This window comes from Paenibacillus agaridevorans (genome assembly GCF_018604145.1).
Lineage (GTDB): Bacteria > Bacillota > Bacilli > Paenibacillales > Paenibacillaceae > Pristimantibacillus > Pristimantibacillus agaridevorans.
In genome coordinates, this window is record NZ_CP075889.1 from 7965343 (window position 1) to 8196028 (window position 230686).

Below are 230686 nucleotides of genomic sequence, written 5' to 3' on the forward strand. Positions count from 1 at the left end.
ACGTCGTCGAAGCGCTTCGCCAGATCAAGGTGGGCGGCAGCATGATCCCGGGCGCGGAATCGCTCGACATCGATCCGCTTCGCGCGCAATTCGCCCAAGGCAAGATCGGCATGTACGTCAATCATTCCGGCGAGCCTGCGGTATACACCTCCCAATTCCCGACGGACATTAATTGGGCGGCCGCGGAAGTGCCGACTTCGGACGGCGTCGTAGACGGCGTGTCGTGGGTCAATGCGGGCGGTTACCTCGGCATCAGCTCCAAGTCTCCGAACAAGGAAGCCGCGGCCAAGTTCGTGGAATACGTGTACGGCAAAGAGCTGCGCGTCGAGTATCAGGAGAAGGGACTCGGACTATCCGTTCTGCCGTTCGTCAACGAAGCATCGGGACAACCCGAGCTGAAAGGCATCGACGGCTTCCTGCCTACCAAGTACGACGGCATCTATCCGGCTACGCCGAGCTCCATCACGGAGACGAAGCTGGAAGGCAAGAAGGCGGCGGACGTCTTCACGGAATATATTTTGACGGGCAACTCGTCGCTCGACAGCATTATCGCCGACTTGAACGAACGTTACAAGAAGGCGCTCGCAACGACGCGCGCCGACGGTCTGACCAATATTCAAGCGGATCCTTCGTTTAACGCAAGCAGCCTGCAAGGCTCTCTGGCGAAGTAAGGCAAGGACTGATGAACGATCGAATGCCGGAAGGCCGCCTGGGGCGGCCTTCTTGGTTATAGGAGGCCGTAGGCGTTAAAAACGCCGATGGATCTTCCAGCATTAACAAAGCATGGTTGCACGATGGAATGGGAAGGGAAGCCAATCGTACGCCTAATCCGGAAATAACGGGAAAAGCTCCCTCTAATCTTAACGAATCGAGTTGTTTGTTTGACTTAAAGGGAAAAGCGCCCTCTAATCATATAGGATTTGCATAAATGCAGCGATTCGACCGGAATTAAGGGGAGGAAATCCCTCTAAAGCTCAGGGGATGGTGAGGATGGGTTTAATAGAGGGAGGAAATCCCTCTAAATTCCAGGGGATCGCGAGCAGGGGTAAGGTTCGGCACGGAGAGGAGTGAGTAGCGGTGGAAAGTTATCTTTATTACGCCCCCAAACAAAGAAGTGAATGGGGCAACCGGTTCCGGGAATTATTTCCGGAGAAAACCGAAGAGGCGATGAGAGAAGCCGACGACAGGGTCAAGGATAACGTGATCTCATGGAAAGGCATGTCGATCGACATGGGCGATCCCATCGATTGGCTGCATAATCCTACCGGCGACAAGGAGTTCACCTGGGGCATTAACCGCTTCAAGCATCTACGCTCGCTTGGCATCGCGTACGCCTGCACGGGAGACGAGACCTACGCCTCGAAGGCGTGGGAGCACGTCTCCGGCTGGATCGCGACGCAGCCTTGCCCGTGGGGACTTCCGCCGGAGGAAGCGACGTACTTTCAGCGTCCAGGCCCGTGGAGGCTCTTGGAGACAGGGCTTCGCCTGCGGCAATGGATATACGCGTACCACTTCTTCCGCGGCTCGGACAGCTGGTCGGGAAATGCGGAGAAGTTGTTTCTGGTGTCGGTGAAAGAGCACGCGCGATTCCTGACAACATATCCGGCGAGCATCGAGATCAATCATTCCATTATGCACATGATCGGGCTGCTTAGCGTCGGCTTATCGTTCCCGTCCTGGGAGGAGAGCGAGGCCTGGACGGCCTTCGCTGTCGGACGGCTCGAGGAATGTCTCCGGGAGCAGGTGCTGCCGGACGGCGTTCATGCCGAGTTGACGCCGCATTACCACATGGTGTCGCTGGAGCTCTTCGTCGACTGCGCGGTCATGCTGCGCAAGCGTGGACTGACGTTCTCCGAAGAGTACGAGCGCGTGCTAGCCGGCATGGCGGACTTCTCGCGCCGGATGACGCGGCAGGACGGCAACATGGCACCGTTCGCGGATTCCTACGCGAATCAGCCGCCGGATCTGAATGCGGCGGCGCTGTATTACGACCGTCCAGAGTGGCTGCTGCGCGCTCAGCTACACGAGCAATTCTGGACGGTGGGGCCGGAGGCGATCGAGCGGCTGCTTGCAAGAGCGGAGGAAGCTGCGCCTGGTGGTGATAAGCGGGGAAGACCGGGAGGAGAAGCCGGGCCTGAAGGAGAGTTTCGGAGAAGAATGGGAGCGGTAGTCGGGCCCGGAGGAGAGTTGCAGGGAAGAGCGGGGGAAGGAGCCTCGTCAGCAGTAGGGCCGAGAGTCGGGCTGGGGGCGGAACCGGCGGAGAGAGGCCACGAGCAGGGGAACTCGGCGCCTGCCCTGCCCTTCGCGTTCCCGTCGGCCGGTTATTTCGGCCTGGGCAACGGCGAGCAGCAGCTGATCTTCGACGCTGCGGCGCTAGGCGGCCCGCATGGCCACGCCGACGCCTTATCCTTCGAATGGTGTGCATTCGGCGAGGCGCTGATGGTGGATCCCGGCACTTACACGTATGTAGAGAATCCATGGCGTCGCCACTTCAAAAGCACCGCGGCGCATAATACGGTGCTTGTGGATGGACAGGATCAAACGCCGTATTTGCGCACCCAGCGCTGGGGAACGCCGGAAGCTTCCGTTAGGTTGATCCATTGGGATGCGGAGAGGCAGTCGATCTGCGCCGAGCATGACGGATATGCAGGTCGCGGAGTTACGCATCGGCGCGCCGTCTGGTTCCTGGAGAGCGGGGAATGGATCATCATCGACCGTCTGTCCGGCACGGGCGAGCATGTGTACCAGCATCGCCTGCATAGCCGTCTGCAGCAATGGAGCATAGAGAAAACAGGAGGCGCCAGGGAGCGGGAAGCTGGCTCGGCAAGCTTCTCGCTTCGCGGCAGTTGCTTAGCTGGCCGGGCGGACTTCGACCTTGTCTGCGATCTGCTCCTGTTCGGCTCCGCCTCCATGGAGGTGGACGTCGAGGATGGCTGGGAGTCGATCCGCCCGCTGGAGCTGGAGCCGCTTAAGGTGGTCCAGGCGCTTCTGACGTCGGATCAAGGAGGCTGGTTCGCGACGGTAATGAAGCCGAGATTAGGAAATGCCGATGGCAAATCGCTTGAGATCGAAGCGAGATCGAATTCGGAGGGCGGCTGGAGCGCGGAGCTGGATGAGGAAGGCCGTCCCGTCGTTACGCTGATGCGGAACGGACGGTTGTCGAGCTTCAGGCTGCCGGAGTAAGATGAATAGGTGGAAAGATTAATCGGAGGAGGGAGCAAGTATGGTCAATACCAAAGTATGGGAGCCTGCCGAGCCGGGCGTGAAACGGCATATTTTCGAACCTGGGCAGGACATCATGATGATGGAGGTACACTTCGAGGAAGGCGCGGAGGGTTACTTGCACCGCCATGTGCACGAGCAGTTTTCTTACTGTCTCGAGGGACAGCTGGAATTTACGATCGACGGGGAAAAGACGGTGATCTCGGCCGGAGAGACGATCCGGATCCCGAGCAACGCCGAGCATGGGTGCCGGGCGCTCAAGCCGAGCAAGCTTTTGGACGCGTTTACGCCGCTTCGGCTGGATTTGCTGGGAAGGCAATCGTAACGGCTTTTTTCCGAAACATAGAAGAGTTGAAAGAGCGGCTCCAGACCAGCATGGGTCAGGGAGCCGCTCTATTTTCGTTGCGCTTCTAAATCGTTCAAGCAATGTGGGGTAATGAGGATTAACTTACATAAATTAGTCATTCATGATATTCTTTATTGAGAACGTTATTTTAACTAATTTATGTGAAGGAGAGGGTTTGACATGTTTCGTGCAACTGAATTAAGAGGGGGAAAGTCAATCATTATTTGGGCCATGATGGTCTCGATTATCGTCATGTCCTGGAATGTTGGAAGCGCGCAAGCAACAGATGATAATGTTGTAACGCGTTCGCTGCAAGGAACAATTGTAGATGAAGCAGGTGTGCCGATCGAAGGAGCGACATTGCAGATCGGAATCTATAACGCTTCGCAAGGCTTCCGATTCGTCGCATCGGGTAGCACGGACACGCAAGGCAAATACAGCATCGACTACGAAAAGACGCTCGGCGATGCCGTATCCGCGATACTAAAGGTTCGCGGCTTCGTCGTTGTATACGAAGTGCTCGCCGACACGCTCGATGTCGAATTGCCGGAGGAGACGTCGACGATTACGGGCACGATCACGTTCGGAGACGAATACGCGACGCCGGTCGGCAGCTACCCCGTCAATCTCGGCGTCTATCTGGGCCGGGGCGAGGGGCGAATCATCATCGGCGACGCGTTGACGGACGCGGATGGACGTTATGTTTTCTCGTTCATTCCGGGAGTCTTCAACTCTATGCGAGGAGAAAATTACTTCGTCATAACGTACAACGGGAATCAGGAAGAAACGCTGCAGTTGCATCAAGGAGGCCATGCCGTAAGGGATCGCACGGTGTACGATCAACCCCCAGGCTATTTCAATGGAAGACTTGAAGTGGACGTCACGGATGCGGCTACGAACGAACCTATAGAAGACGCCGTGGTCGAACTTGTGGGCACGAATATTCCGTTGGTTCAATCGGGCCATTATTTCTTCTCCAATGTGCTTCGAGGCGGTCCGTATACCGTTCGCGCCTCTGCCCCGGGGTACGAGACGACGGAGGAGCCGATCGAGATCAACGGGTTTGTGTATCGGCTATCGGTCAAGATGACCGCAAGCAGCGTAGGCAACCCGCCGGTCGTCACTGCCGTTGCCGAGAGGGAGCCGGATCGGAACGGCTGGTATAATCGGGACGTGCTTGTCTCGTTCCACGCGGCAGACGAGGAGGGGGAGGTAACGGTGGACCCGCCGGTACTCGTAACCGCCGAAGGAAGCAGCCAGACGATTACGGGCACGGCGACCAATGCAGCCGGATTGACGGGAACAGGCTCCATTATCATCAGCCTGGATAAATCGGCTCCTTCGACGGATGCTCTGACAAGCGGCGACACGAGCGGCGGACAATGGTTCAGAAGCGATGTGGAAGTGTCGTTGTCCGCTATCGATTCTTTGTCCGGGGTGGAAGGGACGGAGTACAGCCTGAATCATGGACGTACTTGGAAAGCTTATCAAGGGCCGATCACGTTTACGAATGAAGGCGAGCATCGTCTGCAATACCGCAGTACGGACTTGGCCGGCAACAAGGAAGCCATCAAGCAGCTTGTCGTAAAGATCGACCGGACGCCGCCCGTCCTGCTGGTTGTGTCCAATCCGCCTTTGTTAACGAACGCGAACGGCAGAATGGTGCCCGTCCGAACAGTTGTCATGGGCGCGGATTTCTACTCGGGCGTGGAGTCCATCGAACTTACGTCCATTAAGATTCATGAGAATGGCGGCAATGGAACGCTTCCTACGCCGGACGATATCCAGAAGGCGGAATACGGTACGTTCGATACCTCCTTCGAGCTTCGTGCCGAGGCTCCCGCGCCAGGTTTGACCCGCCATTATACGATTACTTATACCGCCACCGACAAAGCGGGCAATGAGACAACCGCGAAGACGGTCGTGAGCGTGGCGAAGCTGTGGTCGTTGCCGTGGCAGTAAGAAGCAGCCGGAACAGAGCAACGAGAGTGTAGAAAAGGCGCCCTCCTCCCTGCCAAGGCAGAGATAAGGGCGCCTTTTACGTTCTAACGTGCCGGAGCTTAGTTCACAGCTTCCTTGGTCAGACGAACGCCTTTCGCGCCAGGCTCGGGAGCCGGAGTAGTCCGCTTGATGAAGAAGGACAGCAGCAGCCCGGCGACTCCAATGCCGATAATGACGAGGTAAGCATCGTTGATGCCCTCGATGGCGGCAGCCGTAGCCAGATTTTCCGGCGACATGCCCGATGCGGCGAGCTCGCCGGCATGCGTCTTCGCGCGATCCGACATGATCGTCACAAGCAAAGCCGTGCCGACCGCGCCGGCGACCTGTCTCACCGTATTGGAGATGGCCGTGCCGTGCGCGTTCAAGCTTCTCGGCAGCTGGTTGAGGCCGGCGGTTTGGATCGGCATCAGCAGAAGCGCCATGCCGATGCGTCGGCCCGTGGACATCAGGACAAGATAAGAGTAGCTGGTGTGATCCGTCAAATTGATGAAGCCGATCGTGGTCGCGATCGTAATGACAAGGCCGATGACGGATAGCCACTTGGCTCCGAACCGGTCGAACAGCTTGCCGGTAATCGGCATCAGGAAACCCATCACCAGCGCGCCGGGAAGGAGCAGCAAGCCCGATTCCAGCGCGGTATAGCCGCGCGCGCTCTGCAGGTACAAGGGCAGCAGCATCATGTCGGCGTACATAACCATCGTAACGGCGATACCGATAATGGTGGTCAAAGAGAACATTTTGTACTTGAAGGCACGCAGATCCAGCAACGGATTGCCGGAGACCAATTGTCGCCATATAAACAACGCAAGCGCGATCAGGCCGGCAACAATCGTAAGGATGACTTCCGCGCTCGACCAGCCCTTGCTTCCCGCGCTGCTGAAACCGTACAGGATACCGCCGAAGCCGACGGTGGAGAGGAGGACGCTGACCATATCGAAGCGCGTTGCCATTCTCTCCGAGACGTTGGTGAGATAGAAGTAACCGCACGCGATTACGATAAGGGCTAGAGGAATCATGCCATAGAACATCGTCTCCCAAGCGAAATGCTCCATAATATAGCCGGCTGTCGTCGGTCCGACGGCTGGCGCGAAGATGATGGCGAATCCGACCATGCCCATGGCCGCGCCGCGTCTCTCCGGCGGGAAGAGCGTCAGAATAACGTTCATCAGGAGCGGCATAATGATACCGGCGCCTGCCGCCTGAATCATGCGTCCCGCCAGCAGCACTTCAAAGCCGGGGGCCAGAGCGGATACGACCGTGCCGATCAGGAAGATGATCATGGATGTCTGGAATAATTGCCTTGTCGTAAATCGCTGCATGAAGTAGGCCGTGATGGGAATCAATACGCCGTTGACCAGCAAGTAACCTGTGGTCAGCCATTGAGCGGTTGCCGCGGTTATGTCGAAGTCGATCATGAGCTCTGGCGTCGCCACGCTCATAATGGTTTGATTAAGAGTAGCCAGAAAGGCGCCTAATATCATGACGAACAGTATGGGACCCTTCTTGACGGCGGTGCCGCCGCTTTCCATAGTTTTGCTCACCTTTCTCCATCCTCTCATCTCTTTGTCTCTTTATAGACTAAATTTACAATGTGTTGTATAGTTTACATTGCATAAAATAGATTATAGTCCCCGGTCAATCCAAAGAGCAACCGACAGCTTGAGACGCTAGTGTAGCTTAATTGACACATGACTTCAATCTGTCGCCGACCGCCGAAATATTAGACGAAGACAAGCGTAATTGTAGTTTTAAAGATGGCAATGCGAAAGGAGGGGCAAAAATGGAACGAAAGCAGACCAAAGCGGATCCCCGAATTGTTCGGACACGGCAATTGATTCGGAACGCGTTCGTGGAGCTTCTGCAGGAGATGGAGATCGAAAAGCTGTCGGTTAATAAGATTGCCGAACGCGCTACCATTAATCGTGTAACCTTCTACCTGCACTATCGCGACATTCCGGATATGATGGAGAAGATCGCGGATGAGATGGTCCAGGAGATCGAGGGAATTCTGGACAAGCCGACAGTGTGCGACCCGGAGGCCCAGCCGGACTCGGACAGCACGGTCCTGCTCAGTTTGCTGGAGCATATCGCCAGCAATGCCGACTTCTACAAAATCGTACTCGCCTCCAAGCGGACGACGATTTTCTCCGATCGGCTGCTTAAGCTGCTGAAGGAATTAATTACCGTTATCGCGGAGAGAAGGGGCAACGAGCATTACCGAACAAAGGTGGGCATACAGAAGGACATCGCCATCTGGTACAACTCCTCCGCCTTAATCGGCACGATCGTGTCCTGGCTTCGCAACGATATGCCTTACACGCCGCATTATCTCGCGGAACAATTCGCGCTGCTGAGAAGGCATGCCTACCCGAGCGGCAATTAGACATAATCATGCCCATGCTCAATCAGACCCCAACGGGTTCCCGCCGCAGCGGAAATCTGTTGGGGTCTCTCGTTCTATTCCGAGCGAGTCGGACGAGCCTCGTTGAAAGCGGTCACATCCGTCATGCGAAGGATAAGAAAGATCATCGACACGAATTCAGGTCCATTTTATACTGATCATTATAAGGAAGGAGTGATCCCTGTGTACAAGATTCTAGTCGTTGACGACGAGCCGAATGTGAGCATCGGAATCCGGGATTTCCTGTTGGCATCGGATCTTCGCGTCTTGAGCGTGGAGACGGCCCTGAACGGGTTCGAGGCAGTCGATTATTTGCGAATGGACCAATTCGACTTGGTCTTGACCGATATTCAGATGAGCAGGATGAGCGGAATCGAGCTCATGGAGACGATTTATCTGGAGCAGCCCAATCTGCCCGTCATCGTGATCTCCGCGCACGAAGAGTTCGACTTCGCGAAGAAATCGCTTCGACTGGGAGCAAGGGATTATCTGGTGAAGCCTGTAGAGGAGGAGGAACTTCTTCGCGTCGTGCAAAGCGTGCTGAGCGAGAAGGAGGAGATCGGCAGGCAATCGCTGGAGCGATCCATCCAGGAACATGGGCAACACTCATCCGAGCTGGCGAGGCGTCGCGAAATATTAATGGAGCTGTTAACAGAGAGAGGTTTGTCGAAGCAAGAGCATGATGAGCTTGTAACCGAGCTGGGGAAAGAGCTAAAGGGACCTTACTTTGGCGTGATCTCCGTGCGCCTCGACTTTAGCCAGGGAGGCTTCAGCAAACGGGAGGTCACTTATCAGGAGCGGAAGCTTCTCAAGTTCGCGGCATTAAATCTTTTCGAAGAGAGCTTGATGGAATGGAATGGATTGACGTTAAACGGTTTCGGCAATGAGTTGATCGGCATTATTCAATTAAGCGAACAGCCTTTGAATGGACAATACCACGCCTTGCAATCCCAGCTTCATCTTATCGGGCAATTGGTTTCGGTGAATTTCAAACAATACTTAAACGTCGATGCGACGATCGGCATGAGCAGCTTGCGTGCCGACAAGATCCTTCTGTCCCGGTTAATGGAAGAAGCGCAGATGACGGCGGAGTGGAGGAAGCTTCATCCCGAGCAGCAAGTTTTCTATTACGAGGATGTTGCCGCCCAGGACAGCCTGAATATGGTGGGATGGATGGAGAAGGTGGAGGATTGCGTGCAACTGCTGAAGGGCGGCGATGAGGCACAGCTGGAGGGACATGTTCGGGAACTGGTTTCCGTGCTTAAGGAGCTTGGACATACGGATGAACTAAAGGCCAGCTACTTCGGCATGCTGGTCTATCGGATCTATGGCCTGCTGCTGGAATATGGACGCGGCAACGGCGCGTCGCAGCGCCGGTTCGATCCGGATGTCTATTTCAGGGAAATGCCGGCTGAAGCCAAGGTCGATGAGCTTGCCGCTTATATCGAAGCGGCATGCCGTTCGCTCCGCGATCTGGCGCGTGAGAGGGATCGGACCATTCTCGATCAAATCATGTCCTATATTCAAAAGCAATTTCGCAATCCCGCGCTCAAGATTCAGGATATCGCCGGCGAAATCCACTTCAGCGCGGCTTATCTTCGTTATTTGTTCAAGAGGGAAACCAAAAGGAGCGTGTGGGATTATGTAACGGAGCTTCGCATCGAGGAAGCCAAATTTTTGCTTGCAACGACGGATAAGAAGCGGTACGAGATTGCAAGCGAAGTCGGCTATGAGTCGCCGGAGCACTTCAGCCGAATATTCAAGCGTTACACGGGCGTCAGTCCGGCGGAATATCGCAAAGGATAGGGAGTGATCGGACTGAAGCTGAAATTTAAAGTAACGTTGGCGTTTGCCCTGTTTATCATCGGCCCTTTTCTAATCGTCGGGTGGATCTCCGCTTATAAGGCGGAGGAATCGATGCAGGATGAGCTGGGACGAACCATGCTGCAATTGGCGAAGCAAAATCATACGACGATAACCAAATCGATGTCCGCAGTAAATGACAAGACGATTACGTTCCTCGGCAACCATCTGTTCAATCGCACCGTACTTAACCCGTTCTGGCTAAATATCGAGACGTTTAGCCAGATCAATCAGGCGGACGAAATTTTGGAGCGCTGGTCCTCGGACGGGACGAGCTATACCCTGTACATGATGAATAGGGAAGAAAAGCGTACCCATGTCGACCTGTCGGACAAAAACAGCGGTTTTAAATATTTCGATTTCGATCATTCCGACCGGCCCGAATGGGTCCAGCATGCCGACAATAAGCGCGGAGCAGGCGTATTTCGGTTGATTCCATCCTCGGAAGGAGCCGCGACGGTGAGTTTTATCCGAAGCATTTTAAATGCCCAGAATTATAATGATGTCATCGGATATCTGGTCGTCTCCCATTTGGAGGTGCATTTCACCAGGGATCTTTTATCTGTCCAACTTCCGGAGAACTCCGGTATTTTTTTATTTAACGACGCAAACGAACTGCTCATGCAAGCCGGATCGGCGGCGTTTTCCGAGGCGGGCATAACGGAACTGGCAAGCAGGGAGACTTCGGGATATCGCTTCGTTAATCAAGGGGGAGAGCGTTGGCTGTCCGCGTACGCTTATGAACCGGATTTCCATACCCGGCTTGTTTATCACGTACCGCTAAATTCGTTATCCAGCAGCTGGAAGGGATTTCAGTGGTTTATTATGATCGTATCCGCGATCTATTTGGTTCTTGTGCTGTTATTCGTTTTGTATTTGCTTCGGATGATCGTCAGGCCTCTGCATCGCCTGGTTGCAATTACGAAGATTTATGAGCCCGGCGTCCCGTTAGCCTCGGATAATAGCCGGGATCTGCTGCGTTCGGACGAGTTCGGCATATTGTACGGCTCGTTCTTGAGGATGACCAGGAGATTGGATCATTCCTTCGAGGAGAACTATGCCATGAAGATCAAGCAGAAGGAAACCGAGCTGGCGACGCTTCATTCGCAGATTACGCCGCACTTGTTATACAACACCCTCGACTCCATCTATTGGTATGCGCTTCGCAAGGGGAACAAGGATGTAGGCGGCATGATCAAGGACTTGTCCAAGTTATTGCGGATCGGCCTTAGCAAAGGAAGAACGATGATTCCGATCGGTGAGGAGATCGAGCATGTGCAGGCGTATTGCCGTCTTCAGATGAAGCGGTATCCGGACAACTTCGAGGTGCATTGGGATATAGACGAAGATGCCAAGAAGTATACGACGCCCAAGGTCATCCTCCAGCCGCTTGTCGAAAATGCGATCTTCCACGCCGTCAGCAGCATGGATGGCGAAGGCGAGATCCGGATTGCGATACGATGCGCGGATTCCGAGATCGAGATGACGGTGGAGGATAACGGCTTCCTTCCCGTAGACATGGAGAGATTGGAGCAGATTACGAGAGGCGAGATCACGGATAAAGGTTATGGCATCCGGAATGTTCATCAACGCATTCAGCTCCATTTTGGCGAGGCGTTCGGTTTGAGGTACATCCGCGGCGAGGGAGGCGGCGTCAAGGCGCTGATCACTCTGCCGCGGCAAGAGTATATAAAGGTCATTCCCGACTCTTGACCAATCGATCCGCCACGCTAAAGAATCCATTGTCGGAGCCCGTGTATAGCTTACCGTCCAGAGCGGTCAGTTGCGCTCTTGTCCTCCAATGCTCCATTGCGTCATAGCCGCCGTGGCGTGTTCCTGCGATCCGGTACAGCGCCTCTCCATTGTGCGGATCGAACACCAGGACGCCCGCGTCGCTCGCAGCGAGCAGCTGTCCATCGAACCATTGCAGCCAGACTCTAGACGTCAGCTTGCTTGACCAGTATTGGTGCCCGTCGCCGAGGCGCAGGCGCCGAAGCGTGCCTTCACTCCAGGCATAGACCGCGTCGCCGACGACAATTGCCCGTTCGAGCGTGCCGTCCATCGTCCATAACGTTTTGCTGGATCCCAGCTCGATCCATTCCGAGGTGACATCGCTGTTATATCCAAGCGGGGCACCATCTTTGGTTGATAGACGAATGGCATATCGATCGTTTACGATCTCGTAGCCGATATCGTCTCTTCTTGGCAGTGTGCTTAGCGGATCCCCTGTATTCGAATCCACCAAAGTCCAGGCTAAGGGGCTCTTTACCCATAGTTGATTCATGCGGTCGTCTAGCGCTCTCGCCTCGTAGTAGAAATGATCCGCCCATTCCGATAACGGTGCTGCCATGCCTTCCATCCGCCAAACCTCTTTGCCATTCTTCGGCTCGTAGGCTGCAATCTCGTTGCCAACCGGCACTCCGCTATCCATGCCGTACTCAATGATCAGCTTGCCGCCGGCGATCAGTGACGGTACGAATCGGCCTGGGTGGTCGAGCTCCCGGCTCCACAGCTTGCGGCCGTCCCGCAGCGCGTACGCTTCAATGATCGATCGGTACGTGTTCGGACTATAGAAATCTCCGGTTGTATAAATCATTGCCACGACTTCGCCGGCCAGGCCATAACTGACATCAAACGTATCGTCGGGGAGGTTGTGCTTCAGTGTCCACTTATTGCTTCCGTTGGAAGTGTCCAGTACATCGAGACGTCCCAGCCGCTCCTGTTCGGCGTTATTCTCTGGCGGCATATGAACAGCCATATAGCGGCGATCCGAGGAGAGGATAAAGCGGTCCGTATGGAAACCAAGATCCCGTTGCCAAAGCTTGCGTCCGGTATCAGGATCAAGCGCAAATAAATTGGAGTCGTAATGCATGCCGCTGAATCCGCCGTCCTCCCCCGAAATCAGCAATGCCCGATCCGTTCGCCCGATAAAAAAATTATAGGCAAGATCGCTCGTTGTCCGCCATCGCAGCGACTGTTCCTTCGTAAACGGCTGGCCTTCCTCGCGGGGCGAGAATGTATAATCGACGACCTTGCCCTGCGGCGACCAGTCGATGAGCAGTTCGGCGGTTTCGGATTCGTAGCGCCAGCGCTCCAGCGTCTCCATTGGTTCGCCCGTCGATTTTACGTTCCCGGAACGCTCTACCGCTTGAGGCAAGCCAAGAAGCTTCTCCAGTTCGGCTTGCGGAGCGCCTTCCCGAACAAAATAGTAGGCAACGGTTCGGGCAGACAGATAGGACGCTTGAGTCGAATCGAACAAGTCGTTTACCTGGCCTTCATGAATATATGTTTCTTCATCCTTTATCCAAAGAACGCGCGGCTCCGCCTTAAGATCCTTTTCTTCGACAATGACGGCACGCCAATTGCCGCTGCTGCCGACAACAAGCAGTCGTTCTCCGGCATCCATCCGCCGAGCCACGGCATCGTCTGCGGGCTGCCAATAAATCGGCATGCCATCGGCAGCTACGCTCCATTGCTCAGGCGCCTGTTGACTTAGTGACGACGCCTCCGCCGTAAGCATCCATACCGGTACCCAGGCATCATACCAGCCCTCTCCCTCCCGGATATCTACAAGCTGGGCAAAATGCTCCGTCAGCGCGGCCAACTGATAGTTATGCCCCGGAACTGCCCGATAGACGACGGTATTGTCAGCCCCTTGGGGCAGACGGGTCGCATCGATTTCCGCATGCACTTGTACCGTATCGCCAATCCGAAATCCTTGCTCGCGGGCCATTCGGTTATCGGTTGAGCTGGATGGATGCTCCAGTTGCGCAGCGGTCAACAAAGTTTGCAAGTTGCCGTCGCTGTCATGATAATGATAGGTTGCATCCAAAAGCTTGCCTTGCTCGTCCCAATACAATAGCAGTTGCCCGTTTACTTTGCCGCCGAGCAACCCGCGCAGGTCGAGATAGCCCTGGCTGTCATCCCAACTGTAGGTATAGCCTTGGGGCGCTTGATCGTACCGCCACACCTCCACATCCACCAAATCATTGCCAATCCAGTAGACTCCCTTGCCGATATAGGAGGGCTGGCCGTAAGCTGAGCGCGCCTGGCTTTTTGTTGTCGTTCCGTCCAGATGTTCGCGGATTGAAGCATCCGTAATCTCGAGTGTAGATGCGGAAGCAAGTGAAATGGCTTTTTGATTTGTCGCGGCAGGCGTTACTGATGGGCTAGGGGCTTGCGTTGCCGAATTTTCGCAACCGGCCAGCAGCCATATGAGGGCGATCACGCTTAACAGCGTGGCTTTTTTCTTTGGGAAAGTCATCTTCCTGACATCCTTTCTCCGATTCCTTTACATACTAATATTACCAAATAGAACGTGCAGGAGCTTAGAAAGGTTGCGTATTGACAGAATATTTCGATTATCTTACCATATAGGAATTTAACTCCTTCCCTCCGGGGATGGAGTTGCTCCGCGTTTTTCATGAATCATTATTATGGAGGTTGAAAAAATGTCCAATAACAGGCAACTTACAAATGCACAAAACTTATCCATAAAATATATCGGAGAGCACGCATTTTCCAGGAAAGAAGAAGCTATAACCCTAATTAAAGAAATTCTGCAGATGTCAAACATTCAATGGGACATGTATGAAAATGCTCTTGCCAAACTGCGGACTAACGCGAGGATCGCATTGCATTTTCATCCTGATCGACCGCTTGCAGATATGAAATGCGTGGCGCAAGCATTGCTTGAACAAGGCGCCTACAGGAGTCAGTTCGAAACACAAATTTCAAATGGAGGCCTTTCGGCTTACCTGGGAGGAGCGCGTGATCTCTGGGAGAAGAACCTGTTCAACGGCGCTTATCATATAGACGGTGCGAGCATAAGCGAACGCCCAAAGTATGGGGCGCTTGACGTCATGTTACACGCCGATGGTCCTTCTCCACGATTTGGATCCTGTTTTTTTCTCCTCTCGCCAAGTGTATCCAGTCGCTCAACATACACTTATGGAGATTCCAACAATGATCGGACTGAAAAAGGTACGCTCGAGGAATTCGATATCGTAATAGCAGCTCTATTAAATGATGTTTTTTTCCGCGAGTCTGCTTTAGGAGAACGGGATGTAACCCCCGGAAAATTGATCGACCATCTTTTATACAATCTTGATCAACCCTACCGATATTCTTTAAATGACATACCTAGACGCAACCTTAACCACTATATCGAGGCGCAAATTCACGGTGATATATCCCTTACAGATGACGTAGAAATGCTGGTTGCCGATTCTTCGTTTAAAGGAACGCAAGTAGGCAGCCTTTTAGAGCAACTATGTTTAAAATATTCGATCAAGCTAATATGGAACATAGGGCCTTATTTGATGGTTGAAGAAGTGCCCACGGACTTCAGGGGGCCGACCATGCCCTCATTAGCCAAACGGATAGCGAAGAATGGGTATATTGATGCCAGTATAATCGGGGAAGCTGTAAATGATTTGAAAAGCAATCCCACAAAATGGTACGACAGAGGAAGCTACGCAGATGTGCTCCAAGAGTTAAAATTACTATGGCATGTATTAGTTCGATTTGGAAAATCCTCCGCAGTATAACGCCGATTAAAGGGTAAGAGGGGGGGACTTTAATTTGGCTGGACAACTAATCAGCCAGATGCTCGAACGTCCCCTCCATACCCTTTGCGGCCCCCCACCAGTTGCCGAGGTGATCAGGCTCGGTCCACACTCATTGGCTCCCTCCCGATTATGGCTATTACAGAGTGTCGGAGGCTTGTTTTAGAAGTCCCGACAACAGAGGAAGATCCGGAGAATCGCCTTCCCGTAATTTGATCCACTTTCGTTCGGCAGGGCCGTCGAATGTTTTAGGAAACTCTATGCCGTTTGCATTCATAATCATAAAAGCAATTGCGTCTTTAGAGGGTGAAATAACGGCAGCATAATGCCCGTTTTTCAGAAAATGCGGCTTCTTATATTGAATCCGTTCTTCTGCTTCCGGAATTGTTTCGTGTACTAAATTGCGCAGTATCGAGCTGATGTCCGATTGCCATTTTGGCAAATTTTCAATATAAGCTATTACATCTTGGTTCATTCGTTCGTCACCCTCCAGTTGGTATAAATTTCTTGCTCCTGCAATTAACATACCTCTAAGAAAATATCCCTGTCAATGCACGTCAGGTATTTAGAAGCATTACGAGAATAGATGGCAAAGCTCCTTGCTTTATTTTTTACTGGCATTCGAACAACTCCGACCTCGGCTCACTTCCGTCACAAGGCAGCTTCTATTGATCATCGTATTGGAGGATGGGCTGCCCTATACTGAAATCAATCGAGAGGAGTGAAGGCTGGTGAAGGAGAGAACGGGGATTGCGTATTTCATCCATTCTCTATGGAAGTTCAGGTTTTTGACGATCATGCTGGTGCCCACGTTTATCGTGCTGATCGTCAACAACTACTTGCCGATGTTCGGGGTGTTTATCGCATTTAAAAATATCAATTATATCGACGGCATTCTCGGAAGTCCCTGGGTCGGATTCCGTAATTTCGAGTTTCTGTTCACGTCAGGCTCCCTTTGGAGAATTACACGCAATACGGTGTTGTACAGCCTGACCTTTATGGCGGTCAACACCGTACTGTCCATAGCGATAGCCGTCGCGATCAACGAGCTGCGCGGCCGATTGGCCAAAACGTATCAGACCTTTCTCATCATGCCTTATTTCTTGTCCATGATCGTCGTCAGCTATCTGGTGTACGCCTTTCTCAATCCGGATAAAGGTTTTATGAACGCGTCGATTCTCGAATGGTTTGGATTAGACAGAGTTTTCTGGTATTCGGAAAAGGGCTATTGGCCCTATATCCTCATCCTGGTTAATGCGTGGAAAAACGTCGGCATCGGAGCGGTCATCTATATCGCGGCAATTGCCGGAATCGATCAAGAATATTACGAAGCCGCGGTGCTCGACGGAGCGTCGAAGTGGAAGCAAACGCTCTATATTACGCTGCCGAGCATTCAGCCCATTATTATCATCCTGACGATTCTATCGATGGGAAGCGTGTTTAATTCCGACTTCGGGCTTTTCTACCAAGTGCCGATGGATTCCGGAGCGCTCTATCCCGTGACCGACACGGTCGACACCTACGTCTACCGCGTGCTGATGGAGCTTAACGATATCGGCATGTCGTCCGCCGCGGCCTTGGCGCAATCCGTATTAGGCTTCGTGCTCGTCCTGCTGACGAATTCGGCGGTGCGAAAAATAAACCCCGATCAGGCTTTGTTCTAGATCATGACAGGAGATGAACTACATGGGCAGTCCGGCTAACAGGCGGGAGAATACGATCTCTCCCGTCGCCAATATGCTGCTAAACGGCATGTTCCTTATTCTATCGTTCCTATGCGTCATACCCGTCGTTCTGGTTATCATCGTATCCTTGACCCATATCGATACCTTGGTGACCGAGGGGTATCAGTTTATTCCGGATAAGCTGTCATGGATCGCTTACGAGAGCTTGTTCAAGGATTACGGGACGATCTTCCGAGCGTATGCCATCAGCATCGGCATTACGGTCGTCGGCACCATTGCAAGCGTTCTCCTGATGGCGCTGTATGCCTACCCCATCTCTCGTCAGGATTATCCGTTCCGTACATTCTTCACCTTCGTCTTGTTCTTTACGATGCTGTTCAACGGAGGAGTGGTGAGCAAATATATCATTTTCACCCAGTCGCTGGGGCTGCTAGATACGTATATGGCGCTGGTATTGCCGCTGCTCATTGTTCCGTTCAACGTCATTATAATGCGTACCTTCTTCCAGACGACCATTCATCCCGCGCTGATCGAGTCCGCGAGAATCGACGGGGCGAGCGAATTCCGCATCTTCTTTCGGATCGTCCTGCCATTATCGCTTCCCGTTATGGCGACGATGGCGCTTCTTGGCACCATCTTGTTCTGGAACGATTGGTTCAACTCGCTTCTGTTCATTCGCACCGAAGACAAGTATCCATTGCAATATTTAATGCTGCGAGTATTAAACGATGTACAGTATCTTCGCAATAACGTGCAATTGGCCGCGCAGAATCCGGAGCTGATGAGCAACCTGCCCGACGAATCCCTGCAGATGGCCCTTGCGGTCGTATGCATGGGCCCCATCCTGCTTATTTATCCATTCTTCCAGAAATATTTCGTCAAAGGCCTCACCGTCGGCGCCGTTAAAGGCTGATCCCGCTGCGGTAGTTCCGGTATGCGGATTGACATTCGCCATGCCGTACTATATGAATCTAATTAATGGAGGGTTATGAGACATGAGACAAAAAAAGTCATTTCTGATTGCGCTCGCAATCATGCTTGCGGCCATGCTGGTGCTGCAGGCCTGTGCTTCCGACGGCAAGGAGGGCGGCACGAACAAGAGCAATCAGGCGACAACCGCGCCGAGCACGGAGCCTAACGCCGGTACAGAGACTAGTAAGCCAGATAATGCCGAGCTTAAGCCTTATCAAGTATCCATCGTCTACTTCGGCACCCCGGAGGCCGACGGCGCGCTCGTCGAAGAGAAGCTTAACGAATTTTTTAAAGAAAAGATTAACGCGACCGTCAAACTGGTCCCCATCGCCGCAAGCGAGTATCAGAACCGTACCGAGCTGATGATGAATACCGGCGAGAAGATGGACCTAGTATTCTCGGCATCATGGCTGAATTACTTCGGCAACGTGACGAAAGGCGCGTTCCTGGAGCTGGATGAGCTGCTGGACAAGCATGGACAAGGCATCAAGGAAACGTTGCATCCGCTTTATCTGGAAGCGCCGCGCATGAAAGGGAAGCTGTACGCCGTTCCTACGAACAAGGAGATTACGCAGGGGCAATCGTTTACGTACCGCAAGGATATCGTCGACAAATACGACATTCCGATCGAGACGATTAACACATGGGGAGATCTGGAGCCCTGGTACGAAAAGATCAGCAAGGAAGAGAAAGGTATGACGAACCTGTTCCTCGCAGGCGGCTCGGGCAATTCGGGTGGCGGCATCCATATGATGTACGAGACGAATTCCAATTACCGTCCGGTTGGCCCGACGCCAGGCAAGACCCAAATGTTCCTGGTTGACTACACGGCGCCCAAGATGGAAGTGAAATCGATATTGGATCCCGAGCTTGTCGCTATCGACAAAAAAGAATTCGAGCTGTTCCGCAAGTATTACGAAAAAGGTTATATCAATTCGGACGCGGGAACGAGCAAGACGAGCGCGGCCGACCTCAGACGGCAGGGCAAGCTGTGGATGTCATCGGGCGTATGGAAACCGGGCTCGGACATCGAAGTGAAAATCGCCGACAACAATCTGTACGATTACGTGTCGCATGTCGTGACGGAGCCGATCGTGACGACGGACCTCGCTGCCGGCTCGATGTTCTCTATTTCGAGAACGTCCGAGGACCCGGAGCGGGCGATGATGGTGCTCAACTACTTGCATACGGATCCGTATGTCATTAATTTGATCGTGCACGGCATTGAGGACAAACATTACAAGAAGGTTGGCGACAACCGGATCGAACCGATCGCCGACTCCGGTTATGGCACAAGTGCTTTGTTCTGGGTAATCGGCAGCCAGATGCTGAACTACTTGAAGCCGGGTCAGCCGGACGATCTGTACATCAACTGGAAGAAGTTTAACGATGAGGCGGTACGTTTCCCGCTCATGGGCTTCGTATTCGACGATTCTAAGGTAAAAAATGAAATTGCCGAGCTGACCGCGGTTATATCGGAATACAAAATTTTGGCTACCGGTGCGGTTGCGAACCCTTCCAAGGTTGTTGACGAACGCAACGAGAAGCTGAAAACGGCTGGTATCGAGAAGGTGCAGGCAGAGCTGCAGGCGCAGATCGACGCCTGGTGGGCGGATAATAAGCAGTAGAAGGAGCTGCGTTTAACATGAAACCGGGACAGTTGATCTATACATTCGTCAGCTACGCGACCCATGTCGACCAGAGCTGGGGGCATGGGATCGCGATCGAAGGGATCGATCGGACGGCGGAGCTCGCTCACAAGCACGGCATTCCGGTTACATGGATCGTCAATGCCGCATCCGCTCCGGTGCTCGCCGAACGTATTCTGGGATGGCATGAGCAATACGGAGACGATGTCATTCTTCAGACGCCGTTCTACGCGGATGAATCGGAGCATTCCAGGGCAAGGCTGAAGCAGGCGCTCCAGGAAGGATGGGCCGTGCTGCAAGATACGTTCCCCTGGGTGAAGACCAAGATTGTCGCCAGAGGCAGTATCTATAAGGAGTTTGTCGAGGTGGCCGAGGAGCTTGGCTTCCATGGCATATGGGGATACTGCTGGGAACAGGTATGGTGGGATAACATTACCCACAAGGGGATTCCATGGGGCTCCTGGTACATCGACAGCGGGCGGTTCAAGGCGCCGCATCCAGGCAAGGGCAAGCTCGTCGCCAGCGAATGGACGGCACGAGATCTGCACGCGACGTATCATTCCGGCAGCCCCTGCATCTACTCGACCGATCCTAATGACGTGCTGCGGGCGGGACTTTGCTCAGGCGACAATATTGAATATTGGAAGAAGCTGTTCCATAACTATCTGGATAACACGGCGAATAACGAGCAAGTCTATTTTCTGCAGCAGCAGGAGAGCCACGAGATGGAATATACCGACCGGTTCGCCGTCTATCCGGCCTCCCATGTCGAGGCATGCGCCGGCATGCTGGACTTATTCTTCGGCTATATAACACAATATCCTATTACGCTGACGACGCTGCCGCAGGCCATTGAGAACTATCATGCACGCAATGAGGCTACCGCTCCCGTATACATGTTTACCCGCGATACGCTTGTTCGTCCCGAGGTGAACGATTATACGATGACGTTGGGCGGCACGGCTGCAGGGCCATGGCCCGATACTTTCCAATACTATGATCGTCAATGCCAGATGGCGTTCGTCCAAGGATCCTGTATGCCGGAACGGCTGCGGAGCTACGTCGGCAAGGGAGACATGGGCGATGAATTCGAGGAGGCCGTTCCTCAAGTATTCGTGAGCGGTTACGAGAAGGATGGGGACGGGATCCGCATGTCGTTCGAGATCGGCCATTGGTCCCCGATTCCGTTCGGGCTTGCCTATTGGGACGACTTGAAGGGGTACGCGGTCCGGTCGGTCTCGGCAGGGGTGAAGGCGAAGCTGATTCAAGACCGGCTTGTGTTTCTGCGATTTGATCTAACGGGATCGCCGACGGTCATCGAGCTGGTGCTGGAGAGAATCCTGGAGCGCCCTGCAGGATAGGGTAGTAATTGAGAGGAAATAACGAAAAGCCTGAGCCCTTGACGCGAGAATGACTCGCCAGGGCTCAGGCTTTTTGATGAATAGACGGTATGCGTTAAACGCCAAGCACCAGCTTCATGCCTTCCACTTTCAGCTTGTTCATGCTTTCAACCCAGCTCTTGAACGAAGCAAATGATTCATCATCGCAGCTGAATAAACGCTGCATCTCGTCCGATATCGCTTTTTCCTGATCGTCGTAGTTGCCGTCGGCATAGCTGAGCAGCAGCATCTCCGCGAGAAATATTCGCTTAAGGCGCTCATCCTTCAGGCTGCCGAGCAGGTCAGCGGTCGTCGTCTCGACGTCGGCGGAAGGCCGCCAGTCCGGAAGGCCAAGCTCCACCATCCAACCCTGCAAATAAGTTAACTCGTTACGGTTTACGAAGCCGTCCGACTTCGCGATCCGGTGCGCAAGCTCCAGAAAAGCTTCTTTATGCTCGCGTTCTGTAATGAAATGCAAGAACAAGTACGCTCACCCCTCTATTAACATCCCGTACATCTTTACAACTTCAAGGGATGATAAGTCAAGTGTAGTGGAGTCGTGTACCAAATTCAAGTAAAGATCGCGTTCGCCGCGTTTGAATTATCGGTCGGGTCATAATAGAATGGAGGGGACAACTTTTTGGGAGGGATCATCGACAAATGTATCGTACATCGGGTGACTTTATGGAAGATTGGGCAGCTTCGGCTGCAGGAACATTGTCCGTTATGCAGGCGATCTCGGATGACAAAATGAATGCGGCGATCGTAGAAGGCCATAACTCATTGAGCTGGCTTGCTTGGCACTTGGTGAGCACTGCCGGCGCGTTCGGCCGCTTTGCAGGCTTGAATGTTCCATCGATCGAGCGCGGCGCTCAAGTGCCGGCGACGATGGCCGAGATCGTCTCGCAATACGAAGCCATAATCGCGGCATATGCCAGCGAAGGCTCGAAGCTGACGGATGAGTCGATGACGGAAGAGATCGATACTTTCGTGGGCAAGACGCCTCGCGGCAAATTTCTGCGCAAACTGGTCGATCACCAGACGCATCATCGCGGCCAGATGACCGTGCTGCTTCGCCAAGCAGGTCTCAAGGTGCCCGGCGTACTGGGCCCGACGAGAGAGATGCAGACGCAGAACTAAGAAGAAGCATCGCCAGCCGAAACGCTGGCTTCTATTACAAGATGGGGGCTATGTGACGCTTGACGCTTGCTCAGATGTGATAGATTGCCCCCAACTATAAAAACAGCGGCAGCCAGGAACGAATAAAATCCTTGACTGTCGCTATTTTATCAAAATCACCGAGAATACCCCTGCCTCTAAGCCACCTTACTCACGAAGTGAGAGCGAAGGCGGGGGATGAATCGGGAATTTTGTAGGTGGATTTATACGAACGTATGTACTATAATTGAGGGGGTGTTAACAAATGTCTTTCTTGTAGATAGGTGGTGAGCAAGCGATGCTTCATCATAAGGCATTCAAATTTCGTATCTATCCGACGCAAGAGCAGGGCGTGCTCATGCGCAAAACATTGGGTTGCAGCCGCTTCGTGTTTAACCATTTCCTAGAGAAGTGGAATCAAACCTATCATTCTACAGGTAAAGGATTGTCTTACAACACCTGCGCCGTAGGGCTTCCTGCTATGAAGCGTGAATGGCCTTGGCTGAAAGAAGTGGATAGCATTGCCTTGCAATCAGCCGTTCGCCACTTAGCTGACGGGTTTCAGCGTTTTTTCAAGAAGCAGAATGATCTTCCGCGTTTCAAGAGCCGCAAGCATCCGGTGCAAAGCTATACGACGCGGTATACGGCCGGTAACCTTGCAGTAGAAGGCGATCATGTGAAGCTTCCCAAATTGGGATGGGTGCGCTATGCCAAGTCGAGAGAGATCGAAGGTCGGATACAGTCCGCTACCATACGACTTGCCGCAAGCGGCAAATGGTTTGTCTCCCTCGTGTGCGAGGCGGATATCCAGCACCTGCCTGTAACAGGCCATACGCTGGGCATTGATGTCGGTATTAAACTACTTGCCGTGCCCTCAGAAGGTATGGCCATGGATAATCCGAGATATACGCTGCAGTATGAACGCTTATTAGCGAAATGGCAACGGATCATGGCGAGAAGAACGTATGGCGGGAGCAACTGGCATAGAGCGAAACAAAAAGTGGCCCAAATTCACGAAAAAATTCGAAATAGTCGAATCGATGTGATGCACAAACAGACCACGAAATGGATACGTGAAAACCAAACGATCTGTATCGAAGACTTGCGCATCACCAATATGATGAAGAATAGACACCTCGCGAAACATATTGCAGATGCCTCATGGGGTGAAATGAGTCGTCAACTGTATTACAAGGCGAAGTGGTATGGCCGAACAATCAAGGAGGTTCCCACATTTGCCCCATCGAGCCAAACTTGTCATGTATGCGGAAACAAGCATGCAGAGGTGAAAAATTTGAGCATTCGCATGTGGACTTGCCCGGTCTGTTTCACGGTACATGACCGAGACAGGAATGCGGCGCAGAATATAAAGGCAATGGCGTTGTAACGAAAGAAACAGGAACTGCGGGAACCGCAGGGATCGCTTGGCGTACGAATTTTTCGCAAGAAAATATCGATGCGATTTTGCTCCATAAGGAGCAATAACCCAAGAATCCCCCACCTCTTCAAGGTGGCGGGAGTGTTCAACCGATTTGTGTTCCATTGGGTATATTAACATCTGGTTTTAACAGTACAACGTCCCCTTGTTCTGGCACTCCGCCCAGAACCAAAACTTCGGAATTGAATCCCGCGATCCGGCGAGGTGGAAAGTTGACGACTCCCACAATCTGTTTTCCGACAATACCTTCAGCCGTATATCTTTTCGTGATTTGTGCGCTGGAGGACTTAATACCAATTTCTTCACCAAAGTCAATTTCCAGTTTGATGGCCGGGACTTTGGCTTTTGCAAAAAATTCAGCATTAATAATTGTTCCCACACGAAGATCGAGTTTTAGAAAGTCATCAAAAGTTGCCATTCATAATTCCTCCTAATGTATAATTTCCCTGTTGTATTTGCAGATATTTCTGGTTCCCCAATGATACCAGAACCAAGGAAGAACACCTAAAGGTTTTAGGGAATTCAGAAGCGAACTATTCCTGCGGCAGCTTCAAGGTGTGTCTTGTTATATTCATTGTTTCTTCTTGAACTTTTCAGGATATTTGACTCTTAAAGAGTTCACCAATCCACAATTCGTGCAAATATTCAATATAAGCGGGGAACCGTTAGATAATATTTTGTGTGATGGGATAACGGCGCCGTAGCCTTTTATTTCTCCTGTACCAAATGATGTTCCACCACATTCGTTGCACGGTTTGTTTTCCGACATCAACCTGGCCCCTCCTTTCAAGTAGCTTCCTTAAAAACCGCTTCACAATAACCTCATGATTCTTTACGTCAAGGAAAGTCGGCTTGTTGCGTAATTCTGCCCATTCAACGGACAACGGCAACCGATCGCGTGGCCGGCTGCCGTCATGTCGTGGTGCAGCGTCTCCCGTTTAGTTGAATCCTTCGCTCAATGTATCTAAAAACTCAGTTACGTCGGTGTAAAACAACTTTTTCTCGGGCCCTTTCAGGTTATGTCCAGACTGAAAGTACTCCTTTACTGTTATATTGCTGCACATTTTCTTATAACGATCAAGGTCGGTATCCGTAATTAACGATTCTTGAAGCTTACCTCTCCCCACTAAAACGGGCATCGACAAAGACATATAATCTAAGTTAATTAGAGCAGATTCTCTTTGGATACCCCATACCGCTTCAGGTCGGATATTCGTTGTTCGATTGTAAGGGATTAAATAGTTGTTTATGTAATCTTCGGGCCAATCATGTGGCATTGCTCGATGCTCTGGAGGATAATCGCCAATAATTAACGATTGTATCTTTTCCTTGTGTCTTTCAACATAGCCTAAAGCATAAGAAACACCACGTGAATAACTAAATAAATGGAACGATGAGATTCCAGTCTGCTTTACGACTGCCTCAATATCTGATACATGTTCGGTCAGGTTGTATCCACTATCGGGGGTATCACTTTTCCCCCTGCCTCGAAATGATAGAATTATACTTCTTCTTGGTAGAACCGCCTCAAGCAAATCTAGATATTCTTCTGCTGTCTCGGACAGACCTGGACAAATAATCAACGGAACTAGTTTCTTATCGGATTCTTCTAATGAATCAAAATACTCGATCAAAACCTTATCGTTAGCTGCTTTTTTTGAAAAATGTATGTAAACCACATCCCAAAGTTTAATTTACTTTATGCACACATATATTTTAGCACATATTGGAAGTGCCCTCCCCGTTAACGTAATGAAGCAGCTGATCGTACAAAGCCCATTTACAGTGTATATAACACGTGTTATTCTATTGGCGAGGTGCAATCATTATGGCGAAAAGAACGACGAGCTTCGACGTCGCGAAGGCGGCCGGCGTTTCTCGCAGCGTGGTGTCGGCGGTTATCAACGGAACGGCGGGCATCGGTGTTGGGCCGGAGACGCGCGAGAAGGTACTTAAGGCGATTAAGGAGCTTGACTACCACGTTGACGCTGGGGCCCGAGCGATGAAGACGGGTGTCAGCCGCTGCGTTGCGGCGTTTGGCGATATGAAAAATCCGCTGTTCCTTCAAGTGCTTGAAGGCATGCAGAGAGCTTGCGCGGAACGGGGTTATCATGTGCTGATCAGCGGTAAGGGTGGGGACGAGCGGGATCGGTTCGAGCTCCTCGATTTGTACAGGCAGCGTAGACTCGACGGTATCATCAGTCTGGATGCGATCTCGTTCGAGAGTCGAGAATGGCTGGATGCAGTGCGTAAGGCGAAGGTGCCGTACATCTCCATCGAGGGTTATGCAGGCACGGCTGAAGCTTCCTCTATCCTCGTGGACTACCGGGAGAGCATTCTCGATGTCTTGGATTATATTGGCGCCATAAGCAGCCTTGCCCCCGTATATCTGGATGCCTATCTGGAGGAGCCGGGATCGAACTGGGCTGAACGGGCTAGACGTTCCGCCTACGAGCGGTGGTGCCTTGAGAGAGGGCTGGCTCCGATCATCCACGAGTTGCAAGCCTACGACGAGGCTTGGATGTTCCGGTTTCTGGAGGAGCTTCGCGGGAGGGAGAATGGAAAGTTGCCGCCCATCCTTATCAATTGGTCGGTCAGCGCGTCGATTCTGTATCGGGCGGCCTGGAAGCTCGGAATCGCGGTGGGCAAGGATCTGTCCGTCATGGCAGGCGACAATACGAACCGAAGCAACGCGTTTATGGCTCCGCCGCTCGGCGGCGTCGAAATTCCTTATGCCGAAATGGGCGAGGAGGCGATGCGCCGTCTGATCTTAACCTTGGAGGAACCTAGTCAAGCGATGGGGCCGGAAAAGCTATGGCTAAAGGCAACTGTCGTGCCGGGAGAAAGTATGGCGCGCGATCGGTAGAACCGGCCAAACTGCAGCCGAGGTTGTCCGTTAAGTTGGCCGAGCAGACCTTATTCCCTGCCCAGAATCAGTATTTCCTGGTTGCTGACGAGTATAGGTTCAACTGGGAGATCGTCGATTCATTGTGTGCAAAATTGGTAATGAAGCTGCAATCAATCATCGCCAACGTGTTAACGGAAATGAGGGCCCTTATATGGATCGTTTGGCGTGATTTTAAAATCTAACGGAACTCGGCGACGTTATTCGTGAGAAATTCAGGCAAGCCGCGGACTTTTGCCCTTCATAAGGGCTGTCAGTTCCATTAGATTTGCGAAGTGCCGCTTTTTGCTGAAATAACGCCTTTCAGTTCCGTTACAGTTGCTCCCGTTTATTTCTCAGTTCATTTCTTACCGGACACTTGCCTGCGATTTCATCTTTGCACAATGAATAGACAGCCTTGCTGGGTGCGTTAGAGAAAAATTGCCTGTTTTCATCGATATAACGTCATTTTTGTCCGTAAGCCGGTAGAACGTAACGTGCACTGCCGCCGGTGCAGCGTTGAATTCCGAAATAGCGGCGGCTTTTTTTAAGCATTGATAACACGTGTTATTAAATTAAACAATCGCAGGAGGGGATTACGATGTTTTGGATTATCGACAAGCTGCAGGAAAGAATCAAGGAGCTCGGGAAGCTCCGTTATCGGCATGTCATCGAGCTGGGGGAGTGGGCGATGGAGGTCGACGAGGAGCGAGCGAACGGCGTGCAGCGTGCGCCTTCAATCTCCCGTGAGAGAACGATGCGCAAGGGGGAGCGCTGGAAGGGGCGCGATCTGTATGTCTGGCTCCAACGCCATGTCGAAGTGCCCGCCGAGTGGCAAGGGCAGAAGGTTGTAGGCGTATTCGATTTCGGTTTGACGGGCGCCGGCAACAACTCGGCCTTTGAATCGTTAATTTATGTCGACGGAGTTCCCTATCAAGGCGTTGACAGCAATCATCAAGAGGTGCTGCTCCCCGAGGATGCCGTCGGCCGCGAGCTGGAGCTTACCTTCCGCTTGTGGTCGGGCCTTGAGGGCGGAGGCGTGCCTACGGAGCAGGAGCATGAATTCAAGCGAGCCGATCTCTGCGTGCTGGATGAGGCTGCGGATGATTTGTTTTTCACGGCGATTGCTGCTCTGGAGACGGCGAAGGTGCTGGAGGAATCGTCGCCCGCTAGACAGGATCTACTGACGGTGCTCGACCGCGCCTTCTTGCTGCTGGACTGGTCCCGACCAGGCTCCGAGGCGTTCTACGGGACGGTAAAGGAAGCGATCGCGCTGCTGAAGGAGGAGCTTGGAAAGCTGGAGTCCCGGCATCCCGTAACGGTACATGCGGTCGGCCATACGCATATCGACGTCGCTTGGCTGTGGCGGCTGACGCATACGCGCGAGAAGGCGGCCCGTTCGTTCTCGACCGTGCTTCGGCTGATGGAACAGTATCCGGAATACGTTTTCCTGCAGTCGCAGCCCCAATTATACGCTTATATAAAAAAGGATTATCCCGAAATCTACGAGGCGATCCGCGAACGGGTAAAGGAGAAACGATGGGAAGCCGGCGGCGCTATGTGGCTGGAGGCGGACTGCAATTTGACGAGCGGAGAGTCGCTGGTCCGGCAGATATTGTACGGCACGAAGTTTTTCCGCGATGAGTTCGGCGTGGAATGCGATTACTTGTGGCTGCCGGACGTATTCGGATATAGCTGGGCGCTGCCGCAAATTTTAAGGAAATCCGGCATTAAGACGTTTATGACGACGAAGATCAGCTGGAATCAATATAATCGAATGCCGCATGATACGTTCAAGTGGCGGGGCATTGACGGCAGCGAAATTTTGACCCATTTCATCACGACGCCGGAAGTGGCGGACGCGGGAGTCTGGTGGTATACGTATAACGGTCTCATCGAACCGTTTAGCGTCAAGGGGATTTGGGATACTTACCGCAACAAGGACGTCAATAAGGAGCTGCTTCTCTCCTACGGCTACGGCGACGGAGGCGGCGGGGTCAATCGGCATATGCTGGAGATGCGCCGCAGGCTGGAGAATATGCCGGGCTTGCCTAAGGTCGTGCCGAGCAGGGCGGATGATTACTTTGAGAAGCTGCATGAGGCGGTCGACGGTACGGATCGTTACGTGCATACATGGGATGGAGAGTTGTACCTGGAGTACCACCGCGGCACCTATACGAGCCAGGCCTATAACAAGCGGATGAACCGCAAGCTGGAGCTGCTGTACCGCGAAGCGGAATGGCTTCAGGCGATGACTGCCGTAGAGAGCGGCGAGTGGGATGAGCAGTCGGCGGAGCGTCTCTACGAGGGCTGGTTGGCCATACTGCGCAATCAATTCCATGATATTATTCCGGGATCGTCCATTACGGAAGTCTACGAGGATGCCAAGGCGGAGTACGAGGAAGCCGAGCAATGGGGGCTGGAGGCGCGGGAGCAAGCAGCAGGGAAGCTGGCACGGAGCGCCGACTCCGGAGCGGTCGCTTTCACGGTCTATAACAATGGCTCGTTCGATCGTGGAGAGCTGGTAACCATTCCGAAGCGGGATGATGTCGGCCCAGCGGGCAAATGGACGATGTCTCCTGGCGGAGAGAAGCTGCAAGCGGAATATGTGGAAGGAGAGTGGCATGTACTGGTGCCTGGCATTCCTGCTCTTGGTGCGGTGGCATTAAACTTCGAGCCGGAGTCGGCCGAGCCGCAAACGACGGCTGCGTCTGCGGTTGCGTCAACCTTCCAATGGGATGGCAAAGTGCTGACGACGCCGTTTTATGCCATTGCCTTCAACGAGCAGGGGCAAATTGCAAGCCTGTTCGATAAGGAAGCGGGACGAGAGGTGCTGGCGGCCGGATCGAGAGGCAACGTGCTGCAGGTGTTCGAAGACAAACCGAAGATGTTCGAAGCATGGGACATCGACTTGTACTATGGGGAGAAAATGCGCGAGATCGACGCGCTGGTCTCTTTGGAGCTGGTAGAGGCGGGCCGGATGAAGGCGGTACTTCGATTGGAATGGACGTACGGGGATTCCTCTATCGTGCAGAAGCTTACCGTCTATGCGAATAACCGCCGGATCGACTTCGCGACCAACGTGAATTGGCACGAGCAGCAACAGCTGCTGAAGGTGGCGTTCCCGGTACGGATTCGGACGACGGAAGCCACATACGACATTCAGTTCGGCAACGTTAAGCGGCCTACGCACTGGAATACGAGCTGGGATCATGCCCGGTTCGAAACAGTCGGCCATCAATGGGTCGACCTGTCGGAGCGCGGATATGGCGTCAGCCTGCTTAATGACTGCAAGTACGGTCACGACATTAAGGACAACGTCATCCGTTTGTCTTTGATCAAGTCGGCCGTGTACCCTGACCCGCATGCGGATCAAGGCGAGCATGCCTTCACCTATTCGCTCTATCCGCATCGCGGAGATTGGGTTGAAGCAGGCACGGCCGAAGCTGCGTGGCAGCTTAACAACCCGTCTTACGTTGTGGAGGGGGTTTCTGCGGCGGCAGGCAAGTCGTTCCTGCGGCCAAGCGGAGCCCATGTCGCGATCGATGCGGTGAAACGGGCGGAAGATGGCAATGGGCTGATCGTGCGCTTGCACGAATATGCCGGCGCTCGCAGCATGGCAGAGCTTGGCAGCGACTATGACATTGTTGCGTGGCAGGAATGCGATCTGCTGGAGCGGCCGATCGGCGAGCTGCATCAAGATGGCGAGCCGATTCGTTACGAGCTGACGCCTTACGAGATCAAGACGTTCCGGCTTACGCTCGGCAAGCAGAAGCAAGCGTAATCGCCCTTCTGCACCGCGCGCAGCTCCCAGCGCGCGGTGGGGCGGTGCGGGTGTCACCACAGCCCCATGCCGATGAACGCGCCGCGCCGCCAACGGACGGCGTGGCTGCTTCATCTTGTGTTGCGGTATTCCGTAGGCGACATCCCCATCGTCTTGCGGAACATCTTGGAGAACAGGAGCGGATCGTCGTAGCCTACGGAGCGCGCGGTATCGCCGACGGAGAGGGAGGTGGAGGCGAGCAGTTCCCCGGCCCGCCGCATCCGGTATGCGATGAGATGCTGCTGAATGCTGCAGCCCATCTCCTCCTGGAACAGGGCGTTCAGATAGCTGCGCTGCAAGCCGACGAACCGGGCGATGGCGGCGACAGTCAGACGATTGGCGTAATTCCTCTCGATCATATGGATGACTTGCGCGATATAACGATCACGCGACCGCGTCTCCGGCGGGACGGGTTGCGGCGTCTGGGCTTCCACGACGGCAGACAGCCATTCGTAGAGCAGCCCTGTCAGCCGGATGTCCCGGCCGGCCCTCATGGAGGCCGTTTCCTCCATTCTCCCGATTATGCTTTCGTAATATTGTGCGTCCTCGGCCCGGAAGATCGGCCGTTCAACGGAGAGACCGGCTTGGCCGAGCAAGGTCGCGGCTTTGATTCCGTCGAAGCCGATCCAGCAGTAGCGCCAAGGATTATCCGTATCCGAGGCATAACGGGCGACAGTTCCTGGAGCGATCAGGAAGCCTTGTCCCGGGCCTAAACGGTATCCGTTGCCCCCGATCTCGAAGTTTCCTTCGCCCCCCAGGATGCAGTGGATTTTGTAATAATCCCTCACGCCCGGACCGACGATATGATTGGGCGAGCATTGCTCCATACCGAACTGAATCAGATGCAAGTCGAGCTGATGCAGGTTGGGAGGCAGAAATTCGATCATGGCGGGCAACTCCTTTCTATAATTATTTTACCGTATTACGTGCTTCATGCCATACGATATTGTACGAATAACTGATTTTTGAACACGTACTTTAAGTGTCGCCGTTATAACGACAAGACCGCCGAAGAAGCTCCACGGCGGTCTTGTTGCTTTGTAAAGGACATGATGCTACTCCAAGACTGGCGGGCAACAACCAGCGACGCCGACTAACGGGCCTATGCCGGCTAAAAGGAAAATCTCCCTCTAATCTCACGCTAGGCGCCCGTCATTCGGAAGTAAAGGGAAAATCACCCTCTAAATATGGCGGAATACGGCTGGAGTATCGATTTCACCCGAATTAGAGGTCAGATTTCCCTTTATTTTGCGTATTGCGTGAGGAATCGATGAGATAGAGGGAGGATTTCCTACTATATACCACGACAAAAGGGTATTTTTCGAAATGCCGTGTTTCAAAACTTAATTTGGCGAAAAAACTTGCCTCCAAACGTGTGCGCGCCGGAATGAAACGCAAGGAACGCTAGCAGACGGCCGGCCGAATAGCGTTGGCAAACGTCTCGGGTTGGCCAGACGACGAATAGTCGTCCGGGATTCTCCGTTCGACGAATCGTCCGTCCGGAGTTTCCGTCCGGCGTTCTCCGTTCAACGTTACGCGGCCGCCTTACGCTTGCGCGCCGTCGCCCTTCGAAATCCGGTCGATCAGCTCGAGCTCTTCGACCGAGAACGTCAGGTTGTCCAGCGCGCGGACGTTCTCTTCGATCTGGCTGACCTTGCTCGCGCCGATAAGCGCGGATGTGACGCCGCCGTCGCGCAGAACCCAGGCGAGCGCCATCTGCGCCAGACTTTGACCGCGCTGCGCGGCCAGTTCGTTCAACTGACGGACAATAGCCAGCTTCCAATCCGGGATGCTGTCCTTGTTCAGGAAGCGGCTATGCCCGGCTGCACGGGAATCGGCAGGAATCCCGTTTAAATATTTGTTCGTGAGGACGCCTTGCGCAAGCGGCACGAAGCCGATGATGCCGACGCCCTCCTCGTTCATCGCGTTATGCAGGCCGCCTTCGATCCAGCGGTCCAAAATGGAGTAGCTGGCTTGATGGATCAGGCAAGGCGTGCCAAGCCGCTTCAAAATAGCCGCGGCTTCGCGCGCCTCGGCTTCCTTGTAATTGGAGATGCCGACATACAGCGCCTTTCCTTGACGGACGATGAGGTCCAGCGCGGACATGGTTTCTTCGAGCGGCGTGTCGGGATCCGGACGATGATGGTAATAGATATCGACGTAATCCAGACCCATGCGGCGGAGGCTTTGATCCAGACTGGCCACGAGATACTTCTTGGAGCCCCAGTTCCCGTACGGACCCGGCCACATGTCGTAACCTGCCTTGGTCGAGATGATCAGCTCGTCCCGGTAAGGGGCGAGATCCTTTTGCAAGATTTGGCCGAAGGACTCCTCCGCTGAGCCGTAGGGCGGTCCATAATTGTTCGCGAGATCGAAGTGGGTAATGCCGGCGTCGAACGCCGTGCGCGCGATCGCTCTTCCGTTCTCGAACACATCCTGTCCGCCGTAGTTATGCCATAATCCGAGCGATATGGCGGGAAGCTTGATGCCGCTGTTGCCGCAGCGGTTATATACCATTTCGTTGTATCGATTGCCATTGGCCGTGTAAGGCATGTTTGTAATCCCTCCGCAACGTTTATAATCATATTACTAAGCTTTATTATGATGCCGCAATCGAAGGATTCATATAGTGCGAAACCTGATCTGTATGGCATAATGCTTGCTATGTTCGCGGCAAATAGAGGGTTGCATCCCATGTCTGCGCGTTAAGGCGTTATCTGTTATACTATTATCTTAGTAATTAGTATGAACAAGGTAAATTGTAAGCCAAACAAGGAGATTATCGTTATGCCAACAGTAAAACCGAACAAGATGACTTTGACGGAAATCCTGGGTAAGCTCAAAAAAGACGAATTGACCGAATTGCGCCAGGCGCTGGACGTTCGAGGCGTCAGCCAGCTTAATAAAGCCGACCTCGCCAAACGATTGACTGCCGAGATCGTCGACAAGATAGAATACAGCCTGGAGCGAATGGACATCGAACGCTTTACGGTGCTTCAGAGCGTCATGAAAGCGCCGAACGGCATCGTTTCTATAGAGAAAATCGACGACAATTATGATTCCATGTATTTTCGGCAATATGGTTTGCTCTTCGCGATGGACGATTACGTCTTTATGCCGCAGGAAGTCGTCGCGAAGCTGAAGACGCTGGATATGGACGAGCAGATGGACATGCTGAAACGCAACGAACGTTGGGCTAATCTGACGAGAGGCCTCCTGTTCTACTATGGATACATGGACAAGGAGACGTTAACCGGGCATGTAGAGAGGCTTACGGGCGAGCCGGTCGACGGAACGGCTTTCTGGAGAGTTGTCTGCGATCTGGCCTTTTATGATTATAGTCTTAATTACGAAGAAGATAGCGTATGGAACTTCATGTTAAAAGATCCGTCCGAGTTGATTGCCGAGCAGCAAAATCGCCCCAATCTTCCTTATTATCCATTTGCGGAGCCGGAGGTGATCCGTGCAGCCGCGCACGATTATGTGGATCGTCATGAAGGCTACAAGAAGTTCGCGTCCGTCTTGCGCAAGCATTGGCGAGTAGACGCCAAAAGTCTGGACATCATGGCCGACGAAGCCGCGTCCGCCATTCAGAACGGCGCTTCGATGAATGATCTGCTTATTCAATTAATGGAGCATCTGGAGCTGGGATCGGACAAGGAAATGAACGAGTTGATGGATGCGCTGGCGTCCTTCCATAATCATACGCGGATGTGGGTGCTCAAAGGCCATTCGCCGGAAGAGATGTCCGCCTATAGGCAAGGCACCGGCCCGGTGCTGCAACCCCAAGGGGCGAACGCTGCCGCGGTTGCTCCTCTCGCCGACCGTCCGGCACCGCTAGACATGCCGAAGGCCGACGTCTACAGCTTCCAGACGAAGCAGAAGATCGGCCGCAACGAACCGTGTCCTTGCGGCAGCGGCAAAAAATACAAAAAATGCTGCGGTGCCGGAGCGTAAGAAGCATATGCGTCAATAAACAGCCGTCAATAAACAACCGGCATAAAGAAGAAGATCGCAAGGACCGCCTGGTAAAGGGGCCTTGCGGTCTTCTTTCTTTTTCGCCTCCGATTGGGGAACAATTGGGCGACGCGGAGCGTCTATACCATTACACAACAGGCCGGAGTAGAGAGGGGACGCTGGACGATGAACAGATTATCAGGACTCGCCTTGTTATGGCTGGCGGCGATTGTGTTGTTAATAGCTTGCGGCGGGGAAGAGCGGCCGGAGGGGCCTTCTTCCACCACTAATCCGACTGTGGCGGAGCGGATGGACAATCCGAAGCTCGTGCATAAGGGAGAGCCGTTCGAGATGCGGCTCAACGTGGAGAAGACGACTTATAAGGCAGGAGAGCCCATTGTGCTATCGGCTTCGCTGACATACACAGGGGACGAGAAAGAGTTTACGGTATGGGGATCCAGCAGCGCCAAGGTCGGCTTTACTCTGACAGACGGGAAGGACTTCGATATGGACGGTGCCAGCACCTCGGATTTGACGCCCATGAAATTCGCTCGGGGAGAGACGATGGAGTTCCCGTTCGTGAAGAGCGGTGGCTACAGCTCCGATGATCCCGATGCGGAGTTCTGGAGAGCCTTCTACGCGGAAAAAGAGCTGAAGCTGCCTGCCGGACAATATTGGATAGCCGCGCACTGCAACTTCTCCTTGACGCAGGACGTCGTGGACAGTCATTATGACGGCGATGTGTATACAACGATCACAGTAGTGGAGTAGGTAAGACGGGAAGAAGGATAACGAAGGTTAGTCCTTCTTCGCCGCTGGACCGGGTATGGCCCGATGTTTTCGTCAGTCATCAGTTTCATGAGGTAGCCGCCTCGCGATAGGCGCTGGGGCTGCGGCCCTCCTTGTTTTTGAAAGCGCGGCTGAAGGCGTGAATGCTTGGGTAGCCGAGCATATCGGATATGTCTTGCACGCTGAGAAGCGAGTGCTTAAGCAGGCTGCGCGCCCGTTCGACCCGCATCTGCTGATGGAATTGGATCGGAGTAATGCCGTACGTTTCTTTAAAGCGCCGAATGAGGTGATGCTTATTCAGATGGAACTGCTCCGCCAGCTCCTCCAAAGCCAGCTCGCGGCCGGCGTTCTCGCTCAGATAGAGCTGGATATCTTCGAGCCTGACGGAACCTTTCCCGCTTGTTCGCTTCAGTTGCGGAGCTTGCGCATCCCTGAGGAGACAGACGAGCAGCTCCAGGAGCAAGCTTTTTACCCGAACTTGATAATAGGGAAGTCTCATCTCTTGCTCGCGAATAATTCTGAACAGCAGTTCCTCGAAGGGATGGACGGTTTGGAGCCGGATCAGGTTGCCCAGCCTGAGCTCGGGACCCGATAGCAGATCGTCGCGGAACCATCGTTTCTCCTCCGGGGTCATATCCTTCTCGTGCTTGAAGGAGACGGGCACCTCGGAGCTGTCAAACGTTTCGTGCAGGTCGAAGTGAATATGGGGCTGATGCACGGGGCCGTGCTCCGGCACGCGGAGGACGTGCGGCTGGCGGGGCTTGAACAACAGGACGTCGCCGTTCCCCGCCACGATCGTCTCATGTCCGAATTCGACCTCGAGCGTCCCTTGCTTCACGTATAGCAGCTCATAATCCCATAACATTCGCTCGTCCAGCACCGAACCGGGATGGAGCCAATGATCCATGGCCACCCGCACATAAGGCGACAGCGTTTGTACCGACGACAGCTCCATCATTAACCTCCAGGACTTCCCTATTGTCAAAGTCTGCGACCTCTTGACTCTCCTTCCATTATAATCGCCAAAAGAAACTATACAATTGCTAAATCCGTTCTCCGGCATCCCCGTTATAATGGCATTATTGCGAATGCAGGCGCTTTCGATCCGCAAGCCGCCGGCATATAACAGATGACATGGAGGTTGATTGGCGATGAACTACGAATTTAACGGTACGGGAATGGGGCTAGGCAATCTGGCGAGACTTTCGAACGCGGTAACGCGGTCGGTATCGCCGGAAAATTTCACGGGAGAAAAGGGCAAAGGCGGAATGGCCACCGAAGGGGAAGGACTCGGTCCATCGGGTACGCTGGGACAAGGGTGGAAAATTTCGCCTTGCGTTCAAGTGGAGCCGGGCACGGCGTTTACGATGGCGGACATTGCCGGACCGGGCGTCATTCAGCATATTTGGCTGACTTGCCCCGTGGAATCCTGGCGGCATTTGATCCTCAATATCTACTGGGATGACGAAGCGGAACCTTCGGTTCGCGTGCCGGCAGGAGACTTCTTTTGCAACGGATGGTGCGAGCGCAGTCTTGTCAACTCCTTGCCGATCTCCGTTAATCCTGCCAACGGGTTCAACAGCTACTGGGAAATGCCTTTCCGCAAGCGGGCGAGGTTCACGATGGAGAACGTGGGGACGGAGCGGAAGGTGCTTTATTATCAGATTAATTATACGCTTACCTCCGTGCCGGATGACATGGCGTATTTCCACGCGCAGTGGCGGCGCAGCAACCCGCTGGCTTACATGGACGTGCATACGATCGTGGACGGCATCCGCGGCAAGGGGCATTACGTCGGCACCTATCTGGCCTGGCAGGTCAACAGCAACAACTGGTGGGGCGAGGGCGAGGTCAAATGTTATCTGGACGGGGACACGGAATTCCCGACGATCTGCGGTACGGGACTGGAGGATTACTTCGGCGGCGCCTGGAACTGGGATATGGACGGTCAATACGTCACGTATTCCACGCCGTTCCTCGGCATGCATCAGCATATTAAGGCGGACGGGCTGTACCGCGCCAACCAACGCTTCGGCATGTACCGCTGGCATGTGATGGATCCCATCCGGTTCGAGACGGACTTCAGGGTGACGGTCCAGGCGCTGGGCTGGCGCTCGGGCGGCAAATATTTGCCGCTGCAGGACGATATCTCTTCCGTCGCGTACTGGTACCAGACGGAGCCGCATGTCCCGCATCCGGCGCTGCCGCATCGGGAGCAGCTGGAAGTGATTTGACGCTGCTGCAGACAATCCCGGGAACACCAATCACCCCCGCCGCTGTTCGAGCGTGACGGGGGTGATTCGTGTTTCGGCAGGCATGAGAGCTCCTGCTCAGAGATGTTTCGGCCAAACCTGAGGATGTCTTAAGCTTCGTTAAGTTAACTGGCAGTTTAGCGTGGGTGGTGACGGCGAGCATAAATGCGAGAGTGAAGTGAAATTCGTTCATACGGTAGAATGCAAAGGGGGCTGTCTCAAAAGTAAGATCGTTCGCTTGATGTAATAGCTCACTTGATGAATGAAACGTCTAAAATGAAAAAATGGTGGTGCTAGGAAGGCTATCCCTGCACCAGCAAATTGCGGGCGAGCGAAAGCCACCCGACCTCAAGGCTTACCTTCGGCAGGCCTCAAAGCAGGAAACGTCGGAATCCCCGGTTATTCTTTATTCGCCCAAACACGCTCTCCGGTTCAATCATCCTTCGAACCGATAACGCATATCCTTCCCCGCTCCTGAGTTTTTCACAGGCTTGTTGCTTGACATATATCCACTTTCTGATTTCTCCACTGACGATGACTTTTGGGACGGACCCTTGGAGTCGCGCGAAGCGACTTGGGATGCGATAGCCCGGGAAAAGAGACGATCGATTCATTGTTGCAAAGCTGGAAATGAAGCTATAATCGATCATCGACAACCTGTAAAGGAACTGAGAAGCCTTATTTTGATCATTTGGCGTGTTAGTAGAATCTAACGGAACTGGGCGACGTTATTCGTGAGAAATCCAGGCAAACCGCGAACTTGTGCCCCTCTTAAGAGCTGTCAGTTCCGTTAGCATTGCGAAATGGCGTTTTTTTGATGAAATAAAGCCTTTCAGTTCCGTTACAGTTGAGTCGCATGTATCGGTTGAATTTGGATACCTTGGGAGTGAGTAATCCCAGGACCCAGGTGCCCTGGTCGTGACGGCTGGTGATGGCGCTCTCAGATGCAGATTAGTTTGTGCTGTTTACGCAACAATTGAGCAAAAATACACAATGATGGTGAGGTAAGGTTTGCATATTCATTTTCATGTATAGAGGGGTTGATAATACACCATGCAGGAATACTCCATACGTATGCGACAAGTCCGCTATGTTCATGCTATTTGGCGACACTCGAACGCAAGGGGACTGTCCCAAAAGTGTTCAAATGATAGGGAAGCGTTCCAATTTACACGCAAAAGGACCTCGAATTCCACCGTAAAGTGGGGATGAGGTCCTTTTCTTGAAAAAATCCGACTTGACGCGGGGCTCGAAAAATCACAAATTGGCATTTGGGACAGCCCCTTTTATTTCGAATCGTACGTCACATTTACTTTATCGCTGGGCGAAGCTTCTGCAACGTAATTCGCCAACCCATGTCAGCCATTATCCATACCGCGTATCCGATTGCTCCACCGAGTACGTTCAAAATGAGATCGTCTACGTCGAAGGAGCCGAGTCGCGTACCTAGCTGGGTCAGTTCGATGGCAAGGCTGGCCAGCATCGTCCAGACGATGGTCGTCGAGAAACGCCGCGCCTTAGCGAAAAGGATCGGCAGCAGGAATCCAAGCGGAACGAAAAGCAGCACGTTGCCGAAGAGATTAAAAAACCAAGTATCAAAATTGTAATTCTGATAACCGTTGGCGTATAGCAAAATGCTTTGGAACGGAATTAAGTTGGGATGAGGTTGTTCCATGCTGCGTAGAATAAGTCGCGTTTGGGTCAAGAATAGTTGGTAAACAACGATCAGCGCATAAGACGTGAAGACGAACCACGACAAGGCTTGCAACCATTTTCGATACGGTGATACCACCTTGTTAATCAAACCTCCCACAAGCTCCGATCCGCCGAAATCGGCAATAGACAACTTAATCGCATCCGCATCTTGCACACCATCGGCGACATAGCTCCTCCGCAATTGCTCCAGATGATCGAGAAACTCTTCGTACAACTCCCTCTTGGTTTCAGCCGAGGCGTCGATGTTTTGCAGTATTTGGTTTAAATACTCTTCAAAGGAATTCATGCGAAACCAGCCTTTCTGCACGATTGAATCAGTGCGTGTACTTGGTCCTAAGCGGCTAGCTTGTCAGTCAACTTCTCACGCCCGGTCTCTGTGAGCGCGTAGAATTTTCTCCGACCGCTTGCTTCGGTTTCAATCCAGTAAGAACGAAGTAGCTCCTTGTTTTCGAGCCGTCTCAGCGCGGGATAGAGCGTCCCTTGGCTCATTTGGTACGAATCCCGACTCAACTCCTTCAACTGTTGAACAATCTCGTAGCCATAAGTATCCTTGCGCGCGATTATAGAGAGCAGAAGAATATCGATACTGCCTTTCAAAATTTCTTTGTCCATACCGTTCACCTCTAAGTTATATTGTATAGCGACATATGTCGCTATACAAGTCTTTTGTTAGATTTAGTTTGCGCAATAAGGTCGTTACTGTTTGAAGAAAATAAAGTATTAGACTGACAATACTTCATTGCTAACTGGCAGGATAAAATGGGGATCTATCGATCTGATAGGCCGAATCAAATCAACAAAGAAAAGACCACAATTAACGCTGGGAAAGTGAAGGTTGTAACCCACGTGGGAGTTGCGTCATCAGCTAGTGTTCATGCGGATCGAATATATGAATCATTCGAAACAGTAAAACACTATTTGACTGAAACAGATTATTTAAACTTGAGTGCAAAGTTTGCTAGTGGGGAAAAGGTACTAGAGATGAAACTTGAGGTGTTAATGAAGCATATGAACTCATTTGTCGCGGAGCACGGTGACAATGGAATTGTTGATCCTGCACAATTGATTACGGATATGCAGCCTTATTTCGATCAACTTATAAGGATCTAAGTTAACAGGTACCAAGGACTCTACAAACGAAGAAGGAGCTGCCGCGGCAGCTCCTTTTCACAAAATTCAGTTAGGTTTAAATAAGAAGGGGAGCACTGGGACAAAATGACCACACAATCGGTTGCCGTTGCTCGTTAACCTATTTGGAGTTTAGCGTGGCGGTCGACCAACGGAGTGGTTGCTTACTCTCAATTGTAGGAAGGAAAGTTCTATTCTTTCACGAACTCATTAGGCATGCCGAGGTAGCGAATTTCGTAAAAAATCGCGGTAGAGGCATTGGAAGGGTGATTACGCATGAACCAAAGACCGTCGGAAGAAGAATTCGCCGGGGACGTTGGCGAGTATATCCGGTTGGTGCCGGAAGGCAATATCATCGACATTCTGCTCGCCCAGGAAAAGCAAATGACCGAGCTGCTGGCATCGTTGACCGATAGCCAGAGCACCTATCGGTATGCGGAAGGGAAATGGATGTTGAAAGAAGTCGTGGGCCACATCGCAGACAGTGAACGCGTCATGACCTACCGCCTGCTCCGATTTGCAAGAGGGGATCAGACGCCTCTTCCCGGGTTTGACCAGGAATTGTTCATTCCTCCTTTTGGAAGCTGGACAACCGCACAATTGGCAGAAGACTACCGGGCCGTACGGCAATCGACGACCACACTGCTCACCGGGTTACCGACGGAGGCGTGGTCCCGCAAGGGCACAGCCAACAACGTAAGCATTTCGGCGCGCGCACTCGCTTACGGCATCGCAGGACACGAGCTTCATCACATGGGGGTTATCCGAAATCGTTACTTGAGTTAGTCGTCCTTACTTGATGGCCCCCTTCCCGCCCGTAAGGAGCAGTTTGCCACAACGGTAGCTACCTCCTTTTGAGAAAGAGATTTTTCTGTCGCATTTGATCCATATTGCGACAGAGGGGAAAAAAAACGCCTTAACAGAGAGGCGGTCAATTGAACTATAGTTCCCAACCAGCTTAATCAGTCTCTTGGAAAATAACCTACAATGGCATCATCTTCTGGATTAATCACTACAACTATTGGTCCTAATAAACCATCCTGATCAGTTGAAAAACTGACACTTACCAACTCCTGCTTCTTGAGATGGCTCCTATCCTTCTGGGGTACGATCCATTGATCTTTGTAGACGAACGTAGAAACATCTGCTTCTGTCCAGTTCTTTACAATATGCTTTCTTTGCTCGGTTTCAATAGTGTTCCAAGCAATTTCACTATATTTCGATTTATTGTCATCTGTTAATACAAATTGTTCGTCCTGACAAGCAGACAGTACAAATATACACACTGTAAACAACAGCATTAACGATTTCTTAAGCACTGTATCCCTCCAAATGATCTTGTTTCTTATTAGACGTGAGAATTTTTTAAATGTTTCCACAAAAAAGAAGGGTTCTAAACTAAATTGCCCGTTAGTTTAATCTCTTTCTCCAGTAACGAGTAATGTGTCGCAGTTCGCCGAATCGATGACTTGGGGTGATGAAATGAACGAATGCAAGCATGATGAAGTGCGAGTGACAGGAGATTTAGTTGTTCTATCTGATGGCACAGAAATTGGTATCAGCATTTGCAATCGTGCGGAGCGGAAGTTCCCGAATCTGATGAACAGTTCGAACCATAATGTGTAATAAAAGATTAGTTGATTTTTCGACTAACGGAGAACTATAGTTAAACAAAAGCGAAGACGGTCCATACCTTTGAGCTCAGAGGCTGGCTAGAAACCGGCGGTGATTTTGTGATAGTCGAAATTGATGGTTTTTTCGAAAATACACTTATTATCGGTAAGACATGTTCCATTGCGACATTAAGAGATAAGTACAAAATAGCCAAAGAGCAATGTACGAACATGCGGGAATTTACAGATGTTTTTTGCAGGCTTTTTCAATATGAGCGGGTGCCTTCATCGCATCAGGAGAGTGTCCGGCCTGACTTCGTAATTGATACCGATACTGATTACATTTATAAGCCAAGTTATTGAACTATCGGGAGACGTTAGTTAAGAAAAAGTGGCAGCTGATCCAGATGATCAGTTGCCATTTTCGTTGAAGTAAAGGGCAGATTGCTTACAATATGTGGTACGATTGTGCCATGACTAGAATGAAGAAATTTGTGTAAAGTGACAGCTTCGTTGAGCCAATTCGGCATAGAGGATATGCAGTTATGTGCGTCCTTTCTAATCTCCGCTGGAGTAATCTATGCTATCGAACTTGTGGGCTCTTTGATAGACGTTAGCTCAATAAAATAGCGACAGTCCAGGACTTTATTTTCTCGTCCTTGGCTGTCGCTGTTTCATTTTCTATGCTCACTGACAACGGATAGTGGAGGCCGGGCTCAGGAGTTCAGTTCGTAAGAAGCGCCGGGAGAGAGCGCAATCCCTTTCACGCCTTGCTCATCCAGAGCTTTCGCAAACTTGTCGGGATCCTGCACGATGCCAGGGAACGTATTGTAATGGATAGGGATAACGGCCTTCGCCTGCAGCCATTCCGCGGCGGTGAGCGCATCTTCCGGTCCCATGGTCAGCAGATCGCCGATGGGCAGGAAAGCAAGATCGATGTCGTGCCGTTCTCCGATCATCTTCATATCGCCGAACAAGCCGGTGTCTCCGGTATGGAGAAGCGTCGTGTCATTCCAATCGATGACGAACCCGCCGGGCATGCCCATGTACAGAATTTGGCCCTTCTCGACGATCATGCCGGAGCTATGGAACGCATGGACGAGCTTAACCTTGGCAAAACCGATGTCCAGGCTGCCGCCGATGTTCATGCCGATCGTCTTAAGTCCCTTCCAGGAGTAGTAAGTTGCAAGCTCGTACGTTGCGATAATGGTGGCGTCGTTCGCGCGGGCTATGGCTTCCGCGTCGGCGGTATGGTCGCCGTGTGCGTGCGTGAGCAAAATGTATTGCACCTTCACCTCTTCAGGTCCTGCGATGGCCGTAGGGTTACCTGTCAAGAAGGGGTCAATGATGACTGAGTGTTCACCTTCCGTAATTTGAATACATGAGTGTCCATGGTACTTGACGATCATTGCGATTCCTCCGATCCATGATTGGGTTGCCATTCGCGAAAGCCAAGCCGGTATAGCTTGGCCTTCTCCATTATATGTCATCCCGGCGGGGGCGCGCCAACTCGGGCCCAGCTCTGCTGCTCCTCTTTGTGCGGAATACGAGCAATTTCGGTCTCGGTCATGTACGATAGAAGAAGCTGTTCATTCGGGAGAAAAGGGGCATTTGAGATGAATGGGGAGGAAGAGCTTGCAGCGCTGCTAGACATTGAATTCGGTATCCGATTTATCCGCGCAACTCCTATCGACAAGGGCTGGCTTAACGTGAAGTGGAAGATCGATACGGATCAAGGCCCGCTATTTGCAAAATATTATCATCCCGACCGCTACAAGCTTCATGCCCGCCCGGATCGCAAGGCGGCCATCGAGCGAACGCTGGAGCTGCAAAACGGACTTCACGCTGCCAGTGTTGCTTGCCCCCGTGTGCGAACGCCCGACGACCGGCATCTAATGGTGACGCCGTCGGGGATGCATGTCGCGTTTATGGACTGGGTGGAAGGCGAGACCGTGCAGGCTGGCAGCATGAATGACAACCAGCTTAACAGCCTGGGGCAATCGACGGGACGCATGCACGCCTGGCTGTCGCATGTGCCGCCTTTGAGCAAGCCCGCCTGGGAACCGGACCGCGCGGCTTACTTGAAGGATTGGGAAGGAAACCGGAATACGGCGGCCGCGGCAGGCGACGAGATCGTGCTGGATTGGCTGGACCGCTCGCGCGCTATCGTAGAAGCCGCGGACTTCGGCGAGTTCGCGGCAAGTCGGCAGGGCTGGCTGCACTGGGATTTGTGGGTAGACAACATCCTGCTGAGCGACAGAAAAGTCGCAGGCATCGTCGACTTCGATCGGATGACGATGGCTTATCCGGAGATCGACGTTGCGAGGGCCATCCTGTCCGGAGCGTTGCAAGAAGACGGGGGACTGCGCATAGACGGAGTTCGCGCGTTTATGGACGGTTATCGCGAGCACGCAGCGGCATCAGGCGAATTGTTGGTTCGAGCGATTCGCATGCTCTATCTTATCGAATCCATCTGGTGGCTGCGCACGGAGGTTCGCGTCGAGAGCGAGCTGCGCGAGTTACTGGCGCGGTTTCTTAGGGAGCTTCGCTGGATTGAAGGGCATTGGCGGGAGCTGCCGGGGCTTCTGGAGCGCGTATAGGTAGATTGAACTGGGGCATGTGGAGAGCAAAGGAGAGGCATGTAGCTTCTCGCAGCTCGTCTCCAGATTAGCTTTCCACAGGTGCCGCAGCCTCGATACGCCGGATAGGGTACCGCGCCTCATGCGGCATATCAGCCCTGCTTCAAATATTCCTTGCGGTAAATCTCGTCCACCTGCCGCAGAATGGCAGGGCCATGCTGCCGGAACTTCAAGGCCCGCGGAGCTCCTTTGGATACGAATGTACCGGCTGCATGCCGAGCTGCGCCTGCCGCACCGTCGCGAAGCCGTGCCGCGCCGTGCGTCGGAGGCGGGAAAAACAGCCTCATCAACAATTGGACGGGCAAAGGCAGGCCGCCGCTATTGCTGCTCCTAATCGTATTGTTGCCGCCGGGATCGACGCTGAGAAGCCGAATGCCTTCGGCCTCTGCGGCCGCCGCGTGTTCCTGCGTCCATAACGACAGGGCCAGCTTGGAGTCGGCATAGGGGCCAAGCAGCTTCTTGAAGGATTCCGGGGAGGCCAGCTTCCCGGGATCCAGACGTTTGACCATCCCGGCCGCATTCGACGAAGTGCCCACGACGGTAGGCCTATCGCCTTGCAACAGCAGCTCCTTAAGCTCGTTGTAGATAATGTACGGCACGACGGTATGCAGCTCGTAATGAAGCTCGCGTCCTTGCCTGGAGTAGAGCAGCTCGGAGAAGCTGCCTCCCGCGTTGTTGTAGAGGACATCGATTCGGGTTTCATGCGAGCGGATTTCCTCCAGCACCTTCCTTAGGCTCCCATAATCGGAGAGATCCCCGCGGTATGTTCTGAGCTTGGAAGTCCGTATCATCCCGTTCAGCAGCTCATCGTCCTTGGGGAGCTCCGAACGGTTGATGGCAATGACCTGCCAGCCTTCCTTCAGCAGCAAGCGAGCGAGCTCCAGGCCAATGCCGTGGCTAGCGCCGGTAATAAGCGCTACCCGTTCGTATTGATTGTTTTTTGTCATCGTGGTCATAGAGAATCATGCCTCCTTCATGGCGGTTGGTCGCAGATGCGATGTAATTAGATGCATTGTAGAACTTGGAGCTGGCTTCAAGTCAAGGGATTTTTTTGAAAGGGATTGGAAGCTTGACTTGGAGCTGACTCCAACTTATATAATCGGAAGAATACGATGAATCGGAGCAAGGAGAGAGCTGAGATGAACGCAGAACGAACCTATACGATTGCACAGGCCTCGTCGCATACAGGCTTATCAGGGGATACGATTCGTTACTATGAGAAAATACAGCTCCTGCCGCCGCCGGTAAGGAAGGAGAACGGTCACCGCCGTTATACGGATGATGACATTGCCATGATGAAGCTGCTGCTCTGCCTGAAGAAGACAGGATTGTCGCTGGAGGAGATGAAGCCATTCCTGGGCATCTCGCTCGACGGCGATCTGACGGAACATCAGGACTTGATCGACATGATGGAAAACCATAGGGAGAAGGTTCGCGCGCAGATGGAGGAACTGGCCAAGGTCGTGGCCTTCATCGACGAGAAGCTTGGCAATCGTTCTCTTGCGAATACGGGCCGCGAAGGGAATTGACAATTCCGAACAATGGGAATAGAATGAATGACAAATCCAAAGGCTATGATCAAGGACATGAACGATTGCGCATACCGCCCAGAGAGAGGGGACCCGGCTGAAAGCCCCTTAGGTCATGACATTCGTTTACCGCCTTGCAGCCGCAAGTTTGAAATTCCGCCAGCGAGGCCTCGCCGCCGGAAGTGTAAGGCTTGCCGGGTATTCCCGTTACAGAAAACACAAGGATTCGTCTGGCGGTACGCCGCCGCGAGAGACGAATTGAATTTGGGTGGAACCACGAGCGCGCTCGTCCCTTTGCGGATGAGGCGCTTTTTTTGATTTCTACGAACGGAGCGCCTCATCCATCGATAAGACCAACAACATACCAATCGGCTATAACCAAGGACATGTGCGGCTTACGCATGCCGACAGAGAGAGGGGCCCCGTGCTGAAAGCCCCTTCGGACATGGAAGACGCGTACCCCCTTGCAGCCGCGATTCGGAAATCCGTGCGCCCCGCGCAGGCGACGGAGACTATGAACCGCCGGGAGTTCCCGTTACAGAACGTCGAAGGATTCGCATGCATGGCCCAATTCCCGGTTACTCCGGGAGGCTCCTCGCGCGAATCGAACTTTGGGTGGAACCACGAGCACGCTCGTCCCTATGCGGACGGGCTTTTTTTGATTTTTCCGAACCAATAAAAATAAGGAGATGAAGACGATGAGCAAACATGAACAACGATCGGAGCAAGCGGGAAGGGCAGCGGCCCTGCTGCTCGCGGAGGCGGTAAGGCGAATATATCCGGAGGCCAGGCTAGGCACGGGCGGCCTGGTGAATCAGGGTTTCTATTATGACTTTGACTTTTCGGGGGAGTCTTCCGTTCCAACATCCGCCGAGCTGGCGGCCATACAGGAGGAGATGAGGAGCGTTGCGGCGGAATCGTCGCGGCGAAGCGTCATGCGGCTATCGCGCGCGGAGGCGCAACGTCTGTTCGATGAGAAGGGCGAGCTCTGGAAGGTGGAACTGCTTCGCGAGGCGGACAAGGACGAGGACGAAGACGAGGTGCTGCTGCTGAAACGGGATGCCTACCTGGATCTGGTACTTGAAGAGGGAATGCCGCCGAATGATGCGGAGAGCGCGGGATTGTCGTTCAGGCTGCTAAGCGTGGCTGGCGCGTATTGGCAAGGCGACAGCGGCAATGCGGTCCTGCAGCGGATCTACGGCGTTGCATTCGAAAGCGCGGAGGAGCTGGAATCGTATCTGATCTGGCAGGAGGAGGCGCAGCAGCGCGACCATCGCAAGCTCGGCAAGCAGCTGGAGCTGTTCATGTTCGTGGACGAGGCCCCGGGCATGCCGTTTTATCTGCCCAAAGGGACGATCCTTCGGAATGAGCTGGAGCGTCTGGCAAGGGAATTTCTGCAGAAGTTCGGATACGAAGAGGTGCGGACGCCTTTCATCATGGACCGGGCCATGTGGGAGCAGTCCGGCCACTTCGAGCATTACCGCGAGAATATGTATTTCTCGGAGCTGGACAACACGCAGGTAGCGGTCAAGCCGATGAATTGCCCGGGACATATGCTGATGTTCAAGAGCAAACGCCACTCGTACAAGGAACTGCCCATCCGGTATGCGGAGTTCGGCCAGGTGCATCGTTACGAATACAGCGGAGCGCTGAACGGGCTGTTCCGCGTGCGGACGTTCTGCCAGGACGATGCGCATCTGTTCGTGCGGCCGGATCAGGTCGAGGAGGAGATCCTGCGGACAATCGAGCTGATCCAGTCCGTCTACGAGCTGTTCGGCTTCGCGTACAGCCTGGAGCTGTCGACAAGGCCGCAGCATTCCATGGGCAGCGACGAGCAGTGGGAGCTGGCGGAAGCGGGGCTGCGCGGAGCGCTTGAGGCGGCCCAAGCGCCTTATGCGGTAAATGCCGGCGACGGGGCGTTCTACGGACCGAAGATCGACTTCCACATCAAGGATGCGTTAGGCCGCAGCCATCAATGCGGCACGGTGCAGCTCGACTTCCAGATGCCGGGGAAATTCGGTTTGTCGTATATCGACGAGCGGAACGAGAAGCGTACGCCGATTGTGATCCATCGCGCCGTGTACGGCTCCATCGACCGGTTCCTCGGCATTCTGATCGAGCATTACGCGGGGGCGTTTCCCCTATGGCTGGCGCCGGTACAAGTGAGGCTGCTGCCTGTGGCGGGCGCGCACGAGGTCTATGCGTTGGAGCTGCGTGAGAAGCTGGCCGCCGCCGGCATCAGGACGGAGGTGGACGGCCGCAAGGAGAAACTCGGGTTTCGGATGCGCGAAGCGCGGCTGGGCAAAATCCCGTATGTCGCCGTCGTCGGCGACAAGGAGCTGGAGAGCGGCAGCCTGCAGGCGCGCGCTTATGGGGACGATGCGCAGCATTCTTACGCCGCCGGCGCGTTCATGGAGATGCTGACGAAGCGGATCGCGGATCGTTCGTTGTAAGAGAGAAGTCCCCCGGCCATCGACTTCGACGGTCGTGGGACTTTTGGGATCCTGCAATTTTCACTTCACTTAAAGAGTGGATAAAATTCCTTGTGACCGCTTAAAATTCCCTTCTCATGTCCAAACGTTCCAAGTACGATGATGTTGGGACATGCAGAGCATGTAGCAGACCCATCCAAGAATCCTCATTTTGAAAGCGCTGTCCAAATGTGCCGAGCATGTTCAAATATTTAGCGAAGGAGATGGGACTGACTATGATTGGGGAGACAAGAGGCGGAAAGTTAAGGAAGAGGTTTGAATGGAGCCGAAGGGAGAAAATAGGGGTTGCTTTGGTCCTGGCTTTGTTGATGTTTGCAAGCTTGTGTGCATTGCCGGGAACGGCAGGAGTCGCAAAAGCGCTTGCTTCGTCGGTTACATGGATTGAGGGCAATGCAGAATGGAAGTACATGGATAACGGCAGCAATCAAGGGACGGCTTGGCGGGGAGCTTCTTTTAACGATTCGGGATGGAGCACGGGTGCAGGGCCTTTTGGATATTCCGGCAACTACACGCAAACGTCGACAACGGCATTTGGGCAAATCAACAAAATAATCTCGTATGGGCCAAGCAGCTCCAACAAGTATGCGACCTCCTACTTCCGCAATTCGTTTACAGTTGACGACGTTAATAATATTGACAAGGTTGAAGCGATGATCGGCATCGATGACGGCCTGGTGCTGTATGTAAACGGTCAAGAAGCGTACCGCCGCAATATGCCAAGCGGCAGCGTGACGTATACGACCTTGGCGAGCAGCGCGCTTGGCCCTCCCGATTTGGCAACGGTTGATTTAACATCTTCGCTGCAAGGTGTGCTGCACAACGGAGCCAACGTAATCGCCGTCGAGGTGCATCAGGCGACAGCAGGCAGCTCGGATCTATATTTTGACATGAGTCTTACCCTCACGCCCCTAACGCAAAGCGGGATTACGGTGAGTGAAACCGGCATGGCGCAAGTGCTGGGGACGGATATTCCGAACAATCAGCTGGCGTTCCGAATGAGGGCGCTTGAGGGCTCTTTTACGATCAACAATGAGGATGGGAGCGCCGAAACCTTTACCGTAACGATTCGAAACGCAGATCCGGACTATATCACCGTCAGTGAAGGAAGGATTTTGTCGAAAGGCGCCAACTCCTTCGTGTTCGAAGTGGATGTGCCGGCGGACGATTCGGTTACGGTTCAGGTGGGGCCTTGGTATTACCCCGATCCGGACAACTTTTACTTTATCGCATGGAGCGACAATCAGGAAGGCTCTACTCCTTTTAAGAACAAATTGCTGGCGAAGGCCGAGCGCATCAATCCCGTATTCTCGGTTAATGCCGGCGATGTGACGGCGGGCACGCCGGGCACGGTCGGCGGGGCGGGCCATGCCACCGAATACGGTTATCCCAATGATTACGTGAAGGACGAAGATTATACGCATTATTTGTCCCTGCTTGAGAATTATACAACGCCGATCTTCGAGGTGCCGGGCAACCACGATCTCGTAAGAGGCGGCTGGGTTGACAGAAGCGACGCCAGATACGGGATGGGCGAAGCGATGTGGAACAAATATTTGGGACCGACCACGTACAGCTTTGACGTCGGCAACACCCATTTCATGATGACCAATTTCCATTACGATATGCCGGACTGGACGAAGAGATGGGGCGGCAATCTCAATAACGGTTATTTGAAGATGGGTACGGTGGGCTATCAGACGACCCTGCCTAATGACGATGTCGGCGAGGCGCTGTACAACTGGATGAATTCGACATTCGCGGCGGCAGCGGGGAAAACGAACAAGATCGCGGTGTCGCATCACAACTTCAATATGTTCGTGTCGGACGGCAATACGGTGGGAACGGCCAGGGATCTATATTCGGAACACGATGTAAGCTATATGATCAGCGGACACCAGCACAATTATCAAAGCAATGTGGACCCGGTCACCGGAATTCCGTATCTGGTCATCGGCACGGCGTCGCACAGCAATCCGGCGTTTGCGCTTGTCCATGTCAACGGCTCGCAAATTACGCATCAACATATGCTGGCGGACAATATCAATCTGTCGATCAATTATAACGGCTCCAATAACGGAACGTTGGCAACGAACACCGCGACGATTCAGAACAGCGGCTACAACATGCCGTTTGTGCGGCTGAAATTTAAAATGTCGAATGATCATGCGGTTTATGAGGCAAAAGATGTGTCAACGGGAGCATCGATTCCGACGACTTTCTCGAAGCAGTTTGACGATTACACCGTTGTTTATGTTGAAACCTCGATCGGCAACGGAGCTACGAGAAACGTGGAGGTTACACCCGTTGCCGGAGCGAATGAAATCAACGTGGCGCTAAACAAATCGGTCAGCACTTCGGATACCGGAACTCCTTCGCCGGGCTACGGACCGGCGGAAGCGGTCGATGGAATAGGCGGACAATGGGACAACGGCTGGTCGCCGGTCACTTTCGAAGGCCTCAGCCCGTGGCTGCAAGTCGATCTGGGAGACGAGTATGTCATCCAGCGCGTCCAGGTGGATGATCGGCCGTACGACGGACAGGACGGGAGACCCGCATGGAGCGCGCCCCGCAGCAATTTTGAAATTCGCGCCTCCAACGATCCGAACTTTGGCACATACGCTGTTCTTGGATCGGTAGGCAGCACGCCGTATTCGGGTTATGTCTGGAACCATTCGGTGACGAATACGAACGCCTACCGCTATATCCGATATGCCAGAACCGATACGGGCTACTCGTTCCTGTCCGAATTGCGCGTATTTGCTGAAGAGGGGCCGTCGGTTTGATGCGCCCGACCTTGATGAATGCCGGGATGAGCCGACGGATTGCCGCCGTGTTGTCGTTGGCTTTGGCGCTCACGATATTCGCCATACCGGGAACTGCTACCGCAGGCGGCGCTCAACAGAATTTAGAGGAAATAAACGTGGCGCTGAACAGGTCGGTCGTCACGTCCGATTCGACTCCCGCTTCCTCCGGATATGCTCCGGAGGAGGCGGTAGACGGAATCGGCGGCGAATGGACGAACGGCTGGTCGCCTGTCCAGTTCGATGTCGTAATGCCGTGGCTGCAAATCGACCTCGGTCAGCCTTACGAAATCAGCCGGGTACAAGTGGATGACCGGCCGTATGACGGCCTGGACGGCAGACCCGCATGGGACGGTCCGCGCAGCCACTTTGAAATCCGCGCCTCCAACGATCCCGAGTTCGGCACGTACTCCGTACTTGGCAGCGTTGGCGGCACTCCGTATCCGGGTTATACATGGAGTCAGGAAGTGACGGATACGGAAGCTTATCGCTACATCAGATATGCGCGGACGATTGCGGGCTATACCTTTTTGTCCGAGTTAAAAGTGTTGGCCTTGCTGGAACCAGGCGAGCCTGGCGGCTCTCCTGTCTTGTTGTATGTGTCGCCGGACGGGAATGATAACGGAGACGGATCTCTGGCGCAGCCGTTTCGCACGCTGCAACGGGTGCGCGACGAGGTGCGAACGATAAATGCCGATATGGATCGGGATATCGTCGTTTACTTGCGTGATGGACAATACGAGCTGACCGACCCATTGACGCTTGGCGTAGCCGACTCGGGAACAAACGGCTATTATGTCACCTACCGCAACTATCCGGGCGAAACCCCGGTCATAAGCGGAGCGCAAAAGATTGGCGGTTGGACGGAACAAGGCGAGTGGCTGAAAACCAATGTCGGCAGTCTGAACTTCCGCGATCTGTGGGTGAACGGTCGAAGGGCGCTGCGCGCGCGAACCGAGTCGTTCAAATTGGAGGGGTGGGATACGGCGGGCAAGCAGATTCTCGTAGAAAGCGCAGCTGCAGCCGCGTTGAACGTGAACCAACCGCAGGATGTGGAACTCGTCTTGAATCAGCACTGGACGGAATCGATGGCGCGGATTAACGCGGTATCGACCGTGGCAGGCACAACGGCGGTTTCCCTGGCCTCTCTGGGTGATGTACTCTTTACCAGGCCGTTTCCGGACAAGGCCGTCGATCAGAGCGTACACTTCGAGAATGCTTACGAGTTTGCCGATCAACCCGGGGAGTGGTTTCTTGATCGGGACAGCGGCGACTTGTTTTACCGGCCAAGAGACGGAGAGACGGCTGGAACGCTTGACGCCCGTATGGGTCTGGCGGATCGGTTCATCGCCATTCAGGGTCATGATAAAAACAATCCTGCGCGCAATATCCGGCTGCAAGGGCTGACGTTTGAATATACGAAGTACCAGCGCGCGATTGTTCAGAACGGGATGATTTCCGACCAGGGCGGTCTATCCGGCGGTGTGCGCCAGCCGTCAGCCGTTTATTTGAAAGCGGCGCATCAAATTCGTATCGAGGGCAATGTGTTCCGGCATTTCGGCGCGGCCGCTCTCGACCTCGACATGATGACGCAGAACAATGTTGTGGAGGGCAACGCCTTCCTCGATATCGGCGGCAGCGGCATCGTAGAAGGCGTCTTTGACGATTTGACCGGATACGACCATTTTGACGAATTGCTGCACGCCAAAGATAATCGATTCGCCAACAATTATATGAACGGCATTGGAGTCAACCATTACGGCAGCGTTGCCTTATTAAGCGGCTATGCGCAAGGCAGCGTTATCGAGCACAATGAAATATCGAATACGGGCTATTCGGCGATTTCGGCGGGATGGGGCTGGACGGCTAATCCAACAACGTTAAAAAATACGAAAATCCGCTACAATAACGTCTATCATGTCATCAACCGGCTTGCGGACGGAGGGGCTATTTATACGCTCAGCCATACGCCCGGCGCCGAAATGGCAGAAAACTTTATTCACGACATCGACAAACATGAATTCGCCTCCAGGTATTTTGGGGGAGCGATTTATCTGGATCAGGAAACGAAAGGATATGTCGTGCGGGACAACGCAATGACCCGAATCGGCGGCGAAACGAATCAAATCAAGTTTAATGCCGAACATCTCAATGACAACGTGATAGACCATAATGGCATTCAGGATACGGCAATCATCAACAATGCGGGATTGAAGCCGGAATATTGGGACATGGTGCCCCGCGTACAGACCCATGAATCCGGCAATCCATGGACGGCCACAGAATACGGCAGCGTCAAAATAGCGGGTACGGTTCAATCCGATCTTCCGGAATTCGCTTATTCGATTCGCAAAAACAGCGTTGTGGCGTGGAGCGGCGAAGCCGATGGCGGACAAGGCGATTATGTTGTCCATATCGATTTGATTCCGGGCGATGTGATATCTTTTGAAGCGCAAGGAAACGCAAGCTGGTCGTCGAGGATAAAGCCCGAAACGTACCCTCCGCGCCTGGCCATCGAACAGGTATCGTATGCGGGGCAATCGGAGCCCGCAACGATCAGCGATCAATTCGGCGAGGTGTATGTGAAGCTTGCGGCCCATGCAGATCCTTCAACGCTTGCGCTTGATATTGACACGCCATTTGGCACCGAATTGGAACTTCTCGCAGGAGGAGGCGTCTATCGCGATTACAGAGTGTATATGGCCGAAGATTTGCCCTATACCGGGTTCGCGGGCGAACGGAAGCATCGGGACTGGAGAGTGTATCTAATTCCGGCAAGCAACGAACCTTCAAGGCCGGAGGAGGTGAATGTGGCGCTTCATAAGCAGACGTCGATTCCTTTCTGGGACAACATCCATTCTCCGTATTCTCCTGCTCGCGCGGTAGACGGGATCGGAGGCGAATGGACGAACGGCTGGCATCCCTCGGTATATGAAGGTGTAAGTCCATGGCTGCAAATCGACTTGGGAGACGAATATGTCATCCATCGTATCCAGGTGGACGATCGTCCGTACGACGGGACGAACGGTCCGGGCAGCGACTGGGACGGTCCGCGTCGCAATTTTGAAATTCGCGCCTCCAACGATCCGAATTTCGGCACTTATACAGTTCTGGGCGCGGTAGGCAACGAAGCGTATTCGGGTTATGTATGGAGCCGCAAAGCGACTGGAACGGACGCTTATCGATATATCAGATATGTCCGAACGACCGCGGGTTACATGTTCCTGTCCGAATTGAGCGTATATGCGCTTCCGGAGGCTGTCAACGTAGCATGGAATAAATCGGTCGCCACATCGGATACCGGCACTCCCTCTCTCGACTATGGCCCGGAGAAAGCGGTCGATGGCATTGGCGGCGAGTGGGACAACGGCTGGTCGCCGGTCACTTTCGAAGGCATTAGCCCTTGGCTGCAAGTCGATCTTGGCGACGAATACGTCATCCAGCGCGTTCAGGTAGATGACAGACCTTACGACGGCCAGGACGGAAGGCCGGACTGGAACGGTCCGCGCCGCAATTTTGAAATCCGCGCCTCCAATGATCCGAACTTTGGCACGTACGCTGTTCTCGGATCGGTAGGAAACACGCCGTATTCGGGTCATGTCTGGAGTCATGCGGTGACGAATACGAACGCTTTCCGCTATATTCGATATGCGAGAACCGATACGGGCTATACCTTCCTGTCCGAATTGCGCGTATTCGCGATGGTGCGGCACGGGTACAACATAGGAGGAACTTAAAATGGGTGTAAGAAAGAAAATGAAGGCGATACTTGCGGCAAGTTTTGCGATCTTCATAGCATCGCTGCTATCGGCATCGATAACTTTCGCCGAAGACGGCGGGGAAGGGACGGAAGTGAATGTAGCTCTGAACAAGCCGGTTACCACGTCGGATACGGAGCCTGCCATTCCCGAATACAGGGCGGAAAGTGCGGTTGACGGTATTGGCGGAGTATGGGCGAACGGATGGTCGTCTTCCTCCCCTGCCGGCATCATGCCATGGCTGCAAGTCGATTTGGGAGCCGAATACGTTGTTCATAAAGTACAAGTGCACGACAGGCCGTATGATGGCGAAGAAGGCAGGGATTCTTGGGACGGTCCGCGAACCAACTTCGAAATCCGCGCTTCCAACGATCCGGACTTCGACACGTTTATCGTCCTGGGCTCGGTAGGCGGCACTCCGTATCCGGGTTATATATGGAGTCAGGAAGTGGAAGAAGAGGGCGCTTACCGTTATATCAGGTATGCCAGAACAAATCCCGGATATACATTCCTCTCCGAATTAAGCGTAATGATCTTGTCGCTGCCGCCCGAATGGCCGGATGGCAGCGAGGCAACGGTGTCCGGTCTCGGCACAACATCGCTAGTATTGAATTGGCCGGCCATCGAAGACGACACGGCAACGGGTTACGTCATCTACCGGGACGATGTTCTACTGGGCAGGGTGGACATTGACGCGAACAGCTATGACGTAACCGGATTGACGCCGCATACGGAATACGACTTTCGGATTGAAGCCGAGAATGAATATGGACTGATCAGTACGAACGGTCCGACCGTAACGGAAACAACCGTCTACGATATCACGGTCAGCACAACGGGTATGGCGCAAGTCATCGGAACGGATATTCCCAACAAGCAGTTGGCTCTCAGAATGAGAGCGCTTGAAGGTTCGCTCACGGTCCACAATGAACTTGGGGACGCCGATGTACTCACGGTAACGGTTCGCAACGCAGATCCGGATTACGTCGCAATCAGCGAAGGGACGATGATCTCGAAAGGTGTCAACTCGTTCACTTTCGAGCTTGATGTGCCGGCCGCCGGTTCGGTAACGGTCCATATTGAGCCGTGGTATTACCCCGATCCGGATAACTTCTACTTTATTGCGTGGAGCGATAATCAGGAAGGACCCGCTCCGTTCAAAAATAAATTGCTGCCTAAGGCCGAGCTTATTAATCCCGTTTTATCGGTGAACGGAGGCGATGTGACGTCGGGCACTCCGGGAGCGATTGGCGGCGCCGGCAATGCCAATGAGTTCGGCTACCCCAATGACTACGTGAAGGACGGCAAATATACGCAATATTTATCTCTGCTGGAAAACTATACGACGCCGGTCTTTGAAGTGCCTGGCAACCACGATCTCGTAAGGGGCGGCTGGGTTGACCGGAGCAACGCGAGATACGGAATGGGCGAAGCGATATGGAACAAATATTTGGGACCGACCGCGTACAGCTTTGACGTTGGCAATACGCATTTCATGATGACCAACTTTCATTACGATATGCCGGATTGGACGAAACGGTGGGGCGGCAATGTCAAGGACGGTTATTTGAAGATGGGAACGGTCGGCTACCAGACGACCCTGCCTAATGACGATGTCGGCGAGGCGCTGTACAACTGGATGGATTCGACATTCGCGGCGGCAGCGGGGAAGACGAACAAGATCGCGGTGTCGCATCACAACTTCAATATGTTCGTGTCGGACGGAAATACGGTGGAAACGGCGAGAAACTTGTATTCCAAACACGATGTAAGCTATATGATCAGCGGGCATCAGCACAATTATCAAAGCAATGTGGACCCGGTCACCGGAATTCCGTATCTGGTCATCGGCACGGCGTCGCACAGCAACCCGGCGTTTGCGCTTGTCCACGTCAACGGTTCGGAAATTACGCATCAGCATATGCTCGCGGACAATCTCAATCTCTCGATCAACTATAACGGCGCCAATGACGGAACGTTAACGACGGGCTCGGCAACGATCGAGAACAGTGGCTACGATATTCCGTTCGTACGGCTGAAGTTCAGAATGTCCAACGATTTTGCAGTCTACGAAGCCAAAGATGCCGTTACGGGAGAAACGATTCCATCCTTCTCGAAACGGTTCGAAGACTACACGGTAGTATATGTCGAAACCTCGATCGGCGACGGGGCTGAACGAAACGTTGAAGTCCATGCCGTTGAATCGGAAAATCCGACGCCGCCTTCATTTACTGTTGCTTCTACGTTCACTGACGAACGGGGGAAAGAGGTGCGAAGGCTTGTTCCTTCCGCTTCTTTGAAAGCAAACGTCACGATCAGCAATAACGGCGAGGAAGCGGCGAAGGCAACCTTTGTTGTGGCGCTGTACAACCCGAAGGGGGAGTTGGAACGAATCGCTTCTATAGAGCGGTGGATAAACGGCGCGGAGACTTTCTCGTTCAGTACCGGGTTCCAATTGCCTGACCATGTGGACGGATACCGGATTAAAGCTTTTGCGTGGGACGACCTTCAGTCGAGGGAGCTTTGGTCAAACGAGGCAACGTTGGAGCAAGAAGTATAAATTCCCGTTAAACGAACATGGAATACGGTCGGTTAAGATTCAGCAGGCATGGATAAAGTTGTTAGGATACAGGGGTGTCTCCGGTCAATTTCGTTGGCCGAGGAGCACCCCGATTTTTTATGGCTTGCATGCGTGTATGAATTTATTGCTTGTCAAAATTAGGATCGGTAGTCCATTCTGATTTCATATCCTTTAAACTTCAGAAGAAGGTGTGACCATGCGGACATGGCTGCAAAACGTCTACAACAGCCTGACCCTCAGAGACAAGATTTTGATCTTGTTTGTTTTGATTATTGTATCGGTGTTGATGGTTCTGGGTTATTTTGCAACAAATATTTCTAGCGGGATCATTATCGACAAGACGGAGAAGAGCACAGTGCGGGAGCTGGAATTGATAGATTCCAATCTCTTCACCCTGCTTAGCGGTATTGAAGACTACTCCAAGGTTGTAGCAACCAATGACAGAGTGCAAGAATTGCTGGGACAATTGATGAACAAGCTCGAGGCGGAAGGAGGACAAAGCGAAGGGCAGATTGATGTGATTGGCATGAGGCCGGAAATGTACAGTGCGGTTTCGCCTATTATTTCGCCCAACACCCCGATTTTCGCCATTTCCGTCTTTCTGAACAACCAAGCGGTATACAGCGATAGCATGATCGACAGCACCGGCATTCTCAGTATCATTGGCGAAGAGTTTCTTGAAAGCGCGCACAAGCTGCAAAAGCCCGTCTGGTCGGACTTAATGTCTTTAACTTTGAACGATGGCAGGCGGGAAAACGTATTTGCCGTTGCCAAGCTAGTCATTGATCTGAATAAAGGAAATACGATCGGCGTGGTCATCTTGTTCATTGACGAGAAAAAAATAGCCAGAATGTTCTCGGATAACAAAAGCGACCAAAACAGCAGACAGTATATATTGAATTCAAGCGGCCGAATTATATCTTCGGAAAATAAGGCGGACCTGAACCAGCCAATACTGGAAATTCTTAATATTGATGAAGAGCAATATCACAAGCTGCAGAGGGATAACAAAATCGTTCTGGAACGAAACGAAGGCGCTTATTTGTTGTCCTTGCAGGAAGCGAACAAAAACGACTGGAATATTATCAGCGTTGTATCTATGGAAGAGATCAGAACGGATAATTCGAGAATTCAACGGTTTATTTTGACCGTCGGGGCGATTTGTCTTGTTTTTGCAATCATATTTTCCTTCTATATATCTAATACGGTGACCCAACCGATTCAGAAGCTGGCTAAGATCATGATCCAGGTGAAAAAAGGCGATATGAATATCCGGGCCGACCACGCCAATAACCAGGAAATCGGCTTGCTGACTCACGGTTTCAACAGCCTGATGAATAAGGTGGAAAATCTGTTGGACGATGTTGTGAACGAGCAGAAGCTGAAGCAAGAATACGAGCTTAAGCTTATTCAATCCCAGATGAACCCTCATTTTCTGTACAATTCGTTGGAAACGATTATTTCGTTGAATAAGCTTGAACGGTATGAGGAAGCGATTCAAGTCACCCGAACGCTCGCCGACTTCTATCGAAGGTCGCTCAGCAAAGGAAGAGATACGATAACGGTTAACGAGGAAATCACAATTATTCATAATTATCTTAAAATCCAGAAGCAGCGATATTCCAACTATATGGAATTTTCCATCGATGTCTCGGAGGACATTTTGGATTACGCCGTACCGAAGCTTACCTTGCAGCCGCTAGTGGAAAATTCAATCTATCACGGACTGAAATTCAAAGGAAATAGAGGGAGGCTCGATATTCAAGGGTATCGGGTTCAGGATAACATTGTTCTGATCGTCAGCGACGACGGAGTCGGCATGCCGGAGGAGAAGATTGCCGCTTTGCTGCGAGACCGGGTCGACAGCGGGAATAGGGACAGCTTCGGCTTCCGGAGCGTGGATCGTAGGATCAAGCTGCTGTTTGGCAGTGAATACGGATTGAGTCTGGAGAGCGAGCTGGGACAATTTACTCGGGTAACGGTTACGATACCGGCCTTGAAGATGGAAGGATGATCGATGATGCTGAGACTAATGATTGCAGATGACGAGAACTTGTTCAGAGAAGCGCTGCGGAAGTCGATTTCGTGGGAAGAACTTGGATATGAAATTTGTTGCGAAGCGGAGAATGGCGACGATGCGTTGAGGAAAATACACGAATTCAGGCCGCATGTGGCGCTGGTAGATATTAATATGCCGTTTCTGGACGGAATTGGGCTGGCTGCGGAGATTAAAGAAAACAACCTGAACGTCTGCGTCATTATTATTACCGGCTACGAAGAATTTACATATGCGCGGCAGGCCATCGAGGTGGGCGTGGACAATTATTTGCTGAAGCCGATCGATGAGGAACAGCTTATCAAGTCCTTGCTTACGGCAAAGAAGAAGATTACCCGACAGATGGAAGAGTTGAAGATGAAGATCCAGGTTCATAAGCCGCTCTTGAAGGAACTGCTGCTTCATCATTTGCTGCAGGGTACCATGCTGTTCTCCGTGGAAGATTCTATAAAGCTGAAAAATTCCTTGGCGATTGATCCCGACACGCAGCCGTATCGGACCATCGTTATGGAAATAGCCGATAGCAACGGCTGGAGTGAAGAGGAGAAGCGGCTTTGGGCATTCGCCGTATCCAATGTTGCCCGTGAAATGCTGCAAAAGAAATGCAGGTTCGAAATTTGCATGGATATGCAATATATTTGCGTCGTTGTGCAAATTAGAGCGTTGCAATCGAGCTTCCCGATCGATGTTGCCCACCTGTGCGATACGATCCGCTCGGCGATATCCAAGTATCTCAAGCTGGCGCTGACGATCGGTATCAGCAATATACATGAAGGATTCGGCTCGTTGCCCCGTGCGTATGAGGAGGCCGTATTTGCGCTAAACAACAGTCATTTGACGGAGGAGCTCAGAGTGATTCAATACGGCGATATTTTTGTCCTGGACGAGCAGGCTATCGGAATTTACTCTGTCGAACAAAGACAGCAGTTGCTGATGGCGGCGCGGATGAACAATTACCAGGAGGTTGCCGAGATTGTCCGGTTTATTTTCTCCGAGCTTAAGAGGATGAACGCATCCAGCGAATTGATGATGAACAAAAGCGTGGAGCTTGTCTCGACCTGCTTCGAGTTTATCCAGGGGACGGGCCATGATATTCGAAGCATATATGGAGAGGATAACCGATTTCCCGCGCAGCTCTACGAGAGAAAGCCGCTGGACCAGCGGGAACGATGGGTGCTGGAGCTGTTTCGCAAGGCGATGCATTCGGGTATGGAAAGCGGGGACCCCGGCTTCTCCAAAACAGTGGAGCAGGCTTTGCAATATATCGACAGCCACTTGGGGGATTTCGATCTGAATATCATGGATATCGCACGGCATGTCTATATTGGCTACGGACGATTATGCGAGTTGTTTAAGAGAGAAACAGGGTCAACGATCAACAGCTACATTACGGAAGCCAGAATCTGTAAAGCGAAGAAGCTTATCGACGAAGGCTGTCACAGCGTTGCCGTTGTGGCAAGCCGGGTAGGCTACTCGGACGCCAACTATTTCGGCAAGCGGTTCAAAAAGAAATACGGGATAGCGCCCGGCAAATATATCGACAATAAATTATCCCGATAAAAGTCGGGATAATTTTCCTTGAGCATGGAGAATAATCTCTTCACTTGTCCCTCTCCGAAAAGTACCATGAAGAAGTAACTTATAAGTCCTATCGCGAAGGACGGCTACAGGGGAGGAAATAAATACAATGACAAGAAACTGGAAAGCAAGCACGGCCTTATTGGCGATTTCGACAATGCTTCTCGCAAGCGCTTGCGGAAACTCGGGTACAAACAATCATGCGGGTAATTCGAGTCCTGCTCCTACGAACACGACATCGTCGAACGCAGAAGGCGACAGCGCGAGCGAAGAACCCGTCAAGTTGAAATTGCTGACGATCAGCTCGGACCAAGCTAGACAAACCATTATGAACGAGTATATTAAAGCCAATCTTGCGAATGAACTGCCTGGCGTTGAAGTGGAGTATGAAGAAACTTCCGATGTAGGCGCCAAGATGAAGGTGTATAACGCTTCCGGAGAATTGCCCGATGTATTCTGGAGCGGCGCCGATTATGCCACGGCCATTATTAATGCCGGCAATCAATTGAATTTAGAGCCGAATATTACGGAGAACGGGTTTATTGAAAAATTCGCGGTGAAGGAAGCGCTTACTTATAAAGACGGAATTTATACGCTTAACAGCGGCGCCGATACGTACTTCACCCCGAAAATTTTCTATCACAAAGATATCTTTGAGAAACATCAAATCGAAATTCCGACAACGTTCGATGAATTGGTAGCGGCTTCGGAGAAGCTGCTGGCAGCCGGTATCCAGCCGATTTCGGCTCCGGGTAAAGGCGGGTGGGCACCCGCGTATTTCATGATTCAAAATATGATTCAGATTGAAGACCCTTCGGTTGCGCAAGATCTCGTAGAGAATAAAATCGACTTTACTCACCCCGTTGTCAAGAATGCCCTTAACCGTATCGTTACACTGGCCGAAATGGGCGCCTTCGGACAAGGCGCGGCCAACGTGGATTACGGTCCGGCGAAGGAAGCGTTTACCCAGAACAAAGCGGCAATGTATATGATCTTCTCCTGGGAGCTTGCCGACTTGGAAGCCAATGTCCCGGATGTCGGCTTCTTCTCCTGGCCTTCTGCCAGCGATAATTACAAGCCGGGAAGCGCAGTCCAATTCTGGGGTTCGCCATTAGCGGGATATGCGGTCAGCGCCAAGAGCGAGAATATTGAAAAAGCGGTGGAGCTTGCGCAATTTTTGGCGGAGCAGGACGCCAAGTATTTCTCGGACACCGGCTCTCAGGTCACGCTGGATATCGGGGCAACTTCTACACCCGCTCCGTTAATGCAAGCCAACATCGATGAGTATAACCAAGCCGGAATTAAAATCCCGTCGTTAAGCGTGATGATGGATCCGAAGACGGCAGCCGAATATTCCAACTTCAGCTCTCTTCTTATGACGGGCGATTATACCGCTGATGATTTTATTCAGGACTTCAACGATCTTTGGCTGAAGAATACTTACTTTGAATAATTTGATGTTTATTATTTGAATAGTGTCTGTGTCCCCCTGTTGAACCAGTCTCCGGCAGGGGGACTTCACTTCCAGAAACATAATTTAACGAGCAAGGTGGATTCGCATGACTCGATTTTTCAGCACGAAAACATCGATTTTTATTTTTGCCTTCCCGGCTTTGTTTGTGTTCACGGTATTTGTCGTCTATCCCTTGTTTCCGGAGCTGGTCATCAGCTTCCAGGACCATAACGGTTTCAGCAGTCAAGGCTTTGTTGGATTAGACAATTACAAGGAGATTTTTTCGTCCGATTCCTTCTGGAAAGCAATGGGGAACACCTTCATTATTGTGCTGTTGTCAACGGCGGCAGGGTTGCCCCTTTCTTTATTGCTCGCGTTTCTGATGGATTTTCAGACGAACGGGACGCGCAGATATTTTAAAGCGGCGGGTATGCTGCCGGCGATTCTGTCCGTGACGGTTATCGCGCAGATGTGGATGGCGATTTACGAACCGCAGTGGGGGCTGTTGAACAGCGCTCTGAGATCGATAGGACTCGAGCATCTCGCGAAAGAATGGCTAACGGACAGAGGACTCGTTATCTTCAGCATTGCCGTCGCCTTTCTGTGGCAGTACATCGGATTGAATACGCTATTGTTTTATACGGGATTGAAATCGATACCGAAAACGTATTTTGAAGCGGCGCTGATTGATGGAGCCGGACCGGTCAAAAGCGCTGTGCAGATTACGCTTCCTTTGCTGCAGGAAGTCATCAAATTTGTCCTGGTCATTTCCATCCTCGGCTCCATGGGGATGTTCGCCCATGTCGAGGTTATGACCGGCGGAGGCCCGGGCTACGATTCGAGAACAATCGTATACGAATTGTACTACAAAGCGTTTATGTCCTCCGAATTTGGCGTAGGCAGCGCGGTAGCGGTGATTTATGTGTTGCAGTGCCTGTTGATTACGCTTATGCTCAACAGATTTGTAGCCAGACAAAAGATTGAATTTTAAGCAGGGAGATAGTAATGGATTGAGGGTGTGCAGATGAGCAATCAAACTTACCGGGTGGCCATTCGAATTGTGTTGATTATAACGGGCTTGTTCTTTATCTTTCCGTTATATTGGATGGTCGTTATGTCTTTCAAGAGCAAGGAAGAGTTTTATGCAAGGCCTTTTGCTTTGCCGAAGGAGTGGCTGTTCAGCAACTATTCGAATGCGCTGCAATCGTACAATTTTTTTGTCTATTTCAAAAACAGCTTGATTTATACGGCGGGCACGTTAGTACTGGTTCTATTGCTGGGAAGCATGCTGGCCTACTGTCTAAGTCGTATGGACTGGAGGTTCAGCAAATACGCGTTGAGCTACGTCGCGCTTGGGCTTGTCATACCGGTCAACGTGGTCATGATTCCTTTGTTTATGATGGTGATCGATTTGAACATACAGAACACGTATATGGGGCTTATCATTCCTTTGGTGGCGTTTGGATTATCCGCATGCGTACTGATGCTGTATGCTTTTTTTCGAAGCTTGCCCAAGGAATTGGAGGAAGCCGCATGCATAGACGGCTGCAATGTTTATCAAGCCTACTTTAGAATTATATTGCCGATTATAAAGCCTGCGATTGCGACGCAATGCGTGTTGATTTTTATGAATGTGTGGAATGAGTTTCCGCTTAGCTACATTTTGGTGACGAAGGAAGCGTACAGACCATTGACCGTCGGGTTGGCCAATTTCTTTATGAAAATCGGAGTGACGGACTGGGGACTTATTGGAGCCGCCATGATTTTGTCCAGCCTTCCCACCATGATCGTATATTCCGTTGGCAGCGAGCAAATTGAAAAGGCTTTGACGGCCGGGGCTATTTTGAAATAACAATATCTGAATATTCTGTTTAAAGGTTTGTAAATCGCAAAGGAGGAGAAAGAAGGCATGTCAAGATCAAGCAAGAAGATGGTTGTCGGATTCACTTGTATGGCTTTATCGCTCGGCATTCTAGTAGGGCCGGTGTCAATTGCGGCCAGTGCGGAAAGTTCCGCCCCGGGGCAGCCTGCATGGAATAGCCCGTTAGCTTCGTTGGAAGCGGCTGCCTCGGTTACCGTTCAAGCCGACGTTGACGCCTCAACCGGAGACATTAGGCTGTCAGGGGAAATTTCATCGGGACAAGGGAAGAAAGTGACGATTAAAGTTATGAATCCTTCCGGAGATATAGACTATGTGGATCAAAGCGTCAGCGGACCAGAAGGTTCGTATTCGTTTCATTATATGTTGAACAAAGAAGAAGCTGGGAGCTACACGGTATGGGCGGGAGGAGACGGAGTGGAAGAGCCGGCCAGCACAAGCTTTACCTATACGCCCAAGTCGCCTCCGGTTGTGATTTCGCCGGGACAAGGGTCGAATCGGGAAGGCAGCGTATCAATAGGCAATGACGGCATTATCGCCGGAAAGCCGAAGTATTACGTCGATAGCAAGCAAGCCGTTCTTACGATTACCGAAGACGACCTGGCTCAAGCATCGAAGAATGCGTTGCTTAACGGACCGGGAGCGAAGGTGGTCACGATTCAGGTGGAAGAGAGGGCAGGAGTAGTGCAATACGTGCACGAGATTCCCAGCGCTGCCATTTCCGCCGGTCATGACGAGCTCCAGTATAAGTTTATTACCGGCATCGGAACCGTTATAGTGCCAAGCCATATGGTAAAGCCCGATGATCTCGGGGATTTGGCGACCGTTCGGCTTGTCATTCGCGAATCGGATGCAGCAGCATTGGCTCCTTCGTTGAAGGAGTCTGTAGGCGATCGGCCGGTTGTCGTCATTTATCTGGAATCGAACGGAGAACGACTGAATTGGAATAACCCCGACGCTCCGGTTACGGTATCTATCCCGTATGAGCCAACAGAGGAGGAATTAAGCCGTCCCGATCATATCGTTATCTGGTATATCGACAATTCGGGCCGGGTCACTCCGATTACGAATGGCCGATACAAGAGCGAGGCGGGTGAAGTAACTTTCACGACCACTCACTTCAGTCAATTTGCAGTCGCGTACGTCGTGAAAACATTCCATGATCTCGAGCGTGTGCAATGGGCAAAACCACAAATCGAGGCGTTGGCATCCAAAGGAATTATTAACGGGACGTCGTCCGTCGCCTTCTCGCCGGATCAACCGATTACCCGAGCGGATTATCTGGTTCTTCTCGTCAAGACGTTAGGGCTGACGGCAGACGGCGGCGAGGCTTTCGACGATGTCGAGGAGGGAACCTACTATTACGAAGCGGTGACCATTGCCAAGCAGTTGGGCATTGCATCCGGCGTTGGCGGCAACCGCTTTCAACCGCATGACGCGATATCGAGACAAGATTTGATGACATTAACGGCGAGGGCTATGGCACAACTCGACAAGCTGGAAGTATCAACAGTCTCCACAAGCCTGAACAGCTTCGTTGACCGGGATGACGTCGCCGATTACGCTGTTCGCGGGATAGCCGCATTGGTGCGCGAAGGTCTGATCAAAGGAATGGGAGACGGAAGAATCCACCCTCAAGGCATGACTTCCCGGGCGGAAGCGGCCGTACTGCTGTACGGCATCTATTCGAAATCATAAGAGGAGGCCTATTCAATTGAAAGTGATAGATAAACGCCAATGGTTCAAAATGATAATTTGGTTATGTCTCATCGCTGTAGCCGTTCCCTGGATGGGGGCGGCCCCTTCCGGACATACGGCGCACGCTGCGGAAGAGGAGGCGATTCGATATTATGTATCCCCAGACGGCAGCGACGACAATGACGGTTCGCTGGAACAACCGTTCCTGACGCTCGGGAAGGCGCGCGATGTCATTCGCGGTATGAATCAGGATATGAGCGGCGATATCGTAGTTTATGTGCGCGATGGAGAATATCAAGTGACGGACACTCTCGTATTGGACGAACGTGATTCCGGTACGAACGGATACGAGATTCGATATACGAATTACCCGGACGAAACGCCCGTCTTCAGCGGCGGCAGAAAGGTCGATGGATGGACCGAGGGAGAGAACGGCATTCTGACGGCGGATGCGCAAGGATTGAAATTCCGGGATTTGTGGGTGAATGGCAATCGCGCCACAAGAGCGAGATCCGAGTCCTTCAAAATTGTAAACTGGGATGAGAACAATCGTTTGATCAATTTGAACGAATCCGATCTTGCAGCATGGAATGGAGTTCTTGATCCTCAGCTTGAGATCGTTGTCGTTCAGCACTGGGTGCGCTTCTATTCGCGCCTGGATAGCTATCAAACGAAGGATAATCTGGCTTCGCTGGTCATGATGGAGGATGCGAAGAAGACGCTGTTCGATTCCATTTATCCCGATCGCGCTGCCAACCAGAGCATATACTTTGAAAATTCCATGGCTTACCTCGATGAACAGGGTGAATGGCTGCTGGATGAGAGGGAGGACAAGCTGTATTATATCCCGTTGCCAGGAGAAGGGCCGGACGATATCGATGTTCGGATCGGTTCTATCGAAACCTTCATCGACTTTAAGGGATCGTCCAAAGATCGAAGGGTCGAGCATGTGACGCTTAGCGGGCTTACTTTCGAGTATACGAATTATCAGTACCCAATCGATGTCAACTACTTTGTTCCCGGACAGGCGGGGCTTGCGGACGGCATATATGATGGGGCCAAGAGACCTCCGGCCGCTATTCAGCTTGAAGCGGCGGAATCGATCAAGCTGGAGAGAAATGTCATTCGACATGCCGGCTCGACAGCTATTGATATAAGAAGAAGCACCTCCAATAACGAAGTTGCGGGCAATACCATTCTGGATATCGGGGGCAGCGGAATATTCGAAGGACTGTTCTCCGAGCCCGGCGCGGCCGGCACGACGGACCCGCTGATCGTTACGAGAGGGAATGTCATACGCAACAATTATTTGAACGGCATATCGCTTACCTCGTGCGGAGTGGGAATTGCAGCAGGCTTCACGCAGGACTTGTTGATTGAGCACAATGAGATTGCCAATACCGATTACAGCGGCATATCGGCAGGCTGGGGCTGGACGGCCAACCGCACATCATTGAAGAATATTACGATCAGAAACAACAATATTTACGGCGCTATGAAGAAACTTGCCGACGGCGCCAGCATCTATACGCTTAGCAATACGCCGAACAGCGTAATCAGCGGCAACTACATTCACGATACCGACAGCAGCGAATTTGCTTCAAACTACCCGGTTGCGGCTATTTATCTGGACCAGGAAACAGAAGGTTATCATATCGCGGACAACGTTCTGAAGCGCGTGGGGCAACGACTGAACTTTAACAATATTCCGGAAGAGGACAATACATTAAGCAACAACGATTCAGAGGATCCGGCCATTATTAACCGCGCCGGTCTTCAACCGGAATACTGGGACATCGTGCCGGACGCGATTATGGACAATGCGGATCGTTCGTTGTCGGCGACCCGCCACGGCAGTTTCAGAATTAACGGATCAGCCCGGTTGCAGGACGAATCGGCGGGAGGCGCTGCGGCATCGATTCTAATAAATGGTTCGCCGGTATGGTCCGGCTCAATCGAAGGACTTGCGCCGGCAACGTTTACCATCAATGTTGATGTGGTTCCCGGCGATGTCATAAGTTTCGGCCAGGAAGAGAATGTCGTATGGGAGTCGCGGGTTAAGCCGGAGGTTTATACGCCTAATTTGGTAATAGAGGGAGTCGCTTTCGACGGGATCGTTGAAGGAGAAACGAAGATTGATTATTTGAATAAGGCTGTTACGGTGGTCGCGGCGGAAGACGTTGATGTTCATAACTTGAATGTGGCGATTGCTACGTCTCCCGGCACATCCTTGGAACGGGTGGGCGGAGACTCTGCCGATTATTCCAAGGAGGTCAGATACAAAGTACTGGTTAATGACGGATCTGTGGATAGGGACTTCAAGGATGGCGTGAAGTTCAAGTATTGGCGATTGAAAGTGCTTAAAGATACGGAACGGGTATCCATCCCGGGCTACAACATCGCAAGTCAATTGAAGGATGCAGATAACTGGACGGCATATGGCGGTACCAAAAAAGTTGGACGGCATTCCATCTCTTTCGAAGGCGGCTACGCCCTCTATGAGGGCAGGTCGTTCGAAAATGAATGGTTGACGTTCCAATTGGGCACTGAGGCGAGCGGCTGGCCAAGCATCGTATTTCGGGCGCAGCATGAAAGCAAGGACCCGCTAGGTCCGGGCAGCGCGGCCTATATCGCGGTCATCAAGCCGGAAGGTATCGAACTCCAGCGATTTAACGATGGAGGGCGAACGGTCTTCTACGGAAATGTAGGCGGCGACCAGAGCAAGTACGGAGAAATTATTCCCAATGTCTTTATGAATTACGATAACGAATATAATCTTGTTCAGGTTGGCGCGAAGAACACCGATGAAGGCGTGAGACTTCTCATGTACATCAATGGCAAGCTGGTGTTCGATTGTCTGGATACGTTCGAGGGAAGGATTGACCAAGCGGGCTATTTCGGCACCTATCAGGCAAGCAACGAAATCAGGTTAAGCCCGGCGCCGGCCGCCATTCAACTGAATGATGCGATTAAGGATACCGAGAATTGGTACGCATCGGCTAACGCTCCCGAAGCGGCCAAGCATAGTCTGACGATGCATGACGGCTACGCGATTTACCGGGGCCAAACCTTTGAGAACGAATTGCTGTCGTTCAACATGACCACGAAAGCAAGCGGCTGGCCCAGCATCCTATTCCGGGCGCAGCATGAAAGCGATGAGCCGATCGGTCCGGACAGCTCGGCCTATATTGCCGTGATCAAACCGGAAGGGATTGAATTGCAGCGATTTAACGATGGCATACGAACGGTCTTCTACGGCAATATCGGGGGAGATCAAAGCAAATATGGCGATATTATTCCCAATACGTTTTTTGATTACGAGAGGGAAAGCAATCTCGTTCAAATAGGAGCCGTAAATACCGATGAAGGCGTGAGACTTCTCATGCACATCAACGGCGAGCTGGTATTCGACTGCGTGGATACGTTCGAAGGAAGAATTGAGCAAGCGGGCTATTTCGGCACCTATCAGGCCGGCAACGAAATCAGATTAAGCCCGGTCCCTACCGCCGTCCAGTTGAACGATGCGATCCGGGATGCCGGGAATTGGTACGTATCGGCTAAGGCTGCTGAAGCGACCGAGCATAGCCTTACGCTGCAAGACGGCTACGCGATTTACCAAGGCCAAACCTTTGAGAACGAATTGCTGTCTTTCAACATGGGCACGGAAGCGAGCGGCTGGCCCAGCATCGTGTTCAGGGCGCAGCATGAAAGCGACGATCCGATCGGTCCGGACAGCTCTGCCTATATTGTCGTGATCAAACCGGAAGGGATTGAACTGCAGCGATTTAACGATGGCGTACGAACGGTCTTCTACGGCAATATCGGGGGAGATCAAAGCAAGTATGGCGATATTATTCCCAATACGTTTTTTGACTACGAGAGGGAAAGCAATCTCGTTCAAATAGGCGCCGTGAATACCGACAAAGGCGTCAGACTTCTTATGTACTTGAATGGCAAGCTGGTATTCGACTGTCTGGATACGTTCGAGGGAAGAATTGAGCAAGCGGGTTATGTCGGCACCTACCAGGCCGGCAACAAGATTAAGCTGGGAACAACGTTCATGACGAGCGCCGGCGAAGGGTCAAATGCCAAAGATTTGCTTCAGCTGGAGATTCAAAGGGCGAAACAGCTGCTGCAAGAGGCGGAGTATGGAACGGAACTGGGGCAATATTCTTTATGGGCAAAAGACTATCTTGAAGCTTCAATTAACATTGCCCAGGAAGTTTACGACAATCCGGCTTCGACGGAATCCGAACTGGCAGCTATGCTGAATCGGATGAAATCCGCGAAGCAGACATTCATGAAGTCCCAGAATGTCCGCTTGAATGTCGCTTTGGGCAAGTCTGCTGTTAGCTCGGAAGGAGATAATCCGTCCGTCAACTTTGGACCGGATCGCGTAACAGACGGCGTTGTCAGCTTCGATAACGGCTGGAGCGCGGAATCCGGCGCTGGAGGGTGGCCGGAAGATGAACGCGTAGCGCCGTGGGTGACAATCGATCTGGAAGATGCTTATAAGATTACGGGAGTCGAGGTCGTTGCCAGACCGGATGGGGAATACGACGGCGAAAGAAGAGGGTTCCAGATTCAAGCGTCGAACGATCCGAATTTTGCAGAAGGCAGCTATACCGTATTGGGCGAAGTTGGAAGCACTGCGTTCAAGGGACCTTCCCGGTTGTTCGACGTGACGGACGACAATAAGTATCGGTATATTCGATATGCGAAGATGAGTATTGACTATGCTTTTGTGTCGGAAATTAAAGTGTACGGCCAAGGGATTCAGGAATGGTACTCTGTAAGCGGGGTTATCAGAGATAGGAACGGTCAGCCTGTATCCGGGGCGGCTGTGAGCATCTATTCGTTCGATAACCGGGAAGCTGCGTTGGGGTCGGCAATGACGGATAATACCGGCAGCTATACGATTGACGCTTCTCTGGTTTCGGGCAAGTATTGGTTAAAGGCGACTGGCAAAGGCGGAATGGAAACGTCGGATACCATTTTTATCCCGTACGCTCACGTTGCCGATGCAGATCTGGTTCTGGATGCGGATACTCCGAATCCTGCTGAGCCATTTAGCATCGAGGGGCCGACGTTTACCGACTTAAATGGAGCGACTATCGATTCGCTGGCAGCATCTTCTACAGTTCTAGGCCATGTGACGATGACCAACCAGTTGTCCGTGGAGCACGAAGCCGCTCTGATCATTGCGTTGTATTCTCCGAAAGGAACGATGGAGAGCATGTCGTACGTGGGGGCGCAAATTCAGCCGTTCGAAACGGTTACGCTCTCGACTGGACTCTCGACGCCTGCAGCTGTGAACGGCAACTATGTCAAAGTATTTGTGTGGGATAGCTTGCAAGGTATGCAGCCGCTTGCGGAGGCAACTACGTTCAAGTGACGAGATAAGGGATATAATGTGAAACGGCCTCGTCCTGAATGACTATGGACGAAGGCCGTTTTATATTTTGCTGCGAGAGACAAAGCAATCAAACGCCGACGTCGTTCTGGTTCTGCGAGCCGAGCAGCAGCTGCCGCTTGCTCCGGTATTGCGACGGCGTGCTGTCCACCCACTTGCGGAACTGGCTGGAGAAGTGGGACGGGATGGGCCAGCCCACCCGCGCTCCGACCGCCTCGATGGACAGATCGGTGGAAGCGAGCAGCAGGCAGGCCTCCTGTACGCGGCGGGCCAGCACATAGTCGGTCACCGTATGGCCCGTCTCCTCCCGGAACAGATGGGAGACATGATACTTGGACAGGTGCAGGTCGCTTGCGAGCTTCTCCAGCTGGAACGGCTCGTGATAGTGCTGCTCGATCCACTCCAGGATTGCTTCGGTATGCGAGGCGGAGCGGGAGGCGGACGGCAACCTGTCCTGCGGATAAGCGCCTTCGCTCTCCAGAAAGACGAGCAACTGCATAAGCAAGGCGGTATGCAGCGAATGGCGGCCCTCCGGAGGCGCCTTCTGCAGCAGGGAACTATAATAGAGGAGGAGCGGCTCCACGGGATGGCGGCTGGAGAAGCCGCGGAACACATGCGTCGTCAATCGATCCTTCCAAATGCGCCTTAGTCCGGCGGCCAAACTGCCAAAGGTTTGGAGCGTGCCCGCTACCGCATTAGGCTCGAAGTGCACGATGGAGCGGGTGTAGGCCGAGTGATCCGTCAGCGCTTTCACATAATGAAGCTGATAGGGCTGGAAGAGGAACAAGATGCCAGGCTCGATGGTGTAGACCGTCTGATCGAGTACGACGCTGCCCTCTCCTTCGTGGACGTATAGCAGCTCGATGCCTTGATGGTAATGAAAGTAGCCCCGGTAGCCGGGCTCTGCCTCCCGATGCAGCACGGCGTGGATAGGCGCCTCCTGAAAATCGACGAACGAGATGCGGCTCATATCGTTCTCCTTCCTTGTTAAGACTTGTCCAGCCGATTATTAATCGCAATTTAACTATAGTCTATCACAAGACAACTGAACTGTCGCAACGCAACATCTGGTATCCTCATAGGTAGAAACCAATGGGAAGAGGGATGCGCATGTGGCAGCAAATTATGGACGACGTGGTACAGAAAACGAAACAAAACATCGAGCGTTACGGCGATTTATTCCCGCATGTCAGTTTAAACGATCAATACCTGCTTAATGATAATACGGATTGGACGGACGGCTTCTGGTCGGGCCTGCTGTGGCTCTGTTACGAATATTCGGGAGACGAGAGCTTCAAGGAAGCGGCTCGCCGTACGGTGGCCAGCTTCAGGAAGCGCCTAGACAACAATATCGCGCTGGATCATCACGATATCGGCTTCCTGTACTCTCTATCGTCGAAGGCGCAGTGGATGATTGAAGGCGACGAAGAAGCGAAGCAGCTGACGATCGAAGCGGCGGATGTGCTAATGGGTCGCTGGCGTCCGGAGATCGGCATCATCCAGGCCTGGGGGCCGAAGGGAGATCCGGATAACGGCGGTCGGATCATTATCGACTGTCTGATGAACCTGCCGCTGCTCTACTGGGCGCACAAGGTAACAGGAGAACAGAAATATTACGACGTTGCGGTAGCGCATGCGGAACAAAGCCGCCGTTTCCTCGTTCGCGGAGACGACTCCTCGTACCATACGTTCTACTTCGATCAGGAGACGGGCGACGCGCTGCGCGGAGGCACGCATCAGGGCTATAAGGACGGCTCGACGTGGACGCGCGGACAGGCATGGGGCATCTATGGTTTTGCGTTATCCTACCACTATACCAAAAACGAGCAGTATCTCGAGACTTCCATTCGGTTGGCGAAATATTTCCTGGAACGTCTGCCGGAAGATCTTGTCGTATACTGGGACTTCGACGCCCCCGTTAACGCGGAGACGAAACGCGACAGCTCGGCTTCGGCCATCACGGCATGCGGCATTCTGGAGCTGCTCAAGGTATTGCCGGCGGATCATGAGGATCGCGCAACCCTCGAGAAGGGTCTGGAGCAGACGATGAAGGGACTTGCAGAAGGATACTCCACGGTGGGCAAGCCGGATGCGCAAGGGCTGCTTGAGCGCGGCTCTTACAGCGTGCGCGGAGGCCACTCCCCGGACGACTATATGATCTGGGGCGACTATTACTATATGGAAGCGTTGATGCGTATCGAGAAGGGCCATAAGGGCTACTGGTACGAATAATATATTCAGTTTATGCCGGAGCCGGGTTGGCTCCCATTTACCGCATAAAAGAAGGAACCGCCGCGCGAGCTTGGACTCGGGCGGCGTTTTTTTTGCGCACTTGACCGCACAAGCGCACGGAGCAGAAATGAGCAAGAAGCGGGGTTGTGCAATGCCAAATATGGAAATGATGCACCTTTTCCCTCCTCAGCGACGTCAAAGAGATTAGAGATATCCTAAAAGGGGGTTGTATTGTGCGAAGAATCAAATACATGATGTTCCTGACCGTCAGCATAATGTTCGTCTCGATCGTGTCGGCGGGATGCAGCGGGAAATCTTCCGGGACACCGCCGGGCGAGCCAGGGGGCGCTCAAGCCGATCGGGTTGTCGTCTCCCGATCCATCGAATTCGCCCGCGTAAACGACAGACCATACGGCATATTCGACGGGAAGAAGGAAATAGAGGCCTTCGCCAAGGCGATTCAGACGGGGGATAAAATGAGAGGGCAGCTGGATATCGACTTCCCGGATTACGACGTCGTCATCGACCGGAACGGCAAGCGGAAGCAAATTCACTTGTGGCTGGACCAGCGGAGCAACCGCGGCATGTTTACGTATGTGAGCGACACGGGAACAGGGTACACGCTGACGGAGAAGTCGACGAAGGAGCTTGTGAAGCTGATCTGGGGAATCGGCTATGATGCCGACAAGGCTACCGAGAACGGAGATATCGTAGCCGAGCTGTCCGGGGGCGTTCGCAATGCGGAGCATTGGCTTTCTTTTGTAGACCATGTAGAGAGGGGAGAGTTGGCCGACATTCAGGTGGTCTATTATACGAAAGAGGGCGATCCAATCTTTCGTAATCTGATCCATAACGGGGATTCGCTCAGACTCAGGTACGACAATACTCATGATGCATATGGAACGCCGGTGGACCGAACGGATTTCTGCGATGGAATCGAGGCGCAGGAAACGGAGCAAGGGACGGTCTATACTCTCGCGGGCTGCAGCGACAGCGAGACGGGGTTCGAGCTTGTGCTCCCGGGCTCCGGAGATGGGGACTGATTCCGCTGTGCCTGAGTCGTTGCCTCCTTCGCCCTGTATGCTATACTGTATATCAAATACACAAATAGCGGACGACGGCGGTGAAAAAGGTCACGATGATACGAAATGAAGAGAACGAGCGGGATGAGAAGCTGAAAGTGCTGCCGGACAGCGTGAAGCTTAGCTGGGGCATTACGAAGAAGGGACGCAGAGGGCCAAAGGGGGAGCTAAGCGTTCCCCAGATCGTGCAAGCGGCGATTGCCATTGCCGACGAAGAAGGGCTGACGGCGGTGTCGATGAGCCGGGTGGCCCAGTCGCTCGGGTACACGACGATGTCGCTGTATCGATACATCGCAAGCAAAAACGATCTCCTCCTGCTGATGCAGGACGCGGTCTGCGACTTCTCCATCCCGGAGGAGCGGAGCGGGGAGACGTGGCGGGACCGGATGAAGGAATACGTGGCACTGTCCGTTGCGGTATTCCGCGAGCATCCATGGTATGCGGATATTCCTTTCGAGAGTTTGCCGCTTATGCCTCATAACCTCCGTATCCTCGACTGGATGATGCGCATTATGAGGGATTTTCCCGTTAACGATTTTGAGAAAATGTCGTTCCTGCTGCTCGTCAGCAGCTATTCCAGAGCTTGCGGCATGATCGAGCGCGACGTCGCGCTTGTGATGAAGGAAAAGGGCTCCATGGACAGCTTCCATGGCCAAAATTATACGGCCGCGCTGCAAGAGTTGATCAAGCCTGACCAGTACCCTTACTTGCATCCCCTCGTCATGTCGGGAGCGTATACGGACGAGGCGGACAACCCTATCAAGGACGATCTGGATTTCGGACTGGAGCGCATCCTGGACGGCATCGAGCAATATATCGAGACGAAGCGAAAGCTGAGATAAGGGAGCCCGCATATGGCTTCAAAACAAAAAATCACTCATCGCCCCTTCCTATCCTGGAAGGATGCGTGAGTGATTTTTTAATTTAGGTAAGCAATCCATTCGCCATGCGTTTTCTCTATATCTCGGAAGGCAACGCTCCGCGCTTCGCCGCGCCGCCAAAGGACGGCGTAGCCGTTTCGCCCTGACGTATAGGAAAGCATATGAGTTTACTCATACTTTCGCTATACGTTTCACCACGTTCCGCTGAAAATTATATTTCATATCGTCCGACTACTTATGGGCGCGGCCTGCGAGAATTGTACCTATATACACAAATTTTCACCCATTTATACTGGAAAACAGAGAAATTGATCGTATATACACAAATCCGCCCCGACAATGAATAAAAATCTCCTTTTTCGGATGAGATTTGTGTATATTTGTACAATTTGCTGTTCTGCGGCGAGCTTGGCTCGCAAAATTGAGCATTATTGCTCAATTGCTGTCCGGAGCGATACTTCTTGTGTTCGTTAGTCCCGGGATTTTCGGGCGAACGCAATGGCGCCCCAGATCATGGCGCCGGCCAATATTCCGCCGCACCAGAGGAGAGCTTGCCAGCCGTGATCGGAAGCCGGGCTGCCGGACAGCAGGCTTCGGATGGTCTCGATGACGGGCGTGATGGGCTGGTGGTTCGCGAACCCCTGCAGCCACGAAGGCATCGTCTCCGTCGGCACGAACGCGCTGGACAGGTAAGGGAGGAACAGCAGCGCGAAGCCGTAGCCGCTCGCGGCCGCCGGACTGCCGGTTACGAGACCGATTGCCGCGAACAGCCAAGTGAACGTCAGAATGAATAAAGCGACGAGTCCTACTGCGAGCAGCCACTCCACGAAGCTTGCGCTGGGTTCGAAGCCGACGAGCAACGCGACGCCGATCACGATGCAGGTAGCGACGAGATTGCGCGCGAGGCTGGCCGCGACGTGACCCGTTATGACGGCCGTCGCCTGGATCGGCATCGTCCGAAACCGGTCGATGATACCGTTTGTCATGTCGGTCGCTACGTCGACGGCCGTACTGGAGGCGCCGAAGCCGGCGCATAACAAAATGATGCCGGGAACCACATAATTGACATAATCGCCGCCGGAGGAGATAGCCCCGCCGAATACATAAGTAAAGAGCAGCATAAGGAATATAGGCAGCATAATGGCCATGAGCAGAGCCTCGACATTGCGAATGCTGTGGCGCAGGCTTCGCCCGATAAATACGATGTTAGTCGTCCATAGCGTTTTCATCCTGCGGATACCTCCTTGTTCGCCGTTTCCACCTGCCCTTGTGTAAGTGCGAGGAACACATCGTCCATGCTAGGCTTGCGGATCCCGATCCGGGTGTCGGGCGGATAGAGGCCGACGAGCTCGTTTATGGTTTGACGGATGTCGGAGAGTCCTCCGGTCGTTGGAATGGAGGTCAAGAGCTCGTCGTTGCCGTCGCGTAGCTCGATGACTTCCCCGCCGACTCTGGCCTTCAGCTCTTCCGAGGTGCCCTCGGCCACGATGTGTCCGCCGTGAATAACGGCGATTCGATCGGCTAACTCGTCGGCTTCTTCCAGATACTGCGTCGTGAGCAGAATCGTAATGCCTTGCTGCTTGAGCGCCAGAATCATCTCCCACAGGGCGCGGCGGCTGATCGTATCCAGACCCGTCGTCGGCTCGTCAAGGAACAGGACGGAGCGATTGGCGACAAGACTGAGCGCGAGATCCAGGCGGCGGCGCATGCCTCCGGAGTAGGTTTTGGCGCGTTTGCCGGCTGCATCTTGCAGCTGGAATTGCTTTAGCAGCTCGTTCGTTCTTTTGCGGGCTTCCGCACCGGATAATCCGGATAATCGGCACATCATCATCAGGTTCTCTTCGCCGGTCAGCACTTCGTCGACAGCCGCGAACTGGCCGGTCAAGCTGATGGAGCGCTTTACCTCCTTGCGGTCGCGGATCACGTCGTGGCCCGCTACGCTTGCGGACCCGGCATCGTGGGATGCCAGCGTGGAGAGGATGCGGATTAACGTGGTTTTGCCTGCGCCGTTCGGCCCCAGCAGCGCGAAGATGGCCCCCGAGGGTACGGAGAGATCGAGTCCGTTCAGAACGCTTTTGTTTTTGTACGATTTGCAAAGCCCTCGTACATGGATAGCATAAGTTGTCATGCGGCTTCACTCCTTTTCTCATTAACTGTATGTGTTATAAACAGTATATGTCGCACTCTGTTTTGACTCCTCGGTCTTGAGACTGAATTTGAGAGGCCGGCAGATGTAGATTCGGAAATGGAAAAAGGGGCTGTCCAATAAGTCTCCAAAATAAAAAGTTGGGCGGAAAATGTCTTCCGTCCAACTTATTGGTGAACCTGCTTTTTCGGGAAAGTGGCGAGGGGGATGCCTGCCACTTAACATTTAACCAAAACGGGGCATCCAGCATTCCGTTTTCACTGAGTTATGGGGTAACCATTTTTCCAGGAGCCGGCCTATTTGGTGGATTGTGTATGAATTTTCATATACGTTTGGCCAGGAGGTGGCCTATTTGGTGGATTGTGTATGAATTTTCATATACGTTTGGCTAGGTGCCAGCCTAACCCTACCCGGCTACCTTAAAAGTTCACTTCTCGGACAGCCCCTTTTAAATTACTTCTATACTTGGTCTCTATTTCTCGGAACAAAACCTACTGCGCCGCCAAAGGACGGCGACAGCCGTTCACCTTGATTAAAGTGCATTCTCTTCATGCATGTCTTTTACTGGACGAAGTTGGCCTCCACCTCTGCGCTGGCCGGAGGCAGCTCCATGCCTTTCTTCCAGACGAGCACGGAATCCTTTTTGCTTCCGAAGTAGAGGGCTTCGATCTCGCGGCCGTTGCCGTGATTTAATTGGTAGGCGTTGTTTTCGCTTTCGTCGAAGGTGTAGTACATGTTGAAGAGACCCACATCTACGATCTTTTTCTTTTTGACAACGGGGCGCAGAGGGACGATGTACTTGTTGCCATTCTCGTCGGTTTCGGCGCTTGTCCGGTTCAGATCGTATTCATCGTTTATGGACACATGATAGACGATTCGACCGTCCGATAAGCGGGACACGTCGGCAATCTCAATCAACTCCGATGGCACGGGGCGGATATTCCATTGGAACAGCCCGATATACCCGGAGACCAATACAGCGCAGATCGATACGGTAATGACGGCCCCCTTTGTAAAGGCCATCAGCTTCGAGCGGCTCCACACCTTCGAGAGAGAACGAAGCCCGGAGCCCTCCCGGGAATTCGATTCGAGAACGGATGGCGAAAGCGGCAGCGCCGCTTCCAACTCGGCGAGTGCCATCCGGCAATCGTCGCACTTTGTTATATGCTCCTCGACGAAGCGGCGGCTTGCAGGGCTGCACACCTCATCGGCGTACAGCGGCAACAGGTCTTTGACGATGTCGCAAGTGGTATCCTTCATGGGGAATCCTCCTTCAATTCGGCTAGCAGTCTTTTTTTGGCGCGATAGAAGGTGACCCTGGCCCAGCTTTCCGTCTTGCCGAACAGCCCGCTAATCTGGGCGAACGACAGCTCGCCGAATATACGCAGGGTGAACACTTCCTTATAAGGCTCGTCCATTCGGTGTAGCGCCTGATGAACGCGATAGGCTTGCTCCCTGTTCGCCAAGGCGTCTTCCAGATTCGGACTCCGTAAGTTCGCGCGTTCGAGCATGGTTTCCTGGGAGATCCGCTTCTGTTTGTCCACATAGGTGAAATAGCTGTTTTTGGCGATTTGGCAGAGCCAGACGCTCATCTTGCATTCGCCTTTAAACGCATCGATGTTCTTTATTGCTTTGAGGAACGTTTCTTGCGTAATATCCTCCGCGATGGCGGCATCACGGCTTAGCGAAAGTACGAATGCATAGACGGGCTTAAAGTAATCGGCATAGATTTGCTCAAAATCGGTCACATTCTCACGTCCTTACGACAATAAGACTGGCTGGGAAGGAATTCGTTACAAGTTCTTATAGAAAAATCGGATCGTTCATGACAAAATGGGAATGTTTGATAATCGTTAATCATCTTAACAAGTTTGGAGGCAGCTTTCCATGCGCGTTTCGTTCAAATCGTTTATTGCGGGCTTCGCTTGCTGCGCGCTGCTTAGCGCTACTACTGCGTACGCTGCGGTCGGCTCGACCCGTATTGAGGTTTTCTTTAAGGATATTAAGTATATGATTGACGGGGAGCAGAAGCAGCCGGCACCGGACAAGCAGGGGTTTGTGTACAAAGGGACCACCTATGTACCGATTCGGTTCGTGGGGGAGTCGCAGGGCAAGGAAGTACTCTGGGACCCCGACCAGGAGACTGTCTGGGTAAGCGACGATCCCGGGGAGCTTACTTTGGATGACCTTGGCATAACGGATGCCGTAACCGGCGCGGCAATACAGCTAGGCATGACCAGGGAAGACGTGGAGAAACAGCTGGGTGAACCGATCGATGAGTTCGTGGGAAGGTATAATTACGACGGACTAGAAATTTTTTATAGAGATAACAAGGCCGTCGGCTTCATTATCAATGCATCCAATAATGAGACGAACAGGTACAGGACGGCGAGGGGAATTGGGCTGGGTACCTCTTATCGGGACGTATTAAGTCAATATGGAAGTCCGCGTGGACAAGAATCAATTTATGGTGACTTTTATGATAGCAGCATTACTTATATGTTCAAGGAGGAGGAAGGTATTCTAGAGAAGATAACGTCGCGCCTAGAGCCTTGGGACACCTCGAAGGTATACTACTTATCCATGAATGTGTTCAATAATGGCAACCGAGCCATTGGCTTTTTATTGATCGGCGACAAACCATTTGCCATGAACTCGAATTAAATTCGGGTGTTTGTCTGCCATATATAAGGACCCTCTGCAACGAATGATTTCGACGAATCTGCCCCCGGCGATCACGAATTCTGAAAAAAAGTTAATCCTGCAAACGTTTTCGAGTGTGCTATAATTTGGCGAAGCCTGAGGGGACTAGAGCCAAGCAGCACAGCACAAGCGATTGCTAGGAGGTAATCAAGATCGGAAAGGCCAGACGATTTCATAAACAATGGATACATATTATAGTGACGGCAATGCTGCTCCTCGCCATGCCGCTGACAGCCGCGGCCGCGCCGCAAGGAGCAAAGGCGGATAAGAACGCCGTCATCAAGCTCGACGGAGAGCAAGTGAAGCTGTCCGAAGCGCCGATGATGCTGGACGGGAGGATGTTCCTTCCGGTAGCTCTCATTGCGCAATTGTTCGACGCCAAGAAGGTAAGCTGGGACAAAGTGAATCAGGAGACAACGATCGAAACCGCCTTAGGCGATACAATCGTTTTGGGAGATGGCGTGCCAGTCGTCTATTTCAACGAAGGACGATATGTGATGGATGCCGCGCCGTTCATCGAGAACGGCAGAATGTACGCGCCGCTGCGACATGTAGCCGAGCTTCTGCATGCTACCGTCAAGTGGAACAAAGAGGAAGAAGCCGCCGAGTTAACGACGGTGGAGCCTGCGGTCATAAATGAGGAGAATGCGCTGACGGACGTGGTCAAGGCATTCGGCACGAGCGAAGCAGAGTTGCTGCAGCGCAACGAGCTTAAGAGCAAGGATACCATCAAGGCCGGCGTTAAACTGCGCGTGGTCATGCCCTCCGTTCTGGATAAACCAGCCAAGCCGTTCACAGAGCAGGACTACACGCTGTTAGCGAAAATTACGATGGTGGAATCAGGTTACGAATCGTACGAAGGCCAGCTTGCCGTCGCCAACGTTATTCTGAACCGCGTCAAGGATTCCCGATTCCCGAGCAGCGTTAAAGATGTTATCTACTCCGGCAAGCAATTTCCGCCGGCGCATAACGGGCTGCTCGACAAGGCGAAGCCGAATGCTAGCGTAATGCGCGCCGCAAAGGATGCCCTTAATGGCAAGAACAACGTGCAGGGAGCCGTCTACTTCTTTAACCCGAAGGTGTCCAAGGGGGCGTTCTGGTCTAGTCTGGACGTTGTCGCTAAGATCGGACATCATCATTTTGCCGAATAGAATATTAGAGAGACGCATAGCCGAGTTGTCGGTTATGCGTCTTTTTTGTTCGATTACTGATGCTTCCGGCGTCGGAGTCGGATGAGCCATATAGCGACGATTGAGACGGCGAGCAAACCTGCGACGGCGGCTAGCACGGGAATAAACGCGTTCGAGTTCGAGGGGGGCGATGAACTTTGATCAATCCTGCTTGCCTCACTTGATATCGAGATGGGCTGGATAGCGATGTCCTTCATGGCGAGCTCTCTTGACGCGTTCCAGAGCCCGCTTCGACCGCATAGATGAGTGCGCAGCTTTCCTTCCCGTTCGCCTCCGAATACGAGATACGTCTGACCGGGCACATACGGATCCCATCCGTTGTCAAAGATTTCGATGCGTGATTCGGCTACGCCTTTCCACGCTGTCTGCACCTGGAAGATCGTAAGCCCTTCCTTGTTCGCGGCAAGAGCCTGCCCCATGAACGCGACGGAGCTGCGAGCCAGTTCTTCTGTCGCGGCGTCGGGCTCGGCGCAACTCAATGCTTGGACAGAAGGCAACGAGACAAACGCGAGGCAACTGCCAATCATGAGGATAAGGGCAATGATTTTCTTTATGAGGCAACCTCCTCTCCTGCCAGAAAGTTATTTATCCTACTGACGTTTACAATGAAAAAGAGGTTGCTCCGGCGCGTAATTTTTTTTGCAACTGGATAATGGCAAAAGCCGAATACGCTTATTTCAATAAATTCTCCGCCATTCTGTCCGCTGCGGCTGCTGTCGATAATCCCGAGACGGTTGCAGATTGGAACACCTTCATAAGCGTGCCGTAGATGTTCTCCACGTTACGCTTCGCCTCCACCGCATCTCCTCCGCCTAACTCAGATCCTGTTACAATGATGCCGCCCGCGTTAATAACGTAATCCGGCGCGTACAGAATGCCAAGCTTGCGCAGCTCGTCTCCGTGTCGCGGCTCCGCGAGCTGGTTGTTCGCAGCGCCTGCCACGATTCTGCAGTCCAGCCGGCTTAGGATGTCGTCGTTCAGTATCCCTCCAAGCGCGCAAGGCGCGAAGACATCGCATGGTACGGAGAAGATAGCTTGTGGCGTAATGGTTGCAGCGCCGAACTCCAGAGCGGCCAGCTTGACGCGCGCCTCGTCGATGTCCGTCACGACGAGGTAGGCACCAGCCTCGCGAAGGTAGCGGCATAGCCGGAAGCCGACCTTGCCCAGCCCCTGTACGGCGACGGTCCTGCCCAGCACGGATTCCATGCCGAACACTCTTTTCAGCGCAGCCCGAATTCCGAGGTATACCCCGTATGCCGTCATTGTGGCGGTAAGATCATTGACGGCGCCGAGGGACCCCGACACGTCGGTCACATAGGAGGTCGTCTCGCGAATGCGGTCCATGTCAGCGACTGTCGTGCCGAGATCCATTCCGGTAATGTAATGCCCTTGCAACCGATCGATGTATCGTCCCAGCATTCGGAGCAGTCCGTCGCGCGGACCCTGCTTTGGGTGGGATAGAATGACGGCTTTGCCGCCGCCATAGCGGAGTCCGGAGATTGCGTTTTTGTAGGTCATGCCTTTGGCTAGCCTCAAGGCGTCGTTAATGGCCGCTTCGTCGTTGTCGTATTGCCACATTCTGCAACCGCCGAGCGCAGGCCCCAATTTGGTATTGTCGATGGCGATAATCGCCTTAAACCCGCTTGCACGGTCCTGGAGGAAGAACACCCCTTCATAATCCGGTTGCCACATCTCCATGGGAGGCCCTCCTTCGCCTGTAAGTGCTGTATGGTGTAGGATATTCAGCTCAGTGTGGGGAGGACTAGGCTTTTGAAGGAGAATAGCAGTGCGAAGCGCCGACTGAGCAGTAACTTTGGATGCTGTAGCCCGAGAAAATCGGGTTACAGGGTGTAGCGGAGTATCTGTGTATGCTGTAGCCCGAGAAAATCGGGTTAGAGGGCGTAGCGGAGCAACTTTGGATGCTGTAACCCGAGAAAATCGGGTTACAGGGCTCAGCAGAGTAACTTTGGATGCAATAGCCCGAGAAAATCGGGTTACAGGAGCGCCGGAAGCGCCGCAAAGCGCAATAGCCCGAGAAAATCGGGTTACAGGGATCATCGGAGCGACTTTTGGATCTGTAACCCGAGAAAATCGGGTTACAGGGATCATCGGAGCGACTTTTGGATCTGTAACCCGGGAAAATCGGGTTACAGGTCGCATCGGAGCGACTTTGGATGCTGTAACCCGGGAAAATCGGGTTACAGGGCTCAGCAGAGCAACTTTGGATGCAATAGCCCGAGAAAATCGGGTTACAGAAGCGCCGGACGCGCCGCAGAGCGCAATAGCCCGAAAAAGTCGGGCTATGGCTTCGAACGCAGCTGTCAGTTCCCCCCGTTACTGAACGCAAGCTCATCCATCGGGGGTAGCTTCGTCCGAAGCGGCGGAAAGCCCATATCGTCTGCGTTCGAGCCGCCCATACAGGCGGAAATGTACGGACAGCAGGGGATTGGCCCTCTCGAAATGGGGGCAAATGTACGGGAAAAGACCCAAGTGTACCTTCCGGAACGCGGCATAAGTCCACTATGATCAGGTCATGGAAGCGTATCCAAATATCGCGACTCCCGCTTTCGGGGGAGAGGGCGACGTGCGCAACAGACATAGGGGAGGGATCGTTCTGCAGCAATCTACATCAAGACAAAACCACTCGATGAAGGGCTTTTATTCGGCTAAGAACGGGTATGGGAGACAATTTGCCAAAAGCTTGCGCAGGCATTGGCAGCTCTACGTGCTCGTCTTACCGCCGCTATTGTTTTTTGTTATTTTCAAATATGTGCCCATGGCCAACGCGGTGCTGGCGTTTAAGGATTACAACGTCATCAAGGGCATCTGGGGGAGCCCATGGGTCGGCCTGAAATATTTTAATATGTTTTTCGAGAACCCGATCTTCTGGACGCTGGTGCGGAACACGATGCTGCTGAGCTTTTATCAATTGCTGGCCGGGTTCCCGATTCCGATCCTGCTGGCGCTTATGTTGAACGAAATCCGCAATGGCCGTTTCAAACGGTTTATTCAGCTGGTTACTTTCGCGCCGTATTTTATTTCCACGGTCGTCATGGTGTCCATGATCATGTTGTTTCTGGCGCCGCGGCTTGGTTTCGTAAACATCGCGCTCCAGTATTTCGGCTTCGAGCCGATCAATTTCCTGGGCGAGCCGAACATGTTCCGCTCCATCTATGTATGGTCGGACATTTGGCAGACGGCCGGATATGCGGCAGTGATCTATCTCGCGGCTTTGGCGGGCATTGATCCGACGTTGTACGAGGCGGCGAAGGTGGATGGCGCGTCGCGGTTCCAGAAAATCTGGCATGTCGACCTGCCCGGCATTCTTCCGACCATTACGATTATTCTCATCCTTAACGTAGGCAACATCATGTCGATCGGCTTCGAAAAAATTTATTTGCTGCAAAATTCGCTCAACCTGCCCAAGTCGGAGGTCATCGCGACCTACGTATACAGCATGGGTCTGCTGAATGCCAACTACAGCTTTGCAACGGCGGTCGGATTAATTAATTCCGTTATTAATCTCATCCTTTTGGTTGCGGTCAACAGCTTCGCCAAACGAATCTCGAACAACAGTATCTGGTAGGCAAGGGGGAACTATCAATGGCTATTTCATCAACAGTGCCGAAACGCAAAATACGGGAGTCGGCCGGAGATCGCCTATTTGTTTTTGCGATCTACGTCATTCTGAGCCTGGTGCTCGTTGCCGTATTGTATCCGCTAATCTATATCGTCAGCAGCTCGATCAGCAGTCCTTCGGCCGTCGTATCCGGCAAGGTGTGGCTCTGGCCGGTGGACATTTCGTTCAGGGGGTTCCAGACGATATTCAAGACGCCGCTTATTATGACGGGTTACGGCAATTCCCTGTTTTATATGGCCGTGGGGACGCTCATTAGCGTAACGCTTACCGTCATGCTGGCTTATCCGCTTTCGAGAAAAACGTTTTTTGGCCGCAAAGGCATCCTGATGCTGGTGATGTTCACGATGCTGTTCGGAGGAGGATTGATCCCGACTTATCTCGTCGTAAAGGAGCTCGGCATGATCGATTCCCGGCTGGCCCTGCTTATTCCGAACGCGATCTGGGTGTGGCAAGTAATCATTGCGCGATCGTTCTTCCAATCCACGATTCCCGATGAGCTGGCCGAAGCGAGCGAGATCGACGGATGCAGCGATTGGCGCTTCCTTGGCAGCGTTGTTCTTCCTCTATCGAAGCCGATTATCGCCGTGCTGGTCCTCATGTACGCCGTTGGGCAATGGAATGCGTATTTCGACGCGCTCATTTATTTGAAGTCCGATAAATTGTTTCCGCTCCAGCTTGTGCTAAGGAGCATCATCATTCAGAACAACAGCGCGGGAGCGATGGATATCAGCATTCAGGTGCAAAGGGCTCAACTGGCAGAGCTGCTCAAATATTCGCTGATCGTGGTGGCGACGCTGCCGGTACTCATTATTTACCCGTTCGTGCAGCGCTATTTTGTCCAAGGGATGCTTGTTGGCTCCATCAAAGGCTAATGTGGATCCCACACTATAAGGAGGTGAGAACGATGTAAACGTCCGGGGCATGGAGGAGAAACGCTCTACGACAACAATTGGGGAAACAAAGTTCCATCATACTTGCGAACGCAAAGGGGAGTAGAATGCAAATGAAAAAATTAAGCTGGAGCTTGATGTCGCTCTTACTCGTTTTGGCGCTGGTCCTGTCCGCCTGCTCGGGCAAAAACGAAAACGCCGGAACGAACGGCACGCCGACGGACGGTGGTTCATCCGGCGCGGCAACGGATACGCCGTCGAAGCCGGTGGAGATTAGCGTGTTTGCCGTGCAGGAACAAGGCATCGATCTCAATACCAACAAGTTTACGCAGCACGTCTCGGATATGTTTAACATTAAATTCAACTTCGAAGTCATCCCATCCGACGGCGCGAAGGAAAAGCGTCAAATCTCGCTTGCGAGCGGAGATTATCCCGATGCCTACATGCTGACGCATTACGTCGATCAATTTTCGCAAGCCGATCTGCTGAAATTCGGCAAGCAGGGCGTCATCATTCCTTTAAACGATCTGATTGACAAGCATGCTCCGAACATTAAAGCCGCCATGGAATCCAATGCGGATCTAAGAACGCTGAATACGGCTCCCGACGGCAACATCTACGGACTGGTCGCTTACACGCAATGTTTCCACTGCTCGTACCCGAGCAAAATGTGGATCAACACGGAATGGCTGGAGAAGCTGAATCTCGAAATGCCGACTACGCCGGAAGAATTTAAAAATGTTCTGAAAGCGTTTAAAACGGAAGATCCGAACGGAAACGGCAAGCCGGACGAAGTAGGACTAAGCGGCTCGACAGAAGAGTTCGGCGTGCGCGTCCTTCCGTTCCTGATGAATCCGTTCGTCTATAATGACGACAGAAACTATTTGAACATGACAAGCGGCAAAGTGGAATCCGCCGCGATCAAACCCGAATGGAAAGAAGGACTCGCTTACGCGAAATCGCTGTACGATGAAGGGTTAATCGATCCGGGAGCATTTACGCAAAACGCCGAGGCGCTCAAAAAAATCGGCGAAAACGCGGATGCCGAAATTTTGGGCGTCGGCGCAGGCATGCATCCGGCCATCTTTATCGACATGGCGGGCCCTCGCTTCCCGAAATACCATCCGGTACCGCCGCTTCAAGGACCAAGCGTGTCGTTTGCGACGCATGACAACGGCGGCGTATCGCCGGGAGGCAAGTTCGCCATTACGAACAAAGCCAGCGAAGAAGCGCAGATCGCCTTGATCAAGCTTGCCGATTACATGTTTACGCCGGAAGGACAAACGAACGGCGGTTCCGGCATGAAGGGAATCGATTGGGAAGACCCGGCGCCTGGAGATACGGCGCTCGGCGAAGGCGTAGCGCCTATGGTCAAAACGATTCCGGGCGTGGAGGGCGAGGCGCCGAGAAACGCAGGCTGGTCCGGCATGGCGCATTTCTATATGCCGAAGGAATACCGCGACAGCTGGGTGCAAGGCACGGACATTAACGACCCGTCCAACTACGAGCGCAAGCTGTATGAAGCAACGAAGTTGTACGAAGGCCATGAGCCGAAGGAGCTGTTCCCGTTCTGGTCGCTTTGGGTTGATCCAGCCGACAGCGACGAGATAGGCATGCTGCAAACGAACATCCGCAACTACATCGAGCAAAATGCGCTGCAATTCGTTACGGGCAACAAGGATCTAAATAAAGACTGGGATGCCTATGTGCAAGGGCTGAAAGACTTGAAGCTCGATCGTTATCTCGAGATTTTGCAAAAGACTTATGATGCGTCCGTAAAAGGGTAACAGGGAACGATTCATGTCGGGCACTTCCGGGCGGAGTGTCCGACGTTCTTGAAATGTGAGGTGCACAACATGAGGGTAACGCAGACGGTCATTCGTCTGAACGACTACGGGATCAAGCCGGATTCGGGAGAGGACGCGACAACGGCGATGCGAAAGGCGATCGAAGATGTCGCAAAGATCGCGGGGCCCGTCGTGCTGACATGCGACCCGGGAAGATACGATTTGTATCCTAAGCATGCCGCCAAGAAGCCTTATTATATTTCCAATACGGCCAGCGAAGCCGAAAATTCCGACGCGACCAAGACAATCGGCATTCATCTGCAGGGCATGAAGAACGTAACCCTCGACGGCAATGGTTCCTTATTCGTATTCCATGGCAAGCAAACGATGCTCGTAGTCGACGGCTGCGAGGAGGCAAGTATCCGGAATCTGCGTCTGGATTACGAGCGGCCGACCGTGACGGAAATGACCATTGAGCGAATCGGCGACAATTTCCTCGATACCGTTGTCCATAGGGACAGCCGTTACGAGCTGAAGAACGGCAGTCTGATCTGGCAGGGCGAAGGCTGGCGCTTCCGTGACGGTCCCATGCAAGAATACGATCCGCTTACGAATACAACCTGGCGCATCGATAATTTTGTCATTGCCGCGAAGCGGGTCGAGGAGAGAGGGCACGGTCGGCTAAGACTGTACTTCGCCGAGGGTCATCTACCTTCGACGGCAGTCGGTCGCGTCTTCCAATCCAGAGACGGCATCCGCGACCAGGTTGGCGCGCTTGTGATTCGGAGCCGCAAGGTCGAATGGAGCGACGTAGGCGTTCATTTCATGCACGGGCTGGGACTGGTCTGCCAATTCAGCGAGGATGTGAGCTTCGAGCGCCTGGAGATCGCCCCGCGGCAAGAGACGGGGCGCACCGTCGCCGCCTTTGCCGATTGCATTCACGTGTCGGGCTGCCGCGGGCTGATCCGGGTGGCGAACAGCCGATTTGTCGGCGCGCACGACGACGTAATCAACGTACACGGGACGTATCTGCGCGTTGTGGGACAACCTTCCCCGGACGAGGTGCTGCTCAGGTTCATGCATCCGCAAACGTACGGATTTCCCGCTTTCAGCGCAGGGGACGGGATTGAATTCGTTCGGTCCGAGTCGCTAATGTCCTACGCGGATGCCGTCGTGGCCGAAGCGGAGCTCGTGGATCCGCGCATCATGCGGATTAAACTCGACAGAAGCGTGCCGGAGCAATTACGTATCGACGATGTCATAGAAAATGTAACCTGGATGCCGGAAGTGGAAATCGTGGGCAACCGAATGGCCCGCATTCCGACTCGCGGAGTTCTGCTGACGACACGCAGGAGGTCGCTCATCGAGGGAAATCTCTTTGAGAGAATAACCATGTGCGCCGTGCATGTCGCATGCGACGCCGGAAGCTGGTACGAGTCCGGCATCGTAAAGGATCTGGCCATCCGGGGCAATACGTTTGTCGAATGCGGGCATGCGGATGCAGCCGTCATCTCCGTGTCTCCCGAGAATACGGCGACGGAGGAAGGCCGGTATGTGCATTCCCGTATCGTGATCGAAGACAACCGTTTCGACATGCGGGATGCCCCACTGCTGGATGCAAGCAGCACGGAGCATTTGATTTTCGCGAACAATCTGATCGCAGGTGGGGAGGAACGCCGCAAATTCGGAACGGCGATCCGGCTGGCCGCTTGCGACAAGGTATCGATCATGAACAATCGTTATTCCTGACAATCGGCATCTTGAGAGAAGTTGGACAGAGGAGGGGAGTAACCCCATTGCTTTGACAATATATCGACGAAAGGCGGAAAACGATGTTTGGAACGAAAGGCAAGCAGATGAGCGTTCGATTGGCGGGCGGGATGAGGAAGGCGCGAATCGCCGTATTGGCGTTTATCGTGTTGGCGGCTCAGCCCGGACTTTTCATACCGGGCGAGACGGCGACCGTGGAGGCGGCGTCGAAGGAAATAGCGGCCAAACCGTATATGGGCTGGAGCAGCTACAGCATGCAGGTGTACGACCACGGCCAGTGGATTACCGCGGAGCAGATCAAAGCGCAATCCGATGCGATGAAGGAGAAGCTGCAGCCTTACGGCTACGAATACATCAACGTGGATGCGGGCTGGAATGGGGCAATGGACGGCTACGGCCGGCCGATTCCGAGCACGACCCTGTTCCCGGACGGACTGCAGGATTTGATCGATTACGTTCATGCCAACGGGCAGAAGTTCGGGCTGTACGGCATTCCCGGGTTGTCTCCGGAAGCATACGAGCAGGATTTGCCGATCTATAATGCGCCGGGATGTTCGATGAGGGATATCGGCGATCCGACGCGGGGTTCCGATTATTGGGGCTTCGGCTACAAAATCGATTTTTCGAACGACTGCGCCCAGAAGTACATCAACTCCATTGCGGACCTGTACGCCGAATGGGGCGTCGACTTCCTGAAGTTCGACAGCGTGACGCCGGGCTCGGGCATCTCCGATCTTTCGCTGGATTCCCGCGACGACGTCAAAGCTTGGTATCAGGCGCTGGAGCCGCACGACATCTGGCTGGAGCTGTCCTGGGCGGTCGACATCAAATATATCGATCATTGGAAAAAATATTCCAACGGCTGGCGCGTCGACTGGGATATCGAATGTTATTGCGGCGACGGGGGGCTCACCGCATGGCCGAGCATCGCGCGGCTGTTCCCGATCGCGGAGAAATTTTGGCGCCATGCCGGTCCGGGTGGCTGGAACGACTTCGATTCGCTTAACGTCGGCAACGGGGCGATGGACGGCATTACGCCGGACGAGCGCAAGACGGCCATGACGTTCTGGAGTCTGTCGTCGGCGCAACTGTATATCGGCAACGACATGACCCGTCTGGACGATTACGGCCTGGAGCTGCTCACCAACGAAGAGGTGATCGCGGTTAATCAGGCTGGACGTCCGGGACGCCCTGTGTCGACCGAAACGAAGCAGCAGGTATGGTATGCGAACAATGGGGACGGCACCTACAGCGTCGGCTTGTTTAACCTGGCTGACGAAGCGGCGACGGTAACGGTAAATTGGAGCGATATCGGCCTAAATGGATCGGCTTCCGTTCGCGATTTGTGGAGCCGAGAGGAGCTTGGCGATTTCGCAACGGGCTTCAGCTCTGTCGACCTGGCCCCGCATGCATCGCGTTTGCTGAAGGTAACGGCGAAAAACGGGACGATCCGCGTCAATGACGACGACACCGGCATGAAATATACCGGAGAATGGACGCGTAACGGCGGCAAGGAAATGACGGCCGACGAACAAAATCTGGTCATCGATGTAAGCGACTCCGAAGCGGCGGACAGTACGATCAGCCCGACTACGGCCAGCTTCGACAAAAACGAGTCGGAGCGCGAGGATGTCGGGACAACGCTGACGCTGAACGGCAATACGCTGAGTTCCATAACGAACGGCGGCTATACGCTGCAAGAAGGTACCGACTATACGGTTGACGGCAGCGTGGTTACGATCAAAAAGGAGTATCTTGCGTCCAGAACGGTCGGCGCGACGAGCTTGACGTTCACCTTCAGCGGAGGTTCGGCGCAAAGCTTGGTCGTTACGATAGGCGACACGACGGTAAGAGACAGCAGAGTCACTCCCGGCGCGGTCAGCTTCGATCTTGCCGGGCAGTCCGACGTGGCGTTGACGCTTTCGCCGAACGGCAATACATTGACAGGCGTTTCGCGGGATGGCTCCGCGCTGACGGACGGCACGGACTACACGGTATCGGATACGGGGCTTGTGCTCGGCAAGACCGCGCTGGCGGCGTTGCCGACCGGAACCTATCAGCTGGCCTTTGATTTCGACGGCGGCTCGCAGCAGAAGGTAACGTTAGTCGTGAGAGACACATCGGCAGGCGGTTCGATCTCTCTCAACAACGACGATCCGGCTATTCAATACACAGGTTTTTGGAATCGAAATGCCAATCGTGGACTAGGCGATTATATGGACGATGTCCATTTTGCGGAGAAAAACGACCAGGACTATCTGGAATATACGTTTATCGGAACGGGAATCGAATACATTACGGAGCTGGATCCTTCGCAGGGCGACATCGATTTCTATGTCGACGGCGAATTCAAGCAGACGGTCAGCACGTATAACCTGGGGCGGCAGGCTCAAAAGCCCGTATACGCAATCACGGGACTCGAGGACGGTCCGCATACGCTTAAGGCGGTTAAGAAATCCGGCATTTTCATGCTGCTCGACAAGCTGAGGGTCATCACCCCGGATTTGATCAGCGAGACGGAAGCCGAGTTCGACAAGGCGGCAGGCCAGCAAGCGGACGTCGAGGTAACCGAAGCGACGGAAAGAAGATTGAGCGGCATTAAGCTGGGCACGACGGAACTGGCGGCGGGTACGGATTATACGGTCGCGGATGACCGGATTACGATTAAGAAGGAATATTTGGGCGCAAGGCCGCTCGGCACGACGAATCTGCTGATAACCTTCGAGGGAGGCGGGGCGCAGTCGTTGTCCATTGCCGTTCGCGATTCTTCGGCGGCGAACAGCACAATCAGCCCAACGTCTGGCAGCTTTGACAAGAAGGCGGATGCGCAAGCGGATATCGCAACAACGATGGAGCTTGCGGGCAATACGCTTGTCGGCATCACGAACGGCGAGACTGCGCTCCAATCCGGCACCGATTACACCGTGGCAGATGAGCTGGTGACGATCAAGAAGGAATATTTGGCGGGCCGGCCGTTAGGCGCGACGAATCTGAGCTTCTCCTTCGATCATGGCGAATCGCAGACTCTGTCCATTACGGTCAGCGATTCTACGCCTAAGAACAGCGCGATTACGCCGTCCGCAAGAAGCTTCGATAAAAAGGCTTCGGCGCAGGCGAATGTGACAACGACGATCGCGTTTAACGGCAACAGCCTGGAGGGCGTGGCGAACGGCGCGGCGGCATTGCAAGAAGGAACGGATTTCACGCTGTCGGGCAACCAATTGACGATTTCGAAGGAATATTTGGCCCGGCAGCCGACGGGAATGGCCAATCTGACGTTAACCTTTACCGAAGGTGCCGCTCAAACTCTGGCGGTGGCGGTAAGCGACACGCTGCGAGGCCGCTCCGTCGACATTAACGACGACGACACGGGCATTTCGTACAAAGGCGCTTGGCAGCATAACCGGAACAGGGGAAATGGCGATTACAAGGATGATGTACACTTTACCGAGAAGGACAACGATTATTTGGAATTTACGTTCGAAGGAACCGGCATCGAGCTGATTACGGAGAAGGATCCGTCGCAGGGCGACATGGATATCTATATCGACGGCGAGTTCAAGCAAACGATCAGCACGTACAACGACACCAAGCAAGCGCTTCAGACGGTGTACGGCATTAACGGTTTGACGGGCGGCACGCATACGATTAAGGCCGTCAAGAAGTCGGGCTTTTACATGCTGCTGGATCAATTTAAGGTGAAAATGGCGGATCTGCTTGGTCCGGATACGGCAAATGTCGATAAGTCGGCGACTTCCGACGTTACGACGACGCTTGCCGTCGACGGAAGCAATCTGATCGGCATTACCGCCGGCGGAACTGCCCTGGCGAAAGGAACCGATTATACGCTAGGCGGCGATGAGGTGACGATCCAGAAGGAATACCTGGCGACGCTGCCGAACGGCCAGACCGCGCTGGCGTTTTCCTTCAAGGGCGATCATTTCGATGACATCCACTACACGGAGACGAATGGCGATTCCGTCGAATATACGTTTACAGGCACTGGCTTATCCTTCATTACGCCTAAGGGGCCGGAGCAGGGCGAGATCGATATTTTCGTAGATGGCGTATTCCGGGAAACGGTGGACGCGCATCACGCAAGCCGGTTGACCGGTCAGACGGTGTACAGCATTTCCGGGCTGCCTGGCGGAGAACATACCTTCAAGGCCGTGAAGAAATCGGGCGACGCGATGCTGGTTGACGGTTTGACGTTTAACGTTCATGCCGGAACGACTACGCCGAATCCGGGTACGGGTACGCAACCGACGCCGAATGTTCCGAAGACGGAGCAAATAACGGGCAGCGTGGAAGCGACGGACGGCGGCGAAGACGTTCTGGCGAACGTGGTCATTACGAGAACAACGCATGCGGACGGCACGAAGTCGGACGAGGTTGTGTTGACGGCGGAGCAGGCTCGCGAGGCGATAGGCAATATGGGGGCAGGCGCACAATCGCTGACGATCGTTATACCGGACGTGAAGGACGAAGTGTCCAAGACCAAGGTCACGGTACCGAAGGAAGCGGGCAAGCTGCTTGCGGACGCCAAGCTCGGTCTCGGCATGACGACGGGGAATGCGAAAGTGTTTGTACCGAGCGAATCCTTGCAAGATTTTGACGAAGATCTTTATTTCGAACTGGTTCCTGTGAAAGAAGCCGGGAAGAAACAAGAGATCGAGAATCGCGCGAACAAAGAAGCAGTCGCAACGATCGTATCTGGCGGTCAAGCGGTTAAAGTACTGGGCAGGCCGATAACGATCGAAACGAACTTGCAGGGACGCGATGTCACGGTTGTGCTGCCGCTGAAGGACCTGGATGTAACGGAAGCGGAGCTGCGCGACTTAGGCGTCTACATCGAACACGGCGACGGCACGAAGCAGCTGTTGAAAGGCATTATAGTTCCTTATAACAACCAAGGCGACAAAGGTTTGCAATTTGTTGTCGACCGCTTCAGCTTATTCGCCCTTGTTCAAGTGCCGGGCCTTGCGGGAACCTACGAACATGAGGCGTATATGAAAGGGTACGAGGACGGAACGTTCAGGCCGGACCGAACGATCACCCGCGCGGAGATGGCGACGATTTTATCCAGAGTGATCGATTTGAAAGCCGTAGCCGAGGATAAAACCTACAGCGATGCGATTAAGGCAAGCTGGGCGAGGGAAGCCATATCGGCCGTGACCCGGATGGGCTTGATGCAGGGTTACCCGGACGGTTCCTTCGGGCCGAACCAATCGATTACCCGCGCGGAAATGGCGAAGCTGGTGGCTCAACTGATCGATGATTCGGCGGCTGCAGGAGCGGGTTTTGCCGATGTATCCGGCGGCTGGGCCAAGGATTCCATTTTGGCGGTGCAAGGCGCGGGCATTATGCGGGGTTACGAGGACGGAACCTTTAGGCCGAACCATGCGCTGACGCGCGCCGAGGCGGCGACCATCGTCAACCGCGTGCTGGGCAGAGGTCCATTGGAAGGAGTGGCGCCGTCCCCGTGGAAGGATGTTAAAGCCGCGCACTGGGCCTATCGCGACATTGTAGAAGCTTCGGTCCATCATTTTTACGATCAGACGGATGAAGGCGAGCAATGGGCCGGGTAGGCGCGGGGAGAGATGCGGGAGGAATCGAGAGGCTTCCCGGATAATCGGAGATCTTCCGAACTTTATAGCAAAAGCGAAAGGGGCGGTCATCTTGACCCGCCCCCTTTTTAGGCTACGCCTCCGCCTCTTGATCCCGAATCTCCAGTATGCGCGGCAACTGGGCGATAAGCGAGTCGACGACCCGCGGGTCGAAGTGGCGACCGCGTTCCGCCTCGAACAACGCCAGAATGCGATCCAGCTCCCAAGCCTGCTTGTAAGCTCTGGCGCTGCCCAGAGCATCGAAGACATCGGCTACGGCGGTAATGCGTCCGTAGATATGAATCTCCTCGCCCTTAAGCCTCTGCGGATAACCGCTCCCGTCCCACTTCTCGTGATGCTCCAGCGCCACAATCGACGCGGCGCGCAGCAGCTCGCGCTTGGAATGCCGAAGCAACTGGTGGCCGATCAGCGTATGCCCTTTGATCTGATCAAATTCCTCGTCCGTAAGAGCTCCCGGCTTATGCAGGATGGCATCGGGAATGGCGACCTTGCCGATGTCATGCATAGGCGAAGCGTCGCGCAAGAGCGCCGCTTCCCTCTCGCTCATGCCGAGGCCGAGCGCCAGCCAATACGAATATTGGGCCACGCGCCTGACATGGCTGCCCGTTTCTTTCGAACGGCTCTCCCCGATCTCTCCCATGGAGAAAATAATTTCCCGCTGCGTCTCCACGATTTCCTCGCGCAGCATAAACGCTTCCAGCGACTTGCCGGAATACGAGGCGGCAAGCGACAGATATTCCATATCCTTCTCCGAGAAGACGGCCGATTCGGTCAGCTTGTTCACGGCCTGATAAGCGCCGATGACATGACCCTCATTATTGCGGAACGGAATCGTCATAATCGCCTTGGTGCGATAGCCGGTCCGCTTGTCGTTGTCCGAGTTGTGGCGCGGATCCTCGTAGGCATCGTCGATAATGATCGGTTGATCTTCGCTGATGGCGGTTCCGACCAGTCCGCTTCCATAAGGGATGCGGATCTCTCCTGCTCCATGGGCGACGACGGTAAACAACTCCCGGCGTTCTTCGTCCAGCAGCCAGACGGCGCAGCGGTCTGCCACGATCATTTCGCGCCCCATGTCGGCCATAAGAATCAACACGGATTCGAGCCGGTCGGCGGCTGCGATTTTTGCCGTAAATTCGAAAATCACCTTCAATAATTGCTCAGGGGTCAGCTCTTCCTTAAAGGCTCTGGCGGGCCGTCTATCCACGTTCACGAGGGCTCACCTCATTTCTTCCATTTTTTGTTTCATAGACATTCGCCCTCGAAGCGGTTAATTCCTGTTTATCCGCAGCGAAGTTTCTGTTTATTTCGAGGATTTTCGACAAGGATGTCCTATTTGGTTGGTTCGTGTAAAAGCTTGCAACAAGTTAACTTTGGGGAATGTCGGAAAATGTAAAACTAGTTTACAATGATAGATAGACTATTAACAATGGCAGGGAGAGTGCGTTTCTATGAAAAAAACGGCGCGCAAGCTGGCGCTGATCGGCAATGCGGGGGTGCTGCTCGTCATGTGCCTGCTGATGCTTATGGAGCTTCTGCTGCCCCTCGACCGGGCATTATTCGGCTACAATATGTCGCAGTCGAAGTCGCAGATGCCCGACGAGCGTATTATCGTCGTCGCCATAGACGAATATACGCTGCAGGAGCTGGGCGCCTTTAATACGTGGACGAGAGATAAATATGCAACGCTGCTCGATCATATGTATACGCCCGAGACGGAACCTGCCGCTGTGGGCTTCGATATTTTGTTTACATCGGAGAGCGTGCCGGAGGCGGATGCGGCGTTCGCCGAGGCTCTGGAGCGGCATGACGGCATTATTTTGCCATCCTACGCCAATACGGAGAGCGAATTCTCGCGTTCGCTGGAGGGGGCGTCCGACAAGTCGCTGCTGCAGCCCGAGGAATGGGTGCATCCCATTCCGATGTTCGCCGAGCATACGGATCGGGCGCATATTAACGCGCGGCTGGACAAGGATGGCGTTATACGCCGCACGCTGCTGCAGCTCGGACAGCCGGACGGCGGGCCAATGCCGTCGCTGGCGCTGCAGATGGCCCGTATGGCGGGAACGGATGTCGAGCCTTTCCTTGCTATGAATGCGAGAGATGAAATTTTGATCGATTACAACATGGTGTCCGGGGATTTCTGGACGGTGCCGTTTGTCGATGTGTATAATGGCAACTTCCCTGCGGAAAATTTCGACGACATGCTGGTGCTTGTCGGCTTTACGGCGGTCGGCTACGATACGGGCGCGACAACGGTGGAGAGCGAGATGAAGCTGGTGTACGTGCACGGCAATATTTTGCACCAGCTGCTTCAAGGCGAGACGATCCGGGAATTGCACGGCCTTTGGATTACGCTGATCTCGCTCCTGATGTTTGCGCTCATGCCTCTGGTGGCTTGGCGTTTCCGCACGATGACGGGAAGCCTGTTGGCCGCTGGAACTGCGCTAGCTCTGCTGGCCGCGCAATACGCCTCCTTCCAATGGCTGGATTGGCACTTTAACGCCGTGGAGCCGTTGGTCGTGCTGCTGCTAAGTTATCTGGTCAATATTACTCTGAAGTCGTTTCTCGAGAACAAGCAAAAAAACTTTATTACGAAGCAATTCGGACGTTACCTGTCGCCGGATCTGGTCCGCGAAATCGCCCGCAGCGACCAGGAGATCAAGCTGGGCGGCATTAACAAGGAGCTTTCGATTCTGTTCCTCGACATTCGCGGATTTACGACATTGTCGGAGAAGCTGCCGCCGGAGCAGGTGCTCGACTTTCTGAACACGATGTTCGATATGATTACGCGCAAGGCGCTCGACAACAAGGGGACGATCGACAAGTTTATCGGCGACGCCGCGATGGTTATTTTTAATGCTCCGCTTGATGTGCCGGATCATGAGTATCGCGCCGTGCGGACGGCATGGGACATCCAGGAGTCGATGAAGGAAGTGCGGCGCACGATCGAGGAGAAGCACGGCATCACGGTGAGCGTCGGCATCGGCGTCAATACCGGGATGGTCGTAGTCGGCAATATCGGCTCCTTCCTGCGGGTTGATTATACGGCGATTGGCGACAACGTCAACATCGCCGCGCGAATCGAGTCCAATACGCAGCCCAATCAGATTCTGGTATCGGAGGAGACGTATGAGCGAACGAAGAGGAGCTTCGTGTACAACTGCATCGGCGAGCGGATGATGAAAGGCAAAAGCGTGCCCGTCAAGCTTTATGAGGTGGTAGATTTGAAGTCTGCCCAATAATTTTTTGAACTTCTAAATAACGTTTTATTGCGAGTTGGATTTGGCTTCAATATTGTAATCGGGGTTACAGTCAGGGTTAGCGCGTTGGTGGTATAATTCGGGAATGCTTAAAGATATTTTTCGAAAATAACGTCGAAATTTGTTGTACAATTAGATAGATGTCATCCTGTTTATTTCGCGATAGATTTCAATAAGGATAGTAGATAAGAGTCTGGAGGTTGTGAGAAATGCATATGAGAGATAGGGCAGAGAACATTAGCCGTATGTCGCGAAAGTGGGGAACGGCGTTGCTTGGGGTCGCGCTGGCCTGGGGGCTGTCGATGGCTCCTGCTGCTGCGTCTGCGGCGGGACAGCAGCCGTTCGGCATTAAGGACGGAGTGCGAGGCGAGGAAGGGCAGCTGTTGCTTCAGGTCGGCACGTTGGCAGGCTCGGGAGAACCGGGCGACGGGGACGCCGCTGCGGATATCGCTTCTTTGCGTGCCCCGCAAGGCGTGGCCGTGCTGCCGGACGGGACGGTATACATAGCCGACACGGACAACCATCAGATAAGAAAGCTGGCGGGCGGCAAGATCAGCACCGCAGCCGGACTGAAATTTCTGACGAACGAGCTGTATCGGCCAATCGGGGGATATAACGATGGGCTCCCCGGAGAATCGGCTCTTAACGAGCCGGTCGGGCTGGCGGCGGATGCCGCGGGCAATCTGTATATTGCCGACGCCGGCAATCATGCGATCCGCAAGCTTTCGCCCGGAGGACGGCTCACTACGCTGGCGGGCAACGGCGTGATCGGCGATGCGGACGGCCGCGGCAAGGACGCGGGGTTCCACTACCCGCAGGCGGTGGCCGTTGACGATCGCGGCAACGTATACGTCGCGGATTCGCTTAATCATCTCATTCGCCGCATCGCGCCGGACGGAAATGTAACGACGTTAAACGAGTCGCCGACAACGGGACGCGAGATTATTCCGGGGCTCCTGGTTGAGAGCGGCGGCTATCGCGACGGCAAGCTGGCGCAGGCACTGTTTAACGAGCCTTCCGGCTTGGCGCTGGATGCCAAAGGCAATCTGTATGTCAGCGATACCGGCAATCAATTGATCCGTTATATCGATTTCTCGAGCAACACAGTGTCCACGGTGGCCGGAGGCAAACCGGACGGCACGCCGGATTTCGAGGCGGGAAGTATCTATGCGACCGCAGGGTATGCGGACGGAGCGGCGGCCAATGCGCGCTTTAGCTTTCCGCGAGGTCTTGCGGTTACGCCGGAGGGCGGGCTGCTCATCGCCGATTCGTTGAATCACGCAATACGTTATTTATATGAAGGCAAAGTATCCACGATCGCGGGAGCGGGCGACTCGGAGCGAGGCTGGCTGGACGGCATCGAGAGCAGCCATGCTTTGCAGGCGCCTTCCGCGGTGGCGATTGCCTCGAGCGGCGAGCTGCTGGCGGCGGACAGCTACAATAACCGCATTCGTTCCATATCGCTTCTCCGTCTGCCGGAGCGGCGGGAGGGCGATACGTCGGTACGGATCGTGACCGGCGCGGCAGCGGAGGAGCTCAAGACGCCTTCCAAACTGTTGGCCGGCAGAACATTCGCCCCGGTACGGGCGGTCACCGAATCGCTTGGCTACGAGGTCGACTATAAGCCGGATACCCGCGAGGTGCTGCTGCGGAAGGCGCAACTGGAGATCACGCTCAAGCTGGACAGCAAGGAAGCCGCGGTTCGCAGGAATGGCGGAGAAGCGGAGACGGTCAAGCTGGATGCCGCTCCGTTCGTCCAGAACGGCGTCTCTTATATTCCGGTCCGCTATATTAGCGAATTGATAGAATTGGACGTGCAATGGCATGCCGCGTCGCGTACGGTCATCATTCGCAGTCCGATAACAGATGGAGAGGAGCTGTAGGTTATGCGTTTAAGCGAACGATCAGTCCATGCCGGCGTAAGGAATTCCTTTGGAAGGGGCGTCTCCTTTGTTGCAGTCGTCCTGTTTCTTACCTTGCTGGCGAGCGTGGCGCTGGCCCCGATAGGCGAGCGCGCCGCGGCGGCTTCTGTTCGCATTGCGAGCATCGTGTCCGTTTCGGGCACCGTCGAGGTCAAGAAAGCAGGGGGCAAAAAATATTTTAAGGCGTACAAGGATATGCCGCTTAATGCCGGAGATCATCTGAAAACGGGCGATAAATCTAGCGTGACGATCAGGGTGCAGGATCGCTCGGACGAAGCGACGTTAGGCGGCGGCTCTTCGCTGTACATATCCGAGCTGCGCGATGCGAGCGGCAAGAAAAAATCCAATTTTACGCTGTGGACGGGCAGTATGTGGGTGAAGGCAAGCACGCTTGTCTCTACCGAGGATGAATTCGAGGTCGAGACGCCGACGGCGGTCATGGGCGTGCGCGGCACCAACCTGTTTGTGACGGTCGATCCGCTAACCGGAGAATCGATGTTCATGATCGCCTCGGGGGTCGGACAGGTATTCTCGAAAAACAACGGCAAGAAGGACGATATGCCGTCTACCATCTATCCGAGCCAGATGTTGAATACGTATTTCGACGAGAAGAAGCAGTCCGAGAAGGATGAGGTTGTATTCGTCAATCTGGAGCAGTTTGTGCAGGGTGCCGGACCCGGCGTCATTGAGGCGATTATCAAAAACAAGGCGGCGATCGACAAGGAGAATGAAGAGCTTCTGGAGCGATTGCGCCAAGGACTTGGCCCCAACAACAGTCTTGATCCGGGCGGCTTAAATATCAAGTCGATTGAAGATCTGGAACGCTTCCGCCAAAATCTCGAACATTTTGTGGCGAACGCGGTTAAAGAAGCGATCAAGCAGAATAAGGTCGATGCGGACGCCATTCGGAAGCTGGTGGAGGAAGCCAATCGCAGCCTCGACAAAAAAATCGATCTCGACAATGCAAAGGAGCCCGTGCTGACGGACAAGGAGAAAGAACAGCAGCGTCTGGCCGAGCAATTGAAGCAGCAGCGGGATCGGTTAAAGCAGCAGCAGGAACAGGCTTTGGCGGAGCAGCAGAAGAAGCAGCAGGAGCTGCTGGCCAAGCTGGCGGAGCAGGCGCGCCAAAAGCAGGAGGCCAATCAAAAGATACTGGAGGAGCAGAAGAGGAAAGCGGAGGAAGAGTATCTCAAGAAGCTGGAGGAAGAAAAGCTCAAGGCTTTCTTGGAGGCGAAGAAAAAGCTGGAGGAAGCGGCTGGCGTACCTACGCCAACGCCGGCGCCGACCAATGCCGGAACTCCGAGCACGCCAGCGCCGACCCCTACGCCTCCGGCGCTTAATCAGCCGGGAGAGATACCGGGTCCGCTGGAGCAAGCGGTTAGCGGGAGTGCGGACGCCGTTTACGGACCTGTTGAAGGTTTAGTAACGGTTGAAGGCAATCTGACGATTGTCGGCGACGACACGGCGACCGGCGTCTATACGCTTCGCAATATGAGGATTGAGGGCAACTTGTCCGTCACGGTTCCGAACGGCAGCGTCGTGCTGCTGGATTCGGTCTCGGTAGTGGGCACAACGACGATTGTGGATGTGGCGTCGAACACATTCGACAGTTCCGCGTCTCATGGTGGCGCCATCGAGGTGCAGGACAGTAATAATGGCGCTCGCGTCATTCTGCAGGGGAATGCCAGCAGCGGCATGGTTCGCATTACGGGCTCCGGAACGATCGTGCTCGAAGGCAGCTACAACGGAGAAGTAATTATTGAGGGGAACGCCACATCGATTGTCCTGAAAGGACAGTTTACAGGCACGGTGCACATCAATGTGCCGAATGTGACGATGACGGTAGATTCCACCGCCCTCTTTACCGGAACGTTGGCCATTAACGCAAACGAATTTTCGCTTAACGATATATCAAACAAAGTCGGCCATATCGTGCCGGGTTCCGGGGTTGAGTTAGCTCCGGGCATTCTGGACAATGCAAAGCTCAGCCGTCTGAACCATGCAGCGGATGCCGAGGCTGTCCTTGCATTCCTGCAAGAAGGTGAATATACGGGCGCGTATTTATGGCATGCAAAGCAACTGCTCGTAAGGCGCAATAATCAGGGCGGCGCCGGTTTCGCTACCTGGGAGCTGGCGTCGGCAGCGATTGCCGAGGTGCTGGAGCTGAAAGAACCGGGCCTGGCACTGGAGACGGAAGGCGAGCTTTCTGCCGGTATGCCGATCCTTGCCTTCACTTTTGACGGAGAAAACCTGGACTATCAGGAATGGGCTGAGCGAGTTTACGAGGTTCGTATTTACCATGAATCATCGACAGAAGGCGATCCGCTGCGCACGGTTGCCGTAAATGCGGTAGAAGGACAAGACTTTGGTCTGGCGACGCTCAACGCAGGTCGTCTTGAGCTGGACGGCTCCCTCTTTGAGGAAGCAGGCGCAGGTAGCTACACCTTGAGGCTGACAGCAAACGGACGATTCGACGATGTCATCCATTCGTTTGTGCTGTCGCCTGCGGATTGGCTGAACGGCGAGACAGATCTGACCGACATGGAATTGGTTACGCAAGCGGTAATGGGCACGGAGGATCGGGAGTTCGGTCCTTCGTCCGAATCCGAATTGCTGCTAAAGGTGCCGGGAAATCTGAGGTTTGCCGGAGACGGCAGCGGGACCTATACGTTGCGTAATCTGTCCGTTGCGGGTGACCTGATTATTGATTTGCCAGCTGGCAGCGTCGTGCTGGAGGATTCGGTCACGGTAACGGGAAATACGTACATTGACGGCATTTCGGGGAATTTTGCGACAGGCGGCGGGGTTAGGCCATTGGTTGTAGTGACGGAGCCGGGCGAAGATTCGCCGGGAGCGGCGGGCACTGGCTTTGCCAGCTCCGCGCAACATGACGGCATGATTGAATTGCGAGATTCCGATGGGGCTGCTATTCGTCTGGAAGAGGCGGCGAGCGCCGGCAGCTTGCAGATATCCGGCGGCGGCGAAGTGCTGTTGAGCGGCGTGTACCAAGAAGATGTAATTGTTACGGCGAACGCTGAGGCTGCTTCGCTGCGTATTGCCCCTGATGCCAAAGTGATGGCACGGCTTTATATTAACGCCCCGGGGGTCGAACTGGACCTGCAGGGCATATTGCTAGACATCGGATTTGGCCAGCAGGTGGGAGCAACCGATTCGGTCCTGGCTGCACAGGAGCAAATTGAACAGATTAAGCTAGATATTATTAACTCAGGCAATAACTTCAGACCTGATGAAGGCGACGATTTGTCCGAATTCAAGCAGGCGCTTGAAGCGGCGGGATTCGAGCTGGACCACCGTCTGTCGTATTTGTACTTGCTGTTCCTGGAGGGACAATTCTATAGTGAAAGCAGCTACATTAGCTCTCTGCTCGATATCAGAGACTGGCTGAGGGACTGGAACGAGCTGCAAAATATTTCGCCCGACTTCGAGGAGGAGGCGCATCTCGCGATTGAGGATACGCCTTATGGGCAGCCATTGCGTTTTGTATACAGCGGCTTTATTCCTGCTCCAGTACAAGGCGGTGAAGGAGAAGGAGAGTGGTCGGAAGGTTACGAACCGTTCGATTGGCCGGATTGGTTCTATCAGGCTAGCGGCGTTACGATCCGTCAGACGATCGGAGATGAAGTCATCGAGCGTTATTATCCGATCAATCAGCGACTTGATTGCATCATCGAAATGCCTTACGAGTGTGGAGAAATGCTCGATTGGGACATGACCGCCTTCCATCCGGGAGAGGCTAGCGCAACCGTCCATGGGGGCTTTCAGTATGGGGAAGATTGGGAGAGCGGGGCCGTTGGATTATACGAAGACGTAGCGGATCTGTCCTTTACGATCGAAGAGCCTGTCCAGGCGGAGTGGAACGATAATTGGTATGTAACGCAATTCGTGTACGGCAATGAGAACAAAATGTTAGGTCCAACCGATCCTGAACAGACGGCAACAGTAGAATACTTGACGATTCGGGGAAGCGGCAGCGGAACATACACTTTACAAAATGTCGTCATTACCAGAGAACTGATTGTCGATATCCCCAATGGCTCGTTAGTGTTGGGCGACGGCATGGGCTTTGAAGGTGGGCAACAAGAAGGGACTCCATGGATCATCGTTCGAGATGTGAGCTCCGTCGCTAGCGGAGGACTGATCATCAACGATCTGACTGTTAGGGTTGAAATCCATGTTCGCGACTCGAATGCAGCAAGACTGAGGCTGCAGACTTTGCCGGCGGGAGAGAACACCAGGGTATACGTGAATGGACCGGGTGTGTTGGAATTGGTTGGAGAATCCAGAGCCGTTGATTTGTACAATGAGACTGAATGGAACCACAACGAGGAGATGCCGCCTTCTTATCGGGATATTCACCTTTCCGAGGGGGCTGTCATTGAAAATATGAGCTTATACAGCAATGCAGGCCGTATTCGTTTGTTTGACAACGGCGGAAAAGTATTAAATCTATTAACATTCGGTGAGGCGTATGGCGGATTCGACTCCTCGATCACGGCTTACAAGGACATGCTGGCTGAGATGTTAGAAAGTCTCAATCAAGCTCTGGACCCAGCTTTAGAAGCTCACCAGTATAAACAGGTTCAACAAAAATTCGAGCATGTACTGGCATTTATAGGCATCCCGCCGGCAGCAATACTTCAATCCGGCGAGGGAATGTGGGGGTATCTACGCACAAACTCCTACAGCACCCTGCCGGAAGCGCTGTACACCCTGCAGTATTATCAAATTGACACAACCGTGTAATTCGTAGCGTATAAACGCGCTTCGCTGTCATAGTACGCGAACGCCACAGCAAATAAAACCGCCAGGACGATTCGTCCGGCGGTTTTATTTACCACAATAGAATTTATAAGTTTCCGAGCTTGTCGGAAATCTGAAATTCTTTTGGTGATAAAAACTTCATCTACACGCGGTTCGCTCATCCTCGAAGGTGGAGCGCGAGTTCAGTCGTTGTCGCTACGGCGTGCGTACGTGTGCGATAGCGAGGGACGGAACTCAGAGCCCTTATTTCATCGTATGGAGGGGGAAAGGCAGGGCTTACGGAACTCAGAGACTTTATTGGTTGATGATAAGGGGGATGGAGCGCGATTCGGTTGGAATAAGCACGCTCAGTTCCGTAAGGGTACCCGAAACCGTTGATTTGGCGCAAATAACGTCGCTCAGTTCCGCACACCTGTTTAGTTTGGTCAATAAGCCCGCTTTGTTCACGTTTGCCGCCATAGGGCTTTGCCTTGCAAAGCTTAATCTCGCTCATCTCCAATCTCCAAGAGGCCGACCGTATATCGCAAGGAAAAGAGAGGGAAAATCTCCCTGTATTCTGGGGAAATCGGAATATCGGCTCCGCTTAGAAGGAAAACCTCCCTTTAATCGGGGTGGTTCGAGCCGAAAACAGTGTTTCAGCCAGAATTAGAGGTAGGATTTCCCTCTAAAGAGCAAGCAAGGGCAGAGATGAGGGGATCAGAGGGAGTTTTTCCTCTTATTCGAGAGACCGAACAGACAGGGGTGGCGCCGTTGCTTCTTTCTGGCGCTAGCGCACAAAAAGGACCGTCAGGATGATCTATCCTGACGGTTTTTCTTAATTGCGGTGCATGGGCCCTGAAGCACGCGAACGACTAAGCCCGCGAAGAAGAAAGCAGCGCCTCGATCTTGCCAAGCAGCCGCATCCACTCCACCGGCTTGGTATCAAAGTCGTCGCAGCCTGCCTCGAAAGCTCGGGTACGGTCGCTCGTCATGGCATGGGCCGTGAGCGCGATGACGGGGATGTTCCTTGTGCCGGGATCTGCCTTGAGCGCGCGAGTGGCATCCCAGCCGTCCATGACCGGCAGGCTGAGGTCCATCAGGATGAGGTCCGGCTGGATCGCCGAAGCAAGCTCGACACCTTGCCGGCCGTCCACAGCCATGTCCACGGTAAAACCTTTGCGGATGAGCCGGCGCGACAGCATATCCCGGTTCATCTCGTTGTCCTCCACAAGGAGAATTCTAGCCATCCTCCTCAACCCCCTTTACAGACCTGCCGGATAGCTCAATGAGTCTTCGAATTTCGGTCAACAGCGCTTCGCGCTCCAATTGACTCTTGCTGAGTATGTTTTTGGCATAGCCGCTAAGCCGCTCGCGATCCTCATCTGTAATCGACTTGGCCGTAACGACCACGACCGGGATGTCCCGCCATGCGTCGTGCTGCCGCAGCACCGTCAAAAATTCGAACCCGTCCATTTCGGGCATCATGAGATCAAGCAGAATGAGATGCGGCGCATCCTGCTCCAGCAGGCTAAGCGCATGATGGCCGTTATCGGCCTGGATCACGTTATAGCCTTCCTTGCTTAACATCTTTGTCATCATGTCGGAGGTGATCGCATCGTCTTCTATGACCAGCACGGAATGGGACTGCCGTTCCTGCACATACTTTTCGATAATACCGATGAGCCGATCCCTCTGTACGGGCTTCGTTACGTATTCCGCGGCACCCATGGCGTATGCAAGTCGCTGCTCGTCCATCATTGAAATCATGACGACAGGAATATGCGCCAGTTCAGGATCGTTTTTGAGCATGGTGAGCACGTTCCAGCCATCGACGCCAGGCATAAGCACATCCAGCGAAATGACATCAGGCTTCAGTTGCTTAGCCAGACGCAAGCCTTCCCGGCCGGATTGAGCAAGCGTAACGGTCCATTCTTCCTGACCGAGATAACGCTGCATTAATCCGAGCATTGCGGGATCGTCGTCGATGACGAGGACGGTGCCGACTCCATTGGCAGCGATGAGATTCGTTAAGCCGGAGCCCTCATCGCTAGTCTCGCTGGCATATCCAGCCGGAACCTCCGGTTGGGGTATAGTCAGCATGGAAATATCCGACGCCAAAGACACACCTGGCATTGACTCGCCATTACTTTGCAGAGGCAGCCAGACCTTAAACGTCGAACCCTCTCCGAGCTCGCTTTCGACGGAGATTTTGCCCCCCAGCATGGTGCACAAATTTTGGCTGATGGCAAGTCCCAGCCCCGTTCCGCCGAATTTGCGGGTCGTGGAGGCATCGGCCTGCTTAAACGCAAGGAATACGCTTTCCGCTTGCTCCGGAGTCATGCCAATTCCGTTGTCTTGGACGCGGAAGGCTATACCAGGCACGTCAAGCTCCTGCTCGCTGGCGAGGGATAAGGTAACCGTGCCGTCCGATGTGAATTTGGCAGCGTTGCTGAGCAGGTTGAGCAAAATTTGCTTAAGCTTGGTCGCGTCCGAGCGGATCGAATCCGGACAATCGTCCAGCCCCTCCAGCAGCAAATGGTTGCGGTTGGCCGCCATCAGAGGATCCACGGTCGCAACCAGTTCGGCGATGAGAGAATGAAGGTCGACGGTTTCGAGATAAAGCTCTACTTTGCCGGCCTCAATCTTGGATAGGTCCAATATGCTATTAATCAGCGTGAGCAAATGCTGCCCCGCTTTATGTATTTTGTGCAGATCGTCCGAGAAGGCGGCTTCTCCCATTTCTTCGGCTTCTTCCCCCAGCATCTCGCTGTAGCCGATGATGGCGTTAAGCGGCGTGCGAAGCTCGTGGCTCATATTGGCGAGGAACTGGCTTTTGATCTTGTTCGCTTCAACGGCTGCATCGCGCGCTTGGGACAGCTCCATCGTCCGTTCTTGAACGAGCACTTCCAGCTGTTCGTTTAATTGATGAAGCTCCTGGTTGAGATCATGGATCGCGTGCGACTTCTCCTCCGAGATCCGCTCGGCTTCCAGCCGGGCTTGCCGCTCGAGCTCCAGCTCTCTGCGGAGTACATCTATCTCATTCCTATTATCGCTAACCCCGTTCCGTTCTTTCATCCACCTAATCCCTCCTGGCAATATTAAACGGCGCTTCGCTTCCGATGATGTCAAGGAATACTTCAACCACGCGCGGATCAAAATGCTGCCCGGACTGCGCTATAATTTCCGAGATGGCTTCCTCTTTTGTCCATGCCCGTTTGTACGGTCGCTCATGCGTGAGGGCGTCGTAGAAGTCGGCGATTGCCACGATTCGCCCGTAGAGCGGAATGTCCTCGCCGCTTAATCCGTTTGGATAGCCGCTTCCGTTCCACTTTTCATGGTGCGTTAATGCGATCGTGCCGGCTGCCTGAAGAACGGGGAAGACGCTCCCTTGCAGGATGCTGGATCCAATATCGGCATGCTCCTTCATCCTGGCGAACTCCTCGGAAGTGAAGCGGCCGGGTTTTAGCAGAATACCATCCGGAATGCCGATCTTGCCAATGTCATGGAGCGGCGCGGCCCTGCCGATCAGTGCAGCTTCATCGGGAGAAAGTCCCAGCCCCAGAGCGATACGAGCGGACAAGTCTCCGACCCGTTTCGTATGCTGGCCCGTCTCATCGTCGCGGTACTCCGCCGTGCGGCCAAGCACGTCGAGAATTTCCGCCTGAGCGAGCTCGAGCTCTCGTGTTCGCTCACGTACGCGTTGCTCCAAATCCTGGTTTCGCTCTTGCAGCTTCAGATGATAGAATCGTGTGGCCAGGAAGTTCTGAATGCGCAGCACGACTTCCGTCCGATCGAACGGCTTGGCGATGAAGTCGTTCGCGCCCTCATGCAACGCCCGTTTCTTCGCCTCGGGCGTCACGTCGGCTGTCAATACCAGAATAGGCAAATATTCGCCTTCGTTCCAGTTACGCAGACATCGAATAGCGGTAAAACCGTCCATCTCCGGCATATGGAGATCGAGCAGCACGATGTCAGGGCGGTGCTCCCGATACAAGGCCTCCAGTTGCAGCGGATTGGTAGTTGTCACGAGATTTGTATATCCCGCACGAGTCAGAATGCGGTGCAGCAGGCTGATATTGAATTCCTGATCGTCTACGATCAGGAATTTGGCATTTTGCTTCCACTCGTCCATGGTAGGCCTCATTTGCTTATGTAATAGGGGAATGGAGAGGATTCCCGTCCGTCCATCCTAATCTTGCCATTCTCTCACTATTATAAATGTAAATTCGATATTTTACGACCAGATTCTTGTGCTTTCGACATAGGTTAAAAGTCTTGACACGCAATATAGAGGATGACCTGTGGAACTTTAGGAGGAAATAATTCGCTCTGTGTCGAATGAGAGTAAGGATTTATCTGCCAGGGATACTAGGAACGGGAAGAGGGAACTCGATGCAACACCATAACCACGGCACTTACGACATGCTGCTTGTGTTGTTCTCCTATATAGTAGCGATCGCGGCTTCCTATACCGTGCTGGATTTGGTCAATAGGATCAGTACAACGTTCGGACCGCGAAGATGGCTGTGGCTGTCGTTCGGCGCGTGTGCGATGGGTAGCGGGATCTGGTCCATGCACTTTGTCGGCATGCTGGCGTTCTCGCTGCCGGTTCCGATCGCCTACCATATGCCTACCGTAGCGTTGTCGGTCATCGTCGCAATCGCGGCATCGTTTGTTGCTCTGCATATCGTGGGACGGACACAGCCCGGGATCAAGCGTATCGTGTCGGGCGGCGTGCTGCTGGCGGCGGGCATCGTCGCCATGCATTATATCGGCATGGAAGCCATGCTGATTGATATTGTGTACGAGCCGTTGTACGTCGGATTGTCGGTGTTGATCGCGCTGATCGCGGCGATTACGGCGCTGTGGCTTTCGTTTTATTTTCGGAGGGAAGGGACGCAGAGTCGCGAGTATTGGTTCAAAAAAGTCGGCAGCGGCATGATCATGGGAGCGGCGGTCGCCGGCATGCATTATGTGGGCATGATCGCTGCGTCGTTCCCGCTGGACGGGATGAGCGGGCGCGAGAGCTCCGGCCTAGTTCTCGATCAGAAGTGGCTGGCTTATTTCATTGCGGGCGGCACGTTGTTTACGCTGGGGCTTTCATTAATCGGGATCTTCATCTCCAACAAGTTCACCTATAAGGATTCGGAGATCGAGGACAAGTCCGCGGAGATCCTCAAGATGAATGAGGAGCTGCGCGAGCTTAACGACCATCTGGAGAGCTTGGTCAAGGAGCGGACGATGGAGCTGTCGCATGCACGGGACGAAGCGATCCAAGCCAATCAGATCAAAAGCCAATTTCTGGCCAATATGAGCCATGAGCTGCGGACGCCGTTAAACGCTATTATTGGTTATAGCGAGATGCTGATGGAAGAAGCAGACGAGATGGGAGCGGAAACGTTCGTTGACGATCTCGACAAGATTCGGAAAGCAGGCACCCATCTGCTGATGCTGATTAATGATATTTTGGATATTTCCAAGATTGAAGCGGGCAAGGTCGAGATGTATTACGAGAAGGTAGAGATCGGGGATCTGATGCAGGAAGTGGCGGCGACGATCCGGCCGCTTATCGAGAACAACGGCAATGTGCTTGAGACGGTCGCCGCGAGTGGCGAATTCGAGACGGACATTACGAAGCTGCGTCAAATTTTGCTTAATCTGCTCAGCAACGCAGGCAAGTTCACGCGTAAGGGCAACGTAAGATTCGAGGGTTGTTCGGAGACGTCAGGCGGACAGGCGGGATTTGCCTTTATCATCGCCGATTCCGGGATCGGCATGAGCGAGGAGCAGCAGAAGAAGCTGTTCCAGCCATTTACGCAAGCCGACGCCTCGACGACCCGCAAGTACGGCGGCACGGGGCTCGGCCTCGCCATCAGCCATCGCTACCTTGCCATGATGGGCGGACACGTTACGGTAACCAGCGAACCGGGCAAGGGCAGCACGTTTAAGTGTTGGGTGCCGGCAAGCATACAGAAATCATAGGGGGTGCGATACCATGTATAAGAGCAACTATCCGCCTCCAATCAGCGTCTAACCTCTTGGTGGCTTCTCTATGAAGCCGCCGGGGAGGAGATACTGGAAATGAAATTGAGATTAACGCTGTTGTTAACGATGATAGCGATGATGTTATTCGCTAGCCCCGCAATGGCCTACGATGTCCAACTGAAGCCGTTTAAAGACGAAGAGAACGACTACGCCTTGGATCCGATCTATACGTTGGCTGCTATGGGCGTCATTAACGGTTACGAGGATTTGACATACAGGCCAAGAATGGATTTGTCGAGGGAGGCATTTGTGAAGCTGCTCGTTGTAGCTGAGCAAGTCGAAAGCGGACAGCCAATCGGGAGTATACCCGCGGATGTGGCCAAGGACCGTTGGTCCGCGTCTTATATTGCCGCCGCATTCGATAGAGCCTGGCTTGAGAGCGTGCTAGATTCCGAGGGACGATTTCTTCCGTCCCAAACCATTACGAGACAAGAGGTCGCGATGCTGATCGGCGTGTCGCAGTTGGAGAAGCTTTCTGTTGAGCAAAGAGAGGCATGGCTGTCGTCGGAATGGATGAAGGAACGGGATAGCCGTGCATTCAAGGACTTTGCGTCCATTGATGCCGATATGCAGCCCTATGTCTATTACGCGTCGCGTCTGGGAATTATGGAAGGGGACTCTACCGGTTTTAAGCCGAAGGAGCCGCTCATTCGCAAGCAGGCCGCGGCGGTCATTTATCGATTGCTGGACAGCCGGATCGCAGGGCGGAAAATCGATTTTACAGGCTATTATGCGATAGAATCTTATCCGGCCATCGGACATATGGACAAGCTGTCGAACGTCATTTTGGGCTGGTCCAGCTTGCAGTATGACGGGGCTGGCGTGGCCAAGCTGAACACCGGTTCGGGGGATTATAAAGTGCCGAACGGCTTCGGAGAAGTAGTGGAGGCGGCTGATAAAGCGGGAGCGTCGAAGGAATTAATGGTGTTCTACGCAGGCTCGGATCTCAAGGACTTCCTTAGGGACAAACCGGCGAGAGAAGCGTTTATCGATTCCTTGTTAGCGACCTTAAGTAATCCGGCCTACACCTTCACCGGCGTTCAAATTGACTTCGAAGGGTTGAGGGAAGCGGGAAGCGCCACGGATTTTACGTCATTCTTGAAGGAATTGAAGGAGCAATTAGGCACGTTAACCTTGTCGGTCGCAGTTCCGCCGATTCATTATTATAGCGGTTACGATCTGGGGGCGATCGGCAAGCTGGCGGATACGGTGGTGCTGATGGCGTACGATTTCACACATGCCGAGAGCAAGCTGCCATCGGCGCCGCTTCCGCTGGTCAATGATACGGTCGTGACGGCGCTGAAGGCAATACCGAAGGAAAAGCTGGTGCTGGGCGTGTCCAAACAGGCCAATCAGTGGATTACGGCGCCAAATGGGATTACCGGCCCCGTGTACAAGCCGAGGATCGCGGATGTCGAAAAACGGCTAGCCATGCCTGGCGTGAAGACGACTTGGTCTACGCCGCACTTGCTAAAGCAAGCGGAATTTACGGACGAGCGGGGCAGTCATTTGGTCTATTACGAGGATGCGCAAAGCATCGCCAAAAAGATATGGCTCGCCAAGTATTACGGGCTGAAGGGCGTATCGTTGTGGCATATGGGCAATTACACGGCGGCTGACTGGGCGCTGGTCGGCCAACATGCTAGCTAGATGATCACCGAAACAAAGGCAGTAACGGCTTGCTCGTATAACGGGCAGGCTGTTTTTGCGTCCGCAGCCTTGCTCTAAAGAAGGTTTGTATAAATATTAAGAGAACGTTTGACAACGATAATGATAATTGTTATCATTAAAGAGCTCGGATAGGAGACGAATACATACCGAGACATGTTTAACGAAGGGGAAATTGCAACATGAACGTTAGAAAAACAAAACGATCAACAAGTGCACTAGCCGGGATTCTATTGCTCTCCTTGCTGCTGGCGGCATGCGGCTCGGCGAATAACGATAACGGGGCGGATACCGGCGCAGAGCCGACCGCAACAAATACAGCAACAAATGCGCCAACGGCTTCGGATCAACCGACAGAGTTCAAGCTGACGGACGGATTAGGTCATGAGGTAACTATTCCTGCCGAGCCTAAACGCGTCATCGCCTCTTACCTGGAAGACTACCTTGTCGCGTTGGACGTGAAGCCCGTAGCGCAGTGGTCAGTGACAAGAGGAACGCAAGCTTACTTGCAAGAGTATCTGGCCGACATTCCTGCTATACCGTTCGATCTCCCTTACGAAGCCGTGTTGTCGTTCGATCCGGATCTGATCATTACGGGGATGGCAAGCACGGTGGAAGGCGGCAAATACGAACAATACTCGCAGATTGCCCCAACCTTCACGCTGGGCGACGAAGTAAATGGCGACTGGCGCCAAGCACTGCTGAAAGTCGGCGAAGTGTTGGGCAAGACGGAGCAGGCGAAGCAAGTGCTTGCCGATTATGAGACGAAGGCGGCGGAGGCCAAAGCATCAATTCAGAGCAAGGCGGCAGGCCAATCCGCGGCAGCGTTGTGGCTGACAGGGAACAACTTCTTCGTGGTGAGCGACACGCAGTCCAGCGGAGCCGTTCTGTATGGGGAGCTTGGCTTGGAAGTGCCGGCCACGGTAAAAGAGATTGCCGACGCATCGGAGTTCAGTTGGAACTCGATTTCGCTAGAGAAGCTGGCGCAGCTCGACGCGGACCATATCTTCCTTATTAATAGCGACGGCGACGGCGCCGAGGCGCTGAAGGATCCGGTATGGCAGGGTATTCCGGCCGTGAAAAACGGCAACATTCACGAATTCGGAGCCGACACGAGCTGGTTGTACACGGGGCCGATCGCGAACAAGCAGATGATCGACCATATTCTGGCAAGCATTGTGAAGTAGGGGGATCTCCCGCTATAGCACCAAAACGACAGGATGTCGCCCTTTACGGAAGGGGCGGCATCCTGTCGTTTTTTAACATTCACTCTAAATTGGATCGATATTTACAGTAGGGCTGGCATCTACGGAGCTTCCTTGTTACCATGTGCATGATGAGGAGGGATTAATCATGGACAATAGATAAGCGAATAGAAATTTCCGCCAGGGCTACATTGTGGGATGTGAAGGCTGGATGCCGCGCCCCGCAAGGGATTTCAGGCGGACAGGTGGAGAATCGTACCATTGGAACCGGAATTGTACCTTTACGCGAAGGAGTCATTCTCGGTACCATTTCCCTTGTGGAAAGCGCTAACATAGAGTGTAGACAGGACGGTGCGATATGGGAGACATGAAGCTGCAATATACGAGTCCTGCCGCCGGTTGGCAGCAGGGATTGCCGATAGGGAACGGAAGATTGGGAGCCGTCATTCAAGGCGGTGCGGGTAAGGAAATCTGGAGCCTGACGGAGGCCACATACTGGTCGGGCCGTGCCGAGGAGCCGCAGAGCGCGACAGGGGGAAAGGCGGCTCTGGCCGAAATGCGCGAACGGTTTTTCGCGGGAGACTACGAGGCCGGCGAACGTCTGGCAAGAGCGACGCTGGAGCCGCCGAAAGGAAACTTCGGGACGCATTTGACGCTGGCGGATTTGGAAATTCTGTTCGATGAGGGGGGAGTGGCGGATGGTTTCTCCAGGGAGCTGGACTTGGAGAAGGCCATTGTCTCCCATGCCTACAGCCGGAACGGATCGCCCTGTAGACGTGAGGCTTTCGCCACGCATGCCGCCGATGTTCTTGTCACGCGCCTCACGACGGGGGAGACGGGCGGGTTGTCGTTCCGGCTTGCCTTGAGCGGGCGGACGCCTTTGTTCTCGACCGGCGCCGATGCCGCCGGATATATCCGCTTCCGTAGCCAGGCGACGGAGGATATTCATAGCGACGGAACCTGCGGCGTCTTCGCCAGCGGCATCGTGCATGTGGCGGCGAAGGGAGGCGCGATTGCCTGCGAGGGTAACGGGCTTCGCATCGAGGGCGCCGACGAGGCCATTATTTATGTGGCTGTTTCGACCGACTACGGAAAGACGGATTCCGATTGGGAAGCCGAAAGCGTGCAAGCGATAGAGCTTGCAGCAGGTCAAAGCTATGAGACGCTGAGAGCGGAGCATATTGCGGATCACGGCGAGTTGTTCGCGCGGGTAAGCCTGGACCTCGGAGAAGGCGATAGCGGCCGATCCGAGCTGCCGACTGACGAGCGGCTTCGCTTGCTTCGGAGCGGGGAGGGAGACGACCCAGCTTTGTATGCTCTGTTTTATCAGTATGGACGGTACTTGACCATCGCGGGGTCACGCGAAAATTCGCCGCTGCCGCTGAACCTGCAGGGGTTATGGAATGACGGCGAGGCGAATCGGATGGCGTGGAGCTGCGACTATCATCTCGACGTAAATACGGAGATGAATTATTATCCGACGGAAGCGGCGAATCTGGCGGAATGCCAAGTGCCGTTGACGAGGTTCGTGGCGAAGCTGGCCGAGGCGGGACGTTCGTCGGCGCGAACCTTCTATGGCAGCGAGGGCTGGGTCGCGCATGTGTTCACGAATGCATGGGGTTTCTCTTCGCCGGGCTGGGGATTGAACTGGGGCATGAATGTCACGGGCGGCCTGTGGATTGCGATGCAGCTAAAGGAGCATTACGAGTTCGGACTCGACCGGGTATTTCTAAAAGAGACGGCGTACCCGGTTTTAAAGGAGGCGGCGCTGTTTTTCCTGGACTATATGGTCGTGCACCCGGAGCATGGCTGGCTTGTCACAGGGCCGTCCAATTCGCCGGAGAACAGCTTCTATCCAAATGGGCGGACGGAAGGTCCGGAATACGCGCTGTCCATGGGGGCAACAATGGATATGATGCTGGTTCGGGATTTGTTCGACTTTTGCGCGGATGCATCCGCGACGCTTGCGGTTGACGAGGTACTGCGAGCGAGAATGAAGTCGGCTATGGAGCAGCTCCCTCCGTTGCAGGTTGGCAGCAATGGGCAGTTGCGGGAGTGGCTGGAGGACTTCGGCGAAGCGCAGCCGGATCATCGCCATCTGTCGCATTTGTACGGATTGTACCCGGGGGCGCAAATTACGCCGCAAGGGACGCCGGGGCTGAGCGAAGCGGCAAGGACGACGCTGCAACGCCGAATGGGACGCGAAGGGCTCGAGGACGTGGAGTTTACGCTCGCCCAGTTCGCGGCCAGCTTCGCAAGGCTCGGCGATGGCGATAACGCGCATAAGCAGCTGACGTACCTGATCGGCCAGCTGTGCTTCGATAATCTGCTTACGTATTCCAAGCCCGGAATCGCGGGGGCGGAGACCCCTATATTTGTGGCCGACGGCAATTTCGGCGGCACGTCGGCGATCGGCGAGATGCTGCTTCAAAGCCATGCCGGCGCCATCGAGCTGCTGCCGGCGCTGCCAGCCAATTGGCCATCGGGCAAGGCGGAAGGACTTCGCGCCAGAGGGAATACGATCGTTAACATGCGCTGGGAGGAAGGACGTTTGGCGGAGGCAACAATCCGGCCGGGCGCAAGCGGCACGCTGGTTGTCTGCTCGGGCGGACGGACGTCGACGCTGGAAGTAGAGGCGGATCGCGCGTATAAGCTGGACGGCGAGCTTCAAGCAACAATGTTGCGGCGGATGTAGGGTAAGACGGTCTTCGTTAGAAGAAACGTCAGCGTGGGAAAGCAACTGTTGCCGACACGACAGTTGCTTTTCTTTTGCCTGCTGGAGCGGGATAAGAAATAATGGGAGAAGCCGGCCGGAGGCTTGCGGGAAATCCGCCAATCGGTTATGATAGCGCTCTCAAGTAACATGGTCATCGGGAGGGGGAGTCGTCTTGCCAAGGTATTCCAGAGTATTCAGGAGGTTCCTTGTATCCTATCTCATCATCCTGATCATACCCAGCATCGCGGGATATATGTCGTATCAGACGGCCATTAACGTCACGGAATCCGTCTCCATCGAGAACGGCGTGACGCAGCTGCAAAAAAGCAAGGAGTTGCTGGAGCGCCGAATGGCCGAAGTTGAGGGATTCACGCGGCAGCTTGCCATCAACCAGGATCTCGGAATTCTGATGAACGAGAACGGAACGGGCAGCCAAGCCAACGTATACGGCATCTGGAAGATGATGAAGGATGTCCTGACGTTCGGACAGACGAACGACTTTTTGAAGCAATTCTACGTGTACTTAAGCAATTACGACGTCGTGCTGACGCCGGGCTCGGCTTACTTCCGTCCGGAGCATTATTATGAGAGCTACCATTACCCCGGCATGCCGTACGAGGAGTGGAAAAGCGGCGTGCTGGAGACCACCCACCGCAGCGAAATTATGGCGCTCAGGCCTTTTATGGAGAACAAGACCGAAACTTCGGTTGTAACGTATATGCAGTCGCTTCCTCTGGACAGCTTCAACGGGGCTTCGCCGGCGGTTGCCGTCGTCCTGATCGATCAGAAGATGATCACCGACCCGCTGTCCGGCCTCACGGATCGTTACGGGGGCTGGATCCATATCGCTGACGGAAACGGGCACACGGTGGGACTGCGCGGGGCGGACGAGGAGGAGGTAACTGCGCTCGCCATGGACAGGGACTTCGATGGCGGGAAGCTGAGCCAATTTTATGAAGAAGACCTCGTCATTACGATCAAGTCGGATACGACGGGCTGGGTATACCGCGCGGGTATTCCGAAGGCTGCGCTGATGGAAAGCGCCAACCAAATTAAATTCATCTCCTGGACGGTGACGGGCATCGCCTTGTTCGTCGGTCTCATCGTCGGTCTGCTGCTGTCGTACCGGAACAGCGCGCCCATCATTCGCATTATCGGCGTGATGAAGGAGCAGTTCGGACCGGGGCAGGAGGAGGGGGCCCATCGCAACGAGTTCGACTTTCTGCACGGCAATATCGCCCAAATGCTGACGCAGCACAAGCGGCTGGAGTCGGAGGTCGTCCGCCAGGCGCCGCTCGTGCGCGATGCGTTCTTCAAGCGGCTGCTTGCGGGCGAATTCCAGACGCGCGACGAGATTATCGCCGCGGCCGTCCAGTCGAACGCGGGGTTAAACGGCGACGTCGGATATGTCGGCATTCTGCAGGTTAATGGCTACCCGCTGCTCGACAACGTCGAGGTGCTGAACGAGCTTAACGCCGCCAGGTTGATCCTGAAGCAGGCGCTTATCGACTCCGGCAGCTCCGTCCGCATGACGGACACGGGCTCCGATAAAATCGTCTTCCTGTTCGCGTTTCCGGATCTGGAGGGAGCGTCGGGCCTCGGCAAGGAGGAGGTGGCGAAGACGCTGGAGAGCGTGTCCCGTCGCGCGTTCGAGGAGTTCCGCATCTCCGTTACGGTCGTGCTGGGCGGGCTGTTCCAGACGATTACGGAGGTGAGCCAATCCTACGAGCAAGCCAAGGGAACGCTGGATGTGGCCGTTCACCAGAACCGCAAGGAGTTGACCTGGTTTGAAGATACGCGGCATGAGAGCGCGACCTACCATTACCCGCTGGAGCTGGAGCTTCGCCTGATCGGCACGGTGCGCGCCGGAGAGTTGGATGAGGCCAGGCGCATCCTGGCTTCTATCGTGTCCCAGAATACGGAGCAGCGGGAGCTTTCTTACGAGATGAAGGGGCAGCTGGCAGGAGAGATGAAAGGCACGTTCCTGAAGCTGCTCGACCAGAAGGTATTTATGGAGGCCGAATCGTTCGAGGAGACGAAAAACCGGATTATTGCCATTCAGCCTTCCGAGCCGCTGGAGGTTATACAAAAAGAACTGGACGGCGTCATGGAGACGCTGTGCGAAGTGGTGCGCAGCCGGAAAAACGACAGCCATATGCGTACGATCGAAGCGATTAAGGCGTATGTCCAATCGGTCTACGGCGATTCCGCGCTGACGTTATACCGGGTTGCAGAGCAAGTGGAACGGCCGGAGAAATATATTTCGCAGCTATTCAAGGAAGTGACCGGCGTCAATTTGTCGGATTATCTGGAGAACGTTAGAATGGAGCATGCATCGATATTACTGAAGCACGAGGCATTGACCGTCGACGAGATCGCCGCGAAGGTAGGCTACAACAGCTCGCATTCGTTCCGCAGGGCGTTCAAGCGCGTGACGGGCGTGTCGCCGAGCGTGTTCAGACAATCCGCATTGGACGGTTAGGGGGAGAGTGGCGTGAGAGCAGCCCGCAGCAGTATTCGAATAAAGCTTGCTTCCGCGATGGCGCTTCTGGCGCTCGCGCTGGTTCTTGGCGCGTGCACGTCGGAGCCGGAAGCCGTCGTCGACGGAGCGGAAGACGCGGCTCCCGTTCCGATTCGCGTATTCGCCCAGCAGGAGCCGTCGGGCGATCTGGAGACGAACGACTTCACGAGAGAGCTGGAGTCCAGGTTCAACGTCAAGTTCGAATGGAATGCCGTCGCATCGGCGGGCGCCAAGGAGAAACGTCAAATCTCGCTTGCCGGCGGCGATTATCCCGACGCCTACATTTTGACAACGTATGTGGATCAGTTCTCTCAGGCGGATGTGCTCCGTTATGGGCAACAGGGCGTATTCCTTCCGCTTAACGATCTTATTGACGAATACGCGCCGAATATAAAGGCCGCCATGGAGGAGAACGAGACGCTGCGCGCTTTCAATACGGCTCCTGACGGCAACATCTACGGTTTGGTCGCATACAGCGAATGTTACCATTGCTCCTTTCCGAACAAAATGTGGATCAACACGTCCTGGCTGGATGCCCTCGATCTGGATATGCCGTGGACGACGGAGCAATTCAGAGACGTGCTGCGGGCATTTAAAACGATGGATCCCAACGGGAACGGAAAGGCGGATGAAATTCCGCTAAGCGGCTCCACTGAAGACTTCGGGGTGCGAATCATGCCGTTTTTGATGAACGGATTTATCTACGACGACGACAGCACCTATCTTCAGCTTCGGAACGGCCGGGTGAGCATGGCGGCGGATAAACCGGAATGGCGGGAGGGTTTGGCCTACATCAAGTCGCTTTACGACGAAGGGCTGATCGATCCCGGAGCTTTTACGCAAAACGCCGTCGCCTACAAGCAAATCGGAGAAAACGCGGGCGCGACGATTCTGGGCGCGGGTACGGCGATGCATCCCGATATCTTCGTCAATACGGGTCCGGGCAATACGCGCGGGAAGGACTATAATCCGCTGCCTCCGCTGGCGGGGCCGCATGCGTCGTTTGCCACCCATGTCAATATCGGCGTCTCGCCGGGCGCCAAGTTCGTCATTACGAACAAGGCAAGCGAGGAAGCGCGGATCGCCCTCATTCGTATGGTGGATTATATGTATACGCCGGAAGGGCAGGCCTTCGCCGAGACGGGCAAAGAAGGCGTCGACTGGAGACGGCCGGAGCCGGGAGAGCAGGCGCTAAATCCGGAGCTGAAGCCGCAATTCGCGCGGATACCGGTGGATAGCGGAAAGAAAAGCAACAATTCCGGCTGGAGCGGAATGGGCCACTTCTACATGCCCAGGGAATATCGCGACAGCTGGGTGCAGGGCGCGGATATCTACGCGCCGGACGGCTACGAGCGCAGGCTCATGGAGGCGACGAAGCTGTACGACGGACACGCGCCGGAGCAGGTGCTGGCGGCGGAGTCGCTGTGGATTCAGCCGGAGGTCGCCGAAGAAATTAATTTCCTGCAGATGAACATTCGCAACTATGTGGAAGAAAACTCGCTGCAGTTCATTACCGGCAACAAACAATTGGACGAGGATTGGGACGGTTATGTAAACGGACTGCGGGAGCTGAATGCGGAACGGTACGTGGAAATTATGCAGAAGGCGTATGACGGGGCGACGAGGTAGGCGAGGTAGGCAAGGTAGGCAAGGTAAGCGGGGTAGGCGATGGGAGGAAGGAGCGTTGCTTTTGGATTTTTGATTGGTCCCCCCAACGTGCTTCAATAGGAACAGGAAATGGGAGCGGATGCCGAGGCGATCTGCTCCCTGCTGTATGGTATGGCGTTAACGGTCTTGCCAGCTAACCTGCTAATCCTTGAGCCCCTTTCCATCCAGTATTTGCGGCAAGTACTTTTCGATTCTGGACTCGCGGGTTTTGGATTGTTTGGGTTCGGAGAAGTAGAAGATGTACGCTCTTTGCCTTCCGGGCGTCAATGCTTCGAAAGCCGTTTTCAAGTCGGGGATTTCCACGAATTTATTTTCCAATTCCCCGGGAATGACGTATTCGGCATGCTGTTTCATCTCGACTTGCCTGCCGGACTTTTCCACCTCGATGGCTTCATCGATATACGCCTTCAAGATCAGCTGCATTTCCTCGATTTGCTGCAGGCTGGTGAAACGGATCTGGCGAGCGGCTTGCACGTTCTCCGTCTGCTGGATCAGAATGCCGTGATCGTCCTTAAGCAAGGCGCCTTTGTGGAACAGAAGGGCGCAGTATTCTTTGAACCCGTGTATCAACACGATGTTTTTGCCATCCAGGGTGTAACAAGGATGCATCCACTTAAAATCCTCGGTCAGCCCGCAATCGAGAACGATTTTTCTCAACTCCTCAAATTCGGCTTTCCATTTTTTTGCCTTTCTTAGAAATCCGTCCACCTTGGGATTGGTTTGATTAGTTGTCAAAGGAAGCACTCCTTATCGTTTAGTTGTCATTTTATATCCTCGTTTAATAGTCGGTTTTAATGCTGCTTGGTGCCGTTTTGATTGTAGGACACCTTTTGGTGGCGTGTCAACAACATGCCTGCTAGCCTGCCGCCTGCGCGGGGAGGTAGGTTGACCGGAAGCCCGGTTCCGTGTTAGGGTACTTGTTACATGAGTGCCGCAGGGCAGAAGGAGGATGAAGTGATGCCGGAAGTTGTAGATGATTACGTGAACCTGCCATTCGTCGGGCAAGACGACAAGTCAGCGGGCATGGTTCACATTTTACGGCCGCCGGAGCTTTATCCTACCATGACGGAATCCGCCTATCGGTGACGAATGCGCCGGGAGGCGTAGTTTCACGTTCATTTTGGTTGATAAAGAGTGCTAGAAGCCCCGGCTTGCCGGTGCTTCTTTTTGGTGTTGCTTTCCTCCGGGGCCAGAGGGAGAAAGCGATGAAAAAGAGGAACAGATACGAGCGAATAAGCGATATTATCAAGAAAACGGGACAACCCCATTATCGGTATAAACAAATTACGGACGCGATATTCAGGCAGGGAGTACGCGAATACAATAACATGGGCCTATTGCCGAAGGGTTTGCGGGACGAACTGATGATGGAACTGGGGAATGAGGTATGCGAACTTAAGCCGGCGGCGGAGATAACGTCGAAGCAGGCGAATCGGCTGCTGTTCGGGCTGGAGGACGGCGAACGGGTAGAAGCAGTAAGGCTCAGCTACGAACGGGGCTGGGACTCGTATTGCATCTCCTCTCAATGCGGCTGCGGGTTCGGCTGCTCGTTTTGCGCGACCGGAACGATGGGACTGAAACGAAATTTGACGGCGGACGAGATTACCGACCAGCTGTTGTATTTTCTTATGCAGGGGCATGTGCTGGACAGCGTTTCCTTCATGGGCATGGGGGAAGCGTTAGCCAATCCGTATCTGTTCGAGGCATTGTCGATTTTGACGGATCCGCAATTGTTCGGTCTTGGCCAGCGGAGGATCACGGTGTCCACAATCGGCATCGTGCCGGCTATGCGTCGATTAAGGGAGGAGTTCCCTCAAGTGAATCTGACCTTCTCCCTGCATTCTCCGTTCCCGGATCAGAGAAGCGCGTTAATGCCGATCAATAACCGTTTCCCGCTGCACGAAGTGCTGGAAGAGCTGGAGCTTCATGTCCGGCAAACGGGACGGAAGGTTTATGTGGCGTACATTTTGCTTAAAGGGGTCAATGATTCCCGGGAGCATGCGGAGGCGATTGCCGGGCTGCTTATGGGACGAGGCTTGCGGGAGCATCTGTATCACGTAAATTTAATTCCTTACAATGCCACGGACGGGACCGGCGAGCGGTATAGTCAGTCCGAGCGGGCAAGCATCGAAGAATTCGTACGAATTCTGAAGAGCAGAGGGGCGCGGGTGACCGTGAGAACCCAGTTCGGCTCAGACATTAATGCGGGTTGCGGCCAGTTGTACGGTTCGGAACAATAAATTTGCGCGGGAGAGTTGCGACGGGCGGGCGACGTTATTTGTAGCCCGCTTTTTGTCTTAACGCATGCAGTCGTCGAGTCAGCCAAGCACTGAACAGGCCGAGCCGCGCATAGGCAAGCAACGTACGCTTTTCCCGGCCGTACTGCGCGGAATCCCGGCTTTGGTATTGCTGAACGTACGCGCGGCGTGTATATTGGTCCCTGAAATTCGGGACGATCGTACGCGAAAAGGAGGAAGTGTACCTACCCGGAACCTCTCTTTTCGAGCTATGATGTGCAATATAGTAAGCGTTGTCATTTACATCGTGGCAAAGTCAGGAGGAAACGGAATCATGGTCAACAGAGAAAGGGCACGGAAGCATGCCATCGTATTTAAAGGACCGGCTGCCAATTTTTTTGAGGGGGCGCTGCTTGGCAACGGCGGCCTTGGAGCGGTTGTGACAACTCGGCCGGACGCGGTTGTCATACACTTTGGCCATAACAACGTGTGGGATATCCGCATAGCGGAGGAGCACAAGGAAGAGATCGGCACGTTCGGCGAGCTGTTTGCCCGGATTAAGGACATTCCGGAGCACTATGCGTCGCTTAGCGACGAGCCATGGTACCGGGATTACGTAACGATGGCGGGAGCGAATTACGCGAAGCCGTACCCGCGTCCCATGCCATGCGGCTCGCTGCTGCTTGGTTTCGACAGGAGAGAGATCGAGGTATTGGGCCATCGTCTGTCGGTCGATAATGGCTTGTGCGAGATCGACTTTCTGACGCATAACGGCATTGCTACGCTGCAGCTATTTGTCGACCAGCGGGGGGACGAACTGCTGGCGACGCTTCGGAATGAGGACGGAAGCGCTCCTCATGCCAATCTGTTTAACCGGGTAAAGCTTATACCCGATCCCGAGACGCCGGCGGAGCTGCCGAGCCCGGAAGAGACGGTCGACGCCGCTGTTCGAGGGCTGTCGTTCCGGCAGAAGCTGCCGAGGTCATTGGAAGAGGGCGAGAACACGGAAGACAAGTCCCGGGCGTTTCGGTTGTCGGCGCGAGTCTCATCAGACGTAGAGGCCCGGACTGACGGCAAGCAGTTGGGGCTTGCGCTGGGGGCGGGAGAAAGCTTCGATATTCGGGTCCGGTTGGAAGAGGGAACTCTGCGGGAGGTCGGCGATGACGCGGGGGATACTTTCTTGCGGCTGAGCGATCCCGATTTCGGCGCTTTTCGCGAGGCCTTGGCGGCATCGGATGCCACGTGGGATTCCTATTGGTCGCGCTCGGGAGTGGAGCTGGAGGACAAGCTGCTGGAAGAGACTTGGTACCGTAACCTGTACTTCTTCCAGTGCTCCGTGAAGCCCGAGGCGGACTGCCCCGGACTGTTTGCGAACTGGAGCTACGGCAAAATCGGCGCGGAGTGGCACGGGGACTACCATATGAACTACAATACGCAGCAGCCGTTCTGGGTTGCCTTCTCGAGCAATCACGCCGACAAGCATTTGGCGTACGCGAACATGGTTGACCACGTGCTGCCCGTCAGCAGAAAGTGGGCGCGAGAGTATTACGGCTTGCGGGGCGCTTATTTTCCCCACTCCGCCTATCCCGTCGAGATGGACATCATGCCGTATCCCGTCCCGCATTGGGGCTGGGAGGTATGCGAGACGCCTTGGACGGTGCAAAGCTTATGGTGGCATTATCTGTATACGATGGACCGCGTCTTTCTGGAGGAGCGGGCATTTACGCCGATAAAGGAAGCGGCGTTGTTCATGGCGGACTATATGCTCAGGCCGGAAGCGAGCGGCGAGGATTGGGGCGATGACCGCTTTCACATTTTTCCCACGGTCGTACCGGAGTTGTACGAACTGACGCCGGGATTTCGCCGGAATTACGACTGCATAGTGGATTTGACGCTAACGAGGTTTCTATTTCGCGCGTTCGGGGAGGCTTGTTCCGCGCTCGGACGCGAAGCGGAAGAGGGAGAACTGCTTGGTCTGATTGGCGAGATTCTGGAGAGGTTCCCGGACAATCCGACGGCGGAGTCGAAGCGCGGTACCGTGTTCGTCTCCGTGCCGGGCGAAAATCCCGAAGTCGTCTACAACGTGCCGAACGGAGTGGCGACCGTCTTTCCTGGGGAGGAGCATGGCCTGCATTCGCCGCCGGAATTTTACGAGATCGCGGTGAATTCCTTTTTGAACCACCGTAATGAAGGCGGCAACGAGCTCGTCTTTCTGAATCTTGCGGGAGCGCGGCTCGGAAAACTCGACCTGGAGCGGTTCAAGCGGCAAATCCGATATTGTCTGCTGCCGAACGGTACGTGTACAGACAAGCTTTTGGAGTCGGGAGGCCGTTATTCGGATACGACCCCGTTTGACTATATGCAGCCGATGGGCATCTGGTTCGAGAACTTCGCGCTGCCTGCCGTCATCAATGAATGTCTGCTGCAGAGTTACAACGGCATTATACGTTTGTTTCCCAATTGGCCAGCAGAGAAGGGGGCTGCGTTCCGGACGCTCCGCGCGGTGGGCGGCTTCCTGGTGAGCGCCTCCTTCGAAGCCGGGGCGGTGCGGGAAGTCGAGATTGTCAGCGAAGCCGGCTCCATGCTGCGAGTGTACAAGCCGTGGCCAGAGGTACTTCTTGTTCGCGAGGGTCGGAGGGAAGAGCTTCTGGCATGTCCGAAAGGAGCGGTGTTAGAAATCGCAACGTCGCCGGGCGAGCGGCTGCGGTTATCCCCTGCGGGCAGCTAGCCACACTGCGCGCAACGGACATATGGAGCGTAGGCTAATCCATTATAGGTTTAAAATTGCAACGGACATAGCGGTCGTTATTTAGCCATTGTACACAGTATCTTGTGTGAAAATGTGCAATTAACGCTGCTGGTGTCTGTTGTATTTTTTTGGGGGGCGAATGCTGCGAAAATAGCGGCTGGTGAGTTCGTTCTGTCAGGTGACGGCGAAATTTTTTAGATGAAACAAGTATATAATTGAGTGATTAAGTGCCCGATCTTAGCACATAAGGAGCTTATTAACTCTTATAGGCTAGGATTATTGATTTAAAAATTATAGCGCAAGTGCAACCAGCTCTTCGAACTTTCTACTATATAGTTAAGAGTATATAATACAACAGCTAAAATGAGTTGGGGATAAGATTTACAAAAGGAGAATAACCGATGGAAGACCAAGAAATAGTTCACTTATACTTACAGCGTTCACAGCAAGCCCCTTTAGAGACTAAGAATAAATATGGGGCATACTGTAGAGCGATTGCAAGAAACATACTCTCCAATATTTCGGATGTTGAAGAATGTGAGAACGATACATACTTAGCTGCATGGAATGCAATTCCGCCTACTATGCCTAAAAAGTTCTCTGTATTTTTGGGGAGGATCACACGTAATATTGCGCTTGATAAACATGGTTATAATACAGCGAAAAAGCGTAATCGCGAGTTTGAAGTCATTCTAACTGAATTAGAAGGATGTTTAGCTTCCCTAGATACTGTAGAAACAGAGTATGAAGCAGGCGAGATAGCCAACTTAATAAATCAATTCTTATATGCTATAGATAAGCAAGCAAGAAATTTATTTATTAGGAGGTACTGGTACTCAGATTCAATAGCGGATCTTGGTATGAGATTTAATATGAGTAGCAGTAAAGTGAAGTCCATATTATTTCGAACAAGAAATAAACTTAGAGCTCATCTAGATAAAGAGGGAGTTAACCTATGAAAAGAGAAGAGTTGTATAGGGAGATTGGATTAATTGATGAAAACTTAATTGATGCGGCGGGGCAAATTGGAATAAAGAAAAGGAAAAAAATTATTTTTAAAAAGTGGGCTGTTTTGGTTGCATGTCTTGTTCTATACAGTTCAATCGCTACTGTTTTATTAGCAAAAGACTATATTAATAATCAAAATTCAGAACCTTATATACGCTATTTAACAGCTGAAAGCATGGATTTACAGCCTATCACACATTATGATGCGGAAAAATTTCTGAAAGCTTTAAAAAGTGATAATAATGAATATGTATATATTGCAATCAATCGGCTAGTAGAAAGTTTTAATGATCAAAAGATGAGAGAAAACGTGTTAAAAGAAATTCAGCCATTTGTGGTAAGCGAAAATAAAAAAATCGCTGATGCGGCTGCTTTCGCCGTAGATATTCTTTCAAAAACTTATGAGAGTCCTTATATTGTTAAGTCAGCGGACGGAAGTATCATATTTACGTTGTTTAACAATTATTCGGATTATGGGAGTCAGAACGTCCTTTGGCGGATAAAGGACAATGTGCTTGAAGAGTTTTTGAATTTTGATACACCATCTATGTATATCAAGAAAATTATTCCTTCACCAGATCATAAGTTAATTGCGATTGTAACATGCTCTAATAAAAGTGAATTCGTTCAAATTTATGATGTTGAAGAGAGAAGGATAAGTCCCGAGTTGGTAGAATCAGCAAGAGTCAAATATGGTGCACAACAAGAATTAGACACATGGATTCGCACAGATCATGAGAATTATAGCTATGCAAATAACATAGTGTGGAGTGACAACGATACTTTAGAGTTCGAGGGTTCTCTGCAATACGAGAATCTTGCGATAATAAAAAATGTTACTGTAGCGTATCAGTTTGATAAAGAGGTTATAGAAGTAAAAGAACTTAATGAGGCTAAATGAAAAGCATCAAAATACGACTATAATGAAAATGAAAATCCAAAAGATATGAGACAGCGACAGTCTAGGACTTTATTATCTCGTCCTTGGCTGTCGCTCTTTCAATTTCTGAGGTCAGTATAAAACTTATTTTATGAAGTCTGACGGTATTAGCGAGACAATCTCCGAGGCGCCGCAAACGCGAACGTGTGAAAGCGGCCGAATGCCACACATGTCCGTACACAATGGAGCGAAGCTATAGCCCGACTTTCTCGGGCTATAGAGCCCAAAGTTACCTCGAGCGGAGCTGTAGCCCGATTTTTTCGGGCTACAGAGTCAAAAGTTACCTCGAGTGATGCTGTAGCCCGATTTTTTCGGGTTACAGAGTCCAAAGTTACCTTGAGCGAAGCTGTAGCCTGACTTTCTCGGGCCGCAAAGGGATGCTGAGTCCAAAGTTACCTACGACTTAATCTGTAACCCGATTTTTTTTCGGGTTGCAGGCTCCAAAGTTACTCCGACGTACTCTGTAACCCGACTTTCTTGGGCTCCAGAGCCTAAGCGACTCCGGGCGTTGTCATGCACGTTTACCCGCGAGTCAATCGCCAACCCGTGTACGCCGGCGGCTCCATTTTTTCTCGTGCAGCGGCTCCGGCTCCGGTTTATAATAAAGAAACCTTGAACAATTTGGAGGGGGGCCGCCGTGATATCCTTTATTCGCAACAGACTTGGCCGCAGCTTGTCCACGAAGCTCATCCTCCTGCTGCTCATGCTGCTTACCTTCGCGATTGCGATGATCAGCTCGCTTTATTTCTGGTTCTCTTCCGAAGTTATTTTACGAAATGTAAGTGCTTCCACCAAACAATCCGCCAAGCAGTCCGCCGACTACCTGTCGCTTATTCTGACCGTCGGCAGCGACATGGGGCAACAGATTTTTCGCGACGCGCGGATTCAGGGCGTTATTCAGGAGGAAGCGAAGGGCGGGCTGTCGGTCGACCAGAAGTTCGATCACAAAAACGCCGTTAACGATATTCTCAACAACATCATGTACACAAGTTCGTTCGTGCACAGCATCTACCTGCTCCGGGAGCAGGGCGTCAGCTGGGGCAGCGGACTGTTCAACGCGTCGAAGGTCATGCGGTATACGCTGACGGAGCGGGATTGGTACAACGATATTCTTGGGGGCAGGCAAGACGAACTGTGGCTGCCGCTCCAATTCGACCCTTTCAGCGGAGGAGGGGAGAATACGAGACTGGTGTTGACATTCGTTAAGCCGCTGCACAACCTCGCCACGCGCGAGCCGGCGGGAGCGATTTTGGTCAACGTCGACGGCCAGCTCATCCTGCAAGCAATCGATCGGATCCGGCTTGGAAAGACGGGCGACTTCTTTGTCGTTGACGGAGCCGGAAAGGTTGTCATCGCTTCGGAGCCGGAGCGCTGGAGCGACACGCTTGAGACAACGGGGGTAGGCGAACGGCTGCCGCGTATCGGGGCAGAGGAGTCGGAGTTCGAGCTGGAGCTGGACGGTGTTCGCCAATATGCGGTGACACGCAAACTAAAGAACGACTGGACGATCGTCGGCATCGTTCCCGTGGGCGAGATGATCGGGGATATCGCGCGCATTCAGCAGCAGATCTGGCTGTTCGCCACCCTTTTGCTGGCGCTGGCCTCCGTAACGGGTTATTTGTTTTCGAAGCGAATTACTTCACCCCTTAAATCATTAATGAGGCAAATGAAAGAGATCGAGCGAAGCAACTTCAAAGCTCTCTCTGCGGTCTCGTCCCAGGACGAAATCGGGCAATTAAGCCGCCGCTTCAACCAGATGGTAGGCCAGATCGAGGCGTTGATCGAGCAGGTAAATGAGGTGGAAGGGAAGAAGCGGGAAGCCGAGATGCGAGCGCTGCGGCATCAGATTAATCCGCATTTTTTATATAACACGCTGGCCACCATACGCTGGATGATCAAGTTCGGGCGGAAGGAAGGCGCGTATGACGGCATCTCATCGCTGGTCCGGCTAATGGAAGCAAGCATGGAGAAGCAAGGAGTGTTCTATACGATTCGGGATGAGCTGGAACTGCTGGACAAATATATGGTCATCCAACGGTTTCGATACGACTTCCGTATCCATCTGGATGTCAGATGCGAGGAAGCGCTGAAGGACGTGTCCATTCCGCGGATGCTTTTGCAGCCAATCGTGGAGAATGCGATCTTCCACGGGCTCGCGCCCAAGGAGGACGGCGGGACGGTGACGGTTACCATCGAGCAGACGGCCGATACGCTGGAGCCAGGATTAATTCTACGAATCGAAGACGATGGAGCAGGCATTCCGCCGGACCGTCTGCCGGGCTTGTTGCTGGGCAGGACGGGGGAGGCCAAATCCGGCATGTTCGGGATCGGCCTCAATCACGTGCATGAGACGGTGCAGCTGTATTATGGCGAACGAAGCGGCGTGGAGATCGTCAGTCCGCCGGGCGGCGGGACCATCGTAACGGTCAAGCTGTTTGTCAACAACTCATGACTGAATTCACGAGCTTGTAACTGCCCGGAAGTGTGAACGGCTATACAGCCTCCTTCCTTAGGGTGGCGTTACTTTAGGCAGGCTGACAACTGCCCAATTGCATAGGTTATACCTAAGCAACCACTTCAGCGATGTACTTCATTCCAATGCGCTGAAGATTCATTGCGGCGATTCGATCATCATTCGAGCGATAGCCGCATTCTTTGCAACAAAAGCTGTGCTTCTTCTTATCACGATTTGCCTTCTCCTTGTGACCACATTTCGAGCATCTCTGCGAGGTGTACCTGGGATCAACGGCAATCGTTTTTGAACCTTGAAGCAGTGCCTTGTACTCAATCATCAGCCTTAGCTGGTAGAATGACCACGATACCGTCTCATATCGATCTTTCAATCGGACGATTTCCGTGGCACCCCGAATCCCTGATAAGTCTTCAAGAACAAACAATGTGCCCGGATCATAGCGGTGAACGAGTGCCTTCGATATCTGATGATTGGTATTCATCATCCAGCGGTTTTCTCGATCCCCGATCCGCTTCAGCTTCCTGAGTGCGGAAGGCGTGCCTGCTTGTTGCAACGCTCTACGCAATTGTTTGAATCTCGATCGCTTATCCTTGATCGGTCTACCGTTGTAGAAGGTGCTTTGTCCATCGGTGTCATAGGTTGTAGCGGTAAAGTTCATCCCCAGGTCTACTCCAACGACTTGGCGAATGGATGCGGTAGGAATTTCTCCAATCTCTTTCGACATCGGGATATGTAAGTAGAACTTCCCGCGCTTTGTCACAAACTTTGCGGTCCCGAACGTCCAGGAACCATCGAAGTAGGCTTCCATCCCTTTCGTTTCAAATGGTACCTTTATTCGTCCAACTAAAGTATTCATGGAGAACAACCGACCTGCCATGGAGTAGTCCCGGTGCCAGACGAGATCGTATTCTGGCTTCTTGAACTGAATCCTTGTCCAAGAATGCTTGTTTCCCTTCAGTGATCGATAACGAGCGGCAACCGTCTTCAGAACCGATTGTGTCATCTGGGAACGAAGAGCATAGGATTCACGCAAATGACGATAGGCCTGCTTATGCAAGAAGGTTACCGACATCTTGCGTGACTCAAATACAAGCTCGGATACGCAGTTGCAAGCTTCCCCGTAAGCGCGGGTGGTTTGAAGGAGCATTTCAGCCTGTTCAGACGTAGGAAATATCTTGATTCTAGCGGTTAGCGTGATGGTACACTTCTCATTATTCGCATTTCGAATGGATAATCACCTCACATTACTAAAAGAAACTACAACCACATATTCATTATACCAAACATGTGTTCCTATCGGGAGAATAATCCAACAAATTTGTAGAAATCCTTCGAAGGGAGGGAGTAAGGACTCGTTTATGTTTCATAGAAAGGGAAGACCGCGTAAATTCCTCTCACGACTGAAGTCACGAGTGTCCTTTACACTTTTATGAAGGAGGAGATGGCAATTGGTATATAACGCGCTGATCGTGGACGACGAGCCGATGATCCGCTTCGGCCTGGCGTCCTGCGTCGAATGGGAGCAGGAGGGCGTCAGGCTGGCCGGCGAAGCGGCGAACGGAGAGGCGGCGCTGGCGCTCATTCGGTCGGAGGAGATCCATATTCTGATAACGGATATTAAAATGCCGCTCATGGACGGACTGGAACTCATCCGCCTTGCCAAGGAGCTTCGTCCGGAGCTGAAGGTCGTGCTGGTGAGCAGCTACAGCGATTTCGCTTATGCGGTGGAGGCGGTAAAGCTCGGCGTCGTGGTGGATTATTTGCTAAAGCCGACGATGGAACCGGAGGATCTGCTGCGCGTCGTCCGGACATGCAAGGATCGATTGGCGCGGGACCTTGCCGGCAGCGAGAAGGAGCTGAGACTGCGGGAAGAGGAGGAGAAAAGCAGAAAGCATCGGTTCGAGGAGGAGCTGAAAGCTTTTTTGGGAGGCATCGGCAAGGATTTCGAATGGAAGCCGGAATGGGCAATCGGCCATATCGTGCTGGCCGTCTGGCGACTGGAGCCCGCGGGCGGTGAAACTTTGCGGCATATCGTCTCGCTTGAGTCTGCGAAGAACAAGCTCAACGAATGGTGCCCCCATGGCCACTCGTTCCTGTCAGGAGAGGGCGAGCTGGTGACGCTGCTTGCGGATCATAACGGGAGCGCTCTCTCGGATATTACGCGATATCATCGACTGCTCGCGGAGGAGGACGGCATGGGAGAATTTACGGTCGGCGTCAGTCCCGTCGTACACCGATTGCAGTCGGCCCAAGACGCATACGGATGGGCGCGAAAGGCGCTCGGGAATGCCTTTTTTGAGGGGAGGGGGCGGTGTTATCTCGGCCAAATTCCTTCCGGAGGGGAGGAGCGGCGGCAAACTCCCGGGTCCGATGCGGGCTTCGAACGGCTGCGGGAGAAGTTCTCGAAGGCTTACGCGTTTTCGGATCAACCCGGCAGCGAGGCGGCGTTGGCGGAGATGGTCGCGTTATGGAAAGCGCGGCGTTATGGCCGCGATGAGATCGTCGCGCACGCCAGAAGCCTGCTTATGATTATGTGGTCGCATCGATTCCGCGTGAAGACGGAGGAGGATATGGGCATGATGATGAGGAGGCTGGGGAGTCTGGAGCAATCGTCCGGGCTGGATTCCCTGATTCGCGCCGTGCGGGAGGAGCTGTCCCGGTTCTGGAAGCCGGACAATCGTCCAACTGTCGCGGTCGACGCCGGCGGCGCGCATGTCATCCAACTCGCGTTATCCTATATTCAGGAGCATTATCGCAGAGATATACCTCTGCAGGATGTGGCCGATTATGTGCACATGAGCAAAAATTATTTCAGCGAGCAGTTCAAGCAGCGAACAGGCATGAATTTCATCGACTTCGTGATTTCCCTGCGGCTTCACTACGCAAAACATCTACTGGAGCAAACGAGCATGAAGGTCATCGATGTCGGCGCGGAATCGGGCTTTAACAGTCCCAAGCACTTCCTGAAGCTGTTCAAGCGGGAGCTGAACTGCACGCCGCTGGAATTCCGCGAACAGTGCGAGCAGGGGAGAACCAAGGAGGCGACATGGCCCGGGGAGGATGGTCTAAATGAATGACGACGCATGGACTGCGAGGAAGCCTGCCCGAAGCTTGACCGTTTATGTGCGCGTGATGCTGCTCATACTGGCAACTGTAACGCTGGCCGGATGCATGAGACCTTCGCTAGCGCCGGGGGAGCTCGCGGAGCAGGAGCCTGAGGGCGATACCTCGAGATATGCAGTCGAGCTGGAATACTGGCACACCTATAGCGATCTGGAGCAGGAAGTGTTCCTGGAGAAGGTTCTGCCGTTGTTCGAGAAACAATATCCCCATATTCGTATTAACGCCGTGCGCAAAGACCAAACGGATCAATTCAAGGATACGCTGCTGTTTGCGGTAGCGGACAACAAGCAGCCGGACGTCATGCGCATGGACATCGTATGGGTGCCCGAATTCGCTAAAAAGGAAGCGCTCGAGGAGCTGTCCGGCATGCCGGGCTTCGACGCGATCAAAGATACGTTTATCGGCGTTCTTATTCAGACGAATGTGTACAAAGGGGGCTATTACGGACTGCCCGTCAACGCCAATACGCGCGCGGCTCTCTACAATAAGAAGCTTCTGGAGGCGGCGGGCCTTAGCGAGCCTCCCTCCACATTCGAGGAGCTGGAGGCGGCAGCAGAGCGGCTTCGGGCCGTTTTGCCGGACGCGTACGGCATCGGCGTCTGCTGTTCGGGAGGCTGGGGCATGCTGCCTTACTTTTGGTCCCTTGGCGGAGAAATGACGAATCCGGAATACACCAAGGCAAGCGGCTATCTTAACGGCGAAGCAAGCCGCGCCGCGCTTAACCGAATGAAGGACTGGATGGACCGCGGCATTATGAGCCGCTCCATTTTGGGCGAGGTGCCCGGCACGTGGGACGGCATTCTGAAGGGACAATTGCTCATGATCGACGACGCGCACTGGTTCCATACCGTCAATGCAACGGGGCCGAACAAGGAGCTCCTGGACGATGTCGTTATTGGTTTGTTTCCGGGATTGGAATCGGGATCGGGAGGCATTTCCGTTATCGGCGGGGAGAATCTCGTCATGTTCGAGCAGTCCTCGCATAAGCAGGAGGCATGGGAGTTCATCCGGTGGATGACTTCGGAGGAACCGCAGCGGATTATGGCGGAGACGGGTCTAATCCCGACCATACAGGGAATTGAGAATAACGTGACGAATCCGCTGCTGGCGCCTTATCTGGAGCAATTGGGGCAAGCAAGACCGCGGCCTCCCGTCCCGAATTGGACCGCTATCGACGAGGAATTCGCACGGATGGTGGAGCGTATTTTGGCTGGAGAGATGTCTGTAGAGGAAGCGACGGATCGGGCTGCCGCGAGAATCGACGAACTACTATTAGAATAGCACGATCCCATAGAGATGGTAGCGCGATCTCGCAGATAGAGCAGCACGATCTCGCAGACGGTTGCCGCGTCCCCGAGATCGTGCATATATCATCGCGCAACGGATATCCATTCGTCCCGCCTGACAAGGGCCAAGCGGCCTGCATCGAGCAGCGCCATGACGGCCAGCGTCTGTTCCCGCGGGACCGGAGGTACTCCGCTCTCGAAGAAGAGGAGCATCTGCTTCATCAGTTCGGGGAAGAAGCCGGTGCATTCCGGCACGATATAACCTTCGGCCTCTCCTTTGGGCTGTAGCAGGAGCTGGAACGGAGCGTTATTGATTTGGAGGAACGACGCCTGGCGCCCCCCTTCGAACTCGATAAGCAGGTGGCGGCCACCGTTCGGCGCGGACAAACTTTTGACGCGAGTGACGGCAGCGCCGAGAAGGGCGACGATCATCTCCATCTGGTGCACGGCGTAGTTCTCGAAAGCTCCCGGACCGGTCACGGACAGATGGCTGATCGAGTCGGCATGGATCCCTGCGGGCAACGCAATGACTTGCTCGGAGTAGCGCAGCGCCGAGGTGGAGAATATCGGCGTGCCCCCGGCCGCGGCCATCTCGAACAGCTTTGCGGCCGTAGCCAGGTCGGGCGCAAACGTCTTGTCGATATAGACGGGTTTGCCGGATTGCAGCGCCAGCTCGGACAGGCGGAGATGATGCTCCGGATGGTCGGGCGACAGCACGATCAGCGCGTCCGAGCGTTCCACAAGCTCCGCGAGGCTGCCTGCCCGCTGTACATGGTGAGCGACGCACCAGTCGTCCGTATGGAGTCCGCCGGGCTTGTCTCTTTCTGCCCAAGCGTACGCGACATCCCAGTCCAGTCCTTGCTCGGCGGCGCTCCCGCGCAGCCAGGCGGGATAGTTGTTGGCGTGCCACTCGTCAAGGAAATAGTCGATTAATCCGATTTTTTTGGTCATAGCACGATTTCCTTGCCCTGCTCAGACGAGGCGTACAGCGCGTCAATGACCTGAGAGGTCGTCAGCGTATTGTCGATGTTGGCCCTGTTTTTGACGCCGCCAGAGGCAGACAACAGGAAGGCCTCAATCTCCTCGTCGAACGCATCGACCTTGTTAAAGGTCGCAGCCGTCTCCAGCAGCATGCCGCCGCGCGACGTATACAAGGTGAAATCTCCACCGTACTCCAGCTTGATTCCGCCTTTATCCCCGAGAAATTCCACGTACATCGCCGATTCGGCAATGTTTTGCGCCCAAGCCCCGTTGAAAGTCAAGCTGGGACCGCTTGTGCGGATCATGCCGGCCGCAAAGTCCTCGACATCGTAGGTTCCTTCGTAATTTGGCGGTCCGGCCCACATTGAAGTGAAGGCGTAATTCTCCATCTGCTTGCCGAGTTCGCCGTGTACCGCGCCCGAGACGCTTAGCGCTTTGGTGTTTTCGCCGAGACAATAGAAGATGAGATCGAGAAAATGGATGCCCCAGTCGATCAGCACGCCTCCGCCGGACATGCTTTTGGTCGTAAACGGTCCGCCGAGTCCGGGGATGGAGCGATGCGCCCTGAAGGAGCAATACACATGGTACAGCTTGCCGAGCTCTCCTGCGTCAATGAGCTGTTTGACGTGATTGACGGCGCTGTTGAAACGGTTGACGACTCCGATGTTCAGGATATTGCCGGTTCGGTCCGCCGCCTCCTTCATGCGCAAAGCTTCGTCGTACGTCAGGGCGGCCGGCTTCTCGCAGAGGACGTGCTTGCCAGCCTCCAGGGCGGCGATGGAGACGGGGGCATGAGTATGGTTTGGCGTACAAACGGAGACGGCCGTCACCTCCGGATCGCTTAGCACATCGTCCAGACTGGCCGTCGCCACCGGGATGCCGAATTGCTCTGCGGCAGCTTGTGCCCGCTCGATAATCGGGTCGACGATGTATTTGATTTCAGCCTGCTTGCTTCGCGTATAAGCGGGAATATGTCTTGAGGTTGCGATTTGACCGCTGCCGATTACGGCGACTTTCATAGGTTTCATTGGCGCATCAGCTCCTATATGTTTATTCGTCCCTATCATAGCAAGGACGCGAGGAGCTGGATTTGCTTTCATTTGTCGGAATGATTGGTCATTTTTTTAGGTGGGAAGCAATTGCCTGATATTCCGTGGGGGACATGCCAAAGTGGCGGCGGAACGCTTTGCTGAATGAATGGATGGACTGGTAGTGCAGATTGGCTGCAATCTCGGTTATCGAATAACGGCTCTGCCTGAGCCAGACAGTCGCTTGCTCGAAGCGCTTTTGATCGTAATATTGTTTGACGCTAAGTCCCGTCTCTTTGGAGAAAATATGGGAAATATGCGCATAGCTGTAACTAAGCTCGTTCGCGAGCGAGGACAGCTCCGTCAGCTCCAGCAGATGCAGATCGATGTAATGGATGACTCTGTAGACGAGGTCCCGCACGGCGTCCGAACTGGCGGTCGGCGCGTAATGGGAAGCCAGGTCCTCGTAGAAGCCCCGGTAAGCCAGCACGATCAGCTGCTTCAGGTACGTTTCGATCATGAGGGGCGAGAAGTCCGACAAATTCAGAACTTCCTGGAGCAGCCCGGTGAACACGGGGGCCGCAGCCCGGCTTCCGGCGACAACAGGATGTTTGACCTGCTGAAACAGACGCGAGATATGAAGAAACTCGCCGTCGGTCTGCTCCTGACGAAACTCGAAGCCCGCGTAATAATAGCGGAATGGATCCTCCCGATCCGCTATAACGTTATGCCGCTGGCCGGGCACATGTACGATCAAGTCGCCCTCCTGAACGGGATAGCTGGCGTCGTCGGTCGTAAATACGCCTTTGCCGGAGACGATATAGCTGATCTCATAGCAATATTGACGATGCTCGCCGACTTCATAGCCCGACGCGCAGCTCAGATCGCCGATTTGATACAGTGTAATGGGTCCGTAATGCTTGGGGTCATGAATGTATTGGTTGTCAAAATGAAATTTGATCTGCTTGTCCGGAGCTGAATTCGGCAGCTTCCGCTTGTCGTTCGTCATGGCGTCCTCCGAAATAACTTCAGTGGCGTTGCAAATATTCTCTATGTTGGTCATCGTACCATAGTTTCGGCAAATCTGTCGAAACAGCGTTTCCATAACAAAAGATACCGAATCGGAATAATATGGAATTTTAATAGGATAGCGCTTCCATTATGCTAGAGCTAGATTCGTGCGGCAGCCGAACATGGGCATGGGTCTAAATCCATTGTGGAAGGTGGCATGTCATGTGTTAAGGGTAGAGTCTCGCGCAATTGTTTATGTCGTTTTGCTCTCGATGGTCTTTTCGCTGATCGGTATCGCTCGTCCGGGCACGACGCTTGCTTACGTAGGGGCGCTGGGAAATGTAACGGGAGCCTCCGTATCGGGAGACTCGGTTACGCTGACGATCGACAACGGCGCGGAGCCGAACGACGACAAGCTCATTATCGACGTGCTCAAGAGCGACATCGTAAAGGTGTCGTACCGGCCGAACGATGTATCGCCCAGCCCCGATACGCCTATGATTGATCCGGGCAAAACCTGGAGCGCCGTCGGGGCGACGATTAATACGTCGAGCAACCCCATTACCATCGTGACCTCCGAGATTCGGGTCGAAATCGCGAAGACGCCGGCGCGCGTTACGATCAAAAAGGCTGACGGCACGACGCTGCTGTGGGAGCCATCGGGCGGAGGCGTCTTCTACGACGGCGTCCGGTTTATGCGGAACTCCGGCGACAACATCTATGGCATTCGCAGCTACAATGCCAACGAATCGGCTCCCGATCTGCTTCGCAACTCCAGCACCCATCCGGCGCACGCCGGCAACCAAGGGGATTCCGGCGGACCGCTCATGTGGTCGACGGCCGGTTACGGCCTGCTTGTCGACAGCGACGGGGGTTATCCATACTCCGACACGACGGGCAAGCTGGAATTTTATTACGGCGGCACGCCTGATGAAGGACGCCGCTACTTCAAGACCGACGTCGAATATTACGCCATGGTCGGCTCCCCGGAGGAGATTATGGCCAGCGTCGGCGAGATTACGGGCAAGTCTCCCATGCTGCCCAAGTGGTCGCTTGGCTTTATGAACTTCGAATGGGATACCAACCAGACGGAGATGACCTCGATGATCGATACGTATCGCGCGAAGGACATTCCGCTCGACGCGTACGGACTCGACTATGATTGGAAGAAATATGGAGATACGAATTACGGCGAGTTCGCCTGGAATACGGCCAATTTCCCTAGCGCCGGCACGACGGCGCTGAAGACGGCGATGGATGCCAAGGGGATCAAGCTGATCGGCATTACGAAGCCGAGAATCGTGACGGAAGACAGCAGCGGCAACCGGACGACGCAATACAACGACGCCAACGCGGCGGGGTATTGGTATCCGGGACATGGCGAATACAACGATTATTTTATTCCCGTAAAGGTACGAAGCATCGATCCTTACAACGCGGGCATGCGCGCCTGGTACTGGGATCACTCCGAGGACGCTTACGACAAAGGTATCGTGGGCTGGTGGAACGACGAAACGGACAAGATCGCTTCGGGCTCGGCCCAATGGTGGTTCGGCAACTTCTCGACGACGCATCTGTCCCAAGCGATGTACGAGGGGCAGCGCGCTTACACCAACGACCAGGCCCGCGTCTGGCAGACGGCGCGGACGTTCTATCCCGGCGCCCAGCGGTACGCGACGACGCTGTGGTCCGGCGACATCGGAGGACAGTTCGAGATGGGCGAGAAGGTCGGCTGGGCATCCGGCATGAAGGAGCAGCGCACGGTCATGCTCTCGTCGGTAAACATGGGACAGCCGAAGTGGGGCATGGATACGGGGGGCTTTAACCCGAACGACAGCAATCCGAGCCCCGAGCTGTATGCGAGATGGATGCAGTTCGCGGCGCTTACGCCGGTGTTCCGCGTCCACGGCAATTTGTACCATCAGCGGCAGCCGTGGTTTTATGGCCCTACGGCGGAGGAAGCGTCGAAGGCGGCGATCAAGCTGCGTTATTCGTTGATCCCGTACATGTACGCCTACGAGCGGGAAGCATACGAGACGGGCAACGGTCTGGTTCGCCCGCTGCTGTTCGATTATCCAAACGATCCGGCGGTCAGCAACTACGTCGACGGCTGGATGTTCGGCCACTGGCTGCTGGCTGCTCCGGTGGTGGACAAGGGCCAGACGGTCAAGCCGATCTATCTGCCGGCGGGTACGTGGACGGATTATTTTACGGGCAAAACGTATGCGGGCGGTCAAACGATTCAGTACGCGCTAAACGCGGACGACTGGTCGGATATCCCGCTCTTCATCAAAAAAGGCGCCATTATTCCGACGCAGGAGCCTCAGGATTATATCGGCCAAAGCGCGGTTACGACCGTCGATGTCGATGTTTTCCCGGATACGGCTGCAACCAGCTTCACGTATTATGATGACGACGGCGGCAGCTACGATTACGAGAGCGGCGAAATCTTTAAGCAGACGTTGACGGCGCAGGATAACGGCGGCAGCGGGGTCAGCTTCTCGGTAGGAGCCAAGACGGGCACGTTTGCGCCGGCTCTGCAAAACTACATCGTGAAGATCCACGGCAAGGCCGGCACGGGCGTAACGCTTGGCGGCTCAGGGATGACCTCTTACGGCGATCTTGCGGCGCTGCGCGCGGCATCCGGCGAAGGCTGGACGACGGGACGCGATATCTATGGAGAAGTGACATACGTCAAGGTCGCGGCCGGAAGCGGCTCCGCCAAAAACATCGTCGTCTCGGGCACAGGCGCGCCGGCCGCTACGGCCATGAAGCTGGAAGCGGAGCAAGCTTCGTTGTCGGGCGCCACGCCGGCTACGCAGGCTGCCGTCAACAACAATCACGCCGGCTACTCCGGCACGGGCTTCGTGGACAAAATCGAGAACGACGGCGCGTCCGTTACGTTTTACGCCGACGTCAAAGCGGCAGGCGACTACGCGGTCGATCTCCGTTACGCCAACGGCAACGGTTCGGCGAAGTCGCTGAGCATTTTCGTCAACGGCAAGCGCGTGAAGGGGACAAGCCTCGCGAACCTGGCGAACTGGAGCACTTGGGGGACGGCGACGGAAACCGTTCCGCTGGCGGCAGGACGAAACGCCATTACGTACCGCTATTATGCGGATGCAGGAGACACCGGATACGTCAATCTGGACTATATCTCGGTGCCGTTCTACCCGTCCGTCGGCAAGTACGAAGCGGAGGGAGCCGCCCTGTCCGGCGGAGCGGCGACAAACAAAAACCATGGGTTCCACAGCGGCACGGCTTTCGTGGATACCATGACGGCAGTGGGGGCGGCGGCAACGTTTAAAGTGAATGTTCCGTCCGCCGGCAGCTACCAAGTGGCGCTTCGTTACGCGAACGGCACGGGCAGCACGAAGACGCTTAGCACTTATGTCAACGGCGTCGACGTGGCGCAGGCCAGTCTGCCAAGCCCTGGCGCGAGTTGGAGCGCATGGCAGGATGTTTCGCAGTCGCTGACCTTGAACGCGGGAGAGAATACGATCGCCTTCAAGTATGACGCGGCGGACAGCGGCAACGTCAATCTCGATCGGATTCTGGTATCCCCGAGCTCGCCGGGAACGCCGCAGTCGGAGCTGAATTTGCTCGATAACGGCAGCTTCGAACGGGTCGGGTATAGCTCGGCCTGGACAGAATGGCATCCGAGCGGACAGGCGCTGGCCTTCGGCGTCGACAGCGGATCGGGCACGCATCCTCCGACATCGGCTTGGCACAGGGACGCGAGGGCGTACTTCTACTCCGCAAGCGCGTATCAGCAGAGTATTCACCAAGTGGTGAACGTGCCGGTAAACAACGCGAACTACAAGCTGGAGGCTTGGGTTCGCATGCAATACGCGACCCCTACGACGGCGAGAGCGGAGATTACAAGCCATGGCGGATCGGCGATCTACGCGAACATTCCGAATACGGGCGAGTGGGAATATATCAGCATCGATAATATTAATGTAACGAGCGGCTCGGTCGACGTCGGCTTCTATATCAACTCGCCGGGAGGCACGGTGCTCCATGTTGACGACGTGCGGTTGACGAAGCAATAAAGGAGAGACGGGTCATTTCTCCGAAATCGAGGCAATTCCGTTAAAGCCAGCGCCTGCCGGGCGCTGGCTTTTTGGCGCGCGAGGAGCGGTTGCGGGGAGGGTTGACCAGGGGCATTTGATTCGATCGGGACAGTTGGGGCGCCTGGACGATTGGTTCGTGGGAGTTTGAGTTTGGGGCGTCAGTGCGGCTAGCGCTGCGGAAATCGTCTTCTGTTGCCGCTGAGAAGAGCTGCTTGGTTCGGCCAACCCGTCGCTCTGCAAAACTAGCTTTTCCATCCCGGAGCCAACAATGGTAGAATGGAAAGCAGTACCAATCCCATAGCGATGAGAGAGGAGCAACAACATATGAGCACGAAACCGGTCAAATGGGGCATTCTGGGCTGCGGCGGCATCTCGTCGAAGTTTGCGAACGACTTGAAGCTGGCGGAGGGAGCCGAGCTGACGGCGGTAGCCGCGAGGTCGCTCGACAAGGCGCAGGCGTTTGCCGAGAAACATGGCTTCGAGCGCGCCTACGGCAGCTATGAGGAGTTTTTTAACGACGCGGACGTCGAGATTGTTTACGTCGGCACGATTCACCCGCTGCACAAGGAGCAGGTACTGGCTTGCCTGGAAGCAGGCAAAGCGGTGCTGTGCGAAAAGCCGTTCACGATGAATGCCGCGGAAGCGGAAGAAATCGTACGCGCGGGACGCGACAAAGGTCTGTTCGTCATGGAAGCGATGTGGACGCGCTTCCTGCCTCCGATCGTGCAAGTGCGCGAGTGGCTGGAGCAAGGATTGATCGGCGAGGTCCAGCTGCTGAAAGCAGACTTCGGCTTCGACGCGGGGTGGAATCCGGGGGGCAGGCTGCTGAACAAGGAGATCGGCGGCGGCGCGCTGCTGGATGCAGGCATCTATCCCGTTTCCTTTGCCTCTTTTGTATTCGGCGAGCAGCCGAGCGCGATCCATAGCAGCGCGGTGATCGGCGAGACGGGCGTAGACGAGAAGTTTTCGGCGTTGTTCGAATATGAAGGAGGCCGTACGGCCGTGCTGAACGGCGCGGTACGTCTGCAACTGACGAACGAAGCGTGCCTCTACGGAACGAAGGGTTACATCCACATCCCAAGCTTTCTCTTCGGCAAGTCGGCAAGCCTTCACGTCCGCGGAGAGGAACCCGTGCATTTCCAGGATGATCGCACGTACAGCGGCTACAAGCATGAAGCCGAAGCCGCCATGGAAGCTTTGCGCTCCGGCAGGACGGAGAGCGAAGTCATGCCGCTTGACGAGACGATCTCCATCATGGGCACGATGGACCGGATGCGCAAGCAATGGGGACTCACGTACCCTGCGGACAACCAGTAACTTATAACAGAAAAACAAACCATGCTTGCGCCTCTGTATGTCCGGGGCCTCAAGCCGCGTTTTCAAGCGGGGACAACTTGCCGCCTGAGACGCGGCTTTTTTAGTTGTTGCCAGGGGAAGAGCGGTCGGCAAAGATTATAGCGGAGAAATCCGCAATAATGTGCCGAAGCTGGTGGTCGGCGGGAAATATGGTGGAGAAATCTACTATAATGCTGTGAAGTGGGAGAGCTTCAGCGATGATTGTGTATTTTTTTTATACACATCAGCACTAGCACTAGTTGCACCCGTCCGCGTCCTATTGTACTCGCTTTTTCATACACATTAGCTCGCCCGCGCCCGTTCGTGCCCCATTGTACTCGCTTTTTCATACACATCTGCCCGCCCCCACCCGTCCGCGTCCTGTTGTACTCGCTTTTTCATACACATTAGCTCGCCCCCGCCCATCCACGCCCCATTGTACTCGCTTTTTCATACACATTTGCTCGCCCCCACCCGTTCACGCCCCATTGTACTCGCTTTTTCATACACATCTGCTCGCCCCCGCCCATCCACGCCCTATTGTACTCGCTTTTTCATACACATCTGCTCGCCCGCGCCCGTTCACGCCTCATTGTACTCGCTTTTTCATACACATCTGCATCTGCTGGCGGGAATTATAGCGGAGAAATCGGCTTTAATGTACCGAAGTCAGTGGTTGGCCGGAATTATAGCGGAAAAGTCCGCTATCATGCTTCGAAGCCGGCGCATGGCGCTGCATATGGCGAAGTCACATCAGGCGGCGGACTATCGCAGCGGCGAGCAGTATCTTATGTTCCGATAATCGGAGAAAAACGCACCTTTTTACTGGAAAATCCTGCATGAGCGTAAAAAAGATGAATAAAAAGCACCAAAAGAAGTAGTTAGTCAATCGGAGGACCCCAGCCCGCAGCCCTATAATGAAAGCGTACTCACACATCGATGGAGGGGATCAAGAGATGAAACTGAACATCAAGTCGGCTGCCAAGCCGATGGCGGCAGGGCTCGCGGCAATGATGGTGCTGACCGCATGCAGCGGCGGCAATAACGGTAACAACGGAGGGAACGGGGCGGCAACAAGTCAGCCGAGCAAACCGGCGGCGGAGGAAACGGCGAAACCAACGGAAAAGCCGGCGGATCCCGTCACAATCGAATTCTGGCACGCATTCGGCGAGGGCGAAGAGAAAGTGCTGCTCGATGAAGTGATGCCGAAGTTTAACGAGAAGTTCCCGCATATTACCGTAAAGTCGACGCGCATGCCTACTGAGAACCTGGATCAGCAGGTCATTACGGCTGCCGCGGGCGGAGCGGTGCCGGACGTTATGCGGATGGACAATACGTGGATTCCGAGAATGGCGAAGGAAGGCGTGCTGCAGAAGGTAGACGGCTTCCCGGGCTTCGATCAGGTCGTGGCGGATTCCTTTAAGGGGCCGATGTCCACGAACTATTATGACGGCAGCTACTACGGCGTGCCGCTCGATACGAATACGAAGATCGCGATCTATAACAAGGAGCTGCTCACGGAAGCGGGAGCTTCGGCCCCGCCGGCTACAATCGACGAGCTGGTGGAACTGGCGCGCAACTTAAAGGCAAAGGGCAAATTCGGCATTACGATCGGCGGTCCGGACGCCTGGAACATGCCGCCGTGGTTCTGGTCGCTGGGCGGCCGCATTACGGACGACAACTACACGACGGCGACGGGACATCTTAACAGCGACGCCAGCGTGAAGGCTCTCGAGACGATCATCGGCTGGAACGACGAAGGGCTGCTGGCTCCTCCGATCCTTGGCGGTCAACCGGGCACTTGGGAAGGGCTGCGCGGCGAGGAAGGCAAGCCGGCCAGTTATATGATGATTAACGAAGGCCCATGGTTCTTCAGCATTCTGGGCGATGCGGTCAAGGACAACATGATCCCGGCCAAAATGCCGAACGGTCCGGACGGCGCAAGCCATTCCGTCATCGGCGGTCAGAACATGGTTATCTTCGAAGGCGCCAAGCAGCCTGATGCAGCCTGGACGTTTACGCAGTTCATGCTGACGGAGGAGATTCAAACGCTCATGGCCGTGAAGACGGGGGCTATCCCGACGAACGTGGCCGCGGCGAATGCCGAAGAGTTAAAGAGCGTGTACTATCTCGGGGCTTACGTTGCCGAGATGGATACGGCACTGGCACGCACGCCAAGCGCGAACTGGAATCAGATCAGCGACGTGTTCGGCAAGGCTTTCGAAACCGCGATTCGCAAGGAAGCGTCCGCGAAGGACGCATTGGATAAGGCGGCGGCAGAAATCGACGCGCTCCTCAAAAAATAAGGCCCTCCGGGCCCGGAAGGATGGCGGCGGCCGGCCTGTGCTGGCCGCCCCTTTTGATATCGGGAGGATTCGATCGGGTTTTCCACGCAATAATCGCTGCCATTAGATCGCGAACATTCGTCTCGCCTTGGAAGTAGGCCTGCCGTTAGGAGGTAACTAAACATGAACAAAGTGAGCAGAGGGCTCAAACAATATATGCAGGTCGCGCCGTTTCTGGCGCTAGGTTTCATCATGACATGCGTGTTCGTCTTGTATCCGCTCGTAAAGGGCATACACATCAGCTTCTTCGAATACAAGGTCATCAAGCCGGAGCAAAGCGTATTTCTTGGCTTCGACAACTATAAAAAGTTATTTAACGACCCTAATGTCTGGGTCGCGTTCCGCAATACGGTGCTGTTCGCCATCGTGACGGTGCCCGGCCAATGGGTGCTCGGCATTTTGGCGGCGATGATCATCAACTTGCAATTCATTCGTTTCAAGGTATTTTTCCGGCTCGTGTATTATTTGCCCGTTATCAGCTCGTGGATCGTCGTCAGCTACTTGTTCCAATTTCTATTTAGCGACGGCAGCAGCGGCATCGTCAACTATTTGCTTACGGACGTGCTACGAGTCACGAAAGACCCGGTCGCCTGGCTGCAGAATACATGGAGCGCAAATATCGTCATCTGGCTGCTCAGCATATGGAAGGGCGTTGGCTGGGTCATGATTATGTATCTTGCCGCGCTGCAATCCATTCCGAAATCGCTCTACGAGGCGGCGCAGATTGATGGGGCGAGAGGGCCGACGGCTTTCATTCATATTACGCTTCCGCTCATGCGCACGATGACCGCTTACGTCGTCATTAACCTCATCATCGGCGCGTTTCAGGCGTTTATCCAGGTGTTTCTCATTACCAAGGGCGGTCCGCTGGATTCCACGCATTTGGTCAACACGTATATGTTCAAGCACGCTTTCGAATATTTCGACTTCGGTTACGGCGCCGCGATCAGCGTCATGCTGGGACTGCTCATCTTCGTCATTACGTACGGCAACCAGCGGACGTTCGGCAAGGAGCGGATCGAATATTAGGGCGGACAGCCGTCGTTTGCGCATAGCAAGAAAGGAGACCTCGTATGAATACTGCCGTACCCGCAAAACCTGGCACAGGAACGAATTCGAAGCGGCATCGATCAAGCCGCGCCAAGCGAATGGCGTCCTGGCTAGCCCATATCGTGCTGATCCTTGGCATCGGTTTCGTGATCGGGCCGTTCGTCTATATGATTTTAACGTCGATCACGACGGACAACTTTAGCCTGCCGAGCCCGCAAAAGCTGCTTAACAGCGAAAAAACGCTGGTTAACTACGTGGAGGCATGGAATAAAAACAACTTCTCCAGCTATTTCGTCAACAGCCTGTTCGTTTCTTCGGCTACGATGATCTTGTCGCTTTCACTGGCATGCACGACTGCCTATGCCTTCGCGAGATTTCCGTTTCCCGGTAAAGAGTTCCTGTTCAAGCTGTTCCTGTTCTCCATGTTCGTCCCGGCCATCCTGAACATCATTCCGCAGTTCACCATTATTAAGTCGCTGGGGCTCGTGGATACCTACTCCGGTCTGATTCTGGTCTACATTAGCACCGGCGTGGTGGGCAGCACGTTTTTCCTGAGGGGATTTTTTGAGCGGATCCCGACGGAGCTGGAGGAATCCATCGTCATCGACGGCGGCAATCGTTGGACGATCTTCCGCGCGATCTATATTCCGCTGTCGCTTCCGGCTATCGGGACACTGGGAATCTTTGCTTTCTCCGGTACCTGGGACGAGTTTATTCTGGCCTTAACGCTGATCAAAACGGAGGCCCAACGCACATTGCCCATCGCGCTGCAGCTATTCCGGGGCCAATACGCGACCTACTACGGCTTGTTTTTCGCGGCTTCCATGATGGCTTTGATGCCGATTATCGCGATCTTCGTTATCTTTCAGAAACAATTCGTCAACCCGAACCTGTCGGAGGGCAGCGTAAAGGGATAAGCTGGATTGTGCTAATTGCTGTGACATGAGATAATCAGCATGACAAAATAAATTAAATTGACAGTATCGTTTGGAGGTGCCATCTTGAAGCAATTCCCTGTCAAGTTTGGAGAGGGAGGACGAGTCGTCATCCCTTCCGAACTTGTGTTGCTCACCCGCAAGCAAGCTATTCAATACGTGCAGGAGCAAATGGCGAAGTACGAGATCGGTGACCGGGTTCTGTCGCAGGAACTAATCGAAGATCGCAGGAGAGAAACTCAAAAATAAAAAGCAGGGTATGGACCGGCTGCGCGAGCCGAGAATCCATACCCTGCTTTCTTATTGGCGATAAATCCCTCCTTTAAACGCGGTCGTTCATCTTCGAAAGGCCGAGGGTAGAGGATTTCTCAAATTATAGGAAAGTTAAGTTTTTTCCATACTTGGCCTATAATTCTCGGAACGAAACGCGCCGCGCCGCCTAAGGACGGCGTAGCCGTTTCGCCTTGCATCCGCGTGCCTGCCAACTGCACGCTAGCTCACATTGATCCCGAAGTCCGTCCCTTCCCATCTGTCCGTGCTTGGTTCCAGGACGCCGTTGTTGTTGTCGTCCCACAGGAACGTAACGTCGACCGCGGTGCCCGTGGCGAACGGTCCGATGGACGTCTCATGATCCAGATTGCCGTCCAAGGAGCCGTTGCTCCGGAGCGGCGTATCGGTCACGCCCGTCCAGCCGTTCACGCCCCAGTGCACCCAGCCCGGCAATCCCGTTCGGAAGGTAATGCGGTATCCGGCAGGTACGCTGACAATTTGACGGTCGAACTGCCAAATGTACGTCTTGTCGAGATCCAGATGATCGAGGTTGATTGCCCCGGCGTTGCCGCTCGTCTGCCATAGAACAATGGTGTGGTGGCCGGGCTCCAGACGCGCGGTGATCTCGCCGTAGCCCCATGTGCTCCAGGAGCCCGTGCTCTTAAACGAAACGGTGGCTGCGAGCTTGCCGTCGACGTACACGTCCCGGGTTGCGTCGGAGCCGCCGTTGGCATAGCGGAAGCGCAGCGCGTAATCGTCGGAGGCCGTCGACTTCACGACGAAGGAGACGCCGTCATTTGTAGAAGAGAATCCGTCGACGAAGCCGCTGCCCGTATAGCCGGCATGATTCGTGTTCGTCGAGACGTTCGATTTGATCGCCGTCTCCGCCTCGTAGATATCGTTAGCCGGCACGCTGAAAGAACGTTTCATGTAGATCATGTTCCAATACTTCAGCTCCGGCACCGTAAAGGAAACGTATTTGCCGCCGGCATCCGTGCCCGAAGTGAAGGTCAATTCCTGCGTCTCCCCGTCGCTCAGGTCAGGCGAGGCGAGATAGACGTCCGTAATCATTTCGTCCGCGCCGATGTAGATTTTAGCCGGAAGATTGGTCTGGAAGCTTGGCTGCGACGCCGTATTGCGCCATTGGTTATCATTGCCGAGCAGATTAATGAGGTGAACGATGTTGTAATCCGACGTCCTTTTATTGATATACCAGACCGTGTTGGCCGATCCGTCGCCGCTTGCGCTGACGCCCGTCAGATTCACGAATTGCGAGCCGGTGTCGTTAGGGACGACGTCCGGGTCGAACAGCAGGTTCTCGTAAGCCGTGATGAAGTTGTAATGATCCTTCATCGCGTTTTTGAGCGAGCTTCGCATCGTCTTGCTTCGATTCGGATAATATTCGTGCGGCAGCATCTGGTTGTCGTCGCCAAGCTCGATATGCGTCGCGCCGCTTGCCGACATCATGGCATCCGCCAGGCGTACGGAATGTTCGTCGAACGTGCCAAGCGTCAAGCTGTCGAGGTTGACCGCGCCGACGTTGCCGGATTCGTACCGCAGCTCCACGGTGTGGGCTCCTTGCGTCAGCGGCACCTGGTACCAGGCGTCGTGCTTCCATGTCCCCCAACTGCTCTGGTTGAAGAAATACAGCTTCTGCACGAAGTTTCCGTCCACGTACAGATTAAGCGTCGAATTGGCTCCGGTGTTGTTGCCGTAACGGAATACGAGCGAATAATCTCCTGCCTCGGGAGCGTTGATCGCAAAGGAAACCTTATCGCCGTTGCTTGCGAACTGGTCGACAAACCCGCTCCCCGTGTACCCGGCATGATTCGTATTCGTCGCGACGTTCGTAAGCGACGCGCTCTCCGCTTCGTAACGCGTGCCGGCATTGTCGGCATAGTTCATGTAGGCTGCCAGCACGACCGCTTTGTTGCCGCCGTTCGCGCGCAGCTGCTCGATATAGTTTTTAAGCTGATTGTAGCTGTCCGAGAGGTACCAGATTTCGCTGTACAGGAAGTCGAGGTCGGCGTTTTGGCTTACATCGTTTACCGCCCATCCGTTTACCGTGCCGTCGACGATATTGTATGTCAACGTGTCGCGGGCAGGGTTGTTGGCGGTAAGTACGCTTTTGGCCTGGTCCAGGAACGGCGAGAAGCGTGTGGAGAGATCGATGGAGTTGCCGTTGTAATCGTACACGTTGCTGCGCTGGCCCATCTGGTCCACGTGGATGCCGTCGAAGCCGGCGGTGTTGATGGCATCGATATATTCGGCATGGATATAATTTTGCCAATTGGGATTTTGCGGGTCGAACATATAGAGGTACGTGCTGCCGTCTCCGAAGTCTACGTCGAACTGGTTCGAATGGGAGGAGTCCTCGTAGATGCCCCAGGTCGGACTGATGCCGAGAGGCGAATAGTTTTCACGGGAGGCGTAGATCATGGCGTAAGCCATCGCCTGGCCGTTTACGTCATGCACCGCGTCGATCTGATTCTGAAGGGTAGACCAGGAAATTTCGCGGTTGAACAGGTCCAGCCAGGTGGAATCGATGCTGCCGCCGGTGCGCTTGATCATTTTGTCGTGCCGCCACATCCAGTCGTAGAACTGCCAGGCGTTAATGTGGTAATCCTGCGCAAGCTGATCCACCTTGGCCTTGCTCTCCAATGCCGTCTCGCCGGACTCGAATTCGCTAATATACCCGTATCGCGGATATTTCGTGAAGTCGCTGGAGACGTCGATCGCCGTTGCTCCTTGGCCCAGAGTTCCGGCATCGATCCGGACGAAGTAGCCCCTAAAGTCCGTGGATGGGGCCGTCCAAGTGAAGGTCAGCGTCGTCGATTGCCCGTTTGTTAACGATAAGGATTGGGAAGAGGTGTACACCGAGTTCTCCAAATGAAAAATTTCCAGTCGGGCGGCGCCGCTCCAGCTTGAGCCGGTGCCGTTTTTTGCCTGCACGCTGATCGAGACTGTGTCGCCCGGATTATAGCGGGCTTTGTCGGTGTACACCCGCTCGATGCCGCCAGAGCCTGATGCTAGCGCTTGCGGGGGAGGGGATACGACGGATGCGACGCACATAAATAACAGGGACATCGCAAGCAGAAGGGAAAGCCGTCTTTTCCTTAAAGCGTACATAAATCTCACCATCCTCTTCCATAAAGGTTGGCAGGGAATAGGGGCATCCAAACCGCGTCTATCGCAGAAGAGCAGGTCGGTATCATCATGGGGAGCGGAAGCGGCCCTTAAGCTTGTCCGAGTTCCCGGCACTTTTATTGTATCGGTCGGTAGGCTCTATCTGCGAGGTTCTATTTTTACGATTTGGTATTTTATATTCGCTATTTTCCAGAGAGAGGAAGTTCTATACTAGGTCGAAAGCGAATGATAATGTAGCACGAGCCTCCTGTTGTCAACGCTTTCAGCTTCCACTACAATAGAATTAGCATCTAATAATGAAAGTCGGGGATCGTATATGGGGCGTGCCTTCGTAGAACAAATAGAACATTTTGCACCTCATGTATTCCAGGCCCTGGAGGGTGAAGGGCTGTATCGTTCGCATTCCCACGAATCAGACGAGCTAACTCTCATCTTGGACGGAGAAGGCAGTTACATGACGCAAGGTCATAACATCCTTGTTGCAAGAGGCGACTTGATTCTCATCCCGGCTAATCTGTTTCATGGATTCGTGTGCTTGAAAGCGTGGAAGGGGATATCCGTCCACTTTTTCAAACAGGAAGTCCCTTCGTATTGCCAATATCTGGTTGGAAATGCTTTTCAACAAAACCCGGATCATATTCTTGTTTCCCGGTTGAACGGATGGCAGTTGGATAAAGCGGAATTGGCTTTGAAACAATTAGAAGAGGAATGGTCCAGACGAGAGCAAAGCGAATTATGTTACGATCTAATGCGAAACGCGTTTGAATCGCTGCTTCTCAGTTATCATTCAAATGCGTCGGAAGCGATGAAGGCTTCCCGAATCGAGCAAGGCAGCGATAATCAGATCCTACAAGATGCTTTAAAAGTGATTCATTCTTCCTACCAAACGGGACTGAAAATATCGGACTTGGCTGCGCATTATTTTTTGTCCGAAAGCATTTTCCGCAAGAAATTCACAGAAATGGTCGGTATATCGCCGAAACAATATATTATCAGTCTACGGTTAAATGAAGCCAAGAGACTGCTCCAGCATACGCACAAGCCCATTGAATGGATCTCCTCCGAAGTTGGTTTCACTTCATCCAGCCGCTTTCATGAACTATTCGTCAAACATTTCGGGAAAACTCCGTTGGAGTGGAGAAAGAGTGGAGAGGCTGGCTCGAATTGAACGAACAAATACGAAAACGACCGTCGGAAACGGCGGTTTTTTGTTTTTTTTGGATCGCAATCGGAAGCGTTTCCATGAACCGTTCATAATCGGAAGTTGATAAACTAAAGATGCAAAACAATAATCGAATGGACAAAGAGGGGGAGAGCAAATGAAAGCAAAAAAAGCAATATGTACGACGGTATCCCTTATCGTGTTGGCAACTGCCGCAGTCGGCTGCGCAGGCACGAAAGAGCCCAACGCCAGCAAAAATGTCAATCAGGGTACAGACAACAATAACGCTGCGGTCGACAACGACGGAGCAGCGAATACAGGCGATAAGGTGAAAGTTAAATTTGCCGGCTGGGGAGATCCGTCCGAGAAGCAGGTATTCGATCAGCTGATCAAGGACTTTGAAACCAAAAACCCTACGATCGATGTGGAATATATGCACATGCCAGCCGATTACGTTGGCAAAATGAACACCATGCTGGCTGGCGGAACCGCTCCTGACGTATTGTATGTACCGGATGGCGACTTCGGCAGATGGGTAAGCGCGGGCTTGTTGATGCCGATCGATAATTACGTCGAATCCAGCAATATCGATATCGGGGATATGTGGGAATCGGGCCTCAAGCGTTACAAGTATGACGGCAAAAAGACAGGGGAAGGCGAGTTGTATGCTTTGCCTAAAGATATCGGCCCCATTGTCTTGTATTACAATAAGGAATTGTTTGACGCCGCTGGCGTTCCTTATCCCAGTGCGGAAAATCCAATGACGTTCGATGAGCTGCTCGAGACGGCCAAATTGCTTACCAAAGACGAGACCGGCGACGGCAAGCCGGAGCAATACGGCATGGGACCGGCTTGGTGGGAAGGCTGGATCTGGGGCAACGGCGGCAAGATCCTAAGCGACGACCGCAAAGAGTTTATGATGCACGAGAAGGCTGCAACCGACGCGCTGCAATTCGCTGCGGATCTGCGGAACAAGCATGGCGTTTCGCCTGACACCAGAGCGCTGCAAGCGATGAACGACGGTCAAATGTTCGAGACCGGCAAGCTGGCGATGATGCAGCAAGGCCGCTGGATGGTGCCGACTTATCGGAAGCTGGACTTTGATTGGGATGTTGCGCCAAATCCGACAAACGGCCAATGGGATGGTCATAGCGGTTCAGTCGGGTTAGGCATCTATAGCAAAACGGCTAATGCGGATGCGGCTTTCAAATTGGTGGAGTATCTGGGCGGTCCGGAAGGGCAAAAGCTGCAATCCGAGATGGGCTTTGCCATTCCGAGCTTCAAGTCGATGGCGAACAGCGATGTGTTCTTGCAGCCGGGACAGAAGCCTGAGCATGCGGAAGTATTCGTCAAAGCGGCAGAGGTTCAAAAACCAGGTCCATGGACGAACCTTCCGAATGCCAAATGGTGGGATACGCTGAATCAAAACCTGGCTCAAGTATGGGATGGAAGAAAAACGGCCGAGGCTCTTATGAACGAGTTGAAGCCGGAAATTGATAAATTGATTAAAGAAGGAAACCCGAAATTGTTCGAATGATGGAAAGGAGGGGACGTAGTTGATTATGACGGAGGTCTCCGAGAATCGACCCGTTCAACCGAGCCGCAAGGCTAAGCGAAAATTCAACAAAGAGTATCTATGGGGATATTCGTTCGTCGCTGCTCCTATCCTGGGATTTATGCTGTTCGCATTTATTCCGATCGGGTATTCGGTTTATGTGAGTTTTACGAAATACGATGCGTTTAATCCGCCGACGTTTAACGGTGCGGACAACTACGCAAGGCTTTTGCTGGAAGACCCGTTATTCTGGAAATCGCTAGTGAATACGTTATATGCCGCGATCGGCATTCCGATCGGAATGGCGGCTGCGCTTGCGATCGCGATTGCCCTGAATCAAAGGATAGTCGGAATCAAGTTTTTTCGAATGGTATTTTTCTTGCCCACGATATGCTCTGTTGTCGCGCTGACATTGCTCTGGAAGTGGATCTTTAATGCGGATTATGGCCTGCTTAATTACTTGCTTGGCTTGATCAACGTATCTGGACCCGCGTGGCTCAACGATGTTCGTTGGGCCATGCCTTCCATGATTATTCAAGGCGTGTGGGCCGGTCTTGGATTTCATATGATCTTGTATTTGGCGGCGTTGCAGGGCGTGCCCACAACGTTGTATGAAGCGGCCGAGATCGACGGTGCCGGGAGCTGGAAGAAATTCCGTTATGTGACCATTCCCGGAATATCGCCAACCACTTTGTTTATTTTGATCACGGCCGTTATCGCGGCTCTGCAGGATTTTGTCCGGTTTATGATCATGACCGAAGGCGGTCCGGAATATTCGACAATGACCATTGTGTATTATTTGTTCCAGAATGCGTTCCGTTACATGGATATGGGTTACGCTTCCGCTATGGCATGGATACTCGGAATTCTGATCATGATCATCACCTTGATCAACTTCTGGCTGTCCCGGAGGTGGGTGCACTATGAATAATAAAGAAAACAAGCTCGGGAGATTATCGGCGTATGTCTTTCTGATTGTCGGCACGGTCTTTATGCTTCTGCCCTTTCTCTGGATGTTCTCCACATCGCTCAAGCTCGAAGGCAAAGTTTTCGAATATCCGATTCGCTGGATTCCCGAGCCGATCGAGTGGAGCAATTATGTAACCGTATTGACGGAAGCCCCTTTGTTCGGCGGTCTGATGAACACCCTTATTATCATTTTGCCGCCGATGTTCGTCGGGCTGCTTACCAGCGCGTTGGCCGCTTACGCATTCGCCAAGCTTCGATTCCCGGGCCGAGAGTTTCTGTTCGTTGCGCTGCTTACGACGATGATGATTCCCGGCGTGGTAACGATGATTCCAACCTTCATCTTGTTTAAGACCATCGGATGGCTGGATAGCTGGAAGCCGCTAATGATACCCGGCCTGTTCGGATCGGCGGCATGCGTATTCTTTTTGCGTCAATATTTTCGAACCATTCCGTCCGAGCTGGAGGATGCGGCGAAGATCGACGGCCTGAATCCGTTCGGCGTATTCGTTCGGATTATGCTGCCGCTGTCCAAGCCGGCGCTCGCCGCGCAAGGCATATTCGGATTCCTGGGCGGCTACAACGATTTTCTAGGACCGCTCATTTATATCAACAGCCCGGAGAAATTTACGCTGCAGCTAGTTCTGGCATCGTTCCAGGGTTATTACGTTTCGAATTGGACTTTAATTATGGCCGGATCCGTTCTGGCGCTTATCCCGACGGTGATTCTATTTTTCTTTGCCCAACGCTATTTCGTTGAGGGCATCACTATGACCGGGCTGAAGGGATAGGGAGGAGATAAAGCATGGAAACGGCAAGAGAGACTACATTTAGGAACCCGATTTTGGCTAACGGAGCAGATCCGTGGATGTACAGGCACACGGACGGACATTATTACTTCATGGTGACCGCAGGGAATCGTCTGGAAGTGTTTAAATCCCGTTCCATGAGCCGCATTGCGGAAGGAGAGCGCAAAGTGGTATGGCTGCCGCCGGCCTCCGGAATGAACAGCAAAAATTTATGGGCGCCGGAGATCCATTATTTAAAGGGAAAGTGGTATATCTACTTTACCGCGAATGACGGCGGCGGCGACGATACTCGCAGAATCTATGTGCTCGAGAACGATAACGATGACCCGCTAGACGGGCAATGGATCGAGAGAGGCGCGGTCAACACCGAATTCGCCGGTCTGGATGGCAGCGTGCTGGAGCACCAAGGAAAGCTGATATTTATGTATGCGGGATACGGTCATTACCCGGCATACGGTTCGGCGATCTATGCGGCCGAAATGGAGAATCCGTGGACGTTAAAAGGCGAGAACGTGCTGCTGACAAAGCCGGAGTACGAGTGGGAGCAGCAAGGCGGTATGGCGATCAACGAAGGTCCTTGCTTTCTGAAGCGGTTCGGCAAAGTGTTTTTGATCTATTCGGCCAGCACCTGCTGGTCGGATGATTATGCGCTCGGAATGCTGAGCGCACCCGAACACAGCGATCTCTTGAATCCGTCTTCCTGGTCCAAGAGCGAAACGCCGGTATTCCGCAAATCCGTCAAGAACGGCATATTCGGGCCCGGACACAACAGCTTTACGGTTTCCCCTGACGGGACAGAGGATTGGATCGTGTATCACGCCATTCCGGAATCCGGCGGGGGGAGCGAAAAACGGGGCACGCATATCCAGAAATTCGGTTGGTCCGAGGAGGGAGAACCGGACTTCGGGGTTCCGGCTTCGCTAGATACGGATCTTCCGGTAGCCTCGGGTGACGAGTAAATGGGCAGAGTTTTTAAGGCAAGTCGTCGGGTCTGGATCGGGTTCCTATTGATTCTGTGCGCTGCAGCAGTCGGAGCGGTCTTGGTATGGATACAAGCCCGAGAGGATCCGGGCGAGCCTGTTCCGTATACCAATCCGGTTTATCGGTCCGACGCGCCGGATCCAACCGTGTTGAAGGCTGACGATGGGTATTATTATGCTGTTACTACCCAAACGACTCGTAACGGAACGTTTACTCCTCTTCCGATTTTGAGATCGAAGGATATGGTTCACTGGGAGGAGAGAGGGACCGTCTTCAAGGTGGAGAACGTGCCGGATTGGACCGTTTACAATTATTTTTGGGCGCCCCATATCACCTATTATGACGGGAAGTATTATGTATACTATTCGACGATGCTTAATGACGACGATGAATCCACCGGTATGGGGATCGGCGTTGCGGTGGCGGATCATCCGGAAGGACCCTATAAGGATAAGGGAGAACCGGTGCTCGCGGGAATCAGCTTCGATACGATTGATCCGTTCGTGTACGATGACGAAGACGGCAAGCGCTACATGTACTGGGGTTCCAACGGCATGCCTATATATGCGCAGGAGCTATCTGCCGACGGAATGAGCGTTGTCGGCGAGAAGACGGAAGCGATATGGGCTGGGCAGTTTGATGTGCGCGACGGCTATGACAAGCTGGTCGAGGCGCCTTGGGTAATCAAACGAGCTAATTATTATTATATGTTTTACTCCGGCGATTACTGCTGTCAGGATAGCGGCCACAACGCACATTATGCAGTCATGGTTGCAAGATCCGAATCGCCGGTCGGTCCGTTCGAGATTTATGACGGAAATCCGATTCTCGAAATGAATAATCAGTTTCTGGCGCCGGGGCATAATGCGGTGATTCAGGATGATGCAGGGCAGGATTGGATGCTTTACCATGCCTATGATCTGATCCATCCCGATGTATCGGGACGAGCCATGATGCTTGACCGAATCGACTGGCTTAATGACTGGCCCGTCATCAACGGCGGACAAGGGCCAACCTCCGAATTGCAATCGGAAGGCCCGGTTATTCAACGTTAGCGGTAGAAGGAGAGCGTCCTTTTTGGACGTTCTTTTTTTTGTTGGAATCGCTGTCAAAAAGGAGTATTATGGGTTTATTCGAGCTGAAGCCTACTATATGGCTTATGCCAATCATTGCACTTATTCGAGGGGGAAATTGAGAGATGCCGCAAGTAGACATGCCGCTAGACCAGTTGAAAGAATACCAAGGGAGGAACCCGCGTCCCGCGGACTTCGACGCTTATTGGGATCGCGCGCTGGAGGAGCTTCGCGCCGTTGACGCAAACGTGGAACTGGTGCCGAGCACATTCCAGACGCCGCAGGCGGACTGCTTCGATCTTTATTTTACGGGCGTCAAGGGCGCGCGCATTCATGCGAAATACGTTCGTCCCAAAAACGTGCAGGAGCCGCATCCGGCAATCGTCATGTTCCATGGTTACACGGGGCATGCCGGGGACTGGAGCGATAAGCTCGCCTATGCGTCGCTGGGCTTCTCCGTGCTGGCGATGGACTGCCGCGGACAAGGCGGTTCCTCCGAGGATGCCGGCGGCGTAAAAGGCAATACGCATCACGGCCATATCATTCGGGGACTTGACGATCACCCGGACAATCTGCTGTTCCGTCAGATCTTTCTGGATACGGCACAGCTCGCCGGCATCGCCATTGAGCTGCCGGAGGTGGATCCTGAGCGAGTTTACGCGATGGGCGGATCGCAGGGCGGAGCCTTGACGATCTCATGCGCTGCGCTGGAGCCGCGTGTTAAGAAGCTGGCGCCGGTGTTTCCTTTCTTGTGCGATTACAAGCGCGTATGGGAGATGGATCTGGCGAAGGACGCTTATGCCGAGCTGCGCACGTACTTCCGCCATTTTGACCCGCTGCATGAGCGCGAGGACGAAATTTTCGAGAAGCTGGGCTACATCGACCTGCAGTTCCTTGCGAACCGCATTCAAGGCGAGGTGCTCATGTACGTCGGCCTGATGGATACGATCTGCCCGCCGTCCACGCAGTTTGCGATGTACAACAAAATCACGGCCAAGAAGCAGCTCGCCATCTATCCGGACTTCGGTCATGAAGGTTTGCCGGGTTCGTCGGATCGGACGATTCAGTTCTTTTTGGAAGGTTAGTAAAATAAATGACAAGCCCCGCTCCTCACTCGGTTTCGGTTTCGAGAGAGTTGAGGGGCTTTTTTTATGTTTTAGGAAACGAAGTGTTGCCCCGGGGCGGTAACCCGATTTTTTCGGGCTACAGCGCCGAAAGTAACTCCACTTGGAGCTGTAACCCGATTTTTGAGACTGTCGATTAATTCTAGAACATGCACAAATAAAAATCCCTAAATATCCATTAAAACCACCCGTTTTCTTCAATTATCTCTAAATAACTCCCTATATCGTGGTATAATAGATTTATATTGAGGGGAGAGAATGACAATGGCAGTCGCGTTCAAACAGTTTGAGCAGCTTTCATTTGCGGATATCGAGGTTTACTCCGTGTTGCCCGAGCATCCGATCTGGAGTAAGGTCGATGAACTCGTGGATTTTAGCTTCGCGGATCGCATTTGTGCTCATCTCTACTCGTCGCGCGGTCCAAAACCCTATGCACCATCCATAAAGTTTAAGCTGCACGTTGTCCAGCGATATTACAACCTTTCGGATCGCGAGATGGAGGAGCGCGTCATTGGCGATCTCTTCATTAAGCGGTTTTTGGGCGTTCCGGTCAGTTTTATGGGGTTCGACCACAGTACGATCGGCCTTGACCGCGACCGGCTGGGTTCGGCATTGTTTGACGCTTGTCATCACCACATTCTCGCACAAGCCAAACAAAAGGGGTTGTGGGGCGACAACAAGGACATTTGGATTGTCGATTCCTTCGTAACGCAAGGGAATGCCGTTTACCGCTCATCCTATCGTCTAATCAAACATGCCTTTGTCCGGGTGCTCAATCATTTGAAACGTGCGTACCGGCAATTGTTTGACCGCGCACTTACCGGGCTTGACTTGCGTCCGTTGACCGCCAAGCTTCCTCCCCATGCGACGCCTGAGGATCTCGCCGTTGCTTTCAGCCAATTGGTTCTAATGGCGTACGAACTGCTGCACTGGTTTGAAAAGGATTCGATTCGCGACTTATTCTGGACATGGTCTTATCCGGAACGACGACTGGTTTCGTTGGAGCACCAGGCCATTCTGTTCCAGATTTTAATGGAGAATGCGTACCCGGAAGACCCGAATGATCCCCATGTACCCTACAAAAAAATAGAGCGTAAAAAACGGCTCAAAGACCGTATTGGCAGCGCAGTCGATCCGGAAAAGCGAAATGGTGCCAAAAGTAAAACCGTACAATTCTTCGGTGACAAGGTACAGGTGGTCATATCAGAAACCAATGGCATCGTGCTCAATGCGGAACCGATTGCAGGCAATGAGCCGGATGGCGAACGTCTGCAGGAACTCGTGAGCGCTGTGATGAAAGAGCATAACGCCAAGCCTGAGTATGTCTTGGGCGATTCTGCGTACGGATACGGCGCGCACCGTAAGGCGTTAACGAAAGAAGGCATGCAACTTGTAGCACCACTAAAATCGGTTGGCGTCAACGCGAAAGGACTCATGTCCAGCGACTTATTCCACTACGATCTCGAAACAGAATCGGTCACCTGCCCCCAAGGTCAAGTAACCACTCAGGCTCACGACATGCGGGGGGAGCTTGGCAAGCAATATATCTTCGCCAAATCGCAATGCAAGAACTGCCCGGTTAGAACGGAATGCACGACGAGCAAAAAGACCGGAAGAACCATTTTCATCAGTGATTACTATGCGGAATTCAAGCAAGCAGAAGTCTTTAATGCGACCGATGAAGGCAAGACTTTACTACAGAAGCGTGCGAACATTGAACGGAAATGTAATGAGATGAAAAACCACAACGGGCTGGGCAGAACGCGATTACGTTCCCGGGAGAAGCGACGTATAGACACAAAAATTGTGGCCGCGGTGACGAATCTGAAGCAAATCGTTAAACATGCGCAGGGTTCGCTTACGCTGAGTTTTCAGCGAAAGCGTGGCTCTGGTCAGCTACGGGCATTTTCCGGTTAAGGGGAGCAAAAGGAACAAAAAACGGGCATGATATGCCCGGATTTGGACGCCACAAGGGGCTAGAAGTAAAAAAATACAAAAAACACGATGCGGGATAGTCTGAGGGTTATTTAATCGACAGTCTCTTTTTTCGGGCTACAGCGCCGAAAGTAACTCCACTTGGAGCTGTAACCCGATTTTTTCGGGCTACAGCGCCGAAAGTAACTCCACTTGGAGCTGTAACCCGATTTTTTCGGGCTACAGCGCCGAAAGTAACTCCGCTTGGAGCATTAACCCGATTTTTTCGGGCTACAGCGCCGAAAGTAACTCCGCTTGGAGCATTAAGCCGATTTTTTCGGGACGAAACGCGCCTCCCGGCCAAAGGACCGTTGCCATTTCGCCTTGTTTCATTTTTACAACCGCCAAGCCGGCTCCAGCCGATGCACGCCCTTCGGTTCGTAGCCGAGCGTAGAGCTGAGGCCGCATGCGTCGGCGAGCAAGTAGAGGATGCTGAGCCACATCTCCGTCCCTTGCAAGCCCGTGGACTCGCGTTCGCTCAGGACGAAAGCGAAGCCGCGGTTCGGCACCCAGCCGCGCAGGACGATCTCGATGTGGCGCTCCGCCCAGGCGACGATTTCGTCGCGGCGATAATCGGTCTGTCTCATGCACAGCCACAGAGGATGGATGACGTCCAACACGTTGCAGGCGTTAAGCCGGTCCTCGCGGAAAAACTTCATGTTGCGGCTATGGGCGAGTACGGTGTCGATGGCCGTTTCCGGATAAGGGAGCGGCATGCCGAACTGCGCATACGTGGCGCGGGTCAGACGGTAGAAGCCGTTGACGGGCTGCAGCCACCCATCGGCTTCCGTCGGTTCGCCCCATAATCCCGTCAGGCGATTCGCATGTGTGTGCAGCCAGCCGAACAAGTCGTCGGGCCGCTTGGAGGAGCCGAAATGCTTAAGGTTATGGTACAGCCCCGTCGCGTAACAATCGATCCAATCGCCGCAGCCCCAAGCGTTGTTCGTCCATGGCAGGGATTCCAGCTTCCCGTACAACGCCGGCGTATCCATCCTCTCTACGGCTTGGACGGCATGCGGAAGCGCCGAGCCCAGCACCTCCAGCGCGTATCCGACGGCGAGCAGATGGTAGCGGGAGAGGTGATCCGTGAGCAGAGCGGGATCGTACGTCTCTGCGTCAGGGGGCGACCATGGATCCGGCAGAAGTCCCGATTCCGCGTCCTGGAAGCCGCCAAGCTTCGCGATCAGCTCTTCTCGCGACCAGCCGGGAGGCAGATCGCCGAACATCGCGGCTATTTCTACTGCGTCGCAATAGGCGCGAACGGTTCGTTTATAGCCTGGACGGTCCCGGAAATACCGTTCGCCATCATCCGTTTCTTCGTAGTATTGAAGCAGATCCGGGAGTTGTCCGGCAACGCCGGCGCCGAATTTGTTAAGGCGTGTCGCAAGCGCGTCTCTTCCTTTGCCGCGATCGTTTGCGTCCGACGTCGAGGCAACAGGGCTGTCTCCTCCCAGCCTGCTGCGAAGAACTTTGGCAGGGTTGCCGCCGACAATGGCGTAGTCGGGGACATCCTTGGTAACGATGGCTCCCGCGGCCACGATGACATGAGAGCCGATCCGTACGCCGTCCAAGATAACTGCGCCAGCGCCAATCCATACATCATCTCCGATCATAATGCCAAGCGAAGTATGAGGCTGTTGAAAGATCGGGATCTCCGTGGAGGCGTAACCATGATTGAAGCCGTACAAGCTGACATGCGATGCGATCCGTACACCGTCGCCGATCGTGATGCGACCGGAGACGACTGCGTAAGCGTTAATGGAGCAATCTTTTCCCATGATAAGATGCGTATTGCGTACGATCGCTCCGCCCGCAATGTAACTGCGATCGCCAATGCGAAATGAATCCGGATAGAACAACGATTCCGCAGACACAAAGCAGTTGCTGCCGAACTTGCCTTCAAATCGTGCTTCCAGATTGTCCTGCAAGGTTTGTTGGGTCTGCCGTTCTTCTTCCGTCTTGGCCATCCATGGCATATAATCGATCGGCCTTAGCGTCATTAGGATTCCCTCCCCTTTGTCATAATCACGCTGATTTTATCATGACGATGCCAAGATAAACATGGTAATACCGCGCGCATACTTGTCAAAATCGATTCACGAGATTATGCTCGTTATCATAAGAATGACGATCGGCAAGTACATTGTCGATTACGGCGGGAGGTTAAGCCATGGAGGAGTTGCTTCGGCAGCTGCACTTGCACGTCCATTTGGTGATGGACAAAAGGACTTATCCAGGTTGGCGCGACATTCGGCAGAATCGGTCGGCGCATACTTTCTATTGGATTAGGGAAGGACGCGGCGTTTTCCGGGGAGAAAGCGAATTCGTCGTACGTGCAGGAATGCTGTTGTATATGCATCCCGGGATGGAACTCTCCATGGAGACGGATGAACGTCATCCCCTGCAAATTACGATGGTGCTGATATCGGCGATGCAAGGCGGAGGAGACGCCGGAAGTTGGCGGAAGGTCGAGGAGGCGCTGCCGCTGCCTTTCCTTCTGGAGGCCCACGGAGAAGCGGCGCATGAATTCGACAAGCTGTTCGGGGAGATAGAGGCGGGTTGGGTGCCGGGACAGGCGGATGGCGAGTTGATTACCAAAGGAGCATTGTTCCGGCTAATCAGCGCGATTAGGCGCCGGATGAGAGAAGCGCAGACGGGAAGCGCGCAATCCGCCGATGCGTTCGAGCGTGCCAAGCAGGCCATCGACCGAGGTTATGCCGGCCAGGTTAAACTCAGCGAGCTGGCGAGAAGCTGCGGCATATCGGATTCGCATCTTCGCAATCTGTTTCAGCGTCATCTGGGGCGCAGTCCGAAGGACTATCTAAGCGTTCTTCGGGCCGAGCACGCCAAGAAGCAGCTGCTGTACGCAGACCGCACGATGAAGGAGATCGCGGAAAGTTGCGGTTACGCGGACGAATTCCATTTCAGCAAAAGCTTCAAAAAATATACGGGATTGCCGCCGAAGGCCTGGAGGGCACGGATGAAGGGCGGGACGTAAGGGATCGGAGTTTACTATCCGGTCTTTTATTTTTTAGGTTGAGGGATTCCGGAATCCGGTGACGTAGTTATAGATATAGGAGCTTAACAAGACTTGAAAGGGAGAGGTTATGAGCGGGGAAGAGCAACAGCTGGTAGATGCCTTGCGCCATCGTCTGCCATCGGGGCTTGGAAGTTTGATGGAAAAATATGGGGATGTAGTTTACGGTCTTGTGAGACGGGTTCTTGCAGGCGCAGGCAGGACGGAAGATGTGGAGGAATGCGTCAGCGACGTGTTTCTAGCAGCTTGGAAACGAATTGATGAATACGATATGACGAAAGGAACGTTACGGACCTGGCTTCTGATTTTAGCCAAATATGCCGCTCTCGATACTCGGCGGAAACTGTTAAGACACCAAGTCATGCAGTCGTTCGACGGGCATGCTGCTGCTCCTGGGGAGAGCGTTGAAGAGAAAGTGATAACCAAAGAAGCATCCGCGGAGCTGCTTGCACTGGTCAATGCTCTACCTGAACCGGATAAGAGCTTGTTCTACCGGCGATATTTTTTCTACGAATCCATTGAACAAATCTCGCAGGGACTCAATCTGACCGTGAAAGCGGTGGAGAGTCGCCTGTACAGGCTTCGGAAATGGTTTAAAGCTAAGCTTGGCGATAGGAGGGCGGAATAAGGAAATGACTCAGAAGGACGAAAAAGAAATATTCGCGTGGATGGATCATCAGGAGCTGGACGAAGTAGGAGAGATTGAGCTATGCCAGGAGGAGGCAGCAGATGCTGCCGCATGGGAGCGAATCCGGAAACGTACTTTTAGTCAATTGGGTATGGAGATGGTTGGCGAGAAACGCTTAACAGAAGCAAAGTCACGCAGAAATCCAGTACGACGGAAATGGATTGCTGCCGTCTGCGCAATTATGATTCTGGGTACGGCTTTTATTTCCCTTTCGCCCGGGGCGCTAGCCGAAATGCAGAAAGTGCTGCAGTTCATCCCGGGCTTCGGCTTCGTGCAGCCAAGCGAAGATTTGGAGCACATCGCGTACGTGCTGCCTAAACCGATAGACTCGATCGGGGAATATGGCAGAATTACGGTGGAGGGCGTGCTCATCGAGCCATCCATTTCGCAAATTTCCCTAGGCGGAAATCATGTTGCCGCTACGGAGGTGAAAAACCTCGTGCTGGTGACGGAGCAAGGGGAGTTCGTATTTAAACAAGGCAGCGCAGCATGGGGGGGCAACGGTCCATGGCAGGCCACATACTACTATGAAGGAAACATCCCGGACAACGGGCTCGGAATCGTTAGTATTCGGTTCGGAAGTATACTCATCGGCTCGATTCCGTTGTCGAAGGCGGCTACCGCTGAAGAGTTGGCGGGATTTGGCTCAAGTGACAGCAAGAACGGTATAACCGTTACTGGTATCGTGACTCCGCTAGATGGGGGAACTAATAAAATAAATCTGCTTACGCAATTGTCTGGCCGCCAGAGAGTGGATTCATACGGCATAAGTTCAATTGCAGAAGGCTTGCAGCTCAAGCTAACGGATGATCAAGGGCGTGAGCTGGAGTTAAAAGAGGAAAAAGGTTTCATCAAGCCGGGAGAGCTGCTATTTGATGACCCTATAGGATCAAAGTATTATCAGGTGGTTATTCCCGCTATTCGAGTTATCGACCCCGATGCGAAGGCGGTTAAAGTGACCCTGCCGGTACCGACGGAAGGCGCGAAAGAAATTAATGTAGCAAGCCAAATCTCGGGATTCACGATCGATTTTAGGCGCATAGAGCGCGTTGATGCCGAGAACGTGCGCGTCGAAGTGGATACTCATTTTGATCCGGAACAACCGAGAACGCTGCAACATTATCGTCTGTACGGGAAGAGAGGCCAAAGCGCGATGTCGTACTCTTCCGAACTAAACGGGGCGACGGGCGCCATCACAGAATGGCTGACCGTGAAGCCTGGCCAGAAGGAAATCACCTTCTACATCGGGGAGCCGCAGTTTGTCGTAAAAGGGCCATGGGTACTGAGCGATATGCGGTAGGTTCGGTAGGTTACGAGACGATCAACCTTTATGAGGTTGCTGGTAAGATTCGGCGGTCTTCGGGGAATCCGGGCCCCGACTTTACCCCGCCTTCTTCCGAACAGCCGCCATAATTGTCAGCAGCATCAGCGGAATGATGCATACCGCAGCGGCCCAGATAGGGTGAACGGAGGTGACGATGGCTCCCCAGCCGGATGGGCCGTCGTACGTGACCATGCCCGTTATGAAGCTGAGCAGGGCCAGCGGCATAACGATGACGGAGCTGTCCTGGAGTCTGAAGAGGCGTCCTACAAACAGGGAGATGGCGTAGAGTGTAATCGTCGTTTTCATATAGGAGCCCAGGATGAGCGACATGCCGATGATGGATTCGATACGCTGAATGATTTCCTGGAATTCCACGAGCCGAGCCATCGAGTAGAGGACGTATGGAATCTCGCCTGCAAAGGGACCGAACGCCATAATTCCGCCAACCGTTGCCGCCGATAAGGTAAACAGGTTGAAGATTAACGCGATGGATAAAGTAGCGGGTATACGCCCCCTGTTCTTGGGAGCCACGAAAGGGATCAGCATGCCGAACACGAACACTTCTGCGAATGGGAAGCCGAAGGAGAAGTAAGCGCCGTGCAGCACGGGCTTGAATCCCTTTGGGAGAATCGGAAGCAGATGCTGAGGCATGTACTCCGGAATGGAGAGCAAGAGCGTTGAGAGCAGGAAGAGGGCGGTGATGATCACAATGAACATAAACATGCGTGCCATCACTTCGATGCCTGCCCTGGCGGTAAGCGCCGCGATAAGCAAGGTCAGGGAGGTGAAGATATAGATCGGCGTCTCCCTCAGCATGGAGCTCACCATAAAGAGGGCGACATCCATGACCATAGCCGACAGCATCTGAAGCATGAAGGTAAGCGACAGTAGACCCAGCACCGTAGCGGGCACACTGCCGATCAGCTTGCGGCTATAATCCACATAGGTCAGATCCGGAAACCTCTTGGCCAAATACAACAGCATGGCCAGCACGGCAAAGCCGGCTGCGCCGGACAGGATGAGCGAGATCCAGGCGCCGTTGCCTGCCTTGCCGATGAGCGGGCCCGGGACGTTGATAATGGAGGAACCGGTCATAAATACGAAGAAAAGCACGCCCAGCTGAATATGGCTGATCTGTTCCTTGTCCATGGCGATCTTCCCTTCCTCCCTTCCTCCTGATTAGCTCCATGCAGTTCTGACTAGCGCTCCCAATCGGTCTGTAGCAGCTGCTCCATGGTTTTCGCTGCTTTGCCGAACGGAATGTTAGCGAGATCCAGATAATCCGGCCAATCCTGGTTTATGGCGAAGTCGATTGCTCCATAAAGCGTGATGAGGACGATTGATCCGTAGACGAGCTTGTCGCGCGCGGTCAGCTTTCCCCTAAGCGCAAAGCCGTCGAATAGAAGTACGCCGCCAAATGCAATCGCGATTACAAGGCATTTTTCCCACATCCTCGTTTCCCCTCCCCCGACTTCGACTTTCTTGACATGGTCAAGACATGGTTTTGCTCCGAATTGTGCCGCCTGAAACCAGCCGCATTCTCACGTAAATGTCGGATGGCATAGCGGCGAAGCGGGTGCCCCAATCGGCTTTCATGCGAGACCAGGCTTGCGGATGGGTCCTGTAGACGCGATTGCCCAAGCCGATCGCATCGATTTGCCGCTTCTGCAGAAAGGAAAGGGCGCCCCCTGCCTGCTCCTTGATCCGTTCCTCAATGGCGCGTACAAATATGGCTTCTTCCTCGGCTGTGCTAATTTTCGAGCATTTCAATTCATTGATTGTAATATCGCCTTCGATGCGAAGAACTAGACGGACATCATCTCCTTTCACCACGGGTTTTATGCTGGAATGGAGCGAGAGGACCTCCGCCGTCTCGAGCTCTGTCTTGGAGCCGGGGCAATGGATTTCGACGGCGCCTGATTTGTAATCGCCGCTTAACATCAGGAACCCCTCCACTTTGCTTGCGGGGAGTACGTCCTTCATCATGCCGTCTTGAAGCAAGGCGAGACCTGCGGCGGAAAAAAATTGCGAGGTTTTGCCCTCTTCGTAAACGTAAGCGACGGCCATGTCCTTCTGCACGCTCTTCATTCGGCGGATCAGATCCAGCAAGGTCGTATCCAGCGTCTTCGCGGCGTTGCGGTGCGACGATTCGCTCGTCCTTAAAAATTGCTGCGAACTCGTCTGTTCGATAAGCGGCGTTTTCTCGAACAGATGTGCAGCCTTTCCCTTCGCGATCATGAGGGAGACGCTGTTCCGCGGCTCATGGTCGCGATAGAACAGATCCAGCGTCTGGATCAGATTAAGGCTTCTGGCAAGCTTCTCCCCTACGATAATGACGCGCATATGGCTCCACTGAGCCTTCCTTCCCAAGTGGATCGGAATGTCGCGGATCGCCTCCATAACGGTATCGTCCGACGTCTTGATGTTAACGCTGGAGCCTACGATCGTGGACGTCGACTTGCCGATTTCCGACGACGAAGGCCGATAGACTTGCGTCAGCATATCCAGCTTGCCGTCGTCACGAAGGTCGAGCGCCACACCCATGACGAACGCTCTTTCCGTCAGCTCATATTTGCTCCAGCAGCCTGTAGGCAAGACAAGCAAGGCGGCCGCGAGCATCAGCTTCAACACCTTTCGGATCCGGGAGCGCAGTCGTTGAGCCAGCCGGCGCGGCAGGGGAGTTCTATCTTCTATCAACATCGTTCATCTCCAATACGGGCTTTCGCCGCAGGCGCTTTGACCGGAAGGTAGTTATTGCTTATGCACATTGCGAGGTTGGCGGAGCAGCTTCTTGAGCGGGATGCGCAGCAGCACGTCCTTGAGATCGCTTAAGCGAAGAGGCATCAACGAAGCCATGTACGGCTGTCCAAGCGATCGCAGCTTGCAGAGATGGAGCAGGATAAACAGCAGGCAGATCATCATGCCGAATCCGCCCAGCAAGGCCGCGCTTGCCATAAGCGGAAAACGTAATATGCGCAAAGAGATTGCCATGCCGTACTGAGGCAGAGAGAACGAAGCAATGCCGGTTAAAGCAACGACAATGACCATGATAGGCGAAGCGATTCCCGCGCTGATGGCCGCTTCGCCGATGACAAGCGCGCCGACGATACTGACTGCCGACCCAACCGGTCGGGGCAACCGAACGCCGGCCTCCCGCATGAGCTCGAAAAAAAACTCCATCAGCAGCGCCTCGAAAAACGCCGGCAGCGGAATGCCTTCCCGAGCGTTCAAAATCGCAAGCAGCAATACGGTAGGTATAAGCTCCGGGTGAAAGGTGGACAAGGCAATATAGATACTGGGCAGCGTAAGCGCGATTACAAAGGCGATAATACGGAGCCAGCGCACCATGGTAGAGATTAGCGTCCGCTGGTAATAATCTTCGCTGGATTGGAAAAATTCCGTGAATTTTCCCGGACATAACATAATGCCGCCCGTCCCTTGCACCAGGACGATAATTTTGCCGTCCAGAAGCGCGGCCGCCGCCATATCCGTTCGCTCCGTATACCGGTGCTGGGGGAAAGGAGAGTAGCTGGAATCCTCGATCAATTGCTCGATATAAGTGGTCTCCAGAATTTCAAGCTTGTTGACGTCCGCGATTCTGCGCTGAAATTCCTGGAGCAGCTCGCCATCGACCCTTCCTTCGATATAGCCGTAAGCAATGGAAGTGTTCGTCTCGCCTCCGCCCTGGACCATTATAATTTTGAGCTTCGTCGTCTTCAGCCGGAGACGGATGAGGCCGAGGTTTTTCTGCAAATTTTCGACGGTGCTCTCGCGGGGGCCGATGACGACGGATTCATTGACGGGCTCGTTGACCTGTCGGGTCTCGACGGACTCCGCTTTAAAGCTGAGCGCCTTGCTCCATTCGTCGAATAGAATGACAAGCCGGCCGTGCAGGATTTCTTCCTCCACCGTTAACAAGTCTTTAACGACTGTCGCTTTTTTGGCGGAGACGCCGCTGCGCTCGAAGAAATTTCGCAGCTCCTCCATCGTAATATCTTTACCCGGCCCTACCTCATGGGTCTCGAGATCCTGCAGCGAATGTTTCATATAGTTGATGTTGTCTTCCTGCACAAGGGAGGAGAAGTAGATGGAGCAGGCACGTTCACGGAAATCGGGTCCGAAGCTCCAATGTCGGAAAATAATGTCCGAGTTGCCCGCGAACGTGTCTTCCAATTCCTTAAGATTCGCGTCCAGCGATGGCGAGAGCGGACGAGCTGCACGGTCTGCCGATTTATTCTGCTTCTGCGTCATGCCGTTTGTCGTGCTTTGGCCGTCTTGCGCCATACCGCCTGATTCGTAGCCCATCCTTCAACACCTTTCCCGACCATTCGACGTTTTCTTCCATTATTTCCTATGAGTTGCGGAGCTATACGAGGCTGGCAGCAAGTATTCGATCGCGTTGCCTTCTTGGCGCAAATGGGGCGCGGACGGGCGGGGCGTTTTGCGAATAATAGCCTGACCTAGCAACATATGCCAATCCCTGGACGTTAGAGGAGTATATACACATAAGGGGGTTGTGGCAATGCTGAGAGTGTATTCGTCGAAGGGGTCAAAAAAGGGGCGGCAATCGCGGCTGCGTGGACTGGCGGGAGTGCTGCTTGCGATGGTTATTGTCTTGAGCGCGTGTTCCGGCGCGGACAATAACGCGGGCAGCCGAAGCACGGAAGGCGCGTCAAACGCTGCGTCAGCCGAAAAGGGGAACAGCGGCAACACTCCTCGCGAGGCTTTAGGGGAATCGGACAGGAGCCCCGCTTCTTCCGAGCCGAAAAAAGAAATAGTTGAGCGCAACGGAGTCTACTCCAATCCGAAACAGAAGATTCAGGCCGGGCAGCTGACCGCGGGAGAGTGGGATGACTTGGCGGCATGGGAAGGCTTCAACAATCTGCTTAACAGCCAGGAGGGCGACAGCAGCAAGAGCTTCTGGGGTTTTTGGCAATTTCATCGGCTGGAGGTCATTGTCTCGGCTAACGGCAGAGCCGTATCCGATGCGGAGGTCGTCCTGCAAGCCGACAACCAGGCGGTCTGGCAGGCGAGGACCAATACGGACGGCATCGCGTATGTCTATGCAGGGCTGTACGAGCAACGCGATTTGAAGACCAGCAATGCCTACAATGTGCAAGTCAGCTTCGGACAGGAACAGAAAACGACGCAGGGGCTGGACATAACGAGACAGGGCAGCGTCAAGGTGGATTTGGGTTCTGGCGTGCCAGGGACGGAGCCGTCAGAGAAGGTTGATCTGATGTTCGTCGTCGATACGACGGGTTCGATGAAGGATGAGCTGGATTATTTGGAAGCTGAGCTTAAGGACGTCGTGGAACGGGTGGCGGACGAACATGCCAACCAACTGGGGATCAGAGTCAGCGCCAACTTTTACCGGGATGCAGGGGACGAATATATTACGAGGCCTTATCCGTTTACGACGAATATAAATGAGGTGATCGACCAGTTCAGCGAGCAGAATGCGAGAGGCGGAGGCGATTATCCGGAAGCCGTCGACCAGGCTCTCAGGGATGGTATTCATAAGCACGACTGGAGCGAAGAGGCCCGGGCGCGCTTGCTGTTTCTGGTGCTGGATGCTCCGCCGCACGAGGATACCCAAGTCATCGAAGAGGTGCACAGGCTTATCGAAGATGCTTCGGAAAAAGGCATTCGCATCATTCCGGTCGCTTCGAGCGGCGTAAATGCGGATACGGAGTATTTGCTGCGGTTCATGGCCGTTGCGACAGGAGGAACGTATCTGTTCCTGACCGATGACAGCGGGATCGGAGGCGATCATCTGGAGCCGGCGGTGGGCGAATACGAGGTTAAGCTGCTTAATGATTTATTAGTTGAAGTTATTAACCGTTATGTGAGTTGATTGCAAGAACAAGACGGTTGAGGTCATGCCGCAGAAGGACATCTATAAGTCATCTCCGACAAGAAGCCGAAGGCTTAGTATACGATTACAACAAGCACCGTGACAGGTGCTTTTTTGTTTATTCTGTATGCATGATGGTTATTTGGGGAAGTCGGATGCTGTGCGCTAACGAATGGATGTGGGATAAGTCCTTGTAGCCCTTATTTTCGCGGGGTTTTTTATTAAAGAAATAACTTAAGCGTTTACATCAAATAAAACGTAGTATATAATCACTTATATCATATATACCTATATAACAAACATGTATATATGATATGTAATTTTGAAAGGGTTAATGGAGGTGGGTGAATTAACGATCTGCAATCCAGCAATTGTTTATGTTAGGGGTTAAACAGCGTTTATAAGGAGATGTTGCTATTGCGAAAAATGATTTCTATGCTGACGTGCATGACTGTATTGGCTACAACACTAGTATTGCCTCCAAAGATTGTTGAAAGCGCTTCACAACTGAGCGCCTCAAATGAAGATGTGTTGAAACTGACGATCGTTAATGATGGAACTAGCACCGGTTATGACGAAAAGTTTGTAGATCTCAAGCTGTCGGAAGCGGGAGCGGGAACGTTTGTCATCCAACCTGGCCAGTATTTGGAATATGATATAAAGACGCAAGGGACGATATGGGGTGCCGGTGGTGTAGACATTGAGTTTACCGATGGCAGCCGCTTAAACGACATGAATGGTTTCTTTGATCAGAAAGGTTTGAATGCGGGGCGTTACTCTACTATGGAGGAGGCAGCGAATCAATGGTATCATCGGAAAATTAAGCTGCCTGAAGCATCGTATGGCAAAACGATAGCAAGATGGATCCTTACAAGTAAAAACCCAATCCCTGATCTCGTCTATACGTCTTATTATGCGGATATTCATCTATCGGACGGTAACGGACAGGTGCTGCTCTCCGGCTATAGTAACGGGCCAGCGCCGTTTCAAGAAGCGATCGCTGCCAATGGATTAAAGCCGGGACCTTATCCCGGACTTGAATTTGGCTATAAGAAGGGAACTCCTTCTGGAGACGTATTAAATTATACCGTTACGAATGATCCGGGTTCTGCTGGCAAATATATTGGTTACATCATGGCGGGAGCTCCGTCGGACAACTATAGATTTCAAGCAGGCGATATCATCGAATACGACATTTATTTGCCCGATCCTAACTCTATTCGAGCTGGAGCTATTGAAGTCATTGCAGATGATGAGACCAGATTTAGAAACTTGAGCGACTGGGTCGATACAAAAGGTACAATTGGCGCAGGATGGGGAGACATAACCGCCTATGCCTCTAAAGGTTGGTATAAGCGACAATTGGCAGTACCCGCCTCCATGATCGGTCGAATGCCGGTTGCATGGCAAGTCGTAGGCAACAATATGGAACCCGGGTATGTCTATACCGCTCTATATGATAACATCGTGGTCAAAGATTCCGAAGGCAATGTCAAAGTCGTCGTATATGAAGATGGTCCTCCCCAGTTGAATTATATTGGAGAGTGGGAAGGCGGCATGAGCGCCGAGCTGAAAGAAGCGACCTATGTTCCTCTTCCTGTTGACGATGATGAAGTGGATATGGATGTTTCCGTGGCTCCCATTAAATTCGAGGCTTTGAATAACGGCTTCGAACGAGGCAATCCTGAAGGCAATGTGTTGAAATATTCGGTCACTAATCATGGTGTAGCAGGCGATAAAAAGGCGGCAAACGAAATCTCCGTAGTCGGTTCGGAGTATACTTTTGCAGCTGGCGATGTCATTCAATATGACGTATTTATTCCTGATTCGTTAGCTGGACGGGCTGGCGGGCTTGAAATCGTTTCTGATGGCTTGTCATCATTTAGGGATGAGTCTGATTGGATGGATGCGCAGGGCTTATCCGGGCATCCGGATACAGATCTAACCAAGTATGCATCTGGCGAATGGTATCGCCGTCAACTGACTGTCCCGGCAAATAGCGTCGGTACTAAGCCAATATCCTGGCAATTGGTGGCTGAGAATGATCAGGTTAACTACAGCTATGACGTATTTTACGACAATATCCTGGTCAAGGATGCTGCCGGAACGACGAAGCTAGTTGTGTTTGAAGATAACAATCAGCTTAACAATGCAGTTGCTGACATCGGCGCGAGTCAGCAGCTCTCGCTTGTGAATTATGAGGATACGACAAGCGGTCCTTCCGGAGATGTCTTGAAGTTTGTTTTTCATACGCAAGCCGAGGTCGATTATACGCCTATGACGGAGTATTCCAACAAGTATACGTATCGTGTGTTCTCGGAAGAGGAGTATGTATTGCAGGGGGGAGATTACCTGGAATACGATATCAAACATACGGCTGCGGGCTTGCGGCCTGCGGTAGGGATCGACCTTACTTTCACGGACAACACCAACGCAAGAGATTACGGATTGGTTGATCAAAACGGCTTTAGTATACATCCTTCAACTGATTTATTGCGGTTTACCGCTAATCATTGGTACCATCGAAAAATTAAGATCCCGGATTCAATGGCAGGAAAAACGATATCCAACTGGCTGATTGCGGGTGAATATGATGATGGTAATGCTTGGGTCACGGCGTTTGTGGACAATGTCAAAATCACGGACGGCAATCATGTCGTCAAGGCCGTAGCTTATGAGGATAGTTATCCTACTGCCAATGCCGAAGCTTACCATAATAATGTCCTATTCTCCAATTTATCTTCGGAGCCTCTTGATGGTTACCCGGAGCCGACTCCGTCACTCGTGAACAGCAGCTATCCAAGCGATGACATTCCCGTTCAAACGGTTAATGTCATGGACTTTGCTGCGGAGGGAGATGGGATAACGGATGATACGTATGCTTTCCAAAGCGCGATAAATGCAGCACATGACGCGGGTGGAGGCGTTGTATTCATTCCGGAAAACAAGTATGCCATTAAGGGAAGTTTATACATTCCGAGCAACGTAACTCTTCGCGGCGAATGGCAAAGTCCGGAAGAGAGCGGACTTGGGAAAGGAACGATTCTGCAAGTCTATGAAAACAAAGGAAACGCAAACGGGTTTCCATTTATATCGATTAACGAAAGCGGAGCAGTGACCAATTTATCCATCTGGTATCCGGAGCAAGATGTTTATGATATTCAACCTTATCCTTGGACTATCCAGACCCAATTCGGCGATAACGCGGCGATTCGTAACGTCACGCTAATTAACTCCTATCAAGGCATAAAAAACGGACCTAACTGGAATGAGCTTCAAAACATTTCAAACGTGTACGGTACCGTATTGCGCAAAGGAATTGAAACGAGCTTTAATACGGATGTGCTTCGCATAGATAACGTTCAATTGGAATCCGATTATTGGATTCATTCCGGATTGCCTAACGCACCAATCGAGGCCCAGGATCAGGAGGCGCTGCTCGATCATTTGCATACGTATGCCGAAGGGCTGCTATGGGGGCGTGTCGATTGGCCGTTCGTGTATAACGTTAAGATACGCGATATGCATACAGCGATTAAATTTATGGCAAATTTCACTGCTCATGGCGGAGGTATTTATAATGCCGGGGGCAATGCCCAATTCGCCAAACTGGATATTGACGATGTTCAAGTGGGAGTTTACGCAAACCGGGTAGGGCCGATGGGATATGGCATTACGGATTCCATAATCCGCGCTTCTATAGGGTCTAATCCTGTTGCCATTCAAACAACGGCCAGCTTTGATGCTTATCTAGGCATTAATCAATCGATTATTGGCGGAACTCCTCAAACAGCGGTTCTGTTGGAGGGCAGCGGTTTGGTTTCCATTCAGGATTCAACGTTCGAGAACTGGAATGGCCAAGACGGACATTACGCGGTAGATCAGCCAAATGGTGAACTTATTCTAACTGGAAACGAGTTTCAACTGGATCAACCGTCGATCCGACTAGGCTCGAACGCTGCGTCTGCCAGCATCATCGGAAATGTATTTCAAGCAGAGCCGCAAATCATTAATAATAGCAGCCTAAACAGCGAACGTCTGGCGATAGACCATACGGACATCGGAGCTTCGAAGCGTACTGCTACAGAGCATACGAAACGTCCGACAATTCCAGGCCCGGCGAAGGATACGTTTATTAATGTGAAAACATCGCCTTATTACGCTGTTGGTGACGGAGTGACTGATGATACGGTAGCAATTCAGTCTGCTATTGCTGCCGCTGAGGCTGCTGAAGGCGGAATTGTGTACTTCCCAGCCGGAGAGTATCGGGTTACTGGAACTTTTAACGTGCCAAGCGGTGTAGAATTAAGAGGTATATTTGATACGCCTCACCATACATCTGCATGGGGAAGCGTCCTGCTCGTGTACTCGGGCAAAGGGGATGCCGAAGGAACGCCATTTATTACTCTCTCCGCAAATAGTGGCATGCGGGGCATGACGATTCATTACCCAGAGCAGAACCATATCCAGGTGCAGCCTTATCCGTGGACGATTCGCGGCAATGGCGAAAACGTGTATGTCATCAATACCTCCTTTACCAATGCTTATAGAGGCATAGACTTTGGATACACTCATCGTGTGGACAATCATTATATTAATGGCGTGTTGGGCGATTTTCTGGATAGGGGCGTATACATCGGTCAATCTGAAGAGGGTTGGGTCGAAAATGTGCACATTAATCCACATCTGTGGCTGAATGCGCCTGTCAAAAACTCGCCAATGGGGAAACCGGGAGAGTGGGTAGAGACTCTGTACGCGCAAATGGTAAACAATCAAAAAGCCTTTACGTTCGGTGCATGCGAGAAGCAGCACGCATTCGGGTTATTTGCCTATGCGACGAAAGTAGCCTTTACTCTGGAAGCACAGAATGGCGTGGGCTGCAGCGGAACCTTTTATTTGAATGGTCTGGATTCCACTCCGCTTGGTATTGAAGCATTTGAAATCGGAGCTTCCGGCGCCACTTTTGTCGCCAATCAATTTTATAGCGCTGGTCCGCAAGCCGAACGTGGATTGGTTCGCGTAGTCAAGAACCCTGGTGGCAAGCTTGAGATTATCAACACTCTGGCTGGCGATTTCAACAGTAAGCCAACTTTCATTGCCAACATCAATGGCGGAGATAATCTGATCCAGCAAATCAATATTCCCGGGGTAGGCTCCAACACCAACTTTATTGTGAATCAAGGAAAAACTTCATTTGAAAGCGTTGCGGTGCGTCAAGCCGCTAACGATGCTTACGTGGGTCCGGATGTCTCGAGCGTGAGCTGGAAGGCCGGCATGTATGCGGGCGGTTTCAATATTGATAATCAAGCTGGCTGCAAAGCTACATGGGCGGGGAATGTCGGCGGAGCAAACGTTTCTAATATGGAGCAGTGTCATGTAACACCGACACCTACGCCGACTCCAACACCGATAGCAACACCGACAGCGCCATCAGCAACGCCAACAGTAACGCCAGCACCAAAGCATCAAATGGATGTTTCGGCTAGCGAAGGAGCGGAACTAATTGTTGATCATTTGATCAAGCTAAATATTCCAGCCGGTGCTTTAGTTAAGGATGGCAAGGTTACGGTATCCGTAACGGATACAACTACTGTGGATGCTATGCAACTGGTAAGCCCGGTATTGGAACTATCGAATTCATCAGGCCACAAGCTTAACGGGATGATCGATTTAACCTTCAATTACAATCCAGCTCAGTTGTCTGGACACCAAAAGGCAGCGGTGTATTATTACAACGATAAGCAAGAAAAGTGGATATTCGTCGGAGGTACGGTTAATGGGGATGGAACGGTTAAGGCCCGCGTCAACCACTTCCACAAATTTGCTGTATTTGCCTACGAGCCCATGGTCTTAGCTGATTTGGCCAATCATTGGGCAGCAGCATATACGGATCGTTTAATTGGCATGAAGGTTATACAAGGTTTCCCGGATGGAACCTTTAAACCGCAGCAATCCGTTACCCGAGCGCAATTTGTCGTCCTGCTTACAGAAGCACTGGGACTGAAAACTTCCGAGAAAACAACGAGTTTTTCGGATGATGGGGGGATTCCGGCATGGGCGAAACCGTCTGTAGCTGCAGCTGCGAAGTCAGGCTTGATTAACGGTAGCCCCTATCAAGGTCAGACGATGTTTAAGGCGAATCAATCGATAACTCGCGCGGAAATGGTCGCCATGCTTGTCAATGCGTTGCGTGAAAACGGATATACAATTGCAAGTGCAAGGAGCGACTTTAAAGATGCTGCTCAAATTCCCGACTGGGCCCAAGCCTCTGTAGAAGCCGCTGTATCGGCAAAGCTGATTAATGGATTTCAGGATGGGACGTTCCGTCCGGATCATACCGCGACGAGAGCCGAGGGCGCGGCAATGATCTATAGGCTGCTTGAAGCCTTGCATATTTAATGAAGCGAAGAGAGGTTTCCCCATTCGGGAGATCTCTCTTTGCGTATGCCGGCATGGGCGTCAAAGATAACATAGCCTCTTGTTTACAAGTTATCTTTTCCTTTTACAAACCTGTATATTTGTATATAATAAATATTATAAAAATATACCGGTTTGGAGCTGAATAGGAAATGAAGGATGTTCAAAGAGTTCCTTTATATATGCAAATTCGAGATTATGTTTATGACCAGATTAATAGAGGAAATTGGAAGCCAAATGACCAACTGCCTTCGGAGAAAGAGTTGTCGGAACAATTTAATGTAAGCAGAATTACGGTAAAAAAAGCCTTGTCGGAGTTAACCGATATGGGGATTGTATACAGGATCCAGGGCAAAGGTTCCTTTGTATCCTCCGATCAGGAGGGAGAACCGACGCTGTATAAGTCTCTTGCCAATCTTAAAACAGGCCATTGCGTCGCTTTCCTTATTCCAAGGCTCGAAAATACCTATACGGCCAACCTTGTAAAAGGAATCGAACAAGAATGCAGGGCGGCAGGTATGAACATGATATTGGGAATAACGAATGATTCGCAAGAAGAAGAAAAAAGGCTGATTAATGAAATGATCCAGTTGGGGGTTAATGGAATCATTATTTTTCCGGTTGATGGAGAAGGTTACAATGAAGAAATCGTGAAGCTGACGATGAGCAACTATCCATTAGTTTTGATCGATCGATATTTTCGCGGAATCGAGACCAACAACGTCTGTACGGATAATGTGGCGGGAGCTTATGATGCAACGAAACACTTGCTGCAGCTTGGCCACCGCAATGTTGGAGTCGTGTCGACCTATCCAAAGTGGACAACGAGTATCGAGGATCGCATCGAAGGTTATGAACGTGCGCTGTCGGATGCGCAAATTTCGATTAACAGGCAGTACAGGATGGATCACTTCAACCCTGACAAAATGAACGTGATCCTTAGGGAAGGGATTGTCGTTCCCGAAATAAAGCGGGAATTACAGCAATATTTACGAACGAATCCGGAAATGACTGCCGTATTTGCTACAAACATTGCAGTAGGTATTTCGATTATTGCAGCGGCAGAGGAAATTAACATACGAGTACCGGAAGATTTGTCGATTGTTTATTATGATTTTGAACCATTGTCATTGCTCATATCCAAGCAGACCTATATGACCCAGGATGTTCCGGGAATGGTCAGTAAAGCAGTCGAATTGCTGCTTGCCGTTATAGCAGATCCACAGCGGAAAAGAGAGAGAGTTTTGATCCCTTCCAGGTTGGTACAAGGTCATTCGACTTCTACTATGATTATTAAAGATCAAAGTTCCATTGTTTAAGTATAGAAGCCCTTCACCATAAGTTGATGTAAGGGCTTCTTTTTTTTCTGCTTTAAAGTTAATTTTGCGGAAAAGCGTTTACAAAACACGTATCCGACATTATAATATGAATACAACATATATTAATGTAATGTGACAACATACCATATAAATATGTTGAGTTTCGCTAGCAACATGGATAAAGAAGCGAAGCGTAAAAACGACAACATTAAACAATGGGGAGAGTTGGATGAAGTGAAGAAAACAAAATCAGTTCGTTTCATTGCATTAACGGTAAGTATCGTATTCCTTTTAATACTTGCAGCTTGCAGCGGCGGGTCTGGCAATGGAAATACGCCTAAAGAGACGGCTTCCGGCAACGGTGGGAACGGAACAGCATCGGAGGCGCCGAAAAGTGATGTTAAGCTTACCATGTGGGGGTTCAAGGTTGCCTTTGATCCTGGCTTTAAAGCAGTGGCGGAGGAATTTAAGAAAAAAACAGGTATTACAGTAGAAACCCAAGTTACCTCGCCGGATGATGCCTATAGTCAGAAGATTATGGCTGCTTCAGCAGTGTCGGATTTACCTGATTTATACTTATATTGGAATGGCCCGGCTTCAGGGGCTTTTGATGGAACCGCTTTTGAATGGAGTCAAGATCTGAATGCGGATCCTGAATGGAAAAACGGGTTCTTCCCTGCAGCGTTGAACGGGCAAATGGTTGCCCAAGGCCATATTGATAATTGGGCGAAAGACGAAAAAGCCAGTGATTGGATGAAGAAACGCCAGGTTGGCGAAATCTACGGGCTGCCGGTTGACGTTGGCACTTTCTATACCGTTTATGGAAACGCCCAGCTGCTGAAAGAAGCAGGGGTCTCAACGGATGCTCCAGCCACAGTAGAAGAATGGATCGAACGCATGAAAACCGTAAAGGACAAAACCGGAAAGTCCGGACTTGTTTTCTCCGGCAACACGGATTCGGTTTACGAAAACTGGATGGCGCTCTTGCAAAACTACATGCTTAATGGCGAAGAAAGTTTTACGAAATTGATGAATCGCGAAGAGACTTTATCCGACTCGAAAAACATTCATATGTTCAAGTTTATTGAGGATTTGACAAAGGAAAAGCTGTTTCCTGACGGTATGGTAAGCTTGGATATTGATAATGCGGACCAGCTCTTTGCACGCGGCGATGCGGCGTATGCGCTGGGCGGAACGTTTACGTATGCCAACTTCAGCGCGATGGGGATGAAGGGCGAGGATATTATTAGTTTCCGAGTCCCTGCTTTTGAAGGGTCCGTCAATCCGGATGCAACAACCGTGCCATTTGGACTTGTACAGATGGTTGTCAACGGCAAAGGGCCTCATGTAGAGGAAGCAGTCGAGTTTGTTAAGTATTTGACATCGGAAGAAGGAATGGTTCTCTACGCAAACGCTGCATTCGATATTCCAGCTGTCAATATTAAAGACAAATCCAAGCTGCAGCCCGCTATTGAAGCTATGCTTTCGTCCTTATCCATGGAAGAGAATTGGTGGTCGCAAAACGGTGCAATCCTGGATAAATATTGGTCTAACTCGGAGTGGAGACTTTTTCATGAGCTTAAACAGAAGGTCCTTCTCGGCGTGATAACGGCCGAAGAGGCTGCCAAACAATTTGATGAAACGGCCGCAAAGGAAAAAGCATCAGCCAAATAGTTTGAGAACCGCAGGTGGGGGGTTCCTCCCACCTGATTTTTTTAAAGAAGGTGCTGCATGATGAATAAGAAAAGAGATTGGATTGCCGGTTATGTAATGGTAGCACCGGCTATTATTTTATTTTTGGTGGTAGGGTTGTTTACGCTTTTGTTTTCCCTATGGATGTCTTTTCATCATGTGCAGGCAGGTTCTCTAATCTCCTCTGCCAAATTCGCGGGATTCGACAACTTTAAGGAATTCCTCTTTGGCGGCGATACCGTCATGACGAGGATGTTCTGGAATTCGGTAACGAACAACATTACGATTGCCGTGTCTATGGTTGTTATTGTGGTTCCCGTTTCCCTCGTGCTAGCGGTGCTGCTTCAAAATGTGAAGTGGTTTTCAAAGGGGTTTCGGACCATCTATTTGATTCCGATGGTGACGTCGTCCGTTGCGGTCTATTACGTGTGGCAGGGTATCTATGATCCCGCGGGATCGTTAAACAGCTTGCTTTCGACCATCGGATTAGAATCGTTAGTGGCAAAAAACGGATGGCTGGGCGAAATCAATCGCTCTCTGCCTTCGATAATCGTCCAGACTTGCTGGGGGGCTATACCGGCCACGCTAATCTTGTACGTCGCTGGACTCCAGTCTGTCGATATGCAGCTTTACGAATCGGCCGAGATTGACGGAGCGACGGCCATTCATAAATTACTCCATATTACATGGCCCGTCCTTCGCCCAATAACGGCAATTGCGGTGATCCTGACGATCAACGGAGCGATGCAGATTTTCGACAACATTTGGGTCATGACCAAGGGAGGACCTGCCGGTTCGACTCAGGTGGTGAACGTACTCGTCTATCAGGAAGCTTTTGTACGGGGCAGTTTAAGTGTAGCCAATGCCATGGGATGGACGGTATTTCTAATTACTTTTACATTATCGCTAATCAGCCTCAGAGCTTTAAGAAGCAAAACGTAAAGGAGGAACGGCCATGTCAATCCGATCATTTAGCCAAGTTGCAATTATAGCCGTTCTCACCCTATGGGCATTATTCTGTCTGTATCCGCTAGTTTGGATGATCGGCGCATCGCTAAAAACGAGTCAAGAAGTCATGCAATCGTTTTCCCTATTTCCGGCAGGAAAATGGCATTGGGAGACGTTTGTCGATGTCTGGAATCGCCTCAACTTTTTCAAGTATTTTATGAATAGCCTTAACGTGACTTTGATGACGATCGTTGGCGTCAATTTGATTTATTCGCTTACGGCCTTTGCGGTTGCGAAGCTCCATTTTCCGGGAAAAAACTTTATCTTCTATGGTTTTCTCGCCATGATGTTTGTTCCGGGCATAACCATTTTAATTCCATTGTATTTGACGGAATATTATTTGGGTATTCTCAATACCCATCTAGGCTTGATCCTTCCCATCATTAACGGAGCGGGTCCCTTTGCATTGTTCCTGTTTCGGAACTACTTTCAATCCATTCCCCATGAAATATACGAGTCTGCGAAGTTGGAAGGATGCGGTCCTATACGCACCTGGTGGCGAATCTATTTCCCGCTGTCACTTCCCGCCGTCGCGACCATTACCATTATGAATTTCCTGGGCTCGTGGAACTCATTGGTGCTGCCAATGGTTATGCTAACGAACCAGGACCTGTTTACGCTGCCTCTAGCGGTCATGCTGCTAGACACGGGGGTGTTCCGTCAATGGAACGTATTAATGGCAGGCTCCCTGATTTCCGTCATTCCAGTCATTCTCGTTTTTTTCTTTATGCAAAAATATTATATTCAAGGATTGGCTTCGGGAGCAATCAAATCATAGCTTTGGACAATTCACAGTAGAGAGATATTTAGATGGATGCGGAGGGATAAAGGCATGGGGAAAAAAACGTTGCACATCATTTCGCACTCCCACTGGGATCGCGAGTGGTATATGCCATTCGAAAACTTTCGAATAAGACTTGTTGAACTGTTTAATCAGGTGCTGAATTTGCTAGAAGAGGACGGGAACGGATTTGAAGCCTTTCACGCGGATGGGCATGTTTTGCTTATCGAAGATTATTTGGAGGTTCATCCGGAGCAGCGATCGCGTTTGGAAAAGCTTGTACGCGAGGGCAAGCTTTTTGTCGGTCCCTGGTACGTCTTGCAGGATGCTTTCCTGACAAGCGGCGAAGCGCAGGTGAGAAACCTGCTTTACGGCATGGAGAAGGCACGGGAACTGGGCGGCGTTACCATGGTTGGATACTACCCGGATACGTTCGGCAATATTTCGCAGTCCGCCCAAATGCTCCAGGGCTTTGGCATCAAACACGCCGTTTTCGGAAGAGGAATTAATCCCGTTGCGGAAAACAATCAGGTCAAAAACGAGGAAAACAATGGTTTTACCTCGGAGGTATGGTGGGCATCGCCTGACGGTTCTCGCGTGCTCTCCGTTTTTTTGGCGAATTGGTACCATAACGGAATGGAACTGCCTGTCGATAAAGATGAGGCTCAAAAGCGCATCGATATTGTTGTTCCCAACGTGGAACGTTTTGCGACGACCTCCCATTTGCTGCTCATGAACGGCTGCGATCATCAGCCCGTTCAGAGGGATGTAGGCACCGCCATCCGCGCGATGAATGAAGTATTGCCGGAGAATTATGAGGCCGTGCATAGTAATTTCCCTAGATACTTCCATGAGTTGGAAGGCTCGGTCGGACAATTGCATACGGCGGTGGGCGAATTAACGGGACAAATAACAGAAGGTTACGGCCTTCTGATTAATACAGCTTCGTCGAGGCTTTACTTGAAGCAATGGAATGCCAGACTTCAGCGTGAGCTTGAGCGCTGGACGGAGCCATTCTCCGTCATAGCGGACCAATTCGGCATGGCCTATCCGCGACATCTCATTCGCCATGCCTGGAAGCTATTGATGAAAAACCATCCGCATGACAGCATATGCGGCTGCAGCCTGGACGAGGTTCATCGGGAGATGGAAACGAGGTTTATGAAAACGTCTCAAGTGGCGGAAGCCTTAACGACGAAGGCGCTTACGTTTATCGCTTCCCGCGTACCGCAGCCGCAGGCCGAGGCGAGCTCCCCTTTCATGAATGGTTATGCGATCACGGTATTTAATCCGTTAGAGCGGTCAAGCGGCTCGTGGGTTGAGGTGGAGGCTTACTCCGAGGAAGCCATTGCCGTAGAAGAATGGCAGCTGCTGGATTCCGTCTCCGGGCAAAAAATAGACCTTCAAGTCGTAGATGAGGGAATCGTATCCGGTTTTACGTTGCCTGATGAACAATTCCGCATCCGATGGAAGAAAAGAAAGTATGTCTTAAGGTTCCATGCTGCAAAGGTTCCGGCATTAGGCTACACGACTTATTATTGGATGCCTTCCGAGAACAACAACGAGGCCGCGACGCCGAAAGCTCCCCTTGTTCAATCTATCGATGGCGCAAAGGTGCTTGAAAATGAGCGGCTCGCATTAACCGTTCATATGGATGGACGGATTTCATTAACGGATAAACGAAATCATAAGCGATACGATCATATTCTTACCCTTGAAGATAGAGGGGATATCGGCGACGAATACAACTTTGTACAAAGCGAGGATGCGAATGATCTTCGCCTGGGCACGGGAGGTTTTACCAGCATAGAGGACTGCTCCGTCCCAGGGGTGCTTCGTCTCCGTATCGAACAGAGCTGGAGCTTGCCGCAGAAACGCGAGGGAAAACAACGTTCCAAAGAGGAGCTAACACACACATTCCAGTGGCTCATTTCGTTAGAAGAGAATGCCGCAAGAATAGATGTGGAGCTGACGTGGACCAACCTTTCCGAGGATCACCGTCTGCGCGTACTTGTTCCAACGGACTTGCAGACGGGCGATGTCTATGCGGATTCGCCGTTTGATTGGACCAAACGCGAAATCGTACCGTGGGAAGGCTGGAAAAACCCTTGCCGCACGGAGCGCATGCAATCCAGGGTGGGGCTAAAAGACGACAAAAACGGTTTTCTGATCGCGACGGACGGTTTGCCGGAATACGAGGTATTAAGGGATGGGCGGAACACGCTGGCCATTACTATATTGCGTTGTATAGGCGAACTGGGCGACTGGAATTACTTCCCGACCCCGGAGGCTCAAAATGTTGGCAAAACACAAAAGGTTCGTTTCTCCTTAATCCCCGTAGGTCAGGATCTGTTCGAGGGTTTTAATGAAGCGGATGCGTTCTTGTATCCCGCAAAGGCTGTTGCCGTACCTATTCGGGAGCTTACGGCTAATGAGGGAGGGGCTAGTGGGGCTAGCGAGGTGCCAACCCGTTATTCCTTGGCTAATTTGGAGCATTCCGATCCGGCGGTCAGATTGACAACGCTTAAAAAATCGGAGAACGAAGAAGCTGTCGTGCTCCGCCTTGTCAATCTGATGGAGGAACCATGCGAGGTTGACTTGAAGCTGACGGGTCAAAGCAATCCCATCGTATCGAAAGGTCAATTAGATGAAAGTGCGCTTAGCGAGCCGCTTAAGCTTGAGGAACAAGATGCTTTGCGCAGCCTTCGCGATCAAGCAGGCGCCAAGCGGATTGAAACCTATCTGTTGAAGCAGCAGCCGAAAAGCAAGGAGGGTTAAAGATGACGGGCCTGGATACAAAATTATTGCATTTGATCGGATATATTCCGAACGGCTACTGGGATGAAAAAATTACGAGAAAGCCGAGCTATTGGACGGAGAGAATCATTGCCCAGCTCGTATTTGCCCGCGAGATGTCGAAGGTAAACGATAATGAATTCGATTCCGTAATCGAGCCCGTTGTTAGCTTATTGGAGCATGAACTAAAAGAAGAAGGCGCCATAACTAAAAAAATCGTCCTGGAGGCGGAAGCCATGCTTGCTCCTCTGGGGGAGCCGGCCAAAAAATACCGCATTCTTAGCGTAGCCCATGCCCATATCGATATGAACTGGAAATGGCCATGGCACGAGACGGTATCCGTGGTACTCGACACGTTCAAGACGATGCTAAAGCTGCTTGAAGAATACCCCGACTTTCGTTTCTCTCAGTCGCAAGGAGCCATCTATCATATTGTAGAGAAATACGATCCGGAGATGCTGGAAGAAATCAAGACGAGAGTTGCCGAGGGGCGATGGGAGGTTACGGCCTCCCACTGGGTAGAAGCGGACAAAAACATGCCGAGCGGAGAAAGTCTGGTTCGGCAAATCCTGTACAACAAACGATACTTGTCCTCCCTATTCAACCTGGACATGGATCAATTATCGCTGGATTTCGAGCCGGATACGTTCGGACATAGCTTGCACGTTCCCGAGATTTTGTCCGGTGGCGGAGTGAACTATTATTATCATTGCCGGGGGAGCGAAGGTCCGCTGCTATATCGCTGGGAGGCGCCGTCAGGGCAATCCGTTATCGCATACCGTGAGCCTACTTGGTACAGCGATTATGTACAAGCCATCATCGGTGCTTACGTTCCCGATATTTGCAGACAAACGGGATTGGACACCTACCTTTATGTCTATGGAGTAGGGGATCATGGCGGTGGTCCGACCAGGCGCGATCTGGAGCGTCTGCTCGACATGCGGGAGTGGCCTGTATATCCGACCATCGAATTCGGAACGTACGGGCAGTATTTCAAGCTGGCGGAAACGGTGGCAGAGCAATTGCCGGTCGTTAGAGGCGAGCAGAACGTTGTATTTACAGGTTGTTATACAAGCCAAACGCGCATTAAGAAGGCAAACAGGCTGGGCGAAGCTGCACTAAATGAAGCGGAAGCTTTCCGTGCCGTTGCAGGTACGGAGACGGGCGTACATTATCCCGCCCCATCCTACGAGCAGGCTTGGAGAAACGTGCTGTTCAACCAATTTCATGATATATTGCCGGGCTCGGGCATCGTGGAAACCCGAGAGCATGCCATGGGGCTGTTCCAGGAAACGATGGCCATCGCGGTTGCCGGCAAGAAAAAAGCACTGGAGCGTCTGGCGGAAACCATCGACACCTCGGCGCTTGCGCAAAGCGACCATAACGAAATTGCCGAAGGCGCGGGAGTAGGCTTTGGCATGAAGCGTTTCTCTATCTCTCAGGTTGAACGGGGAAGCGGCAAAGTTCGGATCGCGCATGTGTTTAATCCGTCCTGGCAAGCGCGCGAGGAAGTTGTGGAGTGGATATTATGGGACTGGAAAAGCCCGGGCCGCTCTTTTGTAGTAAAGGATGCCGATGGGGCCGAAACGCCTCATCAAGTGATGGATCAGGGCTATCACCATTACTGGGGACACGATTATATGCGGGTGCTGTTCAAGGCGCAGGTCCCTGCATTCGGTTACAACACCTACACGCTATCGGAAGCGGAGTTTGTGTATGCCCCCGCGTTCCCAAGCGATTCGCGTCTAGAAAAGACGAAGTCCTATAGGCTCGAAAACGATGTCCTATGCGCAGAGTTTGATCCGCTGACGGCCGCTGTCGTCTCCTTATATCACAAGCCTTCCGGTAGCGAGTTGATTGATTCTAATCGGCCTGCGGGCATGTTCCGCCTCATTAAGGAAAATGCGGACCAGGACATGTCCGCTTGGATTATAGCGGAATATATGAGCATTGAAAATCTTCATGGTCAAGTGAAATGGACGGAAGCTAGTGCCGGAGGGCTAAGACAATCTTTAGGTTATGAACTGAACTTCGGACTTTCGTTGCTTAAGGTGGTTGTCACATTGGACGAGGGCAGCAATGCGCTGATCTATCATGTCGAATGCGATTGGCAGGAGGTTGGCAAGAGGGGGGACAACGTACCCCAGCTTAATTTTAATTGGCCAGTGTCTTATTCTTGCTCCGAATACCAGTACGATGTTCCATTTGGTACGATTGTTCGGCAACCCATTCAGCAAGATATGCCCGCTTGCAGTTGGATACGCGGGGCAAGAGATGGGTCTGACCTCCCGTCCATACAAGTCGTTACGGACAGCAAATACGGTTTTAGGGGCGTCGACGATGCCATGGCTGTTTCGTTGATTCGGAGCTCGTTTGATCCGGATCCCTACCCCGAGCAGGGCAATCATCATCAGTTCACATTAGGAATTATCGTGCAGCAGCCGATGCCTAATGAACAACGTATAGCCGCCGCGGATCATTTTATGCACCCGCTCACAGTGCTTTCCGGTACGGCGCATGGGGGCTCGAGACCGCTCAAAGACTCTTTCCTTGAGTTATTGGAGGGAACGGTTGCTTACTCGGCGCTTAAGCAACCGGAGGAACAGGGAGAAGCGGCGTGGATCATCCGATTGTACGAAACGGATGGCTTGGCAACGAAGGTGAAGCTTAAGGTAAAACGAGAAGCCAGTCGCGTTTGTTTGGTGGATGGGATCGAGAATGAGCGGGAAGAGAAAGGGATCATTGCGTTAGATAATCCTTTTATCGAGTTGGAAGTGAAGCCTTATCAAACAGCGGCCATCAAAATTGTTTTTGCTTAAATACTGATCATCAAGGGATGGAAGGCGATTTCATGACGGCTACTCATGGCAAATGGAAAATCTATGTCATTCACCACTCGCATACGGATATCGGTTATACCGATCGCCAGGAAAAAATCGAACGCAATCATGTGGATTTCATTAAACAAGCGATAAGGATCGGGGAAGCTGCGCGAAGCGGAGAACGTCCGGAGTGGAGCGGGTTTCATTGGACCTGCGAAACCTTTTGGGCAGTGGAACGTTTCCTGGAAAAAACGGACGAAAGCTGGCGCGCGCGATTCATTGAGGCTCTAAGACAGGGCAATATCAGTTTATCCGCGACCTACCTGAATATGACCGAGCTTCCGGACTATCCGTTGCTTGGAGCGATTTTATCTAGATCCGTGGCGTTTAGCCGCTCGATCGGTTTGCCTCTTCGCGTGGCGATGACGGCCGATATCAATGGCTACAGCTGGGGATATGCCGACGTCCTGGCGGAGTCCGGCATCGAGTTCCTGTTCTCGTGCGTCCATGCGGTGCATGGCAGGTATCCTTTGTTCGGCACGCAGCGTCCCTTCTGGTGGAAGTCGCCGAAGGGCCAGCAAGTTTTGGTCTGGAACGGGGATCATTACAACCTTGGCAACGAGCTGGGCATAGCGCCCGGTGCCGTCCATTCCTATACGATTCAGGATGGACTGGTCACGCCGCCAGTGCTCCCCAATCACTGGGAGGTTGCGGAAAAACGTCTCTATGACTATGTTAAACGGCTGGAGGGCGAGGGGTATCCGTATCGTTACGTACCTGTCATGGTTTCCGGGCTCATCTCGGACAACGCCCCGCCGAACGGGGACATCAGCGGATTCATCCAGCAATGGAATAACCGTTTTGGCCATGAAATAGAGCTGGAGCTGACAAGCCTGGATGCCTTTTATGAGGTGCTGCGCGCCGATGGGGACGGGATTCCTACCTACGAAGGCGATTGGCCGGATTGGTGGACGGATGGCGTAGCCTCGACGCCCGCTTATACGAAGCTGTACAGGGACGCGCAACGGATCTTGGAGCAAGTTAAAAAAATGAACGTGCAAGGGACCGTTTCTGCATCCTCCATTGACGGGATTGAGTATCAGCTGGCCATGTATGCCGAGCATACATGGGGGCATTCCGCCTCCATCATGGAGCCTTGGCATTCACAGGTACAGCAGCTCGTATTCCGCAAGACCGCCTACGCCGTTCATGCCCATCGTCTCGCCACGGAGGCCAGGGACGAGCTGTTGGCGGTAGATATGGGCGAATCCGCCGTAGCCCCGCATCGGGGCTTAAAATACAAAGTCAAAAATTTTAATGGGACGGAGCTTGTATCGACAGCCAAGCTTTTCGTTGATCCTTGGGATTACGTTCTATTAGAGGATGGCGTGCGGGTAACCGATATGGCGGAGGAGGAGGTCGTTAGGCATCAGGTCGTTCGAGAAAACAGAGGCCATTCCATTGAAATTCCTATCAGTCTGAAGCCAGGGGAGGAGAAAACCTTTGAGCTGGAGGTTTGCCCTCAAAGCCAAGAGCTTGCCGACTGGAGCGAGGGTATCACGATTGTCGATGGGGGACTGGAAACCGACTACGTTAAACTGAGCTGGAATCAGGAGGACGGCATGGTTTCCTTCATAGACAAAACAACGGGCGAAGAGCTGATCGACGGTACGACCGGTTTGGCGCCATTTACACCTGTCTATGAGGTAACTCCCATCCAGTCCGACGAAGATCCGGCCATAACCCGCGGCAAAATGGATCTTAATCGCAAAGGCTCCCAGGTGCAACGAACGATAGGGCGTCTGATGGGGATAATAGAGCCCGTTGTTAAGCCATTGGATATTACTTTGCAGTTGGAATACGAATTGCCTGGGATGAGCAGCGTTACGGTTCAGTGGAAAGTGATGCGGAATGCGCCAAAGGCAACCGTTACCTTCCGAATGAACAAAGAAAATCGCTGGGAGCCCGAAAACGTGTATCTATCCCTTCCGTTTCTTAGGCAAGATGGAGAGCTATGGGTAGATAAAGCCGGCGCCGTGCTTCGTCCATGGAGGGATCAGATCCCGGGAACGTGCATGGATTACAGCAGCGTTCAAGCCGGAGTCGCCGTCATTCGCGACAATGGAGGCCTCGTTATCGGAATGCCGGATTCGCCGCTCGTCTATTTGGGGGATTTGGAGCATCGGCCAAGGCGTCTGTTCGACCCGCAAGAGAACGTGAAGCCCGATGAGCTTTATTCCTGGATCATGAACAACTTCTGGGAAACGAATTTCCATGCAGGCTTGGGGGGATTTTACGAATTCCAATACGTGCTGGAATGGGGCAAGCATTTGGAGTTGCCGCAGCAAGCTTTCGAAAGATGTCAAAGCAACGTGCAAGGCTTGACGGTGGCGCGCATTTGATAGGCTTAGAGGGTTCGAGGCTATGGAGCAAAACATAGGATGTCCATTTGATGATGGGGGGTTAAGGTATGGTTAACAAGCTCTGCCGAATCGGCCTTATGCTAATGATTGGCTCTATGTTCTTTGTATTACTCTCAGCGGGCGGCCTCAAGACGGAATCCGTCCATGCGGCTCCTTCCAACGAAGTTCTGATGTTAGCCCTTAAAAACCAAGTGACGGACGGGGGCAAAAAAAGCCGCGTTCAATTCTCTAGCGCGGGCTATACGATAACGAGCGGAGATTATCTCCAGTACGATGTCATGCTTGGCAATCTATTGGCCGGCGCCGGCTCCGTGGATTTGTACTTTAGCGACGGGACGTATTTGAGCGCGCAGCTTGGCCTAAGGGATCAGAATGGCGTGTCCCTGATTCCCGATTGGTTCCCGTCCACGCAGCCCAATCTGTATAAGGCGGCCGCCAATCAATGGTATGAAAGCAAGATTAAGCTGCCAAGCTCCGTTGCGGGCAAAACAATCACCAAGTGGCTTCTGCATAACGCCAACAACGATAACGGGAAGGACTATGTCGTTTATTACGACAATATTAAAATAACAAACGGATCCAATACCGTTAAAGCTGTTGGCTATGAAAATGGCAATCTATCCATTAACAGCATTGAAACGAATACGTTAATCGAACGCGCGAAGCTGCAGGTGACCCGCGTCCCTGCTGTCAGTACGGTTCCTGCCGACCAAGCTTTGAAGTTCTGGCAGCTCAACGGAACGAATACCGGCGTCGGCAATAAATTTGTCTATTTAAAATTCTCCAACGCCGGGGCGGATAGCTATGTATTCCAAGCAGGCGATCACATTGAATATGACGTACAGCTTCAATCGCCTTGGGCTGTCGGCATGGGAGGCATAGAAGTTGCAACGAACGGCGGCTACTTGCGCGATTGGGCCTATTCCGATCAAAACGGGATCGGGGGTCCTTGGAGCGATATGACGGCGTTCGCCTTTAACAGATGGTATCATCGCGTTATTCCGGTGCCGAGCGGGGCTATCGGAAAAACGGTAAGATGGTGGGATTTCGTAGGCGAAAATGATGAGCAAGGCGGAACTTATTCGGCGAATTACGCCAATGTAAAGGTAACAAACGGTGCGGGTACCACTCGTCTGAACGTATATACGGGCGGACATCCATCCCTCAACGCAGTCGACATTAGCTCTGATGCAACTAATGATTTGCGCTTTACTGTAACTTCGACAAACGAAGGACAGCCTTCCGGCGATGTGTTGCGCTTGACGAGTACAAATGATGTTGATCTTGGCGCCGTTGGTCAATCCAATCTATCCAATAAATACGCATACGTGAAATTTTCCGAACAGGCTTATACGATCCAGGCCGGAGATCGACTTGAATATGATATGAAGCTGGATAACGGCAATGCCGGCTACAAGCAATCGGCCGGAGTCGATCTAAGGTTTACGGATAACAGCTGGCTTAGGGATACGCAAAGCAGTACAGTGGTCAATCGGGTAGCTGACCAGAATGGCTACAGCGCGCACCCGGGAATTGCAAATGATTTGTTAAGCGGCGGCAAGTGGTATCATCGGGTCATGGATTTGTCCCCGTTAGCGGGCAAGACAATTAATTTATGGGCGCTGGCAGACGAGACGGACGAGAATCACTTTACGTTTACCAGCTACTTCGACAACATTAAAATTACTCGCGGCGGAGTAACGCGGACGACGGCTTTTGCGGAAGGCAATCCTGCAAAAAATGAACTCATTTTGACTAACAAAAGGGTTTCCTATACGTTGTCGTCTGTTCCATCCGGCGGCTTCCCGAGTCCGAACAATCGGGTTGTTACTCCGATTTATACGCCGGAGGACGTCCCCATCGTAAGCTTCGTCGTTACCGATGCTGCTTTCGGAGCAATTGCTAACGGAACTGCGGACGATACGTATGCCATTCAGAAAGCGCTTTATGCGGCTGAAGCCGCAGGCGGCGGTGTTGTCTATCTGCCTGGCGGTCAATATGCGGTGAAAGGCCACTTGTATATTCCGCCAGGGGTTGCGCTTAGAGGGGACTGGAAAAATCCCGATGAAGGCGGACTTGGCGTGGGAACGATAATAAAAGCGTATGAGAACAAAGGAAACGCTGCGGGCAACCCGTTTATTACGATGGCCCAAGGCAGCACCGTGCAATACTTGAGCGTATGGTATCCGGAGCAGACCGCTGGATCGGTTTCCGCATACCCTCCTACCATTCAACTTGTCACTTACGGCAGTCAAATGATTCGCAATGTGACGTTGATCAACTCGTATACGGGTATTGCATCAGGCGATATATCTGCAGCGGGCTCGCAATTTACAAATGTATACGGCACAGTGCTTAGCAAAGGGATTCATCTGGGCAATTCATGGGATATCGAACGCTTGGAGAATATCAAGTTCGCTCCAAATTATTGGAGCAACAGCGGTCTTCCCGGAGCTCCCTCGGGCACTGGCCTGCAGACGCTTAAGAATTATATGGCAGCTAATGCCGAAGGCATCGTTGCGGAGCATATCGATGGTATTTACGGCTACAATATTCACCTGCGCTCCTTTAAAACAGGCATTGCGTTTAAGCAGCTTGCTAACGAATACGGTCTGCCGACCGGTCACTTGTCCAATGTGGATATCGCGGAGGGCAATAAGGGAATAAGGGTGGACGGCATTGCCGGTTGGGGGATGACGGTTATGAACTCCAGCATCAAAGCGTCCGTCGGCGCTTCCCCGATTGCGATCGATATTACATCAGGATTCAGCGGTACGACGGAGTCGTATATCGGATTTAACACATGTGTTCTTGGCGGCGCATTGCATACAGCTGTCAAAATGAATGGCGGCGGCAACGCGGTTGCAAGTTTTCAAAATTGTACAGTGGAGAATTGGGGGAATTCCGGAGGAACCTATGCCTTTGATGTACAAACCGGAAACATCATGATAAACGACTCGACATTCCAGAAGAGCGCGAATGCGATTTACTTGGCTTCGGGAGTAAACAGCGCCTCCATTATGGGCAACGCCTTTGCCGGAGGTACTGCGGTTACAAATCTTTCCGGCAAAGCGGCGGATCGCGTCTTTATTGACAACTCGTCGGGTTACAGCTTTAATAAGATGTCTTCAAACGGCCATACGTATAGAAGCTCGGCTCCAAAGCCTTCAACCGCGAACTTCTATAACGTAAAAAATGCGCCATATAATGCAACTGGCAATGGAACTGTCGACGATACGGCTGCCATCCAAAGCGCGCTGAACGCCGCAGGGGGTGCGGGAGGCGGCACCGTGTTCCTGCCGGCAGGCCGTTACAGGATCGCGGGCACATTATCGGTGCCCGCGGGAGTGGAGCTGCGCGGCGTCAATGAAACGTTGAATGTATACACGACAAACAGCCGATTGGAAATGTATTCCGGCAAAGGCAACGGCGAAGGCACTCCTGCCATAACGCTGGGTCAGGATGCGGGCGTTCGCGCCGTTTCCGTCTATTACCCGGAGCAGGATGCCGAACAAATGCATCCGTATCCTTGGACCATTAGAAGCAATGGGTCCGGCGCCTATGTTGTGGACACGATGCTGATCAACAGCTACAGAGGCATCGATTTCGGTCTCACGAACCAAAGCGACGGTTATTACGTTCGCAATGTGAGAGGAGCGCCGCTCAAGGAAGGGATGTATTTCGGGAAGAGCGGCACGGACAGCTGGGTAGAAAACGTTCATTATAACTCCGGTTTCTGGTGGTATTCGAATGTAGCCAATAATCCGAATTTATCCGGTCCCGATTTACGGGCGTACCGCAGTTGGGCCTATGACAATTCGGTCTTTATGAAATTCGGAGCCAACGCGAATGTAAATGCCTTGAACTTGTTCATCTACAACGCCCAAACCTCCTATCAATTCCTGGAGCAAACAGGGGGCCGAACAAAAGGCACCTTCATGAATACCGGCTCGGATGCGGCGCGGACGGCTCTGGATATTCAGCATGCCGAGAGTGTGGACGGGCTTGCGTTTATTAATCTATTCGCCTATGAACACGATTATGGTCCGAACAACATCCTGATTAAAATCCCGGCGACCAACACAGGCAAAGTCCGAATTTACGGTCTGTTGCTTGCAAGCTACGGCACGGATCAGGCTTCGGCTGGCATTCGTACCTATGGGTCGAACGTAGGCGTGCAGCAAGCGCATTTCGCGGATATGAATGCTTCTTACAACTATCCGCTACTGCAAGTCATGGGAGGCAATGCCAGATTCGAGAACATAAACCGCACGCGCAACAGCACAACGGACGCATATGTTGCAGCAGGAGCGAATGCGAATTTCTACGGAGGGATTTGGAGAGGCGCGTTTGATTTGGAGAATCATGCGGGAACGGGAAGCGCGTCCGCAGGCAACGTGGTTAGCCATTAATAAGCGTCGGTAAGTGCGCGTATACTGCAGCGTTTGAATATTGGAGGATGCGTGTGCTGAATTGCAAACAATCTCATCAGCACGCTTCGGCGAATTGTGGTTTTGCAAAGCCACAATTCGCCCTCACCAAGTAAATCCACAGCCGATTGAGGCTGTGGATTTTTGTATTCCCCAACTATTCAGTCTGCGGTTAACGAGGCTGCACATATCAGAGACTTATTAGACAGATATAAAAATATCATTATGTTAGGTTTACGAATTCAATAATTCGTACTATTATAGGTTTCTATCCTATTTTAACCGTACGAATGGCGAAATAGAGTATGGTAATACTGTTGTCATTTTGTTATATGGATGAAAGGCGGCGTCGGAGATGCGGGAATACGATTACGAGTACGCGGACTTTATTTATTACACGCCGGGCGAGCTCGACAAGGCGAGCGGTTTATGGCCGGTTCGGGCGGGAAGATGCCTGGCCAAGCCCCATTATAAAGTCGGACCCAAAAGAATCGAGTGCTACAGTCTTCACTTCGTGAGGGAGGGCAGGCTTCGCCTGGAGTACGAGGGCCGGCAGATCGAGCTGCGAAAGGGCGACATCTTCTGTCTATTCCCGGATCGCACGTACTTTTACGATATGCTTCCCGCGGAGCGGGAGCTCGAGATGAGCTGGCTGGCCATGGACGGGGAACGTGTAAAGCCGCTGCTTGCGCTGGCGGGGCTTACGGAGGAAAGGCCCTTCCGCGCGGAAGCTATAACTCCGCAAGGATCGGCTGCCGTTAACCGCGCGATTGAAGCGATGGAGCGGGTTCAAAGGTGGCAACCTGCCGCGGCGCTTGAACTGCAAGGCCTCTTGTGCGGGTTATTGGCTTCCCTCATGCCCCGGGAGCAGGATCAACAGATCCAGGAACTGGCGGGCTGGATCCGCGAATGCGAAGAGTATATGGAGCTGCACGCTTCGGAAGGCATTACGGTTCAGCAGGTCGCGGATTTCGCGGGGGTGCACCGCTCGTATTTTACCCAGGTGTTTACGGCCCGGACGGGTATGCCGCCGATGAAGTACTTGCAGATGATCCGCATGGAGAAGGCCAGGCGGCTCTTGATCGATACCGATGCCACGGTGACGGAGATCGGTCTGTCGCTCGGCTATCCCAACCTGTATACGTTTACGAGGGCTTTCAAAATCTATTTCAAACAATCTCCTCTAGCTTTAAGGAAAGCCCAAGCTTAGCAAATTCAATCGAAATCAATTTGTAAGCGATTGCATTTCTCCGTGAAAAGGAGTTGTCCGCAATGAAGCTGTCCACTCTCAGGCGATGGATATCGCCCAGCTTAAGCATTCAAGGGAAAATATTTCTTGCGTTCAGTCTCGTCGCGCTGCTCTCCATTCTCTCCATAACCGGCATCGTGTACGTCAACATGCGCGACACGATCAAGTCCAACGCGGTGACCTCGGTGTCGGACAGCATTCGCCAGGCGGACGAATCCCTGAACATCATGCTGGAGGAGATCGATCGGCTGAATATGGTCGTCGTCATCAACAAAAACACCGTCATCGATACGTTGATCAGCCCGTCGGTGGAGATCAGCCACGAATGGTTCCAGGAGCAGAAGCGAATCGAGGAGTTTCTGTCGTCCTTAATCACCTACAAACCTTACATTTCCCGGATCGCCGTCGTCGGCTTGAACGGAAAGGTGTTTTTCTCCGGGGGGCCATGGCTGGACAGTACGATCCTTGGAACGCCGACGATGGAATACATGCTGCGCAATGGATCGCGTCATGCGTATTTAAAGCAGACGGGCGTCGCGGAGACGATTACGGTGGGGCGAGAGATTCGCTATAACCGCGAAACGATCGGCGTGGTCATGGTCGATCTGCGTTACGATTTCATCCGGAAGACGTACGGCGTAAAGCCTACCGCTGACAGTATGTTGTACGTGCTGGATCAGCAAAATGGATTCGTGTACCGCCCTGACCAGACGCCTTCGTTCGCTCCTTCCGACCAGAAGATTATCGACTTGAAAAGAGAACTCGCGGGCAAAGGCGACGTTGTGGAGAAGGTGATTGACGGCCGGTCCTTTATCGTGGTCAGCCGGCAGTCCGACCATACGGGCTGGTCGACGCTGGCGCTTATCCCGCTGGACTCGCTGCTTAGCGAGTCGACCCAACTGCGGAACTTGATGCTGGAGGTATCGGTTATCGTCCTTATCGTCGTTCTAATCGGCTCCTTGCAGGTTTCGTCCCGCATCACGATCAATATTCGCCGATTGAAAGCCATGATGATGCTGGTCAAGGACGGCAATCTGACGTTTCCGAAAAAAGAGATTAAAACCAAAGATGAAGTGGGGCAACTGTACCATGTCTTCATCGGCATGGTGGAGGAGCTTAAGCGGCTGCTCGAAGGGATTCGCGTTAGCGAAAAAGAAAAACGAGAGGTTGAGCTGACGGCGCTTCAGGCGCAAATCCGCCCTCATTTTCTATACAACTCGCTGAACACGATCAAATATTTGGCCAAGCTGAACGGGACGCCCAATATCGAGGAGGTATCCGGCTCGCTGATCGATCTGATGAGGGGCGTTCTTGGCAACTCGAATGAATATTTGACGGTGCGGGAGGAACTGGACTACGTGAGAAGCTACATTTCCATCGTCAAATACAAATATATGGAGCCGATCGTCGTTCACGAGGAAATCGAGGACCCGTCCTTGCTGGATAGCCGGATGCTGAAGCTGACGCTTCAGCCGATCGTGGAGAACGCGATTCTTCATGGAATCGGTTCGCGGGAGCAGGGAGGCTTCGTGACGATCCGGGTGTACGAAGAGCATCGCGATCTCATGATCGAAGTGACGGATAACGGCAAAGGAATGACCTCGGTGCAGATGGAACTGCTTCTGGGCGGGCAGGGGACGAAGACGACGTCCTCCCGGTTCAGCGGCATGGGCGTGCGCAACGTGCATGAGAGGATCGTCCGTTCGTTCGACGAACCATACGGATTAAAACTGTACAGCGAACCGGGCTTATATACCAAGGTCGAAATTCGGATTCCCAATCTGCGGGGCCAGGCGGGCTCCGAACAAGAGGTGAGCTAATGTATCGGGTACTGTTGGTAGACGACGAGCCGCTTGTACGCAACGACCTTCGGTCCTTATTGGATTTCCGCGCGCATGGATTCGATATATGCGGAGAAGCCCAAAACGGAGAGGCAGCGCTGGCTATGATTCAGCAATCCCCGCCCGATGTCGCCGTCATTGACGTCAACATGCCGGGGATGAACGGCGTGGACCTTAACCGCATGATCAAGCAGCGTTATCCCGCTGTCCAGACCATTATGCTAAGCAGCTACGATGATTACGATTACGTCCGTGATTGTTTAAAGAACGGGTCGGTCGATTATTTGCTTAAACACAGGCTCGACGGCGATACATTGCTCGCCCTGCTCGGGAAGGCGGTTCGCGAGAAGCGTGAGGTCGAAGCCGCAACCGCAACACGGGACAGAGTCTCCTCATCCGATCAATCCCCGCCATTCGACCCGGCAGCCGTCCGAGGCCACATCGCGGATTTGGTAAGAGGCAAGGCCGAAGCCGCAGCCGAGCTGGAAGCAATCGCAAGGCGGCATGGCATGTATGCGAAGGCGGCTTTGTATACGACGGCGGTGCTGCAGATCGTCCCCTTCTTGCTGCTGACGGAATCCAATACCGACGTGCAGACGAACCGGATGGTCCAGCAAGCCGTCGATCTCATGCAGCAGAGTCTCGGCGATGTCCGTGAGCGCACGGCCGCATACGTGGAGGAGGGGCGAATCATCGTCTTGTTCGCCTTCCGGGAGCGCAGCGAAAATGCAGCCGCATCCGAAGCGGCCAGAAGCATGAGCAAGCTCCGCCATGCGCTGGAGATGTATCTGAATTTGAAGTCGATCTATGCGGTCGGACACGTATGCGGCAGCCTGCCGCAGCTCGGGGCGAGCTACGCCTCCGCCGAGAAGGCCCTCGATGCGAGCGCCGCGTCCGCCAGCTTCGAGACGGGAAGCGGGAAGCGGCAACATCGCGTCGCGCTCACGATCGAGGAGCAGAAGCAACTGCTGCTCGCCATCGAGAGGCTGGACGGTCAAGGCGCGCAGCGCCTGATCGCCTCCGTGTTCGAGCGGATCCGCTCGTTGCCGCTGCATTCGCATGCGGCGCAGATGATCGTCAGCGAGCTGCTGCATATCGGCGACAAAGCATTGAAAAAAGGGGGCCAGTCCCCGTCCGGGGCGACGGAAGGGGATCGCCTGCCATCGCGAAGCGAGTTGAACTGGCTCGGCAGCGTCGGCGAACTGGAGGAGTGGATGCAATCGTTCTATGGCGTCTTGCTGCGGCTGCTCAAGGAGCGCCATGCGACGGGCACGTATTCCCGCCATGTGTCGCAGGCGATCGGCTTTATTTTGGAAAAGTATTCGGGCAGCGTAACGCTGGAGCTGGCCGCGGGCGTCATTGGCCTGAACGCATCCTATCTGAGCCGGATTTTTAAAGATGAGACTCAGTCCACGTTTTCCGAATACGTGAACCGCGTGCGGGTCGACGCGGCGCGAAGGCTGCTGGAAAGCGGTCAATATTCCATTAAGCAGATCAGCGATCAAGCGGGCTTCTCCACGCATAATTATTTTTTCAAGGTGTTTAAGGAGGCGACGGGCATGACGCCGCAGGCGTATTGCAACAGTCTCGGAGGCGGACCTGGAACGAAGCCGTAAAATATGTGGAGTAAATAGTCATATATGTGTAATTTGCCGTCATTGGCGGTGACTTATAATGGGGAAACACCGACGGCAAACGCTTACAATGATCGGTGAATCGATATACTGGAGGTTTATGTACATGCGCAAACAATGGGGGAAATACGCGCTTGCGACGATGATCGTCACCGGATTGATCGCATCAGGCTGCAGCAACGGGAACGGCGGCGACAACGGCAACGGCAGCAACGGAGGCAACGGAGGCAATCCGGGGAGCGCCAATGGGTCGAATTCATCTGAAAGCGCCGTGAAGACGGACGGGTTCCCGATCGTCGAGACGCCGATCACGCTGAAGATGTTCACTCGCGTCGCGCCTGTAAACGGGCCTTTCAAAGATATGCCTGTATTCCAGGATTACGAGAAGCTGAGCAATATCAAAGTGGAGTTCATCGAGACGCCGACAGACGGCTTTGCGGAGAAAAAGAACCTGCTGTTCGCATCCAACGAGCTTCCGGACGCCATATTCCGTTCCGGGCTGTCGCAGCTCGAGTCGATCCGCTACGGAACGGCGGGACAATTGATTCCGCTGGAAGGCTTGATCGAGGAATATGCGCCTAACCTGAAGAGTCTCATGGAGCAATATCCGGAGATCCGCGCGGGCATCACGACGCCGGAGGGTCATATCTATGCGATTCCGGGTATCGTAACGCTCGGCTCCGCGCGGACGGACAAACGGTGGATCAACCAGTCGTGGCTGGATAAGCTGGGCCTGGATGTGCCGACAACGACGGATGAGCTGTACAACGTGCTGGTAGCCTTCAGAGACAGCGATATGAACGGCAACGGGCAAGCGGACGAAATTCCGATTACCGCACGCGTAGGGATGCCAATCGTCAACCATATGGCGGGAGCATTCGGACTGGATTCGCAGCTCGGCTACAACATCAACCTCGAAGACGATAAGGTGAATATTTGGAGCGGCAACGAACGTCACAAGGAATTGCTTATGTATTTGAACAAGCTGTATAAGGAGAAGCTGATCGACCAGGAAATTTTCTCCCATACGGAAGCACAATTTCTAGCCAAGCAAGGAACGGGCAATACAGGGTATTTCTTCGACCAGACGAACAACAACTTCCTCTCGATCCAGGATCAATATGTGGGCATCGCGCCGCCGGAAGGTCCGCACGGCGACCGTCTGCATAGCCAGATTGGGCCGGTGCCGCGCGATTATGGCGCATTCGCCATCACGTCGGTCAACAAACATCCGGAAGCGACGATGCGCTGGATCGACTACTTCTACAGCGACGAAGGCTCCACGCTGCTGCGCTTCGGCCGGGAAGGCGAGCATTACGAGTTGAGAGACGGCATCCCGTACTACACAGAAGAGTTTCTAGCCGTTTCGACAGACCAAGCGAAGATCACGCCTTATGCAGGTGGAGGCGCGCCTCATATCATCAGCGACAAGGTGGCATCATTCATTAACCCGCCTCAAGTGCAGGAAGCATTCGAAGCCTTGGAGCCTTATCTGCCGGCTATCCGTTACGCTCCGCCGATGTTCGACGAGGCAACGGCTCAACAGGTTAATATTCTCCGCAACGACATCGACAAATATATCGAAGAACAAAGCACGAAGTTCATCGTTGGGGCGCTCAGCTTCGACAAGTGGAGTGAATTCCAATCCACGCTTGAGAAGATGAACGTTGCCCAGCTTGAGAAGCTTTACCAGGAAGCCTATGACAAGATGGACAAATAAACCGAACGTTATACGGAGAAGGTGGGGTTGCCCATGAACAGCATGACGGAAAGCGCGGGGGCCGCCCCTGCACCCGCCCGCAACAAGAAAGGCGCAGGACTGCTCAAGAAAATGGCGAAGCGGTACGACCTATACCTCATGCTGCTGCTTCCGGTCGCCTTCTATTTGATCTTCCATTACGGGCCGCTGTACGGTCTGCAAATCGCTTTTAAAAACTTCAACCCGGCCAAAGGCATTATGGACAGTCCATGGGTAGGTTTTATCCATTTCGAACGGTTCTTCGACTCGTATTACTTTTGGCGGCTGCTGTGGAATACGTTATCCATCAACCTATTGTCTTTGCTGATCGCTTTCCCGATTCCGATTCTCCTGGCGTTGATCGTTAATGAGATTCGGAGCCGGACGTTCAGCAAGCTTTTGCAAAATATTACGTACATTCCGCATTTTATCTCCGTGGTCGTCATTGTAGGCATCCTGCAGGCGCTGCTTTCGCCCACGGCCGGTCCGATCAACCAACTGATCGAGCTGTTCGGCGGAACGCCGATTCGGTTCATGGAAAGTGCCGGCTGGTTCAAGCCGGTCTACATCGGCTCGAACATCTGGCAGAGCATGGGATGGCAGTCCATTATCTACATCGCCGCCCTCAGCGGGGTAAACCCCCAGCTATACGAGGCGGCCAAGATGGACGGCGCCTCGCGGCTCCGCCGCATCTGGCATGTGTCGCTGCCGGGCATTATTCCGGTCATCGTCATCCTGCTTATCCTCGACGTCGGCCATTTCATGAACGTTGGCTTCGAGAAAATTTTGCTTATGCAAAACAATCTGAACCTGGAATCCAGCGACGTCATCTCCACGTTCGTCTACACGACGGGCATCTTGAAGGGCGAATACAGCTATACGGCGGCGATCGGTCTGTTTAACTCGGTCATCAACCTCATCCTGCTGCTGCTGGTCAACAGGTTCGCTCGCAAGACGTCGGAGACGAGCTTATGGTAAAGGAGGAGTCGCTATGGAAAAGGTGCAAGTGAAGTCAAAACCGTCGGATGAAAAGCTGTTCGACATCATCTTGTATGTCATAGCAGCGGTCATTATGGTCATTGTTTTGTATCCGCTCCTGTTCACGGTCAGCGCTTCGTTTAGCGATCCGTCCAAGGTATTGAACGGACAAGTATGGCTGCTGCCGAAAGGAGCCAACATCGAGGCGTACGCCAACATCTTGAAAAACGACAAGATCTGGAGCGGCTACGGCAACTCGATTCTGTATACCGCCGTCGGCACCATCATTAACATCGTGCTGACGACCCTCGCGGCCTATCCGCTGTCGAGACCCGATTTGCCCCTGCGAAACGGCATTATGGTTCTGATTACGCTGACGATGTTTTTCGGCGGCGGACTTATCCCGGTTTATTTGCTGGTCCGGGATCTCGGGATGGTCGACACGATGTGGGCGCTGATCGTGCCGGGCGCTATCGCCACTTACAATCTGATCGTCATGCGGACATACTTCCAATCCAGCATCCCTTGGGAGCTGCAGGAGGCGGCCCATATGGACGGCTGCAGCAATTGGAGATTGCTCGTAAGCATCATCCTTCCGCTGTCGAAGCCCATCCTGGCCGTTATGGTGTTGTTCTACGCGGTCGGACATTGGAATTCGTTTTTCAACGCGCTGATATATATCCGCGACGAGGCCAAATATCCGTTGCAGCTCGTGCTCCGCGAAATTTTGCTGATCAGCCAATCGGCCCAAATCGACGGCGGCAGCGTCGGTCTGGAGAAACAAATTCTGCTCGCGGAAAGCATTAAATTTGCAGTCATCATCGTGTCCAGCTTGCCCGTGCTGATCATGTACCCTTTTGTGCAGAAGCACTTTGTCAAAGGCGTTATGATCGGCTCCATCAAAGGATAAGAGGTTGTTCAAAAAGTCCGCTTCCCATCACGAAGTAGGCCAAGTAGCTTACTCGACATCGAATATGGAACGCAAGCGAACCTTCCGGTGCTCACGTAGCTTCCACTACGCTCCGCTCCTCAGTTTCTACTTGCATTCCATCTTCTCGGTGCTGAAAACCGAACTTTTTGAACTCGTATTTTAACTAACGATTTTATTGGAGGTCCGTTGTGAATAAACATGCGAAAATAACAGTCGATTGCGGCGGAGCAAGCGAACATGCGGTCAACCCGTACCTGTTCGGACACTTTGTCGAGGACATCCGCGACCATATGGAAGCTATGCTGGCCTTTCCGCTCAAGGATATGGACTTCGAAAGCGAATCCGAAACGAAACGGGAAATTTCCGGAAGCTGGTATGCCTATACGAACGGCCGAGGCACCAAATACGCGCTGGAGGCGCCCGCTCCCAAGCATTCGGGGCGCGCGCAGCGCATCCGCTCGCTGAGCGACGACGAAGCGTATGCCGGCATCGCGCAGAAGGCAGCGCTCAAGGGACCTGCGGATTACACCGTTAAAGTCGTCGCGAGGGCATCCGTCGAATTAAAAAAGCTTATCGTGGAAGCGGCGGACCGTCGCACAGGGGATACGCTGGGCCGGGTGTCTATTGCGTTAACCAGCCATAACTGGCGGGAATACGAAACGAGCCTGTCCGTCTCCCGCGCCTGCGTCGATGCCGAGCTCCGCGTCTATATCCCGGCGGAGCATCCGAGGTGGAAGGATCACGTGTCGACCGGCATGCTGTGGCTCGACCATGTGTCTCTGCTCGCGGCGGACAGCATCGCCATGGTGAAGCGCGAGGTCATCGACATGACGAGGGATCTGAACGCCGGCATGATGCGGCTTTCGGGCAACTACATCAGCGCGTACCACTGGGAGCACGGCATTGGTCCCGTCCTGGAGCGGCCGGTGATGTACAACGAAGCATGGGGCGGCTGGACGAGCAAATATTTCGGCACGGACGAATTTATCGCCTTTTGCCGGGAGCTGGGCGTCGAGCCGCTCATCTCCGTCAACGACGGATCCGGGACGCCGCGGGAAGCGGCGGAATGGATACAATATTGCAACGGCGACGCCGATACGCCGATGGGCGCCCTGCGCGCCGCGAACGGCCATCCCGAGCCGTACGGCGTCAAGTATTGGGAAATCGGCAACGAGGTGTGGGGACAATGGCAAGTGGGGACCTGCTCCGCCGAGGAGTTCGCCGCGCGCACCGTATCCTTCGCCGAAGCGATGAAGGCGGCGGATCCGTCGATCGTGCTGCTCGCTTGCGGCCATCACGACCAGGAATGGAACAAGCCGGTGCTCGAGCAAGCCGGCGAATTGATCGATTATCTGACTCTGCACATCTACCACGGGTACGGACCGTTTGGCATGAACCGCGACACGCCTGCGGAGGACCGGTATAAGGCGATCGCCGCCTTTCCCGAATTCACCCGGTACTACGTGCAGGAGACGACTAAGAGCATAAAGGCGAATCCAAAGCACGCCCACGTGAAAATCGCCGTTACGGAATACAACACGATGTATTACCCGAACACCATTCGCAAGGGACTGCCGAACGAGCATACGCTGGGCGCGGCGGTGGCCAACGCAGCCAACCTGAACGAAATGCTGCGCGGAAGCGACATGGTGCATATCGGCAGCTTCTCCGATCTGGTTAACGGCTGGCTAGGGGGCTGCATCCGGGTAGGCGATTATTACGCCGACCAATATTGCGGCAAGCAGTCCGGCTGGAGCGGAAGGCCGCTAGACGTCTACGGGACGCCGACCTACGAGGTTCTGAAGCTGTACGCGAACCGGGGCCTGCGGCACATGCTTCCCGCGCGGGCGGAATGCGACACGTTCGCCGTGCCGGCCTTAAAGAAAACGCCGGTCGCGCTGGACGCGCTGCCGGAGCTGGATGTCGCGGCAGGCGTTAACGGAGCGGGCGATACGGTCACGGTATTTATCGTGAACCGCGGGCTTGAAGAAGTGAATGCCGTGCTTGAGCTTGCTGCTTTCGACGCGGCTGAAGAGACGGTGCTGTACGAAATTACCGGCGATAGCTATGACGCCATCAACAGCGTTTTCGAGCCGGAGAACATTTTGTGCCGCGACCGGGTCGTTTCGGCGGCGGAGTGGCAACGCGGCGTTCCGCTGCGGCCGTCCTCCGTCTATGCGGCAGTATTCCAAGCGAAAGTGTAGGAGGCGCGCCATGACGACGAAATCGTATATAAAAGACTATCCAAGACCTCAACTCGTGCGCGGCGACTGGCTTAACCTTAACGGCGAGTGGGACTTCTGTTTCGACGACGCCAACGTTGGCGAGAAGGAGAAGTGGCAGGAGACGTTCGAGGCAACCCACCGGATTACCGTGCCGTTTACTTACGAAACCAAGGCGAGCGGCATCGGGATCGAGACCTTTCATCCTCAGGTTTGGTATAGCAGGATGATCGCCATTCCGGCGGAGGCGGCGGGGAAACGGGCGATTCTGCATTTCCAGGCCGTGGACTACGAAGCGAAAGTATGGGTGAACGGCGAACTGGCCGGCGGTCATCAGGGCGGCTACGCGGCTTTTTCGATCGATATGACGCCATACCTGGCGTTCGGCGCCGACAACCGGATTACGGTCAAGGTAACGGACAGCGACAGCTGCTACCAGCCCAGGGGCAAGCAGCGCTGGACTCCGGACAATTTCGAATGTTTTTACGTTCAGACCACGGGCATTTGGCAGACCGTATGGATGGAGTATGTGGAGGAGCAGCGGCTCGACGCGGTCAAAATAACGCCGGATCTCGATCGTCATATCGTACGGTTCGATTACGAGGTTAGCGGCGTTGAGGCAGGCGGAGACGAGCTGCTGCTGGAAGCGGTCGTCACGTTCAAGGACCAGCCCGTTAAGCGGGTTATTCTCGCCATCGACCGTCCCTGTCTCTCCGTGGAGGTCGATCTTAACCACGAGGCGAACGGACCGTGGAAACGGGCGTATTGGACGCCCGCCCGTCCGAACTTGTACGACGTGGAGTTCGTTCTGACATCGAGAGGACGGGTCGTCGACCGGGCGCTCTCTTATTTCGGCATGCGCAAGATTTCAATCGAAAACGGCAAGGTGCTGCTTAATAATACGCCGATCTATCAACGTCTTATTTTGGACCAAGGTTATTGGACGGACAGCCATCTGACGCCGCCGAACGAAGAAGCGTTGATCGAGGACATCGACCTGATCATGGAGATGGGCTATAACGGCGTGCGCAAGCATATGAAGATCGAAGATGCCCGTTTCCTGTATTGGTGCGACGTGAAGGGACTTCTTGTCTGGTCGGAGATGGCGGCGACCTTCGAATTCCACGATCGAGCGGTAAATGCGTTTACGAAGGAATGGCTCGAGATCGTCAAGCAGCAGCATAATCATCCCAGCATCATTACGTGGGTACCGTTTAACGAGTCGTGGGGCATCGGAAATATTCTTCGCGACGAGAGGCAGCAGAAGTTTACCGAGGGAATCTACCATCTCACCAAGTCGTTCGATCCCCATCGTCCTGTCATCGTAAACGACGGCTGGGAGCATACCGTCTCGGATATCGTGACGCTGCACGATTATGTCGCGACCGGCGATGGTTTTCTGCAGCGTTATCGGGACAACAAGAACGCAATCGTGTCGGGCGAGACGACCTGCAACCAATGGAAGTATGCCCTCGCCAAAGGTTACAGCTACCGGGGACAGCCCATTATCATCAGCGAATTCGGCGGCATCGCGTTCCAGTCGGATAAGGGCTGGGGCTACGGAGAGCAGGTGGCGTCAGTGGAAGCGTTTATGGAGCGATTTAAAGGGCTTACGCAAGCGATCAAGTCCGTCGATTATATTTGCGGATATTGTTATACGCAGGTGACCGACGTGCAGCAGGAAATTAACGGCCTGCTGACGGAGGACCGCAAGCCGAAGGTACCTCTGGAGCAAATCCGTGCGATCAATCTTGGCTAACATCCGAAAAAAAGCGTACTTTTGCCGAACGAACCATAAGATTGGGGCCCCTTCCCTCTGCTAAGATCATCTTGCAGGGAAAATGATGGATTAAACGGAGGGAATGCCATGAGTCACGCGGTTATTTCTGAACAAGAAGCGGCCTATTACCGGGAAAACGGATATTTGCTCCACAAAAAGCAGCTTTTTGGACCGGAGAAAATGAAAGAGCTTAGCGATATTTTCGAGGAGCAATGGGAGTTGGTCGGAAGAAAGCTCAACAGCGAGCTGGACACGCCGCACTTTCGCGACGAAAGATTGCTGAAGTTCCTTCTCAGCGAAGAAGTGCTGGATTTGGTAGAGCCGATCATCGGCCCGAATATTGGACTTTGGTCAAGCCATTTCATTTGCAAGGAGCCTTTGGTCGGAAAGCAGACGCCATGGCATGAAGATTCCGCATACTGGAAGGGAAGATTGAGCCGCTTCGACAAGATCGTGACCGTATGGCTGGCGATCGATCCGAGCAACAAGGAGAATGGCTGCATGCGCGTTATTCCGGGCTCTCACAGCAACGGCTTCTCGGATTATGAGGATGTCGACGGGGCTCAGAACATCTTCGCGACGGAAATAAAAAACGTGGATCCCGAGAAGGCGGTTTATTTCGAACTTGAGCCGGGCGAATGTTCGCTGCACGATTCTCGTATTATTCACGGCGCGGCGCCAAACGCAAGTCCTTATCGACGTTGCGGCTATACGATGCGTTACTTTGCGACCGACGCCAAGGTGTTTCCGGAAAAGAATCCCGGTTTTAAAGTATGGCTGGCCCGAGGCGTCGATCTAGCCGGAAACCCCTTTGTAAATGTATAATCGGAACTAGGCGAATCGGCTGCGCCGTCCTTTGACGGCGCAGCGCGTTCCGTTCCGGGGTTATAAATGAGGGGGTGAAGCCATGCGGGACGACCGCGCGCCGGAGCGCTTGCTGGGAAGCCAGTATCTCGAAAAAAACGAATCCTACCGTATCTTCAAGCAGGATGTCAACGGGCGAATCCACACCCATTGGCATGATTTTTTTGAGCTCGGGTACATCTTGTCAGGCAAAGGCGTCCATATGGTAAACGGAGAACCATTCCCGCTCGGCAGGGGAATGGTCTTCTTGCTGACGACGGCCGACTTTCACGAGATCGTGCCGGACGAGGGCGAGACCATTCATCTCTACAATATGATCTTCAAGGATTCATGGGTGATGCCGGAGCTAGCCGAAAAGATGTTCGAACGGGAAGCCCCGCATGTCTACACCTTGTACGACGAAGACGCCGAACGTATGAGGAGGGAATTTAGCGGCATATGGGAAGAGTCCCGGGAGGAACGCTTCGGGAAGGAGTGGCTGGTTCGCGGCAGTCTGGAGCGGGTGCTGATCCTGTTGACCAGACGATGTCTGCCGACTGCCGGGATTTCGACAGCTCGCGATTCGGCAAGCGACAGGCATCCTTCCATAAGGAAAGCGCTCGTTTATTTGCAGCATCACTTTCGTGAGCCGGTGTCCCTTGGGTCGATTGCAGCCTATGCCGGGATGTCGGCGAACTACTTCAGCGAATGCTTCCATAAGCAGACGGGCATTTCCTTTCAGGAATTCGTCAGCGAGAAGCGGCTTCTTTTCGCCTCCGCGCTGCTCGGCAGCACACGACTGGCGATAACCGAAATTTGTTATGCTTCGGGGTTCAATACGATCCCCCATTTCGAGAAATCGTTTAAGAGGAAGTACGGTCTGTCGCCTAGGGACTATCGAAAACGAATCGGTTCGGATGGGAGATGATCGGCATGTCGCCAGTTTGCTTCGCGGTATGCGGCCGGCGGCATGCCTTTTTTTTGCGTAAAGGAGCGGGTGAAATAATGAACGGACGAGAACCCGACCTGTTCGGCAATTTCCTTAATCGGCGTTCCGGTCCGGATCAGCAGCTCCTCGGCTGCGCGAATGCGTTCGTTCCGTACAGTTGTCGTATAGGATTCTTTGATGTTCTCGGCGAACAGCCGCGACAGATGCCTCTCGGACACATTTAGGAGGCGGGCGACTTGCTGCTGGGAGAGATCGCCTGCCAGATTGTCGCGAATATATTGTTTGGTGCGCTGCACGAGGAACGTGGAGTCGGTCCGGACGGGCGGGCGATTCGATCTGCTAGCAACGCCGAGCATGTCCGGGAACGAAGCGAGCAGCGAATGCGCAAGCGCGGGAAGAACGCCGACAGGTAAGGCGCCGGCGTACGATTCCGGCACGAGAAGGGACCTCCACAATCCCGCGATAGGGGAGCTCGACTGATTATCCATCCAGACCTCTCCTTGCCCAAGCGCATCCAGGTAGGATAAGAGCTCGGCCGGAGCCGACTGCTTCTCGTCCGGTTCGAACGCGACGTACAGCAGATCAAGCTCGTTTACATCCCTGATTTGGTGAACGATGCCGGGCCTGGAGCAGAACAACACGCCTTCATGCAACGAATATTCCCGATCGCCTTCGGTATATATCCCCGTTCCGCCCTCGACGTAACAGATTTCGAAAAACGAATGCTTGTGTACCGGATTGGCCACCAGGTGCCGGGAAACTCCCCAATAATGCACATGAAAGGTGAGCCGTTCGCCCTGCAGCAGTCCGGCTTGCCGGTTAAGTCTTTCCTGGCTTTGTTGCCACTGAAACATATCAATCCGACCTCCCTTGGCGGAATTTTGCAAAAAGGCGTCCGATAGGTGCAAATACGATTTATGTATAGAATACCTATAATGAACGTAGATTGCATCCTATATTTGCGAAGGAGAAGGATCAAGCATGAATCAGGCTGATGTACAATTTTACAAAGAAAATGGGTATTTGCTGGTCAAGGGCGTTTTCTCTATGCAAGAAGTGGAGGAGATGAGGGCGGCCGTCGAGAGCATTATTCAGAGGGCGGCACGCGCGAAGGCCGATGCCAATCACGCGTGGCAGGGCGATTATCTGGAGCCGGAGCAATTAAAGAAACTGGTTCTGAAGGGGTTTCACGACGTGCACTACCATGACGCGTCATTTACCAGGGCCGCGACGCATCCCAATATGGTCAAAGCGTTAAACGGCATCATCGGACCGAACGTGCAGCTGCACCACTCCAAGATGCTTGTAAAGCCGCCATCCAATGGGGCGGCGTTTCCGATGCACCAGGATTATCCGTACTTCCCTCACCGCGATCATTCCATGCTGGCGGCGAGCGTGCACCTGGACGATGCAGACATGGAGAACGGCTGCTTGTGCGTGGTCCCCGGTTCGCACAAGCAAGGGCCGATGCCCCATGTCGGCGCCCATTATCTAAACCATAAGGAGCATCCGATCTCGTCGGGAACGCCGTGTCCGGCTCAAGCGGGCGACGTGTTGTTCTTCAACTATCTGACCATTCACGGCTCCGACGTCAACAAAAGCCCGAGAACGCGGAGGAACGTCCTGTTCCAATACCGTGACGCATCAGACGTTCCGACGGAAAATGTCCACTTCGATTGGGGCATGGGGCTGATGGTCAGCGGCGAGAATCCGGATTTCACTCGCGCGAAGCCGAACTACCGGATCGTAGAATAGGATAATAGAATGACCGGCCTCCTTCGCCGAACTTGCCTATCCAGCAAGCTTGGCGAAGGAGGCTTATTGTTCGAGGAGAACGATGCGAATGATAGCGCGTACGAAGCTTGCGATACATCACGAACTCCATGGATTTCATCATCGTCCTGTGCATGGATTATGCGTTATACTGAGAATGCCAATAGCAGAGCCGCCGTGCCCTTACGTACGGCGGCTCTGCTGCAAATAGACGGGCATAATCGTACGGGAGGGATCCGATATGTACAAAATTTTGGTCGTAGACGACGAACCGAGAGTAAGCGCCGGGATTAAAAATGTCCTGCTGTCATCCGAGCTGCAAATTTCTCATGTGGAGACGGCGCTGAACGGCTTCGAAGCTATCGATTATTTGCGCATGGAAACCTTCGATCTGGTGCTTACCGATATCCAGATGAGCAGGATGAGCGGTCTGGAGCTGATGGAGACGATTTACATGGAGCAGCCTCATCTGCCCGTCATCGTCATCTCCGCGCATGAAAAATTCGATTTCGCGAAGAAGTCGCTGAGACTCGGGGCGAGAGATTATCTCGTCAAGCCGGTGGAGCTTGCCGAGCTGCTGCGCATCGTCGGCCGGGTGCTGCGGGAGAAGGAAGAGCACGGCAAACAATCGCTAGAGCGGACAATACGCGAGGGCGAAGAGGAGAGGACCGGCGCGGCGCGGCGCAACGAGCTGCTGCTGGAGCTGGTTACGGAACGGAATCTGGCCAAAGCGGATTACGAGGATCTCATCGACGAACTGGGCGGCGAGCGGTACGGCTGCCATTACGGCGTCGTCTCCGTCAGGCTGGATCTCAGCAGCGGCGGGTTCAGCAAGCGGGAGATTCGGCTGCAGGACCGCAAGCTGCTCAAGTACGCTACGGTTAATATAATGGAAGAAAGCCTTCGGGAGTGGAGCGGACTTACCTTTAACGGCTACGGCAACGAGCTTGTCGGCATTATTCAACTGGGCGAGCGGGAGTTGTCGGAAGGGCCGCAGCAGCTGCAGTCGCAGCTTCACCTTATCGGGCAGATCATCTCCATGAACGTGAAGCAATACTTGAACGTCGACGCGACGGTGGGAATGAGTCGGCTAAGCGAGGACGTATTTACGCTGCCCAAGCTGATGGAAGAGGCGAACGCGGCGGCCGAATGGCGGAAGCTGCATCCGGGACAAAAGGTGTTTTATTACGAGGATGTCGCGACGCAGGATAACCTTAACATTACGCAGTGGATGGCGAAGGTGGACGAATATATCGGGACTCTAAAATCCGCGAACGGCACGGCGGGTTTCGTCAATCATGCGGCTATGGTCCGCACGCTGGGCGAGCTGGGTCATTCGGAGGAGCTGACCAGCAGCTGCTTCGGCATGCTTGTCTACCGCGTGTACGGGCTGATTCTCGAGCAAGGGAACGGCCGCGGGGTACAGCTGCAGCGTTTCGACCCCGCCGCTTATTTCCAGGGGCTTGCGGGAGAGGCGAGGCTGACGAAGCTGAGCGATTATTTGGCGGAGGCGGAGGCGCTCGTCTATGAGCTCGGCAAGGAGCGCGATCAGTCTATCCTTGCACGGATAACGGGTTACATTCGCCAGCATTTCCGCAATCCGGCTCTCAAGATTCAAGATATCGCGGGCGAGGTGCATTTTAGCACGGCGTATTTGGGTTATCTGTTCAAGCGCGAGATGAAAAAAAACCTGTGGGATTACGTTACGGAGCTTCGGATCGAAGAAGCGAAGCGATTGCTCGCGACGACGGACAAAAAACGTTACGAGGTGGCTTACGAGGTTGGTTACGAATCGCCGGAACACTTTAGCCGGATGTTCAAACGGTATGCGGGCGTCAGCCCCGCCGAATTCCGTAAGGAAGCCTAGGGGGGAGTAAGCTGCGGCTAAAATACAAGGTAACGATCGCATTCCTCCTGTTTATCGTGGCTCCGTTTCTCGTCGTGAGCTGGATCTCGGTCATCCGTACTTCTAATTCCATGACGGACGAGATCGGCCGGACGACGCTTCAACTCGTCAATCAAAACCACGTCACGATCGAGAAGACGTTATCATCCGTCAACGATAAATCGCTGACGTTTATGGATAATCATTTTTTCAGCAATTTGAAACAATACAGCTTTTGGACAGGCGTCGAGACGCTTGGCCAGATCAGCGAGGCGGATTCCATTTTGGAGAGCTGGTCGTCGGACGGCACCGATTATACTTTATATATGAAAAATGTGGATGGCAGGCAAACGCCCTTCGATACCAGGTACAAGGAAAGGGGCTTCAAATATTTCGGCGAAAATATGACGGGGCTTCCGGACTGGGCGATGCATGCAATGGAGCAAGGCGGGGGGGCCGGCGTAAGGCATATTTCGCTGCCGGGCGGCGGCAAGACAATCGGCTTTATGCGGAGCATCCAGAATCCCAAGTCGTATTCCGAATCCATTGGCTTGCTCGTCGTTACCAAGCTGGAGGTGCTGCTGACGCGGGATCTTGTCTCCGTTCAGCTGCCGGAGCATGCGGGGTTGTACCTGTTCAACGCCCAGGACGAGCTTCTGATGAAGGCCGGTCCCGACAGCGCGGCGCTCTCGGAAATTCCGGAGGAGGCGAGACGGGGGACGTCGGGTTTTTATTTTGCCAAGGAGGGGGACGGGAAGTGGCTGTATGCCTTCTCCCGCAAGCCCGCCTACGATACGACGCTCGTCTACAAAATCCCTTACGACTCCATCACGGGCAATCAGTCGGCGCTGCTTGTCACGTTGATGGCGCTTTCTGCGCTGTATCTCGTCTTCGTGCTGGCGTTTGTGCTGTATCTGCTTCGGATTGTCGTGAAGCCGCTGGTTCGGCTGGTCACGATTACGAAGCTGTATGAGCCGGGGAAAAGTCTGGATATCGGCAATGAGCCGTTGAGAGCGGACGAGTTCGGCATCTTGTACGGGGCGTTCCTAAAGATGACCAAACGTCTCGATCAGTCGTTCGAGGACAATTACGGCATGCAGATCAAGCAGAAGGAATACGAGCTTTCCATGCTGCATTCCCAGATTACGCCCCACTTGCTCTATAACACGCTGGATTCCATCTACTGGTACGCTTTGGACAGCGGCAATACCGACGTCGGCGAGATGGTAAAGGATTTGTCCAAGGTGCTGCGGATCGGTCTCAGCAAAGGACGCACGATGATCACGATCGGGGAGGAGCTGGAGCATGTGCAGGCTTACAGCCGTCTGCAGATGAAGCGGTATCCGGATACGTTCGAGGTGGAGTGGGACATCGACGAGAAGCTGCTGGAGTATACGACGCCCAAGGTCATCATGCAGCCGCTGGCGGAGAACGCCATCTTCCACGGCGTCAGCACGATGGACGGGGAAGGCGTCTTGCGCATCTGCATTCGCCGGGGAGACGGCGACGAGTTGCTGCTCATCGTCGAGGACAACGGCTTCCTGCCGGTGGACATGGAGCGGCTCGCCGCGATCGTGCGGGGCGACGCGTCCGACAAAGGCTACGGCATCCGCAACGTGCATCAGCGCGTGCAGCTCCACTATGGCGAAGCCTACGGCCTTCGCTACGAGGCCCGCGAGGGCGGCGGCCTTCGCGCCGTCATCCATTTGCCGCTCAACCTTATTGATGGGTAATACGCGGAAAGAAGGCCTTGCGGGATTTGCCGCAAGGCCGTTTCTATCTTTTATGGATGGTTTCGCGCCGTTTCAATGCCCAGTTTTTCAAAATACGGTTGGATTTCCTCGCGAAGGCGATTCAAATCCTTCTGTTCTGCCGGCGAGAGACGCTCCATGTGAAGGCTTCCGTCGCGATCCGATACCTTTGCTTCATACTTTTGCATAGCCTGCACAAGCTGGACGAAAGCGGACAACTCCTCTCCGTCCAGCTTTTTCTCGGCCCTGGCCAACAGCCCGTCCGCAAATTGATTGCGCTCTTCGGCCTCGCGCGCAGCTTCCGCTTCGCTCAGCTTGGCGAGCAGCGGCTCCAGTCGGCTTGTCCAATGGAGGTAGCTTTCATAATCCGCGTCCGACAATTGCCCGGGAGTCGGAGCTGCGCCGTCGCTGCCGTATTTAAGAACCAGACCGCCGAGGTTTTGAAGCAGCAGCATAAACTCTTCAAAATCCTCCGGGGCCAGGCTTTGCTTGGTTTCCGCCAGCCTTCTCTCCAAATCCTCGTAACGCTGGGCATTCAAGCCGATTCCTTCGGCTTGCTCCTTTGAACCGTAGATCGTATCGGCCCAATACGTATACCCGGCGTAAGCACCCGTCGGAATCAATAGCGCGGCGGATAAAACTCCCGCGATCAACCATTTTTTCATAGGTTTGCTCCTTTGCCCAATCTGTTTTTTCCAGATGGATTCTTCGAGATAGACGGGCGGCTCCGTCTGTTCCAAAGCGCGCAGCCGCAATTCCTCCCTGAGCTCCCGTTCAAGATTCATGCAGTTCCTCCACCTTTCCCGTTCCAAATAACCCGAGCTGCCGCTTGCGGCGCAATGTTTGCAAAGCGGCATGAATACGCGATTTGACGGTGCCCAGGGGAATGCCTAGAATCAGGGCGATCTCCTCCTGCGTGTATTCGTGAAAATAATGCAAAATAACAGTCTGCTTCAGCTTGTAAGGAAGCTTCTCCACGTTTTGCGCCAAGGAGTTACGGGATAGCCGATCTGTAATGTCGCCGGAAAAATCGTATTCCGCCGTTTGCTGCACCGCTTCCGCTTTTTTTGCAATTCGAAGCTGCATCCACCTCTTTCTTCGATGATTCCTGATTTGCCGCATCGCAATGCCCATAAGCCAAGGCCGAAAAGGCCGGGCGGGATCATAGCGTGGAAAAGAACGGAACATCGCCAAATAAATATCCTGAACGACGTCGTCCGCATCGGATGCTTCGCGGACCAGGAAGCGAACGGTCTGGTAAACCTCCCTGACGGTTTCCGAATACAAGCGGCTGTAGGCTTCTCGGCCGCCGGCCAGCGCTTCGGCCGCGAGCTTTGAATGTTCGATGGAGCGTTCCATCCGTTGTCCCTCCTTCTCTCTGCACTCTTTATTGGGGCTTGCATCGATTTCCGTTCGATTTATTTTTGAAAGACAACTCATTATCCATCACATTCATCAAGGAATAGATCATCGCTCTATGACCGTCCGCATCCTATACTAGGTTCATGAGAGAGGAAGTGGACACATGGAGAAATCGATGAGAGAGCGGGTCGGCTCGGCCTCGGAGGCGATGCCCAGGAAGAAGCGAACCGGCTTCGCGCTATGGCTGCATCAAATGTGGAAATATAAATATTTGACGTTTATGCTCCTTCCAACGGCATTCGTCATTCTGGTACACAGCTATCTTCCGATGTTCGGCGTGTTTATCGCCTTCAAGAACATTAATTATATCGACGGTATCTTCGGAAGCCCTTGGGTGGGAACCTCCAACTTCGACTTCCTGTTCTCGTCGGGCTCGCTGATCCGGATTACGAGGAACACCATTTTGTACAGCCTGGCGTTTATGGCCGTCAATCTCGTCTTGTCCGTCGGCATCGCGGTCGCGATTAACGAGCTGCGCAGGAAGTTTCTGGCGAAGAGCTATCAGACGTTTATCATCATGCCCAACTTCTTGTCCATGGTCGTCGTCAGCTACCTGGTGTACGCGTTCCTGCATCCCGACTTCGGCTTTATGAACATGACGGTGTTAAAGTGGTTCGGCATCGATCCCGTCTACTGGTACACGGAGAAGGCATATTGGCCTTACATTCTGATTTTGGTTAACGCCTGGAAGGGCGTCGGCATCGGCGCGGTCATCTATATCGCGGCCATCGCCGGCATCGATCCCGAATATTACGAGGCGGCCATTATCGACGGAGCGTCCAAGTGGAAACAAATGATTCATATTACGCTGCCGTCCATCCAGCCGATTATTATTATCATGACGATTCTATCCATGGGCAGCATCTTCAGCGCGGACTTCGGCCTCTTTTATCAAGTGCCGCAGGATTCCGGAGCGTTGTATCCCGTCACCGACGTCGTCGATACCTACGTATACCGCTCGCTGATGAAGATGAACGATATCGGCATGTCCTCCGCGGCGGCGCTTGTGCAGGCGGTAGTCGGATTCATTATGGTCATCGCAACCAATGCGGCCGTACGCAAAATCAACAGGGAACAAGCGTTGTTTTAACGCTAAGCGCCGCGAAGACATTACGAGAGGTGAATCTTATGCTAAGTCGAACGAGCCGAAGAGAGAACAGTCTCGCTCCGTTCTCGAGCGCCATCCTGAATGTCGCTTTTATTATCCTGTCGCTGATTTGTTTGCTGCCCGTCTTGCTTGTCATCATCGTCTCTTTTACGCATGGCGATTCCATTTTATCAAATGGCTACAGCTTCTTGCCAAGCCGCTTCTCTCTGATCGCTTACGATTCCCTGTTTAAGGATTACGGAATGGTGTTTGGCGGCTATGCAGTCAGCATCGGCATTACCGTGGCAGGCACCGTGCTCAGCGTCATGCTGATGGCGCTGTACGCCTACCCGATCTCTAGGAGCGATTATCCTTACCGCAACGCATTTACGTTTTTTCTCTTTTTTACGATGTTGTTCAACGGCGGCATCGTGAGTCGGTACCTCGTGTATACGCAGGTGCTTGGCATCAAAGATTCTTATATGTCGCTTATTCTGCCGCTCTTGATCGTGCCGTTTAACGTCATCATCATGCGGACGTTTTTCCAGACGACGATCCATCCGGCTCTTATCGAATCCGCGAGAATCGACGGGGCCGGCGAAATAAAAATATTCGTCCGCATCGTGCTGCCGCTTTCGTTGCCCGTTCTGGCAACTATGGCTTTGTTTAGCACCATTCATTACTGGAACGACTGGTTCAACGCCCTGCTCTTTATATCGAGCGAAGACAAGTATCCGCTGCAATATTTAATGATGAGGGTATTAAACGACGTACAGTATTTGCGAAACAACGTCGAACTGGCCGCACAGAATCCGACCTTGATGCAGGAGCTGCCCAATGAATCGCTGCAGATGGCGATGGCGGTCGTCGGCATGGGGCCGATCCTGCTCGTGTATCCGTTCTTTCAGAAGTATTTTGTCAAAGGTTTGACGGTGGGCGCGGTCAAAGGCTGATCCATCGGTCATGTTGGTAGCTTCGATCACCGCCTTAGGCGCCTTGGGGGGCGATCGTTCTATAGAAGCAAGTTGACGTTTCTCACTAACGAGGAGGGTAAACATGAAACAAAGAAAACGGGGTATGCCTATTCTGATCGCGCTTGGACTGCTTATGACGATGTTCCTGCAAGCGTGTTCGGGCAACGGCGGCACGGCGGAACCTACCCAAAGCGCGGAGGCGACGAAAGCGCCGGCAGCAACGGAAGGGGCGAAGGAGCCCGAGTTCGAGCCGTATGAGGTATCTATCATATACCATGGTAAACCGGAGCGCGACGTTGCATTGGTCGAAGAGAAGCTGAACGAGTTTTTTAGAGAAAAAATTAACGCCACCGTAAAGCTGAATCCGATTGTAGGAGCCGAATACAAACAAAAAACGGAGCTGATGATGAACAGCCGCGAGAAGATGGACCTTGTGTTCACGGCTTCCTGGCTGGACTTTTTCTCCAATGTAACGAAGGGCGCATTTATCGAGCTGGACGAACTGCTGGAGCAGCATGGCGCGGGCATTAAGGAACAGTTGAATCCGCTCTATCTGGAAGCGCCGCGCCTGGACGGCAAACTGTACGCCATTCCAACGAACAAAGAAATTACGCAAAGCCGGGCCATTACGATGCGCAAAGATATCGTCGACAAGTATCAAATCCCGCTGGAATCCATCAAAACGACGGCGGATCTCGAACCTTGGATGAAAGTCATCAAAGAAAGCGAGCCGGACATCATCCCGAACTTCGTATCCGGCGGCGGCGGCGACGGCGCCATGTACGAGCAGAACTCCAACTACCGTCCGGTTGGACCGACTCCCGGCAAGCTGGCCTTGTTCTTCTACGATTACACGAAGTCGGACAACATCAGCATCATCTCCGCGCTCGACCAGCAGATCGTCGATATCAACAAATCCGAGTTCGAACGCGCCCGCAACTGGTATGAGTTGGGCTACACGAACAGCGATGCGGCGACTTCGAGCACGAGTATCGGGGATGTGCGCAAGCAAGGCAAGATCTGGTATCAGAACGCGGTCTGGAAGCCGGGCGCGGACATCGAACTTAATCTGTCCACGAACAACCAGTTCGAATTTATATCGAACGTCATCGACGAGCCAATCGTTACGACGGATCTTACGACAGGCTCCATGTTCTCCATCTCCCGCACGTCCAAGGATCCTGCGCGCGCCATGATGGTGCTGAACTACCTGCATACCGACCCTTACGTGGTCAACCTGATCGTTAACGGCATTGAAGACGTGCATTACAAAAAAGCAGGCGACAACCGCATCGAGCCGATCGCGGATTCCGGCTACGGCACGACCGGCCTGTTCTGGGTCATCGGCAACCAAATGATCAATTACCTGAAGCCGGGTCAGCCGGACGACCTCTACACGAACTGGATCCAGTATAACAATGAAGCGAAACGTTCTCCGCTTCTGGGCTTCGTCTTTAAGGATACCAACGTAAAAAATGAAATTACGCAGTTGACCGCGATCGCGACGGAGTACAAGGCAATCAGTACGGGCGGCATCGCGAATCCGGTAAAATTGCTCGAAGAACGCAACCGGAAGTTCGAAGACGCGGGCATTGAGAAGGTCAGAGCGGAAATTCAAACGCAAGTTGACGCTTGGAAAGCCGCGCAGAAGTAATTTTTTGATGGAAAACGGGGCTGTCCCGGGGGTCCAGGCGGATCCCCTTGGACAGCTTTCTTTCTTAGAGAGGTCGTTCAAAAAGGAGAGAAGCCGTATGGTTAAACCGCAAAATTTGATCTACACGTTCGTCAGCTATGCCGCGTATTACGATACGTCTTGGGGAAAGGGCGTCGCCGTCGACGGCATCGACCGGACGGCCGCGATCGCCCGCAAGCACGGGGTGCCGGTCACCTGGATCGTGAACAAGGGGTCCGTGCCCGTATTGAAGGAGAGGATCAACGATTGGCATGAGCGGTACGGCGATAACGTGATTCTGCAGACGCCCTTTTTCATCGAGGATTGCGGCGCGGACAAGTCGGTGTTCAAGTCGAAGCTGGAAGAGGCATGGGGGATCGTAGAGAGTGCCTTCCCATGGGCAAAGACGAAGGTAGCGGGCCGGGGCAAAATCTGCAACGAAGTTATCGAAATCCTGGAGGAGCTTGATTTCCAGGGAATGTGGGGATACTGCTGGGAGCAGGTATGGTGGGACGGCATTACGCATAAGGGCATTCCCTGGGGCTCCTGGTACGTAGACGGCAAGCGTTACAAAGCGCCTCATTCCGGCAAGGGCAAGGTTGTCGCTTGCGAATGGACGGCTCGGGATCTGAACTTGACATACCATTCCCGCAGCCCGGTGATCTATTCGACCGACCCTAACGACGTGCTGAGAGCAGGCTTGTGTACGGGCGAGGACATCGAATACTGGAAAAATCTATTTGCCGATTATTTGGACAATACGGCTCACAACGATCAGGTGTTTTTCCTCCAGCAGCAGGAGGCGCACGAGATGGAATACGGCGAGCGCTTTGCGGTATTCCCGGCTTCGCATGTAGACGCTTGCGCGGATATGCTGGATCTTTTTTTTGCCCACATTACGAAATATCCCATTACGATGACGACGGTGCCTCGGGCAATGGAGTTGTACCACGAGCATAATGAAGAGACGGCGCCGGCCTATATGCTGACCCAAGATACGTTGATCCGGCCCGGGACGAACGAATATACGTTGACGATGGGCGGGGTTGGCGCGGGGCCGTGGCCGAATACCCTGCTGTATTACGACAAGGAATGCCAGCTGGCGATCGTGGAGGGCGAATGCGTGCCGAGGACGCTTCGCAGCTATGTGGGCAAGGACAACATGGCCGAAGAATTCGAGGAGAAACCTCCTGGGCTGTTCGTGACGGGCTATGAGAAGACGGAAGAGAGGATAACGCTGGCGTACGAGATCGGCTGCTGGAAGCCGATGCCGATGGGATTGGCTTATTGGGATGATTTGTCGGGCTATGAGGTGCTGTCCGTCTCGGAAGGCGTAACGGCGAAGCTGATCGGAGACAGGGTCGCGTTCCTGCGACTGCAATTGACCGGGGAGCCTCGGAAGGTGGAGCTCGTGCTCGCAAAGAGAAGGAAATAACGGATTGTTCTCACTAGCGTCCCGATTGTGGTATGATGTGAGGAACGACCCTCACCCATACCAAAATACTTGAGGAATGTAGGAGAACACATGAATTTCAATGAATTGCAATTAATGCCTGAAATTTTGCAGGCTTTGAAGGAAGAACAATTGACGCAGCCGACGCCGATCCAAGAACAGGCGATCCCGGTCGCGTTGCACGGCAAGGACGTGCTTGGCTGCGCGCAGACGGGTACGGGCAAGACGGCGGCATTCTCGCTGCCGATCATTCAGCAGCTATGCGAGGGCCCGAAACCTCCGCACAAACGCCGGCCGATCCGATCGCTTATTCTGACGCCGACTCGGGAGCTGGCGATTCAGATCGAGGAGAACATCTTCGCGTACAGCCGCCATACGCCGCTGCGGACAACCTCCATCGTGGGAGGGGTATCCCAGAAGGGACAGGAGAGCAAGCTGGAGCGCGGAGTCGACATATTGATCGCAACGCCGGGCAGGCTGATGGACCTGATGAATCAAGGTCTTATCGATCTGTCCAAGGTACAAGTGCTCGTGCTGGACGAGGCGGACCGGATGCTCGATATGGGCTTTATTAACGACGTCAAGAAGATCGTCGCCAAGCTTACATCGAAGAAACAGACGATGCTGTTCTCGGCGACGATGCCGCCGGAGATCGCGAAGCTTGCCGACTCTTTGCTCGTCAACCCAGCCAAGATCGAAGTAACACCGGCATCGTCGACAGTGGATCGCATCGAGCAATCCGTCTACTTTGTCGACAAGCCTAACAAGATCGCCTTGCTTGCCGATCTGCTGGGCGACCAGTCGATCGCTTCGGCGCTTGTCTTTACCCGCACGAAACATGGCGCCGACCGAGTGGCTCGCGCCTTGAACCGGGTTAAGATTACGGCGCAGGCGATCCACGGCGACAAGTCGCAGAACGCGCGCCAAGGCGCCCTGAACAACTTCAAGAACGGCGCGACGCGCGTCCTCGTGGCGACGGATATTGCCGCACGCGGCATCGACATCGAGGAGCTGTCGCATGTATACAACTTCAACCTGCCGAACATACCGGAGACGTACGTTCACCGGATCGGCCGTACGGGACGCGCAGGACATAGCGGCATTGCGGTTTCTTTCTGCGAAGAAGAGGAGCTGCCGTACCTGAAGGACATCGAGAAGCTGATTCAGAAGAAGATACCGGTCGTGGACGGACATCCTTACCCTATGCAGGGCGAGGCTGCGGTTGCCGCTGCCGCGTTCGTCGCGTCAGGAGCGGGCGCCGTCGCTGGAGGCAAAGGCGGCTCGAAGGGACAGCGCGGCGGAGGCGGCCAGTCGTCGGCAGGCGCGCAGCAACCGGCGAGGAGTCGGCAAGGCGCGGATGCACAGCAGAATGCGAATGGACAGGTAAAGCGTCAAGGCGGGGGACAAGCAGCGAATCCGCAGCCGCAAGGCTCGAAGCAGCAAGGAGCTGGCGGACAACAATCGTCTAAAAGTCAGCAGGCAGCAAATGGGCAGCAGGCGTCGGATGGCCAGGTAAAGGGCCAAAGCAAAGGACAAACCGCGAATTCGCAACCGCAAAGCTCGAAGCAGCAAGGAACTGGCGGGCGTCAAGCGTCGAACGGACGCCAAACGGCTGGCGGCCAGGCTGGTCAGCAGCCGCAGCGCTCCAAGCCGCATGCACGAGACGGCCAGCAGCAAGGACAAGGCTCCAGAAAGAGGCGTTCGTCCTCAAGAGGAGGGGAAGTCCAAGTTACTACTTTCCCATCGCACGACGGCAATTCTCTGGCTTCCAGTTTATTTAAGCCGTATTGGCTGCCGGCTCAATCGAATAAGCCTAAAAAATAGGTAATCCCAACCGGACAGCGCAAGGTTCGACCCCGCTGCCCGGTTTTTGCTTTTTTGAGAGTGGAAGGTTAGGGTGCATGTTATCACTATAAAGGGAAAAGAGGGATTCGAGCTGGAGATCAAGCTGTGGCCGGACGATCTGCTAGGAATTGCGACGATGCTGTTAAGCTGGGGCATACTGATCGGACTCGTGCTCCGTCGGTATCGTCGGCAATCGTCCGAGCGTCCGGCTCTATGGAGAGCGCTGCTCGTCGCATGCGTCAGTCTGTTTTCGTTCTCGATTAGTTTTCCTTTTGGGGGTTATGTCGCGAAGCTGGCGATAGTGCCGCTTGGCGTGTGGCTGGTCTATTTATTCCTACCTTGGGCATCCAGGATCCGATATCGTCCGTATGCCTGGACAGGCTTTTGGTGCAATTATGTTTTTCTTGTTATTGGACTGCTCGGGTTCTGGGGTCATGAGCTTGTTTATCCCAAGGATCAACTATCCACTTACTTATCCAAGATCGATCATGCACGAATCGTCGGCATTCACCCATCCGCGGAGGAGGGCGTGTCGTTGCATGAAGCCCGGTTCAAGGAGCTTATTGATGACTTGAAGCCGCAGCGGCAATTCGAAGAATCGCTGGATTGGTACTACGTGGCTCGCGACCAGGGCAAGGAGTTTTATCCTTACGCGTTATTGGGAGCAGAGCCAAAGTGGGGCAGCGGCATTCGTTATGAGGCGTACATCAAGTCGGACGGCTTGGGACTCATTATTGCTCGGGGCAATCAATACTACTATTATGAATCGAAGACGCCTTTACTCCAGTGGACGGACGGAAGGGGGAGCCATTGATGAAGCGAGCGATCATTGCGGCTATCATCGTGCTTGCCGCCGGTTCGTTTATTTTCTGGAAATGGATCGGGATCGGGCCGAAGCCCATGAGCGACAAAGAGCTGGCTGCGCGGATGATTAATGAGTTGAATGAAAGGGCGGACGTCTCGGAGGTGCAGGACATTGTCAAGCTGGACAGCCGACATCTGTTCGTGCCGTTTGTATCGACTAACGGGGAGTACGGTGCAAGCTTCTGGGTGTGGGACCGCTTCAAATGGGAGATTCGCTCCATCGATAGCGACGGCAACCCTCGAGCGTGGCAGTTAAGAGAGGGCGATCCCTCCAAACAATATTTGGTATGGAACCTTGCCCGGGAATCCAAGGTAGAAGAGCTCGATTTCTATCTGATACGCAATCGGAATGCGGGACGATCGGACGGCAACGATTTTTACAGCCCGCGCGTGCAGATGGAGAAGAGCGTCAGTTTGAAAGATCAGCGTTACGGAGTCAGCCGTATCCCGGACGATTGGATAGATATTCAGAAGTCGGTTCCAAAACAGAAGGGGACGGGAGGTACGTTAGGCATATGGGAATGGGGCCGGACTGGCGTGAAGGACTTTCGAATCGGATACGTGCCCACGCTTAGCGGCGAACGGGAGGCGACGCATAATTCGAGCACGTGGTCGTCGACTTATGGAAATATCCATCTCCGTTATATTTTCCCCTTGAATGAAGACGAATTGGAACATCCGTGATGACAAGCTTCGACAACGTCGAATCGAATTATACAGCTATTAATCATAAGTACAGCCGGCAAGTAAAGCGATTCGAGAAATGAACAGTTTCGTTTCGCGGCGCGGTTGTTGCACGATAGAAGGGCGGGAATGAAGGCGAGTTTGCCGTGAGTGGAGAACGGAATAGGGGGATGGCATCATCCTAAACCGACTCCGGGCCACATGCTGAGCCGCATGCCAAGCCGAACGTCGTGCCGCATGTCACATCGAACGAGAAACAAACAAGCGGAAAAACGCCATCTAATTTATGCGATTTTCCATGGATTGGAGGATTAAAGGGAATATCGCCCTCTAATTGGTCAAATAGACATAGTGGAGCTCATTTTTAGCGGATTAGAGGGATGTTTTCCATCTATTGTTGGCAGGGGAGGTATTCCGGCACAATTAAAGGGAGAAATGTAAGTAGAATAAATAGTGGACACCTCGTTAAGAGAATTCGATAATGAATGAAATAGGAGGTGTTCACAATGGGTGAACAACGGAATCGATACAATGAAGAGTTTAAGAAACAGACGGTAAAATATCTGCAAGAGCAGACAAAATCGGTGGAGGACATCGCCCTCGAACTAGATATTCCCGCGAAGACGTTGCATGCCTGGAAAGCGAAATATCGAGATTTTAAGAATGAACCCGTTGCCAGTTCGGGACGCCTCTATGAGCTCGAGCAACTCGTTAAAGAGCAAGAACGTGAGCTCCGCGCGAAAGACCAGAGGATTTCCGATGTAGAGGAGGAGCTCGCGATTGTAAAAAAGGCTGTGCACATCTTCAGCAAACCAAGGAACGACGGTTCCAGTTCATAGAAGATCATCGCTCCGAGTTTCGTTTGGAGAAGATGTGCGAAGTCATGGGTGTTTCACGTAGCGGCTACTACAAATGGAAAAATGCAGAGCTGAGCAACCAGGAACTGCGAAAACGGACTTTAATGGAGCGGGTTTCTTACCATTTTCATGATTCTGAGCAGCGCTACGGTGCCCCAAAGATCACGTATCTTCTTCAAGAAGAAGGCCACACAGTAGCAGAGCGGACCATTGGTTTATACATGCAGGAGCTTGGTCTGCGTGCCTGTGTCTCTCGAAAGTACAAGGTGCAGACGACAGACTCGAGCCATGATTTGCCGATCGCACCTAACGTACTCAACCAAAAGTTTAAAACGGAGAAGCCTAATAAGGTCTGGGTGGCAGACATCACCTATATTCCATGCAGAGAGGGTCGTTTATACTTAGCAAGTATTCTTGACCTGTGTACACGTGAGATCGTAGGCTGGCGCCTAGGGAGCCGGATGACGACCGACTTGGTACTTGGTGCGTTGCAAGACGCCTATAAAGCTAAAAAGCCAAAGAAGGGGCTGCTGCATCATTCAGATCGCGGTAGTCAATATGCATCTGATGATTACAGAAAACAACTCAAAGCCTACAAAATGAGAGCCAGCATGAGTCGGAAAGGCAACTGCTACGACAACGCTTGTATCGAGTCATTTCATAGCGTGCTCAAGAAGGAACTCGTTTACTGCAAGCGATTCAAAACGAAGCAACAGGCCTATGAAGAAATCTACAGATATATTGAGTTTTTTTATAACCGTAAACGGATCCACAGTGCACTGGGGTACTTGTCACCAGCCCGGTACGCTGCAAAATTTAATAAGAGAAAAGCGGCATAAATGGTGTCTACTTTCTTGACAGAGGTCCAAAAACACCATTAGTAACGTCACCTCAAACGTAAAAGCATCTCCGCCGAGTCCTGAAGAGACCGGTGGAGATGCTTTTTACATGAGATGCGTTTTTATTTCGCGCCAGCTCCGCATGCGGAACCTGCCCGATCAAGGTGAACGTGGATGGATACTCGCGATTGACTCTGCCTACTTGATCACGCCGCAAGCGATACGCGCCCCGGAATTGCCCGCCGGGTCGGTCGCGTAATCGTCCGCTTTCTCGTGGATGATCAGGGAGGCGCCGTCCGCTTTCACAATGGAGTTGGGATGGCCGGGCTGGAGCGTCACGACGGCCGTCGTGATATCGATGGCGACTTTGCCGTTCGCGTCGACCTCGATATTAGGCAGATCGCCTTCGTGGAAGCCCTTCGGATTGTTGAAGCCATGCTGCTTCCCTTGCGGGTTAAAATGGTCGCCTGCCGACTTGAAATCCGGCGCTTCGCATTTGCCGAACTGGTGGATATGGATGCCGTGTTTGCCTGGCGTCAGCTTTTCCGCTTCCAGATGGATCACGACTTTGTCGCCTTTTTGCGTCAATACGGCTTGACCGATCGTCTGTCCCTCGGTATTGATGATCGAGATCGCTTCGTTTGGCGCCGCGCCGCCTTCTCCTGCATGGGCAGCCGCTTCGTGCGCCTGGGGATGCAAGATAAGCATCAGCGCCGTTGTTATGGCAAGTAGATTCATGTGTACCTCCGCATACGAGTCGTAGTATCTGCCGCAGGTGTCCAACATACGTCTTCACGTACGCGGCAGCCTAAGTAGTATGCGCGAAAAAAATGGAAACTATTCTCAACGCCCGCAGACAGCGCATGCATCGAATTAGAAGTCAAAGTTGTCCGGGTCCGGTCCCACTCGGCGATTCTCATTAAGCGCATCGATCGCGTCCATCTCTTCCTGCGAGAGGGAGAAGTCGAACAGATCTCCATTCTGGGCAATCCGGACGGGTTTGGTCGACTTCGGTATCGTCACGACGCCATGCTGCAAGTCCCAGCGCAAAATGACCTGCGCAATCGACTTTCCGTGCTTTTCGGCGATCTGCGCCAAAGTTTCGTTTTGCAGAAGCTGCCCCTGCATGAGCGGCGACCATGCTTCAAGCTGAATGCCTTTTTCGCGTGTATAGGCGAGGAGCTCCTTTTGCGTCAGGCGTGGATGGAATTCCACTTGATTGATGACGGGTTTGAGCTCGGCCGAGTCCATCAAATCCCGCAAATGATGGGTCTGAAAGTTGCTCACGCCGATGGCTTTGACTCGACCGTCCTTGTACAGCTTCTCCATGGCGCGCCAGGTGTCCTTGTATTTGCCCTTGACGGGCCAATGTATTAGGTACAGATCCAGGTATTCCAGACCAAGCTTGCCCAGACTCGTCTCGTAAGCAGCTATCGTTGCCTCGTAGCCCATGTCAGCCGTCCATACTTTGGAGGTAATGAACAATTGGTCGCGCGTCAGGTTATTCTCGGCGAGCGCTTGGCGAATGCCTTCGCCAACGCTGGTTTCATTGCCGTAGATGGCGGCGGTGTCGATGCTGCGGTAACCTTGGCGAACGGCGGAACGAATGGCGTCGACGAGCTCCTGGCCTTCTTCCACCTGGAAGACGCCAAGACCTACCCACGGCATGGAGCTGCCGTTATGAAGCGTTATTGTGCTTTGAAGCGACGCGGCTGGTTGCTGCGATTGGTTTGCAATCGTCATTTGTATAAGCCTCCAATATATCAATAGTTTAGTTTTTCCGTCCGAGACGGATTGATGCGCCGGCAAGCAACACGGCGATGAGAACCATAATTCCGCCAACCCATGGCGTGTGACGCAAGCCGATACTGTCTACGACGATGCCGCCGGTAATGGAGCCGAATGCGATGCCGACATTAAATGCCGCTATGTTCAGCGCCGAAGCTACATCGACAGCCGACGGTACATTGCGTTCAGCCAATTGGACAATGTATAGCTGCAGACCGGGCACGTTCATAAACGCGAACAATCCCATCAGACCAATGGCGATTAGTCCGGCGACTTGATAGGGAATCATAAAGGACATTGCGACGAGAACGATCGTCTGTATGACGAACATCCGGAACAGCGCTCCTATGGGATTACGGTTCGCCCATCTGCCGCCTATCTCGTTGCCGATGGCAACCGCGATTCCGTAGACCAGCAGCACAAGTCCCACCGTGCCTGGCTTCAGATGCATGACATCTTGCAGGATCGGGGTCAAATAGGTAAAAGCGACGAACGTGCCGCCGTATCCCAAAGCGGTGATGGCTAAGCCGAGCAGCAGACTGCGATTCGCAAGAATGCGCAGCATATCGGCAAACTTGGAAGGCGGCGATTGTTTGAGGCCGGCCGGAAGCAGCTTGGCGATGGCCAGCAGGCTGATTATGCCAAGAATGGCTACTCCCCAAAATGTAGAGCGCCAACCGAATGACTGGCCGATAAAAGTGCCTAACGGCACTCCGGTTACAGTGGCGATCGTTAACCCCGTAAACATCAGCGCGATCGCGCTGGCTTGTTTCTCTTTGGGCACGAGCTGGACGGCAATCGTCGAGCCGATGGAGAAGAAGACGCCGTGCGAGAACGCGGTAATGAACCGCGCGACCATAAGCAGCGCGAATGAGGCCGATAATGCGGCCACGACGTTGCCGACGATGAAGACAAGCATTAGCGTCATTAGCAATGTTTTGCGATTCATGCGGTTCGTTAGCGCCGTTAAGATAGGGGCGCCCACTGCCACCCCGATGGCGTAGCCGGAAATAAGCAGACCCGCAAGCGTGATGCCGATATCCAAATCGCCGGCAATGGATGCAAGCAGTCCGACAGGGACGAACTCCGTCGTTCCGATTCCGAACGCGCTGACGGCCAGAGCGAACAGAGCCAGCGCTCCCGAAGACTGTTTGCTCTGCGTTACCGAGGACTCCCGGACAACTGATTGTGCCATATCTATGTTCCCTCCCAAGGAATAAGTGGAATTCGCAGCGACTAATGTGCGTTCATCATCACGTGAGCTGCTTGTGCAGTTTGCTGCATGGATGTTAGTATAAGCCTAACAGTATGCTTTGGTAAGTACGTACTTATAAGTGCTGTAGGCACTAAAAAGTGCCCTGCCCAAGTGTGAAAGGGAGGGAATCAAAATGCCTTACAATATTCCGGTCGAGGCGACGCTCGATGTGATCGGGGGAAAGTGGAAGGTTGTTATTTTGTGCCATCTGGACAAAGGGGATAAGCGGACCAGCGAGCTTCGCAAGCTGATGCCGAATATTACGCAGAAGATGCTGACCCAGCAGCTGCGCGAGCTGGAGGTCGACGGCATGGTAAAGCGGACGGTCTATGATCAGGTGCCGCCCAAAGTCATCTATTCGTTGACGGAGTATGGCTGGTCATTCAAGCCTATTCTGGACGCTATGTGTTCCTGGGGAGAGACGCATATGGAGGCGAATAATCTGGAGTAGAAAGACCGCGCGGAGTTCGCGCGGTCTTGTTGCGATAATGGGGCAAAGAGGCTTGCCCGTCGCCCTCTTGTATTAAGTGGCTGCGTTGCGAGCGCGCTTTTGCATGTTGTGCACGCCCATGACGACCGCGATCAACTCGTAATCGTCAAGCTGAGGCGATCGGTTAACGAGTCGGAAGGCACCTGCCTGGAGCCAGTTGCTAACCTTCTGGAAGGTAGCGACCGTGGACTCCCTTTCATCCAGAATCGTATA

The 230686-nt window shown here is 53.3% G+C and carries 157 protein-coding genes and 1 pseudogene (2 of these 158 running past the window's edge); 112 read left to right on the top strand and 46 right to left on the bottom strand.

The genetic code is table 11. The features are described 5' to 3' along the window. The 4 genes from KJW29_RS31925 to KJW29_RS31940 all read left to right on the top strand — a co-directional run. Positions 1-671, top strand: the end of a protein-coding gene (locus KJW29_RS31925; RefSeq protein WP_246608467.1) for an ABC transporter substrate-binding protein. 832 nt of this gene lie to the left of the window's left edge; 671 of the gene's 1503 nt are visible here — the last part of the coding sequence; its start codon lies off the left edge, out of view; it ends in the stop codon at positions 669-671. A gap of 406 nt (positions 672-1077) precedes the next feature. Beyond that, complete coding sequence (locus KJW29_RS31930) at positions 1078-3183, top strand: alginate lyase family protein (protein ID WP_214627620.1); 2106 nt, start codon at positions 1078-1080, stop codon at positions 3181-3183. A gap of 40 nt (positions 3184-3223) precedes the next feature. Further along, positions 3224-3547, top strand: a complete 324-nt coding sequence (locus tag KJW29_RS31935) for a cupin domain-containing protein (protein WP_087572586.1) — start codon at positions 3224-3226, stop codon at positions 3545-3547. A 201-nt stretch (positions 3548-3748) separates the two neighbouring features. Next, a complete protein-coding gene (locus tag KJW29_RS31940) occupies positions 3749-5530 on the top strand; it encodes an OmpL47-type beta-barrel domain-containing protein (RefSeq protein WP_214627621.1) in 1782 nt (593 codons plus the stop codon). A 98-nt stretch (positions 5531-5628) separates the two neighbouring features. Here the strand turns inward: KJW29_RS31940 and KJW29_RS31945 are convergent, their stop codons facing one another. Then, positions 5629-7098, bottom strand: a complete 1470-nt coding sequence (locus KJW29_RS31945; protein WP_246608922.1) for a DHA2 family efflux MFS transporter permease subunit — start codon at positions 7096-7098, stop codon at positions 5629-5631. 251 nt (positions 7099-7349) lie between these two features. Between KJW29_RS31945 and KJW29_RS31950 the strand changes: the two genes are divergently transcribed. From KJW29_RS31950 to KJW29_RS31960, 3 genes are all read left to right on the top strand, one after another. Beyond that, positions 7350-7952 carry a TetR/AcrR family transcriptional regulator gene (locus KJW29_RS31950; protein ID WP_214627623.1) on the top strand — a complete coding sequence of 201 codons (603 nt, stop codon included), beginning with the start codon at positions 7350-7352 and terminating at the stop codon, positions 7950-7952. A 201-nt stretch (positions 7953-8153) separates the two neighbouring features. Then, on the top strand, positions 8154-9776 hold the full coding sequence (locus tag KJW29_RS31955; RefSeq protein ID WP_214627624.1) for a response regulator: 1623 nt from the start codon (positions 8154-8156) through the stop codon (positions 9774-9776). 3 nt (positions 9777-9779) lie between these two features. Beyond that, the gene (locus KJW29_RS31960; protein ID WP_214627625.1) at positions 9780-11546 is read left to right on the top strand and encodes a sensor histidine kinase; all 1767 of its coding nucleotides are present in this window, start codon (positions 9780-9782) and stop codon (positions 11544-11546) included. On the opposite strand, the gene KJW29_RS31965 is transcribed toward KJW29_RS31960, so the two are convergent. Beyond that, complete coding sequence (locus KJW29_RS31965) at positions 11530-14097, bottom strand: outer membrane protein assembly factor BamB family protein (protein WP_214627626.1); 2568 nt, start codon at positions 14095-14097, stop codon at positions 11530-11532. The two genes, KJW29_RS31960 and KJW29_RS31965, sit on opposite strands and share 17 nt — an antisense overlap. A gap of 187 nt (positions 14098-14284) precedes the next feature. On the opposite strand from KJW29_RS31965, the gene KJW29_RS31970 reads away from it, so the two are divergent. After that, a complete protein-coding gene (locus KJW29_RS31970) occupies positions 14285-15382 on the top strand; it encodes a DUF3626 domain-containing protein (RefSeq protein ID WP_214627627.1) in 1098 nt (365 codons plus the stop codon). 157 nt (positions 15383-15539) lie between these two features. On the opposite strand, the gene KJW29_RS31975 is transcribed toward KJW29_RS31970, so the two are convergent. After that, positions 15540-15875, bottom strand: a complete 336-nt coding sequence (locus tag KJW29_RS31975) for a DUF1801 domain-containing protein (RefSeq protein WP_214627628.1) — start codon at positions 15873-15875, stop codon at positions 15540-15542. 256 nt (positions 15876-16131) lie between these two features. On the opposite strand from KJW29_RS31975, the gene KJW29_RS31980 reads away from it, so the two are divergent. From KJW29_RS31980 to KJW29_RS31995, 4 genes are all read left to right on the top strand, one after another. Next, a complete protein-coding gene (locus KJW29_RS31980; RefSeq protein ID WP_246608468.1) occupies positions 16132-17064 on the top strand; it encodes an ABC transporter permease in 933 nt (310 codons plus the stop codon). Between the two features lie 22 nt (positions 17065-17086). Next, positions 17087-17998 (top strand): carbohydrate ABC transporter permease, encoded by a 912-nt coding sequence (locus KJW29_RS31985; protein ID WP_108994379.1) that lies wholly within the window; start codon positions 17087-17089, stop codon positions 17996-17998. Between the two features lie 82 nt (positions 17999-18080). Further along, positions 18081-19685, top strand: a complete 1605-nt coding sequence (locus KJW29_RS31990) for an ABC transporter substrate-binding protein (protein WP_214627629.1) — start codon at positions 18081-18083, stop codon at positions 19683-19685. 17 nt (positions 19686-19702) lie between these two features. After that, positions 19703-21067: a hypothetical protein gene (locus KJW29_RS31995; RefSeq protein WP_214627630.1), complete on the top strand. Its 1365-nt coding sequence runs from the start codon at positions 19703-19705 to the stop codon at positions 21065-21067. 94 nt (positions 21068-21161) lie between these two features. On the opposite strand, the gene KJW29_RS32000 is transcribed toward KJW29_RS31995, so the two are convergent. After that, positions 21162-21569, bottom strand: coding sequence for a tellurite resistance TerB family protein (locus tag KJW29_RS32000; RefSeq protein ID WP_187103659.1), 408 nt, complete (start codon positions 21567-21569; stop codon positions 21162-21164). A 176-nt stretch (positions 21570-21745) separates the two neighbouring features. Here KJW29_RS32000 and KJW29_RS32005 point away from each other — a divergent pair, with 176 nt between their 5' ends. Together KJW29_RS32005 and tnpB are read left to right on the top strand one after the other, a co-directional pair. Beyond that, positions 21746-22225, top strand: coding sequence for a DinB family protein (locus KJW29_RS32005; protein WP_214627631.1), 480 nt, complete (start codon positions 21746-21748; stop codon positions 22223-22225). Between the two features lie 316 nt (positions 22226-22541). Then, positions 22542-23630 carry an IS200/IS605 family element RNA-guided endonuclease TnpB gene (gene tnpB, locus KJW29_RS32010; RefSeq protein WP_214627632.1) on the top strand — a complete coding sequence of 363 codons (1089 nt, stop codon included), beginning with the start codon at positions 22542-22544 and terminating at the stop codon, positions 23628-23630. Positions 23631-23766: 136 nt separating this feature from the next. On the opposite strand, the gene csaA is transcribed toward tnpB, so the two are convergent. The 3 genes from csaA to KJW29_RS32025 all read right to left on the bottom strand — a co-directional run bounded on the left by csaA (position 23767) and on the right by KJW29_RS32025 (position 25315). Next, on the bottom strand, positions 23767-24099 hold the full coding sequence (csaA, locus tag KJW29_RS32015; RefSeq protein WP_214627633.1) for a chaperone CsaA: 333 nt from the start codon (positions 24097-24099) through the stop codon (positions 23767-23769). A 153-nt stretch (positions 24100-24252) separates the two neighbouring features. Continuing rightward, positions 24253-24450, bottom strand: coding sequence for a hypothetical protein (locus KJW29_RS32020; protein ID WP_214627634.1), 198 nt, complete (start codon positions 24448-24450; stop codon positions 24253-24255). 169 nt (positions 24451-24619) lie between these two features. After that, entirely contained in the window at positions 24620-25315 is a 696-nt protein-coding gene (locus tag KJW29_RS32025) for an alpha/beta fold hydrolase (RefSeq protein WP_214627635.1), read from the bottom strand. 194 nt (positions 25316-25509) lie between these two features. Here KJW29_RS32025 and KJW29_RS32030 point away from each other — a divergent pair, with 194 nt between their 5' ends. Both KJW29_RS32030 and KJW29_RS32035 read left to right on the top strand, forming a co-directional pair. Further along, positions 25510-26547: a LacI family DNA-binding transcriptional regulator gene (locus tag KJW29_RS32030; RefSeq protein ID WP_214627636.1), complete on the top strand. Its 1038-nt coding sequence runs from the start codon at positions 25510-25512 to the stop codon at positions 26545-26547. A gap of 619 nt (positions 26548-27166) precedes the next feature. Further along, complete coding sequence (locus tag KJW29_RS32035) at positions 27167-30349, top strand: alpha-mannosidase (RefSeq protein ID WP_214627637.1); 3183 nt, start codon at positions 27167-27169, stop codon at positions 30347-30349. Positions 30350-30459: 110 nt separating this feature from the next. Here the strand turns inward: KJW29_RS32035 and KJW29_RS32040 are convergent, their stop codons facing one another. The 3 genes from KJW29_RS32040 to mgrA all read right to left on the bottom strand — a co-directional run bounded on the left by KJW29_RS32040 (position 30460) and on the right by mgrA (position 32941). Further along, complete coding sequence (locus KJW29_RS32040; protein WP_214627638.1) at positions 30460-31275, bottom strand: AraC family transcriptional regulator; 816 nt, start codon at positions 31273-31275, stop codon at positions 30460-30462. Positions 31276-31792: 517 nt separating this feature from the next. Beyond that, positions 31793-31918, bottom strand: a complete 126-nt coding sequence (locus KJW29_RS36575) for a hypothetical protein (protein WP_281426302.1) — start codon at positions 31916-31918, stop codon at positions 31793-31795. 15 nt (positions 31919-31933) lie between these two features. Continuing rightward, the gene (mgrA, locus tag KJW29_RS32045; protein WP_214627639.1) at positions 31934-32941 is read right to left on the bottom strand and encodes an L-glyceraldehyde 3-phosphate reductase; all 1008 of its coding nucleotides are present in this window, start codon (positions 32939-32941) and stop codon (positions 31934-31936) included. Positions 32942-33175: 234 nt separating this feature from the next. On the opposite strand from mgrA, the gene KJW29_RS32050 reads away from it, so the two are divergent. Further along, positions 33176-34345 carry a YecA family protein gene (locus KJW29_RS32050; RefSeq protein WP_214627640.1) on the top strand — a complete coding sequence of 390 codons (1170 nt, stop codon included), beginning with the start codon at positions 33176-33178 and terminating at the stop codon, positions 34343-34345. 186 nt (positions 34346-34531) lie between these two features. After that, a complete protein-coding gene (locus KJW29_RS32055) occupies positions 34532-35116 on the top strand; it encodes a hypothetical protein (protein WP_214627641.1) in 585 nt (194 codons plus the stop codon). Positions 35117-35201: 85 nt separating this feature from the next. On the opposite strand, the gene KJW29_RS32060 is transcribed toward KJW29_RS32055, so the two are convergent. Continuing rightward, positions 35202-36119 (bottom strand): AraC family transcriptional regulator, encoded by a 918-nt coding sequence (locus KJW29_RS32060; protein WP_214627642.1) that lies wholly within the window; start codon positions 36117-36119, stop codon positions 35202-35204. Between the two features lie 166 nt (positions 36120-36285). On the opposite strand from KJW29_RS32060, the gene KJW29_RS32065 reads away from it, so the two are divergent. After that, positions 36286-37368, top strand: coding sequence for a glycoside hydrolase family 172 protein (locus tag KJW29_RS32065; protein ID WP_214627643.1), 1083 nt, complete (start codon positions 36286-36288; stop codon positions 37366-37368). 320 nt (positions 37369-37688) lie between these two features. On the opposite strand, the pseudogene KJW29_RS36980 reads toward KJW29_RS32065, so the two are convergent. The 3 genes and pseudogenes from KJW29_RS36980 to KJW29_RS32080 all read right to left on the bottom strand — a co-directional run. Continuing rightward, a pseudogene (locus tag KJW29_RS36980) lies at positions 37689-37889 on the bottom strand (transposase); the annotation flags it as partial. An 806-nt stretch (positions 37890-38695) separates the two neighbouring features. Beyond that, positions 38696-39388: a VanZ family protein gene (locus KJW29_RS32075; RefSeq protein WP_214627644.1), complete on the bottom strand. Its 693-nt coding sequence runs from the start codon at positions 39386-39388 to the stop codon at positions 38696-38698. Positions 39389-39435: 47 nt separating this feature from the next. Further along, positions 39436-39714: a PadR family transcriptional regulator gene (locus KJW29_RS32080; protein ID WP_214627645.1), complete on the bottom strand. Its 279-nt coding sequence runs from the start codon at positions 39712-39714 to the stop codon at positions 39436-39438. A gap of 147 nt (positions 39715-39861) precedes the next feature. Here KJW29_RS32080 and KJW29_RS32085 point away from each other — a divergent pair, with 147 nt between their 5' ends. After that, positions 39862-40212, top strand: coding sequence for a DUF3600 domain-containing protein (locus KJW29_RS32085; RefSeq protein WP_214627646.1), 351 nt, complete (start codon positions 39862-39864; stop codon positions 40210-40212). A gap of 294 nt (positions 40213-40506) precedes the next feature. Continuing rightward, the gene (locus tag KJW29_RS32090; protein WP_214627647.1) at positions 40507-41016 is read left to right on the top strand and encodes a DinB family protein; all 510 of its coding nucleotides are present in this window, start codon (positions 40507-40509) and stop codon (positions 41014-41016) included. A 176-nt stretch (positions 41017-41192) separates the two neighbouring features. Here the strand turns inward: KJW29_RS32090 and KJW29_RS32095 are convergent, their stop codons facing one another. Together KJW29_RS32095 and KJW29_RS32100 are read right to left on the bottom strand one after the other, a co-directional pair. Further along, positions 41193-41549, bottom strand: a complete 357-nt coding sequence (locus KJW29_RS32095) for a hypothetical protein (RefSeq protein ID WP_214627648.1) — start codon at positions 41547-41549, stop codon at positions 41193-41195. A gap of 1010 nt (positions 41550-42559) precedes the next feature. Beyond that, a complete protein-coding gene (locus KJW29_RS32100; RefSeq protein ID WP_214627649.1) occupies positions 42560-43252 on the bottom strand; it encodes a metal-dependent hydrolase in 693 nt (230 codons plus the stop codon). Positions 43253-43459: 207 nt separating this feature from the next. Between KJW29_RS32100 and KJW29_RS32105 the strand changes: the two genes are divergently transcribed. Then, positions 43460-44443 (top strand): phosphotransferase, encoded by a 984-nt coding sequence (locus KJW29_RS32105; protein WP_214627650.1) that lies wholly within the window; start codon positions 43460-43462, stop codon positions 44441-44443. A gap of 131 nt (positions 44444-44574) precedes the next feature. Here KJW29_RS32105 and KJW29_RS32110 read toward each other — a convergent pair whose 3' ends face one another. Continuing rightward, a complete protein-coding gene (locus KJW29_RS32110) occupies positions 44575-45438 on the bottom strand; it encodes an SDR family NAD(P)-dependent oxidoreductase (protein ID WP_343222720.1) in 864 nt (287 codons plus the stop codon). Positions 45439-45621: 183 nt separating this feature from the next. Between KJW29_RS32110 and KJW29_RS32115 the strand changes: the two genes are divergently transcribed. The 12 genes from KJW29_RS32115 (at position 45622) to KJW29_RS32170 (ending at position 71702) form a co-directional block, all read left to right on the top strand. Next, positions 45622-46011, top strand: a complete 390-nt coding sequence (locus tag KJW29_RS32115) for a MerR family transcriptional regulator (RefSeq protein ID WP_214627651.1) — start codon at positions 45622-45624, stop codon at positions 46009-46011. A 698-nt stretch (positions 46012-46709) separates the two neighbouring features. Then, on the top strand, positions 46710-48464 hold the full coding sequence (gene thrS / locus KJW29_RS32120) for a threonine--tRNA ligase (RefSeq protein WP_214627652.1): 1755 nt from the start codon (positions 46710-46712) through the stop codon (positions 48462-48464). 254 nt (positions 48465-48718) lie between these two features. Continuing rightward, entirely contained in the window at positions 48719-51286 is a 2568-nt protein-coding gene (locus KJW29_RS32125) for a metallophosphoesterase (RefSeq protein ID WP_214627653.1), read from the top strand. Next, entirely contained in the window at positions 51286-55041 is a 3756-nt protein-coding gene (locus KJW29_RS32130) for a discoidin domain-containing protein (RefSeq protein ID WP_246608924.1), read from the top strand. Before KJW29_RS32125 ends, KJW29_RS32130 begins: the two co-directional genes overlap by 1 nt. A 1-nt stretch (position 55042) precedes the next feature. Then, positions 55043-57622, top strand: coding sequence for a metallophosphoesterase (locus KJW29_RS32135; RefSeq protein WP_214627655.1), 2580 nt, complete (start codon positions 55043-55045; stop codon positions 57620-57622). Between the two features lie 217 nt (positions 57623-57839). Next, on the top strand, positions 57840-59657 hold the full coding sequence (locus tag KJW29_RS32140; protein ID WP_214627656.1) for a cache domain-containing sensor histidine kinase: 1818 nt from the start codon (positions 57840-57842) through the stop codon (positions 59655-59657). 3 nt (positions 59658-59660) lie between these two features. Beyond that, positions 59661-61259: a response regulator gene (locus tag KJW29_RS32145; protein WP_214627657.1), complete on the top strand. Its 1599-nt coding sequence runs from the start codon at positions 59661-59663 to the stop codon at positions 61257-61259. Positions 61260-61386: 127 nt separating this feature from the next. Continuing rightward, on the top strand, positions 61387-62730 hold the full coding sequence (locus tag KJW29_RS32150; RefSeq protein WP_214627658.1) for an ABC transporter substrate-binding protein: 1344 nt from the start codon (positions 61387-61389) through the stop codon (positions 62728-62730). A gap of 106 nt (positions 62731-62836) precedes the next feature. Further along, complete coding sequence (locus KJW29_RS32155) at positions 62837-63721, top strand: carbohydrate ABC transporter permease (protein ID WP_214627659.1); 885 nt, start codon at positions 62837-62839, stop codon at positions 63719-63721. 33 nt (positions 63722-63754) lie between these two features. After that, on the top strand, positions 63755-64582 hold the full coding sequence (locus KJW29_RS32160) for a carbohydrate ABC transporter permease (protein WP_214627660.1): 828 nt from the start codon (positions 63755-63757) through the stop codon (positions 64580-64582). A 57-nt stretch (positions 64583-64639) separates the two neighbouring features. Beyond that, positions 64640-66307: an S-layer homology domain-containing protein gene (locus KJW29_RS32165; protein WP_214627661.1), complete on the top strand. Its 1668-nt coding sequence runs from the start codon at positions 64640-64642 to the stop codon at positions 66305-66307. A gap of 22 nt (positions 66308-66329) precedes the next feature. Continuing rightward, a complete protein-coding gene (locus KJW29_RS32170; protein ID WP_246608925.1) occupies positions 66330-71702 on the top strand; it encodes a carboxypeptidase regulatory-like domain-containing protein in 5373 nt (1790 codons plus the stop codon). Between the two features lie 88 nt (positions 71703-71790). On the opposite strand, the gene KJW29_RS32175 is transcribed toward KJW29_RS32170, so the two are convergent. Beyond that, complete coding sequence (locus tag KJW29_RS32175; RefSeq protein ID WP_214627663.1) at positions 71791-72690, bottom strand: AraC family transcriptional regulator; 900 nt, start codon at positions 72688-72690, stop codon at positions 71791-71793. Between the two features lie 134 nt (positions 72691-72824). Between KJW29_RS32175 and KJW29_RS32180 the strand changes: the two genes are divergently transcribed. The 3 genes from KJW29_RS32180 (at position 72825) to KJW29_RS32190 (ending at position 75876) form a co-directional block, all read left to right on the top strand. Next, entirely contained in the window at positions 72825-73952 is a 1128-nt protein-coding gene (locus KJW29_RS32180; protein WP_214631413.1) for a glycoside hydrolase family 88 protein, read from the top strand. A 233-nt stretch (positions 73953-74185) separates the two neighbouring features. Further along, entirely contained in the window at positions 74186-74995 is an 810-nt protein-coding gene (locus KJW29_RS32185; RefSeq protein WP_214627664.1) for a DUF4362 domain-containing protein, read from the top strand. A 95-nt stretch (positions 74996-75090) separates the two neighbouring features. Then, entirely contained in the window at positions 75091-75876 is a 786-nt protein-coding gene (locus KJW29_RS32190; protein ID WP_214627665.1) for a TetR/AcrR family transcriptional regulator, read from the top strand. Positions 75877-76385: 509 nt separating this feature from the next. On the opposite strand, the gene KJW29_RS32195 is transcribed toward KJW29_RS32190, so the two are convergent. From KJW29_RS32195 to KJW29_RS32210, 4 genes are all read right to left on the bottom strand, one after another. Beyond that, positions 76386-77144, bottom strand: a complete 759-nt coding sequence (locus tag KJW29_RS32195; RefSeq protein ID WP_108991015.1) for an ABC transporter permease — start codon at positions 77142-77144, stop codon at positions 76386-76388. After that, positions 77141-78043: an ATP-binding cassette domain-containing protein gene (locus KJW29_RS32200; protein ID WP_214627666.1), complete on the bottom strand. Its 903-nt coding sequence runs from the start codon at positions 78041-78043 to the stop codon at positions 77141-77143. The genes KJW29_RS32195 and KJW29_RS32200 overlap by 4 nt, the downstream gene beginning before the upstream one ends. A gap of 579 nt (positions 78044-78622) precedes the next feature. Next, on the bottom strand, positions 78623-79321 hold the full coding sequence (locus KJW29_RS32205; protein ID WP_214627667.1) for a zf-HC2 domain-containing protein: 699 nt from the start codon (positions 79319-79321) through the stop codon (positions 78623-78625). Next, positions 79318-79809 carry an RNA polymerase sigma factor gene (locus tag KJW29_RS32210; RefSeq protein WP_214627668.1) on the bottom strand — a complete coding sequence of 164 codons (492 nt, stop codon included), beginning with the start codon at positions 79807-79809 and terminating at the stop codon, positions 79318-79320. Before KJW29_RS32210 ends, KJW29_RS32205 begins: the two co-directional genes overlap by 4 nt. 139 nt (positions 79810-79948) lie before the next feature. Between KJW29_RS32210 and KJW29_RS32215 the strand changes: the two genes are divergently transcribed. Continuing rightward, positions 79949-80725, top strand: a complete 777-nt coding sequence (locus tag KJW29_RS32215; RefSeq protein ID WP_214627669.1) for a stalk domain-containing protein — start codon at positions 79949-79951, stop codon at positions 80723-80725. A 245-nt stretch (positions 80726-80970) separates the two neighbouring features. After that, the gene (locus KJW29_RS32220; protein ID WP_246608926.1) at positions 80971-81915 is read left to right on the top strand and encodes a cell wall hydrolase; all 945 of its coding nucleotides are present in this window, start codon (positions 80971-80973) and stop codon (positions 81913-81915) included. A 53-nt stretch (positions 81916-81968) separates the two neighbouring features. On the opposite strand, the gene KJW29_RS32225 is transcribed toward KJW29_RS32220, so the two are convergent. Together KJW29_RS32225 and KJW29_RS32230 are read right to left on the bottom strand one after the other, a co-directional pair. Beyond that, entirely contained in the window at positions 81969-82451 is a 483-nt protein-coding gene (locus tag KJW29_RS32225) for a hypothetical protein (RefSeq protein ID WP_214627671.1), read from the bottom strand. A 175-nt stretch (positions 82452-82626) separates the two neighbouring features. Further along, positions 82627-83652 carry a Leu/Phe/Val dehydrogenase gene (locus tag KJW29_RS32230; RefSeq protein ID WP_214627672.1) on the bottom strand — a complete coding sequence of 342 codons (1026 nt, stop codon included), beginning with the start codon at positions 83650-83652 and terminating at the stop codon, positions 82627-82629. Positions 83653-84601: 949 nt separating this feature from the next. Here KJW29_RS32230 and KJW29_RS32235 point away from each other — a divergent pair. The 5 genes from KJW29_RS32235 (at position 84602) to KJW29_RS32255 (ending at position 95629) form a co-directional block, all read left to right on the top strand. Next, on the top strand, positions 84602-85540 hold the full coding sequence (locus tag KJW29_RS32235) for an ABC transporter permease (RefSeq protein WP_108994986.1): 939 nt from the start codon (positions 84602-84604) through the stop codon (positions 85538-85540). A gap of 17 nt (positions 85541-85557) precedes the next feature. After that, a complete protein-coding gene (locus tag KJW29_RS32240; protein WP_214627673.1) occupies positions 85558-86466 on the top strand; it encodes a carbohydrate ABC transporter permease in 909 nt (302 codons plus the stop codon). A 131-nt stretch (positions 86467-86597) separates the two neighbouring features. Further along, positions 86598-88271 carry an extracellular solute-binding protein gene (locus tag KJW29_RS32245; RefSeq protein ID WP_214627674.1) on the top strand — a complete coding sequence of 558 codons (1674 nt, stop codon included), beginning with the start codon at positions 86598-86600 and terminating at the stop codon, positions 88269-88271. Between the two features lie 69 nt (positions 88272-88340). Beyond that, entirely contained in the window at positions 88341-90020 is a 1680-nt protein-coding gene (locus KJW29_RS32250) for an alpha-1,3-galactosidase-related protein (RefSeq protein ID WP_214627675.1), read from the top strand. Between the two features lie 83 nt (positions 90021-90103). After that, a complete protein-coding gene (locus KJW29_RS32255) occupies positions 90104-95629 on the top strand; it encodes a X2-like carbohydrate binding domain-containing protein (RefSeq protein ID WP_214627676.1) in 5526 nt (1841 codons plus the stop codon). 112 nt (positions 95630-95741) lie between these two features. Here the strand turns inward: KJW29_RS32255 and KJW29_RS32260 are convergent, their stop codons facing one another. Continuing rightward, positions 95742-96881 carry an HD-GYP domain-containing protein gene (locus KJW29_RS32260; RefSeq protein WP_214627677.1) on the bottom strand — a complete coding sequence of 380 codons (1140 nt, stop codon included), beginning with the start codon at positions 96879-96881 and terminating at the stop codon, positions 95742-95744. A gap of 238 nt (positions 96882-97119) precedes the next feature. On the opposite strand from KJW29_RS32260, the gene KJW29_RS32265 reads away from it, so the two are divergent. The 3 genes from KJW29_RS32265 to KJW29_RS32275 all read left to right on the top strand — a co-directional run bounded on the left by KJW29_RS32265 (position 97120) and on the right by KJW29_RS32275 (position 105617). Next, a complete protein-coding gene (locus KJW29_RS32265) occupies positions 97120-98913 on the top strand; it encodes an adenylate/guanylate cyclase domain-containing protein (protein WP_214627678.1) in 1794 nt (597 codons plus the stop codon). Between the two features lie 227 nt (positions 98914-99140). Next, complete coding sequence (locus tag KJW29_RS32270) at positions 99141-100814, top strand: stalk domain-containing protein (RefSeq protein WP_214627679.1); 1674 nt, start codon at positions 99141-99143, stop codon at positions 100812-100814. Between the two features lie 3 nt (positions 100815-100817). Then, complete coding sequence (locus tag KJW29_RS32275) at positions 100818-105617, top strand: FecR domain-containing protein (RefSeq protein ID WP_214627680.1); 4800 nt, start codon at positions 100818-100820, stop codon at positions 105615-105617. Positions 105618-106486: 869 nt separating this feature from the next. Here KJW29_RS32275 and KJW29_RS32280 read toward each other — a convergent pair. The 3 genes from KJW29_RS32280 to KJW29_RS32290 are packed head-to-tail and all read right to left on the bottom strand — an operon-like array spanning position 106487 to position 109746. Further along, a complete protein-coding gene (locus tag KJW29_RS32280; protein ID WP_214627681.1) occupies positions 106487-106861 on the bottom strand; it encodes a response regulator in 375 nt (124 codons plus the stop codon). Further along, entirely contained in the window at positions 106854-108689 is a 1836-nt protein-coding gene (locus KJW29_RS32285; protein WP_214627682.1) for a hybrid sensor histidine kinase/response regulator, read from the bottom strand. Before KJW29_RS32285 ends, KJW29_RS32280 begins: the two co-directional genes overlap by 8 nt. Positions 108690-108693: 4 nt before the next feature. Then, complete coding sequence (locus KJW29_RS32290; protein WP_214627683.1) at positions 108694-109746, bottom strand: HD domain-containing phosphohydrolase; 1053 nt, start codon at positions 109744-109746, stop codon at positions 108694-108696. A gap of 260 nt (positions 109747-110006) precedes the next feature. Between KJW29_RS32290 and KJW29_RS32295 the strand changes: the two genes are divergently transcribed. From KJW29_RS32295 to KJW29_RS32320, 6 genes are all read left to right on the top strand, one after another. Continuing rightward, a complete protein-coding gene (locus KJW29_RS32295; protein WP_214627684.1) occupies positions 110007-111596 on the top strand; it encodes a sensor histidine kinase in 1590 nt (529 codons plus the stop codon). A 99-nt stretch (positions 111597-111695) separates the two neighbouring features. Next, positions 111696-113309: a glycosyl hydrolase family 18 protein gene (locus tag KJW29_RS32300; RefSeq protein WP_214627685.1), complete on the top strand. Its 1614-nt coding sequence runs from the start codon at positions 111696-111698 to the stop codon at positions 113307-113309. A gap of 200 nt (positions 113310-113509) precedes the next feature. Next, positions 113510-114514, top strand: coding sequence for an ABC transporter substrate-binding protein (locus KJW29_RS32305; RefSeq protein WP_214627686.1), 1005 nt, complete (start codon positions 113510-113512; stop codon positions 114512-114514). A 376-nt stretch (positions 114515-114890) separates the two neighbouring features. Continuing rightward, positions 114891-117227, top strand: coding sequence for a glycoside hydrolase family 95 protein (locus KJW29_RS32310; RefSeq protein WP_214627687.1), 2337 nt, complete (start codon positions 114891-114893; stop codon positions 117225-117227). Between the two features lie 193 nt (positions 117228-117420). Next, positions 117421-119730, top strand: coding sequence for a helix-turn-helix domain-containing protein (locus KJW29_RS32315; RefSeq protein ID WP_214627688.1), 2310 nt, complete (start codon positions 117421-117423; stop codon positions 119728-119730). A 57-nt stretch (positions 119731-119787) separates the two neighbouring features. Continuing rightward, positions 119788-121398 carry an extracellular solute-binding protein gene (locus KJW29_RS32320; RefSeq protein WP_214631414.1) on the top strand — a complete coding sequence of 537 codons (1611 nt, stop codon included), beginning with the start codon at positions 119788-119790 and terminating at the stop codon, positions 121396-121398. Positions 121399-121578: 180 nt separating this feature from the next. On the opposite strand, the gene KJW29_RS32325 is transcribed toward KJW29_RS32320, so the two are convergent. Beyond that, positions 121579-122172 (bottom strand): YdeI/OmpD-associated family protein, encoded by a 594-nt coding sequence (locus KJW29_RS32325; protein WP_214627689.1) that lies wholly within the window; start codon positions 122170-122172, stop codon positions 121579-121581. 189 nt (positions 122173-122361) lie between these two features. Here KJW29_RS32325 and KJW29_RS32330 point away from each other — a divergent pair, with 189 nt between their 5' ends. The 6 genes from KJW29_RS32330 (at position 122362) to KJW29_RS32355 (ending at position 130823) form a co-directional block, all read left to right on the top strand. Continuing rightward, the gene (locus KJW29_RS32330) at positions 122362-122523 is read left to right on the top strand and encodes a hypothetical protein (RefSeq protein WP_187103703.1); all 162 of its coding nucleotides are present in this window, start codon (positions 122362-122364) and stop codon (positions 122521-122523) included. 119 nt (positions 122524-122642) lie between these two features. Beyond that, complete coding sequence (locus KJW29_RS32335; RefSeq protein ID WP_214627690.1) at positions 122643-123677, top strand: Cfr family 23S rRNA (adenine(2503)-C(8))-methyltransferase; 1035 nt, start codon at positions 122643-122645, stop codon at positions 123675-123677. Between the two features lie 331 nt (positions 123678-124008). Further along, the gene (locus KJW29_RS32340; RefSeq protein WP_214627691.1) at positions 124009-126402 is read left to right on the top strand and encodes a glycosyl hydrolase family 95 catalytic domain-containing protein; all 2394 of its coding nucleotides are present in this window, start codon (positions 124009-124011) and stop codon (positions 126400-126402) included. Positions 126403-126824: 422 nt separating this feature from the next. Beyond that, positions 126825-127382, top strand: coding sequence for an RNA polymerase sigma factor (locus KJW29_RS32345; RefSeq protein WP_214627692.1), 558 nt, complete (start codon positions 126825-126827; stop codon positions 127380-127382). Next, positions 127379-128332, top strand: coding sequence for a hypothetical protein (locus tag KJW29_RS32350; protein ID WP_214627693.1), 954 nt, complete (start codon positions 127379-127381; stop codon positions 128330-128332). Before KJW29_RS32345 ends, KJW29_RS32350 begins: the two co-directional genes overlap by 4 nt. 676 nt (positions 128333-129008) lie before the next feature. Continuing rightward, on the top strand, positions 129009-130823 hold the full coding sequence (locus KJW29_RS32355) for a cache domain-containing sensor histidine kinase (protein ID WP_214627694.1): 1815 nt from the start codon (positions 129009-129011) through the stop codon (positions 130821-130823). A 112-nt stretch (positions 130824-130935) separates the two neighbouring features. Here the strand turns inward: KJW29_RS32355 and KJW29_RS32360 are convergent, their stop codons facing one another. After that, complete coding sequence (locus KJW29_RS32360) at positions 130936-132042, bottom strand: RNA-guided endonuclease InsQ/TnpB family protein (RefSeq protein WP_425517586.1); 1107 nt, start codon at positions 132040-132042, stop codon at positions 130936-130938. Between the two features lie 250 nt (positions 132043-132292). Here KJW29_RS32360 and KJW29_RS32365 point away from each other — a divergent pair, with 250 nt between their 5' ends. After that, on the top strand, positions 132293-133921 hold the full coding sequence (locus KJW29_RS32365; RefSeq protein ID WP_214627696.1) for a response regulator: 1629 nt from the start codon (positions 132293-132295) through the stop codon (positions 133919-133921). Beyond that, positions 133914-135248, top strand: a complete 1335-nt coding sequence (locus KJW29_RS32370) for an extracellular solute-binding protein (protein ID WP_214627697.1) — start codon at positions 133914-133916, stop codon at positions 135246-135248. The genes KJW29_RS32365 and KJW29_RS32370 overlap by 8 nt, the downstream gene beginning before the upstream one ends. A gap of 89 nt (positions 135249-135337) precedes the next feature. Here KJW29_RS32370 and KJW29_RS32375 read toward each other — a convergent pair whose 3' ends face one another. The 3 genes from KJW29_RS32375 to KJW29_RS32385 all read right to left on the bottom strand — a co-directional run bounded on the left by KJW29_RS32375 (position 135338) and on the right by KJW29_RS32385 (position 138271). Beyond that, the gene (locus tag KJW29_RS32375) at positions 135338-136204 is read right to left on the bottom strand and encodes a Gfo/Idh/MocA family oxidoreductase (protein ID WP_214627698.1); all 867 of its coding nucleotides are present in this window, start codon (positions 136202-136204) and stop codon (positions 135338-135340) included. Further along, positions 136201-137262 (bottom strand): Gfo/Idh/MocA family protein, encoded by a 1062-nt coding sequence (locus KJW29_RS32380; protein ID WP_214627699.1) that lies wholly within the window; start codon positions 137260-137262, stop codon positions 136201-136203. Before KJW29_RS32380 ends, KJW29_RS32375 begins: the two co-directional genes overlap by 4 nt. Positions 137263-137350: 88 nt before the next feature. Then, the gene (locus KJW29_RS32385; RefSeq protein WP_214627700.1) at positions 137351-138271 is read right to left on the bottom strand and encodes a helix-turn-helix transcriptional regulator; all 921 of its coding nucleotides are present in this window, start codon (positions 138269-138271) and stop codon (positions 137351-137353) included. 226 nt (positions 138272-138497) lie between these two features. Here KJW29_RS32385 and KJW29_RS32390 point away from each other — a divergent pair, with 226 nt between their 5' ends. The 7 genes from KJW29_RS32390 (at position 138498) to KJW29_RS32420 (ending at position 148263) form a co-directional block, all read left to right on the top strand. Further along, positions 138498-142328, top strand: a complete 3831-nt coding sequence (locus KJW29_RS32390; protein WP_246608469.1) for a TIM-barrel domain-containing protein — start codon at positions 138498-138500, stop codon at positions 142326-142328. 345 nt (positions 142329-142673) lie between these two features. Further along, complete coding sequence (locus KJW29_RS32395; protein ID WP_214627701.1) at positions 142674-143666, top strand: Gfo/Idh/MocA family protein; 993 nt, start codon at positions 142674-142676, stop codon at positions 143664-143666. Positions 143667-144342: 676 nt separating this feature from the next. After that, positions 144343-144486 carry a hypothetical protein gene (locus KJW29_RS32400; protein ID WP_214627702.1) on the top strand — a complete coding sequence of 48 codons (144 nt, stop codon included), beginning with the start codon at positions 144343-144345 and terminating at the stop codon, positions 144484-144486. 154 nt (positions 144487-144640) lie between these two features. Then, complete coding sequence (locus KJW29_RS32405; protein WP_214627703.1) at positions 144641-145990, top strand: extracellular solute-binding protein; 1350 nt, start codon at positions 144641-144643, stop codon at positions 145988-145990. Positions 145991-146152: 162 nt separating this feature from the next. Further along, positions 146153-147058 (top strand): carbohydrate ABC transporter permease, encoded by a 906-nt coding sequence (locus KJW29_RS32410; protein WP_246608470.1) that lies wholly within the window; start codon positions 146153-146155, stop codon positions 147056-147058. 44 nt (positions 147059-147102) lie between these two features. After that, entirely contained in the window at positions 147103-147996 is an 894-nt protein-coding gene (locus KJW29_RS32415) for a carbohydrate ABC transporter permease (protein ID WP_246608471.1), read from the top strand. Between the two features lie 84 nt (positions 147997-148080). Beyond that, a complete protein-coding gene (locus tag KJW29_RS32420; RefSeq protein WP_214627704.1) occupies positions 148081-148263 on the top strand; it encodes a hypothetical protein in 183 nt (60 codons plus the stop codon). Positions 148264-148506: 243 nt separating this feature from the next. Here the strand turns inward: KJW29_RS32420 and KJW29_RS32425 are convergent, their stop codons facing one another. Beyond that, the gene (locus KJW29_RS32425) at positions 148507-151413 is read right to left on the bottom strand and encodes a glycoside hydrolase family 66 protein (protein ID WP_214627705.1); all 2907 of its coding nucleotides are present in this window, start codon (positions 151411-151413) and stop codon (positions 148507-148509) included. Positions 151414-151747: 334 nt separating this feature from the next. Here KJW29_RS32425 and KJW29_RS32430 point away from each other — a divergent pair, with 334 nt between their 5' ends. From KJW29_RS32430 to KJW29_RS32465, 8 genes are all read left to right on the top strand, one after another. Next, positions 151748-152599 carry a helix-turn-helix transcriptional regulator gene (locus KJW29_RS32430; RefSeq protein ID WP_214627706.1) on the top strand — a complete coding sequence of 284 codons (852 nt, stop codon included), beginning with the start codon at positions 151748-151750 and terminating at the stop codon, positions 152597-152599. Positions 152600-152750: 151 nt separating this feature from the next. Further along, on the top strand, positions 152751-154130 hold the full coding sequence (locus KJW29_RS32435) for an ABC transporter substrate-binding protein (RefSeq protein WP_214627707.1): 1380 nt from the start codon (positions 152751-152753) through the stop codon (positions 154128-154130). Between the two features lie 25 nt (positions 154131-154155). Next, a complete protein-coding gene (locus tag KJW29_RS32440; protein WP_214631417.1) occupies positions 154156-155079 on the top strand; it encodes a carbohydrate ABC transporter permease in 924 nt (307 codons plus the stop codon). Beyond that, a complete protein-coding gene (locus KJW29_RS32445) occupies positions 155072-155905 on the top strand; it encodes a carbohydrate ABC transporter permease (RefSeq protein ID WP_214627708.1) in 834 nt (277 codons plus the stop codon). The genes KJW29_RS32440 and KJW29_RS32445 overlap by 8 nt, the downstream gene beginning before the upstream one ends. A 14-nt stretch (positions 155906-155919) precedes the next feature. Further along, positions 155920-156882 carry a glycoside hydrolase family 43 protein gene (locus KJW29_RS32450; RefSeq protein ID WP_214627709.1) on the top strand — a complete coding sequence of 321 codons (963 nt, stop codon included), beginning with the start codon at positions 155920-155922 and terminating at the stop codon, positions 156880-156882. Further along, positions 156883-157959, top strand: coding sequence for a family 43 glycosylhydrolase (locus KJW29_RS32455; RefSeq protein WP_214627710.1), 1077 nt, complete (start codon positions 156883-156885; stop codon positions 157957-157959). A 143-nt stretch (positions 157960-158102) separates the two neighbouring features. Continuing rightward, a complete protein-coding gene (locus KJW29_RS32460; RefSeq protein ID WP_087569125.1) occupies positions 158103-159062 on the top strand; it encodes an alpha/beta fold hydrolase in 960 nt (319 codons plus the stop codon). A 303-nt stretch (positions 159063-159365) separates the two neighbouring features. Beyond that, positions 159366-161018, top strand: a complete 1653-nt coding sequence (locus KJW29_RS32465) for a transposase (protein ID WP_214627264.1) — start codon at positions 159366-159368, stop codon at positions 161016-161018. 392 nt (positions 161019-161410) lie between these two features. Here the strand turns inward: KJW29_RS32465 and KJW29_RS32470 are convergent, their stop codons facing one another. Continuing rightward, positions 161411-163075, bottom strand: coding sequence for an acyltransferase (locus tag KJW29_RS32470; RefSeq protein WP_246608472.1), 1665 nt, complete (start codon positions 163073-163075; stop codon positions 161411-161413). 170 nt (positions 163076-163245) lie between these two features. Between KJW29_RS32470 and KJW29_RS32475 the strand changes: the two genes are divergently transcribed. The 3 genes from KJW29_RS32475 to KJW29_RS32485 all read left to right on the top strand — a co-directional run bounded on the left by KJW29_RS32475 (position 163246) and on the right by KJW29_RS32485 (position 166100). After that, on the top strand, positions 163246-164073 hold the full coding sequence (locus tag KJW29_RS32475; protein WP_214627711.1) for a helix-turn-helix transcriptional regulator: 828 nt from the start codon (positions 163246-163248) through the stop codon (positions 164071-164073). A gap of 109 nt (positions 164074-164182) precedes the next feature. Continuing rightward, positions 164183-164740: a sigma-70 family RNA polymerase sigma factor gene (locus tag KJW29_RS32480; protein WP_214627712.1), complete on the top strand. Its 558-nt coding sequence runs from the start codon at positions 164183-164185 to the stop codon at positions 164738-164740. 4 nt (positions 164741-164744) lie between these two features. Then, positions 164745-166100 carry a hypothetical protein gene (locus KJW29_RS32485; RefSeq protein WP_214627713.1) on the top strand — a complete coding sequence of 452 codons (1356 nt, stop codon included), beginning with the start codon at positions 164745-164747 and terminating at the stop codon, positions 166098-166100. Positions 166101-166181: 81 nt separating this feature from the next. Here KJW29_RS32485 and KJW29_RS32490 read toward each other — a convergent pair whose 3' ends face one another. Genes KJW29_RS32490 through KJW29_RS32505 form a run of 4 tightly spaced genes read right to left on the bottom strand, consistent with a single transcriptional unit; the run spans position 166182 to position 170429 of the window. Further along, positions 166182-167273, bottom strand: coding sequence for a GerAB/ArcD/ProY family transporter (locus KJW29_RS32490; RefSeq protein WP_214627714.1), 1092 nt, complete (start codon positions 167271-167273; stop codon positions 166182-166184). Positions 167274-167323: 50 nt separating this feature from the next. Further along, entirely contained in the window at positions 167324-167575 is a 252-nt protein-coding gene (locus KJW29_RS32495; protein ID WP_214627715.1) for a hypothetical protein, read from the bottom strand. A 40-nt stretch (positions 167576-167615) separates the two neighbouring features. Beyond that, a complete protein-coding gene (locus KJW29_RS32500; RefSeq protein WP_214627716.1) occupies positions 167616-168824 on the bottom strand; it encodes a Ger(x)C family spore germination protein in 1209 nt (402 codons plus the stop codon). Between the two features lie 51 nt (positions 168825-168875). Beyond that, entirely contained in the window at positions 168876-170429 is a 1554-nt protein-coding gene (locus KJW29_RS32505) for a spore germination protein (RefSeq protein WP_246608473.1), read from the bottom strand. 217 nt (positions 170430-170646) lie between these two features. On the opposite strand from KJW29_RS32505, the gene KJW29_RS32510 reads away from it, so the two are divergent. From KJW29_RS32510 to KJW29_RS32605, 20 genes are all read left to right on the top strand, one after another. Then, positions 170647-171981 carry a vWA domain-containing protein gene (locus tag KJW29_RS32510; RefSeq protein ID WP_214627717.1) on the top strand — a complete coding sequence of 445 codons (1335 nt, stop codon included), beginning with the start codon at positions 170647-170649 and terminating at the stop codon, positions 171979-171981. Positions 171982-172407: 426 nt separating this feature from the next. Beyond that, entirely contained in the window at positions 172408-178380 is a 5973-nt protein-coding gene (locus KJW29_RS32515; RefSeq protein ID WP_246608927.1) for an S-layer homology domain-containing protein, read from the top strand. 170 nt (positions 178381-178550) lie between these two features. After that, a complete protein-coding gene (locus KJW29_RS32520; RefSeq protein WP_214627719.1) occupies positions 178551-179717 on the top strand; it encodes a GntR family transcriptional regulator in 1167 nt (388 codons plus the stop codon). A 174-nt stretch (positions 179718-179891) separates the two neighbouring features. Next, positions 179892-181391: an ABC transporter substrate-binding protein gene (locus tag KJW29_RS32525; RefSeq protein ID WP_214627720.1), complete on the top strand. Its 1500-nt coding sequence runs from the start codon at positions 179892-179894 to the stop codon at positions 181389-181391. Positions 181392-181448: 57 nt separating this feature from the next. Beyond that, a complete protein-coding gene (locus KJW29_RS32530; protein ID WP_214627721.1) occupies positions 181449-182351 on the top strand; it encodes a carbohydrate ABC transporter permease in 903 nt (300 codons plus the stop codon). Positions 182352-182364: 13 nt separating this feature from the next. After that, complete coding sequence (locus KJW29_RS32535; protein WP_214627722.1) at positions 182365-183195, top strand: carbohydrate ABC transporter permease; 831 nt, start codon at positions 182365-182367, stop codon at positions 183193-183195. Between the two features lie 54 nt (positions 183196-183249). Next, complete coding sequence (locus tag KJW29_RS32540) at positions 183250-185976, top strand: alpha-mannosidase (protein WP_214627723.1); 2727 nt, start codon at positions 183250-183252, stop codon at positions 185974-185976. A 2-nt stretch (positions 185977-185978) separates the two neighbouring features. After that, positions 185979-188813: a glycoside hydrolase family 38 N-terminal domain-containing protein gene (locus tag KJW29_RS32545; protein ID WP_214627724.1), complete on the top strand. Its 2835-nt coding sequence runs from the start codon at positions 185979-185981 to the stop codon at positions 188811-188813. Positions 188814-188845: 32 nt separating this feature from the next. Beyond that, positions 188846-191218: a glycoside hydrolase family 38 N-terminal domain-containing protein gene (locus tag KJW29_RS32550; protein ID WP_214627725.1), complete on the top strand. Its 2373-nt coding sequence runs from the start codon at positions 188846-188848 to the stop codon at positions 191216-191218. 68 nt (positions 191219-191286) lie between these two features. Further along, complete coding sequence (locus KJW29_RS32555; RefSeq protein ID WP_214627726.1) at positions 191287-195651, top strand: glycoside hydrolase family 55 protein; 4365 nt, start codon at positions 191287-191289, stop codon at positions 195649-195651. A 373-nt stretch (positions 195652-196024) separates the two neighbouring features. Further along, a complete protein-coding gene (locus KJW29_RS32560) occupies positions 196025-196879 on the top strand; it encodes an AraC family transcriptional regulator (RefSeq protein ID WP_214627727.1) in 855 nt (284 codons plus the stop codon). A gap of 62 nt (positions 196880-196941) precedes the next feature. Further along, the gene (locus KJW29_RS32565) at positions 196942-198738 is read left to right on the top strand and encodes a cache domain-containing sensor histidine kinase (protein WP_214627728.1); all 1797 of its coding nucleotides are present in this window, start codon (positions 196942-196944) and stop codon (positions 198736-198738) included. Then, the gene (locus KJW29_RS32570; RefSeq protein ID WP_214627729.1) at positions 198738-200375 is read left to right on the top strand and encodes a response regulator transcription factor; all 1638 of its coding nucleotides are present in this window, start codon (positions 198738-198740) and stop codon (positions 200373-200375) included. Before KJW29_RS32565 ends, KJW29_RS32570 begins: the two co-directional genes overlap by 1 nt. A gap of 124 nt (positions 200376-200499) precedes the next feature. Next, on the top strand, positions 200500-202113 hold the full coding sequence (locus KJW29_RS32575; RefSeq protein ID WP_214627730.1) for an extracellular solute-binding protein: 1614 nt from the start codon (positions 200500-200502) through the stop codon (positions 202111-202113). A 33-nt stretch (positions 202114-202146) separates the two neighbouring features. Then, entirely contained in the window at positions 202147-203109 is a 963-nt protein-coding gene (locus KJW29_RS32580) for an ABC transporter permease (protein WP_214627731.1), read from the top strand. 13 nt (positions 203110-203122) lie between these two features. After that, positions 203123-204019, top strand: coding sequence for a carbohydrate ABC transporter permease (locus tag KJW29_RS32585; protein WP_214627732.1), 897 nt, complete (start codon positions 203123-203125; stop codon positions 204017-204019). A 209-nt stretch (positions 204020-204228) separates the two neighbouring features. Then, on the top strand, positions 204229-206244 hold the full coding sequence (locus KJW29_RS32590) for an alpha-L-arabinofuranosidase C-terminal domain-containing protein (RefSeq protein ID WP_214627733.1): 2016 nt from the start codon (positions 204229-204231) through the stop codon (positions 206242-206244). A 10-nt stretch (positions 206245-206254) separates the two neighbouring features. Continuing rightward, positions 206255-208021, top strand: coding sequence for a glycoside hydrolase family 2 protein (locus tag KJW29_RS32595; protein ID WP_214627734.1), 1767 nt, complete (start codon positions 206255-206257; stop codon positions 208019-208021). 108 nt (positions 208022-208129) lie between these two features. Beyond that, positions 208130-208867: a phytanoyl-CoA dioxygenase family protein gene (locus tag KJW29_RS32600; RefSeq protein WP_214627735.1), complete on the top strand. Its 738-nt coding sequence runs from the start codon at positions 208130-208132 to the stop codon at positions 208865-208867. Positions 208868-208949: 82 nt separating this feature from the next. Further along, complete coding sequence (locus tag KJW29_RS32605) at positions 208950-209813, top strand: AraC family transcriptional regulator (protein WP_214627736.1); 864 nt, start codon at positions 208950-208952, stop codon at positions 209811-209813. On the opposite strand, the gene KJW29_RS32610 is transcribed toward KJW29_RS32605, so the two are convergent. Further along, on the bottom strand, positions 209780-210688 hold the full coding sequence (locus KJW29_RS32610; RefSeq protein ID WP_214627737.1) for an AraC family transcriptional regulator: 909 nt from the start codon (positions 210686-210688) through the stop codon (positions 209780-209782). The two genes, KJW29_RS32605 and KJW29_RS32610, sit on opposite strands and share 34 nt — an antisense overlap. Before the next feature lie 127 nt (positions 210689-210815). Here KJW29_RS32610 and KJW29_RS32615 point away from each other — a divergent pair, with 127 nt between their 5' ends. From KJW29_RS32615 to KJW29_RS32625, 3 genes are all read left to right on the top strand, one after another. After that, on the top strand, positions 210816-211589 hold the full coding sequence (locus KJW29_RS32615) for a phytanoyl-CoA dioxygenase family protein (protein WP_214627738.1): 774 nt from the start codon (positions 210816-210818) through the stop codon (positions 211587-211589). Between the two features lie 259 nt (positions 211590-211848). Beyond that, on the top strand, positions 211849-213474 hold the full coding sequence (locus tag KJW29_RS32620) for a response regulator transcription factor (protein ID WP_214627739.1): 1626 nt from the start codon (positions 211849-211851) through the stop codon (positions 213472-213474). 74 nt (positions 213475-213548) lie between these two features. Further along, a complete protein-coding gene (locus KJW29_RS32625) occupies positions 213549-215225 on the top strand; it encodes a sensor histidine kinase (RefSeq protein WP_214627740.1) in 1677 nt (558 codons plus the stop codon). A 50-nt stretch (positions 215226-215275) separates the two neighbouring features. Here KJW29_RS32625 and KJW29_RS32630 read toward each other — a convergent pair whose 3' ends face one another. Together KJW29_RS32630 and KJW29_RS32635 are read right to left on the bottom strand one after the other, a co-directional pair. Next, positions 215276-216028 (bottom strand): DUF3600 domain-containing protein, encoded by a 753-nt coding sequence (locus KJW29_RS32630; RefSeq protein ID WP_214627741.1) that lies wholly within the window; start codon positions 216026-216028, stop codon positions 215276-215278. Beyond that, the gene (locus KJW29_RS32635; protein WP_214627742.1) at positions 216018-216602 is read right to left on the bottom strand and encodes a sigma-70 family RNA polymerase sigma factor; all 585 of its coding nucleotides are present in this window, start codon (positions 216600-216602) and stop codon (positions 216018-216020) included. Before KJW29_RS32635 ends, KJW29_RS32630 begins: the two co-directional genes overlap by 11 nt. Positions 216603-216768: 166 nt before the next feature. Between KJW29_RS32635 and KJW29_RS32640 the strand changes: the two genes are divergently transcribed. The 9 genes from KJW29_RS32640 (at position 216769) to KJW29_RS32680 (ending at position 226940) form a co-directional block, all read left to right on the top strand. After that, positions 216769-217755: an ABC transporter permease gene (locus KJW29_RS32640; protein ID WP_246608474.1), complete on the top strand. Its 987-nt coding sequence runs from the start codon at positions 216769-216771 to the stop codon at positions 217753-217755. Positions 217756-217793: 38 nt separating this feature from the next. Further along, positions 217794-218705, top strand: a complete 912-nt coding sequence (locus KJW29_RS32645) for a carbohydrate ABC transporter permease (protein WP_214627743.1) — start codon at positions 217794-217796, stop codon at positions 218703-218705. Between the two features lie 103 nt (positions 218706-218808). Beyond that, positions 218809-220380, top strand: coding sequence for an ABC transporter substrate-binding protein (locus tag KJW29_RS32650; RefSeq protein ID WP_214627744.1), 1572 nt, complete (start codon positions 218809-218811; stop codon positions 220378-220380). 97 nt (positions 220381-220477) lie between these two features. Then, positions 220478-221833, top strand: a complete 1356-nt coding sequence (locus KJW29_RS32655; RefSeq protein WP_214627745.1) for a hypothetical protein — start codon at positions 220478-220480, stop codon at positions 221831-221833. 90 nt (positions 221834-221923) lie between these two features. Beyond that, positions 221924-223675: a DEAD/DEAH box helicase gene (locus KJW29_RS36985; protein ID WP_214627746.1), complete on the top strand. Its 1752-nt coding sequence runs from the start codon at positions 221924-221926 to the stop codon at positions 223673-223675. 73 nt (positions 223676-223748) lie between these two features. Beyond that, positions 223749-224510, top strand: a complete 762-nt coding sequence (locus KJW29_RS32665) for a hypothetical protein (RefSeq protein WP_214627747.1) — start codon at positions 223749-223751, stop codon at positions 224508-224510. After that, positions 224510-225244 carry a hypothetical protein gene (locus KJW29_RS32670; RefSeq protein WP_214627748.1) on the top strand — a complete coding sequence of 245 codons (735 nt, stop codon included), beginning with the start codon at positions 224510-224512 and terminating at the stop codon, positions 225242-225244. The genes KJW29_RS32665 and KJW29_RS32670 overlap by 1 nt, the downstream gene beginning before the upstream one ends. 506 nt (positions 225245-225750) lie before the next feature. Beyond that, a complete protein-coding gene (locus KJW29_RS32675; protein ID WP_214625949.1) occupies positions 225751-226083 on the top strand; it encodes a transposase in 333 nt (110 codons plus the stop codon). After that, positions 226080-226940, top strand: coding sequence for an IS3 family transposase (locus tag KJW29_RS32680; RefSeq protein WP_246608780.1), 861 nt, complete (start codon positions 226080-226082; stop codon positions 226938-226940). Before KJW29_RS32675 ends, KJW29_RS32680 begins: the two co-directional genes overlap by 4 nt. 198 nt (positions 226941-227138) lie before the next feature. On the opposite strand, the gene KJW29_RS32685 is transcribed toward KJW29_RS32680, so the two are convergent. From KJW29_RS32685 to KJW29_RS32695, 3 genes are all read right to left on the bottom strand, one after another. Next, positions 227139-227678 carry a superoxide dismutase family protein gene (locus KJW29_RS32685; protein WP_246608475.1) on the bottom strand — a complete coding sequence of 180 codons (540 nt, stop codon included), beginning with the start codon at positions 227676-227678 and terminating at the stop codon, positions 227139-227141. 135 nt (positions 227679-227813) lie between these two features. Next, a complete protein-coding gene (locus tag KJW29_RS32690) occupies positions 227814-228683 on the bottom strand; it encodes an aldo/keto reductase (RefSeq protein ID WP_214627749.1) in 870 nt (289 codons plus the stop codon). 28 nt (positions 228684-228711) lie between these two features. Further along, positions 228712-229923, bottom strand: coding sequence for an MFS transporter (locus tag KJW29_RS32695; protein WP_214627750.1), 1212 nt, complete (start codon positions 229921-229923; stop codon positions 228712-228714). A gap of 193 nt (positions 229924-230116) precedes the next feature. Between KJW29_RS32695 and KJW29_RS32700 the strand changes: the two genes are divergently transcribed. Continuing rightward, on the top strand, positions 230117-230434 hold the full coding sequence (locus tag KJW29_RS32700; protein ID WP_187103753.1) for a winged helix-turn-helix transcriptional regulator: 318 nt from the start codon (positions 230117-230119) through the stop codon (positions 230432-230434). A 72-nt stretch (positions 230435-230506) separates the two neighbouring features. Here KJW29_RS32700 and KJW29_RS32705 read toward each other — a convergent pair whose 3' ends face one another. Further along, on the bottom strand, positions 230507-230686 hold the 3' portion of the coding sequence (locus KJW29_RS32705) for an LURP-one-related/scramblase family protein (protein ID WP_187103754.1). Its footprint extends 312 nt past the window's final position; only the last 180 of its 492 coding nucleotides appear in the window; its start codon lies beyond the right edge, outside the window; its stop codon occupies positions 230507-230509.

Coding starts and splice junctions, on each gene's coding strand:
- KJW29_RS31935 (WP_087572586.1), top strand. CDS start 3,224: ATGGTCAATACCAAAGTATGGGAGCCTGCCGAGCCGGGCGTGAAACGG.
- KJW29_RS31940 (WP_214627621.1), top strand. CDS start 3,749: ATGTTTCGTGCAACTGAATTAAGAGGGGGAAAGTCAATCATTATTTGG.
- KJW29_RS31945 (WP_246608922.1), bottom strand. CDS start 7,098: ATGGAAAGCGGCGGCACCGCCGTCAAGAAGGGTCCCATACTGTTCGTC.
- KJW29_RS31950 (WP_214627623.1), top strand. CDS start 7,350: ATGGAACGAAAGCAGACCAAAGCGGATCCCCGAATTGTTCGGACACGG.
- KJW29_RS31965 (WP_214627626.1), bottom strand. CDS start 14,097: ATGACTTTCCCAAAGAAAAAAGCCACGCTGTTAAGCGTGATCGCCCTC.
- KJW29_RS31970 (WP_214627627.1), top strand. CDS start 14,285: ATGTCCAATAACAGGCAACTTACAAATGCACAAAACTTATCCATAAAA.
- KJW29_RS31975 (WP_214627628.1), bottom strand. CDS start 15,875: ATGAACCAAGATGTAATAGCTTATATTGAAAATTTGCCAAAATGGCAA.
- KJW29_RS31985 (WP_108994379.1), top strand. CDS start 17,087: ATGGGCAGTCCGGCTAACAGGCGGGAGAATACGATCTCTCCCGTCGCC.
- KJW29_RS31990 (WP_214627629.1), top strand. CDS start 18,081: ATGAGACAAAAAAAGTCATTTCTGATTGCGCTCGCAATCATGCTTGCG.
- KJW29_RS31995 (WP_214627630.1), top strand. CDS start 19,703: ATGAAACCGGGACAGTTGATCTATACATTCGTCAGCTACGCGACCCAT.
- KJW29_RS32005 (WP_214627631.1), top strand. CDS start 21,746: ATGTATCGTACATCGGGTGACTTTATGGAAGATTGGGCAGCTTCGGCT.
- tnpB (WP_214627632.1), top strand. CDS start 22,542: ATGCTTCATCATAAGGCATTCAAATTTCGTATCTATCCGACGCAAGAG.
- csaA (WP_214627633.1), bottom strand. CDS start 24,099: ATGGCAACTTTTGATGACTTTCTAAAACTCGATCTTCGTGTGGGAACA.
- KJW29_RS32020 (WP_214627634.1), bottom strand. CDS start 24,450: ATGTCGGAAAACAAACCGTGCAACGAATGTGGTGGAACATCATTTGGT.
- KJW29_RS32030 (WP_214627636.1), top strand. CDS start 25,510: ATGGCGAAAAGAACGACGAGCTTCGACGTCGCGAAGGCGGCCGGCGTT.
- KJW29_RS32035 (WP_214627637.1), top strand. CDS start 27,167: ATGTTTTGGATTATCGACAAGCTGCAGGAAAGAATCAAGGAGCTCGGG.
- KJW29_RS32040 (WP_214627638.1), bottom strand. CDS start 31,275: ATGATCGAATTTCTGCCTCCCAACCTGCATCAGCTCGACTTGCATCTG.
- mgrA (WP_214627639.1), bottom strand. CDS start 32,941: ATGCCTTACACGGCCAATGGCAATCGATACAACGAAATGGTATATAAC.
- KJW29_RS32050 (WP_214627640.1), top strand. CDS start 33,176: ATGCCAACAGTAAAACCGAACAAGATGACTTTGACGGAAATCCTGGGT.
- KJW29_RS32055 (WP_214627641.1), top strand. CDS start 34,532: ATGAACAGATTATCAGGACTCGCCTTGTTATGGCTGGCGGCGATTGTG.
- KJW29_RS32065 (WP_214627643.1), top strand. CDS start 36,286: ATGAACTACGAATTTAACGGTACGGGAATGGGGCTAGGCAATCTGGCG.
- KJW29_RS32075 (WP_214627644.1), bottom strand. CDS start 39,388: ATGAATTCCTTTGAAGAGTATTTAAACCAAATACTGCAAAACATCGAC.
- KJW29_RS32080 (WP_214627645.1), bottom strand. CDS start 39,714: ATGGACAAAGAAATTTTGAAAGGCAGTATCGATATTCTTCTGCTCTCT.
- KJW29_RS32085 (WP_214627646.1), top strand. CDS start 39,862: ATGGGGATCTATCGATCTGATAGGCCGAATCAAATCAACAAAGAAAAG.
- KJW29_RS32090 (WP_214627647.1), top strand. CDS start 40,507: ATGAACCAAAGACCGTCGGAAGAAGAATTCGCCGGGGACGTTGGCGAG.
- KJW29_RS32100 (WP_214627649.1), bottom strand. CDS start 43,252: ATGATCGTCAAGTACCATGGACACTCATGTATTCAAATTACGGAAGGT.
- KJW29_RS32105 (WP_214627650.1), top strand. CDS start 43,460: ATGAATGGGGAGGAAGAGCTTGCAGCGCTGCTAGACATTGAATTCGGT.
- KJW29_RS32110 (WP_343222720.1), bottom strand. CDS start 45,438: ATGACCACGATGACAAAAAACAATCAATACGAACGGGTAGCGCTTATT.
- KJW29_RS32115 (WP_214627651.1), top strand. CDS start 45,622: ATGAACGCAGAACGAACCTATACGATTGCACAGGCCTCGTCGCATACA.
- thrS (WP_214627652.1), top strand. CDS start 46,710: ATGAGCAAACATGAACAACGATCGGAGCAAGCGGGAAGGGCAGCGGCC.
- KJW29_RS32125 (WP_214627653.1), top strand. CDS start 48,719: ATGATTGGGGAGACAAGAGGCGGAAAGTTAAGGAAGAGGTTTGAATGG.
- KJW29_RS32130 (WP_246608924.1), top strand. CDS start 51,286: ATGCGCCCGACCTTGATGAATGCCGGGATGAGCCGACGGATTGCCGCC.
- KJW29_RS32135 (WP_214627655.1), top strand. CDS start 55,043: ATGGGTGTAAGAAAGAAAATGAAGGCGATACTTGCGGCAAGTTTTGCG.
- KJW29_RS32140 (WP_214627656.1), top strand. CDS start 57,840: ATGCGGACATGGCTGCAAAACGTCTACAACAGCCTGACCCTCAGAGAC.
- KJW29_RS32145 (WP_214627657.1), top strand. CDS start 59,661: ATGATGCTGAGACTAATGATTGCAGATGACGAGAACTTGTTCAGAGAA.
- KJW29_RS32150 (WP_214627658.1), top strand. CDS start 61,387: ATGACAAGAAACTGGAAAGCAAGCACGGCCTTATTGGCGATTTCGACA.
- KJW29_RS32155 (WP_214627659.1), top strand. CDS start 62,837: ATGACTCGATTTTTCAGCACGAAAACATCGATTTTTATTTTTGCCTTC.
- KJW29_RS32160 (WP_214627660.1), top strand. CDS start 63,755: ATGAGCAATCAAACTTACCGGGTGGCCATTCGAATTGTGTTGATTATA.
- KJW29_RS32165 (WP_214627661.1), top strand. CDS start 64,640: ATGTCAAGATCAAGCAAGAAGATGGTTGTCGGATTCACTTGTATGGCT.
- KJW29_RS32175 (WP_214627663.1), bottom strand. CDS start 72,690: ATGAGCCGCATCTCGTTCGTCGATTTTCAGGAGGCGCCTATCCACGCC.
- KJW29_RS32180 (WP_214631413.1), top strand. CDS start 72,825: ATGCGCATGTGGCAGCAAATTATGGACGACGTGGTACAGAAAACGAAA.
- KJW29_RS32190 (WP_214627665.1), top strand. CDS start 75,091: ATGATACGAAATGAAGAGAACGAGCGGGATGAGAAGCTGAAAGTGCTG.
- KJW29_RS32195 (WP_108991015.1), bottom strand. CDS start 77,144: ATGAAAACGCTATGGACGACTAACATCGTATTTATCGGGCGAAGCCTG.
- KJW29_RS32200 (WP_214627666.1), bottom strand. CDS start 78,043: ATGACAACTTATGCTATCCATGTACGAGGGCTTTGCAAATCGTACAAA.
- KJW29_RS32205 (WP_214627667.1), bottom strand. CDS start 79,321: ATGAAGGATACCACTTGCGACATCGTCAAAGACCTGTTGCCGCTGTAC.
- KJW29_RS32215 (WP_214627669.1), top strand. CDS start 79,949: ATGCGCGTTTCGTTCAAATCGTTTATTGCGGGCTTCGCTTGCTGCGCG.
- KJW29_RS32220 (WP_246608926.1), top strand. CDS start 80,971: ATGCTGCTCCTCGCCATGCCGCTGACAGCCGCGGCCGCGCCGCAAGGA.
- KJW29_RS32230 (WP_214627672.1), bottom strand. CDS start 83,652: ATGGAGATGTGGCAACCGGATTATGAAGGGGTGTTCTTCCTCCAGGAC.
- KJW29_RS32235 (WP_108994986.1), top strand. CDS start 84,602: ATGAAGGGCTTTTATTCGGCTAAGAACGGGTATGGGAGACAATTTGCC.
- KJW29_RS32240 (WP_214627673.1), top strand. CDS start 85,558: ATGGCTATTTCATCAACAGTGCCGAAACGCAAAATACGGGAGTCGGCC.
- KJW29_RS32245 (WP_214627674.1), top strand. CDS start 86,598: ATGAAAAAATTAAGCTGGAGCTTGATGTCGCTCTTACTCGTTTTGGCG.
- KJW29_RS32250 (WP_214627675.1), top strand. CDS start 88,341: ATGAGGGTAACGCAGACGGTCATTCGTCTGAACGACTACGGGATCAAG.
- KJW29_RS32255 (WP_214627676.1), top strand. CDS start 90,104: ATGTTTGGAACGAAAGGCAAGCAGATGAGCGTTCGATTGGCGGGCGGG.
- KJW29_RS32265 (WP_214627678.1), top strand. CDS start 97,120: ATGAAAAAAACGGCGCGCAAGCTGGCGCTGATCGGCAATGCGGGGGTG.
- KJW29_RS32270 (WP_214627679.1), top strand. CDS start 99,141: ATGCATATGAGAGATAGGGCAGAGAACATTAGCCGTATGTCGCGAAAG.
- KJW29_RS32275 (WP_214627680.1), top strand. CDS start 100,818: ATGCGTTTAAGCGAACGATCAGTCCATGCCGGCGTAAGGAATTCCTTT.
- KJW29_RS32280 (WP_214627681.1), bottom strand. CDS start 106,861: ATGGCTAGAATTCTCCTTGTGGAGGACAACGAGATGAACCGGGATATG.
- KJW29_RS32285 (WP_214627682.1), bottom strand. CDS start 108,689: ATGAAAGAACGGAACGGGGTTAGCGATAATAGGAATGAGATAGATGTA.
- KJW29_RS32290 (WP_214627683.1), bottom strand. CDS start 109,746: ATGGACGAGTGGAAGCAAAATGCCAAATTCCTGATCGTAGACGATCAG.
- KJW29_RS32295 (WP_214627684.1), top strand. CDS start 110,007: ATGCAACACCATAACCACGGCACTTACGACATGCTGCTTGTGTTGTTC.
- KJW29_RS32300 (WP_214627685.1), top strand. CDS start 111,696: ATGAAATTGAGATTAACGCTGTTGTTAACGATGATAGCGATGATGTTA.
- KJW29_RS32305 (WP_214627686.1), top strand. CDS start 113,510: ATGAACGTTAGAAAAACAAAACGATCAACAAGTGCACTAGCCGGGATT.
- KJW29_RS32310 (WP_214627687.1), top strand. CDS start 114,891: ATGGGAGACATGAAGCTGCAATATACGAGTCCTGCCGCCGGTTGGCAG.
- KJW29_RS32320 (WP_214631414.1), top strand. CDS start 119,788: ATGGCGCTTCTGGCGCTCGCGCTGGTTCTTGGCGCGTGCACGTCGGAG.
- KJW29_RS32330 (WP_187103703.1), top strand. CDS start 122,362: ATGAGTGCCGCAGGGCAGAAGGAGGATGAAGTGATGCCGGAAGTTGTA.
- KJW29_RS32335 (WP_214627690.1), top strand. CDS start 122,643: ATGAAAAAGAGGAACAGATACGAGCGAATAAGCGATATTATCAAGAAA.
- KJW29_RS32340 (WP_214627691.1), top strand. CDS start 124,009: ATGGTCAACAGAGAAAGGGCACGGAAGCATGCCATCGTATTTAAAGGA.
- KJW29_RS32345 (WP_214627692.1), top strand. CDS start 126,825: ATGGAAGACCAAGAAATAGTTCACTTATACTTACAGCGTTCACAGCAA.
- KJW29_RS32350 (WP_214627693.1), top strand. CDS start 127,379: ATGAAAAGAGAAGAGTTGTATAGGGAGATTGGATTAATTGATGAAAAC.
- KJW29_RS32370 (WP_214627697.1), top strand. CDS start 133,914: ATGAATGACGACGCATGGACTGCGAGGAAGCCTGCCCGAAGCTTGACC.
- KJW29_RS32375 (WP_214627698.1), bottom strand. CDS start 136,204: ATGACCAAAAAAATCGGATTAATCGACTATTTCCTTGACGAGTGGCAC.
- KJW29_RS32380 (WP_214627699.1), bottom strand. CDS start 137,262: ATGAAACCTATGAAAGTCGCCGTAATCGGCAGCGGTCAAATCGCAACC.
- KJW29_RS32385 (WP_214627700.1), bottom strand. CDS start 138,271: ATGACGAACGACAAGCGGAAGCTGCCGAATTCAGCTCCGGACAAGCAG.
- KJW29_RS32395 (WP_214627701.1), top strand. CDS start 142,674: ATGAGCACGAAACCGGTCAAATGGGGCATTCTGGGCTGCGGCGGCATC.
- KJW29_RS32400 (WP_214627702.1), top strand. CDS start 144,343: ATGTACCGAAGTCAGTGGTTGGCCGGAATTATAGCGGAAAAGTCCGCT.
- KJW29_RS32405 (WP_214627703.1), top strand. CDS start 144,641: ATGAAACTGAACATCAAGTCGGCTGCCAAGCCGATGGCGGCAGGGCTC.
- KJW29_RS32410 (WP_246608470.1), top strand. CDS start 146,153: ATGAACAAAGTGAGCAGAGGGCTCAAACAATATATGCAGGTCGCGCCG.
- KJW29_RS32415 (WP_246608471.1), top strand. CDS start 147,103: ATGAATACTGCCGTACCCGCAAAACCTGGCACAGGAACGAATTCGAAG.
- KJW29_RS32425 (WP_214627705.1), bottom strand. CDS start 151,413: ATGTACGCTTTAAGGAAAAGACGGCTTTCCCTTCTGCTTGCGATGTCC.
- KJW29_RS32430 (WP_214627706.1), top strand. CDS start 151,748: ATGGGGCGTGCCTTCGTAGAACAAATAGAACATTTTGCACCTCATGTA.
- KJW29_RS32435 (WP_214627707.1), top strand. CDS start 152,751: ATGAAAGCAAAAAAAGCAATATGTACGACGGTATCCCTTATCGTGTTG.
- KJW29_RS32440 (WP_214631417.1), top strand. CDS start 154,156: ATGACGGAGGTCTCCGAGAATCGACCCGTTCAACCGAGCCGCAAGGCT.
- KJW29_RS32445 (WP_214627708.1), top strand. CDS start 155,072: ATGAATAATAAAGAAAACAAGCTCGGGAGATTATCGGCGTATGTCTTT.
- KJW29_RS32450 (WP_214627709.1), top strand. CDS start 155,920: ATGGAAACGGCAAGAGAGACTACATTTAGGAACCCGATTTTGGCTAAC.
- KJW29_RS32455 (WP_214627710.1), top strand. CDS start 156,883: ATGGGCAGAGTTTTTAAGGCAAGTCGTCGGGTCTGGATCGGGTTCCTA.
- KJW29_RS32460 (WP_087569125.1), top strand. CDS start 158,103: ATGCCGCAAGTAGACATGCCGCTAGACCAGTTGAAAGAATACCAAGGG.
- KJW29_RS32465 (WP_214627264.1), top strand. CDS start 159,366: ATGGCAGTCGCGTTCAAACAGTTTGAGCAGCTTTCATTTGCGGATATC.
- KJW29_RS32470 (WP_246608472.1), bottom strand. CDS start 163,075: ATGACGCTAAGGCCGATCGATTATATGCCATGGATGGCCAAGACGGAA.
- KJW29_RS32475 (WP_214627711.1), top strand. CDS start 163,246: ATGGAGGAGTTGCTTCGGCAGCTGCACTTGCACGTCCATTTGGTGATG.
- KJW29_RS32480 (WP_214627712.1), top strand. CDS start 164,183: ATGAGCGGGGAAGAGCAACAGCTGGTAGATGCCTTGCGCCATCGTCTG.
- KJW29_RS32485 (WP_214627713.1), top strand. CDS start 164,745: ATGACTCAGAAGGACGAAAAAGAAATATTCGCGTGGATGGATCATCAG.
- KJW29_RS32490 (WP_214627714.1), bottom strand. CDS start 167,273: ATGGACAAGGAACAGATCAGCCATATTCAGCTGGGCGTGCTTTTCTTC.
- KJW29_RS32495 (WP_214627715.1), bottom strand. CDS start 167,575: ATGTGGGAAAAATGCCTTGTAATCGCGATTGCATTTGGCGGCGTACTT.
- KJW29_RS32500 (WP_214627716.1), bottom strand. CDS start 168,824: ATGTTGATAGAAGATAGAACTCCCCTGCCGCGCCGGCTGGCTCAACGA.
- KJW29_RS32505 (WP_246608473.1), bottom strand. CDS start 170,429: ATGGGCTACGAATCAGGCGGTATGGCGCAAGACGGCCAAAGCACGACA.
- KJW29_RS32510 (WP_214627717.1), top strand. CDS start 170,647: ATGCTGAGAGTGTATTCGTCGAAGGGGTCAAAAAAGGGGCGGCAATCG.
- KJW29_RS32515 (WP_246608927.1), top strand. CDS start 172,408: ATGATTTCTATGCTGACGTGCATGACTGTATTGGCTACAACACTAGTA.
- KJW29_RS32520 (WP_214627719.1), top strand. CDS start 178,551: ATGAAGGATGTTCAAAGAGTTCCTTTATATATGCAAATTCGAGATTAT.
- KJW29_RS32525 (WP_214627720.1), top strand. CDS start 179,892: ATGGATAAAGAAGCGAAGCGTAAAAACGACAACATTAAACAATGGGGA.
- KJW29_RS32530 (WP_214627721.1), top strand. CDS start 181,449: ATGATGAATAAGAAAAGAGATTGGATTGCCGGTTATGTAATGGTAGCA.
- KJW29_RS32535 (WP_214627722.1), top strand. CDS start 182,365: ATGTCAATCCGATCATTTAGCCAAGTTGCAATTATAGCCGTTCTCACC.
- KJW29_RS32540 (WP_214627723.1), top strand. CDS start 183,250: ATGGGGAAAAAAACGTTGCACATCATTTCGCACTCCCACTGGGATCGC.
- KJW29_RS32545 (WP_214627724.1), top strand. CDS start 185,979: ATGACGGGCCTGGATACAAAATTATTGCATTTGATCGGATATATTCCG.
- KJW29_RS32550 (WP_214627725.1), top strand. CDS start 188,846: ATGACGGCTACTCATGGCAAATGGAAAATCTATGTCATTCACCACTCG.
- KJW29_RS32555 (WP_214627726.1), top strand. CDS start 191,287: ATGGTTAACAAGCTCTGCCGAATCGGCCTTATGCTAATGATTGGCTCT.
- KJW29_RS32560 (WP_214627727.1), top strand. CDS start 196,025: ATGCGGGAATACGATTACGAGTACGCGGACTTTATTTATTACACGCCG.
- KJW29_RS32565 (WP_214627728.1), top strand. CDS start 196,942: ATGAAGCTGTCCACTCTCAGGCGATGGATATCGCCCAGCTTAAGCATT.
- KJW29_RS32570 (WP_214627729.1), top strand. CDS start 198,738: ATGTATCGGGTACTGTTGGTAGACGACGAGCCGCTTGTACGCAACGAC.
- KJW29_RS32575 (WP_214627730.1), top strand. CDS start 200,500: ATGCGCAAACAATGGGGGAAATACGCGCTTGCGACGATGATCGTCACC.
- KJW29_RS32580 (WP_214627731.1), top strand. CDS start 202,147: ATGAACAGCATGACGGAAAGCGCGGGGGCCGCCCCTGCACCCGCCCGC.
- KJW29_RS32585 (WP_214627732.1), top strand. CDS start 203,123: ATGGAAAAGGTGCAAGTGAAGTCAAAACCGTCGGATGAAAAGCTGTTC.
- KJW29_RS32595 (WP_214627734.1), top strand. CDS start 206,255: ATGACGACGAAATCGTATATAAAAGACTATCCAAGACCTCAACTCGTG.
- KJW29_RS32600 (WP_214627735.1), top strand. CDS start 208,130: ATGAGTCACGCGGTTATTTCTGAACAAGAAGCGGCCTATTACCGGGAA.
- KJW29_RS32605 (WP_214627736.1), top strand. CDS start 208,950: ATGCGGGACGACCGCGCGCCGGAGCGCTTGCTGGGAAGCCAGTATCTC.
- KJW29_RS32610 (WP_214627737.1), bottom strand. CDS start 210,688: ATGTTTCAGTGGCAACAAAGCCAGGAAAGACTTAACCGGCAAGCCGGA.
- KJW29_RS32615 (WP_214627738.1), top strand. CDS start 210,816: ATGAATCAGGCTGATGTACAATTTTACAAAGAAAATGGGTATTTGCTG.
- KJW29_RS32620 (WP_214627739.1), top strand. CDS start 211,849: ATGTACAAAATTTTGGTCGTAGACGACGAACCGAGAGTAAGCGCCGGG.
- KJW29_RS32630 (WP_214627741.1), bottom strand. CDS start 216,028: ATGAATCTTGAACGGGAGCTCAGGGAGGAATTGCGGCTGCGCGCTTTG.
- KJW29_RS32635 (WP_214627742.1), bottom strand. CDS start 216,602: ATGGAACGCTCCATCGAACATTCAAAGCTCGCGGCCGAAGCGCTGGCC.
- KJW29_RS32640 (WP_246608474.1), top strand. CDS start 216,769: ATGGAGAAATCGATGAGAGAGCGGGTCGGCTCGGCCTCGGAGGCGATG.
- KJW29_RS32645 (WP_214627743.1), top strand. CDS start 217,794: ATGCTAAGTCGAACGAGCCGAAGAGAGAACAGTCTCGCTCCGTTCTCG.
- KJW29_RS32650 (WP_214627744.1), top strand. CDS start 218,809: ATGAAACAAAGAAAACGGGGTATGCCTATTCTGATCGCGCTTGGACTG.
- KJW29_RS32655 (WP_214627745.1), top strand. CDS start 220,478: ATGGTTAAACCGCAAAATTTGATCTACACGTTCGTCAGCTATGCCGCG.
- KJW29_RS36985 (WP_214627746.1), top strand. CDS start 221,924: ATGAATTTCAATGAATTGCAATTAATGCCTGAAATTTTGCAGGCTTTG.
- KJW29_RS32670 (WP_214627748.1), top strand. CDS start 224,510: ATGAAGCGAGCGATCATTGCGGCTATCATCGTGCTTGCCGCCGGTTCG.
- KJW29_RS32675 (WP_214625949.1), top strand. CDS start 225,751: ATGGGTGAACAACGGAATCGATACAATGAAGAGTTTAAGAAACAGACG.
- KJW29_RS32685 (WP_246608475.1), bottom strand. CDS start 227,678: ATGAATCTACTTGCCATAACAACGGCGCTGATGCTTATCTTGCATCCC.
- KJW29_RS32690 (WP_214627749.1), bottom strand. CDS start 228,683: ATGACGATTGCAAACCAATCGCAGCAACCAGCCGCGTCGCTTCAAAGC.
- KJW29_RS32695 (WP_214627750.1), bottom strand. CDS start 229,923: ATGGCACAATCAGTTGTCCGGGAGTCCTCGGTAACGCAGAGCAAACAG.
- KJW29_RS32700 (WP_187103753.1), top strand. CDS start 230,117: ATGCCTTACAATATTCCGGTCGAGGCGACGCTCGATGTGATCGGGGGA.